The organism is Streptomyces sp. P9-A4 (genome assembly GCF_036634195.1).
GTDB lineage: Bacteria > Actinomycetota > Actinomycetes > Streptomycetales > Streptomycetaceae > Streptomyces.
Genome location: NZ_JAZIFY010000001.1, coordinates 4,243,817 through 4,469,045, shown reverse-complemented (window position 1 = coordinate 4,469,045; position 225,229 = coordinate 4,243,817). Strand labels below are relative to the sequence as shown.

Annotated in this window: 206 protein-coding genes and 5 pseudogenes (2 of these 211 cut by a window edge); 93 read left to right on the top strand and 118 right to left on the bottom strand. The window is 72.0% G+C overall.

Annotated features, from left to right (window positions below; translation table 11 throughout):
* The 7 genes in view from nuoK (V4Y03_RS20180) to V4Y03_RS20150 are tightly spaced (each overlapping or abutting the next) and all read right to left on the bottom strand, a layout consistent with a single transcriptional unit that may run on beyond the window.
* On the bottom strand, positions 1-70 hold the beginning of the coding sequence (gene nuoK / locus V4Y03_RS20180) for an NADH-quinone oxidoreductase subunit NuoK (protein ID WP_317876970.1). It extends 338 nt beyond the left edge of the window; 70 of the gene's 408 nt are visible here — the first part of the coding sequence; it begins with the start codon at positions 68-70; the stop codon falls past the left edge of the window.
* Positions 70-648: an NADH-quinone oxidoreductase subunit J family protein gene (locus V4Y03_RS20175; protein ID WP_332435834.1), complete on the bottom strand. Its 579-nt coding sequence runs from the start codon at positions 646-648 to the stop codon at positions 70-72. The genes nuoK (V4Y03_RS20180) and V4Y03_RS20175 overlap by 1 nt, the downstream gene beginning before the upstream one ends.
* On the bottom strand, positions 645-1,202 hold the full coding sequence (locus V4Y03_RS20170; protein ID WP_332435833.1) for a NuoI/complex I 23 kDa subunit family protein: 558 nt from the start codon (positions 1,200-1,202) through the stop codon (positions 645-647). The genes V4Y03_RS20175 and V4Y03_RS20170 overlap by 4 nt, the downstream gene beginning before the upstream one ends.
* Positions 1,202-2,170, bottom strand: coding sequence for a complex I subunit 1/NuoH family protein (locus V4Y03_RS20165; RefSeq protein ID WP_332435832.1), 969 nt, complete (start codon positions 2,168-2,170; stop codon positions 1,202-1,204). Before V4Y03_RS20165 ends, V4Y03_RS20170 begins: the two co-directional genes overlap by 1 nt.
* On the bottom strand, positions 2,167-3,474 hold the full coding sequence (locus V4Y03_RS20160) for an NADH-quinone oxidoreductase subunit C (RefSeq protein WP_332435831.1): 1,308 nt from the start codon (positions 3,472-3,474) through the stop codon (positions 2,167-2,169). Before V4Y03_RS20160 ends, V4Y03_RS20165 begins: the two co-directional genes overlap by 4 nt.
* Complete coding sequence (locus V4Y03_RS20155) at positions 3,471-4,046, bottom strand: NADH-quinone oxidoreductase subunit B (RefSeq protein WP_317873620.1); 576 nt, start codon at positions 4,044-4,046, stop codon at positions 3,471-3,473. Before V4Y03_RS20155 ends, V4Y03_RS20160 begins: the two co-directional genes overlap by 4 nt.
* Positions 4,037-4,465: an NADH-quinone oxidoreductase subunit A gene (locus V4Y03_RS20150; protein ID WP_317873619.1), complete on the bottom strand. Its 429-nt coding sequence runs from the start codon at positions 4,463-4,465 to the stop codon at positions 4,037-4,039. The genes V4Y03_RS20155 and V4Y03_RS20150 overlap by 10 nt, the downstream gene beginning before the upstream one ends.
* Positions 4,466-4,738: 273 nt before the next feature.
* Here V4Y03_RS20150 and V4Y03_RS20145 point away from each other — a divergent pair, with 273 nt between their 5' ends.
* From V4Y03_RS20145 to V4Y03_RS20125, 5 genes are all read left to right on the top strand, one after another.
* On the top strand, positions 4,739-5,902 hold the full coding sequence (locus V4Y03_RS20145) for a sensor histidine kinase (protein WP_332435830.1): 1,164 nt from the start codon (positions 4,739-4,741) through the stop codon (positions 5,900-5,902).
* 306 nt (positions 5,903-6,208) lie between these two features.
* Positions 6,209-7,495 carry a sensor histidine kinase gene (locus V4Y03_RS20140; protein WP_332435829.1) on the top strand — a complete coding sequence of 429 codons (1,287 nt, stop codon included), beginning with the start codon at positions 6,209-6,211 and terminating at the stop codon, positions 7,493-7,495.
* Between the two features lie 170 nt (positions 7,496-7,665).
* Positions 7,666-8,337, top strand: coding sequence for a response regulator transcription factor (locus V4Y03_RS20135; RefSeq protein WP_317873616.1), 672 nt, complete (start codon positions 7,666-7,668; stop codon positions 8,335-8,337).
* A gap of 301 nt (positions 8,338-8,638) precedes the next feature.
* Complete coding sequence (locus tag V4Y03_RS20130) at positions 8,639-10,576, top strand: 2-oxoacid:acceptor oxidoreductase subunit alpha (protein WP_317873615.1); 1,938 nt, start codon at positions 8,639-8,641, stop codon at positions 10,574-10,576.
* Positions 10,569-11,621 (top strand): 2-oxoacid:ferredoxin oxidoreductase subunit beta, encoded by a 1,053-nt coding sequence (locus V4Y03_RS20125; protein ID WP_317873614.1) that lies wholly within the window; start codon positions 10,569-10,571, stop codon positions 11,619-11,621. Before V4Y03_RS20130 ends, V4Y03_RS20125 begins: the two co-directional genes overlap by 8 nt.
* Positions 11,622-11,794: 173 nt before the next feature.
* Here the strand turns inward: V4Y03_RS20125 and V4Y03_RS20120 are convergent, their stop codons facing one another.
* On the bottom strand, positions 11,795-12,223 hold the full coding sequence (locus V4Y03_RS20120) for a winged helix-turn-helix transcriptional regulator (protein ID WP_317873613.1): 429 nt from the start codon (positions 12,221-12,223) through the stop codon (positions 11,795-11,797).
* Between the two features lie 120 nt (positions 12,224-12,343).
* Between V4Y03_RS20120 and V4Y03_RS20115 the strand changes: the two genes are divergently transcribed.
* Together V4Y03_RS20115 and rarD are read left to right on the top strand one after the other, a co-directional pair.
* On the top strand, positions 12,344-13,210 hold the full coding sequence (locus tag V4Y03_RS20115; protein ID WP_332435828.1) for an SDR family oxidoreductase: 867 nt from the start codon (positions 12,344-12,346) through the stop codon (positions 13,208-13,210).
* 102 nt (positions 13,211-13,312) lie between these two features.
* A complete protein-coding gene (rarD, locus tag V4Y03_RS20110; protein ID WP_332435827.1) occupies positions 13,313-14,317 on the top strand; it encodes an EamA family transporter RarD in 1,005 nt (334 codons plus the stop codon).
* A gap of 9 nt (positions 14,318-14,326) precedes the next feature.
* Here the strand turns inward: rarD and V4Y03_RS20105 are convergent, their stop codons facing one another.
* Entirely contained in the window at positions 14,327-14,644 is a 318-nt protein-coding gene (locus V4Y03_RS20105; RefSeq protein WP_332435826.1) for a DUF6401 family natural product biosynthesis protein, read from the bottom strand.
* Between the two features lie 150 nt (positions 14,645-14,794).
* Here V4Y03_RS20105 and V4Y03_RS20100 point away from each other — a divergent pair, with 150 nt between their 5' ends.
* Positions 14,795-15,451, top strand: a complete 657-nt coding sequence (locus V4Y03_RS20100) for a DUF4291 domain-containing protein (protein ID WP_317873609.1) — start codon at positions 14,795-14,797, stop codon at positions 15,449-15,451.
* Here V4Y03_RS20100 and V4Y03_RS20095 read toward each other — a convergent pair.
* Together V4Y03_RS20095 and V4Y03_RS20090 are read right to left on the bottom strand one after the other, a co-directional pair.
* On the bottom strand, positions 15,391-16,047 hold the full coding sequence (locus tag V4Y03_RS20095) for an NADPH-dependent F420 reductase (RefSeq protein ID WP_317873608.1): 657 nt from the start codon (positions 16,045-16,047) through the stop codon (positions 15,391-15,393). The two genes, V4Y03_RS20100 and V4Y03_RS20095, sit on opposite strands and share 61 nt — an antisense overlap.
* Positions 16,048-16,175: 128 nt before the next feature.
* The gene (locus V4Y03_RS20090; RefSeq protein WP_317873607.1) at positions 16,176-16,793 is read right to left on the bottom strand and encodes a GNAT family N-acetyltransferase; all 618 of its coding nucleotides are present in this window, start codon (positions 16,791-16,793) and stop codon (positions 16,176-16,178) included.
* 82 nt (positions 16,794-16,875) lie between these two features.
* On the opposite strand from V4Y03_RS20090, the gene V4Y03_RS20085 reads away from it, so the two are divergent.
* Both V4Y03_RS20085 and V4Y03_RS20080 read left to right on the top strand, forming a co-directional pair.
* Positions 16,876-17,679 (top strand): GNAT family N-acetyltransferase, encoded by an 804-nt coding sequence (locus tag V4Y03_RS20085; RefSeq protein WP_332435825.1) that lies wholly within the window; start codon positions 16,876-16,878, stop codon positions 17,677-17,679.
* A gap of 240 nt (positions 17,680-17,919) precedes the next feature.
* Positions 17,920-19,230: a M28 family metallopeptidase gene (locus tag V4Y03_RS20080; protein WP_332435824.1), complete on the top strand. Its 1,311-nt coding sequence runs from the start codon at positions 17,920-17,922 to the stop codon at positions 19,228-19,230.
* A 144-nt stretch (positions 19,231-19,374) separates the two neighbouring features.
* Here V4Y03_RS20080 and V4Y03_RS20075 read toward each other — a convergent pair whose 3' ends face one another.
* Together V4Y03_RS20075 and V4Y03_RS20070 are read right to left on the bottom strand one after the other, a co-directional pair.
* A complete protein-coding gene (locus V4Y03_RS20075) occupies positions 19,375-20,574 on the bottom strand; it encodes a LolA family protein (RefSeq protein WP_332435823.1) in 1,200 nt (399 codons plus the stop codon).
* A gap of 116 nt (positions 20,575-20,690) precedes the next feature.
* Complete coding sequence (locus tag V4Y03_RS20070; protein ID WP_317873603.1) at positions 20,691-21,701, bottom strand: polyprenyl synthetase family protein; 1,011 nt, start codon at positions 21,699-21,701, stop codon at positions 20,691-20,693.
* Between the two features lie 227 nt (positions 21,702-21,928).
* Here V4Y03_RS20070 and V4Y03_RS20065 point away from each other — a divergent pair, with 227 nt between their 5' ends.
* Complete coding sequence (locus tag V4Y03_RS20065; RefSeq protein ID WP_332435822.1) at positions 21,929-23,422, top strand: peptide MFS transporter; 1,494 nt, start codon at positions 21,929-21,931, stop codon at positions 23,420-23,422.
* 9 nt (positions 23,423-23,431) lie between these two features.
* Positions 23,432-25,429: a CocE/NonD family hydrolase gene (locus V4Y03_RS20060; RefSeq protein ID WP_332435821.1), complete on the top strand. Its 1,998-nt coding sequence runs from the start codon at positions 23,432-23,434 to the stop codon at positions 25,427-25,429.
* Between the two features lie 30 nt (positions 25,430-25,459).
* Here V4Y03_RS20060 and V4Y03_RS20055 read toward each other — a convergent pair whose 3' ends face one another.
* A complete protein-coding gene (locus V4Y03_RS20055) occupies positions 25,460-26,788 on the bottom strand; it encodes a peptidase (RefSeq protein WP_332435820.1) in 1,329 nt (442 codons plus the stop codon).
* A 290-nt stretch (positions 26,789-27,078) separates the two neighbouring features.
* Between V4Y03_RS20055 and fahA the strand changes: the two genes are divergently transcribed.
* The gene (gene fahA / locus V4Y03_RS20050; protein WP_332435819.1) at positions 27,079-28,305 is read left to right on the top strand and encodes a fumarylacetoacetase; all 1,227 of its coding nucleotides are present in this window, start codon (positions 27,079-27,081) and stop codon (positions 28,303-28,305) included.
* Here the strand turns inward: fahA and V4Y03_RS20045 are convergent.
* The 15 genes and pseudogenes from V4Y03_RS20045 to V4Y03_RS19975 form a co-directional block, all read right to left on the bottom strand.
* Positions 28,306-28,581, bottom strand: a pseudogene (locus V4Y03_RS20045) (carbohydrate-binding protein); the annotation flags it as partial.
* Positions 28,582-28,765: 184 nt separating this feature from the next.
* Complete coding sequence (gene nuoN / locus V4Y03_RS20040) at positions 28,766-30,427, bottom strand: NADH-quinone oxidoreductase subunit NuoN (RefSeq protein ID WP_332435818.1); 1,662 nt, start codon at positions 30,425-30,427, stop codon at positions 28,766-28,768.
* Positions 30,424-32,025 carry an NADH-quinone oxidoreductase subunit M gene (locus V4Y03_RS20035; RefSeq protein ID WP_332435817.1) on the bottom strand — a complete coding sequence of 534 codons (1,602 nt, stop codon included), beginning with the start codon at positions 32,023-32,025 and terminating at the stop codon, positions 30,424-30,426. Before V4Y03_RS20035 ends, nuoN begins: the two co-directional genes overlap by 4 nt.
* A 5-nt stretch (positions 32,026-32,030) precedes the next feature.
* The gene (nuoL, locus tag V4Y03_RS20030; RefSeq protein ID WP_332435816.1) at positions 32,031-33,923 is read right to left on the bottom strand and encodes an NADH-quinone oxidoreductase subunit L; all 1,893 of its coding nucleotides are present in this window, start codon (positions 33,921-33,923) and stop codon (positions 32,031-32,033) included.
* 10 nt (positions 33,924-33,933) lie between these two features.
* Positions 33,934-34,233, bottom strand: coding sequence for an NADH-quinone oxidoreductase subunit NuoK (nuoK, locus tag V4Y03_RS20025; RefSeq protein ID WP_137302926.1), 300 nt, complete (start codon positions 34,231-34,233; stop codon positions 33,934-33,936).
* On the bottom strand, positions 34,230-35,072 hold the full coding sequence (locus V4Y03_RS20020; protein WP_332435815.1) for an NADH-quinone oxidoreductase subunit J: 843 nt from the start codon (positions 35,070-35,072) through the stop codon (positions 34,230-34,232). The genes nuoK (V4Y03_RS20025) and V4Y03_RS20020 overlap by 4 nt, the downstream gene beginning before the upstream one ends.
* On the bottom strand, positions 35,069-35,647 hold the full coding sequence (nuoI, locus tag V4Y03_RS20015) for an NADH-quinone oxidoreductase subunit NuoI (protein WP_317873595.1): 579 nt from the start codon (positions 35,645-35,647) through the stop codon (positions 35,069-35,071). The genes V4Y03_RS20020 and nuoI overlap by 4 nt, the downstream gene beginning before the upstream one ends.
* On the bottom strand, positions 35,640-37,001 hold the full coding sequence (gene nuoH, locus V4Y03_RS20010; protein ID WP_332435814.1) for an NADH-quinone oxidoreductase subunit NuoH: 1,362 nt from the start codon (positions 36,999-37,001) through the stop codon (positions 35,640-35,642). The genes nuoI and nuoH overlap by 8 nt, the downstream gene beginning before the upstream one ends.
* Positions 36,998-39,490: an NADH-quinone oxidoreductase subunit G gene (locus V4Y03_RS20005; protein WP_332435813.1), complete on the bottom strand. Its 2,493-nt coding sequence runs from the start codon at positions 39,488-39,490 to the stop codon at positions 36,998-37,000. Before V4Y03_RS20005 ends, nuoH begins: the two co-directional genes overlap by 4 nt.
* Positions 39,487-40,839, bottom strand: coding sequence for an NADH-quinone oxidoreductase subunit NuoF (gene nuoF / locus V4Y03_RS20000; protein ID WP_317875144.1), 1,353 nt, complete (start codon positions 40,837-40,839; stop codon positions 39,487-39,489). Before nuoF ends, V4Y03_RS20005 begins: the two co-directional genes overlap by 4 nt.
* On the bottom strand, positions 40,836-41,576 hold the full coding sequence (gene nuoE, locus V4Y03_RS19995; protein WP_332435812.1) for an NADH-quinone oxidoreductase subunit NuoE: 741 nt from the start codon (positions 41,574-41,576) through the stop codon (positions 40,836-40,838). Before nuoE ends, nuoF begins: the two co-directional genes overlap by 4 nt.
* Entirely contained in the window at positions 41,573-42,895 is a 1,323-nt protein-coding gene (locus V4Y03_RS19990) for an NADH-quinone oxidoreductase subunit D (protein ID WP_317875146.1), read from the bottom strand. The genes nuoE and V4Y03_RS19990 overlap by 4 nt, the downstream gene beginning before the upstream one ends.
* A complete protein-coding gene (locus tag V4Y03_RS19985) occupies positions 42,895-43,626 on the bottom strand; it encodes an NADH-quinone oxidoreductase subunit C (protein ID WP_332435811.1) in 732 nt (243 codons plus the stop codon). The genes V4Y03_RS19990 and V4Y03_RS19985 overlap by 1 nt, the downstream gene beginning before the upstream one ends.
* Positions 43,623-44,177: a NuoB/complex I 20 kDa subunit family protein gene (locus tag V4Y03_RS19980; protein WP_024756031.1), complete on the bottom strand. Its 555-nt coding sequence runs from the start codon at positions 44,175-44,177 to the stop codon at positions 43,623-43,625. Before V4Y03_RS19980 ends, V4Y03_RS19985 begins: the two co-directional genes overlap by 4 nt.
* A gap of 17 nt (positions 44,178-44,194) precedes the next feature.
* The gene (locus V4Y03_RS19975; RefSeq protein WP_019888619.1) at positions 44,195-44,554 is read right to left on the bottom strand and encodes an NADH-quinone oxidoreductase subunit A; all 360 of its coding nucleotides are present in this window, start codon (positions 44,552-44,554) and stop codon (positions 44,195-44,197) included.
* Between the two features lie 669 nt (positions 44,555-45,223).
* On the opposite strand from V4Y03_RS19975, the gene V4Y03_RS19970 reads away from it, so the two are divergent.
* On the top strand, positions 45,224-46,105 hold the full coding sequence (locus V4Y03_RS19970) for a C40 family peptidase (protein WP_332435810.1): 882 nt from the start codon (positions 45,224-45,226) through the stop codon (positions 46,103-46,105).
* Between the two features lie 88 nt (positions 46,106-46,193).
* Here V4Y03_RS19970 and V4Y03_RS19965 read toward each other — a convergent pair whose 3' ends face one another.
* Genes V4Y03_RS19965 through V4Y03_RS19950 form a run of 4 tightly spaced genes read right to left on the bottom strand, consistent with a single transcriptional unit; the run spans position 46,194 to position 50,251 of the window.
* Complete coding sequence (locus tag V4Y03_RS19965) at positions 46,194-47,453, bottom strand: ABC transporter permease (protein WP_443079805.1); 1,260 nt, start codon at positions 47,451-47,453, stop codon at positions 46,194-46,196.
* Positions 47,450-48,151, bottom strand: coding sequence for an ABC transporter ATP-binding protein (locus V4Y03_RS19960; RefSeq protein WP_332435809.1), 702 nt, complete (start codon positions 48,149-48,151; stop codon positions 47,450-47,452). Before V4Y03_RS19960 ends, V4Y03_RS19965 begins: the two co-directional genes overlap by 4 nt.
* Positions 48,148-49,701, bottom strand: a complete 1,554-nt coding sequence (locus V4Y03_RS19955; RefSeq protein ID WP_332435808.1) for a peptidoglycan-binding protein — start codon at positions 49,699-49,701, stop codon at positions 48,148-48,150. Before V4Y03_RS19955 ends, V4Y03_RS19960 begins: the two co-directional genes overlap by 4 nt.
* Positions 49,694-50,251, bottom strand: coding sequence for a hypothetical protein (locus tag V4Y03_RS19950; protein WP_332435807.1), 558 nt, complete (start codon positions 50,249-50,251; stop codon positions 49,694-49,696). Before V4Y03_RS19950 ends, V4Y03_RS19955 begins: the two co-directional genes overlap by 8 nt.
* A gap of 284 nt (positions 50,252-50,535) precedes the next feature.
* On the opposite strand from V4Y03_RS19950, the gene V4Y03_RS19945 reads away from it, so the two are divergent.
* From V4Y03_RS19945 to V4Y03_RS19935, 3 genes are all read left to right on the top strand, one after another.
* Positions 50,536-50,952: a peptidase inhibitor family I36 protein gene (locus tag V4Y03_RS19945; protein WP_317875152.1), complete on the top strand. Its 417-nt coding sequence runs from the start codon at positions 50,536-50,538 to the stop codon at positions 50,950-50,952.
* Between the two features lie 149 nt (positions 50,953-51,101).
* Positions 51,102-52,043 (top strand): hypothetical protein, encoded by a 942-nt coding sequence (locus tag V4Y03_RS19940; protein ID WP_332435806.1) that lies wholly within the window; start codon positions 51,102-51,104, stop codon positions 52,041-52,043.
* A 206-nt stretch (positions 52,044-52,249) separates the two neighbouring features.
* Positions 52,250-52,648: a response regulator transcription factor gene (locus tag V4Y03_RS19935; RefSeq protein WP_332435805.1), complete on the top strand. Its 399-nt coding sequence runs from the start codon at positions 52,250-52,252 to the stop codon at positions 52,646-52,648.
* A gap of 23 nt (positions 52,649-52,671) precedes the next feature.
* Here the strand turns inward: V4Y03_RS19935 and V4Y03_RS19930 are convergent, their stop codons facing one another.
* Both V4Y03_RS19930 and V4Y03_RS19925 read right to left on the bottom strand, forming a co-directional pair.
* Positions 52,672-53,958 (bottom strand): geranylgeranyl reductase family protein, encoded by a 1,287-nt coding sequence (locus V4Y03_RS19930; protein WP_332435804.1) that lies wholly within the window; start codon positions 53,956-53,958, stop codon positions 52,672-52,674.
* A gap of 70 nt (positions 53,959-54,028) precedes the next feature.
* Positions 54,029-54,721 (bottom strand): demethylmenaquinone methyltransferase, encoded by a 693-nt coding sequence (locus tag V4Y03_RS19925; RefSeq protein ID WP_317875156.1) that lies wholly within the window; start codon positions 54,719-54,721, stop codon positions 54,029-54,031.
* A 135-nt stretch (positions 54,722-54,856) separates the two neighbouring features.
* On the opposite strand from V4Y03_RS19925, the gene V4Y03_RS19920 reads away from it, so the two are divergent.
* Entirely contained in the window at positions 54,857-55,396 is a 540-nt protein-coding gene (locus V4Y03_RS19920) for a SigE family RNA polymerase sigma factor (protein WP_317875157.1), read from the top strand.
* Between the two features lie 10 nt (positions 55,397-55,406).
* Positions 55,407-56,198 (top strand): hypothetical protein, encoded by a 792-nt coding sequence (locus V4Y03_RS19915; RefSeq protein WP_332435803.1) that lies wholly within the window; start codon positions 55,407-55,409, stop codon positions 56,196-56,198.
* 16 nt (positions 56,199-56,214) lie between these two features.
* On the opposite strand, the gene V4Y03_RS19910 is transcribed toward V4Y03_RS19915, so the two are convergent.
* The gene (locus V4Y03_RS19910) at positions 56,215-56,814 is read right to left on the bottom strand and encodes an imidazolonepropionase-like domain-containing protein (RefSeq protein ID WP_332435802.1); all 600 of its coding nucleotides are present in this window, start codon (positions 56,812-56,814) and stop codon (positions 56,215-56,217) included.
* Positions 56,815-56,822: 8 nt separating this feature from the next.
* Positions 56,823-58,037 (bottom strand): cyclic dehypoxanthinyl futalosine synthase, encoded by a 1,215-nt coding sequence (mqnC, locus tag V4Y03_RS19905; RefSeq protein WP_317877088.1) that lies wholly within the window; start codon positions 58,035-58,037, stop codon positions 56,823-56,825.
* A 124-nt stretch (positions 58,038-58,161) separates the two neighbouring features.
* Here mqnC and V4Y03_RS19900 point away from each other — a divergent pair, with 124 nt between their 5' ends.
* The gene (locus V4Y03_RS19900; protein ID WP_317877089.1) at positions 58,162-59,226 is read left to right on the top strand and encodes an alpha/beta hydrolase; all 1,065 of its coding nucleotides are present in this window, start codon (positions 58,162-58,164) and stop codon (positions 59,224-59,226) included.
* Here the strand turns inward: V4Y03_RS19900 and V4Y03_RS19895 are convergent.
* Positions 59,223-60,095 (bottom strand): menaquinone biosynthetic enzyme MqnA/MqnD family protein, encoded by an 873-nt coding sequence (locus tag V4Y03_RS19895; protein ID WP_317877090.1) that lies wholly within the window; start codon positions 60,093-60,095, stop codon positions 59,223-59,225. The two genes, V4Y03_RS19900 and V4Y03_RS19895, sit on opposite strands and share 4 nt — an antisense overlap.
* Before the next feature lie 262 nt (positions 60,096-60,357).
* Between V4Y03_RS19895 and V4Y03_RS19890 the strand changes: the two genes are divergently transcribed.
* A complete protein-coding gene (locus V4Y03_RS19890) occupies positions 60,358-60,561 on the top strand; it encodes a cold-shock protein (protein ID WP_015035453.1) in 204 nt (67 codons plus the stop codon).
* A 118-nt stretch (positions 60,562-60,679) separates the two neighbouring features.
* On the opposite strand, the gene V4Y03_RS19885 is transcribed toward V4Y03_RS19890, so the two are convergent.
* A complete protein-coding gene (locus V4Y03_RS19885) occupies positions 60,680-61,516 on the bottom strand; it encodes a M23 family metallopeptidase (RefSeq protein WP_317877091.1) in 837 nt (278 codons plus the stop codon).
* Positions 61,517-61,711: 195 nt separating this feature from the next.
* On the opposite strand from V4Y03_RS19885, the gene V4Y03_RS19880 reads away from it, so the two are divergent.
* Positions 61,712-62,221 (top strand): mycothiol transferase, encoded by a 510-nt coding sequence (locus V4Y03_RS19880; RefSeq protein ID WP_317877092.1) that lies wholly within the window; start codon positions 61,712-61,714, stop codon positions 62,219-62,221.
* Here the strand turns inward: V4Y03_RS19880 and V4Y03_RS19875 are convergent.
* Positions 62,124-62,618, bottom strand: a complete 495-nt coding sequence (locus tag V4Y03_RS19875; protein WP_332435801.1) for an ATP-binding protein — start codon at positions 62,616-62,618, stop codon at positions 62,124-62,126. The genes V4Y03_RS19880 and V4Y03_RS19875 overlap by 98 nt on opposite strands.
* A gap of 91 nt (positions 62,619-62,709) precedes the next feature.
* Between V4Y03_RS19875 and V4Y03_RS19870 the strand changes: the two genes are divergently transcribed.
* From V4Y03_RS19870 to V4Y03_RS19855, 4 genes are all read left to right on the top strand, one after another.
* Positions 62,710-63,573: a helix-turn-helix domain-containing protein gene (locus V4Y03_RS19870; RefSeq protein WP_317877094.1), complete on the top strand. Its 864-nt coding sequence runs from the start codon at positions 62,710-62,712 to the stop codon at positions 63,571-63,573.
* Complete coding sequence (locus V4Y03_RS19865) at positions 63,570-63,812, top strand: DUF397 domain-containing protein (protein WP_332435800.1); 243 nt, start codon at positions 63,570-63,572, stop codon at positions 63,810-63,812. The genes V4Y03_RS19870 and V4Y03_RS19865 overlap by 4 nt, the downstream gene beginning before the upstream one ends.
* Before the next feature lie 42 nt (positions 63,813-63,854).
* Positions 63,855-64,391, top strand: coding sequence for a GNAT family N-acetyltransferase (locus V4Y03_RS19860; protein WP_317877096.1), 537 nt, complete (start codon positions 63,855-63,857; stop codon positions 64,389-64,391).
* Positions 64,392-64,503: 112 nt separating this feature from the next.
* Positions 64,504-66,528 (top strand): serine/threonine-protein kinase, encoded by a 2,025-nt coding sequence (locus V4Y03_RS19855; protein ID WP_443079804.1) that lies wholly within the window; start codon positions 64,504-64,506, stop codon positions 66,526-66,528.
* Here the strand turns inward: V4Y03_RS19855 and V4Y03_RS19850 are convergent.
* Positions 66,525-66,965 carry a Zn-ribbon domain-containing OB-fold protein gene (locus V4Y03_RS19850; RefSeq protein WP_317875666.1) on the bottom strand — a complete coding sequence of 147 codons (441 nt, stop codon included), beginning with the start codon at positions 66,963-66,965 and terminating at the stop codon, positions 66,525-66,527. The two genes, V4Y03_RS19855 and V4Y03_RS19850, sit on opposite strands and share 4 nt — an antisense overlap.
* Positions 66,965-67,414: a DoxX family membrane protein gene (locus V4Y03_RS19845; RefSeq protein ID WP_317875665.1), complete on the bottom strand. Its 450-nt coding sequence runs from the start codon at positions 67,412-67,414 to the stop codon at positions 66,965-66,967. Before V4Y03_RS19845 ends, V4Y03_RS19850 begins: the two co-directional genes overlap by 1 nt.
* 211 nt (positions 67,415-67,625) lie before the next feature.
* Between V4Y03_RS19845 and V4Y03_RS19840 the strand changes: the two genes are divergently transcribed.
* The 6 genes from V4Y03_RS19840 (at position 67,626) to V4Y03_RS19815 (ending at position 77,012) form a co-directional block, all read left to right on the top strand.
* On the top strand, positions 67,626-68,801 hold the full coding sequence (locus V4Y03_RS19840) for a flavin-containing monooxygenase (protein WP_332435798.1): 1,176 nt from the start codon (positions 67,626-67,628) through the stop codon (positions 68,799-68,801).
* 191 nt (positions 68,802-68,992) lie between these two features.
* Positions 68,993-71,215: an acetate--CoA ligase family protein gene (locus tag V4Y03_RS19835; RefSeq protein ID WP_317875663.1), complete on the top strand. Its 2,223-nt coding sequence runs from the start codon at positions 68,993-68,995 to the stop codon at positions 71,213-71,215.
* A gap of 11 nt (positions 71,216-71,226) precedes the next feature.
* Entirely contained in the window at positions 71,227-72,015 is a 789-nt protein-coding gene (locus tag V4Y03_RS19830) for an enoyl-CoA hydratase/isomerase family protein (protein ID WP_332435797.1), read from the top strand.
* A gap of 231 nt (positions 72,016-72,246) precedes the next feature.
* Complete coding sequence (locus V4Y03_RS19825; RefSeq protein WP_332435796.1) at positions 72,247-75,753, top strand: hypothetical protein; 3,507 nt, start codon at positions 72,247-72,249, stop codon at positions 75,751-75,753.
* Between the two features lie 172 nt (positions 75,754-75,925).
* Entirely contained in the window at positions 75,926-76,540 is a 615-nt protein-coding gene (locus tag V4Y03_RS19820) for a flavin reductase family protein (RefSeq protein WP_317875660.1), read from the top strand.
* A gap of 76 nt (positions 76,541-76,616) precedes the next feature.
* On the top strand, positions 76,617-77,012 hold the full coding sequence (locus V4Y03_RS19815; RefSeq protein WP_332435795.1) for a nuclear transport factor 2 family protein: 396 nt from the start codon (positions 76,617-76,619) through the stop codon (positions 77,010-77,012).
* 35 nt (positions 77,013-77,047) lie between these two features.
* Here V4Y03_RS19815 and V4Y03_RS19810 read toward each other — a convergent pair whose 3' ends face one another.
* Both V4Y03_RS19810 and V4Y03_RS19805 read right to left on the bottom strand, forming a co-directional pair.
* Positions 77,048-78,352 (bottom strand): MFS transporter, encoded by a 1,305-nt coding sequence (locus V4Y03_RS19810; RefSeq protein WP_332435794.1) that lies wholly within the window; start codon positions 78,350-78,352, stop codon positions 77,048-77,050.
* Between the two features lie 135 nt (positions 78,353-78,487).
* Positions 78,488-79,735, bottom strand: coding sequence for an MFS transporter (locus V4Y03_RS19805; RefSeq protein WP_443079803.1), 1,248 nt, complete (start codon positions 79,733-79,735; stop codon positions 78,488-78,490).
* Between the two features lie 50 nt (positions 79,736-79,785).
* On the opposite strand from V4Y03_RS19805, the gene V4Y03_RS19800 reads away from it, so the two are divergent.
* Positions 79,786-80,784, top strand: a complete 999-nt coding sequence (locus V4Y03_RS19800; protein ID WP_317875657.1) for a GlxA family transcriptional regulator — start codon at positions 79,786-79,788, stop codon at positions 80,782-80,784.
* Here the strand turns inward: V4Y03_RS19800 and V4Y03_RS19795 are convergent.
* From V4Y03_RS19795 to V4Y03_RS19785, 3 genes are read right to left on the bottom strand one after another with little or no spacing between them, the layout of a single operon-like run.
* A complete protein-coding gene (locus V4Y03_RS19795; protein ID WP_332435793.1) occupies positions 80,742-81,971 on the bottom strand; it encodes an MFS transporter in 1,230 nt (409 codons plus the stop codon). The two genes, V4Y03_RS19800 and V4Y03_RS19795, sit on opposite strands and share 43 nt — an antisense overlap.
* Positions 81,972-82,027: 56 nt before the next feature.
* Positions 82,028-83,077, bottom strand: a complete 1,050-nt coding sequence (locus tag V4Y03_RS19790; protein WP_332435792.1) for a Zn-dependent alcohol dehydrogenase — start codon at positions 83,075-83,077, stop codon at positions 82,028-82,030.
* Positions 83,074-84,006 (bottom strand): SDR family NAD(P)-dependent oxidoreductase, encoded by a 933-nt coding sequence (locus tag V4Y03_RS19785; RefSeq protein WP_317876673.1) that lies wholly within the window; start codon positions 84,004-84,006, stop codon positions 83,074-83,076. Before V4Y03_RS19785 ends, V4Y03_RS19790 begins: the two co-directional genes overlap by 4 nt.
* Positions 84,007-84,107: 101 nt before the next feature.
* Between V4Y03_RS19785 and V4Y03_RS19780 the strand changes: the two genes are divergently transcribed.
* On the top strand, positions 84,108-85,034 hold the full coding sequence (locus tag V4Y03_RS19780; protein ID WP_317876674.1) for a cyclase family protein: 927 nt from the start codon (positions 84,108-84,110) through the stop codon (positions 85,032-85,034).
* Positions 85,035-85,051: 17 nt separating this feature from the next.
* On the opposite strand, the gene V4Y03_RS19775 is transcribed toward V4Y03_RS19780, so the two are convergent.
* The 4 genes from V4Y03_RS19775 to V4Y03_RS19760 form a co-directional block, all read right to left on the bottom strand.
* Positions 85,052-85,495 (bottom strand): ATP-binding protein, encoded by a 444-nt coding sequence (locus tag V4Y03_RS19775; protein ID WP_332435791.1) that lies wholly within the window; start codon positions 85,493-85,495, stop codon positions 85,052-85,054.
* 411 nt (positions 85,496-85,906) lie between these two features.
* Complete coding sequence (locus V4Y03_RS19770; RefSeq protein WP_317876676.1) at positions 85,907-86,797, bottom strand: acyl-CoA dehydrogenase family protein; 891 nt, start codon at positions 86,795-86,797, stop codon at positions 85,907-85,909.
* Between the two features lie 4 nt (positions 86,798-86,801).
* Entirely contained in the window at positions 86,802-87,938 is a 1,137-nt protein-coding gene (locus tag V4Y03_RS19765) for an acyl-CoA dehydrogenase family protein (RefSeq protein ID WP_332435790.1), read from the bottom strand.
* The gene (locus V4Y03_RS19760; protein WP_317876678.1) at positions 87,938-89,146 is read right to left on the bottom strand and encodes an amidohydrolase family protein; all 1,209 of its coding nucleotides are present in this window, start codon (positions 89,144-89,146) and stop codon (positions 87,938-87,940) included. Before V4Y03_RS19760 ends, V4Y03_RS19765 begins: the two co-directional genes overlap by 1 nt.
* A gap of 146 nt (positions 89,147-89,292) precedes the next feature.
* On the opposite strand from V4Y03_RS19760, the gene V4Y03_RS19755 reads away from it, so the two are divergent.
* Positions 89,293-90,801, top strand: a complete 1,509-nt coding sequence (locus V4Y03_RS19755) for a class I adenylate-forming enzyme family protein (protein ID WP_332435789.1) — start codon at positions 89,293-89,295, stop codon at positions 90,799-90,801.
* A gap of 28 nt (positions 90,802-90,829) precedes the next feature.
* Here V4Y03_RS19755 and V4Y03_RS19750 read toward each other — a convergent pair whose 3' ends face one another.
* The gene (locus V4Y03_RS19750) at positions 90,830-91,207 is read right to left on the bottom strand and encodes an STAS domain-containing protein (RefSeq protein ID WP_332435788.1); all 378 of its coding nucleotides are present in this window, start codon (positions 91,205-91,207) and stop codon (positions 90,830-90,832) included.
* 184 nt (positions 91,208-91,391) lie between these two features.
* Between V4Y03_RS19750 and V4Y03_RS19745 the strand changes: the two genes are divergently transcribed.
* Both V4Y03_RS19745 and V4Y03_RS19740 read left to right on the top strand, forming a co-directional pair.
* Positions 91,392-91,973, top strand: coding sequence for a sigma-70 family RNA polymerase sigma factor (locus tag V4Y03_RS19745; protein WP_332435787.1), 582 nt, complete (start codon positions 91,392-91,394; stop codon positions 91,971-91,973).
* The gene (locus tag V4Y03_RS19740) at positions 91,970-93,229 is read left to right on the top strand and encodes a zf-HC2 domain-containing protein (protein WP_332435786.1); all 1,260 of its coding nucleotides are present in this window, start codon (positions 91,970-91,972) and stop codon (positions 93,227-93,229) included. Before V4Y03_RS19745 ends, V4Y03_RS19740 begins: the two co-directional genes overlap by 4 nt.
* A gap of 77 nt (positions 93,230-93,306) precedes the next feature.
* Here V4Y03_RS19740 and purU read toward each other — a convergent pair whose 3' ends face one another.
* Positions 93,307-94,158: a formyltetrahydrofolate deformylase gene (purU, locus tag V4Y03_RS19735; protein ID WP_332435785.1), complete on the bottom strand. Its 852-nt coding sequence runs from the start codon at positions 94,156-94,158 to the stop codon at positions 93,307-93,309.
* A gap of 70 nt (positions 94,159-94,228) precedes the next feature.
* On the bottom strand, positions 94,229-94,672 hold the full coding sequence (locus V4Y03_RS19730) for an SCO4402 family protein (RefSeq protein ID WP_317878426.1): 444 nt from the start codon (positions 94,670-94,672) through the stop codon (positions 94,229-94,231).
* 192 nt (positions 94,673-94,864) lie between these two features.
* Here V4Y03_RS19730 and V4Y03_RS19725 point away from each other — a divergent pair, with 192 nt between their 5' ends.
* A complete protein-coding gene (locus V4Y03_RS19725) occupies positions 94,865-96,136 on the top strand; it encodes an ABC transporter substrate-binding protein (protein ID WP_332435784.1) in 1,272 nt (423 codons plus the stop codon).
* Positions 96,137-96,155: 19 nt separating this feature from the next.
* On the opposite strand, the gene V4Y03_RS19720 is transcribed toward V4Y03_RS19725, so the two are convergent.
* The gene (locus V4Y03_RS19720) at positions 96,156-97,586 is read right to left on the bottom strand and encodes a hypothetical protein (RefSeq protein WP_332435783.1); all 1,431 of its coding nucleotides are present in this window, start codon (positions 97,584-97,586) and stop codon (positions 96,156-96,158) included.
* A 123-nt stretch (positions 97,587-97,709) separates the two neighbouring features.
* The gene (locus tag V4Y03_RS19715) at positions 97,710-99,092 is read right to left on the bottom strand and encodes a transcriptional regulator (protein WP_332435782.1); all 1,383 of its coding nucleotides are present in this window, start codon (positions 99,090-99,092) and stop codon (positions 97,710-97,712) included.
* Positions 99,093-99,368: 276 nt separating this feature from the next.
* Here V4Y03_RS19715 and V4Y03_RS19710 point away from each other — a divergent pair, with 276 nt between their 5' ends.
* From V4Y03_RS19710 to V4Y03_RS19700, 3 genes are all read left to right on the top strand, one after another.
* Positions 99,369-100,034 (top strand): bifunctional DNA primase/polymerase, encoded by a 666-nt coding sequence (locus V4Y03_RS19710; protein WP_317876049.1) that lies wholly within the window; start codon positions 99,369-99,371, stop codon positions 100,032-100,034.
* A 137-nt stretch (positions 100,035-100,171) separates the two neighbouring features.
* Positions 100,172-101,032, top strand: coding sequence for an ABC transporter ATP-binding protein (locus V4Y03_RS19705; RefSeq protein ID WP_317876050.1), 861 nt, complete (start codon positions 100,172-100,174; stop codon positions 101,030-101,032).
* Positions 101,032-102,672 (top strand): transporter, encoded by a 1,641-nt coding sequence (locus V4Y03_RS19700; RefSeq protein ID WP_332435781.1) that lies wholly within the window; start codon positions 101,032-101,034, stop codon positions 102,670-102,672. Before V4Y03_RS19705 ends, V4Y03_RS19700 begins: the two co-directional genes overlap by 1 nt.
* A gap of 105 nt (positions 102,673-102,777) precedes the next feature.
* Here V4Y03_RS19700 and V4Y03_RS19695 read toward each other — a convergent pair whose 3' ends face one another.
* From V4Y03_RS19695 to V4Y03_RS19680, 4 genes are all read right to left on the bottom strand, one after another.
* The gene (locus V4Y03_RS19695; RefSeq protein WP_332435780.1) at positions 102,778-103,623 is read right to left on the bottom strand and encodes an arylamine N-acetyltransferase family protein; all 846 of its coding nucleotides are present in this window, start codon (positions 103,621-103,623) and stop codon (positions 102,778-102,780) included.
* 119 nt (positions 103,624-103,742) lie between these two features.
* On the bottom strand, positions 103,743-104,999 hold the full coding sequence (locus tag V4Y03_RS19690) for an FG-GAP-like repeat-containing protein (RefSeq protein ID WP_332435779.1): 1,257 nt from the start codon (positions 104,997-104,999) through the stop codon (positions 103,743-103,745).
* Between the two features lie 177 nt (positions 105,000-105,176).
* Entirely contained in the window at positions 105,177-106,211 is a 1,035-nt protein-coding gene (locus V4Y03_RS19685) for a hypothetical protein (protein WP_332435778.1), read from the bottom strand.
* 157 nt (positions 106,212-106,368) lie between these two features.
* Positions 106,369-106,740 carry a hypothetical protein gene (locus V4Y03_RS19680; protein ID WP_443079802.1) on the bottom strand — a complete coding sequence of 124 codons (372 nt, stop codon included), beginning with the start codon at positions 106,738-106,740 and terminating at the stop codon, positions 106,369-106,371.
* Between the two features lie 283 nt (positions 106,741-107,023).
* Between V4Y03_RS19680 and V4Y03_RS19675 the strand changes: the two genes are divergently transcribed.
* Positions 107,024-107,200 carry a DUF397 domain-containing protein gene (locus V4Y03_RS19675; RefSeq protein ID WP_332435776.1) on the top strand — a complete coding sequence of 59 codons (177 nt, stop codon included), beginning with the start codon at positions 107,024-107,026 and terminating at the stop codon, positions 107,198-107,200.
* Positions 107,201-107,258: 58 nt separating this feature from the next.
* On the opposite strand, the gene V4Y03_RS19670 is transcribed toward V4Y03_RS19675, so the two are convergent.
* A complete protein-coding gene (locus V4Y03_RS19670) occupies positions 107,259-107,645 on the bottom strand; it encodes a DoxX family protein (protein WP_332435775.1) in 387 nt (128 codons plus the stop codon).
* Positions 107,646-107,719: 74 nt separating this feature from the next.
* Positions 107,720-108,190, bottom strand: a complete 471-nt coding sequence (locus tag V4Y03_RS19665) for a carboxymuconolactone decarboxylase family protein (protein WP_332435774.1) — start codon at positions 108,188-108,190, stop codon at positions 107,720-107,722.
* Positions 108,191-108,397: 207 nt separating this feature from the next.
* On the opposite strand from V4Y03_RS19665, the gene V4Y03_RS19660 reads away from it, so the two are divergent.
* On the top strand, positions 108,398-108,979 hold the full coding sequence (locus V4Y03_RS19660) for a GNAT family N-acetyltransferase (RefSeq protein ID WP_332435773.1): 582 nt from the start codon (positions 108,398-108,400) through the stop codon (positions 108,977-108,979).
* A gap of 101 nt (positions 108,980-109,080) precedes the next feature.
* Positions 109,081-110,220: a hypothetical protein gene (locus tag V4Y03_RS19655; RefSeq protein WP_332435772.1), complete on the top strand. Its 1,140-nt coding sequence runs from the start codon at positions 109,081-109,083 to the stop codon at positions 110,218-110,220.
* 97 nt (positions 110,221-110,317) lie between these two features.
* On the opposite strand, the gene V4Y03_RS19650 is transcribed toward V4Y03_RS19655, so the two are convergent.
* From V4Y03_RS19650 to V4Y03_RS19640, 3 genes are all read right to left on the bottom strand, one after another.
* Complete coding sequence (locus V4Y03_RS19650) at positions 110,318-111,811, bottom strand: hypothetical protein (RefSeq protein ID WP_332435771.1); 1,494 nt, start codon at positions 111,809-111,811, stop codon at positions 110,318-110,320.
* 185 nt (positions 111,812-111,996) lie between these two features.
* Positions 111,997-112,863 (bottom strand): alpha/beta fold hydrolase, encoded by an 867-nt coding sequence (locus V4Y03_RS19645; RefSeq protein WP_332435770.1) that lies wholly within the window; start codon positions 112,861-112,863, stop codon positions 111,997-111,999.
* 688 nt (positions 112,864-113,551) lie between these two features.
* A complete protein-coding gene (locus V4Y03_RS19640; RefSeq protein ID WP_317876058.1) occupies positions 113,552-114,241 on the bottom strand; it encodes a metal-dependent transcriptional regulator in 690 nt (229 codons plus the stop codon).
* Between the two features lie 194 nt (positions 114,242-114,435).
* On the opposite strand from V4Y03_RS19640, the gene V4Y03_RS19635 reads away from it, so the two are divergent.
* Positions 114,436-115,203: an SIS domain-containing protein gene (locus tag V4Y03_RS19635; protein ID WP_317876059.1), complete on the top strand. Its 768-nt coding sequence runs from the start codon at positions 114,436-114,438 to the stop codon at positions 115,201-115,203.
* A 164-nt stretch (positions 115,204-115,367) separates the two neighbouring features.
* Here V4Y03_RS19635 and V4Y03_RS19630 read toward each other — a convergent pair whose 3' ends face one another.
* The 3 genes from V4Y03_RS19630 to pdxH all read right to left on the bottom strand — a co-directional run bounded on the left by V4Y03_RS19630 (position 115,368) and on the right by pdxH (position 117,950).
* Positions 115,368-115,700 (bottom strand): hypothetical protein, encoded by a 333-nt coding sequence (locus V4Y03_RS19630; RefSeq protein WP_332435769.1) that lies wholly within the window; start codon positions 115,698-115,700, stop codon positions 115,368-115,370.
* A 123-nt stretch (positions 115,701-115,823) separates the two neighbouring features.
* A complete protein-coding gene (locus tag V4Y03_RS19625) occupies positions 115,824-117,152 on the bottom strand; it encodes a PAS domain-containing protein (RefSeq protein ID WP_332435768.1) in 1,329 nt (442 codons plus the stop codon).
* A gap of 159 nt (positions 117,153-117,311) precedes the next feature.
* On the bottom strand, positions 117,312-117,950 hold the full coding sequence (gene pdxH / locus V4Y03_RS19620; RefSeq protein WP_332437232.1) for a pyridoxamine 5'-phosphate oxidase: 639 nt from the start codon (positions 117,948-117,950) through the stop codon (positions 117,312-117,314).
* 237 nt (positions 117,951-118,187) lie between these two features.
* On the opposite strand from pdxH, the gene V4Y03_RS19615 reads away from it, so the two are divergent.
* Positions 118,188-119,288 carry a citrate synthase 2 gene (locus tag V4Y03_RS19615; protein WP_317875370.1) on the top strand — a complete coding sequence of 367 codons (1,101 nt, stop codon included), beginning with the start codon at positions 118,188-118,190 and terminating at the stop codon, positions 119,286-119,288.
* Positions 119,289-119,435: 147 nt separating this feature from the next.
* Here the strand turns inward: V4Y03_RS19615 and V4Y03_RS19610 are convergent, their stop codons facing one another.
* Positions 119,436-120,479 carry an isopenicillin N synthase family dioxygenase gene (locus tag V4Y03_RS19610; protein WP_332435767.1) on the bottom strand — a complete coding sequence of 348 codons (1,044 nt, stop codon included), beginning with the start codon at positions 120,477-120,479 and terminating at the stop codon, positions 119,436-119,438.
* A gap of 378 nt (positions 120,480-120,857) precedes the next feature.
* Here V4Y03_RS19610 and V4Y03_RS19605 point away from each other — a divergent pair, with 378 nt between their 5' ends.
* Complete coding sequence (locus tag V4Y03_RS19605) at positions 120,858-121,895, top strand: M4 family metallopeptidase (RefSeq protein WP_332435766.1); 1,038 nt, start codon at positions 120,858-120,860, stop codon at positions 121,893-121,895.
* Here the strand turns inward: V4Y03_RS19605 and V4Y03_RS19600 are convergent.
* From V4Y03_RS19600 to V4Y03_RS19565, 8 genes are all read right to left on the bottom strand, one after another.
* Entirely contained in the window at positions 121,892-122,518 is a 627-nt protein-coding gene (locus V4Y03_RS19600) for a TetR/AcrR family transcriptional regulator (protein WP_332435765.1), read from the bottom strand. The genes V4Y03_RS19605 and V4Y03_RS19600 overlap by 4 nt on opposite strands.
* Complete coding sequence (locus tag V4Y03_RS19595) at positions 122,506-123,228, bottom strand: enoyl-CoA hydratase family protein (protein ID WP_317875374.1); 723 nt, start codon at positions 123,226-123,228, stop codon at positions 122,506-122,508. Before V4Y03_RS19595 ends, V4Y03_RS19600 begins: the two co-directional genes overlap by 13 nt.
* Complete coding sequence (locus tag V4Y03_RS19590) at positions 123,225-124,802, bottom strand: AMP-binding protein (RefSeq protein ID WP_332435764.1); 1,578 nt, start codon at positions 124,800-124,802, stop codon at positions 123,225-123,227. Before V4Y03_RS19590 ends, V4Y03_RS19595 begins: the two co-directional genes overlap by 4 nt.
* 198 nt (positions 124,803-125,000) lie before the next feature.
* Complete coding sequence (locus V4Y03_RS19585; RefSeq protein WP_332435763.1) at positions 125,001-126,134, bottom strand: acyl-CoA dehydrogenase family protein; 1,134 nt, start codon at positions 126,132-126,134, stop codon at positions 125,001-125,003.
* Positions 126,131-128,011: an acetyl/propionyl/methylcrotonyl-CoA carboxylase subunit alpha gene (locus V4Y03_RS19580; RefSeq protein WP_332435762.1), complete on the bottom strand. Its 1,881-nt coding sequence runs from the start codon at positions 128,009-128,011 to the stop codon at positions 126,131-126,133. Before V4Y03_RS19580 ends, V4Y03_RS19585 begins: the two co-directional genes overlap by 4 nt.
* A gap of 8 nt (positions 128,012-128,019) precedes the next feature.
* A complete protein-coding gene (locus tag V4Y03_RS19575) occupies positions 128,020-129,618 on the bottom strand; it encodes an acyl-CoA carboxylase subunit beta (protein WP_332435761.1) in 1,599 nt (532 codons plus the stop codon).
* Between the two features lie 70 nt (positions 129,619-129,688).
* Positions 129,689-131,485 carry an acyclic terpene utilization AtuA family protein gene (locus tag V4Y03_RS19570; RefSeq protein ID WP_332435760.1) on the bottom strand — a complete coding sequence of 599 codons (1,797 nt, stop codon included), beginning with the start codon at positions 131,483-131,485 and terminating at the stop codon, positions 129,689-129,691.
* Positions 131,482-132,276: a TIGR03084 family metal-binding protein gene (locus V4Y03_RS19565; protein WP_332435759.1), complete on the bottom strand. Its 795-nt coding sequence runs from the start codon at positions 132,274-132,276 to the stop codon at positions 131,482-131,484. The genes V4Y03_RS19570 and V4Y03_RS19565 overlap by 4 nt, the downstream gene beginning before the upstream one ends.
* Before the next feature lie 216 nt (positions 132,277-132,492).
* On the opposite strand from V4Y03_RS19565, the gene V4Y03_RS19560 reads away from it, so the two are divergent.
* A complete protein-coding gene (locus V4Y03_RS19560) occupies positions 132,493-135,093 on the top strand; it encodes an ABC transporter permease (RefSeq protein ID WP_332435758.1) in 2,601 nt (866 codons plus the stop codon).
* Positions 135,094-135,130: 37 nt separating this feature from the next.
* Here the strand turns inward: V4Y03_RS19560 and V4Y03_RS19555 are convergent, their stop codons facing one another.
* Together V4Y03_RS19555 and V4Y03_RS19550 are read right to left on the bottom strand one after the other, a co-directional pair.
* On the bottom strand, positions 135,131-135,565 hold the full coding sequence (locus V4Y03_RS19555) for a hypothetical protein (protein WP_332435757.1): 435 nt from the start codon (positions 135,563-135,565) through the stop codon (positions 135,131-135,133).
* Positions 135,566-135,707: 142 nt separating this feature from the next.
* Positions 135,708-136,973 carry an acyl-CoA dehydrogenase family protein gene (locus V4Y03_RS19550; protein WP_332435756.1) on the bottom strand — a complete coding sequence of 422 codons (1,266 nt, stop codon included), beginning with the start codon at positions 136,971-136,973 and terminating at the stop codon, positions 135,708-135,710.
* Between the two features lie 158 nt (positions 136,974-137,131).
* Here V4Y03_RS19550 and V4Y03_RS19545 point away from each other — a divergent pair, with 158 nt between their 5' ends.
* Positions 137,132-137,761: a TetR family transcriptional regulator gene (locus V4Y03_RS19545; RefSeq protein ID WP_317879063.1), complete on the top strand. Its 630-nt coding sequence runs from the start codon at positions 137,132-137,134 to the stop codon at positions 137,759-137,761.
* Between the two features lie 403 nt (positions 137,762-138,164).
* Here the strand turns inward: V4Y03_RS19545 and V4Y03_RS19540 are convergent, their stop codons facing one another.
* Genes V4Y03_RS19540 through V4Y03_RS19530 form a run of 3 tightly spaced genes read right to left on the bottom strand, consistent with a single transcriptional unit; the run spans position 138,165 to position 140,391 of the window.
* Positions 138,165-138,908 (bottom strand): HAD family hydrolase, encoded by a 744-nt coding sequence (locus tag V4Y03_RS19540; RefSeq protein ID WP_332435755.1) that lies wholly within the window; start codon positions 138,906-138,908, stop codon positions 138,165-138,167.
* Positions 138,905-139,351: a LysR family transcriptional regulator gene (locus V4Y03_RS19535; protein WP_332435754.1), complete on the bottom strand. Its 447-nt coding sequence runs from the start codon at positions 139,349-139,351 to the stop codon at positions 138,905-138,907. The genes V4Y03_RS19540 and V4Y03_RS19535 overlap by 4 nt, the downstream gene beginning before the upstream one ends.
* Before the next feature lie 53 nt (positions 139,352-139,404).
* On the bottom strand, positions 139,405-140,391 hold the full coding sequence (locus V4Y03_RS19530; RefSeq protein ID WP_332435753.1) for a ScbA/BarX family gamma-butyrolactone biosynthesis protein: 987 nt from the start codon (positions 140,389-140,391) through the stop codon (positions 139,405-139,407).
* 133 nt (positions 140,392-140,524) lie between these two features.
* Between V4Y03_RS19530 and V4Y03_RS19525 the strand changes: the two genes are divergently transcribed.
* A complete protein-coding gene (locus V4Y03_RS19525) occupies positions 140,525-141,127 on the top strand; it encodes a ScbR family autoregulator-binding transcription factor (RefSeq protein WP_317876342.1) in 603 nt (200 codons plus the stop codon).
* Positions 141,128-141,234: 107 nt separating this feature from the next.
* Here the strand turns inward: V4Y03_RS19525 and V4Y03_RS19520 are convergent, their stop codons facing one another.
* The 6 genes and pseudogenes from V4Y03_RS19520 to V4Y03_RS19495 all read right to left on the bottom strand — a co-directional run bounded on the left by V4Y03_RS19520 (position 141,235) and on the right by V4Y03_RS19495 (position 147,831).
* Positions 141,235-142,311, bottom strand: coding sequence for a DMT family transporter (locus V4Y03_RS19520; RefSeq protein WP_332435752.1), 1,077 nt, complete (start codon positions 142,309-142,311; stop codon positions 141,235-141,237).
* Positions 142,312-142,474: 163 nt separating this feature from the next.
* Complete coding sequence (locus V4Y03_RS19515; RefSeq protein WP_317876344.1) at positions 142,475-144,073, bottom strand: class I adenylate-forming enzyme family protein; 1,599 nt, start codon at positions 144,071-144,073, stop codon at positions 142,475-142,477.
* 200 nt (positions 144,074-144,273) lie between these two features.
* Positions 144,274-146,001, bottom strand: coding sequence for an arginine decarboxylase (locus tag V4Y03_RS19510; RefSeq protein ID WP_332435751.1), 1,728 nt, complete (start codon positions 145,999-146,001; stop codon positions 144,274-144,276).
* Between the two features lie 114 nt (positions 146,002-146,115).
* Positions 146,116-146,298 carry a DUF1272 domain-containing protein gene (locus V4Y03_RS19505; protein ID WP_332435750.1) on the bottom strand — a complete coding sequence of 61 codons (183 nt, stop codon included), beginning with the start codon at positions 146,296-146,298 and terminating at the stop codon, positions 146,116-146,118.
* Between the two features lie 196 nt (positions 146,299-146,494).
* Positions 146,495-146,575 (bottom strand): annotated as a pseudogene (locus V4Y03_RS19500) (VOC family protein); the annotation flags it as partial.
* 293 nt (positions 146,576-146,868) lie between these two features.
* Positions 146,869-147,831: an EamA family transporter gene (locus tag V4Y03_RS19495; protein WP_332437231.1), complete on the bottom strand. Its 963-nt coding sequence runs from the start codon at positions 147,829-147,831 to the stop codon at positions 146,869-146,871.
* Between the two features lie 237 nt (positions 147,832-148,068).
* Between V4Y03_RS19495 and V4Y03_RS19490 the strand changes: the two genes are divergently transcribed.
* Positions 148,069-148,926 (top strand): LysR family transcriptional regulator, encoded by an 858-nt coding sequence (locus tag V4Y03_RS19490; RefSeq protein ID WP_317876347.1) that lies wholly within the window; start codon positions 148,069-148,071, stop codon positions 148,924-148,926.
* A gap of 103 nt (positions 148,927-149,029) precedes the next feature.
* Here the strand turns inward: V4Y03_RS19490 and V4Y03_RS19485 are convergent, their stop codons facing one another.
* Positions 149,030-152,035 (bottom strand): FAD-binding and (Fe-S)-binding domain-containing protein, encoded by a 3,006-nt coding sequence (locus V4Y03_RS19485; protein ID WP_332435749.1) that lies wholly within the window; start codon positions 152,033-152,035, stop codon positions 149,030-149,032.
* Between the two features lie 51 nt (positions 152,036-152,086).
* Between V4Y03_RS19485 and serC the strand changes: the two genes are divergently transcribed.
* Complete coding sequence (serC, locus tag V4Y03_RS19480) at positions 152,087-153,205, top strand: phosphoserine transaminase (protein WP_332435748.1); 1,119 nt, start codon at positions 152,087-152,089, stop codon at positions 153,203-153,205.
* 73 nt (positions 153,206-153,278) lie between these two features.
* Here the strand turns inward: serC and V4Y03_RS19475 are convergent, their stop codons facing one another.
* Positions 153,279-154,250, bottom strand: coding sequence for a helix-turn-helix domain-containing protein (locus tag V4Y03_RS19475; RefSeq protein WP_332435747.1), 972 nt, complete (start codon positions 154,248-154,250; stop codon positions 153,279-153,281).
* Between the two features lie 225 nt (positions 154,251-154,475).
* Here V4Y03_RS19475 and V4Y03_RS19470 point away from each other — a divergent pair, with 225 nt between their 5' ends.
* Entirely contained in the window at positions 154,476-155,078 is a 603-nt protein-coding gene (locus V4Y03_RS19470; protein WP_332435746.1) for a hypothetical protein, read from the top strand.
* Between the two features lie 15 nt (positions 155,079-155,093).
* Here the strand turns inward: V4Y03_RS19470 and V4Y03_RS19465 are convergent, their stop codons facing one another.
* Complete coding sequence (locus V4Y03_RS19465; protein ID WP_332435745.1) at positions 155,094-156,098, bottom strand: WD40 repeat domain-containing protein; 1,005 nt, start codon at positions 156,096-156,098, stop codon at positions 155,094-155,096.
* A gap of 100 nt (positions 156,099-156,198) precedes the next feature.
* Here V4Y03_RS19465 and V4Y03_RS19460 point away from each other — a divergent pair, with 100 nt between their 5' ends.
* Positions 156,199-157,101 carry an alpha/beta fold hydrolase gene (locus tag V4Y03_RS19460; protein WP_332437229.1) on the top strand — a complete coding sequence of 301 codons (903 nt, stop codon included), beginning with the start codon at positions 156,199-156,201 and terminating at the stop codon, positions 157,099-157,101.
* Between the two features lie 164 nt (positions 157,102-157,265).
* Positions 157,266-157,946, top strand: a complete 681-nt coding sequence (locus V4Y03_RS19455; RefSeq protein WP_317878988.1) for a GDSL-type esterase/lipase family protein — start codon at positions 157,266-157,268, stop codon at positions 157,944-157,946.
* 15 nt (positions 157,947-157,961) lie between these two features.
* Here the strand turns inward: V4Y03_RS19455 and V4Y03_RS19450 are convergent, their stop codons facing one another.
* On the bottom strand, positions 157,962-158,363 hold the full coding sequence (locus V4Y03_RS19450) for a carboxymuconolactone decarboxylase family protein (protein ID WP_317878990.1): 402 nt from the start codon (positions 158,361-158,363) through the stop codon (positions 157,962-157,964).
* Positions 158,364-158,410: 47 nt separating this feature from the next.
* On the opposite strand from V4Y03_RS19450, the gene V4Y03_RS19445 reads away from it, so the two are divergent.
* Positions 158,411-158,944: a MarR family winged helix-turn-helix transcriptional regulator gene (locus V4Y03_RS19445; RefSeq protein WP_332435744.1), complete on the top strand. Its 534-nt coding sequence runs from the start codon at positions 158,411-158,413 to the stop codon at positions 158,942-158,944.
* Positions 158,945-159,157: 213 nt separating this feature from the next.
* On the opposite strand, the gene V4Y03_RS19440 is transcribed toward V4Y03_RS19445, so the two are convergent.
* A complete protein-coding gene (locus V4Y03_RS19440; protein WP_332435743.1) occupies positions 159,158-160,147 on the bottom strand; it encodes an aldo/keto reductase in 990 nt (329 codons plus the stop codon).
* Between the two features lie 177 nt (positions 160,148-160,324).
* A complete protein-coding gene (thpR, locus tag V4Y03_RS19435) occupies positions 160,325-160,909 on the bottom strand; it encodes an RNA 2',3'-cyclic phosphodiesterase (protein WP_332435742.1) in 585 nt (194 codons plus the stop codon).
* A gap of 113 nt (positions 160,910-161,022) precedes the next feature.
* Between thpR and V4Y03_RS19430 the strand changes: the two genes are divergently transcribed.
* Positions 161,023-161,523 (top strand): GNAT family N-acetyltransferase, encoded by a 501-nt coding sequence (locus tag V4Y03_RS19430; RefSeq protein ID WP_332435741.1) that lies wholly within the window; start codon positions 161,023-161,025, stop codon positions 161,521-161,523.
* A gap of 60 nt (positions 161,524-161,583) precedes the next feature.
* Here V4Y03_RS19430 and V4Y03_RS19425 read toward each other — a convergent pair whose 3' ends face one another.
* Both V4Y03_RS19425 and V4Y03_RS19420 read right to left on the bottom strand, forming a co-directional pair.
* A complete protein-coding gene (locus V4Y03_RS19425; RefSeq protein ID WP_317873785.1) occupies positions 161,584-162,921 on the bottom strand; it encodes an MFS transporter in 1,338 nt (445 codons plus the stop codon).
* A gap of 77 nt (positions 162,922-162,998) precedes the next feature.
* Complete coding sequence (locus V4Y03_RS19420; protein WP_317873784.1) at positions 162,999-163,442, bottom strand: MarR family winged helix-turn-helix transcriptional regulator; 444 nt, start codon at positions 163,440-163,442, stop codon at positions 162,999-163,001.
* 199 nt (positions 163,443-163,641) lie between these two features.
* Here V4Y03_RS19420 and V4Y03_RS19415 point away from each other — a divergent pair, with 199 nt between their 5' ends.
* Complete coding sequence (locus V4Y03_RS19415; RefSeq protein ID WP_056552923.1) at positions 163,642-163,887, top strand: hypothetical protein; 246 nt, start codon at positions 163,642-163,644, stop codon at positions 163,885-163,887.
* On the opposite strand, the gene V4Y03_RS19410 is transcribed toward V4Y03_RS19415, so the two are convergent.
* Positions 163,857-165,308 carry an NCS2 family permease gene (locus tag V4Y03_RS19410; protein WP_317873783.1) on the bottom strand — a complete coding sequence of 484 codons (1,452 nt, stop codon included), beginning with the start codon at positions 165,306-165,308 and terminating at the stop codon, positions 163,857-163,859. The genes V4Y03_RS19415 and V4Y03_RS19410 overlap by 31 nt on opposite strands.
* Before the next feature lie 147 nt (positions 165,309-165,455).
* Between V4Y03_RS19410 and V4Y03_RS19405 the strand changes: the two genes are divergently transcribed.
* Both V4Y03_RS19405 and V4Y03_RS19400 read left to right on the top strand, forming a co-directional pair.
* On the top strand, positions 165,456-165,803 hold the full coding sequence (locus V4Y03_RS19405; RefSeq protein WP_317873782.1) for a DUF2530 domain-containing protein: 348 nt from the start codon (positions 165,456-165,458) through the stop codon (positions 165,801-165,803).
* 187 nt (positions 165,804-165,990) lie between these two features.
* A complete protein-coding gene (locus V4Y03_RS19400) occupies positions 165,991-168,399 on the top strand; it encodes a cation-translocating P-type ATPase (RefSeq protein WP_332435740.1) in 2,409 nt (802 codons plus the stop codon).
* Between the two features lie 9 nt (positions 168,400-168,408).
* Here the strand turns inward: V4Y03_RS19400 and V4Y03_RS19395 are convergent, their stop codons facing one another.
* Together V4Y03_RS19395 and V4Y03_RS19390 are read right to left on the bottom strand one after the other, a co-directional pair.
* Complete coding sequence (locus tag V4Y03_RS19395) at positions 168,409-169,440, bottom strand: hypothetical protein (RefSeq protein ID WP_332435739.1); 1,032 nt, start codon at positions 169,438-169,440, stop codon at positions 168,409-168,411.
* Between the two features lie 450 nt (positions 169,441-169,890).
* Positions 169,891-171,111 carry a helix-turn-helix domain-containing protein gene (locus V4Y03_RS19390; protein ID WP_332435737.1) on the bottom strand — a complete coding sequence of 407 codons (1,221 nt, stop codon included), beginning with the start codon at positions 171,109-171,111 and terminating at the stop codon, positions 169,891-169,893.
* Positions 171,112-171,238: 127 nt separating this feature from the next.
* On the opposite strand from V4Y03_RS19390, the gene V4Y03_RS19385 reads away from it, so the two are divergent.
* From V4Y03_RS19385 to tgmC, 4 genes and pseudogenes are all read left to right on the top strand, one after another.
* Complete coding sequence (locus V4Y03_RS19385; RefSeq protein WP_332435736.1) at positions 171,239-171,415, top strand: hypothetical protein; 177 nt, start codon at positions 171,239-171,241, stop codon at positions 171,413-171,415.
* Between the two features lie 35 nt (positions 171,416-171,450).
* On the top strand, positions 171,451-171,633 hold the full coding sequence (locus V4Y03_RS19380) for a hypothetical protein (RefSeq protein WP_332435735.1): 183 nt from the start codon (positions 171,451-171,453) through the stop codon (positions 171,631-171,633).
* Positions 171,634-171,689: 56 nt separating this feature from the next.
* Positions 171,690-172,253: pseudogene (locus tag V4Y03_RS19375) on the top strand (ATP-grasp ribosomal peptide maturase); the annotation flags it as partial.
* The gene (gene tgmC / locus V4Y03_RS19370) at positions 172,250-173,377 is read left to right on the top strand and encodes an ATP-grasp peptide maturase system methyltransferase (RefSeq protein WP_332435734.1); all 1,128 of its coding nucleotides are present in this window, start codon (positions 172,250-172,252) and stop codon (positions 173,375-173,377) included. The pseudogene V4Y03_RS19375 and the gene tgmC, both read left to right, overlap by 4 nt.
* A 136-nt stretch (positions 173,378-173,513) precedes the next feature.
* On the opposite strand, the gene V4Y03_RS19365 is transcribed toward tgmC, so the two are convergent.
* On the bottom strand, positions 173,514-176,657 hold the full coding sequence (locus tag V4Y03_RS19365) for a sacsin N-terminal ATP-binding-like domain-containing protein (RefSeq protein WP_332435733.1): 3,144 nt from the start codon (positions 176,655-176,657) through the stop codon (positions 173,514-173,516).
* An 808-nt stretch (positions 176,658-177,465) separates the two neighbouring features.
* The gene (locus V4Y03_RS19360; RefSeq protein ID WP_332435732.1) at positions 177,466-178,395 is read right to left on the bottom strand and encodes a DUF3027 domain-containing protein; all 930 of its coding nucleotides are present in this window, start codon (positions 178,393-178,395) and stop codon (positions 177,466-177,468) included.
* 393 nt (positions 178,396-178,788) lie between these two features.
* On the opposite strand from V4Y03_RS19360, the gene V4Y03_RS19355 reads away from it, so the two are divergent.
* The 4 genes from V4Y03_RS19355 (at position 178,789) to V4Y03_RS19340 (ending at position 182,633) form a co-directional block, all read left to right on the top strand.
* Positions 178,789-180,168 carry an MFS transporter gene (locus V4Y03_RS19355; protein WP_317876999.1) on the top strand — a complete coding sequence of 460 codons (1,380 nt, stop codon included), beginning with the start codon at positions 178,789-178,791 and terminating at the stop codon, positions 180,166-180,168.
* A gap of 287 nt (positions 180,169-180,455) precedes the next feature.
* The gene (locus V4Y03_RS19350) at positions 180,456-180,935 is read left to right on the top strand and encodes a DUF2771 domain-containing protein (RefSeq protein ID WP_332435731.1); all 480 of its coding nucleotides are present in this window, start codon (positions 180,456-180,458) and stop codon (positions 180,933-180,935) included.
* Positions 180,936-180,942: 7 nt separating this feature from the next.
* On the top strand, positions 180,943-181,782 hold the full coding sequence (locus tag V4Y03_RS19345) for a futalosine hydrolase (protein WP_332435730.1): 840 nt from the start codon (positions 180,943-180,945) through the stop codon (positions 181,780-181,782).
* Complete coding sequence (locus tag V4Y03_RS19340) at positions 181,779-182,633, top strand: 1,4-dihydroxy-6-naphthoate synthase (protein WP_332435729.1); 855 nt, start codon at positions 181,779-181,781, stop codon at positions 182,631-182,633. The genes V4Y03_RS19345 and V4Y03_RS19340 overlap by 4 nt, the downstream gene beginning before the upstream one ends.
* 30 nt (positions 182,634-182,663) lie before the next feature.
* On the opposite strand, the gene V4Y03_RS19335 is transcribed toward V4Y03_RS19340, so the two are convergent.
* The 5 genes and pseudogenes from V4Y03_RS19335 to V4Y03_RS19320 all read right to left on the bottom strand — a co-directional run bounded on the left by V4Y03_RS19335 (position 182,664) and on the right by V4Y03_RS19320 (position 185,679).
* Entirely contained in the window at positions 182,664-183,047 is a 384-nt protein-coding gene (locus V4Y03_RS19335; protein ID WP_030322122.1) for a cold-shock protein, read from the bottom strand.
* Between the two features lie 167 nt (positions 183,048-183,214).
* Positions 183,215-183,424 (bottom strand): helix-turn-helix domain-containing protein, encoded by a 210-nt coding sequence (locus tag V4Y03_RS19330; RefSeq protein ID WP_332435727.1) that lies wholly within the window; start codon positions 183,422-183,424, stop codon positions 183,215-183,217.
* A gap of 102 nt (positions 183,425-183,526) precedes the next feature.
* Positions 183,527-183,757, bottom strand: a complete 231-nt coding sequence (locus V4Y03_RS19325) for a hypothetical protein (protein ID WP_332435726.1) — start codon at positions 183,755-183,757, stop codon at positions 183,527-183,529.
* Positions 183,754-184,035 carry a DUF6415 family natural product biosynthesis protein gene (locus tag V4Y03_RS33930; protein ID WP_443079879.1) on the bottom strand — a complete coding sequence of 94 codons (282 nt, stop codon included), beginning with the start codon at positions 184,033-184,035 and terminating at the stop codon, positions 183,754-183,756. The genes V4Y03_RS19325 and V4Y03_RS33930 overlap by 4 nt, the downstream gene beginning before the upstream one ends.
* A 428-nt stretch (positions 184,036-184,463) precedes the next feature.
* A pseudogene (locus V4Y03_RS19320) lies at positions 184,464-185,679 on the bottom strand (helix-turn-helix domain-containing protein).
* An 892-nt stretch (positions 185,680-186,571) separates the two neighbouring features.
* Between V4Y03_RS19320 and V4Y03_RS19310 the strand changes: the two are divergent.
* Positions 186,572-187,705: a hypothetical protein gene (locus V4Y03_RS19310; protein ID WP_332435725.1), complete on the top strand. Its 1,134-nt coding sequence runs from the start codon at positions 186,572-186,574 to the stop codon at positions 187,703-187,705.
* A gap of 68 nt (positions 187,706-187,773) precedes the next feature.
* On the opposite strand, the gene V4Y03_RS19305 is transcribed toward V4Y03_RS19310, so the two are convergent.
* Positions 187,774-189,393 carry a recombinase family protein gene (locus V4Y03_RS19305; protein WP_332435723.1) on the bottom strand — a complete coding sequence of 540 codons (1,620 nt, stop codon included), beginning with the start codon at positions 189,391-189,393 and terminating at the stop codon, positions 187,774-187,776.
* A 188-nt stretch (positions 189,394-189,581) separates the two neighbouring features.
* Between V4Y03_RS19305 and V4Y03_RS19300 the strand changes: the two genes are divergently transcribed.
* Positions 189,582-189,860, top strand: coding sequence for a hypothetical protein (locus V4Y03_RS19300; RefSeq protein ID WP_317876995.1), 279 nt, complete (start codon positions 189,582-189,584; stop codon positions 189,858-189,860).
* On the opposite strand, the gene V4Y03_RS19295 is transcribed toward V4Y03_RS19300, so the two are convergent.
* Positions 189,848-190,495: an HAD family hydrolase gene (locus V4Y03_RS19295; protein WP_332435722.1), complete on the bottom strand. Its 648-nt coding sequence runs from the start codon at positions 190,493-190,495 to the stop codon at positions 189,848-189,850. The genes V4Y03_RS19300 and V4Y03_RS19295 overlap by 13 nt on opposite strands.
* A gap of 165 nt (positions 190,496-190,660) precedes the next feature.
* On the opposite strand from V4Y03_RS19295, the gene V4Y03_RS19290 reads away from it, so the two are divergent.
* From V4Y03_RS19290 to V4Y03_RS19280, 3 genes are read left to right on the top strand one after another with little or no spacing between them, the layout of a single operon-like run.
* Entirely contained in the window at positions 190,661-191,665 is a 1,005-nt protein-coding gene (locus V4Y03_RS19290) for a FecCD family ABC transporter permease (protein ID WP_332435721.1), read from the top strand.
* Entirely contained in the window at positions 191,662-192,774 is a 1,113-nt protein-coding gene (locus V4Y03_RS19285) for a FecCD family ABC transporter permease (protein WP_332435720.1), read from the top strand. The genes V4Y03_RS19290 and V4Y03_RS19285 overlap by 4 nt, the downstream gene beginning before the upstream one ends.
* Positions 192,771-193,589 carry an ABC transporter ATP-binding protein gene (locus V4Y03_RS19280; protein ID WP_332435719.1) on the top strand — a complete coding sequence of 273 codons (819 nt, stop codon included), beginning with the start codon at positions 192,771-192,773 and terminating at the stop codon, positions 193,587-193,589. The genes V4Y03_RS19285 and V4Y03_RS19280 overlap by 4 nt, the downstream gene beginning before the upstream one ends.
* Positions 193,590-193,659: 70 nt before the next feature.
* Here the strand turns inward: V4Y03_RS19280 and V4Y03_RS19275 are convergent, their stop codons facing one another.
* A complete protein-coding gene (locus V4Y03_RS19275; protein ID WP_332435718.1) occupies positions 193,660-194,943 on the bottom strand; it encodes a hypothetical protein in 1,284 nt (427 codons plus the stop codon).
* Between the two features lie 72 nt (positions 194,944-195,015).
* Between V4Y03_RS19275 and V4Y03_RS19270 the strand changes: the two genes are divergently transcribed.
* Complete coding sequence (locus V4Y03_RS19270; RefSeq protein WP_332435717.1) at positions 195,016-197,610, top strand: helicase C-terminal domain-containing protein; 2,595 nt, start codon at positions 195,016-195,018, stop codon at positions 197,608-197,610.
* A 470-nt stretch (positions 197,611-198,080) separates the two neighbouring features.
* On the opposite strand, the gene V4Y03_RS19265 is transcribed toward V4Y03_RS19270, so the two are convergent.
* The gene (locus V4Y03_RS19265) at positions 198,081-198,275 is read right to left on the bottom strand and encodes a hypothetical protein (protein WP_332435716.1); all 195 of its coding nucleotides are present in this window, start codon (positions 198,273-198,275) and stop codon (positions 198,081-198,083) included.
* Between the two features lie 286 nt (positions 198,276-198,561).
* Here V4Y03_RS19265 and V4Y03_RS19260 point away from each other — a divergent pair, with 286 nt between their 5' ends.
* Positions 198,562-199,155: an XRE family transcriptional regulator gene (locus V4Y03_RS19260; RefSeq protein WP_332437228.1), complete on the top strand. Its 594-nt coding sequence runs from the start codon at positions 198,562-198,564 to the stop codon at positions 199,153-199,155.
* A 548-nt stretch (positions 199,156-199,703) separates the two neighbouring features.
* Here V4Y03_RS19260 and V4Y03_RS19255 read toward each other — a convergent pair.
* Entirely contained in the window at positions 199,704-199,832 is a 129-nt protein-coding gene (locus V4Y03_RS19255; RefSeq protein ID WP_332437227.1) for a helix-turn-helix domain-containing protein, read from the bottom strand.
* A 30-nt stretch (positions 199,833-199,862) separates the two neighbouring features.
* A pseudogene (locus V4Y03_RS19250) lies at positions 199,863-200,237 on the bottom strand (recombinase family protein); the annotation flags it as partial.
* 113 nt (positions 200,238-200,350) lie between these two features.
* Between V4Y03_RS19250 and V4Y03_RS19245 the strand changes: the two are divergent.
* The 5 genes from V4Y03_RS19245 (at position 200,351) to V4Y03_RS19225 (ending at position 206,973) form a co-directional block, all read left to right on the top strand.
* Positions 200,351-201,778, top strand: a complete 1,428-nt coding sequence (locus V4Y03_RS19245) for a tyrosine-type recombinase/integrase (RefSeq protein WP_332435715.1) — start codon at positions 200,351-200,353, stop codon at positions 201,776-201,778.
* The gene (locus V4Y03_RS19240) at positions 201,778-203,502 is read left to right on the top strand and encodes a hypothetical protein (protein WP_332435714.1); all 1,725 of its coding nucleotides are present in this window, start codon (positions 201,778-201,780) and stop codon (positions 203,500-203,502) included. The genes V4Y03_RS19245 and V4Y03_RS19240 overlap by 1 nt, the downstream gene beginning before the upstream one ends.
* Complete coding sequence (locus V4Y03_RS19235; protein WP_332435713.1) at positions 203,499-205,673, top strand: integrase; 2,175 nt, start codon at positions 203,499-203,501, stop codon at positions 205,671-205,673. Before V4Y03_RS19240 ends, V4Y03_RS19235 begins: the two co-directional genes overlap by 4 nt.
* Complete coding sequence (locus tag V4Y03_RS19230) at positions 205,663-206,091, top strand: hypothetical protein (protein WP_332435712.1); 429 nt, start codon at positions 205,663-205,665, stop codon at positions 206,089-206,091. The genes V4Y03_RS19235 and V4Y03_RS19230 overlap by 11 nt, the downstream gene beginning before the upstream one ends.
* A gap of 69 nt (positions 206,092-206,160) precedes the next feature.
* Entirely contained in the window at positions 206,161-206,973 is an 813-nt protein-coding gene (locus tag V4Y03_RS19225) for a hypothetical protein (protein WP_332435711.1), read from the top strand.
* Positions 206,974-207,830: 857 nt separating this feature from the next.
* Here V4Y03_RS19225 and V4Y03_RS19220 read toward each other — a convergent pair.
* The gene (locus V4Y03_RS19220) at positions 207,831-209,384 is read right to left on the bottom strand and encodes a recombinase family protein (protein WP_332437226.1); all 1,554 of its coding nucleotides are present in this window, start codon (positions 209,382-209,384) and stop codon (positions 207,831-207,833) included.
* 114 nt (positions 209,385-209,498) lie between these two features.
* On the opposite strand from V4Y03_RS19220, the gene V4Y03_RS19215 reads away from it, so the two are divergent.
* Positions 209,499-211,136 carry a DNA repair helicase XPB gene (locus V4Y03_RS19215; protein ID WP_332435710.1) on the top strand — a complete coding sequence of 546 codons (1,638 nt, stop codon included), beginning with the start codon at positions 209,499-209,501 and terminating at the stop codon, positions 211,134-211,136.
* Positions 211,137-211,292: 156 nt separating this feature from the next.
* Here V4Y03_RS19215 and V4Y03_RS19210 read toward each other — a convergent pair whose 3' ends face one another.
* Entirely contained in the window at positions 211,293-211,481 is a 189-nt protein-coding gene (locus V4Y03_RS19210) for a hypothetical protein (protein ID WP_332435708.1), read from the bottom strand.
* Positions 211,482-211,697: 216 nt separating this feature from the next.
* Between V4Y03_RS19210 and V4Y03_RS19205 the strand changes: the two genes are divergently transcribed.
* The 3 genes from V4Y03_RS19205 to V4Y03_RS19195 all read left to right on the top strand — a co-directional run bounded on the left by V4Y03_RS19205 (position 211,698) and on the right by V4Y03_RS19195 (position 214,837).
* On the top strand, positions 211,698-213,743 hold the full coding sequence (locus V4Y03_RS19205) for a HelD family protein (RefSeq protein ID WP_443079878.1): 2,046 nt from the start codon (positions 211,698-211,700) through the stop codon (positions 213,741-213,743).
* Positions 213,740-214,186, top strand: coding sequence for a VOC family protein (locus V4Y03_RS19200; protein WP_332435706.1), 447 nt, complete (start codon positions 213,740-213,742; stop codon positions 214,184-214,186). Before V4Y03_RS19205 ends, V4Y03_RS19200 begins: the two co-directional genes overlap by 4 nt.
* Before the next feature lie 78 nt (positions 214,187-214,264).
* Positions 214,265-214,837 carry a dihydrofolate reductase family protein gene (locus V4Y03_RS19195; protein ID WP_317877748.1) on the top strand — a complete coding sequence of 191 codons (573 nt, stop codon included), beginning with the start codon at positions 214,265-214,267 and terminating at the stop codon, positions 214,835-214,837.
* A 68-nt stretch (positions 214,838-214,905) separates the two neighbouring features.
* Here V4Y03_RS19195 and V4Y03_RS19190 read toward each other — a convergent pair whose 3' ends face one another.
* The 3 genes from V4Y03_RS19190 to V4Y03_RS19180 form a co-directional block, all read right to left on the bottom strand.
* Complete coding sequence (locus tag V4Y03_RS19190; protein ID WP_332435705.1) at positions 214,906-215,811, bottom strand: aminoglycoside phosphotransferase family protein; 906 nt, start codon at positions 215,809-215,811, stop codon at positions 214,906-214,908.
* Positions 215,812-216,043: 232 nt separating this feature from the next.
* A complete protein-coding gene (locus V4Y03_RS19185; protein WP_332435704.1) occupies positions 216,044-216,733 on the bottom strand; it encodes a copper homeostasis protein CutC in 690 nt (229 codons plus the stop codon).
* Positions 216,734-216,784: 51 nt separating this feature from the next.
* Positions 216,785-217,783 (bottom strand): hypothetical protein, encoded by a 999-nt coding sequence (locus V4Y03_RS19180; RefSeq protein ID WP_332435703.1) that lies wholly within the window; start codon positions 217,781-217,783, stop codon positions 216,785-216,787.
* Between the two features lie 217 nt (positions 217,784-218,000).
* Here V4Y03_RS19180 and V4Y03_RS19175 point away from each other — a divergent pair, with 217 nt between their 5' ends.
* The 3 genes from V4Y03_RS19175 to V4Y03_RS19165 all read left to right on the top strand — a co-directional run bounded on the left by V4Y03_RS19175 (position 218,001) and on the right by V4Y03_RS19165 (position 221,122).
* Positions 218,001-218,285 carry a heavy-metal-associated domain-containing protein gene (locus V4Y03_RS19175; protein WP_317877909.1) on the top strand — a complete coding sequence of 95 codons (285 nt, stop codon included), beginning with the start codon at positions 218,001-218,003 and terminating at the stop codon, positions 218,283-218,285.
* A 241-nt stretch (positions 218,286-218,526) separates the two neighbouring features.
* Positions 218,527-220,794: a heavy metal translocating P-type ATPase gene (locus V4Y03_RS19170; protein WP_317877908.1), complete on the top strand. Its 2,268-nt coding sequence runs from the start codon at positions 218,527-218,529 to the stop codon at positions 220,792-220,794.
* A gap of 46 nt (positions 220,795-220,840) precedes the next feature.
* A complete protein-coding gene (locus V4Y03_RS19165; protein WP_015035316.1) occupies positions 220,841-221,122 on the top strand; it encodes a metal-sensitive transcriptional regulator in 282 nt (93 codons plus the stop codon).
* Positions 221,123-221,209: 87 nt separating this feature from the next.
* On the opposite strand, the gene V4Y03_RS19160 is transcribed toward V4Y03_RS19165, so the two are convergent.
* On the bottom strand, positions 221,210-221,389 hold the full coding sequence (locus V4Y03_RS19160; protein ID WP_317877907.1) for a hypothetical protein: 180 nt from the start codon (positions 221,387-221,389) through the stop codon (positions 221,210-221,212).
* A gap of 83 nt (positions 221,390-221,472) precedes the next feature.
* Between V4Y03_RS19160 and V4Y03_RS19155 the strand changes: the two genes are divergently transcribed.
* The 6 genes from V4Y03_RS19155 to V4Y03_RS19130 all read left to right on the top strand — a co-directional run.
* Positions 221,473-221,889: a BlaI/MecI/CopY family transcriptional regulator gene (locus V4Y03_RS19155; RefSeq protein ID WP_332435702.1), complete on the top strand. Its 417-nt coding sequence runs from the start codon at positions 221,473-221,475 to the stop codon at positions 221,887-221,889.
* Entirely contained in the window at positions 221,886-222,794 is a 909-nt protein-coding gene (locus V4Y03_RS19150; RefSeq protein WP_332435701.1) for a M56 family metallopeptidase, read from the top strand. The genes V4Y03_RS19155 and V4Y03_RS19150 overlap by 4 nt, the downstream gene beginning before the upstream one ends.
* A 229-nt stretch (positions 222,795-223,023) precedes the next feature.
* Entirely contained in the window at positions 223,024-223,392 is a 369-nt protein-coding gene (locus V4Y03_RS19145) for a GNAT family N-acetyltransferase (protein ID WP_332435700.1), read from the top strand.
* 172 nt (positions 223,393-223,564) lie between these two features.
* The gene (locus V4Y03_RS19140) at positions 223,565-224,458 is read left to right on the top strand and encodes an SAM-dependent methyltransferase (RefSeq protein ID WP_317877691.1); all 894 of its coding nucleotides are present in this window, start codon (positions 223,565-223,567) and stop codon (positions 224,456-224,458) included.
* Between the two features lie 110 nt (positions 224,459-224,568).
* Entirely contained in the window at positions 224,569-225,009 is a 441-nt protein-coding gene (locus V4Y03_RS19135) for a Fur family transcriptional regulator (protein ID WP_317877692.1), read from the top strand.
* Between the two features lie 123 nt (positions 225,010-225,132).
* A protein-coding gene (locus tag V4Y03_RS19130; RefSeq protein ID WP_332435699.1) for a helix-turn-helix transcriptional regulator crosses the window boundary here: on the top strand, positions 225,133-225,229 show its 5' end (the start). Its footprint extends 908 nt past the window's final position; the window shows 97 of its 1,005 coding nt (coding positions 1-97); it begins with the start codon at positions 225,133-225,135; its stop codon lies beyond the right edge, outside the window.

The following is a 225,229-nucleotide window of genomic DNA, read 5'->3' as shown; positions in this document are numbered from 1 at the left end:
GCGCGAGGACGCCGTACACGCCGATGGCGAAGAGGAGGGCGGCGAGGACGGCCGGGTAGACGAGATGCATCAGCGCTCCCCCTCCTTCTTCTTGCGGGAGAGCACGATGGCGCCGACCAGGGCGGCGAGGAGGAGGACGGACAGCGCCTCGAACGGCAGCACCCAGTGCCGGAAGAGGGTCTCGCCCGACACCTTCGTCGAACCCTGCACGGCTCCGCCCAGGTCGATCCACGTCGTGCGGAAGGCGTCGACGACGACCCAGACCAGCGCGGCCCCGGCGGCCAGGGCGACCGCGAGCGCCACCGGCCTGTTGCCGGAGTCGGCGTCCGGGGAGCGGCCGATGGGGGCCTTGGTGAGCATGAGACCGAAGAGGAGGAGGACGACGACGGAACCGACGTAGATCAGGACCTGGACCCAGGCGATGAACTCGGCCGTCAGGAGCAGGTACTCGACGGCGAGCCCGCCGAGCGCCACGACCAGCCAGAGCGCGGCGTGCACGAGCTGGCGGGTGGTGACGGTGACGAGGGCTGCGCCGAGGGTGACCAGGCCGACGAGGAGGAAGGTGATCTCGACGCCGGTGGGCGAGAGGAAGCCGTGGGCCTGCTGTGCTGCCTGCGCCGCTTGGGTCGTGTGTGCTGCCAGGTTCACCGCTGCTCCCCCTCGGCGGCCGCGGCGGCTGCCGCTGCCGCGGCCTTCTCCACTGCCTTGCGGGCCGCCGCGATCTCCTTCGGTTCCTCCGCGCGCGGGTCGAGCGCGGGCGGTTCCGGGACCGTCCACATCCACTCGCGGAGCTTGTCGCGCTCGTGGGTCAGCTCGTGGATGTCGGTCTCCGCGTACTCGAACTCCGGCGACCAGAACAGCGCGTCGAAGGGGCAGACCTCGATGCAGATACCGCAGTACATGCAGAGCGAGAAGTCGATGGCGAACCGGTCCAGGACGTTCCGGCTGCGGTCGCGGCCTCCCGGGACCGACGCCGGCACCGTCTCCTTGTGGGAGTCGATGTAGATGCACCAGTCGGGGCACTCGCGGGCGCAGAGCATGCAGACCGTGCAGTTCTCCTCGAACAGTCCGATGACCCCGCGCGTGCGCGGCGGCAGCTCGGGCTGGACTTCGGGGTACTGCGCGGTGACGGTCTTCCGCGTCATCGTGCGGAGGGTGACGGCGAGGCCCTTGGCGAGGCCGGAGCCGGGAATCGGGGACATCAGCTGATCGCCACCTTCACGATGCCGGTGAGCGCGATCTGCGCGAGCGCGAGCGGGACGAGGGTCGTCCAGGCGAGCTTCTGGAGCTGGTCCTCGCGGAGGCGCGGGTAGCTGACCCGCAGCCAGATCACGACGAACGCGAGGACGGCGGTCTTGAGCAGGGTCCAGACCCAGCCGAGGCCGTCCGCCCCGAAGGGGCCGTGCCAGCCGCCGAGGAAGAGGACGGTGGTGAGACCGGACAGGACGACGATGCCGGCGTACTCGGCGAGCAGGAACAGCGCGAAACGGAGGCCGGTGTACTCGGTGTACGCGCCGAAGATGATCTCCGAGTCGGCGATGGGCATGTCGAACGGGGGCCGCTGGAGCTCCGCGAGGCCCGCCACGAAGAACACCAGCGCGCCGATGATCTGCCAGGGCAGCCACCACCACTCGAAGGCGTTCAGGATGCCCGGGAGGGAGACGGTGCCCGCGGCCATCGCGACCGAGGCGGCGGCGAGGAGCATCGGCAGCTCGTACGCGAGGAGCTGGGCGGCGGTACGGAGGCCGCCGAGCAGCGAGAACTTGTTCGCGGACGCCCAGCCGGCCATCAGGCTGCCGAGCACGCCGACGCCCATCACCGCGAGCGCGAAGAAGATGCCCGCGTCGACGACCTGGCCGACGGCGCCCTCGCTCGGGCCGATCGGGATGACGACGAGGACGAGGAGGTACGGGAGGAGGGCGACGGCCGGGGCGAGCTGGAAGATCCGCCGGTCCGCGTCCTTCGGGACGACGTCCTCCTTCTGCGCGAACTTCACACCGTCGGCGACGAGCTGGGCCCAGCCGTGGAAACCACCGGCGTACATGGGCCCGAGGCGGCCCTGCATATGGGCCATGACCTTGTGCTCGGTCTGTCCGACGACGAGCGGCAGCACGAGGAACACGGCGAAGACGACGAGCAGCCGGAGGGCGACGTCGAGTACGTCGTTCACGCGGGATCGCCTCCGGCGGGGGTGGTGGGGTCGGCGGGGTCGCCTTCGGCGGGGGGCTCCGTGGGGGGCTCGGCCGGCTCCGTGGCCGGCTCGGCGGACTCCGTGGCCGGCTCGGCGGACTCCGTGGCCGGCTCGGCGGACTCCGTGGCGGGGGCAGCCGGCTCGGCCTTGGTGTCCGGCTTCGCCGGAGTGGTGGGCTCCTCGTCGAAGGCCGGACTGGCGTGGTGCCACGGGGCGTCCGAGCTGCGGGTGCGCGGGGTCGCCGGACCGGCGGGCGGCGCGCTGGGCGCGGGACCGTCCGGGGCCGCCTGGCTCGCCGAGCCGTCGGCGGCCGAGCGGGAGCGGCGCGGCGGGCGCGCGGTGGCGGGCGGGGCGTCAGCGGTCGGCTCGGGAGCCGTGGCGCCCGGCTCCGGAGTCGTGGTGTCCGATTCGGGGGTCGCCTGGCTCGCCGAGCCGTCCGCCGCCGAGCGGGTGCGGCGCGGCGGGCGCGCCGGGGTGTCCGGGCCCGTCGCTCCCGTCGTCGGGGGCGTCGGCTCCGCCTGGCTCGCCGAGCCCTCCGTCACCGAGCGGGAGCGGCGCGGCGGGCGCGCCGGGGTGTCCGGGGCGGTCGTTCCCTCCGGGGGCGTCGGCTCCGGCCGGCTCGCCGAGCCTTCCGTCACCGAGCGGGTGCGGCGCGGCGGGCGGTCGCCTGCCGTCGCTCGGGCCGGGCGGGTCGGGGCCGGGGGGAGCTGGCCCTTCAGGGGGCCCCATTCATTGGGGTCCGGGACGCCCGGCGGGAGCATCTGGCGGCGCTTCGGGCCGCCGCCGTCGTGGGACTCGCCCGGTTCCTTCGCGCCCGGCCACGCCTTGGCGACCCGGGCCGCGAGGACGAAGTCCTTGCGCAGCGGGTGGCCCTCGAAGTTCTCGGGGAGGAGCAGCGGCACCAGGTGCGGGTGGCCCTCGAAGGCCACGCCGAACATCTCGTGGGTCTCGCGCTCGTGCCAGCCGGCTCCCGCGTACACCCCGATCGCGGTGGGCAGCACCGGCGCGTCGTGCGGGACCGTCGTGCGCACCAGGAGGCGGCGCGGGCGGCCCCCGGACAGGGACACCACGTGCGCGCAGACCCGGAAGCCCGTGCCCGGCTCGTCCACCGCGCTCAGCCAGTCGAAGTACGTGCAGCCCAGCTCGTCGCGGGCTGTCGTGAGCGCCGTGATCCAGGACGCCGGCGGGACGTCGACCGTGAGCAGGTCGTACGCCCGCTCCGCCGTCGCCTCCTCGCCGAAGATCTCCGTCACGGCGTCCGGGAGGGAGTCGTACCCGTTCACTCCGTGCCTCCCGGCGGCGGGACCAGGGGGCTCGTCAGCTGGGAGACCGAGGCGGCGGTCGCGTACCGCTCCGCCAGGTTCTCCCGCGCGATCTTCTCCTGGAGTTTGAGGATGCCCTGGAGCAGCGCCTCGGGGCGGGGCGGGCAGCCCGGTACGTACACGTCGACCGGGATGATCTGGTCGACGCCCTTGGTGACCGAGTACGAGTCCCAGTAGGGCCCGCCGCAGTTGGAGCAGGCGCCGAAGGAGATGACGTACTTCGGCTCCGGCATCTGCTCGTAGAGCCGCTTCACGGCCGGTGCCATCTTGTCCGTCACCGTGCCCGAGACGATCATCAGGTCGGCCTGGCGCGGGCCGGGCGCGAAGGGGATCACGCCGAGCCGGATGAAGTCGTGCCGGGCCATCGACGCGGCGATGAACTCGATCGCGCAGCAGGCGAGCCCGAAGTTGAAGACCCACAGGCTGTAGCGGCGGCCCCAGTTCAGGACCACCTTCATCGGCTCGGGGGCGAGGCGCGCGAGCGGCCCCAGCTTCGGGGCGGGCAGGGGTGTGGGCAGGGGTGTTACGTCCATGCCAGGACGCCCTTCTTGTACGCGTAGAGCAGCCCCACGGCCAGGAAGCCGAGGAAGACGAACATCTCGACCAGGGTCGCGGCGCCGAAGCCGGGCGCGGCGAAGACCGTCGCCCAGGGGAAGAGGAAGATCGAGTCGACGGCGAAGACGACGTAGAGGAAGGCGTACACGTAGTAGCGGACCTGGGTGTGGGCCCAGCCCTCCCCCACGGGGTCGACGCCGCACTCGTACGTCATGAGTTTCTCGGGCGTCGGCACGACGGGCCGGAGCAGCCGGCCGGCGCCGAACGCCACGGCGACGAAGAGCACGCCGACGACGGCGAGCAGGCCGACGACGGAATACGTCTGGAAGTAGTCCGCCGCGTCGGCCGCGACAACGGTCGGTTCCCGCACGTCCGCCCCTCGGTCTCGGTGTCTCATGAGTCACTTGTGTACGGACGCGAGTCTAGGCCCTGCTAAAGGGACCGTAAGCAGTCGCGTACGGGGTCGCTCGCCCCGTCTCCTACGGGCTCCCGTACGGGCTCCCGTACGGGCTCCCGCACGGGCTCCCGCCCACGGTCCCGCGCGGGGTCGCCGGGCGGCCCGCACCACCCGGTCACCACGCCCGGCACCGTCCGGGTGGGGATATCCCCCCTCCCGCTCACCGACCTTCCCCATGGCGTCGCGCACCGCCCGACCGGCAGTCTGGGGACCATGACCGCTGATCACGGCGCCGCCGCCGCCTCGCCTCCCCGCAAGCGCACCGCCTACGGGAAGGAGACCTGGAAGGAGATCGCCTTCCTCCTCTCCAACCTCTTCACGACGCTGGCCGGTTTCGTCTACTCGGTCGTGAGCGTGCTCCTCGGCGTCGGCCTGTCGGTCACCGTGATCGGGCTTCCGCTGCTCGCCCTCGGACTCAGCGGCGCGCGCCTCATCGGCCGCTCGGAACGCGCCCGGGCGCGGGGGCTGCTCGGGGTGAAGGTCGCCGAGCCCTCCCCGCTCCCGCGGCACCGGGGCTTCTTCGGCTGGCTGTGGGGCACGCTGAAGGACCCGGTGGCCTGGCGGACCCAGCTGTACGGGCTGATCCGGCTGCCCTGGGGCATCCTGACGTTCACCCTGGGGCTGGTCTCGCTCATCGTCCTCTGGCCCGTCCTGCCCTTCCTGTCCCGGGGGCTCACCCATGCCGACCGGGGCATGGTCCGGGGGCTCCTCTCGCCCTCCGACGAGTTGGAGCGGCGGATCGCCGAGCTGGAGTCGGACCGGGGCGTGGTCGTCGACACCGCCGCGGCCGACCTGCGGCGCATCGAGCGCGATCTGCACGACGGCGCGCAGGCCCGGCTCGTCGCCCTCGCGATGGGGCTCGGGCTGGCGAAGGAGAAGCTCCTCGAGGACCCGGAGGCCGCCGCGGCGATGGTCGGCGAGGCGCACGGCGAGGTGAAGCTCGCGCTCCAGGAACTGCGGGACCTGGCGCGCGGCATCCACCCGGCGGTCCTCACCGACCGGGGGCTGAGCGCCGCGCTCTCCTCGGTCTCGGCGCGCTGCACCGTGCCGGTGAAGGTGACCGTCGACCTGGCGGAGCGCCCGGCGGAGGCGATCGAGGGCATCGCGTACTTCACGGTGTCGGAGCTGCTGCAGAACGTCTCCAAGCACGCGCGTGCCCGGACGGCGTCGGTGGAGGTGTGGCGGGCCGGGGAGCGGCTGATGCTCCGGGTCGGCGACGACGGGACGGGCGGAGCGAGCTTCGACGGCGGCACGGGGCTCGCGGGGCTCGCGGAGCGGCTCGGCGCGGTGGACGGCCTGCTGGTCGTGGACTCGCCGGCGGGCGGCCCGACGACGGTCACGGCGGAACTGCCCTGGCGCTCCCGCCCGACCGCGTGAGGCCGTGGGCCCGTGGGCCCGTAGGGGGTTCGTGGGCCCGTAGGGGGTCCGTGGGCCCGTAAGGGGTCCGTGGGCCCCTACGGGCGTACGGACCCCCTACGTGTCCGCGAACCCGTAGGGGGTCCGCGAACCCGTAGAAGGTCCGCGAATCCTTACGGTGCCGCGAACCCGTACGGCGCCCCCGTCCCCCTAGGTAGGGAAAACCCCCGCCCACAGACGCCCACCCGCCTCATGGTCCGGCGGGGCGTGAGACGGAAGCCTGGAACACGTAACCCCGACCCTCCCTGAGCAGAGAAGGACCCCGCGATGGCCTCCCACCGACTCCCCGCCGCGATCCGCGCGCCGTTCGAGGCCCGCACCTGGCGTGCCCTCCTCTACGTGCTGATCGGGCTGCCGCTCAGCGTCTGCTGGTTCGCGCTCTCCATCGCGTTCGTGTCGGCCGGGGCCGGGCTGCTCATCACCTTCCTCGGGGTCCCGATCCTGGCCGGGGCGCTCGCGATGTGCCGGGGCTTCGGCGCGGTGGAGCGGGCCAGGGCGCGCGGGCTGCTCGGTCTTGACGTGCGGGCGCCGGAGCCGGTCCGGGGCCGGACGGGCGGTGCGTTCTCCTGGATGGGTGCGATGCTGAAGAGCGGGGCTTCGTGGCGGCACCTGCTGTACGCGGTGCTGCACATGCCGTGGGCGGTGTTCTCGTTCTCGGTGACCGTGGCGTTCTTCGCCTGGGGCTGGAGCCTCTTCACGTACCCGCTGTGGCAGTGGGTCTTCCCCATGTACGCCGGGCAGGCCGGTCTCCAGCTGTACGGCGACGGGTCCCACAACCTCTACCTCGACTCCCCCTTCGAGATCGCCGTCACCAGCCTCGTCGGTCTGCTGTTCGTGATGGCCGGGCCGTGGCTGCTGCGCGGCTTCGTCTCCGTCGACCGGCTGCTGGTCTCCGGGCTGCTCGGCCCGTCCCGCCTCGCCTCCCGTGTGACCGAGCTGGAGTCGGACCGGGGCGTGGTCGTCGACACCGCCGCGGCCGACCTGCGGCGCATCGAGCGCGATCTGCACGACGGCGCGCAGGCCCGGCTGGCGGCGCTCGCCATGGATCTGGGGCTCGCGAAGGAGAAGCTCGCGGAGGACCCGCAGGCGGCCGCGGTGCTGGTCGGCGAGGCGCACGGCGAGGTGAAGCTCGCGCTCCAGGAGCTGCGGGACCTGGCGCGGGGCATCCACCCGGCGGTTCTCACCGACCGGGGGCTCGACGCGGCGCTGTCGGCGGTGGCGTCGCGGTGCGCGGTGCCGGTGTCGGTGGACGTGGACCTGCCGGCACGGCCGGTGCCCGCGATCGAGGGGATCGCGTACTTCGCGGTGTCGGAGCTGCTGGGGAACGTCACGGCGCACGCGCGGGCGCGGCGGGCGTGGGTGGACGTGTGGCGCACCGGGGACCGGCTGATGCTCCAGGTGCGGGACGACGGCGTGGGCGGCGCGGAGGCGTCCGCCGGGCGGAGCCTGGCGCGGCTCTCGGACCGGATCGGCGCGGTGGACGGGGTCCTGGCGGTGGACTCCCCGGCGGGCGGCCCGACGACGGTGACGGTGGAACTGCCCTGGCGGGCGTGACGCCGGCGGGCGACGGACCGACCGCCCTGGAACGGAGACCGCCCCGGGGCGGTCTCCGTTCGGTCGCGCCCGGGTCCCCCGCAGGCCCCCCGACCCTGCGATGCTGGCCGGGTCGCAGCAAGACTCGGACAACAGGGCAATGGGGGCTGTACGGCGTGGGTGTGCAAGACGTGGCGAGTCGGGTTCGGGTGGTCATCGCCGAGGATTCCGTGCTGTTGCGGGAGGGGCTGACCAGGCTTCTGACCGATCTGGGCCACGAGGTCGTGGCCGGCGTGGGGGACGGTGACGCGCTCGTCGAGACCGTCGCCGGGCTCGCGTCCGAAGGTGCGCTGCCGGATGTGGTGGTGGCGGACGTGCGGATGCCTCCGACGCACACCGACGAGGGGGTGCGGGCGGCGGTGCGGCTGCGCAAGGAGCATCCGGGACTGGGTGTGCTGGTGCTGTCGCAGTACGTGGAGGAGCAGTACGCCACCGAACTCCTGGCCGGTTCCAGCCGGGGTGTGGGCTATCTGCTGAAGGACCGGGTCGCGGAGGTCCGCGAGTTCGTGGACGCGGTCGTGCGGGTCGCCCGGGGCGGTACGGCGCTCGACCCCGAGGTCGTGCAGCAGCTGCTCGGCAGGAGCCGTCAGCAGGACGTGCTGGCGAACCTGACCCCGCGCGAGCGGGAGGTCCTGGGTCTGATGGCCGAGGGCCGGACGAACTCGGCGATCGCGAAAGCGCTGGTCGTGAGCGACGGCGCGGTGGAGAAGCACATCAGCAACATCTTCCTGAAGCTGGGCCTCTCGCCGAGTGACGGCGATCACCGCCGGGTACTGGCGGTGTTGACGTATCTGAAATCCTGACGATCTGACACTCTGTCAGATGACACGGAGACCGGAGGGCCGGCCGGCCGCACCCGAGGGTCCTAGACCCAAAGGATGAGGCGGAATCCGACTTTCCGGAACACTCCGGGTGGCGACAGAACGTGACAATTCAGGGCAAGAGGGCGTCTCAAAAAGAGGTCCACGATGTGAGAAGTCCCGGGAGGGCCCTCCTTACCGTCGTAGGGTGGGCCTCGGGACGGACGGTGATCGGCCGACCGCATCCCGAGCCTTCTCCCGCCTCCGGCGGAGAGTCCCCTTGCCGCGAGGGAGGTCCAGTTCAGTGACCAGCCAGGTCAGTAGCGAGGCCGGTGAGGCCTTGCTCGGGGAGCAGCGCAGCGCCCCGGCGAAGCCGCACCACGGCACCGAGAAGGAAGTGCGCCGGCTCGACCGGGTGATCATCCGCTTCGCGGGTGACTCCGGCGACGGCATGCAGCTCACGGGTGACCGGTTCACCTCGGAGACGGCGTCCTTCGGGAACGACCTCTCCACGCTGCCGAACTTCCCGGCCGAGATCCGGGCACCCGCCGGAACCCTGCCGGGTGTCTCGTCCTTCCAGCTGCACTTCGCCGACCACGACATCCTGACGCCGGGCGACGCCCCGAACGTGCTGGTCGCGATGAACCCCGCCGCCCTCAGGGCGAACATCGGGGACGTGCCGCGCGGTGGCGAGATCATCGTCAACACCGACGAGTTCGCCAAGCGCGCCATGGCGAAGGTCGGATACGCGACCTCGCCGCTCGAAGACGGTTCGCTGGACGGCTACCGGGTCCACCCGGTGCCGCTCACCACGCTGACCGTCGAGGCGCTCAAGGACTTCGGCCTGTCCCGGAAGGAGGCCGAGCGCTCCAAGAACATGTTCGCGCTCGGACTGCTCTCCTGGATGTACCACCGGCCGACCGAGGGCACCGAGACGTTCCTGCGGCAGAAGTTCGCCAAGAAGCCCGCCATCGCGGAGGCGAACATCGTCGCCTTCCGGGCCGGCTGGAACTTCGGCGAGACCACCGAGGACTTCGCCGTCTCGTACGAGATCGCCCCCGCGACCCGCGCCTTCCCCACCGGCACCTACCGGAACATCTCGGGGAACCTGGCCCTGTCGTACGGTCTTGTCGCCGCCGGCCGCCAGGCCGACCTGCCGCTCTACCTGGGCTCGTACCCCATCACCCCGGCCTCGGACATCCTCCACGAGCTGTCCAGGCACAAGAACTTCGGCGTGCGCACCTTCCAGGCCGAGGACGAGATCGCCGGCATCGGCGCCGCGCTCGGCGCGGCCTTCGGCGGCTCGCTCGCCGTGACGACGACCTCCGGCCCCGGTGTGGCGCTCAAGTCGGAGACGATCGGCCTGGCGGTCTCCCTGGAGCTGCCGCTGCTGATCGTCGACATCCAGCGCGGCGGCCCCTCCACGGGCCTGCCCACCAAGACCGAGCAGGCCGACCTCCTCCAGGCCATGTACGGCCGCAACGGCGAGGCGCCGGTCCCGGTCGTCGCCCCGAGGACGCCCGCCGACTGCTTCGACGCGGCGATCGAGGCCGCCCGGATCGCGCTCACGTACCGCACGCCGGTCTTCCTGCTCTCCGACGGCTACCTCGCCAACGGCTCCGAGCCCTGGCGCGTCCCGGACGTCGACGAGCTGCCCGACCTGCGGACGCGGTTCGCCACCGGGCCGAACCACACGCTCGACGACGGCACCGAGGTCTTCTGGCCGTACAAGCGCGACCCGGAGACCCTGGCCCGCCCCTGGGCCGTGCCCGGCACCCCCGGCCTCGAACACCGCATCGGCGGCATCGAGAAGCAGGACGGCACCGGAAACATCTCGTACGACCCCGCGAACCACGAGTTCATGGTCCGCACCCGCCAGGCCAAGATCGACGGGATCGACGTCCCCGACATCGAGGTCGACGACCCGGACGGCGCGACCACCCTGGTCCTCGGCTGGGGTTCCACCTACGGGCCCATCACGGCGGCCGTCCGCCGCCTCAGGGTCGCGGGCAGCCCCGTCGCCCAGGCCCATCTGCGCCACCTCAACCCCTTCCCGAAGAACCTCGGGGAGGTCCTGAAGCGGTACGAGAAGGTCGTCGTCCCCGAGATGAACCTCGGCCAGCTCGCCACCCTCGTCCGGGCGAAGTACCTCGTCGACGCCCGCAGCCACACACAGGTCAACGGGATGCCGTTCAAGGCCGAGCAGCTCGCCGCCGTCCTCAAGGAGGCCATCGATGCCTGAGCCCCTCCTCAACCTGGTGCCCAGGGCCGAGGCCCAGCAGTCGATGAAGGACTTCAAGTCCGACCAGGAGGTCCGCTGGTGCCCCGGCTGCGGTGACTACGCCGTCCTCGCCGCCGTGCAGGGCTTCATGCCCGAACTGGGCCTGGCGAAGGAGAACATCGTCTTCGTCTCCGGGATCGGCTGCTCCTCCCGCTTCCCGTACTACATGAACACCTACGGGATGCACTCCATCCACGGCCGCGCCCCGGCCATCGCGACCGGCCTCGCCACCTCGCGCCGCGACCTGTCGGTGTGGGTGGTGACCGGCGACGGCGACGCGCTCTCCATCGGCGGCAACCACCTCATCCACGCGCTGCGCCGCAACGTCAACCTCAAGATCCTGCTCTTCAACAACCGGATCTACGGCCTCACCAAGGGCCAGTACAGCCCCACCTCCGAGGTCGGCAAGATCACCAAGTCGACGCCGATGGGCTCGCTCGACGCGCCCTTCAACCCGGTGTCGCTGGCACTCGGCGCGGAGGCCTCCTTCGTGGCCCGTACGGTCGACTCCGACCGCAAGCACCTCACCGAGGTGCTGCGGCAGGCGGCCCAGCACAACGGCACCGCGCTCGTGGAGATCTACCAGAACTGCAACATCTTCAACGACGGCGCCTTCGAGGTCCTCAAGGACAAGGACCAGGCCAAGGAAGCCGTCATCCGTCTCGAACACGGGCAGCCGATCCGCTTCGGCGCCGAGAACGAGAAGGGCGTCGTCCGCGACCAGGCCACCGGAGACCTCCAGGTCGTCACGGTCACCCCGGAGAACGAATCCCGGATCCTCGTCCACGACGCCCACGGCGCCTCCCCCACCACCGCCTTCGCGCTCTCCCGCCTCGCCGACCCGGACACCCTCCACCAGACCCCCATCGGGGTGTTCCGGTCGGTGGACCGGCCGGTCTACGACACGCTGATGGCGGAGCAGCTGGAGACGGCCGTGGAGCAGCAGGGCAAGGGCGATCTGAGCCGGCTCCTCGCGGGCAACGACACCTGGACCGTGGTCGGCTGACACCGCGACACCAGGGGCCCGGTCCGCACCGCGGACCGGGCCCCTCTCATGTCCCCTCCGCCGCCTCCCGCGCCTTCCTGGCGGCGGACGCCCCCGCTCCTGGCCCGCGTCCTTCCTGGCGCCGCTCGGATCGGTCGTACGCAGAAGGGCTCCAGCTCACCCCGCACACAACATCATCGGGACGAAGCGGTGGCACTCCCACGATGCGCCGCGGCCTCGCGCCGGGCCTCGTCGTAGCGGGCGCGGGCCTCCTCGACCTCCGGGACCCGGCGGTCGGTCCAGCGGGCGAGTTCCCAGACCTGGCGGGCGGCCTCCTCGCCGAGGGCGGTGAGGCTGTAGTCGACGCGGGGCGGGATGACGGGCTTGGCGTCGCGGTGGACGAAGCCGTCGCGCTCCAGGGTCTGGAGGGTCTGCGTGAGCATCTTCTCGCTGACGCCGCCGACGTGCCGCCGCAGCTCGCTGAAGCGGTACGAGCGCTCCCGCAGCGAGATCAGGATCAGGACGCCCCAGCGGCTGGTGACGTGCTCCAGGACGAGCCGGGCCGGGCACATGACGCCGTCGACATCGGCGAGCAGACTCTTCGGTTCCTCACTTACTTCCATACCAGTACCTTACTTCAAAGTGGGTACTTACGAAACGAAAGTGCCCGACGTACGGTGAGTACCGGTGAGCGCCCCACCCGCCCGAGCCCACCGCACCCCACCGGAAAAGGAAGCCGCACCATGAGCATCGTCGTCACCGGAGCCACCGGCCTGCTCGGCCGCCTCGTCATCGAGGACCTCCTCGCGACCGTCCCCGCCGAGTCCGTCGTCGCCGTCGTCCGGAACAAGGAGAAGGCCGCCGACCTCGCGGAGCGCGGTGTCGAGCTGCGGATCGCCGACTACAGCCGCCCGGAGACCCTCGCGGAGGCCTTCGAGGCCGGCGACCGGGTGCTCCTGATCTCGGGCAGCGAGGTCGGGCAGCGCGTGCCCCAGCACACCGCCGTGATCGACGCGGCCAAGGCCGCGGGCGTCGCCCAGCTCGCGTACACCGGCGTCCTCGGCGGCCCGGAGGCCGACTTCGACCTCGCCGCCGAGCACCGGGAGACCGAGCGGCTGATCCTCGCCTCCGGGCTGCCGTACACCTTCCTCCGCAACGGCTGGTACACCGAGAACTACACCGCCAACCTCGCCCCCGTGCTTGCCCACGGCGCCGTCGTCTCCAACGCAGGCGAGGGCCGGATCGCCTCCGCGACCCGCGCCGACTTCGCCGCCGCCGCGGCGGCCGTCCTGGCCGGCCCGGCCGAGGAGCACCTGAACAAGGCGTACGAGCTGAGCGGCGACACCGCCTGGTCGCTCGCCGAGTACGCGGCCGAGGTCGCCGCGCAGTCCGGCCGGGAGATCGCGTACAACAGCGTTTCCGCCGAGGCCCACCTCGAAATCCTGACCGGCGCCGGGGTCCCGCCCTTCTTCGCCGCGATCCTCGTCGACGTCGACCGGGCCGTCGAGCGCGGCGCGCTCGCCCGGCAGACCGGCGACCTGGCCCGGCTGATCGGCCGCCCGACCACCCCGATCGCCGTGACGATCAAGGAAGCACTCGCGGCTTCCTGAGCACCTCACCGCCGTCATGACCGTATTGCGGTACGGGCATGACAACCCGCCCGGTGCGGCGCTACCTTCGACAGGACAGCGCGGCTCAGGGCGGGAGGTCCGGTGAAGACGGATAACGAGGAACGAGCAGGATTGCTCTACGGGATCGGCGCCTACGGCATGTGGGGACTGGTCCCGCTCTTCTGGCCGCTCCTCAAGCCCGCCGGGGCGGTCGAGATCCTCGCCCACCGGATGGTGTGGTCGCTGGCCTTCGTCGCCCTCGCCCTGCTCGCCGTACGCCGCTGGGGCTGGATACGCGAGCTCGTCCGCAGCCCGCGCAAACTCGGCCTGATCACCGTCGCCGCCGCCGTCATCACGGTGAACTGGGGCCTCTACATCTGGTCCGTCAACACGGGCCATGTCGTCGAGGCCTCCCTCGGCTACTTCATCAACCCGCTCGTCACCATCGCCCTCGGCGTCCTCGTCCTCCAGGAACGGCTGCGCCCCGCGCAGTGGGCGGCGGTCGGCGTCGGCTTCGCCGCCGTCCTGGTCCTCGCGATCGGCTACGGAAAGCCGCCCTGGATCTCGCTGACCCTCGCCTTCTCCTTCGCCGTCTACGGCCTGGTGAAGAAGAAGGTCAACCTCGGCGGCCTGGAATCGCTCGCCGCCGAGACAGCCGTCCAGTTCCTGCCCGCCCTCGGCTACCTCGTCTGGCTCGGCACCCGGGGCGACCTGGCCTTCGGCTCCCACGGCGGGGGTCACACGGCCCTGCTCGTGGCCACCGGCATCGTCACGGCGGCCCCGCTCGTCCTCTTCGGGGCGGCGGCGATCCGCGTGCCCCTGTCGACGCTCGGCCTCCTCCAGTACCTGGCGCCGACCTTCCAGTTCCTGCTGGGCATCCTCTACTTCCACGAGGAGATGCCGCCGGAGCGCTGGGCGGGCTTCTCGCTCGTCTGGCTGGCGCTGACCCTCCTCACCTGGGACGCCCTGCGCACGGCGCGGCGCAGCCGGGCGGCGGTGGAGGCGGCCAAGGCGGAGGCAGCGCAGGCGGAGGCGGAGGCGGCGCAGGCGGCTGCCGTCGTCCCGGCGCCGGTGGACACCGCCGCCGTACCGCCGGCCACCCGCTGACCCCGGCCGTCACGCGTCCAGGAGGCCGTACTCCCGGATCAGCCAGCAGACCGCCGTCAGGCGCAGGGTCGCGAAGTCGTGGCCGACGGGTTCGGTCCAGTCGGCCCCGGTGAGCCAGTCCGTGAACCCGAGGACGTAGTCGGCCAGTTCGTCCCGCCGCAGGGCCGGGCCGCCCGGCCCCCGCTGGGCCGGGACCAGGGCGTCACGCACGGCGGCGGCGTGCTGGTCGACGGCGGCCACGAGCCCCGGCTCGGAGGGGAACTCCGCGAGCCGGGGCATGTACGTGGCGGCGACATCGGTCAGCGGGCAGCCGGGCGAATCGTTCATCCCTCCACATTAGGGGCGTATGGGGGCGGTCAGGCCGTGACCTTGGTCGCACACTCGGGGACCTCGGGGGCGTACGCCGATCCCGTGCGCCCGCCCGAGCCCCGGAAATACGGTGGCCCTCCCCCGCCGGCCCGCCGCACCCTGGGACGCATGGAAGAACCGAAGTACCGGATCCGTGCGCTCCACACCGCCCGGACGATCACCGTCTACCAGGCGTACCGTCCCGAGATCGGTGTGGCGGCGGCCCGGGAGGGTCGCTTTCCGGCCAGCTGGAAGCGGGACCGGATGACGTGGATCAAGCCGTCGTTCCTGTGGATGATGTACCGCTGCGGCTGGGGGACGAAGGAGGGCCAGGAGACCGTCCTCGCCGTGGAGATCGACCGCGAGGGCTTCGAGTGGGCCCTGCGGAACGCCTGCCTCTCCCACTACGAACGCGGCTTCCACCCCGACCGGGCCGACTGGAAGCGGCAGTTGAGGGAGTCGCCGGCCCGGGTGCAGTGGGACCCGGAACGGGACCTGGGCCTACGGGCGCTCCCGTACCGTTCGCTCCAGCTCGGACTGTCGGGCGAGGCCTCCCGGCGGTACGCGGACGAGTGGACGGTCGCCGTCACCGACGTGACCCCGCTCGCCCGCCGGATCCACGAGCTGGCCCGGGCGGGCGAACGGGACGCCGCGCGGCTGCTGCTGCCCCGGGAGGAGCCGTACCCGGAGACCCCGGGGCTGCTGGACCGGGTGCGCGGCCGGGCTTACGCCGGCGGGGCGGTGACCACCGAGAAGTTGAAGTCGCCGGTGCCGAGCGTCCCGTAGAGGCGCAGCCACAGCGGCAGCAGCAGCTCGACGCCCCGCGCGCTCGTCAGGTCACCGAGGTCGATGATCCGGTCGGCGGGCCAGCCGAAGGAGCCGAGCAGGTCCGCGACGACGGCCTTGGCGGCCTCGTCGTCGCCGCTGAGGAACACGTTGTGGTGCCCCGGGACGCGGCCGGGCTCGACCATGACGGCGTTCGCCATGGTGTTGAGCGTCTTGACGACGCGCACCTCGGGGAAGGCCTTCTGGAGCTGCTCGGCGAGGCTGCCGCCGTCGGGGGTGACGACGGTGGGCGGCATGCCGCCGGAGAAGTCGAGCGGGTTGGACACGTCGACGAGGACCTTGCCGCGCAGGTTCGCCGCGCCGGCGGCCTCCAGGACGGCCAGGGAGACGAGACCGCCGGTCGCGTTCACCACCAGCTCGGCGGAGGCGGCGGCGTCGGCGAAGGTGCCGTGCGCGCCGCCGGTCGCCCCGGCCCATTTCACGGCCTCGGCGTTGTCCGCCGTACGGGAACCGAGGGTGACCTCGTGCCCGAGGGAGACGAGCTTGGTGGCGAGCCGGCGGCCGACCTCACCGGTTCCGAGTACGGCGATCTGCATGACGTGCGCTCCTTCGGAGGGGACGACGACCCGGGAAGGCCGACCCTATGCGGTACGGGACGGATCCGCCGTCCCGGAACCGTCCCGGGGCGTCCCGGGCTCGCGTCCCCTCGCGTCCCCTCGGCCCGTCAGGCCGTGGGGAGGTCCCGGGGCGGGCGGCGCATGGCCCACAGGGTGGGTCCGCCGCCCGGCAGGGCGACCTCACCGAGCACGGCGAAACCGAAGTGCTCGTACACGGGGAGGTTGTCGGGCTTGGAGGATTCCAGGTAGACGGGCAGACCGGCCGCGTCGGCCTGGGCGAGGCCGGAGCGCAGGAGCGCGGACCCGTGGCCCTGGCCCCGGGCGGCGGGGTCGGCGCCGATCACGGCGAGGTACCAGTGCGGCTCGGGCGGGGTGTGGGCTGCGGCGCCCTCGACGGCCTGGCGGAAGAGGTCGGCGCGGTCACCGAGGATGTCGGCGAGTTCCTGGACGGTCCCGGCGTCGGGGACGGCCTTCTCCTGCCCCTCCGGGGCGACCCAGAACGCGGCGGCGGCGTCGGTGCGCTCGCAGACGCCGTGCAGTCCGTACTGCCGGGTGAGGAGGGTGGTGAAGTACCGCCCGAGACCGGCCTCGCGGGAGGCGTCGTCGGGGAAGAACCAGCGCATCATCGGGTCGTCACCGAAGGCACGGGCCAGGGTGCGGCTGACCATCGGCGCGTCGTCGACCGTTGCCGTTATCGGTGTGTTCGAGGTAGGCATACGAGTCATTCTGCACGCTGAATGATCTTGTTCGGGAGGCGGGGGTGGGGACGTACGCGCACCGCCGCCGGAGGGAAGGAAGGATCGGCGGATGAATGACGAGGATCCGTTGCTGGGCCGCGCCCGCCGCCTGTGGGAGGCGCTGGCCGCCGCACCCGTCTCGTTCGCACCGTCGGGCGGGGTGAGCGTCGTGGTGTCGCCGGAGTCGGGGCTGTGTCCGCCGTCGTGGGTGGGCGTGGTGATGCTGGGGAACGCGGCGATCGTCACCGCACCGACGGAGGCGGCGGCGCGGGCGTGGAAGCGCGGGACGGCGGGTGCGCCGGTGGAGTCGCTGGTGAGCGCGGAGGCGGTACGGGGGATGGTGCACATGACGGACGCACTCGGCCCGGCCACGCTGGCGTACGCGTCCCCTGAGGACTTCCGCCCGTGGACGGCGGGTGCGGTGGGTCCGGCGGGTGCGGTGGTCGAGGAGGTGCGGGCGGGGAGCGAGGAACTCCGGGCGCTGGTGGGGTCGGTGGGGCGGGAGGACGCGGACGAGAGCGGCATACAGGAGATCACGTCTCCGGCGTTCGTCGTACGCGGAGAAGGTGGCGGAGGGAACGGCGGGGCAGGGGCGGACGGTGCGAGCGGGGGGAACGGCGGGGCCGCCGTCATCGCGGCGGCGGGATATCGGACGTGGCCGGAATCGACGGCGCACATCAGTGTGCTGACGGCCCCGGGGCACCGAGGTCGCGGACTGGCCAGGCGGACGGCCTCGGCGGCGGTGGCACGCGCGCTGGAGGCTGGGCTGATGCCCCAGTGGCGGGCCCGGACGGTGGAATCGCGCGCGGTGGCGAGGGCGCTCGGGTTCAGGGAGCTGGGGATGCAACTGAGCGTCCGGCTCGACGAGTTCTAGGGGTGCGACCGGAGCTTTCACCCCAACCACCCACCCCCACAGGGGAGTTCATCGACCTTCTCCGTCCGCTGAGCGAACGCCCCTGACCGGTTTCCGCTCTTGACGCAGAGTCAAACTCTCGTTGAACATTCAGCACGCACTCGCACAGCACTCGTACAGCTCCAGCGCCTCGTGGCACCCCAGCCCGAGGCGTCTCGCACGTTCCGTCCCATCCCCGTTCGGAATCCGGAGCCCCCACAGATGAACATCTCCGTGCACAGACGCGTCACCGTGGCCGCCGCCCTCGCGGCGCTCGCTCTCGGCGGACTGACCGGCACCACCGCCTCCGCCAGCCCCACCGGCGCCACCGCCGCGCCCGACATCCCGCTCGCCAACGTCAAGCAGCACTTGACGGACCTCCAGGCCATCGCCACCGCCAACGGCGGCAACCGCGCCCACGGCCGTACCGGCTACAAGGCCTCCATCGACTTCGTGAAGGCCAAGCTCGACGCCGCCGGCTACACCACCACGCTCCAGCAGTTCAGCTACAACGGCGCCACCGGCTACAACCTCATAGCCGACTGGCCCGGCGGCGACCCGAACCAGGTCATCATGTCCGGTTCGCACCTCGACTCGGTGACCGCCGGCCCCGGCATCAACGACAACGGCTCCGGTTCCGCCGCGATCCTCGAAGCCGCGCTCGCCGTCTCCCGCGCCCAGCTCCAGCCCACCAAGCACCTGCGCTTCGGCTGGTGGGGCGCCGAGGAGCTCGGGCTCGTCGGGTCGAAGTACTACGTCAACAACCTGCCCGCCACCGAGCGTTCGAAGATCAGCGGCTATCTGAACTTCGACATGATCGGCTCGCCGAACCCGGGCTACTTCGTCTACGACGACGACCCGACGATCGAGCAGACCTTCAAGGACTACTACGCCGGGCTCGGCATCCCCACCGAGATCGAGACCGAGGGCGACGGCCGCTCCGACCACGCCCCGTTCAAGAACGTGGGCATACCCGTCGGCGGGCTCTTCTCCGGCGCCGACTACACCAAGACCGCCGCCCAGGCGCAGAAGTGGGGCGGTACGTCCGGTCAGGCCTTCGACCGCTGCTATCACGCGTCCTGCGACACCACGGCGAACATCAACGACACCGCCCTGGACCGCAACGCGGACGCCATCGCCTACGCGATCTGGAACCTGTCCACCGGGTCGACGACCCCGCCGACCGGCACGGTCTTCGAGAACACCGCCGACGTCGCCGTCCCGGACAACGGCGCCGCGGTGACCTCCTCCGTGACCGTCGCCGGCATCACGGGCAACGCGCCGTCGACCCTCAAGGTCGGCGTGGACATCGTCCACACCTGGATCGGGGACCTGGTCGTCGACCTGGTCGCCCCCGACGGCTCGGTCTACAACCTGCACAACCGGACCGGCAGCGGCACGGACAACATCGTCCAGACCTACACCGTGAACGCCTCCTCCGAGGTCGCCAACGGCGTCTGGAAGCTCCGCGTCCAGGACAAGGCCGGGTCGGACACCGGCTACATCAACGGCTTCAAGCTGACCTTCCCGTAAGGCCGAGCCAGTAAGCCAGGCCCGTAAGGCCGAGCCCGTGAGCCGGGCCCGTAAGGGCCGGCCCTCGAAGGCCGGCCCGACGTAGAACTCCCGGGTGGGTCGGTGACCATCGCCCCCGACCCGCCCGGGGTCCCAACCACTCCGCTACTTACCGGCGTTCGCCGCGTCCACCAGGGCGTCCTGCGTCACCGCGCCGACGTAGACCCTGCCGTCGTCGGTGAGGAGCGCGTTCACCAGCTTCGTCTTGAAGACGGTGCCCGAGCCGAACTTCCCGGTGACCTTGTCGCCGAAGGAGTCCAGGAAGCCCTGGATCTCCTTCGGCGCCTCGTCCGTCTTCGGCGCCGGCGCCCCCGTGTCGAGCTTCGCGATCGTCGTCCAGCCCTCGCCGATGACGTTCATGCCCTCACCGGAGCCGCCGAAGACCTTCCCGAAGCCGGGGAAGCCCTCCTCGAAGCCCTCGGGAAGCTTCCCGTGGCCCCCGGCCTCCCCGCCTGCCTCCTCCGCGGCCTTCTCCGCGGCGCCCTCCGTCACCTTCGCGCCCTTCGGCGCCGTGAAGGTGAACTCCGAGGCGGCCGGCTTCCCGAAGTCGACCTTCGTGAAGCCCGCGTCGACGACGGGCTTGCCGCCCTCGACCGAGGAGAGGGTGAACTTCAGCGGGGTGCCGTTCGCCGCGTCCACGGCGATCTTCACCGACTGGACCATGGAACCGGACTGCTTCGGCTTGATGACCAGCTGGTACGCGTCCCGGCCCGCCACCTTCGCCGTACCGTCGACCGTGATCGACGTGGTGTCGCCGGCCGCCTTCAGGACCTCGTCCGCGAGCTGCTTGGGCGTGCCGGGCAGCTCCTCGCCCTTCTCCGCGCCGTCGCCGGCGACCCCGGTGCCCTTCTCGTGGAAGGCCTCGTTGGACTTGCTGTCGTAGCCCCAGACGTCGTCGCCGTTGTGGATCAGGCTGTACTCGTCGGAGCCGTCGATCAGGGTGAGCTTCTGGCGGTCGGGGCCGTCGGCCGCGACGCGCAGCGTGTGGCTGCCCGAGATGAGCTGGGTGAGCTTCTCGGACGGGTCGGCCGAGGCGGAACCGCCGCCGCCGCCGAGACCCGAGGTCAGGCCCGAGGTCAGCCCGCCGAGGGACGGCAGCCCCAGGTCGGTGGAGATCTTGAACGTGCCGGACAGCGTCTGGGTGTCCGAGGCGGCGATCTTCTCGATGAGCTGCTGGGCCGTGATCTCGGGCAGGTCGGGGTCTCCGGACGCCGCCAGTGCCGGTACGAGTCCGATGGTCGCCGCCGCGACTCCTGCCACCGCGACCGGGACGATGAACCGGCTCGCCTTACGGGTCTCTGCCATGGTCTCCGCTACCTCCGTTGTCGATGGGTCCATCTCACCAACTCGGAGGCCCGGAAACGTCAGCCCCCGGGATCAACCTCACGTACTGCTTCGGGATGACCCGACCCTGAGAGGAACTAGCCCGCCCGGTGGACCACCGCGTCGCACATCTCCGCGAGCGCCGCCTTCGCGTAGCCGTCGGGCAGCGGTGCGAGCATCGCGCGCGCCTCCTCCGCGTACCGCACGGTGACCCGGCGGGCCTGCTCGAGGGCGGGGTGGGCGCGCAGCCGGCGCAGGGCCTCGGCGTGGCGCTCGTCGTCGCTGAGGTCGCCGTCGATCAGGGCGACGAGTTCCAGGTCCTCGGGGCGCCCGTGGGCGAGCGCGGCGGCCCTCAGGTGGAGTACGGGCAGGGTGGGGACGCCCTCGCGCAGGTCGGTGCCGGGGGTCTTGCCGGACTCGTGGGAGTCGGAGGCGATGTCGAGGATGTCGTCGGCGAGCTGGAAGGCGACGCCGAGCCGTTCGCCGTACTGGGTGAGGGTGTCGACGACGCTCTCGTCGGCGCCGGACATCATGGCGCCGAAGCGGCAGGCGACGGCGACGAGCGAGCCGGTCTTGCCGCCGAGGACGTCGAGATAGTGGTCGACGGGGTCGCGGCCGTCCGTGGGTCCGGCGGTCTCCAGGATCTGGCCGGTCACGAGCCGTTCGAACGCCTCGGACTGGATGCGTACGGCCTCGGGGCCGAGGTCCGCGAGCGTGTGCGAGGCGCGGGCGAAGAGGAAGTCACCCGTGAGGACGGCGATGGAGTTGCCCCAGCGCGTGTTAGCACTGTCGACGCCGCGGCGCACGTCGGCCTCGTCCATGACGTCGTCGTGGTAGAGCGTGGCCAGGTGGGTGAGCTCGACGACGACGGCGGAGGGCACGACGCCCGGCGCGTAGGGGTCGCCGAACTGGGCGGCGAGCATCACGAGCAGGGGGCGGAAGCGCTTGCCACCGGCGAGCACGAGGTGCTGGGCGGCCTCCGTGATGAACGGGACATCGCTCTTGGTGGCGTCCAGGAGGCCCGCCTCCGCAGCCGCCAAACCGGTCTGGACATCGGCCTCAAGAGCCTGGTCCCGCACGCTAAGACCGAACGGCCCGACGACGGTCACGAGGGGGTCTCCTGTCTGCTGACGCCTGCTGACGATCGCACGGATCGTCCACGCGGATGGTTGGACTGGTCGGACTGTGCGCGATCACACGGATTGTCGATGTGTCGCTCGATTCACTCAAGCCAGCGTATCCGGTCACCTTTCGATCACCGTGGGCGCCTTCCCGTCGCCCCCGGTATGTTCGTGATCAGCTCATACGACCAGGAGTAGGCGTTTTGTCCCGAACAATGATCGACACCGACACGAACGGCGAGCAGCCTCCCCCCGAGGACGACCACGCCTTCCTCGGACAACCACGGGGTCTGCTCACCCTCTCCGGCCTGGAGGTCTGGGAGCGGTTCTCGTTCCTGGGCATGCAGGCCATCCTCGTCCTGTACTTCGCGGCCACCGTGGCCGACGGCGGACTCGGCATGGCGGCCGGCACCGCCGCCTCGGTCTCCGCCGCCTACGGCACGCTCGTCTACCTGGTCTCGGTGGCGGGCGGCTGGCTCGCCGACCGCATCCTCGGCTCGTACCGCGCGGTCCTCTGGGGCGGCATCCTGATCGCCTGCGGCCATTACGCCATGGCGGTGCCGGCCGCCGCCATGACCTGGGTGGGCCTCGGCCTGATCAGCGCGGGCACCGGACTGCTCAAGCCGAACGTGGCGACCATGGTCGGCAAGCTGTACCGCACGGACGACGAGCGCCGGGACGCCGGTTTCGCGCTCTACTACATGGCGATCAACATCGGCGCGTTCGCCGGCCCGCTGATCACCGGCTGGCTCGCCGACCACAAGGGCTACCACTGGGGCTTCTCCGCCGCCGCGCTCGGCATGACCCTCGGCCTGATCCAGTACGTCGCCGGCCGGCGTCACCTGGCCGGGCGCAAGCACTCCGCCGAATTCGCGCTCGCCCCCGAGGCCATGCGGCGGGCGGTCCGGCTGATGGCCATCGGCGCGGTCGTCGTGGCCGTCCTCGCCACGGCCCTGGCGCTCGCGGGCTGGCTGACCATGGGCCGCTTCGTGGACGTGCTGACGGTGATCTCGGTGATCGCCCCGGTCGTCTACTTCTGGGTGATGTTCACCAGCCCCCGGGTCACCGCCGAGGAGCGCGGGCGCCTCAAGCCGTACATCGTGCTGTTCCTGGCCTCGGTCGTCTTCAACTTCATCCTCTTCCAGGCGTACTCGACGATGATCCTGCTGGCCTCCACCAACGCCCGTACGACCATCCTCGGCTTCGACTTCCCGGCCGGCTGGTACGCCTCCGCCCTCGGTGCCTTCGAAGTGGCCCTGGCGCCCGTGGTGGCCGCCGTCTGGGCCCGGATGGGGCCCCGGCAGCCGCACGCCTCCAACAAGATCGCCTTCGGTGTGATCCTCGGCGGTCTGTCGTTCCTCCTGATGGTCCTGCCGACCTCCGGCCACGCCGACGACACCTACCAGATGGCCGCCTGGTGGATCGTGGGCTCGTACCTGCTGCTCGGCCTCGGCGACGTCCTCCTGGAGACCTCCGGGATGTCCGCGACCAGCAAGCTCGCCCCGAAGGCCTTCTCCAGCCAGACGATGTCGCTCTGGTTCCTCTCCCTGGCGCTCGCCAACGGCATCCAGGCGCAGACCGTGAAGCTCTACGACGAAGTCTCCAAGCCCGTCTACTTCGGCGTGAACGGCGCCGTGGCCGTCGCCGTCGGCCTCGCCGTGATCGCCCTGGCGCCGTGGCTGCGCCGCACCATGTACCCCGTCCACTAGGGAGCCGAGATGAAGATCCGTACCGACTTCCCGTACGAGACCCGCCACGACGACGTCCTCATCCCGCTCCCGGACGGGACCGAGCTGTACGCGCGCGTGTGGCGGCCGCTCACCGACGAGCCCGTACCGGCCCTCCTGGAGTACCTGCCGTACCGCCTCACCGACTGGACCGCGCCCCGCGACCGGCAGCGCCACCCCTGGTACGCGGGCCACGGCTACGCCTCCGTACGGGTCGACGTCCGCGGCCACGGCAACAGCGAGGGCCTGCCCGGCGACGAGTACGACCCGGTCGAGCTGGCCGACGGCGTCGCCGTCGTGAACTGGCTCGCCGAACAGCCCTGGTGCACCGGCAAGGTCGGCATGTTCGGCATCTCCTGGGGCGGCTTCAACTCCCTCCAGATCGCCGCCCTGGCCCCCGAACCGCTCAAGGCGATCGTCACCGTCTGCTCCACCGACGACCGCTACGACAACGACGTCCACTACATGGGCGGCTCCGTCCTCGCCGTCGACATGCACGCCTGGGCCGCCACCATGCTCGCCTTCGTCTGCCGGCCCCCGGACCCGGAGTACGTGGGAGAGGAGTGGCGCGAGCGCTGGCTGAAGCGCCTGGCGGCCGTGGAGCCGCTCATCCACACCTGGCTCTCCCACCAGACCCGCGACGCCTACTGGAAGCACGGCAGCGTCTGCGAGGACTACGGCGCGATCCGGGCCGCGGTCCTCGCCGTGGGCGGCTGGCACGACCCCTACCGGGACACCGTCCTGCGGCTCGCCCACCACCTCCCCCAGGACCGGGTGCGCGGCATCATCGGACCCTGGTCCCACCAGTACCCGGACCGCGGTCTGCCGCCGGGGCCCGCCATCGGATTCCTCCAGGAGACCCTGCGCTGGTGGGACCACCACCTCAAGGGCGCCGACAACGACGTGATGGCCGAACCGCTGCTCCGCTCCTGGATCAGCGACTCGCACCTGCCCGCGACCGTCTACGAGGAGCTGCCGGGCCGCTGGGTCACCGACCCCTCCTGGCCCTCCCCGAACGTCACCCCCGTCACGTACGCCTTCCAGGGCGCGCCCGTGGTCGTCGACTCGCCGCAGCAGACCGGGCTCGACGCCGGGCGCTTCTTCCCCTTCGGCAACGACGCCGACCTGCCGCCCGACCAGCGCGACGAGGACGCCCACTCGGCCTGCTTCGATTTCCCCGTGCCGGAGGACGGCGGTCCGGTCGAGATCCTGGGCCGTCCGTCGGTCAGCCTCTCGCTGCGCACGGCCGCGCCCACCGGGCAGGTCATCGCCCGGCTCTGCGACATCGCCCCGGACGGTTCCTCCACCCTGGTCACCCGGGGCGCGCTGAACTTCTCCGCCCGGTACGGCCGTGACCGGGCCGTGGAGGCGCAGATCGGCGAGACGGAGAGCTTCGAGTTCGAGCTGAACGGCATCGGGCACGCCTTCGCGCCCGGCCACCGGGTGCGGCTCGCGGTCTCCTCCACGTACTGGCCGTGGATCTGGCCGCAGCCGGACGCGGCGGGCTTCACGCTCGACCCGGCGGGCTCCTCCCTGACCCTGCCCGTACGCCGTCCCACGCGGGACTCCGTGACGTGGGAGGAGCCGGAGCAGTCCGAGCCGCTCGGCGTGGTCTACCCGCGCACCCTGGAGGAGCCGCGTCCGGAGCGGCTGGTGGTCAGGGACGTGGCGAAGGGCGAATGGACCCTGGAGGTCGACCCGAAGTACGGCGGTACGCGGGTGTACCCGGACGGCCTGGAGTTCACCGAGGACGCGGTGGAGACGTACACGATCGACGAGAGCGGCCCGCTGTCCGCCCGGACCCGCTCGGAGTGGTCGGTCCGGCTGCACCGGCCGGAGCTGGCCTGGGACGTCACCGTGGACACCCGCTCGGAGATCTCCTGCGACGCGGACGAGTTCCTCACCACGAACGAGGTGGTGTGCAAGGAGGGCGGCGAGGTCGTCTTCCACCGGACGTGGGAGAAGCGGATCCCCCGTACGGCGGGCTGAACTCGCTCGTACGGGGGATCCGGGGCCGGGTTACGCGCCGGCGCCGGCCTTGCGGCGGCGGGCGACGACCAGCGCGCCGGCGCCGAGGGCGACGGCCGCGGCGGCGGCGAAGCCGAGCGGGAGGGTGTCGTTCGCACCGGTGGCGGCGAGGGCGCCGTTCACCGGGGTGTTCGAGCTGCCGCCCTGGCCGGTGGTGTTGGTGTTGCCACCGGTACCGGTGGGCGCCGGGGTGGTGGTCGACGGGGACGGCTTCGGGGTGGGCTTGGTGCCCTTGGCCGCGAGGATGTCGAACTCGACGGTCGCGTAGTCCTCGCTGCTGCCGCAGGAGCCGTCGTTCTTCTCGTACGCGCCGACGGCGAAGGCGACGCCCTTGCCGGCCGGGGTCTCGGCGTCGACGGTGAGGCGCAGCTTCACGTCGGCCTTGCCACCCTTGGCCAGCTCACCGATGGTGATGGCGTCCTCGGTCTCGGCGGAGAGCTTCGTCCACGCCGGGTGGGAGGCGGAGGACCACTCGAAGGTGAGGAGGTCGTCGAAGAACTCCCCCTCCTCCTCGTCGGTCTCGCCGTCGGGGCCCGTGATGTTCAGGGCGGCGGCGTAGGCCTGGACGGCCTTGAGGGTGTGGTCGGTGGTGTTGCTGACGCGCAGGGAGAAGAGCGCGGTGGTACCGGCGGTGACCGACTTGGGCCCGGTCATGGAGACCTTGACGGCGTCGTCCTCGGGGCACTCGTCGGGGCCGCCCTGCTCGAACTCCTCCAGGGCGGCTTCGGCGTCGGCGAGTTCCTTCTCGGCCGTCTCGATGGCCTTGTCGAGCTGGCTGACCTTCCGGGCCAGCGCGACCCTCGCGTCGTCGCAGGCGGTGACGGCGTTCTTCTCGCGGAGTTCGGCGGCGGCCGTGCCGGCGACGGCCTCCTCGACCCCCGCCTTCGCGGTGGTGACGGCGGCGTCGGCCGCCGCCTTCTGCTCATCGGTGGCGTCGGCGGGCAGGTCCTTCACGGCCTGCTCGGCCGCGGCGAGCGTCTCGTCGGCGGCGGTCTTCGCGGCCTTGGCGGCCTTCACGGCCTCCTTCGCGGCGGCCAGCTCGGTCTTCAGAGCCGGGTCGATGTCGTCGTCCTCAAGGTCCTTCACGGCGGCCTTGCGGTCGGCCTTCAGCGCCTTGAGCTTCGCCTCCGCCTTCTCGACGGCGGCGACCAGCTTCTCGTACTCGGCGAAGTCGTCGCCGTCGGGGTCGTCCTGCGTGGTGCCCTGGGTGTGGCCGGGCACGGCCGGGCCGGCCGCGAACGCGGGGGCGGCCGAGAGGAATACGACCGGGGTGGTCACAGCGGCGGCCACGGCGGTCGCGAGAATGCGGCGAATCTTCACAGTGCGGGACCTTTTTCCTGGTCAGGGAGGGGTGAGAGCAATGCGGGGCGCGCACTCGCGGTTGCTTCACGCGGCGCGACGCCTCCGTGATCGTATGGCGGGGAACACCCTTGCGGGAGGCCTGTTTTCCCAGCTCGGGGCGGGGTCCGACGCCTACCGGGACCGAATATCCGCTCAAGTCGGACAGTTGCCCACGGAGGCCGCACTTTCTGTGTGATCCATGTCATCCGCGTCCGATGGCCCGCCCCGTAACGTGTCCCCCACACCCGTGGAAAGCGAGGCAAGCACCGATGTCCGAGCACAGCCCGCTCGACCTGGCCGAGGGCGATCCCTTCGGCCCGCACAACCTCCCGTACGGCGTCTTCTCCACCGCCGACGAGCCCGGCCGGCGCCGGCTCGGCGTCCGGATCGGCGGGCACGTGCTGGACGCGGGTGCCGCGGCGCACGCGCTCGGCTCCCCGTACGCGGCGCTGCTCGACCGGCCGAGCCTCAACCCGCTGCTCGCGGCCGGGCGGACCGCCTGGCGCGATGTGCGCAGGGCGCTCACGGCCTGGGTGACGGTGCCGGCGCACCGCGCGGACATCGAGCCGCTGCTGCACCCGCTGGACGCGGTGACGCTGCACCTGCCGTACGAGGTCGCGGACTACGTCGACTTCTACGCGAGCGAGCACCACGCGACGAACGTGGGCAAGATCTTCCGTCCCGACGGCGACGCGCTCACCCCCAACTGGAAGCACCTGCCGATCGGTTACCACGGGCGTGCGGGCACCGTCGTGGTCTCCGGCACCGATGTCGTACGGCCCTCCGGGCAGCGCAAGGCGCCCGCCGACGCCGCCCCGGTCTTCGGCCCCTCGGTCAAGCTGGACATCGAGGCGGAGGTCGGCTTCCTGGTCGGCACCCCGTCGGAGCTGGGCGCGCCCGTGCCCCTGGCGGACTTCCGGGAGCACGTCTTCGGTCTGACGCTGCTCAACGACTGGTCGGCGCGCGATGTGCAGGCCTGGGAGTACGTGCCGCTCGGCCCGTTCCTCGGGAAGTCGTTCCAGACCTCGGTGTCGGCGTGGGTGACGCCCCTGGAGGCGCTGGACGCCGCCAGGACCGCGCCGCCCGCGCGGGACTTCCCGCTGCTTCCTTACCTGGACGACGCGGCCGAGGAGGAGCCGGGCGGCTTCGACCTGCGGATCACGGTGGAGATCAACGGCGAGGTGGTGGCGGAGCCGCCGTTCTCCACCATGTACTGGACGGCCGCGCAGCAGCTCGCGCACATGACGGTGAACGGCGCCTCGCTGCGCACGGGTGACCTCTACGGCTCCGGGACGGTGTCCGGCCCCGAGGTGGACCAGCGCGGTTCGCTGCTGGAACTCACCTGGAACGGCCGGGACGCCCTCGAACTGGCCGGTGGCAAGCGGACGTTCCTGGAGGACGGCGACGAGGTCGTCCTGACGGCCTGGGCTCCGGGCCCGGACGGCACGCGGGTGGCGCTGGGCGAGGTCCGGGGCCGGATCGTTCCCCGCGCCTAGCTACAGCGCCCGCCAGAGGGCGGGGACGTAGGGCGGCTCCCAGCCGGTCTGGCCCGTGTGCGCCTGGAGGCACACATGGGCCAGGCCGCCGTAGGTGACCTGGTCGCCCGCCCGGTAGGCGGTCCCGGCGGCCCAGCTGCCGCCGGGCGGCCGGGTGGTCGCGGTGGCCGTGGGGGTGGGGCTGGGGCCGGGGTCCTGCGGCACGTTCAGGACGACGTCGAAGGCCGCCTCCTTCGCGGCGCCCGCGTCCCGCACGTTCATGAGGAGCCGGGCGTCGAGATGGCACGGGCACCTCCGATGGGTCACCCCCGCGTGCGGTACCCCCGCGGGGCGGACCGGAAGTTCGACGGCCCGTGAAGTGCCCCTGACCGGAACCCGGCGCTCGGAGCGCCGCCCACCGGAACCCGGGCACGCGGAAGGGCCCGGCTCGCCCCCGAGCCGGGCCCCTCGCGCGTGGCGTCTACCGGACGAAGACGCTCGCCTGGTTGGCCAGGTCCAGGAAGTACTGCGGCGCGAGGCCGAGCACCAGGGTGACCGCCACACCCGCCGTGATGGTGATCGTCGTCAGCGCCGACGGCACGGCGACCGTGGGGCCGTCCGCCTTGGGCTCGCTGAAGAACATCAGCACGATCACCCGGATGTAGAAGAACGCGGCGATGGCCGAGGAGATCACACCGATCACGACGAGCGCGCCCGCGCCGCCCTCCGCCGCCGCCTTGAAGACCGCGAACTTCCCGGTGAAGCCGGAGGTCAGCGGGATGCCGGCGAAGGCGAGCAGGAAGACCGCGAACACCGCCGCGACGAGCGGCGAACGGCGCCCGAGCCCGGCCCACTTGGAGAGGTGGGTGGCCTCGCCGCCCGCGTCCCTGACCAGCGTGACCACGGCGAACGCGCCGATGGTCACGAAGGAGTAGGCGCCCAGGTAGAACAGGACCGACGAGATGCCGCTCGGGGTGGCCGCGATGACACCCGCGAGCAGGAAGCCCGCGTGCGCGATCGAGGAGTACGCGAGGAGCCGCTTGATGTCGGTCTGGGTGATGGCGACGATCGCACCGCCCAGCATGGTGACGATCGCGACGCCCCACATGACCGGCCGCCAGTCCCAGGTGAGGCCGGGCAGCACCACGTACAGCAGGCGGAGCAGCGCGCCGAACGCGGCGACCTTGGTCGCGGCGGCCATGAAGCCGGTGACCGGGGTCGGGGCGCCCTGGTAGACGTCCGGGGTCCACATGTGGAACGGCACGGCGCCGACCTTGAAGAGGAGCCCCGTGAGGACCATCGCGAAGCCGATGAGCAGCAGCACGTCGTTGCCCATGGTGTCGGCGAGCGCCGGGTTCACGGAGGCGATCGAGCCGTCGACGACCTGGGCGATGGTGGCGTACGAGACGGAGCCCGCGTAGCCGTAGAGCAGGGCGATCCCGAAGAGCAGGAAGGCCGAGGAGAAGGCGCCGAGCAGGAAGTACTTGACGGCCGCCTCCTGCGACATCAGCCGCTTGCGGCGGGCGACGGCGCAGAGCAGGTACAGCGGGAGGGAGAAGACCTCCAGGGCGACGAAGAGCGTCAGGAGGTCGTTGGCGGCCGGGAAGACCAGCATGCCGGCGATGGCGAAGAGGGCGAGCGGGAAGACCTCGGTGGTGGCGAACCCGGCCTTGGTCGCGGCCCGTTCGTGGTCGCTGCCGGGGACGGCTGCGGCATCGGCGGCGAAGGAGTCGATCCTGTGGCCGTGGTCGGCCGGGTCGAGCCTGCGCTCGGCGAAGGTGAAGATCGCGACGATCGAGGCGAGGAGAATGGTGCCCTGGAGGAAGAGGGCGGGCCCGTCGACGGCGATGGCGCCCATGGCCGCGATGTGGGCCTTGGTGGAGCCGTAGCCGCCGGCGGCCAGGGCGACGATCGCGGCGAACGCGGCGACGAGCGCCACGACGCTGAGGAAGACCTGGCTGTGGTAGCGGCCCTTGCGGGGCACGAAGGCCTCGACGAGGACGCTGATGAGCGCGGCACCGAGCACGATGAGTACGGGCGAGAGCTGGGTGTACTCGATGTGGGGTGCCGGGATCTTGTCCAGCGGCTCGGCTGCGGTCGTCCACAGGCTGTGGACAGAGGATGCGACGGCGGATGTGCTCACTTGGCCGCCTCCACCTTCTGAATAGGCACAGAAGGCTGGGGATCCTTCTGCTGGACGTCGGACATGGTGTGCTGCACGGCCGGGTCGACGACGTCCGTCAGCGGCTTCGGGAAGACCCCGAGGAAGATCAGGACGGCGATCAGCGGGACGACCACCGCCAGTTCACGCACCCGCAGGTCGGGCAGCTCCCGGACCTCCTCCTTCACCGGCCCGGTCATCGTCCGCTGATAGAGGACGAGGGTGTAGAGCGCGGCGAGGACGATGCCGGTGGTGGCGATGACACCGGCCACCGGATACCGGGCGTATGTGCCGACGAGCACCAGGAACTCGCTGACGAACGGCGCGAGTCCGGGCAGCGACAGGGTCGCGAGCCCGCCGATCAGGAAGGTGCCGGCGAGCACCGGGGCGACCTTCTGCACCCCGCCGTAGTCGGCGATGAGCCGCGAGCCGCGCCGGGAGATCAGGAAACCGGCGACGAGCATCAGGGCGGCGGTCGAGATGCCGTGGTTGACCATGTAGAGCGTGGCACCGGACTGGCCCTGGGTGGTCATCGCGAAGATGCCCAGGACGATGAAGCCGAAGTGCGAGATCGACGCGTAGGCGACCAGCCGCTTGATGTCCCGCTGGCCGACCGCGACCAGCGCCCCGTAGACGATGCTGATGAGGGCGAGGACGACGATCGCGGGCGTGGCCCACTTCGACGCCTCGGGGAAGAGCCCGAGGCAGAAGCGGAGCATCGCGAAGGTGCCGACCTTGTCGACGACGGCGGTGATGAGGACGGCGACCGGGGCGGTGGCCTCCCCCATCGCGTTCGGGAGCCAGGTGTGCAGCGGCCAGAGGGGCGCCTTCACCGCGAAGGCGAAGAAGAAGCCGAGGAACAGCCACCGCTCGGTGCTGGTCGCCATGTCGAGCGTGCCGTTGGCGCGCGCCTCGGCGATCTCGGTGAGCGAGAAGTTCCCCGCGACCACGTAGAGCCCGATGACGGCGGCCAGCATGATCAGGCCGCCGACCAGGTTGTAGAGGAGGAACTTGACGGCCGCGTATGAGCGCTGGGCCGCCGCGTTCTCGTCGGAGCCCGTGTGGGCGCGGTCGCCGAAGCCGCCGATGAGGAAGTACATCGGGATGAGCATGGCTTCGAACAGGATGTAGAAGAGGAAGACGTCGGTGGCCTCGAAGGAGAGGATCACCATCGCCTCGACCATGAGGATCAGGGCGAAGAAGCCCTGGGTGGGACGCCAGCGCCTGGAGGAGGTCTCCAGGGGGTCGGCGTCGTGCCAGCCGGCGAGCACGATGAACGGGATCAGCAGCGCGGTGAGCGCGATGAGCGCCACCCCGATGCCGTCCACGCCGAGTTCGTACCGGACGCCGAAGTCCTTGATCCAGGAGTGGGACTCGACGAGCTGGTACCGCTCGCCGCCGGGCTCGAACCGTACGAAGACGACGGCGGCGAGCACCAGCGTGGCGAGCGAGACCAGCAGCGCCAGCCATTTGGCGGCGGTGCGGCGGGCGGCGGGGACGGCGGCGGTGAGGATCGCACCGACCGCCGGAACCGCCGCCGTCACCGTAAGGAGCGGAAAGACTGTGCTTGTTCCAGACATCTGAGTTACACCGCCCTCATCAGCAGGGTCGCGGCGATCAGCACCGCCGTACCTCCGAACATGGAGACCGCGTACGAGCGGGCGTAGCCGTTCTGGAGCTTGCGCAGCCGGCCGGAGAGTCCGCCGACGCCGGCCGCGGTGCCGTTGACCACGCCGTCGACCAGGGAGTGGTCGACATAGACCAGCGAGCGGGTCAGGTGGGTGCCGCCGGTGACGAAGACGGCGTGGTTGAAGTCGTCCTGGAGGAGGTCGCGGCGGGCGGCCCTGGTGAGGAGCGAGCCGCGCGGGGCGACCACCGGGACGGGCTTGCGTCCGTACTGGAGGTAGGCGAGGCCGACGCCGATCACCATGACGGCGACGGTGGCGGTGGTGACGGCGGCGGCGCTGAGCGGCGAGTGGCCGTGTTCGAAGCCGGTGACCGGCTCCAGCCATTCGACGAACCCGGCGAACTCGAAGAACGCGCCTCCGGCGACCGAGCCGACGGCCAGCAGGACCATCGGGATGACCATGGACCTGGGCGACTCGTGCGGGTGCGGCTCGTGGCCTTCGGCGTCCGGCTGCCAGCGCTTCTCGCCGAAGAAGGTCATCAGCATCACGCGGGTCATGTAGTACGCGGTGATGGCCGCGCCCAGCAGGGTGACCGAGCCGAGGATCCAGCCCTCGGCGCCGCCCTTGGCGAAGGCAGCCTCGATGATCTTGTCCTTGGAGAAGAAGCCGGACAGGCCGGGGAAGCCGATGATCGCGAGGTAGCCGAGGCCGAAGGTGACGAAGGTGACCGGCATGTACTTCCGCAGGCCGCCGTACTTCCGCATGTCGACCTCGTCGTTCATGCCGTGCATGACCGAACCGGCGCCGAGGAAGAGCCCGGCCTTGAAGAAGCCGTGGGTCACCAGGTGCATGATCGCGAAGACGTAGCCGATGGGGCCGAGGCCGGCCGCCAGGATCATGTAGCCGATCTGCGACATCGTCGAGCCTGCGAGGGCCTTCTTGATGTCGTCCTTGGCGCAACCGACGATCGCACCGAAGAGGAGCGTGACCGCTCCGACCACGGTGACGACGAGCTGGGCGTCCGGGGCGGCGTTGAAGATGTCGGCGGAGCGGACGATCAGATAGACACCGGCGGTCACCATCGTGGCCGCGTGGATGAGGGCCGAGACCGGGGTCGGGCCCTCCATCGCGTCCCCGAGCCAGGACTGCAGCGGCACCTGGGCCGACTTGCCGCAGGCGGCGAGGAGCAGCATCAGACCGATCGCGGTCATCTTGCCCTCGGAGGCCTCGCCGGTCGCCCCGAGCACCGGGCCGAAGGCGAAGGTGCCGAAGGTGGTGAACATGATCATGATGGCGATGGAGAGGCCCATGTCGCCGACCCGGTTGACCAGGAAGGCCTTCTTCGCGGCGGTCGCCGCGCTGGGCTTGTGCTGCCAGAAGCCGATCAGGAGGTACGAGGCGAGGCCGACGCCCTCCCAGCCGAAGTACAGGAGCAGGTAGTTGTCGGCGAGGACGAGCAGGAGCATCGCCGCGACGAACAGGTTGAGGTAGCCGAAGAAGCGGCGGCGGCGCTCGTCGTGCTCCATGTAGCCGATGGAGTAGACGTGGATGAGCGTGCCGACCCCGGTGATCAGCAGGACGAAGGTCATCGACAGCTGGTCGAGCTGGAAGGCCATGTCCGCCTGGAAGCCCTCGACGGGGATCCAGGTGTAGAGCTTCTGGTACAGGGCCCGGTCGTCCGCGCTCTTGCCGAGCATGTCGGCGAAGAGCGCCAGACCGATCGCGAACGAGACGCCCGCGAGGAGCGTGCCGAGCCAGTGCCCGTACCTGTCGAGCCGCCGCCCGCCGAGGAGCAGCACCGCCGCGCCGAGCAGGGGCGCCCCGATGAGCAGCGCAATGAGATTTTCCACGGTCAGCCCCTCACAGCTTCATCAGGCTGGCGTCGTCGACCGAGGCCGAGTGGCGGGCACGGAAGACGGACACGATGATCGCGAGCCCGACGACGACCTCCGCGGCGGCGACGACCATCGTGAAGAACGCGATGATCTGGCCGTCGAGGTTGCCGTGCATGCGGGAGAAGGTGACGAACGCGAGGTTGCAGGCGTTGAGCATGAGCTCGACGCACATGAAGACCACGATCGCGTTGCGCCGGATCAGTACCCCGGTCGCGCCGATGGTGAACAGCAGGGCGGCGAGGTACAGGTAGTTGACGGGGTTCACCGGGTGGCCTCCTCTTCGTCCCGGTCCCGGCCGAGCCGCTCCTCGGAGCGCTGCTCCAGGGCCTTGAGGTCGGCCAGCGCCTCGGTGGACACGTCGCGGATCTGGCCCCGCTTGCGCAGGGTCTGCATGACGGTGAGCTCCGACGGGGTGCCGTCGGGCAGCAGACCGGCGATGTCCACGGCGTTGTGCCGGGCGTAGACGCCGGGGGCGGGCAGCGGCGGCACGTGCGTGCCCTCGCGTACGCGCTGCTCGGCGAGTTCGCGCTGGGTGCGCGCCTTCTCGGTGCGCTCGCGGTGGGTGAGCACCATCGCGCCGACGGCGGCGGTGATGAGCAGCGCGCCGGTGATCTCGAAGGCGAAGACGTACTTGGTGAAGATGAGGGCGGCGAGGCCCTCGACGTTTCCGCCGCGCGCGCTGTTGGCGGCGCCGAGTCCGGTGAACTCCGTCAGCGAGGCGTTGCCGATGCCGGCGGCGAGCAGGACGCCGAAGCCGAGTCCGCAGAGGACGGCCCACCAGCGCTGACCCTTGATGGTCTCCTTCAGCGAGTCCGCGGCCGTGACACCGACCAGCATGACGACGAAGAGGAAGAGCATCATGATCGCGCCGGTGTAGACGACGATCTGGACGATGCCGAGGAAGTACGCCCCGTTGGCCAGGTAGAAGACCGCGAGGATGATCATGGTTCCGGCGAGGCAGAGCGCCGAGTGGACGGCCCGCCTCATCAGGATCGTGCAGAGGGCGCCGATGACGGCGACGGTGCCGAGGACCCAGAACTGGAAGGCCTCGCCCGAAGAGGTCCCGGCAGAGAGTGTCACTGCGGCCGCGAGGTTGGCGCTCATGCGTCCACCTCTTCCGGCTCGCCCGTCTCTCCCTTGGACACGGCGACCTGGCGGACGGTGCCGGGAGCGGCCTCCTCGACCAGACCCCGGTAGTAGTCCGTCTCGGTCATGCCGGGGAAGATCGCGTGCGGGGTGTCGACCATGGTGTCCTCAAGGCCCGCGAGGAGCTGTTCCTTGGTGTAGATCAGGTTCTCGCGGGAGGAGTCGGCCAGTTCGAACTCGTTGGTCATCGTCAGCGCCCGGGTGGGGCAGGCCTCGATGCACAGCCCGCACAGGATGCAGCGGGCGTAGTTGATCTGGTAGACGCGGCCGTAGCGCTCGCCGGGCGAGTAGCGCTCCTCGTCGGTGTTGTCCGCGCCCTCCACGTAGATGGCGTCGGCGGGACAGGCCCAGGCGCACAGCTCGCAGCCGATGCACTTCTCCAGGCCGTCGGGGTGACGGTTGAGCTGGTGCCGGCCGTGGAAGCGGGGCGCCGTCGTCTTCTGCTGCTCCGGGTACTGCTCGGTCAGCCGCTTCTTGAACATGGCCTTGAAGGTCACGCCGAAGCCGGCCACCGGATTCTGGAAGTCAGACACCGTCCGACTCCTTTCCCTCACTCGCAATGGCAGTGTCGGAGGCCCCGCTGACCACGAGGTCCCGGTCGTGCCGCGGCCTGCGCCGGGGCACGGGCGGCAGGGACTGTCCGGGCTTGGGCGGTACGGGGAAGCCGCCGGCCATCGGGTCGAAGGCGCGCTCCTCGGCGGGTCCGGCGGCGGTCGCCTTCCCCTTCCGGTCGCGGAACACGTCGATCACGAAGGAGAGCAGCAGCAGTCCGAGGACGGCTCCGGCGACGTACAGGACGATGTTGGTGAAGGCGATGTTCTCGTTCCGCAGCGCCCGGACGGTGGCGACCAGCATCAGCCAGACCACGGAGACCGGGATGAGGACCTTCCAGCCGAGCTTCATCAGCTGGTCGTAGCGGACGCGGGGCAGGGTGCCGCGGAGCCAGATGAAGAAGAACAGCAGCAGCTGCACCTTGATGACGAACCAGAGCATCGGCCACCAGCCGTGGTTCGCGCCCTCCCAGAAGGTGGAGATCGGGTACGGGGCCCGCCAGCCGCCCAGGAAGAGGGTCACCGAAACGGCCGAGACCGTCACCATGTTCACGTACTCGGCGAGCATGAACATCGCGAACTTGATGGAGGAGTACTCGGTGTTGAAGCCGCCGACGAGGTCGCCCTCGGACTCCGGCATGTCGAAGGGGGCGCGGTTGGTCTCGCCGACCATCGTGACGATGTAGATGATGAACGAGACCGGCAGCAGGATGATGAACCAGCGGTCCGCCTGCGCCTCGACGATCTTCGAGGTCGACATCGACCCGGAGTAGAGGAAGACGGAGGCGAAGGCGGCGCCCATGGCGATCTCGTACGAGATCATCTGCGCGCAGGAGCGGAGGCCGCCGAGCAGCGGGTACGTGGATCCGGAGGACCAGCCGGCGAGGACGATGCCGTAGATGCCGACGGAGGCGATCGCGAGGACGTACAGCATCGCGATCGGCAGGTCGGTGAGCTGCATCGCGGTGCGGTGGCCGAAGATCGAGACCTCGTTGCCGGCCGGGCCGAAGGGGATCACGGCGATCGCCATGAACGCGGGGGCGGCGGCGATGATCGGCGCGAGGATGTAGACGACCTTGTCGGCCTTCTTGACGACCACGTCCTCCTTGAGCATCAGCTTGATGCCGTCCGCGAGGGACTGGAGGAGGCCCCAGGGGCCGTGCCGGTTGGGGCCGATGCGCAGCTGCATCCAGGCGACGACCTTGCGCTCCCACACGATGGAGAAGAGCACCGTGATCATCAGGAAGGCGAAGCAGAAGACGGCCTTGATCAGGACGAGCCACCAGGGGTCCGTGCCGAACATGGACAGGTCTTCAGCGGCGAGCGGCGTGGTCATGCCTGCACCTCCGTGACATCGACGGGGCTCGGGGTCGCCGGGCCGATGCGGACCGGGTCGCCCGGGTGGGCGCCGGTGTCGGAGAGGACGCCCCGGCCGGCCGAGTTCAGCGGGACCCAGACGACCCGGTCGGGCATCTCGGTGACCTGGAGCGGGAAGGCGACGGAGCCCGCGGGGCCGGTGACTTCGAGGAGGTCGCCGTCCTTGACGCCGGTGTCGGCGGCGGTGGCGGCGGAGAGCCGGGCGACGGCCGCGTGCCGGGTTCCGGCGAGTGCGGTGTCGCCCTCCTGGAGCCGGCCGAGGTCGAGCAGCATCCGGTGTCCGGCGAGGACGGCCTCGCCGTCGCCGGGCCGGGCCGCGGCCTGGCCCGGCTCGCTGGGCTCGGAGGCCCGCTCGTCGGTCCAGCCTGCGAGCCGGTCGAGTTCCCGGCGTACGGCCCTGAGGTCGGGCAGGCCCAGGTGGGCGTCGAGGGCGTCGGCGAGCATGTGGAGCACGCGGGCGTCGGTCGGCGGGAGCGGCCGGGTCATCTGCTCGGGCTTGAGCGCGGCCTCGAACATCCGGGCCCTGCCCTCCCAGTTGAGGAAGGTGCCGGGCTTCTCGGCAACGGCGGCGACCGGCAGGACGATGTCGGCGCGTGCGGTGACCTCGCTGGGGCGCAGCTCCAGGGAGACGACGAAGGCCGCGTCCAGGGCTTCGCGCGCGCGTGCCGGGTCGGGCAGGTCGGAGACCCCGACGGCGCCGACGAGCAGGGCGGCGAGTTCGCCGGTGGCGGCGGCCTCGACGATCTGGCCGGTGTCGCGGCCGTAGCCGTGCGGGAGTTCGCGGACGCCCCAGACGGCGGCGACCTCCTCCCGGGCGCGCGGGTGGGTCGCGGGCCGGCCGCCGGGGAGCAGCGCGGGGAGCGCTCCGGCCTCGACGGCTCCGCGTTCGCCGGAGCGGCGCGGGATCCAGACGAGCCGGGCGCCGGTGGCGGCCGAGGCGCGCAGGGCGGCGGTCAGTGCGCCGGGGACGCCGGCGAGGCGTTCGCCGACGGCGAGGACGGAGCCTTCCTGGCGGAGGGCCTCGGCGGCGGCGAGTCCGTCGCCTTCGAGGCCGACCCGGGAGGTGAGGGCGTCGAGCCATTCGGTCTCGGTGCCGGGGGCGGCGGCCAGCAGGGTGCCGCCGGCCTTCTCCAGGCCGCGGGTGGCGAAGGAGGCGACGGCGTAGGTCTTCTGGCCGTGCTTGCGCCAGGCCTTGCGGAGCCGCAGGAAGACGCCGGGGGCCTCCTCCTCGGATTCCAGGCCGACGAGGAGGACGGCGGGGGCGGCTTCGAGCGAGGTGTACGTGACACCGCTGCCGTCGAGGTCCCGGCCGCGTCCGGCGACGGCGGAGGCCAGGAAGTCGGCCTCCTCGCCGGAGTGGATCCGGGCCCGGAAGTCGATGTCGTGGGTGTCGAGGGCGACGCGGGCGAACTTGGCGTACGCGTAGGAGTCCTCGACGGTCAGCCTGCCGCCGGCGAGGACGCCGGTACGGCCGCGGACGAGGCCGCGGGCGGCGGCCTCCAGGGCCTCCGGCCAGGAGGCCGGCACCAGTTCACCGGTGTCGGTGTTGCGGACCAGCGGGGTGGTGAGCCGGTCGCGCTGCTGGGCGTACCGGAAGCCGAAGCGGCCCTTGTCGCAGATCCACTCCTCGTTGACCTCCGGGTCGTCGGCGGCGAGCCGCCGCATGACCTTGCCCCGGCGGTGGTCGGTGCGGGTGGCGCAGCCGCCGGCGCACTGCTCGCACACCGACGGCGAGGAGACCAGGTCGAAGGGGCGGGAGCGGAAGCGATAGGCGGCCGAGGTGAGGGCGCCGACCGGGCAGATCTGGATGGTGTTGCCGGAGAAGTACGACTCGAAGGGGTCGCCCTCGCCGGTGCCGACCTGCTGGAGGGCGCCGCGCTCGATGAGTTCGATCATCGGGTCGCCTGCGACCTGGTTGGAGAAGCGGGTGCAGCGGGCGCAGAGCACGCAGCGTTCGCGGTCCAGCAGGACCTGGGTCGAGATCGGGATCGGCTTCTCGTAGGTGCGCTTGACGCCCTCGAAGCGGGACTCGGCCTGCCCGTGGGACATGGCCTGGTTCTGCAGGGGGCACTCGCCGCCCTTGTCGCAGACCGGGCAGTCCAGCGGGTGGTTGACGAGCAGCAGCTCCATCACGCCGTGCTGGGCCTTCTCGGCGACGGGGCTGGTCAGCTGCGACTTCACCACCATGCCGTCGGTGCAGGTGATGGTGCAGGAGGCCATCGGCTTGCGCTGGCCCTCGACCTCGACGATGCACTGGCGGCAGGCGCCCGCGGGGTCGAGGAGGGGGTGGTCGCAGAAGCGCGGGATCTCGATGCCGAGCTGCTCGGCGGCGCGGATGACCAGGGTCCCCTTGGGGACGGAGATCTCGATGCCGTCGATGGTCAGCGTGACCAGGTCCGCGGGCGGTACCGGTGCGCCGCCGCTGGGGGTGGACGCGATGACGGTCATGCGGTCACCTCCTTGTGGTTGTCCGCCCAGGCGGTCGACTTGGCCGGGTCGAAGGGGCAGCCCCGGCCGGTGATGTGCTGCTCGTACTCCTCGCGGAAGTACTTGAGCGAGGAGAAGATCGGCGAGGCGGCGCCGTCGCCGAGGGCGCAGAACGACTTGCCGTTGATGTTGTCGGCGATGTCGTTGAGCTTGTCGAGGTCGGACAGCTTGCCCTTGCCGGCCTCGATGTCGCGGAGCAACTGGACGAGCCAGTACGTGCCTTCGCGGCAGGGCGTGCACTTGCCGCAGGACTCGTGGGCGTAGAACTCGGTCCAGCGGGTGACGGCCCGGACGACGCAGGTGGTCTCGTCGAAGCACTGGAGCGCCTTGGTGCCGAGCATCGATCCGGCGGCGCCGACGCCCTCGTAGTCGAGGGGCACGTCGAGGTGCTCGTCGGTGAACATGGGGGTGGAGGAGCCGCCGGGGGTCCAGAACTTGAGGCGGTGGCCGGGGCGCATGCCGCCGCTCATGTCGAGGAGCTGGCGCAGGGTGATGCCGAGCGGGGCCTCGTACTGGCCGGGCGAGGAGACGTGCCCGGAGAGCGAGTACAGCGTGAAGCCCGGGGACTTCTCGCTGCCCATCGAGGTGAACCACTCCTTGCCCCGGTTGAGGATCGCGGGAACGGACGCGATGGACTCGACGTTGTTCACCACAGTGGGGCAGGCGTACAGACCGGCGACCGCGGGGAAGGGCGGGCGCAGCCGGGGCTGGCCGCGGCGCCCTTCGAGCGAGTCGAGGAGGGCGGTCTCCTCGCCGCAGATGTACGCGCCGGCGCCGGCGTGCACGGTGAGTTCGAGGTCGAGGCCGCTGCCGAGGATGTCCCGGCCGAGGTAGCCGGCGGCGTAGGCCTCGCGGACGGCCTCGTGGAGGCGGCGGAGCACGGGGACGACCTCGCCGCGCAGGTAGATGAACGCGTGCTCGGAGCGGATCGCGTAGCAGGCGATGATCATTCCCTCGATGAGGGAGTGCGGGTTGGCGAAGAGGAGGGGGATGTCCTTGCAGGTGCCGGGCTCGGACTCGTCGGCGTTGACGACGAGGTAGTGGGGCTTGCCGTCGCCCTGCGGGATGAACTGCCACTTCATGCCGGTGGGGAAGCCCGCGCCGCCCCGGCCGCGGAGGCCGGATTCCTTGACGTAGGCGATGAGGTCGTCGGGGCTCATCGCGAGGGCGCGCCTGAGTCCCTGGTAGCCCTCGTGTCGCTCGTAGGTCTCCAGGGTCCAGGAGTCTGGCTGGTCCCAGAAGGCCGAGAGGACCGGGGCGAGGAGCTTCTCGGGGCTGCTGTTGTTGATCTCGGCGGCCAAGGTCATCACTCCCCCTCCTGACCGGAGGTCTCACCGCGCGGGTGGACGATTCGGTGGTGCGGCTGCTCGCCCTTGGCGAGACGGAGTCCGACAAGGGAGGCGGGGCCCGCGCCGCCGGTGGCCTCGACGGCGCCGGGGCGCTCGTCGGGGAAGCCGGCGAGGATGCGGGCGGTCTCCTTGAAGGTGCAGAGCGGGGCGCCGCGGGTGGGTTCGACGGTCCGGCCGGCGCGCAGGTCGTCCACCATCTTCTTGGCGGACTCGGGGGTCTGGTTGTCGAAGAACTCCCAGTTGACCATCACCACGGGGGCGAAGTCGCAGGCGGCGTTGCACTCGATGTGCTCAAGGGTGATCTTGCCGTCTTCGGTCGTCTCGTCGTTGCCGACCGCGAGGTGCTGTTTGAGCTCCTCGAAGATGGCGTCGCCGCCCATGACCGCGCAGAGCGTGTTGGTGCAGACGCCGACCTGGTAGTCGCCGGAGGGCTTGCGCCGGTACATCGTGTAGAAGGTGGCGACGGCGGTGACCTCGGCGGTGGTGAGGCCGAGGGTCTCGGCGCAGAACGCCATGCCGGTACGGGTCACATGGCCCTCCTCCGACTGCACGAGGTGCAGCATCGGCAGGAGCGCGGAGCGGGAGTCCGGGTAGCGGTCGATGATCGCCCGCGCGTCGGCGGTGAGGCGGGCGTGGACGTCGGCCGGGTAGGCGGGTGCGGGAAGTCGGGGCATCCCGAGGCTTACGTTCTCCGTCATCGGTCGACGCCTCCCATGACCGGGTCGATGGAGGCTACGGCGACGATGACATCGGCGACCTGGCCGCCCTCGCACATCGCCGCCATGGCCTGGAGGTTGGTGAAGGACGGATCACGGAAGTGGACCCGGAAGGGGCGGGTGCCGCCGTCGGAGACGACGTGCACGCCGAGTTCGCCCTTGGGCGACTCGACGGCCGCGTAGGCCTGCCCGGCGGGGACCCGGAAGCCCTCGGTGACCAGCTTGAAGTGGTGGATCAGGGCCTCCATGGAGGTGCCCATGATCTTCTTGATGTGGTCGGTGGAGTTGCCGAGTCCGTCGGCGCCGAGGGCGAGCTGCGCGGGCCAGGCGATCTTCTTGTCGCCGACCATGACGTCGCCCGGCTCCAGGCGGTCGAGGCACTGCTCGACGATCCGGAGGGACTGGCGCATCTCCTCCAGGCGGACGAGGAAGCGTCCGTAGGAGTCGCAGCTGTCGGCGGTCGGGACCTCGAAGTCGTAGTTCTCGTAGCCGCAGTACGGGTCGGTCTTGCGCAGGTCGTGCGGGAGGCCCGCCGAGCGCAGGATCGGTCCGGTGGCGCCGAGCGCCATGCAGCCGGTGAGGTCGAGGTAGCCGACGTCCTGCATGCGGGCCTTGAAGATGGGGTTGCCGGTGGCGAGCTTGTCGTACTCCGGCAGGTTCTTCCTCATGGTCTTCACGAACTCGCGGACGGCGTCGACGGCGCCGGGCGGGAGGTCCTGGGCGAGGCCGCCGGGGCGGATGAACGCGTGGTTCATGCGCAGGCCGGTGATCAGCTCGTACAGGTCCAGGATCATCTCGCGGTCCCGGAAGCCGTAGATCATGATCGTGGTGGCGCCCAGCTCCATGCCGCCGGTGGCGATGCACACCAGGTGGGAGGAGAGCCGGTTCAGCTCCATCAGCAGGACGCGGATGATGCTGGCGCGGTCCGGGATCTGGTCGGTGATGCCGAGCAGCTTCTCCACGCCGAGGCAGTACGCCGTCTCGTTGTAGAACGAGGTGAGGTAGTCCATGCGCGTGACGAAGGTGGTGCCCTGCGTCCAGGTCCGGTACTCGAGGTTCTTCTCGATGCCGGTGTGGAGGTAGCCGATGCCGCAGCGGGCCTCGGTGACGGTCTCGCCGTCGATCTCCAGGATGAGCCGGAGCACGCCGTGGGTGGACGGGTGCTGGGGGCCCATGTTGACGATGATGCGCTCGTCGTCGGCCTTGGCGGCGGACTGGACGACCTCTTCCCAGTCGCCGCCGGTCACCGTGTAGACGGCGCCTTCTGTCGTCTCTCGGGGAGACGCGTGGGACGTGGACATCAGCTGTACGACCTCCGCTGGTCCGGAGCCGGGATCTGGGCGCCCTTGTACTCGACGGCGATGCCGCCGAGGGGGTAGTCCTTGCGCTGCGGGTGGCCCTGCCAGTCGTCCGGCATCATGATCCGGGTGAGGGCGGGGTGGCCGTCGAAGACGATGCCGAAGAAGTCGTACGTCTCGCGCTCGTGCCAGTCGTTCGTCGGGTAGACGGCGACCAGGGACGGGATGTGCGGGTCGGCGTCGGGCGCCGAGACCTCCAGGCGCAGCAGCCGGCCGTGGGTGAGCGAACGCAGGTGGTAGACGGCGTGCAGCTCGCGGCCCTTGTCGTCCGGGTAGTGGACGCCGGAGACGCCGGTGCAGAGCTCGAAGCGGAGCGCCGGGTCGTCGCGGAGGGTACGGGCGACGCGGACGAGGTGCTCGCGCTCGATGTGGAAGGTGAGCTCGCCGCGGTCGACGACGGTCCTCTCGATGGCGTTGTCCGGGAGGAGTCCCTGCTCCTCCAGGGCGCCTTCGAGTTCGTCGGCGACCTCGTCGAACCAGCCGCCGTAGGGGCGGGAGGCCGGTCCGGGGAGCCGGATCGAGCGGACGAGGCCGCCGTAGCCGGAGGTGTCGCCGCCGTTGTTGGCGCCGAACATGCCGCGCTGGACGCGGACCTCCTCGCCGTGTTCCCCGCGCTGCCCCGGCAGGTTCTGCGTGCTGAGGTCCTTCTCGGGGTTGGGTGTCTCGTCGCTCACCGGAGAAGTCCCTTCAGTTCGATGGTCGGCAGCGCCTTGAGCGCCGCCTCCTCCGCCTCCCGGGCCGCCTCTTCGGCGTTCACGCCGAGCTTGGAGGTCTGGATCTTCTGGTGGAGCTTGAGGATCGCGTCGAGCAGCATCTCCGGGCGCGGCGGGCAGCCGGGCAGGTAGATGTCGACCGGCACGATGTGGTCGACGCCCTGGACGATCGCGTAGTTGTTGAACATGCCGCCCGAGGAGGCGCAGACGCCCATGGAGATGACCCACTTGGGGTTGGGCATCTGGTCGTAGACCTGCCTCAGGACGGGCGCCATCTTCTGGCTGACCCGGCCGGCGACGATCATCAGGTCGGCCTGGCGCGGCGAGCCGCGGAAGACCTCCATGCCGAAGCGGGCCAGGTCGTACCGGCCGGCTCCGGTGGTCATCATCTCGATGGCGCAGCAGGCGAGGCCGAAGGTCGCGGGGAACACGGACGCCTTGCGCACCCAGCCCGCGGCCTGTTCGACCGTCGTCAGCAGAAAGCCGCTCGGGAGTTTCTCTTCGAGTCCCATAGGTGCCCCTCAGCCCCTCAGTCCCATTCCAGGCCGCCGCGACGCCACACGTAGGCGTAGGCGACGAAGACGGTGAGCACGAAGAGCAGCATCTCCACGAGCCCGAAAAGCCCCAGGGCGTCGAAGGTGACGGCCCAGGGGTAGAGGAAGACGATCTCGATGTCGAAGACGATGAAGAGCATCGCCGTCAGGTAGTACTTGATCGGGAAGCGACCGCCTCCGGCGGGAGTGGGCGTCGGCTCGATGCCGCACTCGTACGCCTCAAGTTTTGCCCTGTTGTACCGCTTTGGCCCGATAAGCGTGGCCATGACCACGGAGAAGATCGCAAACCCCGCACCCAGGGCACCGAGCACGAGGACGGGCGCGTACGCATTCACGCTCCTCGCTCCTTCCAGTCGTCCTTGACCGTTGGACCGCACGGCCGGAGTGAAAGATCGCCCCCATGTGAGGCAGTTCACAAGCCCGGCTGCCCCGCATCTTATGCCCGCCCCTCTGTGATCTGCGACACGGGGTACAGCAACGACTTTGTGATCTCCACCACCTGACGAAGGATCATGAAGTCGGATGAGCGGTGATCTTGTTGCGCGAAGCGCCCAGGTGATCACCAGATGTGACATCCGGACCGGAAATCGCTGATCGGAGGGGGTGTCGCTCTATCAAGTGATGGCCACTACAAGCAAATTGGTGATGGACGCGTACGGGTGATAGAGGAACCGTCCGTCGCCCGGTCGGGGGGTCCGGCGTACGGGGGTGGACGCGTGCGCGCTTTCACGAGCGTTCGTGAGACGGGGGTGTGACCTGCACCACACCGCGAAGGTCACGAAAAAAGCGGGGCTTGGCCATCGGCGTCAAGAGGTGGTAAGCGTCGGGCAATTCGGACGTTTCAATGAAAACCCGTGATCAAGGCCCGGATGGGTCGCGCCCGATTTGCCCGTTACGGCGTCAATAAGGGCGCCACGGAAGCGGATTCGCGGGTTCCAAACGTAACTGTGGCGCAACCCACGTTTCTTGAAGGGAACCCTGAAGCCCTGATAGCGGTTGTTCCCATGTCCCACACCGCTCACATACCCAGCCACCGGAAGCCCCGCCGCAGCGCCTCGAAGCTCGCGCTGCGAGCCGGAGTTGCCGGTGGCGTCCTCGGCACCATCGCGGTGGCCGGTGCTGCCGGGCCGGCCTCGGCCGAGCCGGTGACCGAGACCATCGAAATGCCCACCCTCGGCTCGCTCGACGCCGGCACGGGCCTCGCCAGTGCCGTCGCCGCCTCCGCCGAGGCCTCCCAGCAGGAGGCTCTCGACCAGAGCCTCGCCACGCAGGAGAACACGGCCCTCCTCAAGGCCTCCCAGGAGGCCAAGAAGGCCAAGGCCGAGGCCGACCGCAAGGCCGCCGCCGAGAAGGCCGAGAAGGCCCGCCTCAAGGCCGAGCAGGAGCGCCGGGAGGCCGCGGAGCGCGCCTCCCGCGACAACGCGCGCACCCAGCTCTCCACCACGTCCACGGGCTCGTCGAACGACAGCGGCTCGTCCTCGGACAGCGGCTCCTCGGCCGGCGGCAGCGAGAGCACCACGCAGGCGCCCTCCGGCTCCGCCGCCGCGATCGTGGCCTTCGCCCGTGCCCAGATCGGCGACTCGTACGTCATGGGCGGCACCGGCCCCAACTCCTGGGACTGCTCCGGCCTCGTCCAGGCCGCCTACCGCGAGGCCGGCATCGACCTGCCCCGCATCTCCGGCGACCAGTCGAGCAGGGGCACCTCGGTCTCCCTGAGCAACCTCCAGCCGGGCGACATCCTCTACTGGGGCAGCCGCAGCGGTTCGTACCACGTGGCCATCTACGTGGGTGGCGGCAAGTACGTCGGCGCGCAGAACCCCTCGACGGGCGTCGTCGAGCGCTCCCTGGACTGGGACACCCCCTCGGGCGCCGTCCGCATCCTCTGATCCACCCCTCTTCACGCCGAAGGGCCGTCACTCCTCGGGGGAGCGACGGCCCTTCGGCGCGTCAGCGGCGGCTTCTACGGAGCCCTTGTCAGCGGCGCAGCGCCTCGGCCGGTTCGATCCGTGAGGCCCGCCAGGCCGGGTAGAGCCCGGCGACGACTCCCGTGACCAGGCCGACGGCCGGGGCCGCGATCACCGTCCCGGTGTGCATGACCGGGGTCCAGTCGCGCACCAGCGCCACCGCGATGACCGTGGACACCCCGAGCGCCGTGCCGACGAGGCCGCCCATCGCCCCCAAAGCGCCTGATTCCGTGAGGAACTGGACCGTGATGTGCCGTCCTCTGGCGCCGAGGGCCCGCCGCAGGCCGATCTCCCCGGTCCGTTCGAGGACCGCGACGAGCGTGGTGTTGGCGATCCCGACCGCGCCGATCACCAGACAGATCGCCGCGAGCAGCAGGAAGAGCTGGTCCAGGTCGTCGGTCACGCCCGCCCGCAGGGCCTTGGGGTCCGGCGGAGGGATCGCCTTCAGGTACTCCGGGTGGTCCGGGCGCAGTGCGACCGGCGCCTCCCGCGCGATCTGGCCGGCCGCGCCGGTCGCGGTCGTGATGAGCATCTTCGCGTCGCCCTGCTGCGGCGGCCCCCACAGCTTCTCGGCGGTCGTCCTCGGCACGGTCACCGACATCAGGACGTCGGCCCTGCGCCGCACGTCGTCGATGATCCCGGCGACCGTGAACGGCTCGTCGCCGATGAACACCGCGGGCCGGGTCTCCAGGGTGGTGATGCCGAGCCGGGTCGCGACCGATCTGCCGAGCACCGCGACCGGCTGCCCGGACCGGGAGGTGAACTCGTCGTACAGCCGGCCCTGGGCGAGCGTCGGCGCCGCCGCGCGCAGCGCTCCGGGGGACGCCGCGACGACCTCGATCCGCTCGCTGCCCTGACCGTCGCCGACCGGTGCGGAGCGGACGGCCGTGCCGGGTTCCAGGCGGACGGTCCAGTAGACACCGGCGTCCTCGACGCCGCCGAGCCGTTCGATGCGGGCGTCCGCGTCGGCCGGGAAGGCGGGATCGGCGAACTCGTTCTGCTCGCGGGCCACGTCCTCGACGGTCACCTCGGTGGCCGTCAGCAGGTTGAACCGCGCGTCGATCTGCGAGGAGGTGGTGGCGGTCAGCCCGAGGATCGCCACGAAGGTGCCGACGCCGAGTACGGTGCCGAGCGCGGTGAGCACCGAGCGGCCGGGGCGCTGGAGCATGCCGGCGACGGCCTCGGCGAGGACGTCGCGGGCGGCCAGCCGGGAGGGTTCGACCACCCGGTTCCGCTTGCGGGGCCGTTCGCCCCGGGGGGATCGCCTCACCGTGTCGCCTCCGTCACGGGTTCGCTCAGCACCCCGTCGCGGATGGTCACCGTGCGCTGGCCGCGTTCGGCCACCTCCGCGTCGTGGGTGATCACGAGGATGGTCATGCCGGACGCGTGCAGTTCGCCGAGGAGGTCGAGAACCGATCCCGCGTTGTCGGAGTCGAGGTTGCCGGTCGGCTCGTCGCAGAGCAGCAGCGAGGGGCGGCCGGCCAGGGCGCGGGCGATGGCCACCCGCTGGCGTTCGCCGCCCGACAGCCGGCCGGGCAGCGCGTCGGCCCGGTGGCCGAGGCCCACCCGTTCGAGGGCGGTACGGGCACGGGCCCGGCGCTCGGCCCGGGGCACCGCCGAGTAGACCATCGAGAGCATGACGTTCTCGGTGGCGCTGCGGTGCGGGAGCAGGTGGAAGGACTGGAAGACGAAGCCGATCCGCCGCCCGCGCAGGGCCGTACGGTCCCCGTCGCGCAGCTCGGCCGTGTCGATGCCGTCCAGGAGGTAGGTGCCGCCGGTGGGGGCGTCGAGCAGTCCGGCGACGTTCAGGAAGGTCGACTTGCCCGATCCGGACGGTCCGACGACCGTGATGAACTCCCCTTTCCGTACGGTGAGTTCGCACGGTCTCAGGGCGGCGACGGGCGGTGGGCCCGGGTAGGTCAGGCTCACCGCGCGGAACTCGATGACCGGGACGTCCTGATCGCTCACGGCGACCCCTGGGACTTCCCCGACGCCACGCCCGGGTTCACCCCGGTGACCACCTCGTCGCCCTCCTTGAGCGCCCCGGAGGTGACGGGGACGACCTCGACGAATCCGTCGCCGGTCGTGCCGGTCCGCACCTCGACGCGCACCTGTCGGCCGGTGCCGTCGACCGTGGTGACGACCGTCCGGCCGTCCACGCCCGCGGAGACGGCCGTGACCGGGACGACCAGGGCCTTGCCGTCGGTGGAGGCGGCCTCGATGGTGAGGCGCACCTCCTGGTCGGCGAGCCCGGAGGGGAGTTCGCGGGTGGGTTCGACGGTGAAGAGGTAGCCGACGGAGCCGTTGCCCTGGGCGCCGTCCCCTCCCCCGCCGTTGGTGTCGTTCCCGCCGGAGCCGGAGCCGGAGCCCTGCGAGCCCGAACCCGGCTGCTGGTCCTGCTCCCTGCTGGGGGTGCCGGCCACCGAGACCACCCGGCCCGTCGTCTCCTGCCCGGTCGTCTCGGCGAGGATCCGCACCTTCTGTCCGGCGCGGACCAGGCCCTTCTGGTGGTCCTGGAGATAGCCCTGGGCCATCAGCCTGCCGGAGGAGAGGGTCATCGCCGTGCCGGAGACCTGCGCCCCCGGCCGTGCGGTGACGGTGGCGACCCGCGCCGGGAAGGCCCGTACGAAGACGACCTCGGCCGCCGGGACCATCGGACCGGCGGCGGCCTCGGCCTTCTCCAGTGTCAGGCGGGCGGCGTCCAGGTCCTCGGCGGCCCGGTCGCGCGCCTTCTTGAGCTGCTTCCTCTGTGCGTCGTCGGTGTTGGCCGCGAGCGCGTCGCGGGCGTCGACGGCGGCCCGTTCGGCGCCGGTGACGGCGGCCTTGGCGCCGTCCACGGCCGCGCCGTCGTCGTCGACGGCGGGCCGGGGGTCGTAGCCGACGGAGGCGTAGAACTCCTCGACCGCGTCCTTGGTGCCGGGGCCGAAGGTGCCCTTGGCGTCGCCGCCGCGGCCGTGGCCGAGGGCGGCGAGCGCGGTCTGCAGCTGCTTCACGTCGTCGCCGGTGGCGCCGGGCTTGAGGTCCCGGTACACGGGCAGGGCGCCGGGCAGTACGAAGACGGGCCGGCCGGAGATCTCCAGGAGCACCTTGCCCGAGCGCACCGCGTCCCCGCTCTTGACGGAGACCTTGGTGATCACGGGGGCGGCGCCGCCCTCGCCGCCGGCGGAGACGGGGGCGACCTGGATGGTCTGGCCGGCCACGACGGTGCCGCGCAGGACGACGGTCTCCGCGAGGACCCGGTTCTCGACCCGGGCGATCAGTACGTCCTGCGGGGGCGGTTCGGCGTCGGCGGCGACCTGGGCGGGCGACCGGATCAGCGAGGTGGCCGCCACTCCGGCGCCGGTCAGGGCGACCGCGCCCGCGACGAGGGCGGCGACCCAGAAGCGACGCCGGGACATCCGGGCGCCCCCGGCGTCGCCGCCGGGGGTCCGGGAGTCCTTCGCGCTCACGGTGTCGCCGCCGGAGGTGGGGTGGTCCGCCGCGGTCACGGCGTCGCCGGCCGGGGTGTCGTCAGCCACCGACGACCGTCCCGCCGTTGCCGCCTCCTGCCGTGGGCGCGCACGCCTTCAGCGCCGCGATCACCTTGGCGTCGCTCTTCATCCGGTCGGCGAGGGTGCCGGTCAGCGGTACGGCGCCGGTGGCCGGGTCGGGGTCCGGGTAGTCGGTGACGCCCTTCTCCCGCATGCAGGCGGACATCTTCTCGGCCACCGCGAGCCGGGCCGGGTCGACCCGCGGCCTGTTGGGCACCTTCGGGGCGCACGCCTTCTCCGCCGCGGTGATCTGCTCGGCGGTGTTGGCGTCCTTGTCGACGCGCTTCTGCCCGCCCTCGCGGTCCTGGAGCTTGAGCCCCTGGGCGCCCAGGCAGTCGTAGTACGCGCCCCAGACGCCGGCGCCCTGCGAGGCCCCGGCGGAAGGCCCGCCGGACGAGGGGGCGGAGGAGGGGGCGGACGTAGGGGCGGAGGTGGTGCCGGTGCTCGGACCGGACGGGGTCGCGCTGTCCCCGTCGCTGGAGCACCCCCCGAGCCCGAGGGCGAGGATCAGCACGGGAACGGCCATGAGGCGTCTCATCAGAACGGTCCTTCCGACGGGGAGTCCCCGTCACGGGCGTCTCTAGGGAACGCGCGTGAGGAGGCCGACGCGGCGTTGCGCTACGCCACGTACAAGGCCTCCGCGCGGTGGGTCTCCGGCGCCCGGCGGGCGCCTCGACAAGGCCGAGGATAGCCCGGCGGCGCCGCACCGGTAACTGTCTCAACGGACAGTGGACGCGGTTGAGTTGGCGATGTTCGTATGGACACCGGCCCGCTCCGGGCCGCAGCAGTCCCTCAAGCAACAGCTATGTGAAAGGCATCGACATGCAGCGCACTGCACTCCGTCGCGTGGCCGCCACGGCCGTCGCGCTCGTCGCCATCGGCGCCGGCGCGCTCGCCACCGCCGGCTCGGCCTCCGCCGCGACCGGCAAGAACGGCTACCTGGAGAGCGGCGAGTTCGGCCTGTTCTACAACTCGAACCAGGCCGGCGCCGTCTTCGATCTCTACATCGCGGACGACAACTTCTCGGACGACTGGTTCCCGGGCCCCGGCAACGGCGCCGGCCAGTCGGTGAACGACAACACCGCGTCGTACTACAACGCCGACTCCCTGACGTGGTGGGTCTACACCGACGCGTACGCGGGTGGCGTCGAGGGCAGCCTGCCCCCCGGCTACGTCGGCAACGCCTCCACGACGTTCAAGAACCAGATCTCCTCCGCGTACCACTACAAGGCCCGTTGATCCTCGGGGTCCGCACCACCAGCTGAACCGCCGGCGTAGTTCTCCGACCCGGCACGCACCACCAAGGCAGCCGTTGCTCCGCCCGAATGAGGCGGGCAGAGCAACGGCTGCTCCCATGGTAGACACGCACCCGCCCCTGGAGCAGCCCCATGCGTCCACTCGCCGCTCGCGCGACCGTCCTCCTGCTGAGCGCCGCGCTCCTCACCGCCTGTTCCTCCGAGTCCGGTGGTGGTGGCGGCGGTTCCGCGAAGGAGCCGGAGATCGGGACGGTCCCCCGGCTGCTCTCGACGACCGGACTCTCCTTCCCGCTCGACGGCTACGCGACCACCGACGAGCAGCGCCGCACACTGGAGCGGGCCCAGGCCCGGGTGACCAGCGACTGCATGACCCGCTTCGGGTTCTCGTACGAGCTGCCCCTGCCCCCCTCCCCCGGCGGCCGGTCCGCCGACTCCCGGCGCTACGGCCTGACCGACGCCGACGTCGCCGCCCGCTACGGCTACACCCCGAACCGGGGGGCCGGGACACCCGACAAGCCGGCCGTCCAGACGCTGAGCGAGAGCGGCCGGCTCGCGCTCAACGGCCCCGAGCACAAGGGCCCCCAGCCGATGAGCCTGGAGGAGTCCGCGACCGCGGACAGCGGCAAGACCCTCGCCGGGAAGAAGGTGCCCGTCGGCGGCTGTCTCCGCGAGGGCTACCTCACGGTCTACGCGCCGAAGAAGGGCACGATGGACAGCATGTTCGTCACCAACATGGTGATGGACGCCAACTCCCGCTCCCGCGAGGACTCCCGGGTCGTCGCCGCGGTGAAGGCCTGGTCCGCCTGCATGGCCGAGAAGGGCTACAAGGTGGACGAGCCCGTCAGCCCGCAGAGCGACCTGAAGCTCGACCCCAACAGCTACGGGAGCCCCCGGGCCGTCGCCGCCGCCGAACAGGACGTCGCCTGTAAGGAAAAGGCCAACCTCGTCGGGATCTGGTTCACCGTCGAGAGCGCCTACCAGAAGCGGAGCATCGAGCAGAACGCCGAGGCGCTCAACCAGGCGAAGACCGAGCTCAACGAGCGGTTGCGGCTGGCGGCCGCCGCGGCAGGCTGACCCGCGCGCCACGACACCGAGAGGGCTCCCGCGCACTTCGCGACGGGAGCCCGACGGCGTTTTCCGGCCGACGGGACGTCCCTGGGACGTCCCGTCCCGCCGCCGCGGGCAACCTTTCGTGAGGCGATCCGGTTACCGTTCCCGGGAGGAACCGAGGTCGGTTCCCTCGCACCACGTCCAACGAACGCCGTCTCTGGGGGGGACACATGCTTCGTCACTGCCCGTACTGCGGACCAGGATTAGGCGAGGGCGAGTCGCGAGCGGCCCGGATCAACCCGGTCACCACCGCCGTGCGCCATCTGGACCTGCTGACGGACCGCGAGATCGAGGTCCTGTCGGCGATGCCCGGCGGAGAGTCCAACACGGACCTCGCCGAGTACCTCGGCATCACCGAGCGCACCGTCAAGTTCCACGTCACCAACATGCGGGAGAAGCTGGGCGGCCTGTCGCGCGCCCAGCTCCATCTGCTCGCCCTGCTCACCGAGACGGTCTGGCCGTGCCGTCTCTGCCGTCACGACGGACCGGGCATCGGCGCGGAACCCCGCGCGATCGTCCCCCGGCCCTCCGTGACGCGACGGTTCGCCGCCGTCAAGAGCTGCGCCTGACAGCGGCCCGCGCCTGACGGCGATCAGGCCTTCGGGGCCACCTTCGACAGACCGTTGATGATCCGGTCCATCGCGTCGCCGCCCGTCGGGTCGGTCAGGTTGGCCAGCATCTTCAGCGTGAACTTCATCAGGAGCGGGTGCGTCAGTCCGCGCTGGGTCGCGATCTTCATGACCTTCGGGTTGCCGATGAGCTTCACGAAGGCGCGGCCCAGCGTGTAGTACCCGCCGTAGGTGTCCTTGAGGACCTGCGGGTAGTTGCGCAGGGCCAGTTCGCGCTGGGCGGGGGTCGCACGCGCGTGCGCCTGGACGATGACGTCGGCCGCGATCTGGCCGGACTCCATGGCGTACGCGATGCCCTCGCCGTTGAAGGGGTTGACCAGACCGCCCGCGTCGCCGACGAGCAGCAGGCCCCGGGTGTAGTGCGGCTGGCGGTTGAAGGCCATCGGGAGGGCGGCGCCCCGGATCGGCATCGTCATGTTGTCCGGGGTGAAGCCCCAGTCCTCCGGCATCGAGGCGCACCAGGCCTTGAGGACCTCGCGCCAGTCCAGCTCGCGGAAGGCCTTGGAGGAGTTCAGGATGCCGAGGCCGACGTTGGACGTGCCGTCGCCCATGCCGAAGACCCAGCCGTAGCCGGGCAGCAGCCGGTCCTCCGCGCCACGCCGGTCCCACAGCTCCAGCCACGATTCCAGGTAGTCGTCGTCGTGCCGGGGCGAGGTGAAGTACGTCCGGACAGCGACGCCCATCGGCCGGTCCTCGCGCCGGTGCAGGCCCATCGCGAGGGAGAGCCGGGTGGAGTTGCCGTCGGCGGCGACGACGAGCGGCGCGTGGAAGGTGACCTCGCGCTTCTCCTCGCCCAGCTTGGCGTGGACGCCGGTGATCCGGCCCGTACGGTCGTCGATGACCGGCGCGCCGACGTTGCAGCGCTCGTACAGCCGGGCGCCGGCCTTCTGCGCCTGCCGGGCCAGCTGCTCGTCGAAGTCGTCGCGCTTGCGGACCAGACCGTAGTCCGGGTACGAGGCCAGCTCGGGCCAGTCGAGTTCGAGGCGCACCCCGCCGCCGATGATCCGCAGGCCCTTGTTCCGCAGCCAGCCGGCCTCTTCGGAGATGTCGATGCCCATGGAGACGAGCTGCTTGGTGGCGCGCGGGGTGAGGCCGTCGCCGCAGACCTTCTCGCGGGGGAACGCCGTCTTCTCCAGGAGGAGGACGTCGAGTCCGGCCTTCGCCAGGTAGTAGGCCGTGGTGGAACCGGCCGGGCCCGCCCCGACGACGATCACATCAGCGCTGTGCTCGGAGAGGGACTGCTCGGTCACGGCGGATCTCCCGAAGGGGTCGAGGAAAGGGGCTGGTCGAAGTCTATTGCGGGGGTTCGCGGGGGTGGGCTCAGGCCTTGAAACCGCGGTGCAGGGCGACGACGCCGCCCGTCAGGTTGCGGTACGCCACCTTCGACCAGCCGGCCTTCCGGAGCAGGCCGGCCAGGGCGGGCTGGTCGGGCCAGGTCTGGATGGACTCGGCGAGGTAGACGTACGCGTCGGGGTTGGAGGAGACGGCGCGGGCCACCGGCGGCAGCGCGCGCATCAGGTACTCCTCGTACACGGTCCTGAACGGCTTCCAGGTGGGGTGCGAGAACTCGCAGATGACGACCCGGCCGCCCGGCTTCGTCACCCGGTACAGCTCGCGCAGCGCCGCGTCGGTGTCCTGGATGTTCCGCAGCCCGAAGGAGATGGTGACGGCGTCGAAGACGTCGTCGCGGAACGGCAGCTTCGTGCCGTCGCCCGCCGTGAACGGCATCCACGGGTGGTTGCGCTTGCCGACCCGCAGCATGCCCAGGGAGAAGTCGCACGGGACGACGTACGCGCCGGCGCGCACGAAGGGCTGCGAGGAGGTCGCCGTGCCCGCGGCCAGGTCGAGGACCTTCTGCGCGGGCCGCGCGTCGACCGCCTTCGCGACCTCCTTGCGCCAGCGCCGGTCCTGCCCGAGGGACAGGACGTCGTTGGTGACGTCGTAGTTCGCCGCCACGGCGTCGAACATCGAGGCGACTTCGTGCGGCTGCTTGTCCAGGGATGCTCGGCTCACCCGGCCATTGTGGCAGCCGCCCCCCTGGCGGGCGGGGACCGGCCCCGGCCCCCGGAAGATTTTCCCGGACCCGCTTCAACCTTTTCCCGGCGAGCGCGCTCAGGGAAGGGTGACAGTGCTGACGAAGGGAACGAGATGCCGTCACCGCTTGGCTCGGACATCGGGTTCGAGGAGTTCGCCCGGTCCGCGCAGACGCGGCTGTACCGCACCGCGTACCTGCTGTGCGGGGACGCGGAGACCGCCCGCGACCTCACACAGACCACCCTCGCCAAGCTCTTCCAGCACTGGCGGCGGGCAGGGGCGGCGGAGCATCCGCACGCCTACGCCAAGACCGTGCTCACCCGCACGTTCCTGGCCGAGCGGCGGCGCCGCCTGCGCGATCTGCTCGCCTTCACCAAGACCGGCGGGCTCGGCCCGGCGCGGACCACCGAGCAGCCGGACCTCAGGGTCACGCTGCTCGCCGCGCTCGCCGAGCTCCCGCCCAGAGCCCGCGCCATGGTCGTCCTGAGGTACTGGGAGGACCTGAGTGTGGAGACCGTCGCCTCGCTCCTGCGCTGCAGCGAGGCGACGGTCAAAAGCCAGTGCTCGCGCTCACTGGCCCGGCTCCGGGACCAGCTGGGCGACGCACACCTCTACACCGCCGATCCCCACCTCCACCACGCCATCGGAAGCTGAGGCACCCCGAGTGGACGACGCAACGATGCTCCGCCGTGCCATGGACCGCACGGCCCAGGAGCTTCCTCCCCTTCCCGACCTCGTGCCCGTCGCCGTGCGGCAGGGCCGCAGACGCCGTGCGCGGGCCCGGCTCACCGTCGCCGGAGGTGTCTTCGGCACGGTCACCGCCGCAGCGCTCGGACTGACCCTGCTGCCCGGTGCGGACCCCGGTGCCGCCCTGCCGGCGGCGCCTCCGGCGGCCTTCCCCTCGGCGTACCACACGCCGGTTCGGGTCGAGCCGACTCCGGGGCAGACACCGCCCGAGAAGGTCTCCACCGAGGAGGGCGCGCGCCGCGCCCAGTTCCAGCAGCAGGTGTCGGCGCTGCTCGACGAGCTGCTCCCGGCGTCCGTCGCGGACGTACGGCCGGTCGCGGACGAGGTGTCCGGGTACCGGATCACGGCCGGCGGGACGACCTTCCCGGTGAAGCTGTCGGTCCGGCCGGCGGAGGGCGAGCGCCTCCAGGAGTGCCGGAACGTCCCGTCGAAGCGGACGACCTGCGAGAAGGTCGCTCTGGACGGGGGCAGGACCGCCCAGGTGTACGGGATGGCCGTGAACCGGCCGGAGACCCTGGGGTCCATGGTCGTCACCCGGTACGGCAGGAGCAGCGTGCTGCTCTCCGTCGACCCCTCGGCCGGGGCGTCGGCGCCGGTGACGCCGGACCAGTTGCTGGCCGTGGTGCGCGACCCGCGCTTCACCGATCTGCTCACGTACGCGGACGCGTACCCGGTGCAGAAGAAGGGCGCGCCGGTCAGGGGCGGCTGAGCCCGGACGGGGGGGGTTACCGGCGGCGGAAGACCAGCCGGCCGCCGAGGACGGTCGCCACGCAGGTGGCGGGGCCCAGGCGGACCAGCGCCGCCCGGTCGGGGACGTCGAACACGGCGAACCGTGCCGGGCTGCCGGGCGCCAGACGGGGCAGCAGGACGAGTGGCCTCGGCGCGAGGGAGGGCGGTCCGGGCATCGTGGCGGGGCGCCGTCCGATGACGAGTCCGGCCCTGCGCACCGCGTCCTGCGCGGCCCGGGCGCGCAGTTCTCCGCCGACGGCGACCATCCCGAGCGCGAGCAGCCGCTGCACTCCGCGCCGGGCTGAGGCGCCGGCCCTCACGGGGTAGGCGTCGAGGATCTCCCGGGCCCGCTCGCCGTGGATCGGCTGGGTGCCGAACTCCTCGGCCTCGCGGGGGTCCGGGTGGTAGGTGGCTTCGAGCAGTTCGGGCCCGTACGGGTTGAGCAGGCCGGGCGTGAGGATGCCCGGCCACAGCCGCAGCCGGGCGTCCTCGTTGGCTGCGGCCAGTTCCTCGTACGGACCGACGGCGGCGATGTACGCGCCGTCGACGAGGACGGCGGTCTCGGGTGACGCCTCTGCGGCGTGGAGGGTCAGCACCTTCGGCCTCAGTTGGCGTCGAGGAGCTTCAGCTCGGGGTGGGCCGTGCCGCCCTCGATCGCGATGGACGAGAGATGCGAGACGACGCGCTCGTCGACCGGGTCGTTCGCCGGGTCGTCGTGGACGACCAGGTGTTCGTACGTGGTCGCGCGCTGCGCCGGGACGCGGCCCGCCTTGCGGATCAGGTCGATGATCTCCAGGCGGTTGGAGCGGTGCTTGGCTCCGGCGGAGGAGACGACGTTCTCCTCCAGCATGATCGAGCCCAGGTCGTCGGCGCCGTAGTGCAGGGAGAGCTGGCCGACCTCCTTGCCGGTGGTCAGCCAGGAGCCCTGGATGTGGGCGACGTTGTCGAGGAACAGCCGGGCGATGGCGATCATGCGCAGGTACTCGAAGAGGGTGGCCTGCGTCTGGCCCTTGAGGTGGTTGTTCTCGGGCTGGTACGTGTACGGGATGAAGGCCCGGAAGCCGCCCGTCCGGTCCTGCGTGTCACGGATCATGCGCAGGTGCTCGATCCGCTCGGCGTTGGTCTCGCCGGTGCCCATCAGCATGGTGGAGGTGGACTCGACGCCCAGCTTGTGGGCGATCTCCATGATCTCCAGCCAGCGCTCGCCGCTCTCCTTGAGCGGGGCGATGGCCTTGCGGGGCCGGGCGGGCAGCAGCTCGGCGCCGGCGCCCGCGAAGGAGTCGAGACCGGCGGCGTGGATCCGGGTGATGGCCTCCTCGACGGAGACCCCGCTGATCCGGGCCATGTGCTCGACCTCGGACGCGCCGAGGGAGTGGATGACCAGCTGCGGGAACGCGGCCTTGATGGCGGCGAAGTGCTGCTCGTAGTACTCGACGCCGAAGTCGGGGTGGTGGCCGCCCTGGAACATGATCTGGGTGCCGCCGAGCTCGACGGTCTCCGCGCAGCGGCGCAGGATGTCGTCGAGGTCGCGGGTCCAGCCCTTCTTGGTGTCCTTGGGGGCCGCGTAGAAGGCACAGAACTTGCACGCCGTCACACAGACGTTCGTGTAGTTGATGTTCCGCTCGATGATGTACGTCGCGATGTGCTCGGTTCCCGCGTACCGGCGGCGGCGCACCGCGTCGGCGGCGGCGCCCAGCGCGTGGAGCGGCGCCGAGCGGTAGAGGTCGAGCGCCTCCTCCGGGGTGATCCGGCCGCCCGCGGCGGCGCGGTCGAGAACGGCTGCGACATCAGTCGACGTGAGTTCGGCCTTCTCGGTCACCGGGTGTGTCCCTTTCGGAGGGGTTCTGAGGAGTCAGAACCAGCGTACGCCAGGGCAACCTTCCGGGCTCCGCGCCCCTCTCCTCCTTCGGAATCACCTGCCCTGAAGGAACCGGAGTCGCCCGATGGCACGCACGCCCTGGAGGTCCCGCCCGTCCCGGAGGCCCCGCCCGGCCGCCGCCGTCCGCTCCCTCGCCGCGGGCCTGGCGCTCGCCGTCCCGCTCTCCCTGCTCGGCGGCTGCGACGGCGGCAAGGACGAGCCGTTCATGTTCGGCGGGCCGACCTCGGGGCCGAAGGCGGCGCCGGGGCAGCCCGTGACCGTCTATCCGCGCGGCCCCCGGGCGCGGTTCGCGGTCGCCGGGAAGGTGGAGGACGGCACCCGTATCGGGGTGGCGACGCTGCGGGGCCGGAAGTCCGGTTTCACGGGCAAGGTGTGGGTGTGGGCGCCTCCGCAGTATTTCGACCCGGCGTACGCGCACAGCGGGTTCCCCGTCCTGGAGGCGCTGCCGGGCGGGCACGGATATCCGGTGAATTACTGGATGGGCACGGATCTCGGACTCCAGTCGGGCATCTCCCGGTGGTCCCGGGAGGGAAAGAGCCTTCCGTTCATCGTCGTGATGCCGGTCCTCAACCCGGACTTCGACCACTACTACGACGGCAGCGATATTCCGGGGCAGCCGAGAATGGGGACCTGGGTCGCGGAGGACGTACCGGATTTCGTCCGGGCCAATTTCCGGACGTTCGCCTCGCGGGACGGCTGGGCGTTCATGGGCTCGTCCTCGGGCGGCTTCGTCGGGCTCAAGTCGGTGCTCCAGCATCCGGACCGGTTCAAGGCCGTCATCGCCTCGGGGCCGGACACGGTTCCGGACTCGCCGCTGTGGCGGGGACACGAGGCGGCGCGGCGGGCGAACGACCCGGGGCGGCTCGCGAGCCGGCTCGTCCGGCGGCCGGACACGCCGGCGAACGACGTGTACCTGGCGTTCCAGCTCGGCTCGCGGGAGACCGGGATCGCGCCGGACGTACGGCGGTTCATCCACAGGTACACCAAGGGTCCGGTGAAGAGCCGGCTCCAGGTGATACCGGACGGCGGGCACAACGCCCGGACCTACATCCGGGGGCTGGAGGCGGGCTCGATCGAATGGATCAGCCAGTGGCTCCAGCCCCCGGTGCCGGACCGGCGCGAGTCCTAGCGGCGCTCGGGCGGGAGGAGTTCGACGGTGACGTCCGCCGGGAAGCCGGTCGTGGGGCCGGTGCGGCGGGCGAACTCGCGGACCCCGGCGAGCTGCTCGGGGCCGAAGCGGAAGTCGAGGGTACGGAAGTACCGCTCCAGGAGTTCGGCGTCGAAGGTCTCCCAGCGGGCGGCCTGCTCCGCGACCTTGGCGACCTCCTCCAGGGAGAGGTCACGCGAGGCCAGGAAGGCCTGGTGGACCTCGTGGACGGTCTCCGGCTCGCGCGCCAGGTAGTCCTTGCGGGCCGCCCAGACGGCGAAGACGAAGGGGAGGCCCGTCCACTCCTTCCACATCAGCCCCAGGTCGTGGACCTGGAGGCCGAGCCGGGGCGCGTCGTGCAGCGAGGCGCGGAGGGCGGCGTCGCCGATGAGGACGGCGGCGTCCGCCTCCTGCATCATCAGGCCGAGGTCCGGCGGGCAGGTGTAGTAGTCGGGCGCCACGCCGTACCGCTCGGCGAGGAGCAGCTGCGCGAGGCGCACGGAGGTGCGGGAGGTCGAACCGAGCGCGACGCGCGCCCCGTCCAGGTCCTCCAGCGGCAGCTGGGAGACGATCACGCAGGACATGACGGGTCCGTCGCAGCCGACGGCGATGTCGGGGAGGGCGACGAGGTCGTCGGCGTTGCGGAGGTACTCGACGAGGGTGATGGGTCCGATGTCGAGGTCCCCGCGGACGAGCCGCTCGCTGAGCTTCTCCGGGGTGTCCTTCGTGAGCTCCAGATCGAGAAGCGTTCCGGTTCTGGCCAGACCCCAGTAGAGGGGGAGGCAGTTCAGGAACTGGATGTGCCCGACGCGGGGCCGGCTGCGCTGCTGGTCGTCGGTTGCATTGTCCACATCGTGAGGCTAGACCCGTCTCGTCCCGTGGGCATCGCCGGGGCACGCGCGTCAGCACGCGGAGCGAGATCAGACCATGCGGGTGACGTGATCTTTCCCTCTACCGTCCTGAGCGTCCTGCGTGCTAGGCTCGACGCAAGTTGCAGTTTGGTTTCCCTTGCAGTACAGAGCCTGCGGAGCATGTAACCCGCAGGCTTTTGTAGTTTTCAGACTTGTTTGCAGGTTCTGGAGCAGGGCGACCCTTTGGCCCATAGGAGGGCTCATGGCTACCGGAACCGTGAAGTGGTTCAACGCTGAAAAGGGCTTCGGCTTCATCGCCCAGGACGGCGGCGGCCCGGATGTCTTCGTCCACTACTCCGCGATCAACGCGAACGGCTTCCGTTCGCTCGAGGAGAACCAGCTCGTGACCTTCGACGTCACGCAGGGCCCGAAGGGCCCGCAGGCGGAGAACGTCTCCCCGGCCTAAGGTGCCTGGGTCGGCGAACACGCACGACTAGAGCAGTACCCAAGGAGCCCCGCTCCGCGCCTTCGGGCACGAGCGGGGCTCCTGCCCTTTTCCGGGCAGGGCGGCCGGGGCGGGCCGGTCAGCAGTCGGGGATGACCGTTCCGTTGTTGTCCCGGGCCTCGTCGTTGCCCCAGCGGGACAGGTAGTACGCGGAGACGTACGCGCCGCGACCGTTCTTCCCGGCGTAGACGGTGTCCAGGTCGGTCCTCAGCCACCAGTGGTTGAAGCTGCCGGAGCCGCCTCGCACCTCCTCGCCCCAGACCTTGCAGGAGACGTAGTTCGTGCCCGCGTTCAGCACGCCCTGCGGGTCGTTCGTGTTCGCCTGGGCGTAGCCGGTGGCGTTGGCGAAGGTGTCGACCCAGTACTTTCCGCCGCCTCCGCCCGAGCAGCCGTTGTCGCTGGTCAGGGACTTGGAGCCGTAGGAGCCGGGGTAGGGGGCGAGGGAGGCGCCGTTGATCGAGATGGGCTGGCCGACGCCGTTGTAGAGCTGCTCGTAGTGGATGTGGGCGCCGGAGCTGTTGCCCGTGCTGCCGGTGGTGCCGATCTGCTGGCCCTGGGAGACCGTGGCGCCGTTGGCCACCGAGTAGGCGTTGAGATGGAAGTAGTACGTCTTCCAGCCGCCGCCGTGCTCGATCGCGATGTAGTTGCCCGCGCCGTCCGGCTGGGAGTAGCGGTAGGCGGTGCCGGACGCCGAGGCGAGGACCGGGGTGCCGGCGGTGGTGCCGCCGTCGGAGCGGATGAAGTCGAGGGCCTGGCGGACCTCGGCGGAGTGGTGGCTGTAGGTCCAGGTCTGGCCGCAGGGGTAGGGCGCCTTGAAGAGGGGCGCGGCCTGGGCGGGGGTCGTGGTGACGAGCGCGGTGAGCAGGCCCGCGACGAGCGCGAGCAGGGTGCCGAGCGGGGTGATCCGGGCACGCATGCGTCCTCCGGTACGGGGTGTGGGGCCCGGGAGTACAGGGCCGGGGAACGGGATCTCGACTGGGTCGACGCGCGTTGAACGGACCACAGCGTGCCGGAAGATCTCGTGCCGCAGTAGACGGCGAGCACCACACCCCTTCCGAGGTGTTTACGTAGTCTGGACACATGACCGACCGAGTCGTCGGAAGGAGTCCCCATGAACAGCGCCGGTCTGCTGGCCGACTCGTTCGGAAGGGTGCGGGAGGCCGTCCACGAGGCCGTCGACGGCCTCGGTGACGACGCGCTCGCCGCGCGGATCGATCCGGACGCGAACTCGATCGCCTGGCTCGTCTGGCACCTCACCCGGATCCAGGACGATCATCTCGCTGACGCGTTCGACCGGGAGCAGCTGTGGGACGCGGACGGCTGGCGGGACCGGTTCGGGCTGCCGTTCCCGAAGCGGGCCACCGGGTACGGCCAGACGCGTGCCCAGGTCGGGGCCGTACGCGCCTCCGGCGAGCTGCTGCTCGGCTATCACGACGCGGTGCACGCGCGGACCGAGGAGCTGGTGCGGTCGCTGACCAACGCCGACCTGGACCGCATCGTCGACACCGCCTGGGACCCGCCCGTCACCCTGGGTGTCCGGCTGGTCTCGGTGATCGCCGACGATCTCCAGCACGCGGGGCAGGCGGCGTACGTACGGGGAGTGGTGGAGCGGCGGGGGTGACCGCGACGGTCGCCCAGACCGTCTTGCCGACACACCTCTCCCTCACCCCCCACGCCGACGCCAGCGCGGCGACGAGCAGCAGCCCGTAACCGCCCTCGTCCGGGTCCTTACGAGGTGACGGCCGGCGCTCGCCCCGCGCGTCCGACACCTCGACCCGCACATGGTCGTCGCCCCGCCACATCCGCACCTCGAAGTCCCTCCCGGGCACCCGCCCGTGGGACGCCGCGTTACTGGCGAGTTCGGCGACGACCAGCTCGACGGCCTCGCCCACGGACCCGGTCACGCCCCAGTCGTGCAGCTGGTGCACGGCGAGCAGCCGGGCCAGCCGGGCACCACGACGAGTGGCCGACAAGCGTAGGACGAACTCACCGGTTGGAGTGGAGGTTTCGGACTTCATGTTCCCGAGCCTGGCCCGCCGGCCGTACGCTGACCAGCAGCGACGCCACGACGCTGAGTAACTGTACGGGTACGCCAAGAAGGCGGTACGGATGTCGGGGAACGACGAGGAGCGGCCGGAACGGCCCTCCGAGGTGGACGGTACGGCGCACCTTTTCCGGGCGCTGGGGAAAATCATCAAGGTGCTGCGGAGGAACGCGGGCCTGAGCCAGGCGGAGCTGGCCGCCGTCACGCATTGCAGCGAGGATCTGATCTCCTCGATCGAGAGGGGCGTACGGGTCCCCCAGCCGGACTTCCTGCTCCAGGTCGACCCGGTGATCGGGGCGGGCGGGGTGCTGGCGGCTGCGGTGGAAGATGTGCGGGAGGCGGTTTCCCGGGCGCGGGTGCGGCACCCGGACTGGTTCCGGAGCTTCGCGAAGGCGGAGGCGGAGGCGGTGGCCCTGCACTATTACGAGGTGCAGGCGGTGCCGGGGCTGTTGCAGACGCCCGCTTACGCGGAGGCCGTCTTCCGTCACCGCCGTCCCCTCTATGACGAGGAGACGATCGGGAAGAGGTTGGCGGACCGGTTGGCCCGTCAGGTGATCTTCGAGAAGTGGCCCGGGCCGACGATGAGCTTCGTCGTCGAGGAGGCGGTGCTGCGACGCCCGCTGGGCGGCTGGGACGCCTTCCGGGAACAGTTGCGGCGCCTCGCCGAGGTTGCCCGGCTCAGGACTGTCCACCTCCAGATCATGCCGACCGAACGCGAGGAACATCCAGGCATGGAGGGCGCGTTCACCCTGCTCACCCCCAAGGGGCGGCGGGAAGTCGCCTACACCGAGAGCTACGGGCACGCCCGACTGATCACCGACCCGGAAGAGGTGCGCATGTACACCGAGCGCTATGGGATCATCCGGGCGCAGGCACTCACGCCCCGCGAGTCCCTGGAGTTGGTCGAGAAGATGCTGGGAGAGCTATGAGCACCACCGGTCTGGCCTGGTTCAAGAGCAGCTACAGCGGCGGCGAAGGCGGCAACTGCATCGAAGTCGCCTACGACTGGAAGAAGTCCAGCTACAGCGACGGCGAAGGCGGCAACTGCGTCGAGGTCGCCGCCCACCCCGCTGCCATCCACGTCCGTGACTCCAAGAACCCCCACGGCCCGCAGTTCGCCGTCGCCCCGGCCGCCTGGGCCGCGTTCCTGGACGGCGCGGTCGAATAATGCCCCGACAACCCCTCACGCCCTGCCCTATCGTCGCCCGCGATGAACAACCAACCTCCCCTCCCCCGCCGCGTCCGCTTCGTCGAGCTGAACGCTAAGGCCCTTCGGGCACTGTCCGAGGGCGACCTCGCCGGAGGCAGTGCCGAGGCCGGGGTCGCCCTCGACCCGCACTTCGTCGGTGACCGGGCCCGCTGGATCTTCGGCTACCGCGCCGACCAGCTCGAAAGGGACCCGTCCGCCGCGCCCTGGATCACGCGCGCGGCGGTGTCCGAGCCGGACGGGACCGTCATCGGTGACGCCGGGTTCCACGGTCCGCCGGACGAGTCGGGTGTGATCGAGATCGGCTACACCGTCGTGCCGGAGCAGCGCCGTCGGGGCTACGGCCGCGCCATGGTGCGGGCGCTGCTCGCGAGGGCCGCCGCCGAGCCCGGGGTCAGGACCGTGCGGGCCACGATCGCCTCCGACAACCTGGCCTCCCTGGCCACCCTCGCGGGCTTCGGCTTCGCCCGGGCCGGGCAGCGCGAGAACGAGAAGGGCGAGATCGCCTTCGTCTTCGAGATCCCCGCCGACCGGCTGTGAAGACGTCCGTGACCTGCGCCGCAGCCCGTTCAACCACAGTATGGAAACAAGCACTTGACGTGCGTTCAGATCGCAAACGGCCTCCGCTACTCTGAGGCCCATGCAGGGGGAAATGGAAACCAGTTCTAGTTCGGACAGTTTGGGCGGCAGCGGGGCCATACCGCTGGAACCGGGGGATCCACGACAGATCGGCGCCTTCAGGCTGCTCGGTGTCCTCGGGTCCGGAGGCATGGGCCGGGTCTATCTCGGCGCTGTTCCCGGGAAGTTCGCGGCGGTGAAGCGGGTGCTTCCCGTGCTCGCCGAGGACGCCGACTTCCTGAACCACTTCGGCCACGAACTCGACAACCTCGCCCGGCTGCCCGCCGGCGCCAACACCAAGCTGCTCGCCAGCGACCGCACGGCCAAGCCGCCGTGGTTCGCGACCGAGTTCATCCCCGGCATCACCCTCAACGAGGCGATCCGGCTGCACGGCGGCCCGCTGCCCGCCGAGGCGCTCTGGCGGCTGCTGCACCACGCCGCCGCCGGACTCGGCGTCGTCCACGGCGCGGACATGGTGCACCGCGACCTCAAGCCGTCCAACGTCATGCTCACCGGCTCGGGTCTCTCCCTCATCGACTTCGGGGTGGCCCGCGCCGCCGACCAGAGCCGTCTGACGAAGACCGGCATGGTCATCGGCACCCCCGCCTACATGGCGCCCGAGCAGGCGGTCGCGGACCGGCGGCTGACCGGCGCCGCCGATGTCTTCGCCCTCGGCAGCCTCCTCCTCTACGCGGCCAACGGCCGCCCGCCGTTCGGTGACGGCTCCGGCCCCGACCTGCTCTACCGCGTGGTGCACGCCGAGCCCGAGTTCGGGAAGCTCACGGAGACCGATCCCGAGCTGGCCGCACTCATCAAGACCTGCCTGGAGAAGGATCCGGCGGACCGGCCCACGGCCGCCGAACTCGTCGAGCGGACCGCCGAGCGGGCCGAGGGCTCGGTGTGGCCCGCCGCCGTCGGCGAGCGGATCGCCGAGCGGGCCGTGTTCGCCGCCGAGACGCCCACCGCCGAGCACCTCGCGGAGCTGGCGAAGGCCGAGCCCGCCGAGGACGTGGCCACGGCCTCCCTCACCCCGCAGGCCGGCTCCAAGGAGCCCGCCACCGCGTCGCCCGACCGGATCGGCACCCTCACCGGGACCGGCGCCCCCGGGCAGCGGGAGAACAAGCGGCGCAACCGGGTCCTCATGCTGGCCGTACCGGTGGTCGTGGCGACCGGCACGACGCTGACGGTGGCCCTCGGCCCGTACCAGATCGGCCGCCTGGGCGCGGCCGGGCCCACCACCACGCCGCCGTCCACGGTGGCCTCGCAGCCCGCGAACGTACCGCCGTCCTCCGCGCCCGGCTCACCGTCGGCGAAGACCCCGGGCGCCAAGCCCTCCTCGCAGCCGCCGGGCACCACCCCCGGCGCACCGCCCCCGGCCAACGCCGCGGGCGGCGGCGCGGCGGGTGGCGGCGCGGGCGGCACGGGCACCCTGCCGGGCGGCGGAGGCGGGGCGGGCAGTGGCTCCGGTTCCGGCAGCGGGTCCGGCTCGGGCAGCGGCTCGGGCTCCGGCAGCGGCAGCGGCAGCGGTTCGGGCGGCGGCACGACCGCGCCGTCCGGCGGCGGGACCGCACCCAAGCCCACCACCCGGCCGCCCACGACGAACCCGACGACCCAGCGGCCCGCGCCCCCGCCGTCGACCGGCGGTTCGGCGCCCTCGGGGACGTACTCCATCAAGAGCGTCTCCAACGGGGAGTGCCTGGCCGAGACCAACCCCGGATACGCGATCCTGGCCTACACCGCGCCGTGCGGTGAGCCGGCCACCAGCGGCACGATCTCCTACGCCTGGATCTACCGGGCCCAGGCGAACGGCACCTTCCGGCTGGTCAACAAGCAGTCCGGCCACTGCCTCCAGCCGGGCGGCACGCCCGGCTTCACGGCCAAGGCCTGCAACGGCTCCAGCCTCCAGTCCTGGAAGATCAACAGCAAGTCGTCCGCCGGCATGACCATCAAGAACATGAGCAGCGGCCAGTGCATGGTCGCCGGACCGCCGTTCATGATGCAGTACACCTGCGACCCGAGCAGCAGCACCCAGCTCTGGAAGAACGTCTCCCCGGTCTAGGCGGGGCGCCCGGCAGAGGTGGTGACGGGGGCGGTGGCGGTCGTGAAGACCGGGACCGTCACCGCCCCTTCCGCGCGGAAGGCGACCCGCAGTTCCATCCCGATGCGGAGATCCCCCTCCGCCACGTCGACGACCTCCGTCATCATGCGCGGCCCCTCCGCGAGGTCGACCACGGCGGCGACGTACGGGACGCGCTCGCCGAAGGGCGGGAGGTCGTTCCGGTGGACGACCGACCAGGTGTAGAGGGTGGCCCGGCCGCTCGCCCCCTCCCAGCGGACGTCCTCGCTCCAGCAGTGGGGGCAGAACTCGCGCGGGTAGTGGTGGACGCGGTCGCAGGCGGCGCACCGGCGCAGCAGCAGCCGGCCCTCGGCTGCGGCGTCCCAGTACGGGCGGGTGAAGGCGTCGATGTCCGGGAGGTTCGCCGGGGTTGCCGTCATCAGAAGAGTCCGATCGCGGAGTCGAGGGACCAGGTCTGCCAGGACATGGCGAGGAGCGCGACGAACGAGATCAGCGCCATCATCGCGTTCTGCCCCTGCTCGGCCCAGTCGTGGATCATCAGGACGAGGTAGAGGAGGTTGAGGAGGAGGCCGCCGACGAGGGCGACGGGGGTGAGGAAGCCGGTCACGAGGCCGAGCCCGAGGGCGAGTTCGGCGTAGACGACGACGTACGCCATGAGCTTGGGGCGCGGGGCGACGACGGCCTCGAAGCCCTTCTTGACCTGCGGCCACTTGTGGTTGCCCGCGACGTCGGCGGCCCAGGCGATCCCGGTGCCGCGCTCGAACCAGCCCTTCTTGTCCTTGTGGCGCCAGCTCTCCAGCCACCACAGGCCGAGGCCGATGCGGAGGACGGCGAGCCATTCGGCGCCGGTGAGCCAGACGGTCTGCATGCGCGCGTCCTCTCGACGAGCCTGATCTGACGGTACGTCAGTTCAGCGCAGGGCGGGCGGGGAGCGCAAGAGGTGGGGACGCCGGGGTGGGGTCCGGGTGCGGCCGGGGCGGGACGCGGAGCGCGGGACGCGGGCGCGCGTGACCGATTCGCAACCGAAATCCCTCTTGGTCGAGACCCACAACGTGTACACGTCATTACGCTCAGCGTTCATGGCCACCACCCCCCCTCCCTCCTCCGCCCACCCCGTCTACGTCATCGGCGGCGGCCCCGGCGGACTCGCGGTCGCCGCCTCGCTGCGCGAGCGGGGCGTCCGGGCCGTCGTCCTGGAGAAGTCCGACGCGGTCGGCGCCTCCTGGCGCACCCACTACGACCGGCTGCGGCTGCACACCACCCGGCGCCTCTCCGCCCTCCCCGGGCTGCGCATCCCCCGCTCCTTCGGGCGCTGGGTCGCCCGCGCGGACGTGGTGCGCTACCTGGAGAAGTACGCCGAGAAGCACGAGCTGGAGGTCGTGACGGGCGTCGAGGTCCTCCGCGTCGACCGGGCCGGCGGGGACTGGATCCTGCACGCGACGGGCGGACGGCGGCTCACCGCGAGCGCGGTCGTCGTGGCCACCGGCCACAACCACACCCCGATCCTGCCCGAGTGGCCCGGCCTCACCGCGTACGAGGGCGAGCTGAGCCACGCCCGGACCTACCGCAACCCGGAGCCGTACGCCGGGAAGGACGTCCTCGTCGTCGGCATCGGCAACACCGGCGCGGAGATCGCCGCCGACCTCGCCGGGGGCGGGGCGAAGCGCGTCCGGCTGGCCGTGCGGACCGTCCCGCACATCGTGCGCCGGACGACGGCCGGCTGGCCCGCCCAGCGCTCCGGCATCCTCATCCGGCGGCTTCCGGTGGCGCTGGTGGACCTTCTGGGCGGGCTGGTGGCCCGGTTCGCGTCGCCGGACCTCCGGGCGTACGGGCTGCCCCGGCCGGACACCGGCCTCGCCACCCGGCAGCGCGAAGGCGCGATCCCGGTGCAGGACGTGGGCCTGATCGCCGCCGTGCGGGCGGGCAAGGTCGAGATCGTCGCGGCCGTGGAGGACCTGGACGGCCCGGACGTGGTCCTCGCGGACGGCACCCGGATCACCCCGGAGGCCGTCATAGCGGCGACCGGCTACCGGCGCGCCCTGGAACCGCTCCTGGGCCACCTGGACGTCCTCGACGACCGGGGCAGGCCGCTGACGCACGGGGCGCGCTGCCCGCGCGAGGCGCCGGGGCTGTACTTCACGGGCTTCACGAACCCGATCAGCGGGATGTTCAGGGAGCTGGCGATCGACGCGGAGCGGATCGCCCGGCGGATCGCGCGGCGGGCCGGGCGGCCGGGGCGGTCGGGGGCCGCCTGAGGTGCGTACGACGGTGAAGGCGGTGCCCCGCACCCGGGGGAAACGGGGGCGGGGCACCGGCTGTTCCCGGGGGGAATCTCCCGGCCCGGATCCGGCTTCCCCGCGCACACCCATTCCTGACTGAGCGTCAGTTCTGTAATCTGACTAAGTGTCAGCTTCATAAGGATGATGGGTGAAGGGCGGGCGGAACATTGCTTGGATCGACTCACGGCACCTTCACGGCCGATCGCCGCGCCCGCGTGGTCGCCTGCGGAGAACCGGACCGGGCAACCGTGCACGGCGTGACCGCCGTCCCCGGCGACAGAGACGTCAGCGGGCGCCCGCTGCACGCGCCCGTACCCGACCTCGACCGGTTCTTCCGGCCCGAGTCCGTCGCCGTCGTCGGCGCCTCGGACACCGAGGGACGGCCCAACACCGGGATCACCCGGCAGCTGCTCGCCTGGGCCGAACGCGTCGGCGCCCGGCTCGTACCCGTGCACCCGACCCGTACCAGCGTCTTCGGGATCGACTGCGTACCGTCCGTCGGCGACCTCACCGAACCCGTCGACCTCGCCGTCCTCCTCGTCGCGGATCCGCTGCCCGTCATCGAGCAGCTCGCCGAGACCAAGGTGAAGTTCGCGGTCGCGTTCGCCTCCGGCTTCGCCGAGACCGGAGAGGCCGGCGCCGCCGCACAGGAACGCCTCGCCGCCGCCGTACGCCGCTCCGGCATCCGCCTCCTCGGCCCCAACACCAACCTCAACGCCTTCGAACGCTTCCGCGACGACCTCGAAGGCCCCGCCATCGCCCTCATCACCCAGTCCGGCCACCAGGGGCGGCCCGTCTTCACCCTCCAGGAGCTGGGCGTCCGCCTCTCCCACTGGGCACCCACCGGCAACGAAGCCGACCTGGAGACCGCCGACTTCCTCTCGTACTTCGCCGGACGGCCCGAGGTCGGCGCCATCGCCTGCTACGTCGAAGGGCTCAAGGACGGCCGCTCCTTCCTCCTCGCCGCCGACCAGGCGGCCCGCCAGGGCGTCCCCGTCGTCGCCGTCAAGGTCGGCCGCACCGAGACCGGAGCCCGCACCGCCGCCTCCCACACCGGCAAGCTCACCGGCGCGGACCGGGTCGTCGACGCCGCCATGCGGCAGTTCGGGGTGATCCGGGTCGACGGGCTCGACCAGCTCCAGGACACCGCGACCCTGCTCGCCCGCGCCCGCGCGCCGCTCGCCGACGGCGTGGTCGTCTACTCCATCTCCGGCGGGACGGGCGCCCACTTCGCCGACCTCGCCACGGCGGCGGGACTCGACATCCCCACCCTCCCGCAGGGCAAGCAGGACGAACTCCACCAGTGGATCCCGGAGTACCTCAACGTCTCCAACCCCGTCGACAACGGCGGCCACCCGGTGGGCGACTGGCGCGGCCGGAAGATCATCGACGCGATCCTCGCGGACCCCTCCGTCGGCGTCCTGATCTGTCCCATCACCGGCCCCTTCCCGCCCATGAGCGACAAGCTCGCCCAGGACCTCGTCGACGCCGCCGAGGCGACGGACAAACTGGTGTGCGTGGTCTGGGGCTCCCCCGTCGGTACGGAGGAGGCCTACCGCACGACCCTCCTCGGCTCCTCGCGCGTCGCCACCTTCCGTACCTTCGCCAACTGCATCGGCGCCGTGAAGGCCTATCTCGACCACCACCGCTTCACCGCCGCCTACCGCTCCCCCTTCGACGAGGCCCCCCGCACCCCCTCCCCCTCCCTCCGCAAGGCCCAGGCCCTCATGCGGCCCGGCCGGCGGCTCAGCGAGCACGCCGCGAAGCAGCTCCTGCGGGCGTACGGGATACGGGTGCCGCGCGAGCAGCTCGTCACCAGCGCGGCGGCGGCCGTCCGGGCCGCCGGACTCGTCGGCTACCCGGTCGTCATGAAGGCCTCGGGCGCACAGCTCGCCCACAAGACGGAACTGGGCCTGGTCAAGGTCGGGCTCACCTCGGCCAGTCAGGTACGGGACGCCTACCGCGAACTCACCGACATCGCCCGCTTCGAGGAGATCGACCTCGACGGCATCCTGGTCTGCCAGATGGTCGGACGCGGGGTCGAGATGGTGGTGGGCGTGACCCGCGACGAACTCTTCGGCCCGACCGTCACCGTCGGCCTCGGCGGGGTCCTCGTGGAGGTCCTCAACGACACGGCCGTACGGGTCCCGCCGTTCGGGGAACCCGAGGCCCGCTCGATGCTCGACGAACTGCGCGGCCGGGCACTGCTCGACGGCGTACGGGGAGCGCCGCCCGCCGACATCGACGCGCTCGTCGAAGTCGTCCTGCGGGTGCAGCGGATGGCCCTCGAACTCGACGGCGACCTCACCGAACTCGACATCAACCCGCTGATGGTGCTGCCGCGCGGCCAGGGCGCGGTGGCCCTGGACGCGCTGGCGGTCTGCCGATAGGAGCCCCTGCGATGTCCGACGTACTCCACACCGTCGAGAACGGCGTCTCGTGGATCACCCTCAACCGCCCCGAGGCGATGAACGCGGTCACCTGGGACCAGCGGGAACGGATCATCGCCCTGCTCGCCGAGGCCTCCGCCGACCCGGACGTGCGGGCCGTGGTGGTGACGGCGACCGGGCGCGGCTTCTGCGCGGGCGCGGACCTGCGCGGCGCGCCCGCCACTCCTGGTGAACGCGTGGTGGGGGACGTGGCCCGGATGATCCGGCAGGGCGCCCAGCGGTTCATCGCCGCCGTCATGGACTGCGAGAAGCCGGTGATCGCGGCGGTGAACGGGACGGCGGCGGGCATCGGCGCGCACCTGGCGTTCGCGTGCGACCTGGTGATCGCGGCGGAATCGGCGCGGTTCATCGAGGTGTTCGTACGGCGGGGGCTGGTCCCGGACGGCGGCGGAGCGTATCTGCTGCCCCGGCTGATCGGGCCGCAGCGGGCGAAGGAGCTGCTGTTCTTCGGGGACGCGGTGACGGCGGCGGAGGCACGGGAACTGGGCCTGGTGAACCGGGTGGTCCCGGCGGAGGAACTGCCGAAGACGGCCCGGGAGTGGGCCGAACGCCTCGCCCAGGGCCCGACGCGGGCGCTCGCCCTGACGAAACAGCTGGTGAACGCGTCCCTGGACACGGACAGGCCGACGGCCTTCGCGGCGGAGGCGACGGCGCAGGAACTGAACATGACGACGAGGGACGCGCAGGAGGGGGTGGCGAGCTTCGTGGAACGGAGGGAGGCGCGGTACGAGGGGCGGTAGGCGGTGGGGCTCGGGGTGAGGGCCGGGTAGCGGGAGCGCTTGGAGCGGGGCGGTAGCGGAGGCTGTCGTACCGGGGCCCTATCGTGTGTCGCGCATATGCCACACACTGCCGCTCCGGGGGGAACGGACATGCCCGACTCCGCGCGCTCGCGCGAAAAGTCCCGAAGATCTCGAAGATCCAGAAGATCGCTTCTTCTGGTTCCCGCCCTGCTGACGGCCCTGATCGGGCCGATGCTCCCGACGGGGACGGCACTGGCGGCGACGCCCGCGCCGCCGACGTCCGCGAGCGCGGCACCCGCGCCGGACCCGACGCCCGAACCGACGTCGCCGACGCCCGGCCCCACGACGGACCCGACGCCCACGGCGCCACCGACCGCCGAACCGACGCCGAACCCGACGGACCCCACGGCGGCCCCCTGCCCCGTGCTGCCCCTGGCGCCGTTCGGCGACCCGGGCGACGCGGTCGGCCAGGTGAAGCTGGGCCTGCTCGACACCGCCTGCTTCACGCTCACCGTGGAGAAGTCCGGTCGGCACTGGCTGGTCATCGACGGCGGTCACCCGTCGTCGATGACGCTCTCCTCCGGCGGCACGCCGGTCGCGTGCCCGGGTCTCGGCTCGGTCCCCTGCGAGCTGGCCGCCGGCACGTACACGCTCGACCTCGCCGGCGGTGACTACGCCTCCACCGAGGCGCGGATCGCCTTCGTCCCGCTGATGGCCGGCCCCGGCTGCACGGGCCCCGTCGGCACCGCCTTCGGCACGGCCCCGACGACCGGCACCTCCACCAGCGGGGCCGGCATCGTCTGCCACTCCTTCACGGCCGCGCCGGGCGAGCTGATCACCTCCACCCTCCGGAACCACGCCTCCGCCAACGTCGAGGCGTGGATCACCGACAGCACGGGCAAGCGGCTCTGCAGCGTCGGCTACGCCTGCGTGACGCCCGCCGGAGGCGGCGACTACCGCGTCCTCGCGCGCTTCGCGCCCAATTCCGGCGGCACGTACCCCGTCCCGTACACCCTGACGCTCCGGCAGGTCACCCACCCCGTGGGCTGCTCGGTCGCGGGCGTGACCGCGTACGGCCCGGTGCCCGCGCAGGACCCGGCTCCGGCCGAGTGCAAGACGTTCACCCCGGCCCGAAGCGGCCTGTACAGGGTGCAGGCCGTCACGGCGTCCGGCAGCACGGGTCCGATCGCGATCTACGGGCCGGACGGAAGGGTCTGCGAGTACGGGGGCGCCTGCCCGCTCACCGCGGGCGTGACGTACACCCTGGTCGCCGACGACGCCGTACGGATCCTCGACCTCACCTCCGCCGCGGAGGGCTGCGAGGACATGTCCCTGGGGCAGCCGTACCGGGGCGCCCTCGCCGTCGCCCACGAGGTCGACTGCCTGAACCTGCCCGTCCCGCAGGGCGCCAAGGTGGCCATCACGGGCGGGCCCGCCGACGGCGGGGTGACACCGAACATCACGGTGCTCGACGCGACCGGCACCACCCTCTGCTGGAGGGAGGAGTCCCTGTCCTCGGGCGCCTGCTCCCTCGGCGGCACCGCGCCCTACCGCGCGATCGTCGAGCGCGCGGGATCGGGCGCGGACACCGGCTCCTACGGCCTCGTCGTGCGCCGCACGGACGTGGCGAGCGACTGCCGGACCTTCCCCGCCGGTGACTTCGGCCCGAACCCGGCCGGGGCGACCGTGGGCACCGGCGACGGAGTCGTCGGCGACTGCCTGACGATCCCGGCCGACGACCACTCCGCCCGCGAGCTGATCAGGACCGCGGACGGCTCCACCGAGGGCTTCACCGTGCTCGACGAGCACGGCGAGCCCGCCTGCCAGGACGAGTGGGGCGACCGGTCGGACGACTGCGCCCTGACGCCCGGACTCTCGTACACCGTCCTCGTCCCCGGCGGCACCCGCCCGGCGGCCACCCTCGTCCGCCGGGACGTCACCGCCACCGCGCGGGGCTGCGTCGCCACCCCGGCCACGAAGGCCGGCGCACCGGCACTCCTCGGCGCCTCGGGCTCGTACTGGACCCTGGTCTGCCACCGGGTGACCACGACCGACGCGCGGGACACCCTGCACCTGAAGGCCCGCTACACCGCGACGGGCCTCGCGTACGGGGCCGGTGTGTACAGCGCGAACGGCGACACCGCGTGCGAGAGCCTGGCACCGGGCTGCGCCGTCACCGGCTCCACCGCCTACCAGGCGATCGTGGAGCTCGGTCCGGGTGACGCCACCCTGCCCGCCTACCGCTTCGACGCCGTCCGCATCGGCACCGCCACCGGGCCCGCGCCCGAGTGCGTCAGGGTGCCGGACATCACCTACGGCTTCGGCCCGCTGACCGGCACGCTGTCCGAGGAGAAGCCCACGCTCTGCGCGGTGCTCCCGACCATGACGGGGGACTGGCTCAAGCTGTCGTTCGCCCCCGCGGCGTCCCACCAGAAGTCGCCGACCCCGTGGCTGTACGACGGGGTGACCCGGCAGAACGCCTGCGACGACGTGTACGGGTACTACAACTGCGTCGTGCCCGGCAGGGACGGCTACGTCTGGGTGTCCCGGCCCACCACCCTCGTGATCGGGATGCCCTCGGTTCCCACCGAAGCGCCCGTCCAGGTGAGTGCGACCGCCTTCTGCTCCAGCCTCTGCGGCTCCGTGGAGCCGTCCGTCACGGCCGTGACCCCCGGCACCGTCGGCGCCGGGAAGATCACCATGACGGTCACCGGCACGGCGCTGCACGAGAAGGACCTCTTCGAGGTGACCAACGCGTCCGGCAGCTACCGCGCCCCGTCCACAACGGTCTCCGTCGCCGCCGACCGGCGGAGCATGACGATCGCCCTGGACCTGACGGGGGCGCCGCTCGGCTCGCTGTACCTCCGGGTGGACCAGTACAAGGACTCGGCGCACGCGTTCGGGCGGGTCACCGTCGTCGCCCCGCTCCGCTCCACCGCCGTTCCCACCGTGACCGGCACCGCCGTCATCGGCGGCAAGGTCACGGCCTCGGCCGGTTCCTGGAGTCCGGCGGCCGACGCGTACGCCTACCAGTGGCGCGTCGACGGCGTCGCCGTCGCCGGTGCCACCGCCTCCACGTACACCCTGCCCACCGCCCTCTTCGGCAAGCAGCTGTCCGTGGCCGTCACCGCCCGCAAGGCCGGGCACCCCTCCGTCACCGCCGTCAGCCCGGCCGTGGCCGTCAAGGGGCTCGCGCCCAAGCCGACCCGCGTGCCCTACCCGACCGGGTCCGCGCGCGTGGGCGGGAAGGTCTCCGCCGTGGTCGGGGCCTGGTCGCCCGCGCCCACCTCGTACGGCTACCAGTGGCGGCTGAACGGGGTCGCGGTCTCCGGCGCGACCGGGTCGAGTTACGTCCTCCCGGCATCGGCCCTCGGCAAGAAGGTCACCGTCACCGTGTACGCCCTCCGCACCGGGCACCTGACCGGCGCGTACACCTCGGCCGGCTACACCGTCGCCCACGGCCTCGCGCCGCAGGCGACCCGCGCTCCGTACGTCACCGGCACGGTCAAGGTCGGGCGCACCCTCAGCCTGAACCGGGGTACGTGGACGCCGGCTCCGACCTCGTACACCTACCAGTGGTACGCGAACGGGCGGGCCATCACCGGCGCCACGAAGACCTGGCTCACGCTCGGCAAGGCCCAGCGCGGGACGCGGATCACCGTCAAGGTGACCGCCTACCGGACCGGGCACACGGCGGGCGTCGCCTGGACCCGGTCCACGGGGGCGGTCGCCGGGTGATCCCGACCCCGTAGTGCGCGCTCATCCAGGAGCCCCCGGGGCGACGGCCGGTCCGTCGCCCCGGGGGCTTCGGCGTGCGGGGCTGCCGAGTGTTCCGCTGGGGCTCCGGCGTGCGGCGCCCCCGTGCACAAGGGCTCCCCGGGGCTTCCCATCTGACGATGCGTCAGTTTCAATGGGTGATGTGATGGGACACGCGGGGATGGCGGCCACCGCCGTCCGACACCTGAGAGCGGCCGGTTCGCCGACGGCCGTCGAACCACTGCCCCGGCCGGTACTGCGCGCGGTACGGGAGGACGAGCGACCGCCCGTCGACCCGGCCGAATTCCGCCGCGTCCTCGGCCACTTCGCGAGCGGCGTCACGATCGTGACCGCCCTCGACACGGAAGGACCGGCCGGTTTCGCCTGCCAGTCCTTCGCCTCCCTCTCCCTCGACCCGCCCCTGGTCGCCTTCATGGTCGCCCGTACGTCGACGACCTGGCCCCGGATCGCGAGCGCGGGCACCTTCTGCGTCAACATCCTCGGCGCGGACCAGGGCGGCCTGTGCCGCTCCTTCGCGGTGAGCGGCGCGGACAAGTTCGCGGGCGTCGACTGGACCCCCGCGCCGACGACGGGCTCACCCCGCCTGCCGGGGACGCCCGCCTGGATCGACTGCACGATCACCGCCGTGCACACCGGGGGCGACCACCTGATCGTGGTCGGCCGGGTGGAGTCCCTCGGCGCGACGGACGAGGACGGGGGGCCGCTGCTGTTCCACCGGGGGAAGTTCGGGCGGTTCGACGGCGCATAGGCGGCCGTTCCCTTCGAGGGGGCCGCCGCCAAATCTCGCTTGCGCGTGCCCACGCCCGCCGGGGCAGGATGACCCCATGGACACGAACACGGACACGGACACGGACAGCGTCGTCGCCGAGGTCGTCGAGCGGGAGCTCCAGCTGATGAGCCCGGTCGTACGATCGTCCCGCGCGCTGTCCGACCGGCTCCTCGACCCGGAGTTCACCGAGGTGGGCGCCTCGGGGCGCCGATGGGACCGCGAGTCGACGCTCTCGGAGCTGGCGGTCATGGACGGCGCCGCCGATGACGGCCCCCGGTACGTGCCCACCGGGATGACCGGCACCGTACTGGCGCCGGGGATCGTGCACCTGACGTTCGAGACCGTGCTCGACGGCACGCGGGCCCGGCGAAGCTCGATCTGGCGGAAGCTGGACGAGGAATCCGGGTGGCGGATGTACTACCACCAGGCCACGCCCGTACCGGAGGCCTGAGCCCGGCTCAGTCGCCGGTCACTCCCCGGCGGTCATCATGCTCCCGCCGGGGACACCGCTCCCGTCCGGGGTCGCCTGATGACCAGCGCCATCAGGGCCGCCGCCGCGCACAGCGCGCCCGAGGCGTACCAGACCACGTCGTACGTGCCGAAGACGTCCCGGGCCACCCCGCCCGCGAAGGCGACGACCGCCGCCCCGACCTGGTGGGAGGCGAGCACCCAGCCGAAGACGATCGCCGAGTCCTCGCCGTAGTGCTCACGGCACAGGGCGATCGTCGGCGGCACCGTCGCCACCCAGTCCAGGCCGTAGAAGACGATGAAGAACAGCATCGGCGGGTGCACGGACGGCGCGAGCAGCACCGGCAGGAAGAGCAGCGAGATCCCGCGGAGCGCGTAGTAGACCGCGAGCAGCCGCCGCGCCTCGAAACGGTCGGTGAACCAGCCCGAGGCGATCGTGCCGACCACGTCGAACACCCCGATCACGGCGAGCAGTCCGGCCGCCGCGGTGACCGGCATGCCGTGGTCGTGCGCGGCCGGTACGAAGTGGGTCTTGACCAGGCCGTTCGTGGACGCGCCACAGATCGCGAAAGTGCCCGCGAGGAGCCAGAAGGGGCCCGTGCGGGCCGCCTTGAACAGGACCGTGACGGCCCGGCGCGCGGCGCCCGGCACGGGGGCGGGCTTCTCCGCGTACTCCCCGCCGTACGGGGCGAGCCCCACGTCCGCCGGGTGGTCGCGCAGCAGCAGCCAGACGAACGGCACGACGGCGAGCGCCGCGAGGGAGACCGTCACGGCGGCCGGGCGCCAGCCGTGGTGCTCGACCAGCCAGGACAGCAGCGGCAGGAAGACCAGCTGCCCGGAGGCGCCGGCCGCGGTGAGGATGCCGGTCACCAGGCCCCTGCGGGCCACGAACCAGCGGTTGGTGACGGTCGCGGCGAAGGCGAGCGCCATCGAGCCGCTGCCGAGGCCGACGAGGACGCCCCAGTAGAGGACCAGCTGCCAGGCGGCCGTCATCCACACCGTGAGGACGGATCCGACGGAGATGACCGTCAGCGCGACGGCGACCACCCGGCGGATGCCGAAACGGTCCATCAGGGCGGCGGCGAAGGGGGCGGTGAGGCCGTAGAGGGCGAGGTTCACCGAGACGGCGAAGCCGATCGTGCCCCGCGACCAGTCGAACTCGGCGTTCAGGGGCTCGATCAGCAGGCCCGGCAGGGAGGCGAAGGCGGCGGCGCCGATGATCGTGACGAAGGTGACCGCCGCGACGAACCAGGCACGGTGGACGCGGGAGGTACGGGCCGGTCCGGCAGGGGTACGGGCGGGGGTCTCGGTTGTCTGGGCCATGCCACTGAGCCTCCCGCGCGCGCCCCGCCCGGACCATTGGCCCGGCTGACAGCTTTCGAACGGATCGGGACACGGGCGCGCCGAGCGACGGCCCCTGGACCGGCACCGAACCCGGACCCCCTAAGGCCGGTCGGTCTAAACCCTCGGCAGCGTCCTGATCGGCCGTACGACCAGCAGCGCCGCCACCACGAGCACCGCGATCCCCGCCCCCGTCAGCAGCACCCGCTCCGTGCCGACCGCCGCCGCGACCGGCCCCGACAGGGTGCGGCCGACGCCCATCATCAGCAGCGAGCCGGCCACGTCGTACGCGTGCATCCGGTTCAACGCCTCCTGCGGCACGTGCGTCTGGACGGCCGTCGACCACATCACCAGCCAGAAGGCGAAGGCCGCCCCGCCGATGAACTGGCCCGCGCCGAGCAGCGCCACCGGCGCGCCCAGGCCGAGCAGGGCGAGGTTGACGGGGAGGCCGAGGAGGGCGACCGCGCCGGACGCGAGCGGTCTGCGCGGGCGCAGCCGGAGGGCGAGGAGGCCGCCGACGGCGCTGCCCGCGCCGTTGACGGCCATGAGCACGCCGTACGCGGCCGAGCCGTGGTCCTCGGTGACCAGGCTCGCGGTGAGCGGCACCATGGGGCCCGCGACGGTCAGCCCGTACACCGTCCAGATGGAGATGACCCCCCAGAGCCAGTTCCGGGACCGGAACTCCCGCCAGCCGCCCGCGAGTTCGGCGCCGAGGGAGTCGCGCCGCAGGGAGTCGGACGGGATCGGGGCGATCCGCATCAGAGCGAGGCAGAGGGCGCTGACCGCGAAGGTCACGCCGTTGACGGCGAAGGCGGCGCCCGCGTTCCACACGGCGACGAGCACGCCCGCCGCCGCCGGTCCCGCCATGATCATGAGGGCTTCGGCGACCCGCAGGACGGCGTTGGCGCGCTGCACGTCGGGGGCTATGCGCGGGATGGTGGAGGCGACGCCCGGCTGGAAGAGGGCGGCGCCGATTCCGCTGAGGACGGAGAGGGTGTAGACCGCCCACAGCGGTGGGCTGCCGAGGGCGAAGGAGACGGCGAGGACGGCGGCGCCGGGGAGCCGCAGCAGGTCCGCGAGGATCATCATGCGGCGGGCGGTGAAGCGGTCCGCGAGGACGCCGCCGAAGAGGACGAAGAGGGCGAAGGCGGCGGTCCAGCCGCCGAGCGCGTACCCGACGGTGGAGCCGGAGTGACCGGCGCCGAGGAGTCCGGCGGCGAAGGCCACCGGGACCATGCCCTCGCCGAAGACGGCGACCGCGCGGGCGACGAAGAAGAGCCGGAAGTTACGGTTCCACAGTGCGGGCGGCTCGGCCGGGGCGGGAATCCGCTCGGCGGCCTCAGACTTGTACGTGTTGTCCGTCACGAAGACGAACAGCTACCAGCCAGCTGGTCTACACCACCACTGATTTTCCGATGGGAGCACCGCCCGTGCCGTCCCCGCACCGCGTTGTCGTGCTTGCCCTGCCCGGCCTCCTCCCCTTCGAACTGGGCATCCCGCACCGGATCTTCGGCCGCGCCCGCGACGCGGAGGGCAGGCTGCTGTACGAGATCGTCACCTGCGCGCCGGCCGCCGGGCCCGTACCCACCGACGCCGACTTCTCGGTGCACGTCGAGCACGGCCCGGAGGCCCTCGCCACCGCCGACACGGTCGTCGTCCCCGCCTCGTACGAACTCGGCCCGGTCTACGCCGAGGGCCGCCTCACCGGGGAACTGGCCGCCGCCCTCGCGCACATCAGGCCCGGCACCCGGCTCGTCTCCATCTGTACCGGCGGGTACGTGCTCGCCGCCGCCGGATTCCTCGACGGCCGCCCGGCCACCACGCACTGGTCCTCGGCCGAGCACTTCCAGCGGCTCTTCCCGCGCGTCCGGGTCGACGCCGACGTGCTGTTCGTCGACGACGGCGACGTGCTCACCTCGGCGGGGGTGGCCGCCGGGATCGACCTGTGCCTGCACATCGTGCGCCGCGACCACGGGACGGCGGTCGCGAACGACGTCGCCCGCCGGACGGTCGTACCGCCGCACCGGGACGGCGGCCAGGCCCAGTACATCGAGCGCCCGGTGCCGGAGACCGGCACCCACACCACGACGGCGGCGCGCGCCTGGGCGCTCGCCCACCTCCACGAGCCGATCCAGCTGCGGGACCTGGCCGAGAAGGAGGCGATGAGCGTACGGACGTTCACCCGCCGGTTCCGGGACGAGGTCGGCATCAGCCCCGGCCAGTGGCTCACCCAGCAGCGCGTCGAACGCGCCCGCTACCTCCTGGAGTCCACGGGCCTGCCGGTCGACCGGGTCGCGCGGGACGCGGGCTTCGGCACGGCGCAGTCCCTCCGGGTGCACCTGATGAGCGCGATCGGGGTGACCCCGACGTCCTACCGGCGGACCTTCCGGACGGGCGCGGAGGCGTCTTCCTGACCCTCCCCCACCGGCTCCGGTGTCTCGCGGGCGAGTCGCCGCTCCCCCACCGCCCCCACCACCGCCAGCAGCACCGTCAGCCCCACCCCGTACAGGATCGCCGTCGACGGGGCCACCACCTTGAGCAGCCCGCCCGCGAGGGCCCCGCTCGCCGCGTATCCGGCGCCGACGGCCGCGTACATCAGGGAGTAGCCGGCGGCGAGCGCGGACGGCGGCAGCAGCTGCCTGAGGGCCAGGTTCCTGGTGAGGCCCGCGGGGGCCTGGAGGAGACCGGCGGCGACCAGGGCCACCGCGATGGCGGCCGTCCACGGCAGGACGGCGACGAGCGCGACGCCCGAGGCCACCGCGAGGACGAGGACGAGCGACTGCACGGGCAGCGAGCCCGGCCAGTTCCCCCGCAGCCCGTAGACGAACGCGCCGACCGCCGAACCGATCGAGAACCCGGCGAGCAGCGGCCCCGCCCAGCCGATGCCGATCCCCCGCTGTTCGAGCAGGGCGGGCAGGATCAGCTCGGCGAGCGCCAGCAGGGTCAGTCCGGCGGCGCCGAGGACGTACACGGGCCAGGCCCGCAGCAGCGCCCGCCGCGCCGCCCCGCCGTCCTCCCCGGCCACCGGCTGCTCCCATCCCACGGGCAGCAGCCGCAGCCCGGCGACGGCGAGCGCCATCGACGCCGCCGAGAGCAGCAGCGGTACGGCGGGGTCGACGCCGAGCGCCAGCCCGGTGACGAGCGCCGGCGCGGCGGCCCAGATGCCGAAGGTGAGCACCGACTCCATGCTCATCGCCTGGGTCACGGCCCGTTCCGGGACCAGGCTGGTGAGGAGGGCCCGCAGCCCGCCGGGCACGGCGCCGGGCCCGGCGCCCGCGAACAGCGCGAGGACGGCGAGGAGCACCGGGTGCGCGCCCGGCAGGAGCCCGAGGCCCGCGAAGCCCGCGGCGCCCACCGCGAGCCCGGCGGCGAGCTGCGGCCGGGCCCGCCCGGCGTTCATCCGCATGCCGAGGACGGGCGCGGCGACGATCTCGCCGATGACGTACGCGGCGGCGAGCGCCGCCCCCAGCGAGTAGCCCCCGGGCCGCTCCCGCACCAGGAACACGAGCGCGAGCGGCGCCATGGCGACGGGCAGCCTGCTGGTGACGGTGACGCCGGACCAGAACAGTACGGAACGGGTGGCGAGCTCGCGGTAGGACATAGGACAGGACCGTAATGGCCGTACGGCCCTGTGCCCAGCGGTGTTGCGGGGAGGGCTCAGAAGGTGAGCACGCCCCGGGCGACCTTGCCCGCCTCGGCGTCCTCCACGGCCCGCGCGAAGTCCTCCACGGGGTAGGTGGAGGTGACGAGTTCGTCGAGGAGGAGGCGGCCCGAGCGGTACAGCTCGGCGTAGAGCGCGATGTCCCGCTGGGGCCGGGAGGAGCCGTACCGGCAGCCGAGGATCGACTTGTCGAGGAACATCGCGGCGGGCAGGAACGTCGCCTCCGCCTTGGGGGCGGTCATGCCGAGGAGGATCGCCTGCCCGTGCCGGTCCAGGAGGTCGACGGCGGTGCGGACGAGCCCGGTGTGGCCGACGCACTCGAAGACGTGGTCGGCGCCGGTGGGCAGGATCCCCCGTACGCCGTCGGTGGAGTCCAGGAAGTGGGTGGCGCCGAAGCGGCGGGCGACCTCCTCCTTGTCCGGGTTGGTGTCCACGGCCACGATCGTGAGGGCGCCGGCGACCCGGGCGCCCTGGAGGACGTTGAGGCCGATGCCGCCGGTGCCGATGACGACGACGGTCTCGCCCCGGCCGACCTTCGCCCGGTTCAGTACGGCTCCGACGCCGGTGAGGACACCGCAGCCCATGAGGGCGGCGGAGGTCAGCGGGATGTCCTTGGGGATCTTCACGGCCTGGACGGCCTTGACGACGGTCCGCTCGGCGAACGACGAGTTCGACGCGAACTGGTAGAGCGGCCGGCCGTCCCGCGAGAACGGCTGCCGCGGCATCCCGATGGCCTTGCGGCACATGGTGGGCCGCCCCCGGTCGCAGTCCGCGCAGGCCCCGCAGTTGGCGAGCGTGGACAGGGCGACGTGGTCTCCGGCGGCGACGTGCGTGACGCCGGGCCCGACGGCCTCGACGACCCCGGCGCCCTCGTGCCCGAGGACGACGGGCACGGGGAACGGGATGGTCCCGTCGACGACGGACAGATCGCTGTGGCAGAGCCCGGCGGCGGCCACCGCCACCAGCACCTCTCCGGGCCCGGGTTCCCGTATCTCCAGGTCGTCGACGACCTGGACCTGCTTCCCGTCGAAGACGACACCTCTCATGAGCCGTTCTCCTTAGCGGTGTTGGGGCGCTCGCCCGCCGCCGCGGCCCGCGCCATCTCCTCGAGCCGCGCCAGCATGGGCATCGGGTCGACGCCCACCGTCCCCGGCAGGAAGTCCGCGATCCGCTCGGGGGTCCACGCGCCGCCCTCCGCGTATCCGGCCCGCAGTTCGCGGGGCTGCGCCCAGACCGCGATCTTGGGTCCGGCGATCGTGTAGACCTGGCCGGTGATCTTCTCCTCGCGGGCCCGCTCGGAGAGCAGGTAGACGACCAGGGCGGCCACGTCCTCGGGCTCCCCGATCTCGGCCAGTTCCATCGGGACGTTGGCCGACATCCGGGTCCGTGCCACCGGCGCCACCGCGTTCGCCGTGACCCCGTACTTGTGGAGGCCGAGCGCCGCCGACCGTACGAGCGAGATGATCCCGCCCTTGGCGGCCGAGTAGTTGGCCTGGGCCACGGACCCCTGGTGGTTGCCGCTGGTGAAGCCGATCAGCGTGCCCGCGCCCTGGCGGCGCATGACCGCCGAGGCCGCCCGGAAGACCGTGAACGTGCCCTTGAGGTGGGTCGCGACGACCGGGTCCCACTCCTCCTCGGACATGTTGAAGAGCATCCGCTCGCGCAGGATGCCCGCCACGCAGACGACGCCGTCGATGCGCCCGTACTCGGCGAGGGCGGTGTCGACGACCCGCTGCCCGCCCGCCATCGTCGAGATGTCGTCGGCGACCGCGACGGCCGAGCCGCCCGCCGCCTCGATCTCCTTCACCACCGAGAGGGCGATCTCGGAGGTCGGTTCCCCGCCCTCGATGGACACGCCGTAGTCGTTGACGACGACCTTCGCGCCCTCCGCCGCGCACGCGAGGGCGACGGCACGGCCGATGCCCCGCCCCGCCCCCGTCACGGCGACGACCTTGCCAGTCAAGAAGTTCCCCACGTCCGGCCCCTTCCCGCACTTTCTGACGGTCCGTTAGATTTGTTCGTCGTCAGGATTCTACGGTCCGTCAGATACCGGAAAACAAGACCCCGGAGGCCCCGATGTCTCTTCCCGCCGCATTCCACGAGATCGCCAAGCGCGTCAACAACTGGGGGCGCTGGGGCCAGGACGACGAGATCGGCACCCTCAACCTCGTCACGGACGAGGTCGTACGGGAGGCCGTCGCCACCGTCCGCACCGGCCACCGCGTCCCGCTCGCCGTCGACCTGAAACAGGACGGCGTCCAGACCGGCATGATCCCCGGCCGGGTCAACCCGCTCCACACCATGGTCCAGATCAACCAGGAGCTCTTCGGCCCCGGCACGGTCGCCACCAGCGACGACGTCGTGACCCTGGGCCTCCAGGCCGCCACCCACTGGGACGCGCTGACGCACGCCTCGCACTCGGGCCGCATCTACAACGGCCGGCCCGCCGCCACCATCACCCCGCACGGCGGCGCCGAGTTCAGCGGCATCCACACCGCCCGCCACCTCGTCTCGCGCGGTGTCCTGCTGGACGTGGCCGCCGCGAAGGGGCTGGACCGGCTGCCGGGCGACCACGCCGTCACGCCGGAGGACCTGGACGAGGCCGCGGAGTTCGGCGGGGTGACCGTACGGGCCGGTGACATCGTGCTCGTACGGACCGGCCAGATCCAGCTGTACCTGGCCGGGGACCGGCACGGGTACGCGTTCCCGTCACCCGGGCTCTCGGTCCGTACGCCGGAGTGGTTCCACGCGCGGGACGTCGCGGCGGTCGCCGACGACACCCTCACGTTCGAGATCTTCCCGCCGGAGATCGAGGACCTCTGGATGCCGGTGCACGCCCTCGACCTGGTCGAGATGGGGATGCTCCAGGGCCAGAACTGGAACCTGGAAGCACTGTCCACAGCCTGTGCACAGGAGCGGCGCTACGCTTTCCTGCTCTCGGCGATGCCGGAGCCCTTCGTGGGCGCCACGGGCACACCCGTGGCGCCGGTGGCCATCCTGTAGACGGCCGCCACGAAGGGTCAGCAGCGCACCCGGCCGGGGGGCAGGGAAGCCGCCGGCGAAGGCGCGGCCGGAGCCGACCGGTCCACCTCGCACCAGATGCTCTTGCCGACGCCCTCGGGCTGCCAGCCCCACCGGTCCGCGAGGCCGTCCACGAGCTCCAGGCCGCGCCCGTTGGTGTCGTCACCCTCGGCGTGCCGGGGCTTCGGCGGGCGGTCGCTCGCATCGGCCACCTCGACCCGCACCCCGCCCCCCGCCGCGAACAGCATCCGGAGCACGGCCGGGCAGCCGGTGTGCACCACGGCATTGGTCACGAGCTCGGAGATGAGCAGCACCAGCGTGTCCGCCAGCGACTCGTCCTCCCCTATGCCCGAGCCGGCGAGCCTCGACCGGGCCCACCTCCGGGCCCGACTCACCTCGGCCGGGTCGGGCCCGACCTCCAACTGAACCTGAAGCACCTGCACCGCTCACACCATCCGAACCGGCGGACACATCGCCTCGCGCCTCACAGCCATCGACGCCCTTACGGAACGTGATTCCCTTGTGAGACAGCATGGTTGACGTACAGTCACCGCAACAAGCGCTTCGGGCATATTCCAGCGCGAAGGAGTACGCGTGGTCCATACTGTGCGACGCGCGCTGCGGGGAGTCGAACAGGGGCGCGCGGGGCGCATCCTCGGGGCGCGAGCGGCGCGCATTCCCGGGCCCGGAGTCACCTCGGGGGCGACACCGGGACGATCCGGGCCAACACGCACTCGCATCCCACGGAGCGTACCGGAGCCGGACGGCGACTCCGGGCCGTGACGGCCGCGCCGTAGGACACAACCCGGTATCGACATTCCGTGACCCGGCGAACGCGGAGGGCTACCGACGGGTCACAGTCCGGCCGCCACCGCCTCCTCCGCCCGCGCGGCGGGCAGCCGCAGCTCGGCCCGCACCCAGGCCCGCTTGAGGTGCAGATGGACGTCCGCCTCCCAGGTGAAGCCCATGCCGCCGAGCACCTGGAGGCAGTCCCTGGCGTTGCCGACGGCGGCCGTGTCGGCGAGCAGCTTGGCCCCGGCGATCTCGACGGGGTCGGCGGTGACGGAGGCGGCGCGGACGGCGGCGCGGGCGAGTTCGGTACGGACGAGCATCCCGGCGCACAGGTGCTTGACGGCCTGGAAGGCCCCGATCGGCTGCCCGAACTGCTCCCGCTCGCGGGCGTACCCGACGGCCGCCTCGGTGGCCCACCCGGCGCTCCCGACCTGCTCGGCGGCGAGGAGCAGCGCGGCAACGAGCCGGCCGTCCCCACCCGCGAGGAGCCCGCCCTCTCCGTGCCCCCGCTCCCCCGGGACCCGGTGGAGCGGTGTCAGCGGGTCCACCGACCGCATCGGCACGGCGCCGCCCGCGTCCCCGATCACCACGTCGGCCTCGTCCAGCCAGGGGACCAGCCCCTCGTCGGCCTCGGTGACGACGACGGTGCCCTCCGCCGCGCCCGGCACGGAACCGGCCGCGAGGTGCGTGGCCACCAGCGGGCCCGGCAGCAGGGCCCGGCCCGCCTCCTCGAAGACGAGCACCGCCTCCGGGAGGCCGAGCCCCACGCCCCCGTCCTCCTCGGGCAGCCGCAGGGCGAAGAACCCGGCGTCGCCGAGTTCCCGCCACAGCTCCCGGTCCAGCGCGGGGGCGTCGACGGCGGCCCGGAGCGCCTCGCGGTCGAAGCGGCCTTCGAGGAGGTCGCGTACGCCCCTGCTGAGGGCCCGCTGGTCCTCGGTGAGTCGGAAGTCCACGGGGTCACCGGCCCTTCGGCAGGCCGAGGATGCGCTCGGCGACGATGTTGCGCTGGATCTGGGAGGTACCGGCCGCGATCGTGTACGAGAGCGAGGACAGCCGGTCCAGGGTCCAGTCGCGGCCGAGGTCGAGCGCCTCGGGGCCGAGGACCGCGGCGGCGGCTTCGTACAGCTCCTGGCGGGCGTGGGAGTAGTGCAGTTTGAAGACGGAGCCGCCCGCCCCGGGGGCCCCGCCCGTCGCCTGGGCCTCGCTGACGTTGGCCTGGACGATCCGCCAGAGGGCCCGGAACTCGGCGGAGAGCCTGCCGAGCCTCCGGCGCAGGACGGGGTCGTCCCAGGTGCCGTTCTTCCGGGCGGTGCGGGCGAGTTCGCCGAGCAGACGGCGGCAGGCGACGACCTCCCCGACGAACGCGGTGCCGCGCTCGAAGGAGAGGGTGACCATGGTGACCCGCCAGCCGTCGTTCTCCTCGCCGACCCGGTTCCCGACGGGCACGCGCACCTCGTCGAGGAAGACCTCGGCGAACTCCGTCGACCCGGCGAGGGTCCGCAGCGGCCGTACGGTGATGCCGGGGGCGTCCATGGGCATCGCGAGCCAGGTGATGCCCTTGTGCTTGGAGGCCGCCCCCGGGTCCGTACGGACAAGGAGTTCGCACCAGTCGGCGACCTCGGCGTGCGAGGTCCAGATCTTCTGGCCGCTGATGACGTACTCGTCCCCGTCCCGTACCGCCCGGGTGCGGAGCGAGGCGAGGTCGGAGCCGGCGCCGGGCTCGCTGAAGCCCTGGCACCAGACCTCGTCGCCGCGCAGGACGGGCGGCAGCCAGCGGGCGCGCTGTTCGGGCGTGCCCTCGGCGGCGACGGTCGGGCCCGCGTGGAGGAGCCCGACGAAGTTGGCGCCGACGTAGGGCGCACCGGCGAGTTCGGTCTCCTCCAGGAAGATGAGCCGCTGGGTCGGGGAGGCGTCCCAGTGGACGTCGGCGTATCCGGCGTCGTACAGCCTGCGCTGCCAGCCGCAGTCGTAGGCGCGGCGGCCCGGCCAGTCGAGCGGGTCGGGCCGTTCGGGGAGGCCCGGGAGGGTGGCGGCGAGCCATTCCCGCAGCCCGGCCCGGTAGGCCTCCTCCTCGTCGGTGCAGGAGAGGTCCATCAGACGGTGCCCCGGCCTCGGTCGAAGTCGAGGTCGAGCATGCGGATGGCGTTGCCGCGCATGAGCTTGTAGACCGTCTCGTCGTCGAGGCCCTGGACGTGGTCGAGGGCGACCTCCTTGGTGTGCGGGAAGGTCGAGTCGACGTGCGGGTAGTCGGTCTCGAAGGTGGCGTTGTCCCGGCCGACGACGTCGAGCGAGGCGATGCCGTGCTTGTCGCGGAAGAAGCAGCAGAAGATCTGCCGGTAGTAGTACGTGGACGGCGGCTCGGGGATGAGGTCGCGGACGCCGCCCCAGGCGCGGTGCTCCTCCCAGACGTCGTCGGCGCGTTCGAGGGCGTACGGGATCCAGCCCATCTGCCCCTCGCTGTAGGCGAGTTTGAGCCGGGGGAACTTCACGAGGACCCCGCTGAAGAGGAAGTCCATCATCGAGGCCATGGCGTTGTTGAAGCTCAGCGAGGCCTGGACGGCGGGCGGGGCGTCGGGGGAGGCGGCGGGCATCTGGCTGCTGGAGCCGATGTGCATGTTGACCACCGTCCCGGTCTCCTGGCAGACGGCGAAGAACGGGTCCCAGTAGCCGGAGTGGATCGACGGCAGTCCGAGGTGGGTGGGGATCTCGGAGAAGGTGACGGCCCTGACGCCCCGGGCGGCGTTGCGCCGGATCTCGGCCACGGCGAGGTCGATGTCCCAGAGCGGGATGATGCAGAGCGGGATCAGCCGGCCGCCGCTGCCGCCGCACCACTCCTCGACCATCCAGTCGTTGTAGGCGCGGACGCAGGCGAGGGCGACCTCCTTGTCGTGGGCCTCGGCGAAGGTCTGCCCGCAGAAGCGGGGGAAGGTGGGGAAGCAGAGGGAGGCCTCGACGTGGTTGAGGTCCATGTCCTTCAGCCGGGCGACCGGGTCCCAGCACCCGCGCCGCATCTCCTCGCGGGTGATCCCCTCCAGGGTCATCTCGTCGCGGTCGAAGCCGACGGCGGCGATGTTGCGCTTGTACGGGAACTTGAGGTCCTCGTAGATCCACCAGTCGGTGGGCGGCCCGTCGGGGTCCATCGTGATCTGGTACTTCCCGGCGACGTAGGCGAGCTCCCCGATGCCGGCGGTGAGCGGCCGGGGCCCCCGGTCCCGGTACTTCTTCGGGAGCCAGGTGTCGAAGAGGTGGGCGGGCTCGATCACGTGGTCGTCGACGCTGATGATGCGGGGCAGTTCCGTCATGACCCCTCCATGTCTCTCATGGCGTTTTCTGATGGACCGTCAGATCTGACGGGATCAGGCTAGCCCCGCACCCCTGGACCGACAAGCGCCGGGCCTCTACGCTCACCGCACCATCTGACGGAACGTCAGCCAAGAGGAGTACGGTCATGGATCAGACCGCGCACGCCCTGGGCGAGTCCGGCACGCTCTGGGAACTCGTCGAACGCCGCGCCGCCCTCACCCCCGGCCTGCCCGTCCTCCTCCAGGGCGACCGGGTGCTCACCTTCGGCGGGCTCCGGGACCGGGCCGAGCGCTGCGCCGCCGGGCTGTACGCCATGGGGGTGCGGCCGGGGACGGTCGTCGCCTGGCAGCTGCCCACCCGCATCGAGACCGCCGTGCTCTCCTTCGCGCTCGCCCGCGTCGGAGCCGTACAGACGCCCGTGATCCCCTTCTACCGGGACAAGGAGGTCGGCTTCGCGCTGCGCGAGTCCAAGGCCGAGTTCTTCGCCGTCCCCGGTGTCTGGCGCGGCTTCGACCACACCGGGATGGCCCGGCGGCTCGGCGCGCGCGGGATCTTCGAGGCCTACGACGACCTGCCCGACGGCGACCCGGCCGTGCTGCCCCCGCCGCCCTCCTCCGGGACCGACGTCCGCTGGATCTACTGGACCTCCGGCACGACCTCCGACCCCAAGGGCGTCCTGCACACCGACCGTTCCCTGCTCGCCGGCGGCTCCTGCCTCGCCCACGCGCTGCGGCTCACCGCCGAGGACGTCGGCTCGATGGCCTTCCCGTACGCGCACATCGCCGGGCCCGACTACACCGTGATGCTGCTGCTGTACGGGTTCCCGGCCGTCATGTTCGAGCAGTTCGCGCTGCCCGACGCCCTCGGCGAGTACCGGCGGCACGGGGTGACCGTGGCCGGCGGCTCCACCGCCTTCTACGCGATGTTCCTCGCCCAGCAGCGCGAGCACCCGGACGAACCCGTCATCCCCACCCTCCGGCTGCTCGCGGGCGGCGGCGCGCCCAAGCCCCCGGAGATCTACCACGCCGTACGCAAGGAGCTGGGCTGTCAGCTCACCCACGGGTACGGCATGACCGAGGTCCCCATGATCACCATGGGCGACCCCGACGACACCACCGAGAACCTCGCGACCACCGAGGGACGCCCGCCCGCCGGCATGGAGATACGGATCACCGCCACCGGAGAGGTCCGGCTGCGCGGCGAGGCCGTCTGCCGGGGCTATCTCGACCCGGCGCAGACCGCCGCCGCCTTCGACGAGGACGGCTTCCTCATCACCGGCGACGTCGGACACCTCACCCCGAGCGGCCACCTCGTCCTCACCGGCCGCATCAAGGACATCATCATCCGCAAGGGCGAGAACATCTCGGCCAAGGAGATCGAGGACCTCCTCCACGAGCACCCCGGCGTCGGCGACGCCGCCGTCATCGGCCTCCCGGACACCGAACGCGGGGAACGCGTCTGCGCCGTCGTCGAACAGCCGCCCGGCGCCGCCCCGCTGACCCTCCCGGCGGTCACCGCCTTCCTGCGGGAGGCCGGCCTGTCCGTCCACAAGCTGCCGGAACAGCTGGAGGTGGTGGACGCGCTCCCCCGCAACGAGACGCTGCGGAAGGTCCTCAAGTACCGGCTGAGGGAGCAGTACGGCCCGAGGCCGTGAGCGCCGCCGGGGGCGGGGGCGGCGGTGGTCAGTTCGCGGTCGCGCCCGCCGAGGCGCCCGCCCCGGCGACCGCCGCCGGCACGTCCTCGTACACCTCGAAGAGGCGGCGGACGCCGAGCGCGGCCAGCACCCGGCCGACATGGCCCTCCCGGTCCTCCGGGAGGATCAGCCGCAGCCGGCCGCCGCAGGAGCGGAGCAGCCGGCGGGCCGCGATCAGGACGCCGACCCCGCTGGAATCGCAGAACCGCACGGCGGACAGGTCGATCACCAGGTCGTGGCGGCCACCCGCCACGGCGTCGTGGACCCTCCTGCGTATCCGCGGGGAGGTGATCAGGTCCATCTCTCCGCGCACCTGGAACACCGTCCAGGAGTCGTACTCGTCCTCGTCGACCTCGATCGTCGTCACGCCCGCCGCCTGCCCCGCCGGGAACGGACGAAACCCCCGGACCGGTGGATGACGCTTTCCTTACCATCAGGGCCCGCGTCAAGAGCGCACTTGCGGCAAACAGGCGTGCGTTCACGGCGCGGCCCACTACGTTGGAGGAGAACCGGGAAGCCGACGGGGATGCGCGGGAGGGGCGGAGGACCGGATGGCGATGGACACACCACCGCGCTGGGACCGCAGGATGCAGCAGCGGCTGGCGCGCGGCGAGGCCGCCGCGCTCGGCGAGCTGTACGACCGGTTCGCCGCCCTGGTGCACAGCCTCGCCCACCGGGTCCTCGACGACGACGACGCCGCCGACCAGATCACCCGCGAGGTCTTCGGCTACATCTGGGAGAACCCCGACGCCTACGACCCCAAGCAGGGCAACCTGCGCTCGTGGGTCGCCAAGCTGACCCAGCGGCAGGCCGTCCACCGCCTCCGGCAGAACGAGGCCACGGCGTACGCGGAGACCGGGATCGGCTCCGCCGAGGAACTGGAACAGAAGGTCCGGCGGGCCACCGTCGCCGCCCGCGCCGACTACATCGTCACGTCCATGCCGAGACCGCTTCGGGCCGCGCTGGAACTGGCGTACTTCCAGCGCCGGGACTACCGGCAGACCGCCGCCGACCTCGGCGTCACCGAGGACGAGGCCCGGCGGCGCCTCCGCCTCGGCCTCCAGCTGCTCTCCTCGGCCCACACCCGCCCCGCCGAGGGCGGAGCGCCGCCCGGCTACGGACGGGCGCTGTGACCGGGGCGAACGACGACGCGGACGACGTCGCACGCGCCCCCTGGATCCCGGGCCCGCGCCGGGCGGCCGACGACCACGCGGACCTGACGGCGGAGGCGGCGTACGGGGACGGACCGCCACCGGAATCTCCACCGGAACCGGAACCCGAGGTCCCCGTGCTCAGCCATGGAGTGCTCAAGTCCCTGCTCGGGGCCTGGGCGCTTTCGGCGTGTTCGGCCGGGGAGACGCAGGCCGTCGAGGACCACCTCACCGTCTGCGCGCCCTGCGCCGACGAGGCCCTGCGGCTCCGCGACGCCGTGGCGCTGCTCCACGAGGACCGCGACCTGGACCTCGACCCGCTGCTGCGCTCCCGGGTCCTGGAGAACTGCCTCGGCCGCCGCCCGGCCCGTATCCCCGTCCCCGACTGGGTCACCCCGTACGACGCCGAGACCGCGCGGCTCGACGCGCTGCTGCGGGACATCGGCGAGTCCGAGTGGCACGCCCCGGTCCGGCTCAAGTGGTACGAGGAGGACCGGCTCGTCCGCCGGAAGGCGACCGTCGCCGGGGTCATCGGCCACCTCCTCGCCGTCGACGGACTGGTGGGGGTGGCGCTCGGACTCGACGACCCGCTGGGCGCGGGCTCGCCCGAGCTGTCGCCGACGGAGCGCACCGAGGCGCTCTGGTCGGGCCTCGACCGGCCCGCGAACCGGTCCCTGCGGGGTCCCTGGCGGGAGCAGAGCCACAACCTGATCCGCACGGTCTCGTTCGCGGGCCGGGGCGTGGCGGACCTGACCGTCACCTACAAGGACTTCGCGCTGCCGCTGCGCGACTCGCTCCTGGAGCGGGCCTTCGAGTGCTGGGTGCACGCGGACGACATCGCGAACGCGGTGGCCTACCCGTACGCCCCGCCCAGCGGCGCGCATCTGCACGGCATGATCGACCTGGCGGCGCGGCTGCTCCCGGCGGCCCTGGCCGGCCGCCGCCGCACCGGCCTCGCGGCCCCGGCCCGGCATCTCGTCGCGGCGGGCGCGCCGGGCCGCTCGCTCCATCTGGAGGTGGAGGGCGCGGGCGGCGGCCACTGGTACATCGCGCTGGACTCCCCGGCGGCGGTCGGTTCGCCGGAACGGGCGGTGGCTCAGGTGGCGATGGACGGGGTGGAGTTCTGCCAGCTGGTGGCGGGCCACATCTCGCCGGAGGAAGCGGCGGCGGGCCAGGACGGCGACCGCGAGGCGATCAGGGACGTCCTCTTCGCGGCGGCCTCCCTGAGCCGGCTGTAGGCAGCCGGCCAGGGGGCCGAGCGGGGCGGTGCGGTCAGGTGCGGTCCGGTGCGGCCCGAGCGGGGCGGTGCGGTTCGCTACGCGAAGACGACCGTGCGGCGGCCGTTCAGGAGGATGCGGCGCTCCGCGTGCCACTTCACCGCGCGGGCCAGCGCCTGGCACTCCACGTCCCGGCCGATCGCGACCAGCTGGTCCGGGGTGACCTCGTGGCCGACGCGCTCGACCTCCTGCTCGATGATCGGGCCCTCGTCGAGGTCGGCCGTCACGTAGTGGGCGGTCGCGCCGATCAGCTTCACACCGCGCGCGTGCGCCTGGTGGTAGGGCTTGGCGCCCTTGAAGCTGGGGAGGAAGGAGTGGTGGATGTTGATGATCCGCCCGGAGAGCCGCTTGCAGAGGTCGTCGGAGAGGACCTGCATGTAGCGGGCGAGGACGACCAGTTCGACATCCTGCTCGCGGACCAGGTCGAGCAGCTCGGCCTCCGCCCCGGCCTTGGTGTCCTTGGTGACGGGGATGTGCCGGAAGGGCAGCCCGTACGAACCGACGAGTGCCTCGAAGTCGGTGTGGTTGGAGACGACGGCGACGATCTCCACCGGCAGCGCGCCGATCCGGGAGCGGAACAGCAGGTCGTTCAGGCAGTGGCCGAACTTCGACACCATGAGGACGACCCGCATGCGCTCGTCGGCGCGGTTGATCTGCCAGTCCATCACGAAGGAGTCGCCGACGGCGGCGAAGCTGGCCCGCAGCTTGTCGACGTTCACGGGGGCCTCGGCCGAGAAGTGGACCCTCATGAAGAAGAGTCCGGTGTCGCGGTCTCCGAACTGCTGGCTGTCCTCGATGTTGCACCCGGTGATGAAGAGGTAGCTCGACACGGCGTGCACGATGCCCTGCTTGTCCGGGCACGAGAGGGTGAGGACGTACTGGTCGGTCATCCCGTCAGCCTGCCACACCCGGGCCTCCCGACGGCCCACCGTCCGTCAGACGGAACGGCTCACCGACGGCTCAGGCCCCCGTCATGAGGTGCAGCACGTCCAGCGAGCACGGAGGCGTGTCGGGGTCCTCGCCGTCCGCCCGCGCCAGGTGTACGTGGGCCTCGCGGGCGGCCCGTACGGCCTCGGGCCAGCCGGGGTGCTGGAGGTAGGCGGAGACGGGGGCGTCCGGGCCCACCTGGTGCATGATGCGGAGCACCCGGAGGACGGCGGCGTCGACGAGGGCGGCCTCGGCGGTGTCGCGGAAGATCGAGCCCACGTACTTCTCGGCGGACCAGTTGTCGAGCCAGGTGTCCTCGACCAGGCGGTAGACGGCGTCGGTGACGTCGCCGTACCCGTCCAGGCCGGCCAGCCAGGTCGTCTCGTGGAACCCGGGATCGGAGAGCATGTGCAGCGCCGAGCGCGCGTTGCTGCGCCAGCGCCACCACGGCATGTCGTTGAGCGGCATGCCGACCATGGTGGAGGAGCGACGGCCACGACGGGAAGAGTTCACCGAACCGGAGACTGGACTGGACACGTTTCGATCGTACGTTCCCCTGTCCGGTAACCGGAGTCGCCCCCTCGCAGCCCCCGTAATTCACCTTCACGTCACCCACCGTTGAACCATGCTCACTCCCGCGTTACCCGCGAGGCGGAAACGTGCACATCCATGACCGGTAGGCGACTGACCTCACTCCTCGCGTACGTCACGACCGCGGCGGCCGGAGCCTCGTTGCTCACCGGGTGTGGCGTGCTCCCTGGGGCCACGGGGGGCTCCAGGGAGCCCGTCACCGTGATGACCTGGGCCCCCGACCAGACCCGCGCGACCAACATGCCCGGAATGCCCGCGATGGCGCAGACCTACGCCCGCTGGATCAACTCCCAGGGCGGCATCGACGGGCACGAACTGCGCGTCCTCACCTGCAACGAGCACAACACCCCCTCGGGCGCCGCGGCCTGCGCCCGCCGGGCCGTCCACGAGAAGGCGGTCGCGGTCGTCGGCTCGTACAGCCAGAACGGCCGCGCCTTCATGGCCCCGCTCGAAGCCGCGGAGATCCCGTACATCGGCGGCTACGGCATCACGGAGGACGAGTTCACGAGCCCGCTCTCCTACCCCGTCAACGGCGGGCAGGCCTCGCTCATCGCCGGGCACGGCATGCAGCTCGCCGAGTCCTGCCGGACGGTCTCGCTCGTCCGGCCCGACACCCTCGCCGGGGACAAACTGCCCGAACTGCTCAACTCGGGCCTCCGCAAGGCGAGCCACCGCAGCGCCGTCGACATCCCGGCCGTCGAGGACGCCGCCGAGTACACCGCGCAGGCCGGCCGGGCCCGCGAGAAGGCCGGCGACAGGAACGGCTGCGTCACCGCCGTGCTCGGCGAGCGCACCCAGACCTTCTTCGACTCCTTCCGCCGGCTCCCCGAGCAGGAGGACGGCGAAGGCGGCAAGCGGGACTCCGTACGGATCTCCTCGGTGCTCGGCAGCGTCGGCCAGCCCGTGATCGACCGCACCGGAGGCGCGCACAGCCCCTTCGAGGGCGCCTTCGTCACCGGCTGGTACCCGGAGGCCGCCGACAAGAGCTGGGCGCCGATGCGCGAGGTCATCCAGGAGCACGCGTTCGCCGACAACCGCGTCGACCCGTCCGACGCGGGCGTGCAGACCACCTGGATCGCCTACACGGTCCTCAAGGAGGTCGTCGAGTCCCTCGGCACCGACCGGATCACCGCCGCGCAGATCACCCACGCCCTCGACCGGGGCGAGCGGATCGACACCGGCGGCCTGACCCCCAGCCTGCGCTGGAGGTACGAGGACCTGCTCGGCGCCCCCGGATTCCCCCGGATCGTCAACCACGAGGTGACGTTCCAGGTGGTCCGCAAGGGCCGGCTCGTGGCCCAGCGGCCCGGCTTCGTCGACGTCGGCGCGACGGTCCTCAGCGCGCCCTGAGCCCCGCCCCCCAGGGGGCCTACAGCTGGGTGTACGTCCGCTTCTCCAGGCCGTACTTCGTGGCGGTCGGGTTCCACAGCCCGGCCGCCTGCTTCTTCGCCGCGGTGGCCTCGCCGCTCTTCTGCGTCGCCGCGACCGTCTGGTTCGTCGACCGGGCCTTGCCGCCCTTGCAGGCCTTCTTGGCCTTCATCTGGTCGGCCCAGGCCGCGTAGTGGTCGTCGGCGGCGGCCGAGGCCTGCCAGGCCTTGGTCAGGGCGGCGGTCAGCGCCGGGCTGTCCGGGATCTTGTCGACGCCGAGCGTCTGAAGCCGGGTCACCAGACCCCGGCGCTGCTCGGCGGCCCCGCGCAGGTCCCCGGCCGCCTGGTCGAGGTTCTTGCACTGCTTGATCAGCTCGACCGAGCTGATCACCGTGTCGCGGCTGCTGCTGCTGTCCGCGAGCAGCTTGCTCAGCTCCCGCGCCTGCGGCTCCGCCGGGTCGGCGGGCTTCTCCGTGGGCGCCTGGGTGGGCGGCGCGGCGGAGCCGGTGGCCACGTTCTGGGTGCTCTTGCCGGGCTCCTTCTTGTCGTCGTCGTCGCCGCCGCTGAGGAGCGCTCCGGCGCCGAGGCCGATGACCGCGCAGCCGACGACGACGGCGGCGATCAGCGCGACCGGCGACTTGCGGCGCGGGGGCTCGGGGTCGCCGCCGTCGTCGTAGTACGCGTCCTGGTAGGCGTACTGCTGCGGGGGCGGCCCCTGGTGCTGCTGCGGCTGCTGGTGCTGCTGGTACGCAGCGGGGGCGGGCGGCTGCTGGTACGCCTGCGTGCGCGGCTGTTGCGGGGCCTGCGGCGACTCCGTACGGAAGAGGTTGTCGAACTCGGCGGGCGGCTGCCGCTCACCGGGCGCCTGCGGCGGTACGGGAGCGATGTACTGCGTCGCGTCGGAGGCGCCGGCGGGCCCGGGGCCCTGCGCCTGGAGCGATCCGGTGCCCAGGAACTGGGTCGATGCGCCCCCGCCCTGCTGCGGCGGCACGGGCGCGATGTGCTGGGTGGCCTGCATGTCACCGGCGGCCGGCGGCGGGTACCCGTACCCGGGCTGCTGCGGGGCCTGCACCGGCGGCATCCCGCCCTGGAAACCGGGCATCCCGCCCGGCATCCCGCCCGCGACCGGGGCGATGTGCTGGGTCGCCTGCATGTCGCCGCCCTGGGCCCCCGGGCCCGGGTAGCCGTAGCCGGGCTGCGGCGGGGCGCCCTGCGGCGGGACCGGCGGCAGGTACTGCGTCGACTGCATGTCCGCGGCGCCGCCCGGCGCCGCCTCCGGAGGCAGCGGCTGCGCGGGCGGCAGCGGCTGCCCGCCCGGCTGGCCGGCGGCGGGACCCCAGGCGCCGTCCCACGGCTGTGCTCCCCCGTGGGCGTTGTGCGCCGGGGGCACCGCCGGGTACTGCTGCTCCGGACCCTGTCCGTTCTGCGTCACCGGGACTCCTACTGATGGACCTACGGAATCGTCGGCTCACGCTACCGGGTGCGCGCCGGGCTCCGCACACACGTGTGAGCCCGGTTACACAACCTTCTTTCACGATCCCGCCCCCACCAGGGACTACGCCGCGTACAGCTCCATCCGCGCCCCGAACTCCCGTACCACCGCCTCTCCCGCGTACGGCTCCAGCCGCTCCCTCAGGTCGTCCAGGTACTCCAGGCCCCGCGACGACCGCAGTGTGCCCAGGAGTTCGAGCGCCCGCGCCCCCGTACGGCAGGCCTGCTCGACCTCCCGCTGCTGCACCTGCGCCGAGGCCAGCAGGGCCAGACCGATCGCCCGGCGCCGCGCCCGCGTCGCCGGATGGCCCGCGACCGACTCCTCCGCCGCCCGCGCCGCCGCCGCCGGCTGCCCCAGGTCCCGGTAGCAGTGCGCCAGTTCGTCCGACAGATACGCCCCGTCGAAGTGCGCGATCCACGCCGGGTCGTCGCCCGCCTCCGGATCCGCCCGCTCCAGCGCCCGTACCGCCCGCCCGGCGGCCTCCTCGAAGGCGCGGACGTCCCCGAGCAGCGCGTGCCCGCGCGCCTCGGCCGCGAGGAACATCGCCTCCGCCCTCGGCGGCACCTTGCCCCGCGCCCCCTCCTGCGCGGCCCGCGCCAACTGGGCGATCTCCCGGGGGTTCCCGAGCTGCGCGGCGAGGTGACTCATCGAGGCGGCCAGGACGTACCCGCCGTAGCCCCGGTCGCCCGCCGCCTGCGCGAGCCGCAGCGCCTGGATGTAGTACCGCTGCGCGAGCCCTGGTTCGCCCGTGTCCACCGCCATGTACCCGGCGAGTTCGGTGAGTCGGGCGACCGCCGCGAACAACTGCCTTCCGACCGCCTCCCGGTACGAGCCCGACAGCATCCCCGACACCACGCTGTTGAGGTAGTGGACGACCACCGGGCGCACATGCCCGCTGCCGAACCGCCGGTCGAGGTCGACGAGCGCGCCCGTCATCTCCCGTACGGCCGCCACGTCCGCGACCCCGACGCGCGCCCCCGCCTGCCGGGCCACGTGCGTGTCCGGCCCCGTGATCAGCCAGTCCCTGCTGGGCTCGACGAGCGCCGAGGCCGCGACCGTCGAGCCGGCCAGGAAGTCGCGCCGCCCCACGTCGCTGCGCCACAGCTCGCAGACCTGCTCGATCGCTCCCGGCACGGTCGGCGCGAACTGGAGGCCCACCCCGGCGGCGAGGTTCCGCCCGTTGGCCATGCCGACCTCGTCGATCGTGACCGTGCGGCCCAGCTTGCGGCCCAGGGCCTCGGCGATGACCCCCGGCGCCCGGCCGCGCGGCTGCTGCCCGCGCAGCCAGCGGGCCACCGACGTCTTGTCGTACCGCAGGTCGAGGCCGCGCTCCGAGCCGACCATGTTGACCCTGCGAGCGAGACCGGCGTTGGAACAGCCCGCCTCCTGAATGAGCGACTGGAGCCGTTCGTTGAGCTGGCGCGGAACGAGTGGCCTGGCTGCCATGAGTACCCCCTGAGGCCGTGCGGTGATCACAAGAGGAGTGATCACTGCCCGGTGGATATCCGGTCAATGCCGATGTGAACACGCGAAACCGGACACGTCGGCCGTGATCCCGCCGGCGCCCCCACCTCTGCGTACCCACCCCCGCTCCCCGGCCCCCCGCGCGCCCCCGCCCGTGCTCCGATGCGCCCCGCATGCAGGATCGATGCGTCACACCGCCGTACCTCCCGCCCGTAACCCCAGGTGACGCGGGAAGTTGTGTTCACCGTGGAAGAGACCATGGGAGTCACGGAAGCCGCACAGATCCCCCAGCAGCGAGGCGAGCAGCTGCTGGACAGTGCCGTGCGGTACGCGGAAGAGCGGCACTGGGACGTGTTTCCCGGGACCTGGCTGGAAGCCGTCGAGGGCAGGGAGCGATGCTCCTGCGGCGCGGAGGCGTGCGCCGTGCCCGGCGCCCACGCCGTCAGGCCCGACTGGTCCACCCAGGCGACCGGCAGCGGGGTCGGGGCCCGGCGCATGTGGTCGAAGCAGCCGAAGGCGTCGATCCTGCTCCCGACCGGCCGTACCTTCGACGCGATCGAGGTGCCCGAGTCCGCCGGTTTCCTCGCGCTCGCCCGCATGGAGCGCATGGAGCTGACCCTCGGCCCGGTCACCTGCACCCCGGACCGCCGCATGTACTTCTTCGTCCTGCCGGGCGCCGCCACCAAGGTCCCCGACATGGTCCGCAAGCTGGGCTGGGTCCCGGCCTCGATCGACCTCACCACGCGCGGCGAGGGCCACTACGTCGCCGCCCCGCCCACCCGCGTCGGCGGCTGCGGTGCCGTGCAGTGGGCCCGCCGCCCCACCCCGGCGAACCGCTGGCTCCCCGACGCGGAGGAACTGATCAGCGCCCTCGCGTACGCGTGCGGCCGAGAGGCGGCGGAGGCCCGCAGCCGCACGCCGTGACACGGGCGGTGCCGGGGCTCCGCACGTCGTGACACCGGCGGTGCCGGGGCTCCGCACGTCGTGACCCTAGGGGCGCGGAGGCCTCACCCGTAGGGTTGCCCCCGTACACACGGGGACGACCGAAGGGTTGACGGAACATGCCTGACCAGGCATTTGACGGAGCGTACGAGAAGGCAGGTGCGGCACCGGGCGACGGTGCGGTGCCCGCCGTCCGCGTCGAGGGGCTGTGGAAGCGCTTCGGTCAGCAGATCGCGGTGAACGGGGTCGATCTCGTCCTGCCCGCGGGCAAGTTCATCGGGCTCGTGGGGCCCAACGGCGCCGGCAAGACCACCACCCTCTCCATGATCACCGGCCTGCTCCGGCCGGACCACGGCCGCATCCTGGTCGCCGGGCACGACGTGTGGGCCGACCCGGAGTCGGTCGCCCAGGTCAAGGCCCGGATCGGCATCCTGCCCGAGGGCCTGCGGCTCTTCGAGCGCCTCTCCGGCCGTGAACTCCTCGCGTACAGCGGCCGGCTGCGGGGGCTGCCGGGCGCCGAGGTCGACAAACGGGCCGCGCAGCTCCTCGACGTGCTCGACCTGACCGGCTCGCAGAACAAGCTGGTCGTCGACTACTCCACCGGCATGCGGAAGAAGATCGGGCTCGCGGCGGCGCTGCTCCACAACCCCGAGGTGCTCTTCCTCGACGAGCCCTTCGAGGGCGTCGACCCGGTCTCGGCGCAGACCATCCGGGGCGTCCTCGAGCGGTACACCTCCTCCGGCGCGACCGTCGTCTTCTCCAGCCACGTCATGGAACTGGTCGAGTCGCTCTGCGACTGGGTCGCCGTGATGGCGGCGGGGCAGATCCGGGCGCAGGGTCCGCTCGACGTGGTGCGGGGCTCGGCGCCGTCGCTCCAGGCGGCGTTCCTGGAACTGGTCGGCGCGAACGGCCGCGAGGCGGCCGGGGACTCGCTGGACTGGCTGGGCGGCGGGCGCGGGGCTGCCGGTGGGGCTCAGTGATGAGTGCCGTCACCCACACCACCACCTCGGCCGGGGCCGGTTCCGCCCCCTCGCTCACCGCCGTCTTCGTACGGCTCAAGCTGGCGCTGCTGCGCAACGGGCTGCGGCAGTCGGGCGGACGGACCACCGCCTACATCGCCTCGGCCGTCTTCGGCGCCTTCTTCGCCGCCGTGATGGTGCTGGCCTTCGTCCTCCTGCGCGGCAGCGCCGACGCCGACACCGTCGCGATCCTCCTCACCGGGGCGCTCGCGCTCTCCTGGACGGTGATGCCGCTGTTCATCCCGAGCGGCGACGAGACGCTCGACCCCTCGCGGCTCGTGATGCTGCCGCTGCGGCCCCAGCCGCTCGTCCGGGCCCTCCTTGTGGCCTCGCTCGTCGGCATCGGCCCCTTCCTCACCCTCCTCCTGACGTTCGGCGCCGCGCTGTCCGTCGCCCACGGCGCCGCCGCGACCGTCGTCGCCGTCCTCGCCGTACCCCTGGTGACCGTCACGTGCGTGGCGCTGTCGCGGGCGGTGGCCGCCGCCAACATCCGGCTCCTGACCTCCCGCAAGGGCCGCGACCTGGCGCTGCTGAGCGGTCTGGTGATCGCGGTCGGCATCCAGTTCGTGAACTTCGGGGTCCAGCGCCTCAACCAGGCCGGCAGCCTCAGCTCGCTCGAACCGGCCGCGACCGTCGTCGGCTGGCTGCCGCCGGCCGCCGGGATCGGCGCGGTGGACGCGGCGAGCAAGGGCGACCACCTGGTGGCGGCGGTACGGCTGCTGCTCACGGCGGCCACCCTGGCGGCGCTGGTGTACTGGTGGCGGCGGAGCCTCGTACGGCTGATGGTCGAGCCGGACGGTTCCACGATCGGCGCCGCTCCCGACAGCGGCCGGGAGAAGGCGGCCGGGTCGGGACTGCTCGGCCGCCTCCTGCCGGAGGGCCGTACGGGCGCGGTCATGGAGCGCAGCCTGCGGTACATCTGGCGCGACCCGAAGACCAAGGCGGCGTGGGTGACCTCGCTCGCCATCGGTCTGATCGTCCCGCTGTTCAACGCCTTCCAGGGCAGTGGCTCGATCTACTTCGCGTGCTTCGCCTCCGGCATGCTCGGCATCCAGATGTACAACCAGTTCGGGCAGGACACCTCGGCGTTCTGGATGGTCGCGCAGACCATCTCGACGAGCGCCGACGCGTACGCCGAACTCCGGGCGCGGGCCCTCGCCCTGCTGACGATCACCCTGCCGTTCACGACGCTCGTCACCGCGGTGACGGCCGGTGTCCTCGGGCAGTGGTCTCAGTTCCCGGAGGCGCTGGGCCTGGCGTTCGCGCTGCTCGGCGCGATGCTGGCGTCGGGCGCGGTGGCGTCGGCGAGCCTCCCGTACTCGATCCCCCAGGACAGCGGCTACAAGAACGTGGTGCCGGGGCAGGGCGGTCTCGCCTGGATGTCGATCCTGGGCGGCATGGTCGCGGCGACGGTCCTCTGCGCGCCGCTGATCGCCGCGACGATCTATCTGCACGTCTCCGACCAGGGGTCCCTGCTGTGGCTGGTGCTCCCGGTCGGCGCGCTGTACGGCGCGCTGCTCGCCTGGGCGGGCCTGAAGGCGGCGGCCCCGCGCACGGCGCGACGGCTGCCGGAGATCCTGGCGGCGGTCAGCAAGGGCTGAGCCCGCACGGCCACGGGCCCCGGGACGGTCGTACGCCCCCGGGGCCCGGGACGGTCCGCCGAGCGAGACGGAAGGGACTTCCGGCGCAAGGCCCGTGCCCGCTGATCAGCTCACGGGGTGCCTCGCGGCCTCCCACCGCCGGTGCGCGGCGCGGACGCGGTGCCACAGTTCCGCGCGTGCGGGGGCGTCGACGTCGGTCAGGTCCAGACGGAACATGCCGGCCAGCACGTCGTACCAGTCGTCGGCCGATTCGATGGTCCGCTCGTCCGTTCCCCCCGCGCCGGTCCGGCGCAGCACGCGGCCGCGCAGCACGTCCACGCCCTCGGCGTCGCGGCGCTGGGCGCTGAGGACCCGGACGAAGCCGGACTCGGGGGAGGTGGAAAGCCGGACGTGCTCCTCCGCGAAGGAGGACAGATCCACCGGCTCCGGCGTGAAGTCCATCCCCGTGAACGAGCCGCGCGGGTCATGGGTGAACCGCCAGCCGCCGGGCACCGCCGTCGACGGGGCCAGCGCGTAGGTGAACGGCCCCTGGGTGTGGCTGCCCTCGCGCAGTGGCAGGGGCTCGTGCGGTCCGTCGCCGAGCCCGGTGTCGACCAGCCACCGTTCGCCGTCGAGCCGGACGGTGAGCGCGAGATGGTCGCCGTCCGCGTTCGCGGGGTCCTCGGGAGTGCCCTGCACTCCGGCCCGGTGCCGGGTGACCTCGTAGCCGAGGGCGGTGAGGAGTTCGCCGAAGGCCCCGTTGAGGTGGAAGCAGTAGCCGCCGCGTCCACGCAGGATCCGGGCCACGGACTCCTCGGCGCCGATGCCCGTGGGCCGCCCCAGATGGATGTCGATGTTCTCGTACGCGACCCGCTCCACCTGCGCCCGGTGCAGCGCCCACAGCGCCTCGCCGGTCGGGGCCGCCGGCCGGGCGACTCCCAGCACGGCCAGATACCCGTCGACGTCGATCATGCTCCCCCACCCTCTGCGGACACCCTGCGCGAACGGGTGATCAGCATAGGCACCGGCACTGACACCGGCGCGGGAGCCGGTACCGGCCCGCGGTGGCGGAGCGCGATCCGGGGCGTCGGTCAGGCAGCGTGGTTGTAACCGAACCCCACGTCGTAGGACCAGACTTCCTGGGCGCCGAGGAGCGGGGTCTTCCAGTCGCCCGTGCCCGGGTAGAGGGACATGCTGCCGGCAGGACGGATGGCGAGCAGGTCGGGACGGCCGTCCTTGGAGACGTCTCCGGCCGCGATGAGGAACGCGAAGGTGTTCCAGCCGCCGCCCACCCGGGTGCGCGGGGCGAAGGTGCCGTCGCCCTTGCCCAGGTGGCTCCAGAGGACGCCCGAGGTGTCACGGGCGAGGAGATCTCCGGCCGGGCCGCCCGCGATGTCGCCGACGGCGATGATGTCGTTGTAGATGCCCCAGCCGGTGCCGAGCTTCTTCCGGGCGGTGAAGGGGCTGGTGGCGTTGCCGGTTCCGGGGTGCAGCCAGAGAACGCCGGTCTTGTCGGCGGCGAGGACGTCCGGCCTGCCGTCGCCGGTCAGGTCGCTGCCTCCGGTGATCCGGTCGTAGATCTGCCAGCCGGTGCCGACCCTGATACGGCCGTAGAAGCCGCCCTGGCCGTTGCCGGCGTGGAGCCACAGCACTCCGGAGGTGTCGCGGGTGAGGATGTCGCTCACGGTCGATCCGCCGAGGTTGCCGACCGCCTCGATCCGGTCGTAGATCTGCCATCCCGGGCCGATGAACTCCCGATGGTGCGAGTCCATTTGCAGCTCAGGGCCGTAGTACGTGCTGTCGGTGCGCCACAGGCCGCCGCCGGATTCCCGCTGGAGCAGGTCGAAGGCGCCGTCGACATCGAGGTCGTGCGCAGCGGGCCGGCGGACGAGCTTGAAGGAGCCGGAGGCCTTGAAGCCGAGCGGGATGCCGTCAAGCGTCGTCGTCGTGATCGTCCAGGTGTAGTCGCCGTTGGGGGCATCACCCTTCTCGATGTTGCGGGCTTCCCAGTAGAGCCTGAATGTGCTCGAACTCGAGGGTGCGCCCAGGAGGTCGGTGGTCGTGTAGCCGGTGCGGGTGTTGCGCATGACGACGGTGGCCCACGCGCCCCCCGTCAGTTCCCACTCCAGCGAGACGGACTGCCGGTTGGTCATGTCGATGACCGGCGGAACGGTGTGCCGGACCAGCGTGATGTCGTCCTCGGCCGTGGCGGCTGTGGCGGCTGTGGCGGCTGTGGCGGCTGTGGCGGCTGTGGCGGCTGTGGTGCCTACCGCGCCTGCGGCGAACGTGACGGACAGGACGGCGGCCAGGGCGGTCGCAAACCGCCGGGCGGCACGGGGACGGCGCAATTCAGTTCTCCCTCAGACGCATCCGGTGCACCTTGCACCACGTTTCTGTGACGTATGAGAAGGCGAAAGGTTGTACGGCGACGGCCGGGCTTCGAACCGGCGCGAGTACGGAGGGCCCACGCGTCACGCAGGCCTTGGCCGGCGGCGTTCCCGGCGCCGCCGGCCACCCCTGCGATCTCAGGACGGGAGCGCCTGGACGATCGCTTCCACGCGTTCCCGCCAGGGGATCGCGACGCCGGTTTCGGGCTGGAAGCTGCGGGCGTGGGCCTTCCAGGCCTCCTCCGTGCGGCAGGGGCCGCAGAAGGTCTCGTCGGCCGTGGGCCGGAAGACGTGCGTGTTGCCGGGGCCGTCGCAGGTCACCAGCTCGGCGACACGCGTCCCGGCCGGTTCGGACACCGCCGTACGGGCCGGGGCGGGCCCGGCCGGGAGCTTCTCCGTCAGGCGGTGCCGGAGGAAGCCCGCCGCCGAACGGACCCCGCCGCGCGGCAGATGCGCCGTCAGCGCATGACGCAGGTCCGCGACGGACACCCCCCTCCGCAGCCATTCCGCCGCCGCCTCCGCCAGCCCACGGGCCTCCCTGACCCCGAGCAGCAGGTCCCGGTTCTGATGCCGCAGCGACAGCAGCACCCGCTCGGCTTCCACGACTTCGGGGGCGGCCGGGCTCTCGGGCGTCGACGGCGCCTCCGGGGCGGCGGCGCGCTCGGGGTCGGCGGCGGGCTCGGGGGCGGCGGCGGGCTCGGGGTGCGGCTCCGGATCCGGGTCCCGCTCCGGTTCCGGGGCGGCTTCCGGGGCCGGGGCCGGTTCCGGACGCTGCGGCCGCTCTTTGGTGGGTGGGTGGGGAGAAGTCTTGTCTCCGTCTTTGTCTACCGGTTGAGTCGCGGGCTGCCGGACACTCCGAAAACCGGTAGTCGGTTCCCCGTCCGCCGGAGACCCGGCCGGTACCCCGTCCCGGAGCCCGTTCGCCTGCTCACACGTGAGGGTGACGTTCGAGAGCAGCTGCTCGGTCACCCAATGCCCCCTCCGGCTCTGCCACTTCCACTCGTGGAGGTAGCCGCACTCCGTCAGGCAGACCTTGGCCCGGTGGTACGCCCGGGGCCGCATGCCCAGGTCGGCGGCGTGCTCCCCGAGCGGCTTGCTGCCGTCGGTCTCGGGGAGGCCCTGGACGTAGATGAGGAGGAGCTTCGCGTCGCTGTTCAGACGCGGGTGTCGCACGACACTGTTCGAGACCTTGGTGAAACACCGAACAGGAGCGATAGCATGCCGAAGCATTTCTGGTGGACCTCTAGATTCCACTGGGCGTGAAGGCCCTCGGGGCGTGTTGGTGCACCCCCGAGGGCCGCTCCATATCTCACGGAGCGTGATTTTGCGGTTACCGTACCGCACACATCACCGTACGATGCAACAACTCCGGCTCCACGAACGGATCTTCGATTGTCGGCCGCGACCTCCAGTCCAGCGGCCAGGTCACCCCGTACAGCGCCGGAATCCCTACGAACGCCTCACTACGCCCGTTCCGGCCCAGCGCCCTCGCGGGCGCCGGCCACGCGAAGTCCCCGACGGTCTGCGGCGGTAGCAGGAAGTAGTAGTTCCGCTCCCCCGTCGCCGCCCGCACGATCGGGCCCGCCTGGAAGTCCGTGAACTCCATCAGCCGGTAGGCCACGTCCTCACCGATGAAGCCGCCGATCCGTACGGCGTCGAAGTGCACGCCCGCGTGACGGAGGGCGTGACCGGTCGCAGGCACCCAAGAAGGCACCGCGTCAAGCGACTTGCGCAGATTCATGCGGCCAGCTTGGAGGCCGTGTTCTCCTGTGACCAGCGACACAGTCCGTTTGTGCAGGACTGTGCACTCGGGGAGGTCGGGTGTGAACAACGAGAGAAAGAGAGGCCCGGGGGCCGCGAAGGCCTTCGGTGCACTCTTGCGCTTCCACCGCGAACGGGCGGGCATTTCGCAGGAGGCGCTGGGACACGCAGGCCTTCACCCCGGAGGAATCCGCACAACTCATCGAACAGGTGGCACGAAAGCTATGAGCACCGACCTCAACTGGTTCAAGAGCAGCTACAGCGGCGACCAGGGTGGCAACTGCGTCGAGGTCGCCACCTGCCCCCACACCGTCCACGTCCGGGACTCCAAGGACACCCTGATCCCGTCCTTCGAGGTCTCCCCCACCGCCTGGGCCGCCTTCCTCGCCCAGCTCGGCTGAGTCCGCGCAGCCGTGGGCCCCGGGACGGACGTCCGTCCCGGGGCCCACGGCATGGCGCTCAGCCCGTGAAGGCCTCCGGGCCGAAGCGGCCCCAGACCACGAAGCCGATGAGGACCAGGTAGGCCAGGTCCACGGCCACGAGCTTCAGTTCGTTGCGCCGTACCCGTACGACCGCCGCTCCCGCCATGACGATCATCAGCCCCACCCCGGCCAGTGGCACCAGGACCGGCGCCGTGCCGCGCACGGCGGGCAGCACCAGCCCGACGGCCCCCAGGACCTCCAGGGCGCCGATGGCCTTCACGCTCCCCGCGCTGAAGTCGTCGACCCACTGCCCGCTCGGACCGGCGGCGGCGATCTTCGTCTTGGGGACGACGACCTTGTACATGCCACCGGCCAGGTAGGCGGCGGCGAGGAGTCCGGCGACGATCCACAGCGCGATGTTCACGGCTGTCTCCTTTACGGGGAAGGGCGGTTACGGGGCGGGGCGGCGGTCGTGGTGACGGTGACGGCGACCTTGTGTCAGCCGTGCCGGCCCGGGCGGTAGTCGCCGGCCGGCTGCTGGATGATGGCGTTGCCCCGGTTGAAGGCGTTGATGATCGCGATCTGGGCGACGAGCGCGGCGAGCTGCTCCTCGTCGAAGTGCTTGGCCGCGTTCTCCCAGACCTCGTCCGAGACGCCGCCGCCGTCGGCCAGGCGGGTGCCGTGCTCGGTCAGTTCGAGGGCCGCGCGCTCGGCGTCGGTGAAGACGGTGGCCTCCCGCCAGGCGGCGACGAGGTGGAGGCGCACCGAGGTCTCACCGGCGGCGGTGGCGTCCTTGGTGTGCATGTCGAGGCAGTAGGCGCAGCCGTTGATCTGGCTGGCCCGGATCTTCACGAGTTCCCGCGTCGCGTGCGGCAGGGTCGAGTCCGCGAGGGCCTGGTCGGCGGCGATGACGTGCTTCCAGACCTTGCCGGAGATCTGGCCGGCGAACATGTTCAGGCGAGCGGTCATGGCGGGCTCCTCCGTCGGGGTCGTTGACTACACCCCCAGGACGGGACGGGCCCTCCGGGATGTGACACGACGGAATGTGACCTGCGTCTCGCGTCGCGCGCACCGGTCGCGGACCGGCTCCCCGGCCGCTGGCCTCCCGGCCCGCGCCCGCCCCCTGCCCGCCGAATTCCCTTGCCCGCGGCGGGTGCCCCGTACGATCCTCGCCGCATGGACCTCCTCGCCGTACCCAGGCCCGTGATCGCCCTCGACGACGCGCTCACCCTGCGCGTGTTCGACGCCGGGGCGGACCTGCCCGAGTTCCTGCGGGTCGTCGAGGAGTCGCTCGACCATCTGCGGCCGTGGATGCCCTGGGCCGCCGAGCACAGCCCCGACCGGGCGACCGCCTTCCTCTCGGGGCTGGCCGCGCAGTGGGCGAGCGGTGACTCCTACACGTACGCGATCGTGCTCGACGGCGCCCTCGTCGGCTCCTGCGGGCTGCACCGGCACGAGGACACCCCGGACGGCGCCCTGGAGGTCGGCTACTGGCTGCATCCGGCCGCGACCGGCCGCGGGGTGGTGACCCGGGCGGCCCGCGCGCTCGTCGAGGAGGCGTTCCTGATGCCCGGTGTCGAGCGCGTCGAGATCGTCCACGATCCGGCGAACCTGGCGAGCGGCGCCGTTCCCGCCCGGCTCGGGTTCACGGCGGGCGAGCGGCGTCCCGCCGAAGCGCTCGCCCCGGCCGAGACCGGCGAGCTCCAGGTCTGGCACCTGTCCCGGAGCCCCGGCCCGGGACCTGTCCCGGGCCGCTGACGCGGGGCCGGCGGGAAGGGTTCCGTCCGCCCCGGCGGCGTCGGTACGTTGAGCCGATCTTCCTCCCTGCCGCCCGTGTCGGGCCGACCCCCAGGACTCCCGTGAGACACACCGTCACCGAATCCCTGCGCGCCGCCGCCCTGGTCTGCGCCGCCGTCGCCGTCGTCCTCTTCCTCGTCCACGACAGGACCGACGGCGCCCGCTGGGACGTCCTGGCCGCCGTCCTCGCGACGACGGCCTGCACCGGCGCATGGGCCCTGCTCACCCGGCGAGAGGCGCCGCTCGGCCCGCCGGAGCCGGCACCCGGGCCCATGACGGCCCTGCCGTCCGTCCTGCCGCGCAACCCCGTCGACTGGTACCTGACGGCCGGTGCGACGGTCTACGCCTTCGCGCCCTGGGCCGTGTTCCGGTACGCCGCCCACGGCGAGGTCCACATCGCCTACGTCGTCCTGGGCGCCCTGCCGCTCTTCACCTGGACGGCCGTCGTCCTCTTCCTGACGGTCAAGCACCTGCTCGTACGGCGGCTTCCGGAGGCGCAGCGGCTGCTCGCCGCGGACGCCAGGGCGGGCCGGGTGATCGCCGTCCGCTTCGAGTCGGCGGGCGGCGAGTGGAACCGGATCGTGCCCGAGGACTGCACCAAGCTCATCGACCCGCCGGTCGAGCACGCCCAGCACCTGAAGCTCCAGGACGCCAAGGGGAAGTGGTACGGCACCCACGGCCTCCTCAGCACGCTCATGGGCCCGGACCACGCCCGCAATCAACTCGCCTTCTTCGGCCCCCGGTTCAAGGGGCGCCAGGTCTGGGTCTACTGGCCGGAGCGGTGGCAGCCGGTGCTCGCCGCCACCCGGAACAGCAACCGCCCGGCGTACCCGGTGGCCGTCATCGCCGACACCGGCGACATGGTGTGGGGCTACGCGGCCCTCGACTACACCGACCGCTACCTGACCGACCCCACGAACCTGCACGCCACCACGCCCGGTCTGCGGGCCCGTCCGGTGCGCCCCCGCCCGTACTTCCGCCCCGCCGTCCACGGCCGGATGCTGCTGTGGCTCGCCCTCGCCCTGGCCGCCCTGACCCCGGTCCTCCTCGGCCTCGTCTCGGACGAACTCAGCGCGCTCCTCGGCATCGTCGCCGCCCTCGCCGTCATGGGCGCACTGCCCGCGGCCCGCCGTGGCAACACCCTGGTCCCGGACCCGAGCCGGTGGACTCTCCCCCCGGTGGTGGACTTCCGCACCCAGTAGGACCCCGGACCTCCGGGCGGCGGAGGCGACGCCGCCCCGCCGCACTCCCCACGCCCAAGCCGTTGACCAGGCAAAACATCAAAGTCCGGCAGGAGTGCTAGGGCTGCGACAGCGCCTCCCGGACGGCGTCGATGCCGAAGGCCAGGTCCGCGTGGAAACTCTGGTGGAGGTCGAAGTCCCGGGTCATGTCGACGTAGTAGCCGTCCGGCAGTGTCGACTCGGCACGTGAAAGGTCGCCGTTCAGTTCGTCGAGCTGGTGGATCATCCGGTGGGCGGCGCTCAGGGAGTGCGTGAGGGCCTCGGCGAGCGAGCCGCCGGACCGAGGAGAGGCGTCCGCCCCGGGCCGGTGCAAGGCGCGCAGCGCCGCCCGCACCGCCGCGCGCCGGAACTGGGCCAGGGCGAGGGACGCTTCGATCCCGTCGTAGGAGACCTCGTTCGTCCAGGGGTCGTCATGGGCGAGGCCCGCCGCCAGGAAGCCGATGCGGCGCGGGACGTCGAGGTCCTTCACCGCGTCGAACATCGGCGCGGCGAGCGCGGCGTCCTGTGCCAGTGCGACCGCGAACGCGCGGGCGTCCTCTCTCCGGAACTCGTCTCTGGTGGCCCGTGTCCCGGACCTCTCCGCCTCCCGCCGGAATCGCTCCACCTGAAGGGCGAGCACCGCTCCGAGCCGCACGGCCGCCAGCTCGACCGCGGGAAACCCGCCGAGCGCAGCCTCGCGGCCCTGCGCGTCGCACCGGGCGAGGCCGGCCGCGTAGGCCCGCACTCCAGATGGCGCGGGCTCGGCGAACGAGTGCAGCACTGGTGCGCCGAAGGGCGGCACGGGGAGCGAAGGGCCGAGGTTCCACAGCGGCGGTACGGGGGCGCGGCGAGCGGTGGTCCCGTCTCCGCCCATGGAGCCGCTCACCTCGTCCAGCCCGGCCCGCAGGTCGAGTACGGGATCCAGCGCGGCGGCCAGCTCGCGCAGCAGCTCCGCGAACCTGGCGTCCGCCTCCGCGGTCCCCTCGGCCGCCCCGGACCCCTCGGCCTCCTCCGGTGCCTCGGCACCTGTGTCGTGCCGTGCCCCTGTCTCCGCTTCGAGCAGCTTGCCGACGTGGCGCAGGGTGCGGTGCACCTTCGGCATCGACAGGCCCAGCTCGTACGCGATCGCTCCCGGCGCGCAGCCGGCCAGCCGAAAGGCAGTGACGTTGAGCTGGCGCTCGTTCAACTCTCTCAGCGGGGCGAGCGCCACCACCGTCCGGGCCCGCACCAGGGCGTCGGTGCTGCCCTTCCCCAGGAGGGCGGGCACCGCCTCGTGCGCCGGGCGGAGCACTCCGCAGCCGCCGCCGACGGTCATCCGGCACGTCCAAGACCGCAGCGCCTGCGCGGTGACCACGGGGGTCCTGGTGTCCTTCGCGGCCCCGACCACGTTCGCGGCCGGCAGGTCCATCCACCGTCGGGCCACTGCCATCGAGTCCTGGGCGAGTCGCGCCGCCTCCATCAGGTCCGCGCCCCGCAGCAGCGACAGGGCGACGAGCGGCCCCGCATGCGCCCGGTAGTAGTCCCCGAACCCGAACCCGCTGACGGACACCGTATCCGCCGGATCTGCCGCCATTGCCCCAACTCACTTACGCTTGAAGCTACTTGTAGTTTCCGTCGGAGTTCAAGGTAGAGGCTCGACGCGGGGTGACGGAAACTGCCCCGCCCCTGGAGTGAGGGCGGGGCGGTCGCGTGGGCGGTGCGCGGCACAGCGCGACCCAGGCCAGACCACCGGGGATGGGCAGACCGGGTTCTCGAGGTCTACGGCGTGAGCACGCCGTTGAGGAAGGGCTCCACGGCCTCGCTCCAGGCCTCCGGGTGGGTGTAGTGGAGGAGATGGCCCGCGTCGGGGATCTCCGCGTACGACCCGTGGGGCAGCACCCGGACCATCTCCTGGGCCTCCGCCCGGCCCAGCTCGCCGTCCAGGCCGCGGAGGACCAGGGTGGGGCAGCGGACCTGGGCGAGCGAGTCCCAGTGGGCGTCGTGCACCCAGGTCTCGCGGGAGGTCAGCATCTGCTCCGGGTCGAAGACCGGGCGCCAGCCGTCCGGGCGCTCGGTCATCACCTCGGCGAAGAAGGCGCCCCGGGCGGGGTTGGGGCGCTCGACCCACGGGTCCTCCTCGCCGAACCAGCCGCGGACGGCGTCGAGCGACGGGAACGGCGCGGGCCAGCGGCGGAACCAGTCCCGCCATTCGCGCTGCGAGGCCGCGCCGAGCGCGGAGGCCCGCATGTCGCAGATGACCAGGGCGCGGACCAGGTCGGGGCGCTCGGCGGCCAGCTGCCAGGCGGTGAGGGCGCCCATGGAGTGGCCGATGAGGGTCACCGGGCCGAGGCCGAGCTGTTCGACCGCCGCCGCCGCGTCCGTCACGTACGCCTCACGGGTGAAGGCGGCGGCGGGCCCCGCGCTGTGCCCGTGCCCGCGCTGGTCGAGGGCGACGGTCCGGGGGTACGGGGAGCCGGGGCCCGCCCCGAGCCGGGCGACCGCCGGGGCCCAGTGGGCGGCGTGCCCCATCAGGCCGTGGAGGAGTAAGACCCCGGGTCCGGTCCTCGGGGACGCGGTCCCTGGCGTGAACTCCCAGGCCGCCAGCCGAACACCGTCGGCTCCGGTGACGTCGAGTCGTCGCGCCATCCCTGGCACCCCCTCTTTCCCGTCGAACCACGCCAGACTATCGAACTCGCATTCGAAAATGCGCTCCTGCCACACAACACCCCTCGTTCGAGTGACAGCCCTCAAGGATTGGCAGCCGCCGCCGAGGGGAGATCTTGAACGGGAGGCGGACCGCTCGGGGAAATGGGGTCCGACGGGATTGACCTTGAGAGCTCGGGGCTCCAGGTCAGCACAGGGGAGGACAGGCCCCGGCGCCCAAGGGCGCCGGGGCCCTCTGTCGTCCGCAGCCCGCATGCCCCCACCCCCACTCCCCACCCCTTCGCGTGCAGCCCGTACCAGCGTGGCACGGCCAGGGCGCGGGCGTGGCGATTCCGGCGTAAACCGGGGCGCGCGGCGGTTCGTTGGACCACCGAGGCCGAACCGAGTCGATGCCGTGATCTCCCCCCGTACAACCAACAGCCCCCGCCGTCGGTCATCCGGCCGTGCTCGGCTCCCGGGTCCGCGCCAAGGGGGACACCGACGCGCTCCCCGATCCCGGCCCGCTCATCGTCAGGCGGGACCGGAAGGTCACCCGCGTCCCCCGACCGCCGTCCAGGAGGTCCGCCCGCGCGGCGACGAGGCCCTGGAGTTCGCCCTCCGACGAGGACCCAGCGCGGAAGGGGGCGCCCCGCCGGTCACGGCGGGGCGCCCCCTTCTCATCCGCCCTGACTCAGCGCTTCGCGACGAACACGTGCGCCGCGACCTCCGCGCGCAGCTCGGCCGCCTCGCCGCTGCTGCCCACCAGGACACCGCCGGCGGACTCCGTCACCGACACCACGGAGCCGGGCTGCACGCCCGCGCGCCGCAGCGTGTACATCAGCTGGGCGTCCGTCTGGATCGGCTCGCCGATCCGCCGCACCACCACCGTCTTGCCCTCGCTCGCGTCCAGGTCCGCCAGCGACACCATCGAGTCGTCGAGGAAGGCCTCGGCCTCCGCCTTCTCGCCCAGCTCTTCGAGGCCCGGGATCGGGTTCCCGTACGGCGACTCCGTCGGGTGACGCAGCAGTTCGAGGACCCGCCGCTCCACGGCCTCGCTCATCACGTGCTCCCAGCGGCAGGCCTCGGCGTGCACCTGCTCCCACTCCAGGCCGATCACGTCGACGAGCAGGCACTCCGCGAGGCGGTGCTTGCGCATGACGCGGGTGGCGAGGCGGCGGCCCTCGTCCGTGAGCTCCAGGTGCCGGTCGCTGGCGACGGCCACCAGGCCGTCGCGCTCCATCCGGGCGACCGTCTGGCTCACCGTCGGGCCGCTCTGGTCGAGCCGCTCGGCGATCCGGGCGCGCATGGGGACCACACCTTCCTCCTCAAGCTCGAGGATGGTGCGGAGATACATCTCCGTTGTGTCGATCAGTCCGGACATACGTGCCCCTCGATGAGTCGTGCGCTGGCCCTGCACCAATTCTGACGCATCGCGCCGACAACCGGGCCGCACCGGGTGAAGGCGCGGTGAAGGCGGTATTGACAGAGCAATGGTCCAGACCGCACCGTGATCGGCGACCAGGGCACGACCATGACACGACGGCGACACCACGGCGACGAGAAGGAGCTTCCGGAATGGGCGACAGCGCGGGCGAGAGCAAACTGGCCGGACAGTTCTTCGACGCCGCGATCGGCCTGCTCCAGCAGGTGCGGGACGGCGACTCGGCCGAGATCGCCGCCGCGGGCGCGGCCATCGCGGAGGCCGTCGCGAACGGCAACCGGCTCTTCGCCTTCGGCGCGGGCCACTCCTCGCTCGCCGCCCAGGACGTCGTCTACCGGGCCGGCGGCCTCGCCCTGATGAACCTGCTCGTGGTCCCGGGGGTCGTCGGCGTCGACGTCATGCCCGCGACGCTCGGCTCCGCCCTCGAACGGGTCGACGGGCTCGCCGGAGCGGTCCTGGACTCCTCCCCCGCCACAGCCGGGGACGTCCTGATCATCATCTCGCTCTCCGGGCGGAACGCCCTGCCCGTCGAGATGGCGATGAACGCCCGCGCGCTCGGCCTCACCGTCATCGGTGTCACCTCGGTGGCGTACGGGACGGAGACGAGGTCCCGGCACGTCTCGGGGACGTACCTCAAGGACCACTGCGACATCGTCCTCGACTCGAAGATCGCCATCGGCGACGCCGAACTCACCCACGAGGGCATCGAGGCGCCCTTCGCCCCCGCGTCCACCGTCGTCACCAGCGCCCTCATGCAGGCCACGATGGCCGCCGCCGCCGAGGAACTGGTCCGCCGCGGCATCGAGCCGCCGCTGCTGCGCTCCGGAAACGTCGACGGCGGGCACGAGTGGAACGGCCGCGTGATGGCGGAGTACGGCGACCGGATCTTCTACCGGCACTGACCGGCGCCGGGCGGCCGGTGCCGGGCGGCGGACGCCGGGCGGTCCGACGCCGGGCGGCGGACGCCGGGCGGTCCGACGCCGGGCGGCGGACGCCGGGCGGTCCGACGCCGGGCGGCCGACGCCGGGCGGCCGACGCCGGGCGGCCGACGCCGGGCGGTCCGGCACTAGGCGGCCGGCTGCGAGGCCCTCCCCCGCGGGGTCTTCCCGTGCGCGGGCGGCAGCAGCTGGCTCATGGCGACGCAGACGAGGCCGGAGAACATCAGGGCGAGCTGGCCGAAGAACCGGGCCTCCCAGGAGAGGCCCTGCAGGACGCCGAAGTACACCAGGCCCGGCAGGAAGACGGCCAGGCCCACCAGCAGGGCTCCGATGCCCTGGAGCCGAGGCCTGGTGACGTGCCTGCGCGTCCAGGGCGGGACCCAGCCCGTCCGGAGCGTCACCACGCCCAGCGCCATCACCACTACCCCCAGGAGCATGCCCGCTCCCACCATCCACGCCATGGGATCCCCCTCTTCCGGTCCGACCGGAAGCCCTCATGGTCGTCCTGCCCCGCCCGGACCGTCCATGCCGGACCCCGGCAGAATCCGGACCTCCTCGCTGCCTGCCGCGGCGGTCCAGGCCCCCTAAGGCCTGTCGCCCAGGTCCAGCGCCGCCGCCACGCGCGTCGCCACCGCCTCCGCGAGGGCCACGTCGTCCCGCTCGAACGGGGGACGGCACGCGGCGCGCAGGAAGGTGACGACGCCGAGGGTCCGGCCCCGGGAGCGCAGGGGCACGCACACCGCGTGCGCCGCGTCCCCGGGCCACTGGTGGGCCTCCGCCCACACCTCGGCCGTGCGGCCCGCGCTCGCCCGTACCGTGCCCACCCGGTCCCAGGCCTGGAGCGCCGGATGCCTCGGCCCGTACCGCAGCGGGATGCCGCCGCCCACGACCGGCGAGGACGGGCCGGGGGCGCCGCCCGCCGGGGTGGCCAGGACCCGGGTGAGGCGCCGCTCCCCCGCCGGACGGTCCACCAGGGCGTGGTCGGCGAACCCGGCCAGGGCGAAGTCGAGCAGGACGGCCGCGGCCTCCGCGGGGTCCTCGCACTCCGCCGCCGCCGCGCCCGCCCGGTGCAGCTGGCTCCACCGGAACCGCAGCCGGTCCGCCTCCCGGGCCGCCAGCCGCTCCTCCGTGACGTCCTGGAACAGCCAGGCCACGCCCAGCGGCACCGGCTCCTCCGCCATCGGCGAGGCCAGCCGCAGGAAGCCGCTGCGCCAGCATCTGCGGCGCTCCCCGGCGGAGGTCCGCAGCGTCACCCACACCTCGGCGGGCGCGGGCGGGCTGCCCTCCGCGAGGACGTGCTGCAGGGCGGCCTCCAGCTCCTCGGCGCCCTGGACGACGACATCGCCCAGCGGGCGCCCGAGCAGGGCCGTACGCCCGGTGCCGAAGGCGCGGGCGGCGTGACCGTTGACCATGGCGGGGCGCAGGTCGGCGTCGACGAGGACGACTCCCCAGGAGGCGTCCTCGAAGAGGGCCTCGCTGAGGGCCACCGAACGCTCCAGGTCGAGCTGTACGTGGACCTCGCTGAACGCGCAGTACACGCCCGCCGGTGCGCCGTCCGCGCCGCGCACGCCGGCGGCCTGGCTGCGGACGAGCACCCGGCCGCCGTCCTTGCGGAGCAGCGCCAGCTCGTGGACCTGCCGTCCGGGGCCCTTCATGACGCCCATCAGCCGGCGCAGGATGTCCTCGGAATCGGCGCTGCGCGCGCCCCACCCCTCGAAGCCCCGGCGCCCGACGGCCTCGGCCGCGGACCAGCCGAGGATCCGCTCGGCCTCACGGTTCCAGTGTGTGACCGTCCCGTCGGCGTCGAAGGCGCAGAGCGCCGCGTCCATCCCGTCGAGCAGCGCGGCCAGCAGATCGGCCCCCGCTCCGGGAACGGAAGCGGTCTCGCTCGCGGACCCCGTGAATGCACTCATGCCGCACCCCCCATGCTGCGGCCATTCAACTGGAACGTGACGCAGAGCACATCACCTTCACCGAAATCGTTGCATCGCGGAAACGCATACGAATTCGGGCGGGAGGGGGTGGCCGCCGGACCCCGCCCCCCGGCCCCCGGGCGCCGGACTCCGGGGCCCTCAGGGGGCGAGTCGTTCCACCCGCCAGGTCTCGCCCCGGGGGCCGCCCTCGCGGACGTAGCGGAGGCGGTCGTGGAGGCGGTTCTCGTGGCCCTGCCAGAACTCGACGGCGTCCGGGACGACCCTGATGCCGCCCCACTCCGGCGGGACCGGGACCTGGGAGCCCTCGGGGTAGCGGGCGGCCAGTTCCTCGTAGCGGGCGAGGAGTTCCGCGCGGGAGGCGATCACCGAGGACTGGCGGCTCGCCCAGGCGCCGAGCTGCGAGCCGTGCGGGCGGGTGCGGAAGTAGGCGGCGGTCTCGTCGCGGCCGACGCGCTCGGCGCGGCCGGTGACGATGACCTGGCGGGCCAGCGGGTGCCAGGGGAAGAGCAGCGAGGTGTACGGGTTGGCCGCGGTCTCCCTGCCCTTGCGGGAGTCGTAGTTGGTGAAGAAGACGAATCCGGCCCGGTCGTAGTGCTTGAGCAGGACGGTCCGGGAGGAGGGGCGGCCGTCGGGCGACGCCGTGGAGACGATCATCGCGTTCGGCTCGTGGATCGCCGGGTTGGCGGCGGTCTCCTTGAACCAGCGGGTGAACTGCGCGATCGGCTCGGGCGCGAGGTCGGCGGCGGACAGCTCCGTGGTGCGGTACTGCTCGCGCATGTCGGCGGGATCCAGGGCGTCGGTCACGGGATCGGTCACGGAGCCATTGTGCGACAGCGCCTCAGTTTGCCCGGCACCGCCCGCCGCCAATCCTCAGTCGCCGGATCGGCGCAGTGTGCCGGATGTCACGCTTCCCCGCATCATCGGAACCGTACAGACTCTGGGGCTGGACGACTGTTGAATCCCGACGACCGACCAGTACACGGTTGATCGATCATCGATTAGAGGAGCCGCCTGATGTCCGACTTCGTACCCGGGCTCGAAGGAGTCGTCGCGTTCGAGACGGAGATCGCCGAACCCGACAAGGAAGGCGGCGCCCTCCGCTACCGCGGCGTCGACATCGAGGACCTCGTCGGTCACGTCTCGTTCGGCAACGTCTGGGGCCTCCTCGTCGACGGCGCCTTCAACCCGGGCCTGCCGGCCGCCGAACCCTTCCCGATCCCGGTGCACTCCGGCGACATCCGGGTCGACGTGCAGTCCGCGCTCGCGATGCTCGCGCCCGTGTGGGGCCTCAAACCGCTCCTGGACATCTCCGCCGAGCAGGCCCGCGACGACCTCGCCCGCGCCGCCGTCATGGCCCTCTCGTACGTCGCGCAGTCCGCGCGCGGCCAGGGCCTCGCGATGGTCCCGCAGAGCGAGATCGACAAGGCCGAGTCGGTCGTCGAGCGCTTCATGATCCGCTGGCGCGGCGAGCCCGACCCGAAGCACGTGAAGGCCGTCGACGCCTACTGGACCTCCGCCGCCGAGCACGGCATGAACGCGTCGACCTTCACCGCGCGCGTGATCGCCTCCACCGGCGCCGACGTGGCCGCCTCCCTCTCCGGCGCCGTCGGCGCGATGTCCGGCCCGCTGCACGGCGGCGCGCCCTCCCGCGTCCTCGGCATGATCGAGGAGATCGAGCGGACCGGCGACGCCACCGCGTGGGTGAAGCAGGCCCTCGACAAGGGTGAGCGCCTGATGGGCTTCGGCCACCGCGTCTACCGCGCCGAGGACCCTCGCGCGCGCGTGCTGCGGCGCACCGCCAAGGAGCTGGACGCCCCCCGCTACGAGGTGGCCGCGGCCCTGGAGCAGGCCGCCCTTGAGGAGCTGCACAACCGGCGCCCCGACCGCGTCCTCGCGACGAACGTGGAGTTCTGGGCGGCCATCGTCCTCGACTTCGCCGAGGTCCCCGCGCACATGTTCACGTCGATGTTCACGTGCGCGCGTACCGCCGGATGGTCGGCGCACATCCTGGAGCAGAAGCGCACCGGCCGCCTCGTGCGCCCGTCGGCCCGCTACACGGGCCCCGGCCAGCGGGACCCTCGCGAGATCGAGGGTTACGCGGACATCGCGGGCTGACCCTGCTCCCGCCCCCCGCCACGACGACGGCCCGACCCGCACAGTCGGGGCCGTCGTCGCACGCGCGGCGGAAGCCGTACCGGCTGGGCGGGTGCGCCCGCATCTTGCCCTTCGGCTCGTCGCGGCCGTACCCGGCGGCCGTACCCGCTAGACCGACAGCGCCGGCTGCGCCTCCGGGTGGAGCAGCAGGTCCGCGTGGTGGCGGGCCGCCACCAGCGGGTGCGCCCGCATCTTGCCCTTCAGCTCGTTGCGCCCGTACTCGGCGAACAGCGGGTTCGCCGGGTCGGCCGTGACGCCGGGCGCCGTCCCCGCGTACGGGAAGACCAGCGGTTCGATGCGGGCGTCGAGCCGCGGGTTGTAGAAGAACGGAACGGAGTAGCGCTCCGTCGCCCCGGGCGGTGAGACGACCCGGTGGTTGGTGGCGACCAGATAGCCGTTCGTCGCCACTTCGAGCAGCTCGCCCAGGTTCACGACGAACGCGCCTGGCAGCGGCGGCACTTCATGGAACTCGCCGTCCTCGCGCTGCACCTGGAGCCCGCCCACCTGGTCCTGGAGGAGCAGGGTGAGGAAACCGTAGTCCTTGTGCGCGCCGACGCCCTGCTCGTCGCCCTCGCCGCTGCTGCCCGGGTAGCGCACCAGCTTGAGGTGCGGGTGGGCGCGCGGTCCGAAGATGTCGTCGTAGAAGCCCGCGGGCGCGCCGATGGAGGCCAGCAGCTCGTGCAGCAGGCGCTCGGCGACGCCGCTGAGCCGGTCGATCCAGTGCAGGGCGGCGGTCCGCAGCTCGGGGAGGGCCCCGGGCCACTGGTTGGGGCCTTCGAGCCACCAGTAGGGGGCTTCCCAGGGGGCGGGGACGTGCGCGGGGCGCTCGGCGCCGATGTCGAGCTGGTCGCGCCAGTCGCGGGCGCCGGCGGTGCGTTCGTCGCCGATGCGGGTGTAGCCGCGGAAGTGCGGCGAGTTGATGTTGTCGAGGGCGAGCCGGTCGGCCTCGGGCAGCGCGAAGAAGGCGTGCGTCGCGGAGGTCAGGGCCCGGGTCTCGGCCTCGGTGACGCCGTGCCCGACGAGCTGGAAGAAGCCGACGTCGTGGGCGGCGGAGTGGAGCTGCGCGTGGAGGAGCCGGCGGGCCTGCGGGTCCCGGTCGGCGGCGGAGAGGTCGACGATGGGGAGCTGCGAGGTGTACGAGCTGCGAGTCATGGATGCGTCCGCGGGGTCTACGGGTGCCCGGGGCGGCCGCCAGGGGTGGGGCGGGGGCCACGGGTGCCGGTCGGCAGGGGCTCTGGACGAGGGACCCGTGGGCGGGGGGCGTGGTGTGGCCCCGGTGCCGTGAGGGTCAGGCGGAGCGGCGACAGCTCATGCTCGTGACGCGGACGAAGTCCACGTGGCGACGGCGTACGAGCGTAGGCATGCGACCAGCGTACTGCGGAGGGGCGGGTTCGACTGTGGTCCGCGTCACGTCCGGCGGTCGGTGGTGCGGGGGTGTTCAAAGGGGCGGCGGTACGCGAAGATCACCGCCACGCATGTCAAGCGCATGCCAATCATCTCGTCGCAGCATCCCAACGCAGGAGGATGTCCATGAGTCGCCGCCCGTCCCGCGGCATGATCGCCGCGGCCACCGCCACCGTGGCCGCCGCCACCGCCGCGCTCCTCCCCTCCGCCGGCGCCTCGGCCGCCCCGCTCCCCCAGGCCCGGGTCTTCATGGTGAACCCGGTGCAGTCCTCGGGCGACCAGACCCTCGCCGACCACAAGGACGCGGCGAGCGACGTGCCCGCCTCCGCGTACGCCACCGTCACGCTGCGGAACCTCGACGCGAGCGGCGGGCTGTCCGGCCGGTGGGCCGCCGTCCGCTCGGAGACCGGCAAGCCCGCCGCGGTCGCCGGCGCCGCCTCGTACGACCGCTCGGACGACGGGTTCGAGCAGGTCATGGCGTACTTCTGGGTCAACGAGGCGCAGGAGTACCTCCAGGGCCTCGGCTTCGGCAGCGAGCTGCCCGGCGCCAACGACCGGGTGCAGCAGGTCCGCCTCAACCAGTGGGGCGCCGACAACTCCTTCTTCACCGACAAGAAGGACGAGATCCGCTTCGGCAAGGGCGGGGTGGACGACGCCGAGGACGCCGAGGTGATCGTCCACGAGTACGGCCACGCCGTGCACAACGCCCAGGTGTCGGGCTTCGGTTCGTCCCCGGAGGCCGGCGCGATCGGCGAGGCCTTCGGCGACTACCTGGCCGTGGAGGTCGGTACGAACGCGGTCACGAAGTACGGCTGGCCGATGAAGGCCGACCTGGCCTGCGTCGGCGACTGGGACTCGACCGGCTACACCGCCGCCCCGCACTGCCTGCGCCGCCTCGACGGCACCAAGACGTACGCGGACCGCGAGGGCGAGGTCCACGCGGACGGCGAGATCTGGTCCCGGGCGCTCTTCGACATCCGGGGCAAGCTCGGCGCCCGCACGGCCGACCGGATCATCGTGAACGCCCAGTTCGGCTTCGCCGCCGACACCAGCTTCAAGGACGCGGCCCTGACGACGGTCGCGACCGCGCAGAAGATGTACGGGACGACGGCGGCGAACGCCGTGCGCGACGCCTTCCGGGCGCGGGAGATCCCGGGCGTCTAGTCGCTCAGCGCCTCGTTGACCAGCCGCGCCCACTGGGACACCACACGGTCCCGGCGGGCGCGGTCGTCCGTCAGGAGGGTCGCGAGGCCCAGGCCCCGGGCCATGTCCAGGAGACCCTGCACGGTCTCCCGGACTCCCGGGCGGGACTCGTCCGCGCCGAGCACCTCCACGGCGATCCGGTGCGACTCGCGTCCGACGCGGGCCTCCAGCTCCGTGACCCGCTCACGGAGCTGCTCCTCGTCGGAGGCGGCGACCCAGAGGTGGAGCGCGGCCCGGAAGAGGGGCCCGGTGTAGAGGCCGACGAGGGCGGCGACGGCCTGTTCGCGGTCGTCCGTACGGACCTCCCGCAGGGCCTGCGAGCGTTCCTCGGCGACGTACTCGACGGCGGCGGTGAACAGGTCCTCGCGGGTCGGGAAGTGGTGCTGGGCGGCCCCCCGGGACACTCCGGCCCGCTCGGCGACGACGGCGACGGTGGACCCGGCCCAGCCGTGCTCGGCCAGACAGGCCACGGCGGCCTCCAGCAGGCGCTGCCGGGTGGCCCGGCTGCGGTCCTGCTTGGGGTTGCGGTCCGGCTTCGGGTTGCGGTCCGGCTTCGGCTGGTTCTGCGCGGTCAGAGCCGCCATGCGGGGTCCCGTCGTTCGAGGAAGGCCGTCATCCCCTCGCGCGCCTCCGCCGAGGCGAAGAGCGTGGCCGACCTCCGCACCAGGTCCTCCGCGTCACGTTCGAAGGTCTCCAGGACTCTAGCGGTGACCAGCCTCTTCGCCTCCCGCAGGCCCTGCGGGGAGGCGGCGCGGAAGGAGTCGAGGACGGACGGAAGGGCCTCCTCGCCGGCCGTCACGAGGCCCATGCCGATCGCCTCGGGGACGCCGAACCGCTCGCCCGTCAGGTAGTAGCGGGCCGCCGCGCGCGGTTCGAGCCTGGGGAGGAGGGTGAGGGAGATGACGGCGGGCGCGACCCCGATCCGTACCTCGGTGAGGGCGAAGTCCGCCTTCTCCCCCGCCATCACGAGGTCGCAGGCGCCGAGCAGCCCGAGACCCCCGGCCCGTACGTGCCCGGTGACATGACCGACGACCGGTTTCGGCAGCTCGACGAGCTGCCGGAGCAGGTCCACGAAGGCGTACGGGCTCGCGGGGCCCTTCAGGTCGGCGCCCGCGCTGAACGTCGAGCCGGTGTGGGTGAGGACGACGGCCCGGACCGCCGGGTCCTTGCCGCAGGCGGTGAGCGCACCGGCGAGTTCGGTGACGAGCGCGGCCGACAGGGCGTTGCGGTTGGCCGGGGAGTCCAGCGCGAGCGTGGTGACGCCCCGCTCCTCGGTGACGGCGACCAGGGTCATGCGCGGTCCCTCAATTCCCTGCGGAGGATCTTCCCGGAGGCCGCCCGGGGCACGGTGTCGATGAACTCGACGCTGCGGACCTTCTTGTACGGGGACACCCGGGCGGCGACGTACGCCATGACGTCCTCGGCGGTGAGGCCGGACGCGGCGGGCTGGCGTACGACGAAGGCCCTGGGCGTCTCGGTCCCTTCCGCGTCGGTGACGCCGATGACGGCGGCGTCGGCGATCCCCTCGTGGGTGAGGAGGAGCGCTTCGAGTTCGGCGGGGGCGACCTGGAAGCCCTTGTACTTGATGAGTTCCTTGACGCGGTCGACGACGAACAGCCAGCCGTCCGCGTCGACGCGGCCGATGTCGCCGGTGTGCACCCACCCGTCGGCGTCGATCATCGCGGCGGTGGCGTCGGGCCGGCCGAGGTATCCCTTCATGACCTGCGGCCCCCGGATGGCGACCTCGCCCTCCTCGCCGGGCTCCGCGTCCTTCGCCGGGTCGTCGAGGGACAGGATGCGCATCTCGGTGGAGGGCAGCAGCTTGCCGACGGTGCCGGGCGGGGGGTTCGCGGCGCCGAGCGGGACGACGTGGGTGCCCGGGGACAGCTCCGTCATGCCGTACGCCTGGAGGACCGGCGGCAGCCCGAGCCGGGCCGCGCACGCCTGGGCGAGGGCCGCGTCGAGCGGGGCGGCGGCGCTGACGACGTACTCCAGGGACGAGAGGTCGTAGTCGGCGACGGCCGGGTGCTTGGCGAGCGCGAGCACGATCGGCGGGGCGACGTACAGGCCGTTGATCCGGTGCTCCTGGATGGCGCCGAGGAAGGTGTCGAGTTCGAAGCGGGGCAGGACGACGACGGTGGCGCCCCGGCGGAGGGGCGCGTTCATCAGGGCGGTGAGCCCGTAGATGTGGAAGAAGGGCAATATCGCAAGAATGCGGTCACCCGGGCCCATCGGGATGACCGGCTCCAGCTGGGCCAGGTTGGTGGCGATGGAGGTGTGGGTGAGCATGACGCCCTTGGGGACGCCGGTGGTGCCGGAGGAGTACGGGAGGGCGGCGACGTCCCGGTCGGGGTCGACGGCGATCTCGGGGAGGTCTTCGGCGCGGCCGAGGAAGCCCTGCAGCGAGCGGACGCCCTCCCCCTCCGGCGCCTGGTCGCAGACGAAGATCTCCTCGATTCCGCCCGCGAGTCCGGCCGCCGCACGGGCGGCGGCGAGCAGCGGTGAGACGGTGACGATCCACCGCGCGGAGGAGTCGCGCAGCTGCTTGGCGAACTCCTCGGGCGTGGCGAGCGGATGCACGGTGGTGACGGACGCGCCGGCGCGGGTGGCGGCGTAGAACGCGATGGGGAACAGCACGGTGTTGGGGCTGTGCAGCGCGAGCACGTCCCCCTTGCGCACCCCGGCCCCCACGAGCCCGGCGGCGACCCGCCGGTGAAAGGCGTCGACCTGCCCGTAGGAGAGGGTCAGCCCTCCGGCCCCGTCGACGAGGGCCGGGGCGTCCCCGTACTCGGCGGCGCGGCCGAGCACGGCGTCGTGAATGGGCAGGGAGAGGGTGGAAACGGCCTCGTACTCACTGTGGAACACCATGCGTTGGCCCCCTGGAGAGGTGAGAGTGGACGCCAGGATCGCGGCTGCGGGCGGGACTCGGGGAGACCCTGTCAGCCCTCCGGCCTCTTCGGTCGCGTCCTCGGTGGTCTCGATGTGCTGCGGCTCGCGGGCCGGCGGGCCCGGTCCGGGCCGTCGACGGACCGGACCGGGCCCGGTCGTCGGCCGCCGCGGGCCGGATCAGTACGACTTGGGCAGCCCCAGGGAGTGGCTCGACACGAAGTTCAGGATCATTTCGCGGCTGACGGGGGCGATCCGGGCCACCCGGGCCGCCGTGATCAGGCGCGCGAGGCCGAACTCCTTGGTGAGGCCGTTGCCGCCGAGGGTGTGGACGGCCGTGTCGACGGCCTTCACGCAGGCCTCGGCCGCCGCGTACTTCGCCATGTTGGCGGCCTCGCCCGCGCCCATGTCGTCGCCCGCGTCGTACAGCCGCGCCGCCTTCTGCATCATCAGACGGGCGAGTTCGAGCTCGATGTGGGCCTGCGCGAGGGGGTGGGCGATGGCCTGGTGGGCGCCGATGGGCGCCTTCCAGACCTGGCGCTCCTTCGCGTACGCCACCGCCCGGTCCAGGGCGTGCCGGCCCATCCCGATCGCGAACGCGGCCGTCATGATCCGCTCCGGGTTGAGGCCGGCGAAGAGCTGGAGGAGGCCCGCGTCCTCGTCGCCGACGAGCGCGTCCGCCGGCAGGTGGACGTCGTCGATGGTCAGCTCGAACTGCTTCTCGCTCGCGTCGAGTTCCATCTCGATGTGACGCCGCCCGAAGCCGGGTGCGTCGCGCGGGACGATGAAGAGGCAGGGCTTGAGGTTGCCGGTGCGGGCGTCGGAGGTGCGGCCGACGACGAGGGTCGCGTCCGCGATGTCGACCCCCGACACGAACACCTTCCGCCCGTTGAGGACCCAGCCGTTCTCGGTGCGGGTGGCGGTGGTGGTGATGCGGTGCGAGTTGGAGCCCGCGTCGGGCTCGGTGATGCCGAAGGCCATCGTCTTCGAGCCGTCCGCGAGGCCGGGGAGCCAGGCCCGCTTCTGCTCCTCGGTGCCGAAGCGGGCGATGACCGTGCCGCAGATGGCGGGCGACACCACCATCATCAGGAGCGGGGCCCCGGCGGCGCCCGTCTCCTCCAGGACGATGGACAGCTCGGCGATGCCGCCGCCCCCGCCGCCGTACTCCTCGGGGAGGTTCACGCCGAGGTAGCCGAGCTTCCCGGCCTCCGCCCACAGGGCGGCCCGGTCGAAGCCGGGGCCGTGGCGCCGCCCGAGGGCGGTGACGGCGGCGCGGAGTCCGGTGTGTTCCTGCGGCTCGATGTCGGTGCTCATACGGGGTCTTCCTCCGTTGCTTCGGTCTGTACGACGGCGAGCAGGGCGCCGACCTCGACCTGGCGGCCGGGGGCGGCGTGGAGCGCGGTGAGCGTGCCGGAGGCGGGAGCGATGACGCGGTGCTCCATCTTCATGGCCTCCAGCCAGAGGAGCGGCTGCCCCGCGGTGACCCGGTCGCCGACGGCGAGGCCGTCCGCGACCCGGACGACGGTGCCGGGCATGGGGGCGAGCAGGGAGCCGGGTGCGGACTGCTCGCGGGGGTCGGTGAAGCGGGGGCGGGCGGTGAGGCGGTGGCTGCCCGCGTGGACCGTGCCCTCGTAGGCGGCGACCGTGAAGTTCCTTACGACTCCGGCCACTTCGAGGCTCACGGCCTCGGGCGTCGCCGACACGACCCGTACGCCCTCCGGGGCCGTGACCTCCCAGCCGCCGCCGCGGACCGGCCGGTAGCGGACCTCGTGGTCCCCGTACGTCCTCGTCTCGTCCTGCGAGCGCAGGTTGCGCCAACCGCCGCCGAAACGGCCCGGGTCGGCGGCGGCCTCGGCGAGGGCGGCGGCGACGGCCGCGTGCTCCTCCCCCGGGACCCGCTCGGTCAGCGCGGTCAGGTTCCGGTCGTAGAAGCCGGTGTCGAGGGCTTCCTCGTGGGCGTACTCGGGGTGCCGGAGCGAGGCGACGAGCAGGTCCCGGTTGGTGACGGGGCCGTGGATCCGGGCCCGCTCCAGGGTGTGGGCGAGCTTGCGGAGGGCCGCCTCCCGGGTCGGGGCGTGGACGATCACCTTCGCGAGCATCGGGTCGTAGTGCACGCCGATCGCGTCCCCGGAGGCGTACCCGGTGTCGACGCGCACGCCCTCCGGGACGTCGAAGCGGTGCAGGACGCCCGTCTGCGGCGCCCACGCCCGCGCCGGGTCCTCCGCGTACAGCCGCGCCTCGACCGCGTGGCCGCGCGGGGACGGCACCTCCGGGGGCAGGGCCCGGCCCTCGGCGACGGCCAGCTGGAGGGCGACGAGGTCGACCCCGTACACCTCCTCCGTCACCGGGTGCTCGACCTGGAGCCGGGTGTTCATCTCCAGGAAGTGCGCCCGGCCGTCCGCGACGAGGAACTCGACCGTGCCCGCGCCGACATAGCCGACGGCCTTCGCGGCGACCGCCGACCGCTCGTACAGCTCGTCGAGAAGGGGCGCGGGCAGGCCGGGCGCCGGGGCCTCCTCGATCACCTTCTGGTGGCGGCGCTGGAGCGAGCAGTCACGGGTGCCGAGCGCCCACACCGTGCCGTGGGTGTCGCAGAGCAGCTGCACCTCGACATGGCGGCCGTTCTCCACGTACGGCTCGACGAACACCTCGCCGTCGCCGAACGCGCTCGCCGCCTCGGCGGACGCATCCCGCAACTCCCCTTCCAGCGCGGCCAGTTCACGCACGATCCGCATGCCCCGGCCGCCGCCGCCCGCCGCCGCCTTCACCAGGACGGGCAGGTCGGCCCCGGTCACGTCCTCCGGACGAAGAGGCGCGATCCCCAGGAGTTCCTTCGCCCGGGTCTTCGACGCCATCGCCTCGATCGCCTCGGGCGGCGGGCCGATCCAGGTCAGTCCGGCGGCGGTCACGGCCCGCGCGAAGCCGGCGTTCTCGGAGAGGAAGCCGTAGCCGGGGTGGACGGCGTCGGCGCCGGCCGCGAGGGCCGCCGCCACCACCAGGTCCCCGCGCAGATACGTCTCCGAGGGCGCGGCCCCCGGCAGCCGTACCGCCGCGTCGGCCTCCCGTACGTGCAGGGCGTCGGCGTCCGCGTCGGAGTACACGGCGACGGTCGAGATGCCCAGCTCACGGCAGGTACGGAACACCCGGCAGGCGATCTCGCCCCGGTTGGCGACCAGAAGGGTGGAAATCACCAGGGGCCTCACATTCGGAAGACGCCGAAGCCGCCGCGCGCGCCCTCGACCGGTGCCGTATGAATCGCGGAGAGGCACAGTCCGAGGACCGTGCGGGTGTCGCGGGGGTCGATGACCCCGTCGTCGTAGAGCCGGCCGGAGAGGAACATCGGCAGCGACTCGGACTCGATCTGCGCCTCGACCAGCGCACGGAGACCGGCGTCGGCCTCCTCGTCGTACGGCTGCCCCTTCGCGGCGGCGGACGCCCGCGCCACGATCGAGAGGACACCCGCGAGCTGCTGCGGGCCCATGACGGCGGACTTGGCGCTCGGCCAGGCGAAGAGGAAGCGGGGGTCGTACGCCCGGCCGCACATGCCGTAGTGCCCGGCGCCGTAGCTCGCGCCCATGAGCACGGACAGATGGGGGACCTTCGAGTTCGACACGGCGTTGATCATCATCGCGCCGTGCTTGATGATGCCGCCCTGCTCGTACTCCTTGCCGACCATGTAGCCGGTGGTGTTGTGCAGGAAGACCAGCGGGATGTCCCGCTGGTTGGCGAGCTGGATGAACTGCGCGGCCTTCTGCGACTCCGCGGAGAACAGGACCCCCTGCGCGTTGGCGATCACACCGACCGGGTAGCCGTGCAGGCGCGCCCACCCCGTCGTGAGCGAGGTCCCGTACAGCGGCTTGAACTCGTCGAAGTCGGAGCCGTCGACGATCCGCGCGATGACCTCGCGCGGGTCGAAGGGGGTCTTGAGGTCGCCGGGCACGATCCCGAGGAGTTCGTCCTCGTCGTACTTCGGCGCTTCCGCGAGGGCCGGATCGGGGTGCGCCTTGCGGTGGTTGAGGCGGGCGACGATCCGGCGGGCCTGGCGGAGCGCGTCGGCCTCGTCGACGGCGTAGTGGTCGGCGAGGCCACTCGTGCGGGCGTGCATCTCGGCACCGCCCAGCGACTCGTCGTCGCTCTCCTCGCCGGTCGCCATCTTCACCAGCGGCGGACCGCCGAGGAAGACCTTCGACCGCTCCTTGATCATCACGGTGTGGTCGGACATGCCGGGGACGTACGCGCCGCCGGCCGTCGAGTTGCCGAAGACGACCGCGACCGTGGGGATGCCGGCGGCGGAGAGACGGGTGAGGTCGCGGAAGAGCGCCCCGCCGGGGATGAAGATCTCCTTCTGGGAGGGGAGGTCGGCGCCGCCGGACTCGACCAGCGAGATGACGGGCAGCCGGTTGGCGAACGCGATCTCGTTGGCGCGGAGGGCCTTCTTCAGCGTCCACGGGTTGGAGGCGCCGCCGCGCACGGTCGGGTCGTTGGCGGTGATCAGGCACTCGACGCCCTCGACGACCCCGATGCCGGTGATCAGGGAGGCCCCTACGGCGTAGTCGCTGCCCCAGGCGGCGAGCGGCGACAGTTCGAGGAACGGCGAGTCGGCGTCGACCAGCAGCTCGACGCGTTCGCGGGCGAGCATCTTGCCGCGCGCCCGGTGCCGGGCCGTGTACTTCTCGCCGCCGCCGGCGAGCGCCTTGGTGTGCTCGGCGTCGAGGGCGGTCAGCTTGTCGAGCATGGCGGCGCGGGCGGCGGCGTAGTCGGGTCCGCCGGTGTCGAGGGCGGAGGCGAGGACGGTCACAGGTGTTCCTCCGGGGTGCCGGGCGGGAAGGCGGCCGGGACGTCGGGCGGGAAGGCGGAGGCGAGGACGGTCACAGGTGTTCCTCCGGGACGTCGGGCGGGAAGTCGGCCGGGGTGCCGGGCGGGAAGGCGGCCGAGGCCTCGTACGGGAGGGCGTCCGGGACCTCGGGCGGCAGGCCGGCCGGGCTGTCGGGCAGCAGTTCCTCCGGGATGTCGAGGCGGCGGGAGCGGAGCCACTCGCCGAGCGCCTTGGCCTGGGGGTCGAAGCGGGCCTGCGAGGCGACACCCTCGCCGAGGATCCCGGCGACGGTGAAGTTCACCGCGCGGAGATGGGGGAGGAGGTGCCGGGTGACGGCCATCCCGGCGGTCTCCGGGAGGAGTTCACGGACCTTCTCCACGGTGAGGGCGTGGGCGAGCCAGCGCCACTCCTCCTCCGTGCGGACCCAGACGCCGATGTTGGCGTCGCCGCCCTTGTCGCCGCTGCGGGCTCCGGCGACCAGGCCGAGCGGTTCGCGCCGGGTGGACGCCGTCCGGAGCGGTTCGGGAAGGGCCGGTTCCGGGACCGGCGCCAGTTCCCGGGTCCGGGGCGGTACGGGGATCTCCCGCCGGGTCCCGTCGGGGAGCACGGCCGTGTGCGGGACCTCGGCGGCGGGGACGTACGCGGTCTCGAAGACCCCGTAGGGGGCGCCCCTGCCGGGCGGGGCGGTGACATGGAAGCCGGGGTAGCTCGCGAGGGCCAGTTCGATCGCCGCCCCTGTCAGGGTGCGGCCGACCTTCTCGGGGTCGGGGTCCCTGACGACGAGCCGCAGCAGGGCGCTCGCGGTCTCCTCGGTGGGGGCGTCGGGCCGGTCGGTGCGGACGAGTTCCCAGCGGGTCTCGGCGGGCGGGTTCTTCGCCAGGGCGTCGTGGATCTGCGCCTGGACGAGGTCCGCCTTGGCCTCGATACCGAGGCCGGTGAGGACGAACACGACCTCGTTGCGGAAGCCACCGAGCCGGGTGAGCCCGACCTTGAGCGTCGGGGGCGGCGCCTCGCCCCGTACCCCCTCGACGCGGACCCGGTCGGGGCCCTCCTGGGTGAGCCGGACGGTGTCGAGGCGGGTGGTCACGTCGGGTCCGGGGTAGCGGGCGCCGGCCGTCTCGTAGAGGAGCTGGGCCGTGACCGTGCCGATGTCGACGAGGCCGCCGGTGCCGGGGTGCTTGGTGATGACCGCGCTGCCGTCCTCGTGGAGTTCGGCGACCGGGAAGCCGGGGCGGCGCAGCAGGCCCGGGTCGTGCTCGCGGAAGAAGGCGTAGTTGCCGCCGGTGGCCTGGGTGCCGCACTCCAGGACGTGTCCGGCGACGACCGCGCCGGCCAGCCGGTCGTACTCCTCCGGGCCCCAGCCGAAGTGCCACTGCGCGGGCCCGGTGACAAGGGCGGCGTCGGTGACCCGGCCGGTGACGACGACATCGGCGCCGGCGGCGAGGCAGGCGGCGATGCCCGCCCCGCCGAGGTAGGCGTTGGCGGCCAGCGCGCCCCCGGTGGCGGGCAGCAGGTCGCCCTCCACATGGGCGATCCGGGTCGGCAGGCCGAGCTTCGCGACGAGCGTGCGCAGGGCGTCGGCGAGCCCGGCGGGGTTGAGGCCGCCCGCGTTGGCGACGATCCGGACCCGGCGCTCGTGGGCGAGGCCGAGGCCCTCCTCCATCTGGCGCAGGAAGGTCTTCGCGTACCCGGCGGAGGGGTCCTTCAGCTGGTCGCGGCCGAGGATGAGCATGGTCAGCTCGGCGAGGTAGTCGCCGGTGAGGACGTCGAGTCCGCCGCCGGTGAGCATCTCGCGGACGGCGTCGAAGCGGTCGCCGTAGAAGCCGGAGGCGTTGCCGATACGGATCATTCCGGGGCTCCGTGGGGTGCACGGCCGGCGCCCGCAGGGCCCGCGAAGGCCTGGGCGATGGCCAGCCAGCGTTCGGCGTCGGCGCCGTGGGCGACCAGGGCGGTGTCGTCGCGGTGCGCGCGCTGGGTGACGAGGAGGCAGAAGTCGAGGGCGGGACCGGTGACCTTCTGGGCGGCGTCCTCGGGGCCGTAGGTCCACAACTCCCCGTCGGGCGCGGTGATCTCGACCCGGACCGGCTCTGCGGGCACCGGGAGGCCCCGTACGAGGAAGGCGTAGTCGCGGGCGCGGTGGCCGATCCAGGCGACGTGCCGGAGCCGGGCGGTGGGCGGGCGGACGGCCCCGAGGGCGTCGGCGACGTCCTGGGCGTGCGCCCAGGTCTCCATGAGCCGAGCCGTGGCCATCGCGGGGGCGCTCATCGGCGGCCCGTACCAGGGGAAACGCACACCCGGCGGCACCGCGCGCAGGGCCTCCTGGAGCCGTTCGCGGCCCTCGCGCCAGCGGGCGAGGAGAACGGCGGGCGGCAGCTTCGCGCCCTCCTCCGCGCCGTCGTCGACGAAGCGGTCGGGGGCGGCGAGCGCCTTCTCCGTCTCGGCGGCGAAGGCCTCGGCATCGGTGGCGGCGAGGAGCGCGGCGCGGTCGGTCCAGGCGAGGTGGGCGATCTGGTGGGCGACGGTCCAGCCGGGCGCGGGGGTGGGCGCGGCCCACTCCTCCTCGCTCAACTCGCCGACGAGACGGTCGAGTTCTTCACTCTCGTCGCGCAGGTCGTCGAGGACGACGACGGGGTCGGACACGGTGCGCTCCCCTCGGGGGACGGGCGGTCTCGGGCCTTCGCGAGGAGCATGTCAGTGACACCAGAAACAATCAAGCATGCTTGCTTTAGATTCTGCGGGAAGCCTCCCGTCATCCCGGAGAGGTACGGGGGCTCCCCCGGGGCCCCCTCCGGTATGACCCTGAATCGTGCCTGGTGGGGCCGCGTCCCGCCGTCTCCTCCTCCTAGCGTGGAGGCCATGTCGTCGTCTCTCCTCACCTTCACCGTCAAGGACTTCGCGGCCCAGCTGCGCCAACTCGTCCTCACCGGCGCGGCGGTCGCCGTCGGCGTCGCCTTCCTCGTCCTGTCGGTCGGCGGCGCGGGCGCGCTCGTCCAGTCCTACGAGCAGTCGGCCGCCGCCGACGTCGGCGGCGCACCCGTCCAGGTCGTCCCGGCCGAGGGACCGTTCCTGCCCGCCGACGCGGCGGCCCGCGCCGCCCGCGTCCAGCACGTGACGAAGGTGGCCGAGCGCCTCGTCGGGTACGCCCATGTGATCGCCCCCTCCGGGCGCCCCCTCGACGACCGGGCCCTGGTCACGTCGATCGCCGCCGACCCCGCCCTGCGCTGGCAGCGCCTCGACGAGGGGCGCTGGCCCGAGGGCCCCGGCGAGGTGGTCCTCGACCGGGAGAGCGCGGACCGCGTCGGCGCGCGCCCCGGCGGCACCGTACGACTGACGAAGGCCGACGGGGCCACGACGGAGGCCCGGCTCACCGGCCTCCTGGACACCTCGGCGTCGAACACGCTCGGCTCACAGCCCGCGATCGGGGTGCCGTACGCGGAGACACGGACGTACGCGACGGGGGTACGGGCGACGCACCTGGATCTCGGGATCGGCGGGGGACGCGGTTCGGGATCGGGGACGGGTTCCGGGACCGGGGCAGGCACCGGCACCGGCACCGGCACCGGCACCGGCACCGGCCAGGATGCGGAAGTGGACGATCTGGCGGTCGCGAAGGCCGTCAAGAAGGCCCTCGGCGGCAAGGCCGTGGCCGCCTACACCCACGCCGGAGCCGTCGACCACGCCACCCAGAGCGCCGGGACCATGTACGCGGTCGTGATGACGGCCGCGCTCTCCTTCGTCCTCATCGCGATGGCCGTCGCCCGCATGGTCGTCACCAACACCTTCTCCGTCGTCCTCGCCCAACGCGCCCGCAGGCTCGCCCTGTTGCGCTGCATCGGCGCCGACCGCGAGCAGATCCTCCGTGTCATCCGCCGCCAGGGCCTGATGCTCGGCGTGCTCGCCTCCGCCGCCGGGCTCGCGGCGGGCGCGGCGGCCTGCGCGCTCGGCACGGCGCTGCTCACGGCCCTCGCCGACCTGGGCCCGGTCGAGGTCTCGCTCATGCCGGGCGGCTGGACGTTCGGCCTGGCCGGGGTGTTCGGGGTGCTGCTCACGCTGTGGGCCGTACGCAAGCCGGCGCGGGCCGCCGCCGCCGTCCCGCCGATCGCCGCGCTCGCCGCGAGCGGGGCGGCGAAGCTGCCGGAACCGGGCAGCCGGACGGTCCGCGAGACGGTCTCCGCGCTGATGCTGGCCGGCGGGGCCGCGCTGCTCGCGTTCGGCGCGTTCGGCGGCTCGGCACTGGCGGTGCTCCTCGTGACGCTCGGCGCGATCCTGACCTTCTTCGCCGTCCTGCGGTACGCCCACCACCTGCTGCCGCCGCTCGTCGGACTGCTCGGCCTCGCACTGCGCCGCCCGTTCGGCACCGTCGGCAGGCTGTCCGTCCAGCAGCTGCGGGCGAACGCCCGCCGGACCGCCGCCGCCTCCTCCGCCATGCTCGTCGGCGTCACCGTCGCCGTCTCGGCCGTGACCGCGATCGGCGCCGCGAAGGGCGGACTCGACACCATGCTGGCGAGCCGTATGCCGGCGGTCTTCGCCCTGGACACGGACGCCGGACGGGTGCCCGCCGACGCGGTCGACGCGCTGCGCTCCGCCGACGGGCTGACGGTCACCCCGGTCCGTACGGCCACCCTCACCGTCGGCGGCCGGAAGACGACCGTCGCGGCGGCCGACCCGGCGGGGCTCAACCCGGACGCGGAGGGCGTGGCGGCGGCCCGGAACCTGAAAGACGGCGAGGCGCTCGGGCTCACGGGCCGGGGCTCGCCCCCGACCGTCGCGGGCACCCGGCTGACCGTCGTCCCCGGCGGGGCGGCACTGCCCGTCTCCCTCTACCCGGAGGCGACCCTGTACGTCACGGAGGCCACGCTCGCGAAGCTGGCGGCCACGGCCGCCGCCACCCCCGCGATCTCCACCGTGCTGATCAGCCCGGCGGGCGACACCGGCCACGACGCGGCCCGCGCCGCCGTCGACCGGGCCCTCGCCGCGCATCCGGAGATCCGCGTCGCGGACACCGGCAAGGACGCCGAACTCATCCGGGGAACGCTCGACCGGATGATGCTCGTCGTCACCGTGCTGCTCGGCTTCTCCATCGCCATCGCCGCGATCGGCGTGGCCGCCACCCTGATGCTCACGGTCGAGGAGCGCACCCGCGAGTTCGGGACGCTCCGGGCGATCGGCCTCGCGGGCGGGCAACTGCGCCGTGTCCTGACCCTGGAGTCGGCGCTGCTCGCCCTCTCCGGTGCGGTCGCCGGAACCCTCCTGGGCCTGCTGTACGGAACCCTCGCCGCCCGCTCCGTACTGGCGGGCCACGTCTCCCCGCTCGAAGCACTGGCCTCGTCGGGCGGCACGGCCCTGACGGTCCTCGGCATCCTCGCGACCACGCTCCTGACGGGCATCGCGGCCTCGGTGCTGCCGGCCCGACGCGTACGGAGGATGGTGGTGGTGGACGCGCTGCACGCGGAGTAGCGGCGGGGTGTCCGGCGGCGGTCGGACTGACGCTCGCCTACGCGGGCACGTCCCCGCGCCGCTTCCTCCGGACGACCGACGACAAGGCCGTGACGGCGACGACGAGGACGAGGGAGCGGAAGGGGAGGAGGGTGCCGGGGGCGTCGTCGATGCCGTCGATGCCGTTGCCCACGGCCGTGATCCAACTGACCATGCCGACAAGGACCATGGGGCCGACCCGCCGCTCCCCCGTGATGAGCATGCCGATCCACAGGACGATCGGCATGACCAGGGCGGTGTTCACGACCGCCGCCGTGAACGCCTGGTCCGTCGAGTACCCCGGCTCCGCCCCCAGCGTCGCCGCCGCCTGACCGGTGAAGGACAGATACAGGCCGTCGGACAGGATCAGATGGGAGGCGGCGACGCCGACCGCCGAGACGATCAGCGCCTTCAGGAGCCGGGGGGCGAGCGGGGTGGGTGAGGACGGTGCCATGGCGGTGACTATACGCACGGTCTATACATGCAGTGTATAGACCCCTCCCTTCGCGCGGCAGCGAGGGGCGCTCCGAGCCTGGGGCCCCAACCGCGAGGCTTCAACCGTGGGGGTGATGAAGTCCCGCTGATTCAAGGGGAGTTCAGGAATCGGAGGGGAAGACCGTCGCCGCATAGGCCGCAGCGGCCGGGGCCGGCTGGAGGGCCGCGTGGGCGGCGATGGCGTGGATGTCGCGCCAGGCGCGCTCCAGGCCGCCGCCCGCGATGAGCCCCCGGGCGCCACCGGTACGCATCAGGCGCTCGACGGCACCGACCAGCAGGTCCACGGCGACGGCGGAGTCCCGCTGGTTGAGCGCGACGACGGTCGCCCCGGCCCCTTCTCCGCCCCCGGTCCAGTCGTCCGCTCGCGTCGCCGCCGCCCTCAACAGCAGGTGCGCGGCGTCGATTTCGGCCGCGCAGCGGGCAAGGGTCTGCTGGACCACCGGGTCCTCCGTCAGCGGACGCCCGCCGGGAACACGGCGGAGTCCCGTCAGAACCGTCCACGCCGCCAGCGCACCGCGCGCCGCACCGAGCGCCGGAGCGGCGAACAGAAGGGCGGCGACCAGCTGATACGGCACACGGTGGCAGGGCGCCACACCGGAACCACGTACGACGGCCACCGCTTCCCCCTCGCCCTCTTCCTCCCGGGCCCCGGTCACCAACGCGTCGCGCACGAACGTGCGGCGTTCCGGTACGAAGACCGCGTCCGCCTCCTCGATCACCACGCTGTGGCTGCCCGTCGCCCGCAGCCCCACCGCGTCCCACGTCTCCCTGATCCCGACCCGCTCGCGGGGCACGGCGAGGACCTGGTAGACCGGCGCGCCCGCCCCCGAGTGGTCGAGGGAGGCCAGCAGCACCCACTCGGCGTGCTCGACTCCGCTGGCGAACGCCCACTCCCCCGACAGCGTCCAGCCGCCCGGCGCCCGGGCGAGCCGGCCCGCCGGGGGTACGACGGCCGCCGCGACGCGCGTGTCCGGCGAGTCGCCCCACAGCTCGCGCTGCCCCTCGACCGGCAGGTGCGCGGCGAGGCGGCCGTGCGCGGCGAGCAGCACCCCGCACCAGGCGGTGGACGCGCAGGCCGCGCCCACCTCGGCGACCGTGTCGATCAGTTCGGCGAAGCCGCCCGCCGTTCCGCCCCAGCGGCGCGGTACGAAGTGCCGGGCGAGGCCGGCGCCGGTCAGCGCGGCGACCACCTCGGGGTGGAGCCGCCCGGTCCGTTCCGACTCCTCGGCGTGCCGCGCGGCGGCGGCGTACAGGTATCCGGCGGCGAGGGACGCGACCGGCGCGGCGCTTGCCGTGGGACTCGTGGGTGCGGTCGCGGGCAGGGGTGCGGGTGCGGGCACGGTCGCGGGGGTGTCGACGACTGTCATGACGCGTACTCCTTGAGTGGCGGTACTGATGCGAGACTGGCGCGAGTAGAAAAAGATTCGGTCCAGAAGGTATTTTCTGAGCGGCCGTCATGAACCCCATGGAGGCCGGACACGCGACGGGAGGCGGACGCTCGGTGAGGCAACAGGACAGGGCCCGCATGACCTACGACCTGGTGCTCGGCGCCGCAGCCGCCGAGTTCTCCCTGCACGGATTCGCGGGGACGAACCTGGCCGACATCACGGCCCGCACCGGGCTGACCAAGGGAGCCCTCTACGGACACTTCTCGTCCAAGGCGGATCTCGCCGGCGAGCTGACCCGTTCCTTCACGTCGGGATGGGCCGACGCCCTCGCCACCGCCACCGACGAGGCGAAGGGGAAGGAAGGGACGGAGGCGGACGCGGAGGGGGGCACCGAGGAGGGCCGGGCACTGCCCGCCCTCCGCCGGCTGCTCGTCGGACTCTCCCGAAGGGCGTACGAGGACCCGCCGTTCGCGGCGGGACTGCGCCTGGTCATGGACGCGGCCCGCGCCGAGGGAACCTCGCCCGCCCACCTCGACGACCTCTGTGCCGTGGTGGCCCTCCTGATCCGGAAGGGCCAGGAGGAGGGCTCCGTATCCGACGCCCACCCGGCCGGGCTTCTGGCCCAGCTCGTGGTGGCGTTGCTCGTGGGCGCCCCCGCCGTGGTGACGGCGACGGACGCGACGGCCGGTCCGGCCGAGTTCGTGCGCGAGGTGTGGGACCTCCTGGAGCCGTCGCTGTCCGACACCCCTCGTCCTGCGCGCGGATGAGGTGGGGGTGATGACGGATGCAGGGGGATGAACGACGGCACCGGCGGAAGTCACCGGCCCCGAAGCCTCCTTGGCGGCGGGGCTTCTCCGGCGGTGGGGCCGACCGGGATCGGGGCGTTTGGTGCGGGGGAGAGCGTATGGCGGGGGAACCCGTACGGCGGGGGGACCCGTACGGCGGGGGAAACCGTAAGGCGGGGGAAACCGTACGGCGGGGCTTCTCCGCCGGTGCGGGCTTCTCCGCCGGTGCGGGCTCTTCCGGCGGTGGAGGCTCCGCCAGTGCGGGCTTCTCAAGGAGTGGGGGGCTCCGGTGGCGGAGGTCCCCGGCGCCGGGTCGGCCGGGCGCCGGGGCGGCGGGCCGCCGGTAGTGGTTCCCGCGGCGTTCGGCCGCGTCCACTACGGAGCCTCAGGCCGCCTGCGGTGTCAGTGCGCGGGCCGGTGGGGCGGGGGTCCGCGCGGTCATGGGGCCGGGCAGCGGCGCGGGGCCCGGCAGCCAGGACCAGCTGGCCGTCTCCGCGCGTGGCGCGGACACCGGCCCGTCGCCGACCAGGACCGGATGGCCGACGGCCCGCAGCAGCGGCAGATCGCTCTCGTCGTCCGCGTACGCGGAACAGTCCTCGGGTGCGAGGCCGAAGGCCGTCATGATCCGGTGGGCCGCCTCGGCCTTGGCCTCGCCGATCATCGGCGCGCCGATCAGTTCCCCGGTGAGCCGGCCCTCCGAGGTCACCTCGGGCACGGTGCAGACCACCAGGTCGGCGCCGATCTCCCGGGCCAGCGGGTCGAGACAGGCGGCGAAGGCCCCGGAGACGAGGACGACCAGGTCGCCGGCGTCGGCGTGGCGGCGCAGCGCCTCGTACACGGGCGTGTGGATCAGACCGCCGGCGCGGGCCTTCTCGTACCACTCCTGGCCGCAGGCCTCCAGGTCGTCGAGGTGGCTGCCGGCGAGGAAGCGGAAGAAGGAACGGTTCACCTGCTCCCGGGGCACCCCCTCGCGGATCTGCCGCTGGAGCGAGGCGGGCGCCGCGGCGAGCGTGCGGGCGGCGACCTCCCCGCGTCCGGAGAAACGGGCGAGGACACAGGCCATGCTCTTGCAGGTGATCAGGGTCTCGTCCACGTCGAAGAACGCGGCCCGGGCGGGAGCGATGCTCATGCTCTTCTCCCTCTGTCCGCGACACGGGAGTCCCCGAGACGGGAGTCCCCGAGACGCGCGTCCCCGAACTGCCCCTTGAGGAACCGCCTGCCGGAACCGGCACCCGCACCGACACCGGAACCCGCACCCGCACCGAAGGCCCTGCCGCCGCCCATCGGAACGACCCGGCGCTCCTGGACCTGCTGCGGCTCGGCGATCTCGTGCTGCGCCGTCTCGACGAGTTCGAGGATGCGTTCCGCCAGGGGCCGCAGACGCGCTCCCGCCGGTGTGAGTTCCACGGAGCGGTTGCCCCGCCGTTGGAAGAGCGACGCCCCCATGTCCTCCTCCAGGCCCTTGATCTGCGCGGTCACCGCGGGCTGGGAGTAGTGCAGGTTGTGGGCGGCGCGGGTGAAGCTGAGCTCGCGGGCCACTTCGCGGAAGGCCCGTAAGTGCTGGAGTTCCATCTCCGTACCTTTCTACGCTCGTCCGTTCTTGCCTTGGCCTTGTTCTCGTACGTTCACGCGGCGCGGCGGGCCACGGCCGTCGCGAGGACGCGGCTCCCCTGGGTGGCGGAAAGCCGCACCCGGCCGTCGGGGGTCGCCGTCGCCTCGACGGTCACGGTCTCGGCCAGCTCGCCGAAGACGGCGAACTCGGCGTCGAGCGAGGCGAGCGCCACCGCTCCCCCGGCTCCCGCCCGAGCTCCCGCGCCCGCTCCCCCGGCCCGCCCCGTCAGCAGCGCCGCCTGGCGGAAGGCCTCCAGGAGCAGCATCCCGGGTACGTGGTCCGAGGGGTGCTCGAAGTACCCGGGGTGCGTCGGGTCGACGCGCAGCCGCCACGTGCCCGGGGCACCCGGTACGGACAGGAGCACGCCCCGGCTCTCCGCGGAGTCCCCGGCGGCGACGGCACCCGCGACGGGTCCCGCGGGCTGCGCCGTACGCCCCCGCTGCCGCAGCCGCCCGTACCGCACCCCGTCGATCACGGTCACGCCGGCGGAGGCGCGGGCGCACTCGCGGCCCCCGACCTCGATCACCATGTCGAAGCGGGCGTCGAAGCGGCGCGGGTTGCGCCCTCCGGCGGGTGTCACGACCCTCACGTCGACGACGACCGGGAGCGGCCCGCTGCCGACCCGGAGGGCGGCCGGGTCGCTGATGCGGAGCGACAGCGCCTTGAAGATGAAGTGGTGGCCGAGCGGCACGTCGTGGTAGCGGTGGCTCAGGAAGATCCCGGCCTGTCGTACGGCCTCGACGAGCAGCATGAAGTCGGCCTGCCCGGTCTTCTCCGGGCGGTACAGCGCGTGGTTGCGGGGCAGTTGGGCGCCGACCAGGAAGCGGTCCGCGCCGGCCACGACCGCGTCGGTGAGGAAGACCTCCGTCACCGAGGCGCGGTGCACGAGCCGCCGGGACACGGTCCGGTCGAAGCTGAGCCCGTCCTTGGCCTCCCGTATCAGGGACTCCAGTGACTCCAGGGGCTCAAGCGGTTCAAGAGGCAATACGGTCTGCAGCACACCGATGGACATCCTTTTCCCCCTCAAGGTGAATCATCGTGGCGACGGGGGACCTCGGCGGTCCCTCGGCAGCAAGAAATATACCTTCGAGAATGTATATTGCAAGGCATAGGCACGAGAGAGGCGGACAGGCATGGCGACACCCCGAAGCGAACCGAAGCAGGAACGCGCCCGGCGCACGAAGGTGCACATCCTCCAGTCGGCGGCCGAGCTGTTCTCGGAGCGCGGCTACGCGACCGTGACGCTCCAGGACGTGGCCGAACGGGCCGAGATGACCAAGGGGGCGGTGTATTTCCACTACACGAACAAGGAGGCCCTCGCCGTCGCGGTCGTCCAGGAGCACTACGCCCGCTGGCCCGGGATCCTCAACGGCGCCGAGGGCGACCACCAGGAGCCCTTCGACCGGCTCGCGGCCGTCCTGGACACCGTCACCAGGGCGTTCGCGCGGGACATCGTCGTCCAGGCGGGCGCCCGGCTCCAGATCGAACGGGCGCTCATCGACGCCGAGCTGCCCGAGCCGTACGTCGGCTGGGAGGACTACCTCAGCCGGCTGATCGCCGAGGCCCAGGACGTCGGACAACTGCGCGCCGGAGTGGAACCTCGCGCCGCCGCCCGCGTCCTGGTCTCCGCCTTCTTCGGCATGCAGCACATCTCCGACGTCCTGACCCGGCGCAAGGACCTTCCCGAGCGGTACGCGGAGCTGCGCACCGTACTCCTCGACGGGATGCGCGGCTGACCAGCCGCGCGCGCCTGCCGTGAGAGACCGGAAACGGCGTGGCCCCCCACGAGATGTGGGAGGCCACGCCGTATGCGTTCAGCGGCCGACGGCCGCTCCGTACGCGATCAGGACCTGCTGCCCGATCCGACGGGCGCCGGAGCGGAAGCGGAAGCAGAACCGGAACCGGAAGCCGTACCGGCGGACGCACCGGAGGCCGCGGCGGACGTCGTGGCACTCGAAGCGACGGGGGCCGGGGCCGCGGCCGGGGCTGCCTTCGCCGCGATGCGGCGCAGGTACAGGTTGTTGAAGACCAGCGCCGCCGCCGTGAGCGCGGCACCGACGATCTGCATGCCCGCCGGGACGACGCCCGTCAGGGCGGAGATCACGAAGGCCGTGATCGGCACCACGTCCATGAAGAGGACGCCGTTGAGCGGGCCGAGGTAGCGGTTGCCGAAGTTCCAGCCGAGCACACCCACGAACCCGGCGATGACGCTCATGTACGCCAGCTGGGGAAGGATCGAGCCGACCGCGCCCGCCGTCGGGACCGGCACGCCGCCGGCGGCCAGGATGACCGCCGTGATCACGGTGGCGCTGGCGAGACCGAGGGCCGTGGTGATCGCCGTGTACTTGATCGGGGACCAGGTCGGGAAGTAGCTGGCGCCCGAGGTGTAGACGACCCAGCACAGCGCGGCGAAGAGCAGCAGGGCGTCGGCGCCGGCCGTCTTCGGGGAGGCGATCAGCGAGCCGATGTCACCGTTCGAGACGACGAGGATGGTGCCGACGAAGGACATCGCGATGAAGAGGAGCGAGAACTTCGGCGGAACGACCTTCTTCAGCACCCAGTTCACCAGGAAGCCCATCATGGGCATGGTCGCCATCATGATCGAGGCGTTGAGGGCGCCCCGCTCGCCGATGAGGTCCTGGCCGAAGAAGACCAGGAACTGGAAGCCCGCGAAGCCGGCCGTACCGAACAGCCAGGCCAGACCGATGCGTTCGCCCTTCAGGCGCAGCCCCTCGCGTCCCTCCCGCATCCGCAGGAAGACCAGGAACATCGCGCCGGCGATGGTGTACCGCATGACGGTGAAGGTGAAGGGGTCGATGTGCTGGAGGGTGGAGTCCATCAGGGGGAACATCGCGCCCCAGGACACCGTGGCCAGGAGGCAGAGAAGGACGCCTCGCGTGTACGTGTTCTGACTGTTCATGAGTCTTCCTGTCGGGCCTGAGCGGGCCGGGAGTTGAGGGTCTGCGGGGAGGGAGAGGGGTGACGGACGGGGAGGAGGGCGGCCGGGCCCCGGGTCCGGAGGAGGGGGTACGGGCTCCGGGACCCGGCCGCACGGGTGCGTTCTCGCGTGTGGGCGGTCGAGGTCAGACCCCGGCCGGCTCCGGCTCGCGGGTCTCCGCCGGCCGGACGTCGAGGAGGTGGAGCACCGACTCCAGGAGCTGGGCCGCCCGGACCTTGCCGGTCGGGCTGTACGGGATGGCCTCGACGGGCACCACGTACGCCGGGAGGCAGGGCACTCGACGGGCGCAGGCGGCGCTGACCGCCCGGTATCCGCTCTCCTGGCGCTCGGGCGCCACCGGCGTGAAGGGGACGACGAGCACCTCGCCCGCCCCGGGAAGGTTCGTCCGCAGCACGGCGGTCTCCCGGACGCAGGGCAGGTCCATCAGGTCGGCTTCGAGGCCGAAGATGTTGACGTCGAGCGGCTTGCCCGCCTCCGCCTTGGCCACGCCGTCGTTGCGGCCGGTGAGTTCGAGCCGGCCGGCCTCGTCGACGAGGCCGCTGTCACCGGTCAGCAGGAAGCGCTGGGTGCGCCCGCCGTAGTCGAGGGTCATGAAGTCGGGCTCGCTGGTCGCGTAACTGTCCATGAGCTGGTAGCTGGCGATGGCGACCCGGCCCCGACTGCCCTTCGGGAGCGGCTTGTTGTCGGCGTCGAGGACGACGACGGTGTTGCCGGGCATGGGGCGGCCGGAGCGGCAGGGCGCCACGTGCAGCTCCTCGGGGCCGATCATGACGTTCACGCCGGTCTCGGTGGTCCCGTAGTAGAGGTGCAGGACGGGGCCGAGGCGGTCCCAGGCGTTGTTGATGACCCAGCGGTTGAGGTGCCGGCCGCCGGAGAGCACGAAGTGCAGACGGGACGTCTTGTGCAGGTGCTCGGAGTTCGGGTGGGCGACGACCCGGGCGAGGACCGGCGGGACCATGAGGGTGGTGGACACGCCCTCGTCCTGGATGATCCGGATGAGCTCCTCGGCGTCGTCGTGCGGGCCGAGGACGACAGTGCCGCCCAGGGTGAGGAAGATGCGCGCCCAGCCGGGCCCGGAGGCGTGGTAGAGCGGGACGGTCACCAGGTGCACGTCCTCCTCGTCGAAGGCGTACTGGTCGACGAGATCGGCGAACCGGCGGGCCTCGAAGGAGGTCCGGCGGACGACCATCTTGGGCACGCCGCTGGTGCCGGAGGTGAAGGAGAAGGCCTCGAAGGGCTGCTCGACGGGCTGCGGGTCGCCGGGCGCCGACACGAGGAGGTCGGTGAAGCTGACGGAGACGGTGTGGCCGTCGGGCAGGCCCACGGGCTCACTGTCGATGAATATGTCGAGTATGTCTCTGCCGTTCGGCCAGCCGCACTCCTCGACGAGGCCGCGGTGGGCCTTCGAGGTGATGACGACGGTCGGCTCCAGCTGGTCGAGCGCCGCGGTGGTCGCGACGGGCCCGGCGGTGTAGTCGAGGCCGACGCAGGGGATGCCGAGCGAGCTGACGGCGGCCATGGCGACCACCAGCTCCCAGCTGTTCTCGGCGAGGAAGACGGCACGGGCGGGCCGGGTCTCGGGCAGCAGATCCTGAATGGCGCAGGCCACGCGGCTGACCTTGTCGGAGAAACTCGCCCAGGTCATACGGGTCTCGCCGTCGACGACGGCGACGCGCTGGGGCCAGCGGGCGGCGTGCTTACGGATGTCCGCGATCTTGATCATGGAGGTGTCTCCCTGGAGGTCGGGCGGGACGGTCGGAGCGGGCGGAGCAGTACGGATGGGGGCTCGGGACTCGGGACTCGGGACTCGGGACTCGGGGCTCAGGTCTCGGGTCTGGGGGCTCAGGTCTCGGGTCTGGGGGCTCGGGTGCGGGGCTCGGGTGCGGGGCTCGGGTGCGGGGCTCGGGTGCGGGGTCCCGGATCTCAGCGGGTGGCGCCGACCGTGGCGTTCGCCGCCGCCGACACCGTGGCCGCGGTGGTCGATGCGGCGGATACGGCGGTGGCAGCACCGGCGAGGCGAGCGGAGACCGGCGCGGGAGGCGCGGAAGGAACGGCCGGTACGGAAGGAACGGCCGGTACGGACGGCAGGGAGGGGAGGGACGGGATCGACGGCACGGACGGCAGGGCCCCCGTCGCCGCCGCCTGCGCGGCCAGTTCGCCCGCCGAGACGGTCGGGTTCCGCAGCGTGTAGATCTCGCAGCCGCTGGACCGCAGGGAGTCGATCTGACTGAGCGTCCGCTCGCAGAGCTTCTCGCCGGGCACGGTGATGGGGATGCCGGGCGGGTAGGCGATGATGAAGTGCTCGGAGGTGCCCGCGGCCAGGGCCGCCGAGGCGCTGCGGTAGGTGCGCTGGATGGTGCGGAGGGCTTCGAGGAGCCGTAGCAGCGTCGCCTCGTCCACACCGATGTGGATGTGGAAGAGGACGGCGTCGCCGCTCTCGCGGGCGACGTACAGCGCGTACTCGTCGAAGAGCATCCGCCGGAAGTCCGCCGCCGTGATGCCGAGGGCGCTGATGTCGACGAGGACCCGGGTGGGGTCGTCGCTGACGAGCTGCGCCGGGTCGACCAGGTGCCCGTCGGGCCCGAGCGGCCGGTACGCGGAGAGGCGCGGATCCGTGGCGAGTTCGACGCGCAGGGTGCGGGCGAGGCCGAGGGAACGGCCGAGGAGCGCCTCGCCCTCCGTCTCGGCCTGGAGCCGGGCCAGGTCCAGGCTCGCGAGGACGGGCCAGCTGGGCGAGGTGGTGTGGTGCTGGAAGAGGGCCTGCGCGGTGCGTTCGCGGGCCTCGCCGTCGCCGATGAGGTGCAGGTAGGAGCCCTGCCGGAGCGCGGACATCGACTTGTGCGCGGAGTGGGTGACGGCGACGGTCATGGCGAGGCGGGGGTCGGCGGCGCGCAGCGCCTCGACGGCGTGCAGCGCGGTGAGCGGGCGCAGCCGGGGGTGGAAGCGGTGGGCCGCGCCCCAGGCCTCGTCGACGAGGACGGAGACGGTGGGGTGGACGGCGGCGAGTTCGGCGAGGACGGTCGGCAGGTCGTACCGGACGCCGTCGTAGGAGACGGCGGAGAGGACGACGGTGTCGTAGGGCCGGCCCTCGACGGCGGCGGCGCGGAACATCTCGAGGAGCCGGGGCAGGTCGGCGTACGTCCGCGGGCAGTCGTCGCAGCAGCGCTGCATGGGTGCGTACGCGACCTGGACGCCGAGCGAGTTGAGGGCGAAGTGCACCGACTGGTGGCAGGAGCGGTCCGCGAGGACCCGGGAGCCGGGCTGGGTCAGCGCGGTGAGCGCGACCCGGTTGGCGGTGCTGGTGCCGGCCGACAGGAAGAAGGTGGCGTCGGCACCGAAGCTGCGGGCGGCGAGGCGCTGGGCCTCCCGGAGCGGGCCTCGGGGCCGGAAGAAGGAGTCGAGCATCGTGCCGCTGTAGGACACGTCGGCCGCGAGCTGCGCGGCGCCGAAGAGCGCCTCGTAGGTCTCCCGCATGTGGGAGTCGCGGATAGACCGGCCGTGCGAGAGCGGCAGCGCGTGGAACGTGGCGATGTCACGTCGGGCGACTGCGAGCACGGCGTCAGCGAGGGGGGTGGTCCTGCCGTCCGGGTAGGCCCCGGGGCGAGCCGGCAGAGGAGCCGGCTCCGGAGTGGAGCTGGTGGATGCGGTCATGGACCCATGAAATAAAAACCTTCGCGAAGGTATCAACTGTCATCAGTGACGCTGATGGACGACCGGACCCACCACCCGGCCGACCAGCAGCGATGACACGACGGCCGATCGCGCCTACCCGGCGGTCCGGCGGGGCCGGGGCACGAGTTCGCCCCCACAGTTGGGGCAGACATCGCTCATGGCGTCGGCACAGGGCACGCAGAAGCTGCACTCGTACGAGCAGATCCGGGCGTCCCCGTCGGCCGCCAGGGCGGCGGTCCCGCACCTCTCGCACCGGTCACGCATCTCCAGGGCCACGACGGCCTCCCTCCCTCGCACGCGTAGACGTACGCGCACCTCCGACGACAGACCCATCGTCGAGGAGACCGCACCCAGCGGAAACAGCCCGAAAGCCAATGATCAACAGGATCGGGCCAGCGCGGTTCCGGCGGAACGGCCGGCACCCGCCCGGACGGCCGGTACCCGCCACCGCCGCGTTCCCGGACGGCTCGGGTCAGTGCCCGACCAGGCAGAAGGGGTGACCGGCCGGGTCCGCGTAGACCTTCCAGCTCCGGGTGCCCTCGCCCGCGTCGAGTCCAGGACCGGGCGGCGGATGTGCACGGGCCCGGGGGCGGGGCCCGCACCCCTACCCTCCCCTCCCCCTACGGGCCGGCAGGGAGGTCCCTAGGGCCTGTCGTCAAACTCCCGCCTGCCCCACGACGCCTGGCACGCGCTCTCGCCGCACCGGGCGAAAGCCCGAGTACGTCCAGTACGAGGGCTTCCGCCCGGCACGCCGAGAGCACGCACCAGACGCCGCGGGGCCGCCCTTCGGGCGACGACGGGAATTTGACGACAGGCCCTAGGAGGCGAGGTCCCATCCCCTACGGGCTAGGAGGCGACGTCCCGTGTCCGGTTGCCCCGGACCTGGGTGCGGACCGCGCCCATGCTCGCCGCGATGACCAGGGCGATGGCCAGGGCGTCCGTCAGCGACAGGCCCTGGTTGAGGACGAGGAAGCCGGCCGCCGCCGCGATGGCCGGTTCCAGGCTCATCAGGATCGCGAACGTGGGCGCGGGCAGGCGGCGCAGGGCGAGGAGTTCGAGGGTGTACGGCAGGACGGAGGACATCAGCGCGACCCCCAGGCCCAGGGCGATCGTCGACGGCACGAGGAGCTTGTCGCCCGCCTCCGCGATGCCCAGCGGCAGGCTCAGGACCGCGCCGAACGCCATCGCGAGCGCGAGGCCGTCCGCCTGCGGGAAGCGCCGGCCCGTACGCGCGCTGAACACGATGTACGTCGCCCACATCACGCCCGCCGCCAGCGCGAACCCCGCACCCACCGGATCCAGCCGGTCCAGACCGCCGCCGCCGAGCAGGACGACACCGCCGAGGGCCAGCCCGGCCCACAGCAGGTTCACCAGACGCCGGGAGGCGACGACCGAGAGGATCAGCGGGCCGAGGACCTCCAGGGTCACCGCCGCGCCCAGCGGTATGCGGTCGGCGGCCTGGTAGAAGAGGATGTTCATCCCCGCCATGGCCGTACCGAACGCGACGACCGTGCCCCAGTCGGCCCGGCTGTAGCCCCGGACCTTGGGGCGGCAGACGAGGAGCAGGACGAGGGCGGCGAGCACGAGCCGCAGGGTCACGACACCGAGGGCGCCGGCCCGGGGCATCAGAAGGACGGCGACGGCGGAGCCGAACTGCACGGAGAGCCCGCCGGCGACGACGAGCGCGACGGGCCCGAGCCGGTGACCGGATCCCTTACGGGCCGCGAAGCCCGTCGACTCGGGGGCGCCGACCGCTCCCGAGGAGCCCGCCGTCCCCGAGGAGCCCGCCGCTCCCGAGGGGTCTGCCACTCCCGGGGTGCCTTTCGACCCCGCGCCGACCACGGCGCGCGCCGGGGCGGGGGCCGGGGTCAGGGTCGCCTCCTTGACCGGACTGTCCACCGACGACTCCTCACTCGTTCACTGAACTGCACTCTCAGTCCAGAATAATGCACTCCTGGCTGGATGTCGCCAAAGTTCCCCTCCCACGCTACGAGCCCCCGCGCGGCACCGGAAATGCCGATTGGGCTGCGGTTATGCTCGGAAGGCATGAGCATCGAGCTACGCCACCTCCGCTGCTTTCTCGCCATCGCCGAGGAATCCAGCCTCACCAGGGCGGCCGTGCGACTCCACCTCACCCAGCCGGCCGTCTCCCGCACGCTCGCCGCGCTCGAAACGCACCTGGGCGCCCGGCTCGTCGACCGCAGCACCCACCACCTCGCCCTGACCGCCGACGGCCGCGCCTTCCAGGACCGGGCGGCGGCGGCGCTCGCCGCGTTCGACGACGCCGTGGACCCGGCGAGGCTCAGGCACCGGCCGCTGCGGCTGGGGCACGCGTGGTCGGCGTTCGGCCCGTACACGACTCCGCTGCTACGGCGATGGCAGCGCGAGCACCCGGAGACCCCGCTCGAACTCCTCCGCATCGACGACCGCACGGCGGGCCTGACGCGGGGAGAGGTGGACGCGGCGCTGCTGAGGGGACCGGTCGAGGCGCCGGGGCTGGTGACCGAGGAACTCACGACGGAGGAACGCGTCGCGGCGGTCCCGGCCGACAGCCCGCTGGCGGACCGGCCGAGGCTGACGCTCGACGACCTGGCGGACGGAACGGTCGTACTGAACACGGTGTCGGGCACGACGGCGCTCACCCTCTGGCCACCGGGGACGCGCCCGGCGGCCACGGTGACGGTCGCGAACACGGACGACTGGCTGACGGCGATCGCGGCGGGCAGGGGCGTCGGAGTCTCCTCCGCGTCGACGGCGGCGCTGCACCCGCACCCGGGCGTCGCGTACCGCCCACTGTCCGACGCCCCGACGCTGCCGGTGGTACTGGCATGGCGCGACGCGTTCCCGCACCCGGCGACGGGGGCACTGGCGGCGATGGCGCACGAGATCGTCAGCGGAAAGTGAGGACGGCGCAGCGCCGGGCGCGGGCGGGCGCGACGGGCAGCGGGGCCAGGTCTCCCAGGTGATGGGGGCGAGCGCGCGAGCGAGCGCAACGTGAGGCCGTCCCCTAGAAACCTCGCTCCAGCCCCTCGGCCAACACCTCCGCCAAGTGCCTCGCCCGGAGTCCCTTCACAGCCCCCGAAGCCGCACCCGACGCCACCCCCTTCGCACCCTTCGCACCCTTCGCTCCCTTCGCCCCCTCCCTTGCCCCCTCCCCCGCCAGCTCCCCGATCTGTGTCCTGCACGAGAAGCCGTCCGCCAGGACTTCCGTCTCCGGTGGGGCCTGTCTGAGGGCCGGGAGCAGTTGGTCCTCCGCGCACGCGACCGAGACCTCGTAGTGGCCCGGTTCGAACCCGAAGTTGCCCGCCAGGCCGCAGCACCCGCCCGACAGCTCTCCCCTCAGACCCGCGCGTTCCCTCAGCCGGCGGTCCGGCCCGTCCCCCAGTACCGCGTGCTGGTGGCAGTGGGTCTGCCCCGCCACCGGTCGGTCCAGGCGCGGCGGTTCCCAATCCGGCGCCAGCATCTCCAGCGCCTCCGCGAACGTGCGTACCGACGCCGCGAGGCGCGCCGCCCGCGGGTCGTCCGGCAGCAGCTCCGGCAGGTCCGTCCTCAGCGTCGCCGCGCACGAGGGCTCAAGCACGACCACCGGCCTCACGCCTCCCCCCGCACCGGCAGCCAATCCCCCTTCCCCCACCGCTCCCTCCTCCATCACGTCCAACATCCGCCCCATCACCTTCCGCGCCGCCCCCAACTGCCCCGTCGACACATACGTCAGCCCGCAGCACACCCTCCCCCTCGGCAGCGCGACCCCCAGTCCCGCCGCCTCCAGGACCCGCACCGCCGCCCTTCCCACCTCCGGTGACAAGTGGTCCGTGAACGTGTCCGGCCACAGGGTCAGGGCCGGCGGGCGGGACGAGGCGCGTTCCGCGAACCAGGACGTGAACGTGCTGTCCGCCACGCGCGGCATCGTCCGTTCCGGTGTCAGCCCCGCCCACCGCGCCGCGAACGGCAGCCCGAGCGCCGGGTTCAGCGCCCGTCCGAACAGGTTCAGCCAGTGCGGCAGCCGGCCCATCGTCCAGTGGGAGCGCGGCCTGCGCAGGAACCCGAGCGGCCCCGCATAGTGCCGGTCCAGGAACTCCGCCTTGTACGCGGCCATGTCGATGCCCACCGGGCAGTCACTCCGGCAGCCCTTGCACGACAGACACAGGTCCAGCGCCTCCCGCACCTCCTCCGAGCGCCAGCCGTCCGTGACGACCTCCCCGAGTGCCATCTCGTGCAGCAGCCTCGCCCGGCCGCGCGTCGAGTGCTTCTCCTCCCCCGTCGCCCGGTACGAGGGACACATCACCTCCGGCCCCGAACTCGGGCCCTCCACACGGCACTTGGCCACCCCCACGCACCGGGCCGCCTCCCTCCCGACCCCGACCAGCGGCAGTCCGGTGAACCGCAGGCCCTCGTCGAGCCGGCGCGGCCGGACGAGCATCCCCGGGTTGAGGCCCCCGTCCGGGTCCCACACGTCCTTCACCGCGCCGAACAGACCGACCAGCTCCTCCCCGTACATCCTCGGGAGCAGTTCGGCGCGCGCCTGCCCGTCGCCGTGCTCCCCGGAGAGCGAGCCGCCGTGGGCGACCACCAGGTCCGCCACCGCCTCCGAGAACCGGCGGAAGTCCCGTACCCCCTCCCGCGTCCACAGGTCGAAGTCGATCCGGACGTGCACACATCCGTCGCCGAAGTGCCCGTACGGGACTCCCCGGAGGCCGAAATCGGCCAGCAGCGCGCGGAACTCGCGGAGGTACGCGCCGAGCCGCGCCGGCGGGACCGCGCAGTCCTCCCACCCCGGCCAGGCCTCGCCCCCTCCCCCGGACTCCGTCCGGGAGGTGCCCCCAGGCGTCCGCGTCGCCGTCCCCGCCGCGTCCTCCCTGATGCGCCACAGCGCGCGCTGCCCCGCGGGCTCGCCCACCACGGCCGCGTCCAGCGCGTCGGCCGCCCGGACGAGCCGCCGGGCCGCACCTTCCCCGTCCACCTCGCAGAACAACCACGCCCCGCCCCGGGGCAACCCCTCCACCCCATCCCGACCCGACCCCGAGCCCGCCCCCCGAGCGGAACCCGCACCCGCACCCACACCCCGAGCCGACCCCGACCCCCCACCCCTCACCAGATCCGCCGCCATCCCCTCCACCGTGAGCGGCCCGTACGCCAGCAGGCCCGCGGCCGCGTCCGCCGCCGCGCTCTCGTCCGCGTACCCCAGCACCACCAGCACCGGATCGGCCGGCAGCGGGACCAGGCGTACCGTCGCCTCCGTCATCACCCCGAGCGTGCCCTCGCTGCCGCAGAACGAGCGGGCCACGTCCGCGCCCCGCTCGGGCAGCAGCGCGTCGAGCGCGTACCCGGAGATCCGGCGCGGCAGCCCCTCCGGGTATCCGGTCCTCAGCAGCGCGAGGTTCCGGCCGACGAGGTCCATCAGTCCGGGCGGCGCACCCCGCCCCTCCCGCCCCAACGTCAACCTCTCGCCCCGGTACGTCACCACATCCAGCGAGCGCACGTTGTCCGCGGTGGTGCCCCAGGCGACCGAGTGCGCCCCGCACGCGTTGTTGCCGATCATGCCGCCGAGGGTGCAGCGGCTGTGGGTGGACGGGTCGGGGCCGAAGGTCAGCCCGTACGGCCGCGCCGCGTCCCTCAGCCGGTCGAGGACCAGGCCCGGCCGTACGACGGCAGTCCGCTCCTCCGGGTCCAGGGAGACCAGTCCGGCCATGTGCCGTGTGAGGTCGAGCACGACGCCGGTGCCGGTGGCCTGGCCTCCGATGGACGTGCCGCCGCCGCGTGCGACGACCGGCGTGCCGTGCGCCCGGCACACCTCCAGGACCGCCGCCACGTCGTCGGCGTCGCGCGGCGCGACCGTACCCACAGGCACACGGCGGTAGTTGGAGGCGTCCATGGTCGCCAGGGCGCGCGCGGTGGTCGAGAAGTCGACCTCCCCGGCGACGGCGGACCGCAGATCCGCGGCGAGTCGAGCTGCTTCCGGAGCCTGTTCCTCGTGTGTTCCCACAAGCCCAGGATGTCTCAGTCCTCGTCTCATCGGGCGGACATCCTGCGACCGGCCCCTTCACGACCCGATACTCTCCGCCTCGTGGCTGATATCCAGATTCCCGCTGACATCAAGCCCGCCGACGGCCGTTTCGGCGCGGGCCCCTCCAAGGTGCGTACGGAGGCGCTGGACGCCCTGGCCGCCACCGGCACCTCCCTCCTCGGCACCTCCCACCGCCAGGCTCCGGTCAAGAACCTGGTCGGCGAGGTACGTACCGGCATCCGTGACCTCTTCTCCCTCCCCGAGGGCTACGAGGTGATCCTGGGCAACGGCGGCTCCACCGCCTTCTGGGACGTCGCGACGCACGGTCTGATCGAGCACAAGTCGCAGCACCTCACCTTCGGCGAGTTCTCCTCCAAGTTCGCGAAGGCCGCCAAGCTGGCCCCGTGGCTGGCCGAGCCGACCGTGATCTCCTCCGACCCGGGCACCCACCCGGAGCCGGTGGCCGAGGCGGGCGTCGACGTCTACGCGTACACCCACAACGAGACCTCCACCGGTGTCGCCGCCCCGATCAAGCGGGTCGCCGGCGCCGACGCGGGCGCGCTCGTCCTGGTCGACGCGACCTCCGGCGCGGGCGGCCTCCCCGTCGACATCGCCGAGACGGACGTCTACTACTTCGCCCCGCAGAAGTCCTTCGCCGCCGAGGGCGGCCTGTGGCTGGCGGCGTTCTCGCCGGCCGCGCTGGAGCGGGCGCAGACCATCAAGGACTCCGGCCGTCACATCCCGGAGTTCTTCTCCCTGCCGACGGCGATCGACAACTCGCTCAAGAACCAGACGTACAACACCCCGGCGCTCTCGACCCTCTTCCTGCTCAACGAGCAGCTGAAGTGGATCAACGGCCAGGGCGGTCTGGACTGGGCCGTGGCCCGTACGAAGGAGTCCTCGGACGCGCTGTACGGCTGGGCCGAGGAGTCCAAGTACGCGACGCCGTTCGTCACGGACGCGGCGAAGCGCTCGCAGGTCATCGGCACGATCGACTTCGCGGACGAGATCGACGCGGCGGCGGTCGCGAAGGTGCTGCGCGCGAACGGCATCGTCGACACGGAGCCGTACCGCAAGCTGGGCCGCAACCAGCTGCGCATCGCGATGTTCCCGGCGGTCGACCCGGCGGACGTGCGCGCCCTGACGGCGTGCATCGACTACGTGATCGAAAAGCTCTGACCTCTGCTCACAAGAAGGGCCCGGCACCGGACACCGTCCGCACCGGGCCCTTCGGCGCACCCGACCCCTGAGGTCAGCGGCTTCTGCGGCGGTGGTCGCTGGGCGCCATGCCGTACGCGCGGCGGAACGCGCGGCTGAAGTCCGCCTGGTGCCGGAAGCCCCAGCGGCTCGCGATCTCGCCGATCCCGCAGTGCCCGAGAAGCGGGTCGGCGAGGTCCGCCCTGCTGCGTTCGAGGCGGAGGCGCCGGATCAGGGCGCCGACCGTCTCCGGCTCCTCGTGGAAGAGCAGGTGGAGGAGGCGTACGGAGATGTGGTGGTGGGCGGCGACGGCCGCCGGGCCCAGCTCCGGATCGGACAGGTTGTGGTCGATGAAGGCGCGGACACGGGTGCGTAGGACCTGCTGCCGGGTCTCGGCGGGCAGCGCGGCCGGGCTGTCACTCGCGGTGGCCAGCAAGGTGGCGGCGAGGTCGAGAGCCGTGCCGCCCAGACGACGCAGCTCGGCGGGCGCGCACCGGTCGGCCTCGGCGCGGAGCCCGTTCAGGTACGAGGCGAGCAGCGCCCCCGAGCCGGTGCGGGCGGGTAGCGCCCTGCCGAGGAGGCGGTCCGCCCGGTTCTGCGGCAGGGGCAGCGCGGCCCGGGACAGGCGCAGCAGGGTGACCTGCGGGAGCCGCCCCTCGTCGTGGAACTCGCACCTCAGGGGGTGCGAGGAGTCGAAGAGCGCCATGTCGCCCGCGGTGAGGAGGGAGTTGTCGCGGCGCTGTTCGATGCCGATGGGGCTGCCGTGGACGAGGAAGAGGAAGTACTGCTCCGGGTCCGCGCGCCTGATGTGCCCGGCGACCCGCCGGGCGGACATCGGGGAGAAGGTGAAGCAGGAGAGGTCGGTGCCGCCCAGGCCGATCGCCGTGGCGGAGCCCTGGAAGCGGTCCGTGTCAGGGGTGGTGATCGACACCGGCATGACGGCGTCGCCGACCATGCCGGCCCACCACTCGAAGCCGTCGCGCGCGCTGACGCTGGTCGTCGAGACCGCTGCCCCCACCGTCGCCACCCCTCCTGCCACCCGCGCGTGCACCCGTCCGTCCGCCCGTCCATCGTGAAGCGTGAGCGGGCGGCCGGGACAGCGCGATGTCGGTCAACTCGCCCGCAACAGCGGCGCTTTGCGCCCACGGTGACGCGAAACTGCACCCCTCGCCAACGACAGGCAGGTCGTGCGCGCCCCACAGTGGTGGTCCGAACCGGCACCGCGCCGGGGGCGAGAAGCAGAGGTGACTCAGTGGCAGCGCAGAAGATCTTAGGGACGCGCGGGTGGGCGAAGGCCGTCGCCGCCCTGGCGATGACGCTCACGGCCCTCGTGGCCGCACCCGGCGCGGCGGGGGCGGCGGGTACGGCCGGAGGGGCCGCGGGCGGCGGCGAGTTCGCGGCGCAGGCCAGGACCGCCGGGCTGACCGGTGCGCAGGCGAAGAGCCTCCAGAAGCGGGTCGACGGCTATCTGGCGAGCACCGGGGGCACCCAGGTCGCCGCCAACAAGATCGCCCTGCCCGGCGGCGAGCTGCTGCTGACGCTTCCCGGGGAGCGGAAGGCCCGCGACCTGGACGCGACGGCGGTCCCGGGCGACACCGTGGGCACCTGCCGCTACTCGTACGTGTGCGCCTACAAGTTCGAGAACTACACGGGTGACCAGTTCGACATGTTCACCTGCAACCACCTGTTCCGCATCGAGTGGAACACGACCGGCTCGTGGATCAACAACCAGCGCTCGGACCTGTACGCGGACTTCTACGACAAGACCAAGGTCATCCGCTGGACCTCGCCCGGCGGTCTCAGCTACGACTCGCAGGCCGACTGGCGCTGGGTCTGGTACGTGAGCCCCTGCTGATCCGCCGCTCCGGGCTCAGTCCCGGCGCAGCAGACGTTTGACGCCGACCACGAGGATCGTGGCGCCGGCGAGGACGAGGAAGCCGACGGTGACGTTGCCCTTCTCGCCCTCGGCGGCGGGGGACGACGGGGAGTCGGGCGCGCCGCCCGGCGTCTCCTTCGGCTTCCCGGAGGGATGCTCGGCCCCTGGCCGCTCCACCCGCAGGACCCGGCTGTCGCGGCCCTCCGAGCCGAACATGAACGCCGAGCCGTCTCTCGTGTACGTCACCGACTCCGCCTGCCCCTGGAAGGGGGCCCCGACCGCCGTGCCGTCGTCACCGAGGCCGCCGCCGCCCGGACCGCCCTCCTTCCAGGCGTACTCCTTCGCACTGAAGTAGCCGCGCAGGACCAGCCTGCCGCCGTCCGGCGAGAAGGCGCCGTCGGTGACCCACGGCACCTCGTCGACCTTCCGGAAAACGTTCGTTCCCGACGAGGAGAGCCGCTCGGGGCCCGCGTACAGCCCGCCGCCGTCCTCGTTCTTGCTGGCGATGTACACCCGGCCGGTCTTCGGATGGACCATCAGCGCCTCGGCGTTGCGCGGCCCGTCGGCGTACTTCACGACGTACTGCTTCGCCGCCACCGTCCGGTCCCCCAGCTCCTTCGGCTCGGGGAAGCGGTAGATCCAGACGTGGTCCCAGGAGCCGTCGAGGTTGTCGCCGATGTCGCCGACGTAGATGTCGCCGTCCGGGCCGACCGCGATGGCCTCCATGTCCCGGGGGGTCCCGACCCCCTTCATCGTCAGGGTCGCGACCGTCTTTCCCGTACGGGAGTCGATGCCGTAGATCAGGGGGGCGTCCTGGTCGTTGTGCGTCCAGTAGATCCCGGGGTGGGCCCGGCTCGCGGCGAGGCCGCTGGACTCGGTGACCCGGGAGTCCTCGATGGTGAAGTCCCGGTCGGGCTCCTGCCCTTCGGCATGGGCGAGACCGGCCGGGAGCAGCACCAGGGCCGCCGCCGCGCCGAGAGCACACAGAGCAGATCGCATGGCTCAAGCCTGCCACGATGCGGCGGCGCCGGCCTGGCCCCCGACCCTGAAAACTCCCTTGACCTGCCCCGGAGCCGCTGTCAGGGTCGCGCCCGTGACCATCTCCACACCGCAGACCTCCGCCCCGCAGCCCTCCTCCGCGCAGACCTGCGCCCCGCGGACCTTCTCCGCGCCCGACGGCACGACGCTCGCCTACCATGTGTCCGGCTCCGGTGCCCCGCTGCTCTGTCTCCCCGGCGGCCCGCTCCAGGACTCCGCCTATCTCGGCGACCTCGGCGGGCTGAGCGCGCACCGGCGGCTGATCCGGCTCGACCTCAGGGGCACGGGCGCGTCCGCCGTGCCGGACGACCCGGCCTCGTACCGCTGCGACCGGCTCGTCGACGACGTGGAGGCACTGCGCGCGCACCTGGGTCTGGAGACCGTCGACGTGCTCGGGCACTCGGCGGGCGCGAACCTCGCGGCGCTGTACACGGCCCGCTACCCGCAACGGGTGGCCCGGCTGGTCCTCCTCACCCCGGGCACGGCGGCCGTCGGGCTCGACACGAGCGGCGAGGAGCGGCTCGCGGCGGCCCGCCGGCCGTGGCGCGAGGAGGAGCCGTGGTTCCCGGAGGCGTACGCGGCCCTGGAGGAGCTCGCGGCGGGGCGCGGGAGCGCGGCGGCCTTCGCGGCGGTCGCGCCGTTCTTCCACGGCACCTGGGACGAGGCGGCGCGGGAGCGGCACGCGGAGAGCGACCGTCGGCGCAACGCTGAAGGTGCGGCCGTCCACAGCGGCGAGGGCGCCTACGAACCGGCCGCCACGCGCGCGGTGTTCGCGACGTTCGACCGGCCGGTCCTCGTCGTCGCCGGAGAGGGCGACGCGAACACCCCGGTGCCGACGGCCACCGCGTACGCGGCGCTGTTCCCGAAGGGCGAGCCGGCCGTCGTGGCGGGCGCCGGACACTTCCCGTGGCACGACGACGCGGAGGGGCTCGTGGAGACCGTGAACACCTTCCTGAAGGACTGAGGACTGGAGGCACGGGGCACGGAGCCCGGAGCCGTGAGCCCGGAGCCCGGAGCCGTGAGAGCTGAGGCCTGACGCCTGAGGCTGACGCCTGACGCCTGACGCGCACCCCCGTCGTGTCCCGGATCACGTCGCTGGTCCCGGACCGCGTCCGCGATGATATGACCATGCGTTTTCTGTTCGTCGGCGACAGCATGACCATCGGACGCGCCGGCGACTGGACCTGGCGCTACCGCATGTGGCGGCACCTGGAGTCCGTACTCCCCGGCGGGTACGAGATCGTCGGCCCGCGCACCGGGCTGTACGACCCCGCCGCCGACGCCCCGGCCTCCGCGGCGTACGCCGACCCGGCCTTCCCCGAGCCCGCCCGCAGGCATCTGGCCGGCTGGGGCGAGGGCTGGCTGCACATGGCGCCGGTGATCGGCGGGACCGTCACGGCGACCGGGGCCGATGTCCTGCTGGTCTCGCTCGGTCTGATCGACCTCGGTTTCTACACCAACAGTGATCAGACCGAGGCGAACGTCCGGGCCTTCGTCGCGGCGGCCCGCGCCGCGAACCCGCACGTCAGGGCCGTCCTCCTGCCCGTCATACCCAATGTCCGCGCCGGCTACGACGCCCCCTTCGCGGCCGAGTGCACCCGCTTCAACGAGCTGCTCGCGAAGGCGGTCGCCGACCTGGACACGGCCGCCTCGCCGCTGCTGCTCGCGACGGTCCCGGAGTCGTACGACCTCGGAGCCGACACATACGACGGCACCCACCCGGGCCCCACCGGGGAACACAAGCTGGCGGCGGCCTTCGCCGACGCGATGCACCAGGCGTGGGGGCTGGGCGGCCCGTACTCCCCCTGAGCGCGGTCTCCCGTCTCAGGCCGCGCGGGTGAGGCGGTTCGCGAAGGTGGACAGGGTGTACGCACCGATGCCGAGGACGACCTCCAGGGCGTTGCGGCGGGTGTAGCCGGCCTTCGAGAAGGCGGCGAGGTCCTCGTCGGTCACCGCACCGGAGGAGGCGAGGACCCGGAGGGTGAACGTCCGGACGGCGGCGAGGCGTTCGGCGTCGGGGACGGGGCCGAGGGCGGCCATCTTGGCCTCGTGCATGTCGACGCAGAGGTGGCACTGATTGCGTTCGGCGACGGTCAGGACGACGGTCTCGCGGGAGTGCGGGTCGAGGGTGGTGGACTCGAAGATCGCGCTGAGCTTGAGGAAGCCGTCGAGGGTCTCCGGGGACTCCTTGAGGAGGGCGACGGCGGCGGCGGTACGGGCGGACATGTCGAGCGGTGCGGACAAGGCGGTTCCCCCTGCATAGAATGGACAACATGGTTGACCATGTCGCTGGAGAAAACGTAAACCAGGTTGTCGATACTGGCAAGGGGGTACCTGGGAACGACGCTCCCGGGTACGAACTGCCCCTGCTCCTCTTCGGCGGCTTCCGCACCCTCATCGACCGGCTGCACGCCCGCCTCGCCACGGAGGGGCACCCCGACATGCGCCCCGCGCACGGCTTCGCCATGCAGGCCGTCGGCGTCCGGGGCGCCACCGCCAGCGAGATCGGCCGCAGCCTCGGCGTCTCCAAGCAGGCCGCCGGCAAGACCGTCGACCGGCTGCTCGCGCTCGGTTACGCCGACCGCGCCGACGACCCCACCGACGCCCGCCGCAAGCTCGTCCGCCTCACCCCGCGCGGCTTCGAGGCCCTGGCCCGCTCGGCGGCGATCTTCGACGAGCTGCGGGCGGAGTGGGTCGCGACCCTGGGCGCGGACCGCGTCCGGAACATGGAGGGGGCGCTGCGGCAGGTCGTACCGGCGGAGACGGCGTTCCGCCTGGACGCCCCGAGCTGGCTCGGGGCGCCCTGAGCGCCGGGGCGGGCGCCGGGCGCCCGGGCGGGCGCCGGAGGCCCGGGCCGCCCCCGAGCGATCCCTCATCCGCCTCCGGTCCCTTACGGGATCACCGGACTCGCCCCCGGTCCCTTACCGGATCACCGGACTCACCTCCGGTCCCCTACGGGACCACCGGCCCGCCCCGATCCCCTACGGGACCACCGGACTCGCCCCCGATCCCCTACGGGATCACCAGGCGAAAGCCTCCGGGGACGGTCCCGGGCCCGGGAAGATCTCGTCCAGCGCCGTCAGCAGCTCCTCCGTCAGCTCCACCTCCAGGGCGCGCAGCGCGCCGGAGAGCTGCTCGGGGGTGCGCGGGCCGACGATCGGGCCCGTCACACCCGGCCGGGTGAGCAGCCAGGCGAGGGCCGTCTCGCCGGGCGCGAGGCCGTGCTTGTCGAGCAGGTCCTCGTAGGACTGGAGCTTCGCCCGGGAGGCCGGGTCGGCGAGGGTGGCCCCCGCGCGTCCCTCCGTACGGCGCTTGCCCTCGACCTCCTTCTTCAGGACCCCGCCGAGGAGGCCGCCGTGCAGCGGCGACCAGGGGATGACGCCGAGGCCGTACTCCTGCGCGGCCGGGATGACCTCCATCTCGGCGCGCCGCTCGAAGAGGTTGTAGAGGCACTGCTCGCTGACGAGACCGACCGAGCCGCGCCGGGCGGCGGCCTCGTTGGCCTGGGCGATCTTGTAGCCGGGGAAGTTCGAGGAGCCCGCGTAGAGCACCTTGCCCTGCTGGATGAGGACGTCGACCGCCTGCCAGATCTCCTCGAAGGGAGTCGCGCGGTCGATGTGGTGGAACTGGTAGACGTCGATGTAGTCGGTGCCGAGGCGCTTGAGGCTGCCCTCGACGGCCCTGCGGATGTTCAGCGCCGAGAGCTTGTCGTGGTTGGGCCAGGCCTCGCCTTCGGCGCCCATGTTCCCGTAGACCTTGGTGGCGAGGACGGTCCGGTCGCGGCGGCCGTCACCCTTCGCGAACCAGGAACCGACGATCTCCTCGGTCCGGCCCTTGTTCTCGCCCCAGCCGTACACGTTGGCGGTGTCGAAGAAGTTGAGTCCGGCGTCCAGCGCCGCGTCCATGATCGCGTGGCTGGTGGGTTCGTCGGTCTGAGGTCCGAAGTTCATCGTGCCGAGGACGAGGCGGCTGACCTTGAGTCCGGTGCGTCCGAGCTGCGTGTACTCCATGGGAGCCAAGCCAACTGCTTCGAGCGCACTCGAAGCAAGGGACTTCTCACGGCATGGGCAGGGCGGGGTACGGGAGGGCTACTGGCCGGCCAGTGAGGTCACCGCGATGATCGCGAACATCAGTACGAGCACGCCGGCCATGATTCGGTTACGGGTCTTCGGGTCCACCCGACGAGGTTAACCCGACTGTGCCCCGGACCCCTCAAGGGGCCAGGCTCCGACCGTCTCGTAACGGGGCTGCTCGCCCCGCAACCCGCTCACCGGCAGGCTCGACCGGACGAGCGCCAGCTCCTCGGCCTGCCACCGGATCCCCTCGAAGCCGTCGAGACCGTCGAGGAACGGGTGCAGGTTCACCCCCTCCCCGCGGGCGCGGCCGAGTGTCAGATGCGCCTGGTAGCGGCGGTGCTCCTCCATCGGCACCCCGGACCTGCGCGCGGCGGCGTCGGCGCGCTCGGCCAGCAGCCGCAGCTCGTCCAGGTCCCCCGCGACCCCGGTCCACAGGGCGCGCCGCCCGAAGTGACCGCCCCCGTGGAGCCGCAGCGGGAACGGCGGGGTGCGGTGCGCGGCCCTCGCGAGCCGTACGCGCAGCTCGGGCAGCAGTTCCTCGTCGACCTCCCCCATGAAGGCGAGCGTGAGGTGCCAGCCGGGCCGCGAGGTCCAGCGGAGCCCGTCCGCGCCGGGCAGCCGGTGCAGCCGGTCGACGACGTGTCCGAGCTCGGTCAGCCCCTCCGGGGGCGGCAGGACGGCGGCGAAGAGCCTCATGGGGGAAGTCTGGCAGGAGACGGGACGTCGCCGTCGGAACGCCCGGCCGGACGCCTGCCCCTGGTGTCCTTCCCGGCCCCCGCCCGGATGGTCGTACGACTAGGGTCGGCGGGATGAAGATCCGGAAGGGCGGGGCGGAGGACCTCCCCGCGATACTCGCGATACTCGACAGCGCCGTGGTGTGGCTCAACGGCGAGGGGATCACCGCCCAGTGGGGCACGGAGTCGTTCTCCGGGCGGCCGAAGGCGGTGGAGCAGGTCGAGCGGACGATGTCCGAGGGCGACCCGTGGATCGTCGAGATCGACGGCGTCCCCGCCGGCACGATGACGCTGACGCCGCACCCCGGCCAGTACATCGAGCCCGCCGGAGAGCCCGAGGTGTACGTCCGTCTCCTGGCGACCGACGGGCGCTTCCACGGCCGGAGGGTCGGCGCGGCGCTCCTGGAGCACGCGGAGGCGGAGACCCGCCGCCAGGGGGTGTCGCTGCTGCGGGTGGACTGCTTCGCGGGCAGCGAGGGCCGCCTCATCGCGTACTACGAGCGCCAGGGCTTCACCCGTACCGAGGAGTTCGTGGTGGGCGAGTGGCCGGGACAGGTGCTGGAACGGCGGTTCTGAGGCGCCGGGGGGTACGGGGGCGCCGATCGGCGCCCCCGTACCCCTGCGAACCGCTCCCGTCTACGCGGCCGTGGCGAGTCGCTCGCGTGCCACGAACCGGACCTGCGGGTGTCCGTGCCGCCAGGCCCACGCGACCTTGAGGTCGCCGACCCGGGCCAGGACCAGGCCCACGACCACCGCCGCCGCGAGCGAGATCACGCCGCCCGCGGCGAAGCCGACGCGGGCGCCGTAGGTGTCGGTGACCCAGCCGAGGAGCGGCGCGCCGATCGGCGTGCCACCGGCGAAGACCATCATGTAGAGGCTCATGACCCGGCCCCGCATGGCGGGGTCGGTCGCCATCTGGACGGCCGAGTTCGCGGTGATGTTGACCGTGAGGCCGATCATGCCGATCGGTACGAGCAGCAGCGCGAACAGCCAGAACGTCGGCGACAGGGCCGCCGCGATCTCCAGGACGCCGAAGACTCCCGCCGCGATCACCAGCATCCGCAGCCGGGTGGAGCCGCGCCGGGCCGCCGCGAGGGCGCCGACGAGGGAGCCGGCCGCCATCAGGGTGTTGAGGAAGCCGTACGCGCCGGCGCCGACGTGGAAGACGTCGCCGGAGAAGGCGGTGAGCCAGATCGGGAAGTTGAAACCGAAGGTGCCGATGAAGCCGACGAGGACGATCGGCCAGATCAGGTCCGGCCGCCCGGCCACGTACCGCAGCCCCTCCCGGAGCTGGCCCTTGCCGCGCGGGGCGCGCTCCACCTTGTGGAGTTCGCTGGTCCGCATGAGCAGGAGGCTCACGAGGGGGGCGAGGAAGGACAGGCCGTTGAGGAGGAAGGCCCAGCCGCTGCCGACCCCGGCGATGAGGCCACCGGCGACGGCGGGGCCGATGAGCCGCGCGGACTGGAAGTTCGCCGAGTTCAGGGAGACGGCGTTGCGCAGCTGGTCGGGGCCGACCATCTCGGCGACGTACGCCTGCCGGGCCGGGTTGTCGACGACCGTGACCATGCCGAGCAGGAAGGCGATCAGGTAGACGTGCCAGACCTGGATGCTGCCGGAGAGGGTGAGGACGGCGAGTGCGATGCCGCAGACGCCGAGGGCGGCCTGGCTGACGAGCAGCAGGCGCCGCTTCGGGTAGCGGTCGGCGATGACACCGCCGTAGAGGCCGAAGAGCAGCATCGGCAGGAACTGCAGGGCTGTCGTGATGCCGACGGCGGCGGCCGAGCCGGTGAGGCTCAGGACCAGCCAGTCCTGGGTGATGCGGGCCATCCAGGTGCCGGTGTTGGAGACGATGGCACCGGTGAAGAACAGCCGGTAGTTACGAATCCTGAGCGAGGAGAAGGTTTCCCCCCGCCCACGGGTCTTGAGGGTGGGTTGATGGACGGGTGCGGAGTCTGCTCCGGGTCCCGTACTCAAAGCGCGTCGCCTCCTTGGCGCAGGGTCGGGGGCGTCCGGCGGCCCGGGACCCCTGTCCCGGACCGCCGGACACCCCCTTACAGATGGGCGAGCTTCTCCAGGACCGGGGCGGCCGCGCGCAGCTTGGCCCATTCGTCCTCGTCCAGGCCCTCGGCGAGGGAGGCCAGCCAGGCGTTCCGCTTGCGGCGGGACTCTTCGAGCATGGCTTCGGCCTGCTCGGTCTGGCTGACCACCTTCTGCCGGCGGTCGTCGGGGTGCGGCTCCAGCCGGACCAGTCCCTTGGCTTCGAGCAGCGCGACGATGCGGGTCATCGACGGAGGCTGGACGTGCTCCTTGCGGGCCAGCTCGCCGGGGGTGGCGGAGCCGCAGAGCGCGAGAGTGCCGAGCACCGACATCTCGGTGGGGCTCAGCGACTCGTCGACGCGCTGGTGCTTGAGGCGTCGGCCCAGTCGCATGACGGAGGAGCGGAGCGCGTTCACGGCCGCGACGTCGTCGGCGGTGCCGTGGGACAGGTCAGGCATGTTTGTTAGCCTAACTCATTACTCTGTCTAAATACCAACGGGGACACGCCGGGGTAGCGCGCATCACACCCGTATCTCCACGCACGCGCGTGAACCTGGCGCTCGCAGGTCACGCTTCGGCATCCATGTATCACCCAAATGAGTGAGTCGGATCCGGAAAGTGACGCAACGGGGCACCCGCTGCCCCGACCCTGACGGCATGGGATCGACAGTGCTCAGCCTGCGCATCGACAGTGAGCTGCTCGACCGGCTCAAGAGTCACGCCGCGAAAAGAGGAATGAGCGTCCAGGACTATGTCGTCCGGACGCTCATTCGGGAGGACTTCGACGAGCGGTTCAAGACCGCCGTCGAGGAGACGCAGAAGTTCTACGGGGAAGGCGGGGCGCCCGGGCCCGAAGGGGCCCGGGACCCGGATCACGTGAGGCCGAGCGCCGGCATCGCGTAGTAGAAGACGAAGACCGCCGACACGACGTACATGGCCACCGGGACCTCACGGCCCCGCCCGGCCGCCAGCCGCAGCACGCTGAAGCTGATGAAGCCGATGCCGATGCCGTTGGTGATCGAGTACGTGAACGGCATCATCACCATGGCGAGGAACGCCGGCACCGCGATCGTGAAGTCGCTCCAGTCGATGTCCTTGACCGAACCGGCCAGGATCAGGAAGCCGACCGCGAGCAGCGCGGGGGTGGCCGCCTGCGACGGGACCATCGTCGCCAGCGGCGTGAGGAACAGCGCCACCGAGAACAGCGCACCGGTCACCACCGAGGCGAGGCCCGTACGGGCACCCTCGCCGACGCCCGCCGTGGACTCCACGAAGCAGGTGGTGGCCGACGAGGAGGTCGCGCCGCCGGAGGCGACGGCCAGGCCGTCGACGAGCAGGACCTTGTTGATGCCGGGGAAGTTGCCGTCCCTGTCGATCAGCTTGGCCTCGTCGCCGACGCCGAGGATCGTGCCCATGGCGTCGAAGAAGCAGGACAGCAGCACGGTGAAGACGAAGAGGACGCCGGTCAGGAAGCCGACCTTCTCGAAGCCGCCGAAGAGGCTGACCTCGCCGACCAGACCGAAGTCGGGCGAGGCGACCGGGTTGCCCGGCCACTCCGGGGTGGTCAGACCCCAGGACGGGACGGTCGCGACCGCGTTGATCACCATCGCCACGATCGTCATGACGACGATCGAGATGAGGATCGCGCCCGGCACCTTGCGGATGATCAGGGCGAGGGTGAGGAGCGTGCCCAGGACGAAGACCAGGACCGGCCAGCCGGTGAGGTGACCGTCGCCGCCCAGCTGGAGCGGGACGGTGGTGTGCGCGGCGTCGGGGATACGGGAGACGAAGCCCGAGTCGACGAGGCCGATCAGCATGATGAAGAGGCCGATGCCGATCGCGATGCCCTTGCGCAGGCCGACCGGGACCGCGTTCATCACGCGCTCGCGCAGACCGGTCGCGACCAGCAGCATCACGACGATGCCGGCGAGGACGACCATGCCCATGGCGTCCGGCCAGGACATCTTCGGCGCGAGCTGGAGGGCGACGACCGTGTTGACGCCGAGGCCGGCGGCGAGGGCGATCGGCACGTTGCCGATGACGCCCATGAGGAGCGTCGAGAAGGCCGCCGTCAGGACGGTGGCGGTGACGAGCTGGCCGCTGTCGAGCTGGTGCCCGTACATGTCCTTGGCGCTGCCGAGGATGATCGGGTTCAGCACGATGATGTAGGCCATCGCGAAGAAGGTGGCGAGACCGCCACGGATCTCGCGGGCGACGGTCGAGCCGCGCTCGGAGATCTTGAAGTAGCGGTCGAGGCCGGAGCCCGGCTCCTGGGGAGCGGAGGGCTCGTCGGGCATGGCCTTGGCGGTGGCCGTGGTGCTCATGGGGTGGGTTCCTCTTCGGGAGTGTCCGTTTGGCGGTTCATACGAACGAAACCCGCCAGAGGCAAACCGTTTCAGTATGAACACATGAACGAGCGAGCGTCCATCTCCGCGCGTAGACACCCGAAAGCCCGGCCTAAACTGAGCCCCATGGCGAAGTGGACACCGAAGCACGAGGCACCCGAGCCCCTGGAAGGGCCCGTCGTCGCCACCATCACCGGCGGAACGATCCTGTGGTTCGTCCTCTTCCTCGTCCAGGTCCCCTTCTACGGCTGGTTCGACGACCGGGACCTGACCTGGTGGGTGTGGACCTGCCTGGCCGGAGCCGGCCTGGGCCTGATCGGCATCTGGTACGTACGGGGGCGGGACGCGGCGATCAAGCGGCACGCGGCGGCGCGGGCGGCGGAAGCGGCGGAAGCGGACGGGGCCGCGCGGATGACCGAGGCCGGCCAGGAGGCCGAGACCGGGGACGACCCCGAGACTCCCGGCCGCGCGTAGCACCGGGGGACGCGGGGACCGAGGGGCCACGCAGCACCGGGGGACGCGGCGACCGAGGGGCCACGCACCAGGGGACGCGGCAACCGAGGGGCCGCGTAGGACCAGGGGACGATTCGTCTCCTCCCCCGGTCTGATCTTCGCCCTTCTCGGCAGGTGAACGCCCCGAACCGGTCGTACCGTCGAAAACATGACGCAGCAGGCGAAGATCGACACGGGTGGCGACGAGGCGGCCGAGAACGGACCACCCGTGGTCCATCGGACCGCCGGGCTCACCTCCGCCGAGGTCGCCGAGCGCGTCGCGCGCGGCGAGGTGAACGACGTACCCGTACGGAGTTCCCGCTCGACCCCGGACATCGTCCGCGCCAACGTCTTCACCCGCTTCAACGCGATCATCGGCGTGCTGTGGGTGATCATGCTCGCCGTCGCGCCGATCCAGGACAGCCTGTTCGGCTTCGTGATCATCGCCAACACCGGCATCGGCATCATCCAGGAACTCCGCGCCAAGAAGACCCTCGACGGGCTCGCCGTCATCGGCGAGGCGAAACCGACCGTCCGGCGCGACGGGGTCGCCGCCGAACTCTCCACCTCCGAGATCGTCCTCGGGGACCTCATCGAGCTGGGCCCCGGTGACAAGGTCGTCGTCGACGGCGAGGTGGCCGAGGCCGACAGCCTGGAGATCGACGAGTCACTGCTCACCGGCGAGGCCGACCCCGTCATCAAGAAGCGCGGCGACCGGATGATGTCCGGCTCGTTCGTCGTCGCCGGCGGCGGCGCCTTCACCGCGACCAAGGTCGGCCGCGAGGCCTACGCGGCGCAGCTCGCCGAGGAGGCCTCCCGCTTCACGCTCGTCCACTCCGAACTGCGTACGGGCATCTCCACGATCCTCAAGTACGTGACGTGGATGATGATCCCGACCGCGCTCGGGCTCGTCATCAGCCAGCTGGTCGTCAAGGACAACAACTTCAAGGACGCCGTCGCCCGTACGGTCGGCGGCATCGTCCCGATGATCCCCGAGGGCCTCGTCCTGCTCACCTCGGTCGCGTTCGCGATCGGCGTCGTACGCCTGGGCCGCAAGCAGTGCCTCGTCCAGGAACTGCCGGCCATCGAGGGCCTCGCCCGCGTCGACGTCGTCTGCCTCGACAAGACGGGCACGCTCACCGAGGGCGGCATGGACGTCACGGAGCTCCGGCCGCTCGACGGCGCGGACGAGACGTACGTACGGAAGGTGCTGGGCGCCCTCGGCGAGTCCGACCCGCGCCCGAACGCCTCCCTCCAGGCGATCATCGACGCCTACCCGGAGACGGTGGAGTGGCGGTGCACGGAGTCGCTGCCGTTCTCCTCCGCCCGCAAGTACAGCGGGGCGTCGTTCAGCGAGGGCGACGGCGAGAACTCGACCTGGCTGCTCGGCGCGCCCGATGTCCTCCTGAAGGCCGGCGATCCGGCGCTCGCGGAGATCGACCACCTCAACGAGCAGGGTCTGCGGGTCCTCCTCCTGGCCCGTACGGCCCACGAGCTGGACAGCCCCGAGGTCGCCACCGACGCCCGCCCCACCGCACTGGTCGTCCTCGAACAGCGGCTGCGGCCCGACGCCGCCGACACGCTCGCCTACTTCGCCGACCAGAACGTCACCACCAAGGTCATCTCCGGCGACAACGCGGTCTCGGTGGGCGCGGTGGCCGCGAAGCTCGACATGCCGGGCGCGCAGAACACGGTGGACGCGCGGAAGCTCCCCACCGACCGGGAGGAAATGGCGAAGGTCCTCGACGAGAACGGGGTCTTCGGCCGTGTCACCCCGCAGCAGAAGCGGGACATGGTCGCCGCCCTCCAGTCCCGCGGGCACACCGTCGCCATGACGGGCGACGGCGTCAACGACGTCCTCGCCCTCAAGGACGCGGACATCGGCGTCTCGATGGGCTCGGGATCGGAGGCGACGCGGGCGGTGGCCCAGATCGTCCTGCTGAACAACAGCTTCGCGACGCTCCCCTCGGTGGTGGCGGAGGGCCGGCGGGTCATCGGCAACATCACCCGGGTCGCGACCCTCTTCCTCACGAAGACGGTCTACTCGGTCCTCCTGGCGGTCCTGGTGGTCTGCTCCCAGGTGGAGTACCCCTTCCTCCCCCGCCACCTCACGCTTCTCTCCACCCTCACCATCGGCGTCCCGGCGTTCTTCCTGGCCCTCGCCCCCAACAAGGAACGGGCCAGGCCGAACTTCGTCCGCAGGGTGATGCGGTACGCGATCCCCGGCGGCGTCATCGCGGCGGTGGCCACCTTCGCGACGTACCTGCTGGCCCGCCACTACTACACGGGCCCGGACGCCCTGGGCGCCGAGACGAGCGCGGCCACCCTGACGCTGTTCCTGGTCTCGATGTGGGTCCTGGCGATCATCGCGCGCCCGTACACCTGGTGGCGCCTGACCCTGGTGGCCGCGATGGGCGGCGCGTTCCTCCTGGTCCTGGTGGTCCCCTGGCTCCAGAACTTCTTCGCCCTGAAGCTGGTGGGCGTGACGATGCCGTGGACGGCGGTGGCCATCGCGGCGGCGGGAGCGGTCCTGCTGGAGTTCACGTGGCGCTGGGTGGGCAGGCGGTTCCCGGCGTGACCGCGCGGCTCAGGCGGCGGGACGGCAGTCGGAGCAGCACGCGTCGGGGTCGTGACTGCGGAAGGCCCGGTCGCAGCCGTCGCAGTTGACGAGCGGCGCGGGCCCGTCGGTCACGGACGCCGGGGGTACGGCGGCGAGCGGGGGCGGCAGGAGCGCGGAGAGCCGGTACTCGATGAACCGTCCCGGACGGTGGATGGGCACGTGCGCGGGCGGGAGGGCGGCCGTGAGCGTACGGATGACCTGGGCGGGAGTCGCGTCCCGCGCGAGCCACTCCTCGACGCCGGGGGCAAGCCGGAGGACGTCGTGCCAGGAGAGCAGGAGCCGGGAGTCGACGGTCCGGAGACGGGCGAGGATGTCGGCGGCGGGGGTGTGGAGAGGGGACGACTGGGGCGGTAGGGGGCGGGGCGCGGGGTGGCGTACGGACTCGGGGGCGGGCAGGGGCGCGGGGGCGGGCTCGGGCTCGGGCTCCGGGGCGGGCACGGGCTCCGACTCCGGCGCTGACTCCGACTCCGGGGCAGGCTCCGACCCCGTGCCCGACCCCGACTCCAACCCCGACCCCAACCCCGGACCCGGACCCGGCCCCGTCTCTCGTACGGTCCCGGGGATGCCGGGTGACGACCCCTGCCCCCGCCCCCGCGCCTGCCCCTGCCCCTCCCCCCGCCCGCCGCACCCGGGCTTGTCGTACGACAGCGTCCGGGTGGCGAACCGCCCGCCGCCGAGGGGGACGCGTCGCCGCTCGACGTACCCTTCGGCCACCAGTTCGTTGAGCGCCCGCCGAATGGTGACTTCGCCCTCGCGGAAGCGCAGGGTGAGCGTCTTGACGGTGACGTCGGTGCCGTCGGGCAGCGACTGGATGTACACACCGAGCCCGATGGCGACGGCGGAGAGGCGCGGATGCTGGGTGAGGTGGTTGCCGACGACGGTGAACCGGTCGGGGTGCCGATGCCGTACGCGGATGACCCCGGAGCGAGGCGCGTCGACGGGAATCTCGAACGGAACGGGGCGCGGGGAGGGGGCCGCGTTAAACTGCGGATCAGCCATTGGGAAGGTGCTACTTCCTGAGCGCTAGGCCCTCGCCGGGATTTCTCAGGTCCCTGCGGGGGCCGACTTGTCATATGCCAGTGATGCGGCTGACCGTACCGCCCTCGACCTCATGTGTCCGAGTTCCGGACAGACCTTCACCCGATCGTGTGGCCAGGGGAGTTGGGGAGCGGGAGGGGTGGGTTTGGTGTTTCTCTCCCGTTGATTAACAGGGCGTCGAGCAGGACCGGGGCGCGACGGAGCACGCCCCGGTCGGAGCACGCGTCGGCCCGGCAGGGCTTGGCGGGTCCCGGTCGTCAGCGAGTTGGGCTTCGGGCCCCGCTGGTCACCCCCGGCGGGGCGGAAGACGCGAATAACCCTGCACTACTCCCGGTAACCAACCCCGAAAGGACCCCGATTGCCCTTCCAAGGCCGAGTTACTGCAGGAAACCCCGACCGCCCACCGCCCGTTCAGTCGAGCGCCGCAAGAGCATCGAACAGGGCCCTTCCCTCAGGAGCCCCGCTTCGCATGAGCATTGCGGCCACCTTGTGCAATTCGCCCCAGGCATGCGGTCGGCCGACATCCGCGGCATCACCGACGATGCCCAGCGCAGTCTCCAATGCGGCCTCCTTCTCCCCCGCACCCGCATAGGCGCGCGCCAGGCACGCGCCGTACCAAGCCCGGTCCCGGCGGTAGCTCGGAGCGAAGCCGGCGAGCCCGACGACCAGGTTCTCCGCAGCGCTCCCCCACGCCTTGAGGTGAAGGTCAGCCATCCCTCGTTGCGCCGCGAACCAGGACTCCCCGTAGAAGTAGAGCCAGGGCGGCGCATCAGTGGCGTCCGCGATGACCCGCTGGGCCTCATCCAACCTGCGGTATGCGTCCTTGGCGTTTCCTTCGAGAGCGTGACCCCGGCCGGCCATCTGAAGCGCCATCGCCCGCGTCACCTCGCTCGCACCCGCCGTCGACGCGGCAGCCTCCCCGAGCCTGACGCACCGGCGCCCCTGCCCGTTCGACCAGGCCAGGTGAGCCTTCATACTCATGGTGGTCGCTGCCATGTCGCCGTAACCGGACTCCAGCGCCCAGTCGTAGGAACGGTCGAACCACCCCAGCGCGACAGGGGCGTTGTCCTGGTCCTGCGCCATCCAGGCCAGGAACTGCGCGTACTCGGCCATCAGCTTTACCAGGCGGTCCGCGAGCGGTCCACGCGCCTGGTCGTAGAGGCCGGAGACGGCATCGAACTGGGCGGCGACCACGCCGTTCATGACACGCGACCCCAGGGCGTCCTCGGCCCGGCGATGCACGGCCAGTAAGCGGTCCATCTCGTCCAGGGACATGGAATCCAGGCGAAGCCCACCCTGATTCACCCGCGCGAGTCGGTCTGCGGCAGCGTCCGAGACGACCCCCGGCAGGACCAGGGACGGCAGGGGAAGATCAACCCGGGACCCTCCGAGCACCTCGGCGGGAATGCCCAGACCCTCGACGATCCGCTGACGTACCTCTACCGAGGTCACCGCCCGGCGCCGGTTCTCGATCGCGGACACATCGGGCTGCGCAAGGCCGATCAGGGCCCCGAGCCTGCTCTGGCTGCTGCGGGTGAGGGTCCGCCAGGCCTTCAGCAGCGTCGGCCAGTCCTCGACAGCTGCAGCAGCCCGCAGTTCAGGGTGTGCCCAGACGTTCAGCTCCGGCTCCATCCTCGCAATATAGGACGGCCCTATAGGACGTGACGGTGGAAGCGATCACCAGCAACCCGACAAGGTGGTCAGGCGGCCCCGGGGAATCGCTCCAGGGGCGTAACCCCCGCCTGAAAGGAGCCCTCGCATGCCCACCTCCGCACTCCCCCGCAGGACACCCGGTTCCAGTGGCCGGACGTACTCCTACCCCGACCCCCTCCCCGGCGCCCCCAGCCGGGCGCTCCGCATGCGTGCGGCTGCCGGCTGGGTGAAGTTCATGCGGCGGGCCGAGGTCGAGGAGCAGCTGCGCGAGACGAAGACGTGAACGTGGTCGGTCACGACGGCTATGAGCGACATCCCTTGCTCCACACGCGAGTTCGCGACATCGCCAGCAAGGGCGAAGGCGAGCTGACAGCCGTGACCCATGAACTGCACAGCGACGGCCGCGTGGTCCGTATCGCTCATGTCCGGCCCACGAGTGGCATCGAGTGGACGACCTCGGCCGACAACATCCAGGCCGCTCTGCTGCCCATCGAGCACTGACCCAACCATCTTTGGAGGACACCGTGTTCCACCACACGGACCGGCTCCCGACCGGATCCGGTCTCACCGCTGCGGCTCAGTGCGGCTTCCGGATCCCGCCGACCCTCGTCACCTCGGACCTCGACGCCGCCCGCACGTTCGTCCGGGCCCACGGACCGGTCATCTACAAACCACTGTCCACGCCCCTCTACCGCATCGACGGCGTGTCCTGCACGGTCGAGGTCGGCGAAGTCACCGCGGCGGAGATCGACGAACGGGTGGCCGGCACCGCGCACCTGTTCCAGCACCGCGTCGACAAGGTCGCCGACGTCCGTGTGACCGTCATCGGACGGCAGGTGTTCAGCGTTCGGATCGACTCCGGGCTGCTGGACTGGCGTACGGACTACGACCGGCTCACGTACACCGTGGTCGAGCCACCGCCCGGGATCGGCGACGCCCTTCGCCGGTACCTGGACCACTTCGGGCTGGTCTTCGGTGCTTTCGACTTCGCGGTGGACCACGCCGGGGCATGGTGGTTCCTCGAATGCAACCCGTCCGGCCAGTGGGCATGGATGGAACCGGAAACCGGGCTGCCCATGGTCGCGGCCATGGGTGACCTGCTGGAACGGGAGGCAGCGTGAGCGACGACAGAACCCTCCGCGAGGCCCTGGCCGACCGACTCGCCTCCGACGGTCATCTGCGCTCGCCCCAATGGCGACAGGCCGTTCTCGACACCCCTCGGCACGAGTTCCTTCGCGGCGGCTACTTCCGGCGCGTGGACGGCGTCGGCCCCACCGGCTGGGAGCCGGTGATGCCCGAGGACCCGACCTGGCTCCCGGCGGCGTACACCGACGATTCGCTGGTGACCCAGATCGCCGGAACCATCGCTCCCGGCGACATCCAGGGCCGGATCTTCCGGGCCCCGACCAGCTCCAGCACCATGCCCGGCCTGGTCGTCCGGATGCTCGAAGAGCTCCATGTGGACGACGGGACGCGCGTCCTGGAGGTCGGCACCGGTACGGGCTACTCGACCGCCCTCCTCCGCCACCGTCTCGGCGCCGGCCTCGTGACCTCGGTCGAGGTCGACGAGGAGGTGTCCGCCCGGTCCCGGATCGCCCTCGGCACCACCGGGCACATGCCCCACCTGATCGTCGGGGACGGTCTCGCCGGGGTCCCGGAGGGCGGACCGTACGACCGGATCGTGGCGACCTGCGGAGTCCTGACGATCCCCCCGGCCTGGCTCGCCCAGACCAGACCCGGCGGGCAGATCCTCGCCACGGTGTGCGGATGGATGTACTCCTCCGAACTCACCCGCCTCACCGTCGGCGACGACGGCACCGCCCACGGCCGGCTCCTCGGCGGTCAGGTCTCCTTCATGCCGGCCCGTCCCCACCTTCCGCCGCCCTTGGGGGTACTCCCCGATCTCGCCCGCGGCGAGGAACGCGAGACCGCTCTCGGCCCTGACGCCCTGGACGACTGGACCGCCCGGTTCGTCGCCCAGCTCGCCGCGCCGCGCGCCCAGCGCGTCCGGATCTCCGTCGACGGCGGCGAACCGGACGACGTGGTCCTCGACGTCGGCGCCGGGTCGTGGGCCGCCCTTCACCGCGACGGCGGTCGCTGGATCGTCCGCCAGGGCGGACCGGACCGCTTGTGGGACGGGATCGAGGACCGGGTCACCCGATGGCGGCAGGACGGCTCACCGGGCCTGGAGCGCTTCCGGATCGCCGTCACTCCGGACGGGCAGCACATCACCTGGCCCCGGTGAGCGGCCCGCTCGCCACGAGGCGGCTGCGAGCGAGGCTTCCGCGCGCGTCGGGACCAGCGGCGGTTCTTGCGGACGTCGCGGTGGGGCGGCCCCTCGGGGCGGGCCAGGTGCGCGGGATTCCCCGGCGCCCCCGGCCTCAGTCGAACCAGCGGTCCCTCGCCAGTTCCGTCGTCCTCGACAGGTCCTCCAGGAGGGCCGCCACCTCGAAGCGGCGGGGCCACTGGCCGGAGGCCCAGGCCAGGCCCGCCGCCACGCCTTCCAGGGTGGACGCGTGGACCACGCCGTCCGAGGTGCGGCGCCAGTCGAGTTCCGTGCCCGCCGCCCTGAGTTCCTCGTGCTCGACGTAGGTCGCCGGGGTCGCCGCGCCCAGCAGGGTGCGGACCGGCTCCGGCACCTCGTGCTCCTCGCCCGTCGTCGTGACCTCCGCCTCGACCGTCTCGCTCAGGCGCCGGACCTGGAACAGTTCCGCCAGGTCCGCCGCCCTCGACGGCGACACCGGGAGGAGCGGCAGGCCGGCCGCGAGCGGCAGGAGGTCCGGGGCGTCCGCCACCAGGGCCTCCGCCGCGTCGACCACCACGACGACGCCGTCCACAACCGCCCTCAGATCGTCCGGCAGCGTCACCTGGTCCGGGTCCAGGTCCGCCAGAGCCGTGTACAGGGCGTGGAGCTGCGGCGCCGTCACCTCGCGGGACGGGTCCGCCAGGCGGCCGAGGAGTTCCGCCGCCCCGCCCGGCTCGTCCAGGAGCGCCGGGACCGTCGTGCGGACGCCCAGCGCCCTCAGGACCTGCTCGTCCTCGAAGCCGGTCGCGTCGGCGGGGTCGTACAGACCGGTCAGGAGCGGGTCGCCGCCCGCCGCGCGGAGGCCCGCCGGGCGGCGGCCGTCCAGGACCGGGTGGTCCCGGAGCCACCACGCCGTGTACGAGCGGACCGTCTCCGTCGTCCCGTCCGGCAGCAGCACCCGTACGGGCTGGGTCAGGGCGTCCCGCAGGGGCGGCTGCGCGAGGAGCGCGAGCGCCTGCGGCCATGCGTCGTCGTCGACCAGGTCCAGGTCCCGTACGGCCACGATCTCCGTCGCCACCGGCGGCACCGGCGACTCCGGCAGCCGGTCGAGGACGTCCTCGCACCACACGTCGACCGCGTCGAGGAGACCGGCGTCGTCGGGCTCCGGGTAGTCGCCCTCGCGCGGCTCGACCTCGTCCGGGTCGAGCAGCAGATCGGTCGCCCTGACCAGGGCGAAGGTGGCGAGCACCCCGCAGGCCGCCAGGGGCTGTTCGCCCCAGCGGGCGGCCAGTTCGGCGTCCACGTACGCGAGTTCGTCCTCCCGCATCACGGCGGCGAACGCCGAGCCCGGCATCACCAGCTCGCCCGCCGGGGAGAGTTCGCCGTCCTCGTCGGGGAGCGCGAGCGCCCCGAGCCAGGGCTCGTCGCCGGGGTCCAGCTCCGCGTCCCGGACGAGAGCGAGGACCGTGTCGACGAGTTCGTCCGCGTCCAGTGCGTCCGCGTCCTCGTCCCAGATCTCGCCCGCGTCGAGGGAGGCCGCGACCGCCGCCCGTACCTGCGGGGTCGTCAGGACCGCGCGGGGCGTGGCCGGCAGCGCCCCCAGCTTCTCCAGAAGCGGGTGCGCGGCCTCCGGGTGGGCGACCTTCAGACCGAGCCGGGTCAGCTCGGCGGGGGTCCGGTCCTGCGGCAGGAGGACCTGGCGGGGGCCGACGGCCGTACGGGTGCGGCCACCCTCCGCCGCGTCCGCCAGCGGCACCGGGAGACCGGACAGCCGGTCCGGGTCGACGCCGGCGAGGGAGTCGTACAGGCGCCACCACCAGGTCGGGGCCCGGTCGACCCCGGCGAGCCGGTCCACGGCCTCCGTCAGGGGGACGCGGCCGACCCCCAGGGTGCGCAGTTCGGGGCGCCGCTCCAGACCCGCGGGGAGGAGGGTCGGGAAGACCTCCGCCAGGACCTCCACGGTCTCCGCGCCCGCGCCTTCCGCGACCTCGGCCTCGATCGGGCGGAGGGCGGGGAGTTCCTCGGTGGGCGCGGCGGGCGCGAGGAACGCGACCCTCGGCAGCCGGTCGAGGATCGCCTCGCGGAGCGCCCCGTCGAGCGGGCCCTTGCCGAGCGGCCCGGGGACGAGGTCGAGCGTCGCGGTCGTCACCGGCTGCCACTCGGCGAGGAGTTCGGCGTACGCGTCGGCGGCGCGCTGCACCAGGAAGTCGGTCAGCGGACCGGGCGCCGGGTGCCGGCGCGCGGTGTCCAGCGGCAGCGAGGCGATCAGCAGGGCCGGGATGCCGAGGGGCTCGTCGGTGGGTGTGGGGGCGTGCACGACCGGGGTCGTACGCGGGGAGCGCGGGGCGCCCTCCCCGTCCACGGGTACGGCCCAGGTGACCGACCAGTGCGGGCGCAGGCGCTCCTCGACCGGGCGGTCCTTGAGGAGTCCGGCGTCGAGCGGGCCGCCGTGGGAGACGGTCCGCCAGCGGTGGGTGCCGGTGGCGGAGTCGTCGATCCGTACGTAGCCGTCGTCCTCGGAGCGGCGGAGGGTCCGTACGCCCTCGGCCGTCTCCACGACGATCTCCGCGAGCCCGGGGAGGGTGAGGAGGAGGGCGTCGTCGACGGAGCCGAGGAGCCGTTCGGCGAGGTCGCGGGCGGCGGTGTCGCGCAGCGGGAGGACGACGACGGTGTCGTAGCCGTCGGGGGCGGTGCCCTCGGCGGGCAGCGGCAGCCGCAGCAGCGGTACGTGGCCGTCGCGGCGGCGCAGTTCGTCACCGAGACCGGGGCTGTACGCGGCGGCCCCGGCGGCGAGTTCGCGGGCCTCCGCGAGGGACCAGCGGACACCGCCGTGGCGACCGAGGACGGCGGGCTCGTCGGTGACGGCGAGGACGGCGGCGAAGCCGACGCCGAAACGGCCGACTGCGCCCTGGGTCTGCTCGCGCTTGGCGGAGGCCCGGAGCGACGACAGCGACTCGGCGCCCGTCGCGTCCAGGGGGGCACCGGTGTTGGCGGCGGCGAGGATCGCCGGGCCCTCGTGGTCGGCGGGGTGCAGGGTGAGGCGGAGACGGCCGGTGACGCCGGCGCGGTGGGCGGCGTCGGCGGCGTTCTGGGCGAGTTCGACGACGAGGCGGTCGCGGTAGCCGCCGAGAGCGAGGTCCTCCTCGGCGTTGGCGTCCTCGCGGAACCGGGCGGGGGAGGCGCCCCAGGCGTCGAGCACTCCCCGCCGCAGCCGGGCGGTGCCGAAGGGGTCGGTTCCGTCGGTCGTCGTCCGGACGCTGACGCTCACGTCTGACTCCACTCTGGGGGGGGCGGGGCGGACCTTTGGGCCCGGGGGCCGAAGGTACCGTGCCGGGGGCGGTGGCTTTGACGGGGCGCGGGGCCCTTCGGGCGTGTGGGTGCGTTGGGCGCGGGGCCCTTCGGGCGTGCGGGTGCGTTGGGCGCGGGGCCCTTCGGGCGTGCGGGTGTGTTGGGCGCGGGCGGCTTGTGGGTGCGCGTGCCCGTGGCTGGGCGTTTCAGGCGCGGGGAGCCTGGGCCCGGCAGGGGGCGATGTCCCGTGTGCCCACCCGTCCCGCCCTGCGGGACGATTGCCCACACGGTGTGGGGCGCGGCCCGCACGGGTGCGGCGCCAGCCTGCACGGGCGGGGGGCCAGGCAGCGCGGTGCGGGCCCAGCAGCGCGGCGCGGGCCCGGTAGCGCGGCGCGGGCCCGGCAAGCGCGGCGCGGGCCCGGCAAGCGCGGCGCGGGCCCGGCAAGCACGGTGCGGGCCCGACAAGCGCGGCGCGGGCCCGACAACACAGCGCGGGCCCAGCAGCGCGGCGCGGGCCCGGCTTGTCAGGCGCCTGCCCACCGGGGGCAGGAAGGGCCCTCCAGGTGCAGGCACCAGCTCACACGGGGGCGGGCCCGCCTGGTGCAGCGCCAGGTCACACAGTGCGGCGTGAAGCCCATGCGGTGCGGCGCCCGCCCGCACGGGCGGGCGGGCGGGGCCCATGCGGTGCGGGGCCAACCCGTACGGGCTGGGGCCCGCGCAGTGCAGCGCACGCGGTGCGGTGCGAGGACTCGCCCGCGTGGGGCCCACGCCGTGCGGTGCCGGTCCGGTCCCGCGTCGGGCTACGAGTGGCCCAGGTCCTCCGACGCGTCGTCCGGTTCCGTTGTCGAGCCGGAGTCCTTTGCCGGGCGGAGCGGGAACGCGTCCGCGCCCATCGAGTCGAGGACCGGGGGGGCCGGGCGCGGGGGCTTCGGCATGACGGCGGCCTCGGAGTGGCCCCCGCAGCCGTACGCGAGGGAGACGACCCGGCCGTCCGCCGGGGAGAACTCGTTCGCGCAGACGCCGAAGGCCTGCTTGAGGGAGCCGGCGAGCGGCACCAGGAAGGCACAGGACTCGCAGGTCGCGGGTGCGGCCATCGCCATCGGCGTCTTCGCGCCGAACGCCTCGTCCCAGCGGTCCGTGGCCGTGTGAAGCCCGTACCGGGAGAGGACCCGGGCCCGGCGCATGCCGAGCTCCTCGGCGACCGCCGCGATCGCGCCGCGCGAGGGCACGCGGGTGACGATCTCGGCGTCCTCCGTGTCCAGGTGCTCGGCCAGCTCCTCCGAGACCACGGAGTTCGGCGGGGGCACGTCCTCGCCGGTGTAGCCGGGCTCCAGGCGCAGGTCGTCCTGCTCGGTGGGCAGGAGGTCGCCGGGGCCCATGTCGCCGGGCCGCAGCCGCTCGCTCCACGGCACCCACTCGGGGGCGAGGAGGGCGTCGGAGCCGGGCAGCAGGACGGTTTCGTCAAGCGTGACGTTCTTGGCGCGGGAGGCGCGGGTGACCGTCACCGCCCAGCGCCAGCCCCGGTAGCCGGGTTCCTTGGACTCGAAGTAGTGGGTGACGACGCGGTCACCCTCGGCGACCACCTCGACGTGGGCACCGACGATCCCGGGGGCGGCCGCCTCCTCGGCGGCCTCCCGCGCGAGGTCTACGGCCTCGGCGCACAGGCGGTCGGGGATACGCGTGGCTCGCGGGGTACGCGGGGTACCGCTTCGCGTCGTCGCAGCACTCACAGGTCTCGCTTCTCTCCTACGCCGTCTCACGGGTGCGCCGGCCGAGGGGCGGGAGCGAAGCCACGGGCGGCGGGCGGAGCGGACCTGTGGGCCGCATCGACGTCCGCGCACCCGACTTGTCTCGCGTGTCTCGGGCACACCTATCGCCATCCATTCTGCGGGATGCCGAAGAGGCGCGCGGCCGGGAGCTTCCGCCGGTGACGCGCTACGCACGCTACCCCGTTCGCGGGCCTCAGCCCACATGCCCGCCCCAAGTGGCCCGGATCACGAACACCGGGAGGCGGCCGAGAAGGGCGTCGGAGGCGGTCGAAGTGGGTGCCTGAGGCGGTCGAGAAGGGGCCCTCACCGCCGCGCCACGGTTCGCCGGGCGCGCCGGTGGGGCACTATGACGGAGTGGCAGCCGCACGGTCCCCCGCACGATCCGAAGATCATGCCGGACCGCTCCGCCGAGCGGGCCGGAGGGTCGGTCATGCCCTGCACCTGCCCTTCACGGGGACGGCGAAGGGGATCCGCAAGGCGACCCACGCGCACGGCGCGGGCGAGTCGGGGCTCGGGAAACTGATCGAGCTGCACGCCGTGAACGGCGCCGGGGACGTCATGATCACCGTCGCGCTCGCCTCCACGGTGTTCTTCTCGGTGCCGACGGACGAGGCCCGGGGCCGGGTCGCGCTCTACCTCGCCGTCACGATGGCCCCCTTCATCCTGCTCGCCCCGGTGATCGGTCCGCTCCTGGACCGCATCCCGCACGGGCGGCGGGCGGCGATGGCGGGCGCGATGGTGACCCGCGCGGTCCTGGCGATCATGATGTCGGGCGCGGTGGCGACGGGCGGTCTCGAGCTGTACCCGGCGGCGCTGGGGGTCCTGGTGGCCTCGAAGGCGTACGGGGTGGTGCGCAGCGCGGTCGTGCCCCGGCTGCTGCCACCGGGCTTCTCCCTGGTGAAGGCGAACTCCCGGGTGACCCTCGCCGGGCTGCTCGCGACGGGCATAGCCGCTCCCGTCGGGGCGGGGCTCCAACTGCTGGGGCCCCGGTATCCGCTGTACGGGGCGTGCGCGCTGTTCCTGCTCGGGACGTTCTGGGCGCTGCGGATGCCGCCGAAGGTGGACTCGGCGAAGGGCGAGCGGCGGGCGCACCTGCTGACGCACGGCGAGCGGAAGCCGAGCCTGCGGACGGTGGGGCCTTCGGTGCTGCACGGTCTGGAGGCGAACGCGGCGCAGCGGATGCTGTCGGGTTTCCTGATCTTCTTCCTGGCGTTCCTGCTGCGCGAGCACCCGCTCCCCGGGCAGAGCGCCGCCGTCTCGCTGGGGATCGTGGGCGTGGCGGCGGGCGTCGGCAACGCGAGCGGTACGGCGATGGGCTCGCTGCTGCGGGACCGGGGGCACGGGCCCGAGGTGATCATCGCCACCATGATCAGCGTGGTCTGCGGTACGGCGATCCTGACGGCGGTGTTCTTCGGCGGCGTGATGGTGGCCGTGCTCGGCGCGGTCGCGGGGCTCACGCAGGCGCTGTCGAAGCTGTCCCTGGACGCGCTGATCCAGCGGGACGTGCCGGAGGCCGTACGGACGTCGGCGTTCGCGCGGTCCGAGACGGCGTTGCAGATGGCGTGGGTGGTGGGCGGCGGGATCGGCATCGCGCTGCCGCTGAACGGCACCCTGGGCATGGCCGTGGCGGCGGCGATCCTGGCTCTGGGCGCGCTGCTCGCGGTGCGCGGCCTGCTGGCGGAGGCCCGCCGCAGACCGGGCCCGAAGGGGCGGGCCAAGACGCGGGTGGGCTAGCGGGCGGGCCAGGGGCGGCGGCCTGGGTGGCCCGGATGGAAGTCCGGGTGACCTCCGGGGCGGGCCACCCGAGGGGCCCGGACGGAAGTCCGGGTGGCCTCCGGGGCGGGCCACCCGAGGGGCCCGGACGGAAGTCCGGGTGGCCCCGGATGGAGGTCCGCGTGGTGTCCGGGTCAGCCCCCGGGTGGCCTCGCCGTCGGCGGCCCGGGTGCCGCCATCCGGTGCCGGAAGGCGGCACGCCGTACCCCCGCGTGGCGCGGGCGCGGCGGCCCGATAGCCTTCGGCTCATGACCGTTGCGTTCTTCACCGGCTCGCGCCGCCGGGCCGCCGTCGCCCTCGGGGCCGTCTCCGCCGGGCTCCTCGTACTCTCCGCCTGCGACAAGCCGACTCCGATCGCGACCCTGACGGTCGGGACCGACTCGGTCCACTCCGAGGCCGCCTGCTACAACGACGGCGACGCCATCAAGGAGTCGCAGATCCAGCAGTGCCTCAACAAGAAGGCCGAGAAGTCCATCACCGTGGCGATGGACGACAAGATCCGCTTCGGGGTCGACCCCGAGATCGCGGACCACGGCTGGACCATCTTCCTCGGCGGCCAGCAGGCCGAGCCCGAGCCGTACAAGAAGACGTACCGGACCATTCCGGCCAGCGCCTTCTTCTCCAGCCAGTCCGGCGAGCCCGCCAGCCAGACCCAGGTGACCATCGTCGAGAACACCGGCAAGAAGCTGACCGGCATCTGGCACTTCCAGCTGAAGAAGGAATCCTGATCCTCCGGTGGTCCCCGACCATCGGATCCACCGGATCCTGATCGTGACGGCCGTGGCGGCGGAGGCGGACTCCGTCTCCGCGGGCCTCGGCCTCTCCCCCGGCCTCGGCGGCCCCGAGCCGCTTCCGCTGCCGGGCGGCCTCGTCCTGCGCCGCCACACGGGCGGCACCGGGGCCGTACGGATCGACGTGCTCGTCGGCGGGGTCGGCCCCGCCGCCGTCGCCGCCTCGACCGGGACCGCGCTGGCGTACGCCTCGCTCACCGGCACGGACCCCGGCGCCCGAACGGGCACGGACACCGGCACCGGCCCCCGGACCGACCGTCCCTCACCCGGGCCCTACGACCTGGTCGTCTCCGCCGGGATCGCCGGCGGGTTCCAGCCCCTCGCCCCCCTCGGGTCCGTCGTCGTGTCCTCGGCCCTCGTCGCCGCCGACCTCGGCGCGGAGACCCCCGACGGGTACCTGACCGTCGAGGAGCTCGGCTTCGGGCGCTCGGCCCACCCCGTACCGGACGCGCTGACCGGCCGTATCGCCGCCGCCCTGGACGCCGGCGGACCGCCATACACCGTCGCGCCCGTCCTCACCGTCTCCACCGTCACCGGTACCGCCGCGCGCGCCGCAGAGCTGGCGGAGCGGCACCCCGGAGCCGCCGCCGAGGCGATGGAGGGCTTCGGCGTCGCCGAGGCCGCCGCCGCGTACGGCCTGCCGGTCGTCGAGATCCGGGCCGTGTCGAACGCCGTCGGCCCCCGCGACCGCGCCGCCTGGCGCATCGGCGAGGCCCTGGCCGCGCTCCGGCGCACTTTCGAGCTGTTGAGCAGCACCGTCTTCGTGGAGCTGGAGCCGTCGTGAGCAAGTTGAAGATCGCCTACTCGCCCTGCCCGAACGACACCTTCGTCTTCGACGCCTGGGCCCACGGCCGTGTCCCCGACGCGCCCCGCCTCGACGTGACCTTCGCCGACATCGACATCACCAACGGCTGGGCGGAGAGCGGCGCCGACGGCCACGACGTCCTCAAGGTGTCGTACGCGGTGCTGCCCTGGATCCTCGACGAGTACGCGCTGCTGCCCTGCGGCGGCGCCCTCGGCCGGGGCTGCGGGCCGCTCGTACTGACCCGGGAGGCCGGGACCGGTGCCGATCTGGCCGGGAAGACGGTGGCGGTGCCGAGCGAGCGCTCGACCGCGTACCTGCTGTTCCGGCTATGGGCGGCCGAACAGGTGCCGGGCGGGGTCGGGAACGTCGTCGTGATGCCGTTCCACGAGATCATGCCCGCCGTGCGCGACGGCAAGGTCGACGCCGGGCTCGTCATCCACGAGGCCCGCTTCACGTACGAGAACTACGGGCTGCACTGCCTCGCCGACATGGGCGAGCACTGGGAGTCCACGACCGGGCTGCCGATCCCGCTCGGTGCGATCGTCGCCCGCCGGTCCCTCGGCGAGGAGACGCTGCGGCGGCTCGCCGACGCGGCCCGGACGTCGGTACGGATGGCCTGGGACGACCCCGGGGCCTCCCGCCCGTACGTCCTGGAGCACGCGCAGGAGATGGACCCGAAGGTGGCCGACCAGCACATCGGGCTGTACGTGAACGAGTTCACGGCCGACCTCGGCGAGCACGGCTACGCGGCGGTCCGCGGGCTGCTCACCCGCGCCGCGGCCGAGGGACTCGTACCGCCCCTCGGCCCGGACGCGCTCGCGTTCCCGTAGCCGGGACCGCCAGAGGGCTCAGCCGAGGAATCAGACGTCCAGCTGGTCCGCGACCGCGCGCAGCAGGCCCGCGATCTTCGCGCCCTGCGTCTTGTCGGGGTAGCGACCGCGCTCCAGCATCGGTGTGATGTTCTCCAGGAGCGTCGTCAGGTCCTGCACGATGGACGCCAGTTCGTCGGGCTTACGGCGCTGCGCCGCGGCGACCGACGGGGTCGGGTCGAGGATCGTGACGGACAGCGCCTGATCGCCGCGCTGTCCCGCGACGACTCCGAACTCGACCCGCTGTCCCGGCTTCAGTGCGTCGACTCCGGCAGGGAGCACCGACGAGTGGACGAAGACGTCGCCGCCGTCGTCACGGGAGAGAAAGCCGAAGCCCTTCTCACTGTTGAACCATTTGACCTTGCCAGTCGGCAAAGCACACGCTCCCTCTGTCGGTCCCGGACACTTCTGGGCGCCCGTAGAAATGCCCTGGAACACCTTACCGAGGCTGTCCCCAGGGACGGGGAGGGTTAACCCCGTACCCAAATGAAGGAAGCCCCTGCCCAGGTAGGACAGAGGCTCACAGGGGGCGTGACAGGGGCTCAGGCTTCCTTGGCTTCCGCCTTGATACGGAAGACGGTTGCCCGTCCGATGCCATGCTTGGCCGCTACCTTCATGACGCTCAGTCCGACATCCAGGTCTTCCAGGACGGCCGCACGGTCAATCTTCCCAGGACGACTCCAGGTCTTGTCGTTGGCCTCACGAGAGTCACGGGCAGAGGCGCGGCGCTCACGCTGGAAGATCAGTTCCATCTCGGCGAACGTGCCGATCACCAGGAGCGCGGGAGAGATTCCGCTTACGCGAGAACCCCCACACCCTTCACTCCGGGCATGGGAGCATCGGTATGTCTGGGGCTAGAGGTTCTTACGCCACTCGGCATCCGGAGACGTGAGGTGCCATACCAGGATGCGCGCCAGGAGACGGATAGCGGTCTCGTCTTCCCTTACCTGGTGGATGTGCTCACGGTGGGCGTACACGTCTCTTCCTAGGCCGCTGCCCCCCGGCTCGTGCCAGAAGAACACCGCGCCTTCCTCATCCGTGATCACGCCCTCACAGCCACGGCAGCAGAAGAGCGTCTGGCTCATGCCTGCCCACCCAGGTTCGCAGAGTCGAGACCACCCAGGTTCACGTAGTGGTCGGTGAGCGCCATGACGGACCGTGCGAGCCTCTGAGCGTGTCTCAGAGGCTCGCACGGGGAAGCAGCCGGTACGGAACGGGGCCTGAGACGTCGCCAGGCTTCCTCGATGCCCACCAGGGCGCAGATACGGGGCATGTCTCCCTTGGGGTGCCTGTCGGCTGCTGAGGTGACCTCAGGGAGGAGCAGCATCAGCATTCCCCGGAGCGCCTGAGTGAGGCTGTCCAGCTCTTCCCCGGACAGGCTCTCAGGCCCTTCCCCTAGGGCCTGTCGTCAAACTCCCGCCTGCCCCACGACGCCTGGCACGCGCTCTCGCCGCACCGGGCGAAAGCCCGAGTACGTCCAGTACGAGGGCTTCCGCCCGGCACGCCGAGAGCACGCACCAGACGCCGCGGGGCCGCCCTTCGGGCGACGACGGGAATTTGACGACAGGCCCTAGTGCACGCAGGGCCGTCTCTCGCATCGTCTGGGCATCGAGCGGGATCGTCTGCTCCGGGACCTGTTCCGCTGCGCCGTGCGCGGTAGCGTTCACGTGTCGACTCCTTGCAGTCGGCCAAGCTCCGGGGCCGTGCGCGCTGTTCGCCGGAGCGCTGACCTCTCATGCAATCGACTTGGCGTGATCGCTTACAGGGACGCAGCGTCCTAGTTCTGATCGCTTAGCGGACGACTCCCAGGAACTCAGCCAACGACCGCAGCCCCGGGGGATGGTTGGGTAGCGACCACAGGTCACGGACGATCGCGACAGCCAGTGTGTGGTGCTGCATCCACGTGGGCGCCACCTTCCGCAGGGACTCAAGTGTCTTGACCGCCCCGGCAGCGTCTCCGGTGTCCGTGTGGGCACGGGCTACGTCCAGGAGCAGCCATGTCCGCCAGGACGGCGGAGTGTCCTTCCGCAGCCGCATTCCCTTTGCCAGTGCCAACGCGTCGTGAGGGTGGCCGTACTGGACGGCGAGACGTACGCGCTCGATGCGGACGGACGACGGACTGAAGACGCTCACCATGCGGCTGTCGCCGCCCTCAGGAAGCTTGGCGACCCGTGCGGCTTCCTTCTCCGCACGTTCCATGAGGTCCGCAGCGCGGTCATAGTCACCGCTCCTGGCTGCTGACGTAGCGGCGCTCATCGTCAGTCCGCCCCAGACCTTGAGTCCGTCTGCCGTCTCTGCGTTCCCCGCGCTCTTCATGTCGCCCGCAGCCCGCAGGGCGATGGACAGAGCGTCTTCAAGTCGTCCCTGCCGCTGGTACGTCCACGCAGTGGAGTTCACGAGCATGGGGAGAAGCAGAGGATTGGACGACTGTCCCGCAGCGTCTATCGCGCGTTCCAGGCTGATGAGCGCCAGGTCCGTCTTCCCCATGCGCACGGCGACGTGTCCGGCCAGTTGAAGCGCCTTCCCCGGAGCTGCGAACCCCTCCCCCCGCCCCTCCTGGTCGGCAGAGGCCGAGACACAGCGAGCGTCCCCAATCAGGGCAGGCAGAGCATCCATCACTGCGTCGAACTCAGCCGCGTGATAGCGCGTCCACCCCTCTGCGATCTGCTCACGCAGGGGAGTCCAGAGAGAAGTCAGAGGCCGGCGGTTGCGGCTCAGGTCCCCAGAGCGCGGGCATGACCGCCCGGCGCATCGCTACGAACTTGGGGCCGTCCGTCTCTCCCTTGGACGAGACCACAGGGGGGTCCCCCAGGAGCGTCGTCAGCTCTACCCCGAGCCCGTTCGCCAAGGCGTGCAGCGTGAGGAGACGCGCGGAGTGCTTGCGCTGCTGCTCAAGCTGCCGGATCACGTCCACGGAGACGTTGGAGCGCCCTGACAGCTCTTCCTGTGTCAGTCCAGCCAGACGGCGCAGACGGCGCAGGGTCTTGCCCAGGTCTTCGGTCGTCACGCCGACACCGTACGCCGACCCCTCCCCCAGGCATCAGGGTTCGGGCTACTGCCCTACCCCCCGGGGACTCAAGGCACGCGAGAGACCAGACCGGCCCGAATTGGAATTGCATTGTTAATGGTGGGGGTCCTTAGAGGGGGTCTCACGTGGTGAGTTTCGCGAGTCTCTTGTAGCAGGTCAGGGCTGCGGCGAGGCCGAGGAAGGCGAGGGAGTGGCTGCCTTTTCGTTCGTACCGGACGGTGAGGCAGCGGTGGCCGAAGAGCCAGGAGATCGACCGTTCGATCCTCCAGCGGTGTTGGCCGAGCCGTCCGCCGGCCTCGATACCGGGACGGGCGATCCGTGCGATGAGGTTCCGGCCGCGGAGCCAGCGAAGGTGCTCCGCGGAGTAGTACGCCCTTGTCCGCGCGGACCTTCACCGGCTTCCTCCGGCGTGAACCTCGGCAACAACGGAGCTGCCAGCTCCCACAGTTCGTCTGGCACCAACCGACGTGACAGATCAACCCTCACAATGCAGCATCATGCCGCACCACCGAAGCGCCACATGAGACATCCTCCAAGCCTCGACCGGGCTCTCGATCACCTTCACATCCAGCCCATTCCCACCAGGAGGCAGGTGATGCGGGGCGTCTGCACGAGACTGGCAGTGCAAACGGAAGCCTGCCAGGGTGTGTGCTCCGGGCGCGGCCTGATGGGTCAGAGAGAGAATGACGCAGATCTGGTTGCCGCAGAGCTTGGTTGGCGCCGTGCGACCTCGGTGACCACAGCGTTGGTGGCGTACTTGTGCCCGCACAGCCTGGCGCCCTGGGAAGAGCTTCGCTGTCGTATTTGCCGTTTGTTCGGTGATCGACTCCACCTGGGCACGGGAGCCCCGTTCAGACGGGGGCATGCGGGTGTGGCTGACTCCCACGATTGGCGTATAAAAGTGACAGAATTTTCAAACTGGACACACCTGCTCTGGCAAGAGCAAAAATTCAAGCTATGGGTTTTGCAGTCGCCTGCAGATGAATTCGAAGCCATCTTCACTCGAGTGATGCGCGCCGCATTCGGTGATGTATTCCATGTGGCTCGACCGGGTGGCAGCGCCGGAGATTTCAAATGTGATGGCTGGGATTCCAGGACGAAGACTCTTTATGCCGCCTATGCCCCTTTCTCCAGGAAAAGTAAATCAGCGATTCGCGCCAAGGTTCGGAGTGATTTTTATGGCGCGTTGAAGAAGTGGCCCGAAATGCGTCGATGGCGCATGGTTCATAATGACCTCTTCGGGCTCTCTGCGGAATTGACGCGAGAGCTCGAAATCCTCAGGGGCGAGTCGGATGGGCTCGGCGTTGAGATCCTCTCCGACTGGGATCCTCAAGAGCTATGGCAAATCGTTCGCAGGCTTCCAGGTGACGAGCGTTTTGACCTCCTTGGTGGCCCAGATTTCTCCATTCTGATGAACGGCGATGCGTGGGATCCCATGTCACTTCGATACCACGAAGACTTACATCCGGCCGTAACCCGTGCTGCCGTCGCGTCGGTCTCGTCTCTCTGTGACAACTTCCAGCCGGACGGCCTTGTTGACCCCTTGTGCGCTTCGGTGTTTGCGCGGGCTGTAACCACTTGGTGGCTCAATGATGAGGGGCTATTTTGGCAGTATGTAGATATCCTGCGGGACCGATGTGACGCCACACCCTTTGAGGCTCAGTTGACGGCTATGCTTTTCGTTATGTGCAGTGTGGAGATTTGTGCGCGAAAATGCAAGGTGTCGGCGACTTCTCTCCTTCTGTCTCAGATCGAATCCGATTCCTGCGCCTCAGGTGAAAAGGTTCTGATGCAAATCGCCTTGGGGCAGCTGCAGGGTGATGGGGACAATTTTTATATCGACGATCCGAAGCTCCGCAAAAGGTTCGTCGAGGGGTGCGGTCGACTCGTCATTTATTTTCTCGGAATGGTGGCCGTTGGTGTTGGTTTTCCAGCGATCCTCATCCTTCAGGATCTGCTGGTTTCGCTGCAGCGGCTGGAATACGATGACGGCATCCTGGCTTAGAGGATGTCTCACGTGGCGCTTCGGTGGTGCGGGCCCCGCAATTCCGCGAGGCTTCATCTCGACTCTTTCTATTCTTTGGCGAATGCCAGCGCTTTCCGGCGGCATTCTTCGGTGACGTTATGACTGATGACCATTCGCGTCATTCCCTCCTTATTTCCAGGACGGGAAAGGGAAAGCTCATTGGCCATCGTCTGGATATCCCCTAGGTCCATGACCATTCCGCTTCCGCCTTCCTCGGCCCCCTTGCCCCACGCCCAGAGCTTTACTCCATAGGTGCGCAGGAATTCCCTGCGGTCTTCCCGGTCTTTGCTCTGCCAGACTTTCCCGTACTTCTTGCCCGTGGACTTGATGGCAGGGTTAACCCTCTCGGCTTCCTGCCTGTCCAGGAGTGCCACCTTTGCCGACAGGCTCTTGTGCATACGCCGGTAGGACTCCTCTTGCCCCTGTCCGTCATATTCGCCTGCCAGGAAGTCAGTTTCCAGCTTTTCCAGGCGCGCCTTAGCGGACCGGAGTTCCCGAGCCTGAGAGGGCCCTACGCCCGCCCTCTCGTACATGTCCCACGTGCCGACGCTGCCCAGAATCTCCTGGTCAACCCAGGTGTCGAGCACATCGGCGCGCACGTAGAGACCAGTGGAGCAGGCACCGCCCTTGAACTTCTTTGAGCAGCGGTAATACCTATGTCCGGGGACCTTGGTTCCGTCTCTCCTCGTATGCCCAGAGCCCATGAGAGAAGTCACCGAAGAATTGCATTCCCCGCACCGCGCGACACCGGAAAGCAGGCTTTTGGCACCATTTCGGCTTTCCGCTCCTTCCGCTTTTGGAGTGGATTTAATCCGGTCCACCAAATCTGTCCACTCATCCATTGTCGCCAGCGGCTCTTCCGGGAGGATGACGATTTCTCCGTCGTCGCCCAGGATGGCTTCACCCTTGTAGGTGTAGATTCCCGGAAGCCAGGAAGACCGGATGAATTTGTTGATGATGGTTGACTGCCATTGCGTCCCCTTGGTTTCCTCCCCCTTCACCTTCCTGAGGTGATCGCCCCAGGTGAGTACGCCACGGGAATTGAAGTCACGTGCGATCCGGTGAGTGGACTGACCTTCACGGACGCGCCGGAAGACCTCTTCAACGTAGGGGTGGAAGTCCCGGTCAATCTCCAGAACCTTCCGCTTGCCACCCTCTACGGCCTTGATGCTGTAGCCGGTGGGCGGAGCACCTGTCAGCCATGAACGGTTCTCCAGACGGCTCTGTACGCCGTTCAGGATGCGTGCCTGGATCGTGTCCCACTCAGCCTCAGCGAAGACGGCCGTCATCCGGGCCATCATCTTCCCCTGAGGGGTAGAGAGGTCGAACCCCTCTTCCACGCAGACGATGTACTTCCCGTTCTGCTGCGCCCACTCCAACAGTTCGTTGAAGTGCATGGAGCGTCGGGTGAGCCGGTCCATCTTCGCCGCAACGATCACGTCGAACTCATCGGCTCGGGAGGTGAGCCAGCGTCCCAGCTTGGGCCGCTTGAAGGGGCTCATGGAGCCTGAGACATCGGTGTCCTCTGCCTCTCCCGCCAAGACGCCAGACAGGTGGGGAGAGCTGACGTGGTGCCGGATGACGCCACGCTGCCACTCGATGGACGTGGACCCGTCGGACTCGGCGGACAGGCGGAGGCAGGCTAGGTAGCGCAGGCCGGGTGTCATGGCAGGAGCGTAGCGGTATCTGTGTGCCTAGGTGACCGGCTTCACCTTGCCGGTAGGCACTTGCGTCCTCGTCGATGGGGATGGCAAACAGCGGGCCGACCGGCCCGCCGGCACCAGGCTAATGGTCCGGAGGCCGGCGACAAGACGTCGCCGATGTGTTCCTGTGGCCTGGGAACTACCCTGGCTGAATGCGTAGTGAAACCCCTGCCGCACCGGTGAACGACAGCGCTCCGGGTGACGGCCTCGTCAAGGCCGGTGTCGTCCTCTTCGCGATCGGCGCGGTGGCGACGCTGGTCACCGTGGCTCCGCTGTTCCTCGGCACGGACCCGTTCCCCACCGTCGCGTACACCGTCTCCATGCTCATGGGGGTCGGCTTCGCCGTCGCCGCGGCCGGTGTGCTGCGCTCGATCGCGGCCCAGCGGCGCCAGGCGCGTACCGGCGCGACCGCACCGGTTCAGGCCAGGTAGCTCTCCCACCAGGGACGGAAGTCCGTCAGGTCCGTCAGGACCACGTCCGCGCCGGCCTCCTTCAACTCCTCCGCGGGGCAGGGGCCGGTCGCGACCGCCACCGAGAAGGCGCCCGCCGTCGCGGCGCCCCGGACATCGCCGACGTGGTCCCCCACGTACACCTGCGCGCCGTGCGCGCGCAGGGCCTCCGCCTTGCCCTCGGCCCACAGGCTGCCGACGACCGCGTCCGGCTCGATGCCGAGGTGCGCGAGGTGCAGCTCGGCGTGCGGGCCGTTCTTCGCGGTGACGACGATCGTGCGGCCACCCGCCTCGCGGACCGCCGCTATGGCGTCCCGGGCGCCCGGCATCGGGTGCGAGGGCTCGATCGCGTACATCGGGTAGAGCGCCCGGTAGCGGGCCACCATGTCCGTGACCCGCTCCTCGGGGACCCAGTGCGCCATCTCCTGCTCCAACGGCGGACCGAGACGGCTGACGACGAGGTCCGCGTCGATCGGGACGCCGTACTGCGCCGAGAACGCCTCGAAGGCGGCCTTGATGCCGGGGCGGGTGTCGATCAGCGTCAGGTCGAGGTCGAAGCCGACGGTGAGCGGGGGTGTGGTGGGGGTGGCCGGTGAAGTGGCGGCTGGGGTCGTCATGGGGCCATTCTCCGGGGTCGCTCCGGGGGCCCGACGAGGGACCTCCGGGGGACCTCCGGCCCGGGTGGCCGCGCCGGAGTGCTGCTTACACTGAGCTAAGCCTTACCAAACCTGCCCCACCCGCTCTCCGTGTCGCCCCGCCCCCGCACCACCCGATGGGTCCTGATGCCAGCCGCTTTCCGTACCAGACGGGTCCTCGCGACCTCGGCGGCTCTCGTCGCCCTGCTGCTCGCCGTACTCCTCAGCCTCGCCGTCGGCGCCCGCGCCATCGCCCCCTCCACGGTGTTCGACGCCCTGCTGCACGGCGGTACGAGCCCCGACGCCGAGGTCGTACGGCAGCTCCGCGTCCCCCGCACCCTCATCGGGCTGATGGTCGGCGCCGCGCTCGCGCTCGCCGGCACCGCGCTCCAGGGCATCACCCGCAACCCGATCGCCGACCCCGGCATCCTCGGCATCAGCCAGGGCTCCTCCGTCGGCGTCGTCCTCGCGATCTCGTTCTTCGGCGTGCACACCCTCACCGGGTACGTGTGGTTCGCCTTCGCCGGAGCCGCCCTCGCGGCGGTCGCCGTGCACGCCATCGCCTCCAGCGGGCGCGGCGGGGCGACACCCGTGAAGCTGGCGCTCGGCGGGGCCGCGATCAACGCGCTGCTGCTCTCCGTCACCACCGGCATCCTCACCACCCGGGCCTCGGCGCTCGACGAGTTCCGGTTCTGGCAGATCGGCTCGCTCGACGGGCGCGACGCGCAGATCGTCGGCCAGATCTGGCCCTTCCTGCTGCTCGGCGCGGTCCTCGTCCTCTCCGTGGCACGCGGGCTCGACGCGCTCGCGCTCGGCGAGGACGTCGCCAAGGGGCTCGGACAGCGGGTCGCGACCGTGCGGATCGTCGGCGGGATCGGCGCGGCCGTCCTCACCGGCGCGGCCGTCGCCGCCGCCGGGCCGGTCGCCTTCGTCGGCCTCGCCGTGCCGCACATCGCGCGCGCGATCGTCGGCTCCGACCACCGGTGGGTGCTGCCGATGGCCGCGATCGTCGGGCCGGTGATGCTGCTCGTGGCGGATGTCGCCGGGCGGATCGTGTTCCCGCCGGGCGAGGTGCCCGCCGGGGTGATGACGGCGCTGATCGGGGTGCCGTTCCTGGTGACCCTCGTACGCCGGAAGGCGGTGCCGGCATGAGTACGACCACTACGACCCCCGACGCGGGTACGGCCACGGGCGCGCGGACGGCCACCGGCGCGCGGCCCGCCGGGTACGGCATCGTCCGCGCCCGGAGCGTGTCCTTCCTCGTCCACCGGCGCTCCGCGCTCGTCGCCGGGGGGCTGCTGCTGCTCCTGGCCGTGTCCTCCGTCGCGTACCTCTGCGTCGGCGAGCGCTTCGTCGGCCCCTCCGAGGTCGTCCGCATCCTGTTCGGGCAGTCGTCGCCGTCCGCGTTCGTCGTGGAGGAGCTGCGCGAGCCCCGGCTCGTCGTCGCGCTCGCCGTCGGCGCGGCGTTCGGCATCGCGGGCGCCCTCATCCAGACCGTCGCCCGCAACCCGCTCGCCTCCCCCGACATCATCGGCATCAGCCAGGGCGCCGGGGCCGTCACCGTCGCCGCGATGACCTTCGGCCTCACCTCGTACACCGTCCTGCCGTACCTCTCGATCGCCGGCGGTGTCCTCGCCGCCGCGCTCGTGTACGCGTTCGCCTGGCGCGGCGGGCTGCACGCGACCCGCTTCGTCCTCATCGGCATCGGCTTCGCCATCGCGCTGCGGTCCCTCACCACCCTCTTCATGACCAAGGGCGACTACCTCGTCGCCCAGCAGGCCCAGATCTGGATGACGGGCTCGCTCAACGGGCGCGGCTGGGACGAGTCCGCGCCCATCCGCTGGACGCTGCTCCTCATGCTGCCCGCCGTGCTGTGGGCGGCCCGCGCGCAGCGGACCGTCTCCCTCGACGACGACACGGCGACCGCACTCGGCGTACGGCTCGGGCCGGTCCGGCTCGGACTCGTCGCCGTGGGCGTGGTGCTGGCGTCGGTGGCGACGGGCGTCGCGGGGCCGGTCGACTTCGTCGCGCTGCTCGCACCGCAGATCGCCCGCCGGATGACCAGGACCGCGCAGATCCCGCTGCTGTGCTCCGCGCTGACCGGCGCGGTGATCGTGGTCCTCGCCGACCTGCTCGGCAGGCGGCTCTTCTCCCCCGTCGAACTGCCGGTGGGAGTCCTGACGGCGGCGGTCGGCGCCCCGTATCTGATCTGGCTCATCGTCCGGAGCCGTACCGCAGGATCCGCTGGAGGCAAGGCGTGAGCAGGCTGACCGCGCGCGAGCTGACGCTCGCCTACGAGGACCGGACCGTCGTCCACGAACTGGACCTCGCGATCCCCGACGGCAAGGTGACCGTGATCGTCGGTCCCAACGCCTGCGGCAAGTCCACCACCCTCCGGGCGCTCGGCCGGCTCCTCAAGCCGGCCGGCGGAGCCGTCCTGCTCGACGGCGAGGAGCTGGCGAAGCTGCCCACCAAGCGGATCGCCCGCGCGGTCGGGCTGCTCCCGCAGACCCCCGTCGCGCCCGAGGCGATCACCGTCGCCGATCTGGTCTCCCGGGGCCGCCAGCCGCACCAGGCCTGGTGGAAGCAGTGGTCGGAGGAGGACGAGCGGGCCGTCGCCGACGCCATGGAACGCACGGACGTCGCCGCGCTCGCCGACCGGTCCGTGGACGCGCTGTCGGGCGGTCAGCGGCAGCGGGTGTGGATCGCGATGGCCCTCGCACAGGAGACGGACCTGCTCCTCCTCGACGAGCCCACCACCTATCTGGACATCTCCCACCAGGTCGAGGTCCTCGACCTGGTCCGCCGCCTCAACCGGCTGCGGGGCCGCACCGTCGTCCTCGTCCTCCACGACCTGAACCAGGCGGCGCGGTACGCCGACCACCTGGTCGCGATGAAGGCGGGCCGGGTGGTGGCGGAGGGCCCGCCGGAGGAGGTCGTGACGGAGGAACTCGTCAGGGACGTCTTCGGACTGACGTCGGTGGTGGTCCCGGACCCGGTGACGGGGTCACCGCTGGTGGTGCCGGGGGCGCCGTGGGGGGCGGAGCGGGTGGAGACGGTGGCGGCCGAGGGCTGACGGCCGGCGGCGGGCCGATGGCCGGCTGATACGGCCGGGGCGGGTGGGGTCGGTGAGGTCGGTGGACGTGTCAGTGGCGGCGGGCGCGCCACAGGAGGAACAGGGCCGAGGCCACCGCCGCCCCCCGCAGCACCCACGGCCAGGTCTCCGACACCGCCGCGCCCATCGCCTCGCCGCCCGCCGCCACCGGGTCGCCCCAGCGGCCCCCGGCCCTGCCCCACAGCCACAGCACGCCCGACGCCGCCGCCAGGCCCGGGATCACCAGGACGGCGGCCTTCGCCTCGCCCGGGGTCAGCCGCCGGGAGGCGTACGCGAGCAGCCAGCCCGCCGCGAGCGCCACGAGCGAACCGAACAGCGCCCCGCCGAGCAGGAGGAGCGCCGCGAGCAGCACGAAGGGGCTCCCGAGGCGCAGACGGGAGACCGGGGCCGTGTCGAACTCCGGTTCCGCCGCCGCCTCGGGGGCCGCGGCCCTGCGGCGGCGGAGGATACGGGCGAGGCGGCGGCGCTTCCCCGGGACGGGGTCCTCGTCCCAGGCCCCGGCGTCGTCCTCGTCGTCGTCGCCGTCCTCCTCCTCTGGGAGCGGCTCCACGAAGAGGTCCGGGCGCTCCACCCCGCCGACGAACCCCGGGAGGCCTTCGGTGGGGTCCTCCTCCTGCCACCAGTCCGACATGTCGTCGAGGAGGCCGTCACCGCCACCATCACCACCGCTGTCGGGTGTGTGGGGGGCGGCGGAGCCGGTCGTATCGAGGCGGGGGGCGTCGGCCTCGATACGGCCGCCGGCCCTGGACTTCCCGAAGAGTGACCTGCCGGGCGCGGACTTGCCCGACGCGGTCTTGCCCGACGCGGTCTTGCCCGACGCAGTCTTGCCCGACGCGATCTTGCCCGACGCGGACTTGGAACCGCCCGATCCCAATCCCGATCCCGATCCCGATCCCGATCCCGATCCCGATCCCGATCCCGCACCCGTCCCTTCCCGGGTCCTCCTGCTGCCCGGCAGCCACCCCGGCGCTCTCCCCTGGCGCCCCTCCTTGCGGGGTTTCGGCACCGCAGCCGCCCGCGACGCGCCCGGAGACGGGGCGTCCCCGTCCTCCCGGTCCTCCCGCGCCGCGCGCGGAGTCGCCGCGCCCGGGCCCTCCGCGCGTTCCACCACCTCGTCCGGCGTTCCCAGCGCGCCGAGGATGCCGCGTACCGCCGACGGGCTCTCCTCGCCGTGCGTGGCGCGGCGGCGGTCGATCTCGTTGCGGAGGGTGGACACCAGCCGCATCCGCTCGCTCGCCGGCAGCTGGCGCTGCTGTGCCAGATCGCCGACCCGGCTCAGATAGTCGTAGACCAACTGGTCGCTCTCGATCCCCACGGTGCCCCTCCACGGCCGGTTCGCCCGGTACGGCCCGACGTTAGCGCCTGCGCAGCGGCTAACGTGGTCCGGATGGGGATCGGTGAGCTCGACCGGGAGGCGCACGTGCCCGAGGTAACTGGCGCCGCCGCGGCGCCCCGCACACTCGCCGAGGCGCTGCGCGCACGGGGCGACGAGGGACTCGCCGCGCTGTTGCGGGCCCGGCCCGACCTGCTGGGCCCCGTACCGAACGATCTGACGCAGCTGGCGACGCGCGCCGGGACGCGGGGTTCGGTGGTGCGGGCCCTGGAACGGCTCGACCGGTTCGCGCTCCAGACCGCGGAGGCGCTGGCGGTGGCGCCGGACCCGGCCCCGTACCCCGTACTCCTGGCGCTGCTCACCGGCGACGAGGGGGACGCGGCGATCGAGGCGGCGCTGCCGGGCGCGGTGGCGCTGCTGCGCGAGCAGGCGCTCGTGTGGGGCGAGGACGACCGGCTGCGGCTGGTGCGGACGGCGCGGGAGCTGCTGGCGCCTTCGGCGCAGCATCCGTCGCCGACGGGGCTCGGGCCGACGGTGGCGGAGGCGACGGCGGGGATGTCGCCGGGCCGGGTGCAGGAGATCATCGGGACGGCGGGGCTCTCGGCGACGCACGATCCGGTGTCGGCGGTGCGGGTGCTGACGGAGTTGTTCACGGACCGGGACCGGATGAGCGCGCTGCTCGACACGGCGCCGCCGGACGCGCTGGCGGTCCTGGACCGGCTGGTGTGGGGTCCGCCGTACGGCGAGGTGACGGCGAAGCCGGCGCGGCCGGTGCAGTGGCTGCGGGACCGGGGGCTGCTGCTGCCGGTGTCGGCGCGGACGATGGTGCTGCCGCGTGAGGTGGCGCTGCATCTGCGGGGCGGGCGGGCGCACCGGGCGCCGGAGCCGCTGGCGCCGGAGCTGCGGGTGCAGCGCGAGTACCGCCCACAGGTTGTGGACAGTGCGGCGGCCGGGCAGGCGCAGCTGGCGCTCGCGACGGTCGAGGAGCTGCTCAAGTCCTGGGACCGGGGCGGGCCGCAGGTGCTGCGGGCGGGCGGTCTTTCGGTACGGGATCTGCGGCGGACGGCGGCCACGCTGGACGTCACCGAGGAGACGGCGGCGTTCTGGCTGGAGCTCTGTTACGCGGCGGGGCTGCTGGCCTCGGACGGTGAGGCGGACGAGCGGTACGCGCCGACGCCGGTGTACGACGACTGGCTCGACCTGCCGCCGGCGGAGCGCTGGTCGCTGCTGGTGGCGCCGTGGCTGACGGCGACGCGTACGGCGGGGCTCGTCGGTGGGCAGGACGCGAAGGGACGGGCGCTTTCGGCGCTCGGGCCCGAGCTGGACCGGGCGCCGGCGCCGGAGGTCCGGCACCGGGTGCTGGGGCTGCTGGCGACGCTGCCGCCGGGGTCGGCGGCGGACCCGGAGTCGCTGTTCGCGCGGCTCCGGTGGGAACGGCCGCTGCGGGGCGCGGCGCAGGGCGGCCGCCCGGTGGAACAGGCGGCGGGCGCGGGAGCGGGACCCGGCGGGGCGGGTGTGTCCGCCCTACCGCCGCCGGCGCCCGGCGATCTGCGGTCCCGCCTTGCCCGCTGGACGCTGGCCGAGGCGGAGCTGCTGGGGCTCACCGGGCGGGGCGCCCTGTCGGGGCCCGCGCGGGCGCTGCTGAACCTGCCGCTCGCGGAGGCGGCGTCGGACGCCGAGCCGGGCGGCGGGGTCGAGCTGTCGGTGGCGGCGGGGAGGGCGGCGACGCTGCTCGCGCCGCTGCTGCCGGAGGCGGTCGACCACGTACTTCTCCAGGCGGACCTGACGGCGGTGGCGCCGGGGCCGCTGCGACGGCCGCTGTCCGACGCGCTCGCGGTGCTCGCGGACGTGGAGTCGAAGGGTGGTGCGACGGTCTACCGGTTCACACCGGGATCGGTGCGCCGGGCACTCGACTCGGGGCGGACGGCGTCCGACCTGCACGAGTTCCTGAAGGCGCACTCCCGTACGCCGGTGCCGCAGCCGCTGGCGTACCTGATCGACGACGTGGCGAGACGCCACGGCCATCTGCGGGTGGGGGCGGCGTCGGCATACGTCCGCTGCGACGACGACACGGTCCTCGGGGAGATCCTGGCCGACCGGCGATCGGCGGCGCTGGGGCTGCGGAGACTGGCACCGACGGTGCTCGCGGCGCAGACGGACCCGGCGTCGCTGCTCGAAGGGCTGCGGTCGATGGGGTACGCGCCGGCGGCGGAGTCGGCGGAGGGCGATGTGCTGATCACCCGGGCGGACGCGTACCGGACGGGCGCGCGTAAGGCCCCGGTGCCGGTCCCGGACGGCCCGCCGGCCCCGGACGCGACGCTGCTGGGCGCGGCGGTACGGGCGATCCGGGCGGGCGACCGGGCGGCGACGGCGGTACGCAAGGAACCGGCGGCCCCCACGGCGGCGGGCGCGCTGCCCCGCACCTCGGCGGCGGAGACGCTGGCGACGGTCCAGGCGGCGGCGATGACGGGCTCGGCGGTCTGGATCGGCTACGTGAACGCGGAGGGCGCGGCGAGCCAGCGGGTGATCGCCCCGGTCCGGGTGGAGGGCGGCTTCGTGACGGGCTACGACCACACGGCGGACGAGGTCCGCACGTACCCGCTGCACAGGATCACGGGCGTGGCGGAACTGGCGGACGACCAGGTGTGAGGACGGGCGGGTCAGGAGTTCCTCGAACGGCGGCAGGACCCCTGCCCGGGGTTGAAGCCCTCAGGGGCCTCCGGGTGGGGCGTGGGTCGGGCACACTGGAGGATTGGCCGTTATGGGGACGGCACGGTGTCGGAAGGACCTGATCGCGTGAATGGACCTCTTATCGTCCAATCGATCAGGTCGGATGCACATACCTAGCACGCCGGGGCAGGCAGCGGAAAGCCCGCCCGGCTGTGTTGCTCGCCGTCGCCGGACGGGGCCGCCTGGTGGGCGTCACACGCGCTGTACGCCGCGGGGCGGGACCAGCCACTCTCGACCCCCACCCTCGGGCCACAAGAACGCCGTGGGGCGCTTGCGGCGATCTCCGGGCAACTCGGCGGGGTCTTCGTAGTCCCAGATCACGTCACGCAGAATGCCGACCCACCCGGCGCCATCCCTGACCGGCTTGCCAATGTCCGCCCGGGTGACCATCAGTGCCCCTCGGGGTGGCGCCGCATGTAGACGTTGCAGTCGCTCACGGTCGTCCAGTCACCCACGACGCGAGCGCGGTCCCGCACGTTGGCCAACTCGACGCAGCCGGCGCACCCCTCGACCGGGGTCGGTTCCGGGTCCAGTCGCAGCGGCAGTTCAACCGGCGGGGTGCTGTATCGCGTGGGTTCGGTCATGGCGTGAGCGTCACCCACCCTCGCGGACGTATCTGCCCCCGCACGCCGGACAGTTGAGACGTTCGACGCTAAGGTCGAAGAAAGCCCAAAAGGGCACGGCGAGGGGGTTGACTTGAACGCCGCTCTTCAGTCCGCCATGGAAGGCGCAGGCTTGTCCTCGCGCCAGTTAGCGTACCGGGTGGGGGTATCTGTGAAGCAGGTGGAACGATGGCTGAGCAATGCTGATCTGACACCACACGCAAGGAACCGAGCGGACGCCTGTCGGGCGCTGGGAGTGGACGAAGAGATGTTGTGGCCGAAGGCTGTGCAGGAACGCGTGAAGACGGGCACCGACCGCGAGTTGGTCCACAGCTACCCGTATCGGTCCGCGTGCCCGTCAACGGTCTGGACGGAGCTTGTCGAGTCGGCGCGCACGGAGCTCTTCCTCGCCGGCTACACGAACTACTTCTTCTGGACCCAGGTGCCCCACTTCGCGGACACGATCCGGCGCAAGGCTGAGGCGGGGTGCCGGGTGCGGTTCCTCGTGGGGGACCCTGACGGAGAGGTGACCCGCCAGCGAGAGACGATCGAGGATGTAGCCCTGTCCGTCTCCACGCGCATCAGGATCACCCTGGAGCACCTGGACCGGCTCGGCCCGCTCGAAGGGGTTGAGGCACGAGTCTCCGCCCCGCTGGACGCCATCAACCACGTGAGCCTGTCCGTGTTCCGCTTCGATGACGAAGCCCTGGTGACACCGCATCTCGCTCGACTCGTAGGCCATGACTCGCCCCTCCTACACCTGCGTCGCCACAACAGCGGGGGCATGTTCGACCGGTTCGCGGAGCACGGCGAGGAACTGTGGGAGCGGGCCGTCCCCCGGCACCTCTCCGCTCACGCCTGAGCGCGCCCCCAGCGGACGGCGCTTCAAGAAGCATCTTGCCCGGCGGCAGGCTGACGCGCGACGTTCATCCGGGCACCCTCCCCCCTCATGGATTGCGGCCAGCGTTCATCAATAGCCACCGCTGCTGCGTAGCAGGCTCCACAGGCGCCCTCCCGCTCCGGCAGCCACAGAAGATCCGACGGCGACATGCCTGCCGCCTGGATACCGCACAGAGTCTTGTCGAAGATTCCGAAGGCATGGGAGAGGTCAGCGTCGAGGGCGTCCGCGACAGCCCTCTCCCAGCGTGCCCCCATCGGCAGGTACGGCGGCCGAGCTATCTCGAACCACTCGCCACCCACATGCGTGCTGGCGTAGCACCACGGGCAGGACCAGATCTCATCCACCCATCGGGTCGGCGGCACCGGCCATCGCCACATCTCACCGCCGCACACATCACAATCCACGCAGGCATCCTCACACCCCGGCAAAGACGGCTCCCGCCCGCCTGCCGGTCCGCGATGCACTGACAGGCTGTGAGACAGACAGATCGCTTGTTTCGGGGCCGCACGCTACTCGGCGTCGGCAAGCGCCCGGTACAGCGTCGCGCGGGACACCCCAAGCGCCTTGGCGACGGCCGTGACACTCTCCCCGTTGACTCGGCGCGCCTTGGCCGCAGCAAGCTTGTCAGCGTCCATCACGGCGGGCCGTCCACCCGTACGCCCCTGCGCACGGGCAGCGTCCAAGCCGGCGCGGGTCCGGTCCTTGATCAAGCTGCGCTCGAACTCCGCCATCGCGCCCACCACTTGCAGCATGAGCCGCCCGTCCGGGGTGTTCGGGTCGATGCTCGCCAGTGCACCCGTCAGCACCTTGAAGCCGACCCCACGGGCAGCGAGCGAGTCCACCAGCGTCACAAGGTCGATCAGCGAGCGGGCGAACCGGTCCAGCTTCCACACGCACAGGGTGTCCCCGGGGCGGGCGTAGTCCAGAGCGGCCGTCAGCTCCGGGCGGTCCGTGTTCTTGCCACTCGCCTTGTCTGTGAAGATCCGGGCGCACCCTGCCTCAGTCAGCGCGTCGTGCTGCAACTGCGCTTCCTGGTCATCGGTGGAGACTCGCGCGTTAGCTCTGCAGTTTCAGTGTGTCTCGTGGGGGTGAAGTTCCTTCCCACGTAAGAGTGATAGCTCTTGCTCTGTCTCGTGTCTCACTCCAGGTTCGTCATGTGATCCTGCACTACTTCAGTTCCGCCGGGTGGGAAGAGTGGGGCCTGTACGAGCGGCCCGTCATCCGGGAGGCCATGCCCGTCCTCATCGACGAGGACCTCTGCTTCGAGGACTCTGCGGGGCCTCGGCCGACGGTGGTGATGAACCTGTGGCTCCGGGAGTTACCGGTCAGCGGGGCGCCGTCGCCGAAGTCGTGGCGTACGTACGCCCAGGCGCTCAAGGGCTGGACGGAGTTCCTCGACGCCCGCCGGATCCCGGCGTTCGCTGATCGGCAGCGGCTTCGGGATGCGTTGTCGATGTACGCCGAGTACCGGCTGTCCGGGCCGCTGGAGGTGCGGCTCAGTCCGGCGAGCTGGAATCTGGCAGTCAAGACGCTCTCGTCCTTCTACCAGTGGGCGGCGGCCGAGGGGCACGCGCCGACGGTCCCGTTCTCCTACGTGCGGCAGTCGATGACGCGCCCGGATGGTTCGCGGGTGGAGGTGGCCAGGAATCTGGCGACGGTGCGTACCGGAAACGCGCACGCGACGCGGAAGTACCTGGAGAGGCCGTACGCCGAGCTGCTGATGCATGCCCTGGCGGGCAACGACCCGGCGGGCGGGCGGGATGTCTCGTTCCGGGGGCGGGAGACCGGCCGCAACGCGGCCGTGATCGGCCTGGCGCTGTCCAGCGGGCTGCGGTCGCAGGAGTTCACGCACCTGACGGTCTACGAGGTGCCGCCGCTTCCGCGCCGCCGCACGGCGGTGCCGGTGCCGCTGGTGCTCGCCGCGCCGACGGCGAAGGGCCGCAGGGGCCGCTCGACGTGGATCGACTATGACGCCCTGGCCCGCGTCCACGACTACCTCGGCTGGGAGCGGGCGGCGGCGACGGAGGACTCGTGCTGGCGGCCCCGCGATCCGCTGTTCGTCGAAGCCCCCACACATGACGGCGCACTCATCAACGGGACCCGCCGCCGCTGGCACACCCTCACCCCGGCCGAGCGCCTGCGGCTGGTGGCGCCCGGTGGGGGCAGCGCTCTGCTGGCGGTGCAGTCCGGCGGGAAGCCATTCGTCGACTGGGCGACCGTTCTCCGCCGCACCGCGCAGCGGATCCGGGACCGCTACGAGCCGTCCTTCCCTCATGTTCATCCCCATGTCACCAGGCACACTTTCGCGATGGCGACGCTGGAGCGCCTGGTGCGCGGCTACTACCAGCAGGCTGCCCAGCTGGTCGTGGACGCGGGCGGTGATGACGCGCTGGCGCTCTACCTGACCAAGGCCGATCCGCTGCTGGTGCTGCGCGACCTGTTGGGACATGCCAGTGCCGTCACCACTCAGGCGTATCTGCATCTGCTCGACACCCAGCGGATCTACCGCGACGCCTACGCAGCCGCCGGGGGAGCCCCGGCCGCAGACGAGACGGCGGCAGTCGAGTTCGAGGACGAGATCTGATGCCGGCCGAGATCCAGCAGCCGTTGGCGGTGCTGTTCACCCTGCCGGACGGCGTCGTCCATCACGGGGATCTGCACGATCTGTCGAACCAGCGGATGGCCGCGGACCTGGCCATGGGGCTGGTGGCGGCAACCCACCCGCACGGGCCGATCCGCACCCGCTCCGTGGCCCGGCAGTACATGACGACGATGCGCCGGATGGCGCATGACCTCGACGCCTTGGGCGCCACGGGCGGTCTCGCCGATCTGAATTCAGCCACGCTGGTGCAGTACTGGCTGACCTGCGACTACCACCGCGAGCGGCGCATCCGCGTGGTGCTGGATGCTTTCCAGGAGACGATCGGAGGGCTGGATAAGGACATCTGCCGCCACCTTGCCGGGCGGCGGATCAACAAGGCCGGGAAGAGCCGGCCCAACCAGCCCTACAGCGAAGGCGAGTGGCAGCGGCTCGAAACCGCGTGCACCGAACAGATCGCGGAGGCCCGCCGCGCTCACCGCAAGGCGCTGGAGGCAGCCGCCCGCGGCGCCGACCCGTCCGCCCACGGAATCACCCTCGACAACGTCGCCTGGCTCTGGCTCCACGCAGGGCCCGCAGAGGCGAGAAGAGCCGTCGAGCGGCTCGGCCCGGCGGACGTCGGCATGGACGGGGCTCAGATCGCCGGGGTCGAAGCGGCGCTCTTCCCGGTGACCGACACGGCACTCGCCTATCTCACTCTGTTCGCGATGCGCACAGGCATCGTCCCGGACGGTATCGACGCGCTGCGACTCGACGACATCACCCGGACCTCGGCCAACACGGTCCTCCTCTCCTACCGCAAGGGACGCACCGGGGGCGAGGTGCTCAACCTCCCCCGCGACGCGGTGCGGTTGCTGGACCGCTGGCTGGAGCACTCGGCCCCGCTGCGCGAACATGCCGGTGAGCTGGCCGTGCATCTGTGGATCCACATGGGCCGCGATGGCGGCGGTCGGGGAGCCGGACGGGGCAGGATCTTCGCCCGGCCCCGCACCCAGAGCAGGCGACGGGCCTGGGTGGAGTCCTCGGGCGTGCTCGGCGACGATGGACGGCTACTGCCGGTGCACGGTGGCCGGGTTCGGGCCACCTACCACCACCGCCGCGACCGGGCGGCCTGGACCGGGCGCACAACGATCGATCCCAACCACAGCGCCCGCGTCGAGGGTGACCACTACCTCAGCTCCCACACGCCGGCTCAGTTGGACGCCTTGGAGGGCGTCATCGAGCAGGCCCAGGGCGAGGTGCGCCGCAAGGCCGGCCCGCCGGTCGTGGTCAGCGGCGAGGACGCTGCCGCATTCGCCGCTTCGTTCCCGCGTCTGGTCGAGGACGCCGGTCTGGACGCGGCGACCATCCAGGCTCTGCTCTCCGGTGAACAGGACGTGTTCGTCGCCGCCTGCGCCAGTCCGCTGAACAGCCCGCACGCGTCGCCGGGAACCTTGTGCCCGGCCCGGCCTTGGGTGTGTCTGCTGTGTCCGCTCGCGGCGTTCGCGCCCCGTCACCTGCCCAACCTGCTCCGGCTCAAGGAGTACTTCTCCCGGCAGGCCCAGCAGATGACCACCGCCCAGTTCCTGCGGATCTTCGGCCCGTATGCGGCCCGGCTGGACGAGGACATCCTGCCCCGGTTCGGCCCGGCAGCCATCGACGCCGCCAGTCGGCAGATCAACGAGACCGGCGCCTTCCTGCCGCTGAACCTGGAGGAACAGCCCCAGTGACGACCGCCCATGCCGCCGTCCCGGTCCTTGCCGGACGGCACCCCTTCCGCGGTCTGCCGGTCATCGAGACCGCCGGCCTGCGGCGCGATCCCGGCAGCCCCCGCCCCGTGTTCGACCAGGACGTATGGGACCTGACCGGCCTCGCTGACGCCCCGGTGGTGATGAGCAGGCACCGCAAGATCCTTGACTTCACCGCCATCGCCAGCCCGCGCTGGCGGCAGGTCGCCCGCGAGTATCTGCTGGCACGGCTGGCCCCGCTCCATCCGGATGTGGCCACCCTGCCGCGGGCCTTCCGCGTCCCGCTGAACCCGAACTCGCTCTGGTCCGAGCTGAAACACCTGGCCCTGTGGTTCAACTACCTCACCTCGGTCGGCGTCACCTCGCTGCCCCAGGTCCGCCAGCACCACTGCGACGCCTACCTCACCACGGTCTCGCGCACCACCGCCGATCCCAACAGGCCGCTGTCACCTTCGACCACGGCGGCGAGGGTGCGCATCCCACAGTTCCTCGCCCTCTACACGGAGATCCTCAGCGACCGCTACCAACCCGGTTTCACCCCGTGGCCGGGACGCGGCGCCGACGAGGTCGCCGGATACGTACGCAGCGACGAGAACCTGGTGCCACCGGTTCCGGATACGTTGCTGCGGCCCCTGCTGGCGAACTGTCTGTACTTGCTGGAGACGATCGGCCCGCCACTGGCGGCCGAGACCGCGGCAGCCCGCGCCGCCGACGACGACGAGGCCAACTCGCAGCGGAGCCTGCTGACCCACGAGATCGACCATTTACGCGGGGCCGTCGACCAGCGGCGTGGTGCCGGAATCCCGGCACCACAGGCCCAGTCCTCGACTATCGCTCAGCGGCTCAAGGGCGGATGGGACCCGGACGATCCACTCCTGCACATGGCCTGGCACCCCTTCGTCGTCGAGACCGCGGGCGCCATGGGCCACCGCCGGCAACTGGAGACTCTCCGCCCTGAGCTGGAACGTTGGGTGAGCCAGTGTGGCCTGCAACCGCCCTGGTGCCGTGACGCGGCTCGGGTTCCCCGGCACGGCGACGGCGAACTGGTGCCGTGGGCCACGCCGATGGCCCGGCACCAGCTGGACGCGACGGTCTACGTGGTCACCTCGGCCGCCTACTTCCTCACCTCGGCGCTGTCCGGCATGCGCACCTCCGAGCTGGCGGAACTGACCAGCGGATGCCGACAGCAGGAACAGCGACCCGGCGGCGGCACCCGCTGCCGCCTGGCCTCCCGTCGCATCAAGGGCGAAGCGTTCGGCGGGACCGAGGACGCCTGGGTGGTCATCGAGGACGTGCACCACGCCATCGCCACCACCGAAGCCCTCACCGGCGCCCCTCCGGGCCAGCGGCTGTTCGCCAAGGCGTCCAACAACAGCAACCGCCGCTACACAGCCCTGCGTTCATGGGTGAACGGCGAGCACGGGCAGCGGCTCGGGCTGGAGCCTCTCCCAGACGGACCGGTCAACCCGCGAGCCCTCCGCCGCACCCTCGCGATGGCCATCGCCCAGCGCCCACACGGCCTGATGGCCACAAAGCTGCACCTTAAACACGTCAGTGTCGCCACGACCGAGGGGTATGCCGCCCGCCCCGGCGGCCACCAGGCCGCCTTCGCCGCCGAGGTCGCCGCCGAGGAAGAGGCCGAACACCTGCGACTGACCGTCGCCGCCTACGAGGACTACCAGCGCGGCATCCTGCCCAGCGGACAAGGCGCCCGCGACCTCATTACGGCCTTCAAGGCCGCCGACGAGGCCCTGGACCGGCACGAGGCCGGGCCGGTCACCGTCATCGACGACCGCCGCGTCGAGCGCGTCCTGAAAGCCAAGGCCAAGACCCTCCACGTCGGCGTCGGCAACTACTGCTGGTTCTCTGACCCGAGCAAGGCGTTGTGCCTAAAACTCGCCGGCACCCCGGACGCCGACAAGCCCCTGATGGGGATGTGCGACTCGGCCCGCTGCCCGCAGGCCACCCACCACCCCCAGCACCGGCAGGTCTGGGCCGACCACGCCACAAACACCCAGGCCGTCTTCCTCGGCAACCCCAGACTCTCCAAGCCTGAGCGGGCGCGATCCCAGGCCGCCTTCGACCGCGCCACCCGCATCGTCGCCGAGATCGACACCGCCGGACACACCGAGGAGCCCGAAAGTGACGCATGACAACCAAGCGGAGGCGGAGACCAGGGTCCGGTCCGCGATGCACCAACTCCTCGCGGGCCCTGTCCCCGACGGTCTGAAGTGTGACGTCAAGAGCCTGTGCTCCCTCGCCGGAGTACCACGGGCGACGCTCTATCGCACCTACCCTCATCTGAAAGCCGAGTTCGACCGCCACCGGGCCGTTGCCCAGGAAGCGGGACAACACTCCGACCCACGCCTCGCCCAGATCGAACGACTCAAGGCCGAAGTCGCGACCCTGCGTGAACGCCTCGGCAAGAGGAACATCGAGATCGATGAGCTGCAAAGCTTTCGAGCGGAGGCACTCTCCCGCCTCGCCGCCCAGCACGACGAGATCATCGCCTTGCGGCGGGAACTGACGTCTACCTCGGAGACTACGGTCCACGTGCTCCCACGCAGATAGATGTCCTGCCGCCGTTCGGCAACTCAAATCGAATGCTTTCGTGCGCCGCACGGGTGGAGGATGGCCGCTGTGACTGAGAAGTTGATCTGGGACGAGTGGGCGCAGCGGGTCTACCTGACCTGGCTGGCGCGAGACATCCGATACGCACAGGTCGCGCTCTTGGAGATCCGACAGCGGGCCGGTCAAACGCCCCCGGACCCGCTGGTCTGGATCCCGCTGGAGACCTTCCTGATGTTCAGCGCCAAGGTCTCGAAGATGCTCAAGCCCGTCGGATTGGACAACAACCGTCCGAAAAATGCTGGATCCAAGCAGGACGCGTATGACCGGCGCAAATACCGCGGGGAACGTCTGCGCGCCATCCTGGATGTTGATGACGCATCACCTGTCCTGGACCGGAAGGTCCGGGACTCCAGCGAACACTTCGACGAGCGCCTCGACGAGTGGACGGGCAAGCACCCCCGCGCCACGGCCGAAGAGGTGGAAACCAGGGGGTTGCCGACCTTCCCACCACCGCCGATGCGGAGCGTCGACAACGGCTCCTGGGTCGTCGAGGTGGCGGGCGAGACACTCGATCTGGGGGTCATTGAGATCGAGCTGCGGCGGATTCTCGCTAAGGCGATGGAACTGGAGTCATTGGCCACTCTGGAAGACCCGGGCCTGGCGACGCTGCTGGCCGGACTGCCACCGTTTCCAGCGGAACTATGGCTGGACGCCAAGACCCGAAGGCCACACGAGGACGTGCGGACCGGGATCGACCTGCAGGCAGCCACCGCGCGTCAGACTGAGTTCGACGAGGCAATCGCACGGGCCATTGACGCCTTCGCCGCCCGAGATGACCAAGGAACCGGCGAACCGACGGCAGGCACATCGGAGATTGAGTGAGACACGACCCTGACACCGGGGCCGATCTGACGGAGTGACATACGCGCTCTGAGGTTGGACATTCTCACGCGGACGTGTCTCATGCCGAACTATCGCGCGTAGCCGATCAGGTGCCCAGAGGTCGTCGCCATGCGGAGATCGTCTCACAACTCGTCTCAAAATATAAAGAAATCCCAAGGAGTTCTGAGACGGGTTTGGGAACACGGATCAGACGCCTTCGGACCCCTACGGCAGGCGTCTCGCAAACCATCGTTTCTGAGACCCTCCGAGTCCGTCACACTCCGCGATCGCGGATTGGATTCACCAGACCCGTACGGGGCGGGAGGGGCCGCCACTCAACGATCCGCCGCATCCTCCCGACGGGGTCGCCCCCCTCGGGTCATTCTCCGGTCGAACCGCCAAACTGAACCCTCTTTTCCTTTTCTCCTTAACGCGCGTTAGAGAGAGTGGAAATAGGGGGCCAGTACGGCACTTTGACCACCTTCCGACACGGAGGGTTGCCGACGATGGTTCGACGGTGACGCGCCGTGACGTCGGGCCTCGACAGCTCCACCGGAACGCCCTGATGAGCCATCCGAGGTCTCCGCCTCCCTGCCGCTCTGGCAGGAAGCGGGAAGGGGGCACCTCCCTGGGGCCACGTCCGGCGGCGCGCCAACCCGATGACGGGATGACGGATGGGGCCCATGGTCTGTTTTTCTCTTACTTTTCTATGTGCAATCAAAAAAGTAGGGAGAACCGTCATCTCGTCATCGCCCTGCCGCTGACGGAGCAGCAAGCCGGCGGCGCCCCCAGGGAGCGAGCACGGCCCGCCACCAGGGCTTCCCCAGCAACGGGCCGCGAACAGCGCTCAGGTGGGCTCAGAACAGCTCAAGCTCCCGGGCTACGGCACGCTGTATGACCGCCTCGACGTCCTTGCCGTCAGCGTCCGCACGGCGGATCTCGCCGTCTTCGCCGAAGTGGACAGCGAGGCGGGACACGTCGAGCTTCGGGCCGCCCTTCCGGGACATGCCGACTTCCACGAACGCCCCCGCGTTCAGCAGCAGATCACGCTTGCCCGCCGTGTCCGCGTCCTTCCAGAGCTGTGCGTGCGTCCGGCCGGTCGGGATCGCCTCCACGCCCGCAGGCTTCGCGGTGCGCTGCTTCTCGTTCAGCGAAGCCAAGCGCTCTTCCAGCTTGGCGTACTGAGTCGCGTACCTCGCGGCACCCTCCTCGCCCTTGAACAGTCCACGGTCGTACCGGTCCTTCTCAAGGTCTTCCAGCGCTTCCCTGGCCTGCCGGATCTGCGGGCGGAAGTCCTCGCCCGCGTGCTCCACCATGCGCACCACGGGGAATGCGCCGAACTTCTCCAGGAACAGCGCCGTGACGTGCTGCTCCATGCCCTCACCCGCGATGCTCACGCCGTAGCAGGTGAGCTCCGCGCCCGCCTGCCGGGCCTTCAACCGGCCGATGCACCGATAACGGATTCGGCCCTTGGCGACGTACGTGTACATGCGGTTGTGGCACACCGCGCAGTAGGCGATCCCCCGCAGCAGCGCCGTTCCTTCGCGGCGCCTGTCGCCCGGATTGGCCCGCCGGCTCAGTTCGTCCTGCAATGCCTGCCACGTGTCCATGTCCAGGATCGGCGTGCGGTTGACCAGCGGCAGCCCGTCGGTCATCAGGATCGGCTTTCCGTCTTCGATCACCTGCCCCAGCAACTGAGGGTTGCCGAGGAGGCTCCGCAACGTGGAGGGGTACCACCGCTTGGAGTCGCTGCGCTTGCCCGCTGTCTGCCGCGACGAGTGGCCGGGTGATGGCTTGTCGGACTTCGTGAGATCCACTGCGATCTTGAGCAGCGAGTCCTTGTCGAGGACTCGTTCCACGATCTCGTGGATCGTCCTCGCTTCCTCGGGGTTGACCTCCAGGACCTTCCCCGCACCGCCGGGATTGGGGGCCACCCGGTACCCGTACGGCACTCTGCCGCCCGTATAGCGGCCCTCCCGCCGCAGGTGTTCGTGGGCGCTGGAGACGCGCATCCCGATGGTGTCGGATTCCAGCTCCGCGAAGACCGCGATCACCTTCGCCATGGCGCGGCCCATGGATGACGTGAGGTCCAGGGGTTCGCTGGCGGATGCCAGGGCCACACTCTCCGCCTGCGTGATCTTCATGATCTCCGCGAAGTCCACCGTGGACCGGGCCAAGCGGTCGATCTTGAAGAACACGATCACGTCGAACTCGGCGAGACGGGACAGGACGCGTTGCAGCCCCGGACGGTCCAAGCCACGCGAGTAGCCGGAGACATCGATGTCTTCTTCCACGGTTATGACCTGCCAGCCTCTGGCCTGGCACAACGCCTCGCACGCCGCCCGCTGACGCTCCGGCGAGGTAGACTCTTCTGTTTCCCGCGAAAGGCGGACATAGATGGCCGCGCGCATTCCCGACGCGTTGGCCGGAACGCCCTTCGGGCGACGGGCACGGGGCATGGCCCTGGCCGTGGCAGGCGCAGATGTGGTGTCTGTCACAACACGATCCTATCGCTGGAGGTATGTGTGTCCTGCCTGATCGTCCAGAGTGACAAGACGCTGCTCCTGGAGGTCGACCACGAGCTTGCCGAGGCGTGTCGGCGGGTCATCGCGCCCTTCGCCGAGCTGGAGCGGGCTCCTGAGCACATTCACACCTACCGGGTGACGCCCCTCGGGCTGTGGAACGCGCGGGCCGCCGGGCACGATGCCGAGCAGGTCGTCGACGCGCTCGTCGAGTACTCCCGCTACCCCGTGCCGCACGCGCTGCTCGTCGACATCGCCGAGACCATGGCCCGCTACGGGCGGCTCACCCTGTCCAAGCACCCCACCCACGGGCTCGTCCTGACCAGCACCGACCGGCCCGTCCTCGAGGAGATCCTGCGGTCGCGGAAGGTGCAGCCGCTGGTCGGGGAGCGGATCGACGCCGACACCGTCGTCGTGCACCCCTCCGAGCGCGGGCAGATCAAGCAGACGCTGCTCAAGCTGGGCTGGCCCGCCGAGGACCTCGCCGGGTACGTCGACGGCGAGGCCCACCGGATCGATCTCGCCGAGGACGGCTGGTCCCTGCGGCCGTACCAGAAGCAGGCCGTCGAGGGCTTCTGGCACGGTGGCTCCGGTGTGGTCGTACTGCCCTGCGGCGCCGGGAAGACGCTGGTCGGAGCCGGTGCGATGGCCCAGGCCAAGGCGACCACCCTCATCCTCGTGACCAACACCGTCTCCGCCCGCCAGTGGAAGAGCGAGCTGGTGAAGCGCACCTCGCTGACCGAGGACGAGATCGGCGAGTACAGCGGTACGAAGAAGGAGATCCGGCCGGTCACCATCGCCACGTACCAGGTGCTCACCACCAAGCGGAAGGGCGTCTACCCGCACCTGGAGCTGTTCGACTCCCGGGACTGGGGACTCATCGTCTACGACGAGGTCCATCTGCTTCCCGCGCCCGTCTTCAAGTTCACCGCCGACCTCCAGGCCCGGCGGCGGCTCGGGCTGACCGCCACCCTCGTCCGCGAGGACGGGCGCGAGTCCGACGTCTTCTCCCTCATCGGGCCCAAGCGGTTCGACGCGCCCTGGAAGGAGATCGAGGCGCAGGGCTACATCGCGCCCGCCGACTGCGTCGAGGTCCGGGTCAACCTGACCGATTCCGAGCGGCTCGCCTACGCGACCGCCGAGGCCGAGGAGAAGTACCGCTTCTGCGCCACCACGGCGACCAAGCGGAAGGTCACCGAGGCGCTGGTGAAGAAGTTCGAGGGGCAGCAGATCCTCGTCATCGGGCAGTACATCGACCAGCTCGACGAGCTGGGCGAGCACCTCGACGCCCCCGTCATCAAGGGCGAGACCCCGAACGCCCAGCGCGAGAAGCTCTTCGACGCCTTCCGGACCGGCGAGATCAGCGTCCTCGTCGTGTCGAAGGTCGCCAACTTCTCCATCGACCTGCCCGAGGCCACCGTCGCCATCCAGGTGTCCGGCACCTTCGGCTCCCGCCAGGAGGAGGCGCAGCGCCTCGGCCGCGTGCTCCGGCCGAAGGCCGACGGCCACCAGGCGCACTTCTACTCGGTCGTCGCCCGCGACACCATCGACCAGGACTTCGCCGCGCACCGGCAGCGGTTCCTGGCCGAGCAGGGGTACGCGTACCGGATCGTCGACGCGGACGAGCTGCTCGCGCCGTAGGGGTGAGGAATCCGCCGGCGGCGGTGAAGCGGAGGGCGCGGGTGCTGGTGCCGGTGGTCGCGGTGTCGGTGGTCGCGGTGTCGGTGGTCGCGGCGGGCTTCGTCGTCATGCTGCGATCGCATCAGCGCTCCCCGGCGCCGACAGCCGTGCGCGTACTCAGTCCGGGCCCGGCGCGTACTCAGGTCGTGGGTTCCTGACGCCGGACCGCGGTGGGCCGTAGTCGCCGAGAAGGGTGACCGCGGCCGCCGCGCCGCCGAAGGCGCGTATCGCGCGCAGCGCCGTGCCCAGGGTGTGGACGCGGGGGCGGGGGACGGTGGTCACGAGGGTGAAGGTCGTCGCGGTCATGCCTCCATCATCGAATCCGGACATTGAGAACACATCGCCCTGGGGGTGGAATCGGGGTCCCCCGCACGTCGGACCCCTTCCCCTAGGGGTCCCGGGGGCGAAAACGCGGTTCGCCGGGGCCTCCGCCCGGCGTTAGACTTCTCGGCTTCCCCGCTTCCCGTTCGTGGAGCGCCGCCGTCCGGTCGGAAACCGGCGGCCACCTTGTCGTGTCCGCGTATCCACCTGCCCGGAGGCCTCACTGTGTCCGCATCCGACCCGCTCGCGCGTGAGCGCGCCCATCTGGCCTCGTCCCGCGCCGCCCTGCGCGCGATGCGCGAGGACGTGGAGGCGCTCGACATCAAGGACGTCACGGCGAACTGGGTGAACTCCCTCGTCCTCGGCCGGCAGATCGAGGACCGGATCAAGGCGCTGGCCGACCTCTCCCACACGCCGCTGTTCTTCGGGCGGCTCGACTACCTGCACACCACGCAGGAGGGCCAGCGCTTCTACATCGGGCGGCGGCACGTCCACGACGCCAACGGCGACCCGATGGTGATCGACTGGCGCGCGCCGGTCTCGCAGCCGTACTACCAGGCCTCGCGGAAGGACCCGCAGGACGTCGGCCTGCGGCGCCGCTTCGGTTACACGGGCGGCGACCTCACCGCGTACGAGGACGAGCACCTCTCCGACCCGGACGAGCTGGAGCGGACCAGCCGGCTGCTCCAGACCGAGATCGAGCGGCCCCGCGTCGGCCCCATGCGCGACATCGTCGCCACGATCCAGCCGGAGCAGGACGGGATCGTCCGCTCCGACCTGTCGGGGACGGTCTGCGTGCAGGGAGGCCCCGGCACGGGCAAGACGGCCGTCGGCCTGCACCGTGTCGCGTACCTCCTCTACGCGCACCGGGAGCGGCTCGCCCGCACCGGCACCCTGGTCATCGGGCCGAACCGGTCCTTCCTCCAGTACATCGAGCAGGTGCTGCCCGCCCTGGGTGAGCTGGAGGTGAAGCAGGCGACCGTCGACGGCCTCGTCGCGCACGTCGAGGTGCGGGGGACGGACGAGGCGGCGACGGCGGTCGTCAAGGGCGACGCCCGGATGGCGGAGCTGCTGCGCCGGGCGCTGCGCTCGCACGTGGCGCTGCCGAAGGAGCCCCTGATGGTGGTGCGCGGCTCGCGCCGCTGGCGGGTGCCCGCGTACGAGATCGAGGAGATGGTGCGGGAGCTGCTGGACCGGGACATCCGGTACGGGGCCGCCCACGAGGCGCTGCCGCAGCGCATCGCGCACGCCGTCCTGGTCCGTATGGAGGAGGCGGGCGAGGCGCCCGACGACCGGGTGCAGAACGCCGTCGCCCGGAACCCGGCGGTGAAGGCGGTCGTGAAGGCGTGCTGGCCCGCGGTGGACCCCGCGAAGCTGGTGCTGCGGCTGCTGGGCGACGCGGAGTTCCTGGCGGAGCACGCCGAGGGGCTGCTCACCGAGGACGAGCGGAAGCTGCTGCTGTGGGCGAAGCCCGCGCGCAGCGTGAAGACGGCGAAGTGGTCGGCGGCGGACGCGGTCCTCGTCGACGAGGCGCGGGACCTCGTGGAGCGGACGCACTCGCTCGGACATGTGGTCCTCGACGAGGCGCAGGACCTGTCGCCGATGCAGTACCGGGCGGTGGGCCGGCGCTGCACGACCGGTTCGGCGACGGTCCTCGGCGACCTGGCGCAGGGCACGACGCCCTGGGCGACGGAGAGCTGGGCGCAGGCGCTGGGGCATCTGGGGAAGCCGGAGGCGCTGGTGGAGGAGCTGACGGCCGGTTTCCGTGTGCCGCGCGAGGTGATCGCGTACGCCTCTCGGCTGCTTCCGTTCATGTCGCCGGGGCTCGCTGCGGTCGAGTCGGTGCGGGAGAACCCCGGTGCGCTGGAGGTACGGCACACGGACGCGCTGGACGCGGAGGTCGTCGCGGCCTGCGCCGAGGCGCTGGCGCACGAGGGCTCGATCGGTCTGATCGCCGCCGACGCGCGGATCGCGCCGCTCGCGGAGGCGCTGACGGCCGCCGGTCTCGCGTACCTCTCCCCCGGTGAGGAGACGACCGCGGAGTCCCGGCTGACGCTGGTGCCGGCCTCGCTCGCGAAGGGTCTGGAGTACGACTACGTGGTCCTGGACGAGCCGGCGGCGGTCGTCGACGGCGAACCGGACGAGCGGACGGGCCTGCGGCGGCTGTACGTGGCGCTGACGCGTGCGGTGTCGGGGCTGGCGGTCGTTCACTCCGCGCCCGTTCCGCACCAGTTGGGCGCGCTGTGAGCGGCTCGGCGCCCGCGCCCGGCGCCGTCGGGTCCCTGCATCACGTCGAGGTGTGGGTGGGGGACCTGGAGCACGCGGAGGAGAGTTTCGGGTGGCTGCTCGGCGCGCTCGGGTACGCGCCGTTCCAGCGGTGGGAGGGCGGCCGGAGCTGGGCGCTCGGCTCCTGCTACCTGGTCGTCGAGCGGTCGTCCGCCCGTACGTCGGACCGGCACGACCGGCTGCGGCCCGGCCTGAACCACCTGGCGTTCCACGCCGGGGACCGGGCCGCCGTCGACGCGCTGGCCGCCGAGGCGCCGGCGCACGGCTGGCGGCTGCTGTTCGCGGACCGGCACCCGTACGCCGGGGGCGAGGGCGTCTACGCGGCCTACCTGGAGAACGCCGACGGGTTCGAGGTGGAACTCGTCGCCGATCCGGCCGGACACGACCTCGGACACGACCGATGAGTTCCGGCGCGTTCCCCCGTCTATAGGTTGTAGTCGGTGCTGCTGAGCACCAGTCACGAACCTCACGGGAGACCCCAGATGCGCACCCTGATCAGCTCCGCCTTCGTCTCGCTCGACGGTGTCGTGGAGGCTCCCGGCGGCGAGACCGGCTACCGCAACGCGGGCTGGACCTTCAAGGACATGGAGTTCCTGCCGGAGGCGTACGCCCTCAAGGGCCAGGAGCAGCAGGAGGCCACCGCGATGCTGCTCGGGCGGGCCAGCTACGAGGCCTTCAGCGCCGTCTGGCCCGACATGGAGGACTTCGCGGACTACAAGGCGATGCCGAAGTACGTGGTGTCGACCACGCTCACCGAGGACGACCTCGTGGACAACTGGGGCGAGATCACGATCCTGCGCTCGCTCGACGAGGTCGCCGCGCTGAAGGAGACCGAGGGCGGCCCGATCATCATGCACGGCAGCGCGTCGCTGGGCCGCTCGCTCTCGGACGCCGGGCTGATCGACCGGTACAACCTGCTGGTCTTCCCGCTGCTCCTCGGTGCGGGCAAGCGGCTGTTCAGCGCGACGGACAAGGACACGCAGAAGCTGAAGCTGGTCGAGCACGAGGTGTACGCGAACGGCATGCAGAAGAACGTCTTCGACGTCGTCCGCTGACCCCTGACGGGGTCGGGACCCTGACGGGGTCGGGACCCTGACAGGGTCGGGACCCTGACAGGGTCGGGTCAGAGCTTCGCGTACTCGGCGAGGGCCTCGGTGCGGGTGCGGCGGGCGACCGTCGCCAGTACCGGGTTCGTGTCGCGGTAGTACTGCTCGGTGACCAGGCCCCAGGCGAGCGCCCAGCCCCGCCCGCGTTCCCAGGTCGCGTCGTCGACGCGGGCCGCCTCCCGGAAGAGGGGGCGGGTGTCGGCGGTGAACAGCGTCCAGGCGGGCATCGTGTCGCAGGCCGGGTCGCCCGTGCCGAGGCCGCCGAAGTCGATGACGGCGCTGAGCCGGCCGTCGCGGCCGAGCAGGTTGCCGGGGAGCAGGTCGCCGTGCACCCAGACGGGTGCGCCGTCCCACTGGGGGAGCCGGAGGACCGCCTCCCAGGAGGCGGTCGCGAGGTCCGCGTCGACGAGGCCGTCGGCGGCGAGGCCCCGGACGGCCCACGGCAGGTTGCCCTCCTCCCAGGAGGTGACCGGGCCGCCCCGGAAGGACGTGGGCCCGTCGCCCGCGTCGAGGGCGCGCAGGGCGGCGCCGAAGCGGCCCAGCTCGACGGCCGCGTGGGCGAGGTCGGTGAGCGGGACGTCGTACGTGTCGTCCCCGTCGAGCCAGCGGTAGACCGACCAGGGCATCGGGAACGCGTCGCTCGGCTCGGCGCGGCCCACCGGGACCGGGACGTCCAGGGGCAGGTGCGGGGCGAGCAGGGGCAGCCAGCGCTGTTCCTTCTCGACGTGGCGGGCGGCGTACGCGACCCGGGGCAGCCGGACGACGAGGTCGTCACCGAGCCGGAACATCACGTTGTCCGTACCGGCCGAGCGCACGGCACGCACCGGGAGCCCGGCCCACTCGGGAAACCGGGCGGCGACGAGCCGTTCGACGAGTGCGGTGTCGGGGGTCGGGCCGTCGGTTCCTCGCGCGGTCGCTGCCATGCGGGGAGGTTAACGACCGGCGGGCAGGCGGGGCGAGGCGTTTTCGAGGGGGTGGGCGCGCGGGCGGGCGGGGCCGGGGCCGCAGGCGCCCGGGGCCGTGAACGCGTGTGCGCCAAAGGCGCGTTGCGCCCCCGCCTCCGTACGCGAGCCCCCGCGTCCGTACGCGAGCCCCCGCCTCCGTACCCGAGTCCCGCCCGCTCCCCCGCCCCGGCCCTGGTCTGCCGGACAGGCGCTACGCGTCCACCGCCTCCCGCCACGTCCGTACCGCGTCCGCCGAGACCGGGGCCGCCCAGCCCTGGGGGCGGGCCGCGCCGCCGATGTGGAAGGCGTCGAGGCCCGCCGCGCGGAGTTCGGGGAGGTGGTCGAGGCGGAGGCCGCCGCCGACGAGGATCCGCGCCTCGTAGCCGGGCTCGCCCGCGCGGGCGGCCTCGGCCTTGAGGGTGGCGAGGCCGTCGTCGACGCCGGTGGCGGCGCCGGCGGTGAGGTAGGTGTCGAGGCCGGGCAGGTCGGCGAGGCGCTCGCGGAGGCCGTCGCGGTCGGCGGCGCGGTCGATCGCCCGGTGGAAGGTCCAGCGGGCGCCGTCGAGGGCGGCGAGGAGGCGCTCGACGGCCACGAGGTCGGGCTCGCCGTCGGGGGTGAGGAAGCCGAGGACGAACTCGTCCGCCCCGGCTTCGCGCAGTTCCAGGGCTCGCCCGACCAGCGCGTCGACGTCTCCGGCCGCGAATCCGTCGGTGAGGCGGAGCATCACGCGCAGCGGGATGTCGACGGCGGCGCGGATCACGGCGAAGCCGGTCCGGGACGGGGTGAGTCCGTCCGCCGCCATGTCGGTGACGAGTTCGAGCCGGTCGGCGCCACCGGTCTGGGCAGCGACCGCGTCTTCCTCGTCGAGGGCGATCACCTCAAGGACTGCACGGTTGCTCATCGAGCCCATTCCTCCATGAATGACGGCTATAGGTCTAGTCCAATGACCAGACTAGCCGTGCGCGTGGTCTCCCGCACCGTGCGTGGCCTCGTCGGCCGGGGTCACGGGCGCCTTGGTGGTCGTTCCCGGTGCGCCCGTCGCTCCCGCGGTGACGGTGAAGGCCGCCGTCCGCACCTTGCCCTGGTGCTGGAAGTCCAGGAACAGACGGTACGTGCCCGCGCTCGGTGCCGTCGCCGTGAAGGAGACGTCGGGGCCGGGGCCGCCCTCGTTCGGGTGCACGTGGAGGTAGGCGAGGTCGCCGTCGCGGAGGGCCACGAGGTGTCCGTACGCCCCGAGGTACGGCTCCAGGTCGGTGACCGGCTTCCCGCCCTTGGTGACGGTGAGCCGCAGTTCGCCGGCCTTGCCGGGGTCCAGGGTGCCGCCGAGGCGGACCTGGTAGCCGTCGACGGCCGCGGTCGGCGCGATGGCGGGCAGCGGCTTCGGCGCGTACGCCCCCGGGACGGAGAGGTCGGCGCCGAGCGTGATGCCCTTGGCGCCGGGCGCGGCGGGCTTGAAGTCGGCGAAGGCCTTGTAGCCGCCGGCGGCGGGCAGGTCGACGGGGGTCGTCCAGGTGCCGTCGGCCGCCTTCACGGGGTGCAGGTGACGGAAGGTGTTGAGGTCGCGCGAGGCGACGATGAAGTGCAGTTCCTTGCCGTGCTCGGTGGTGAAGGCGGTGACCTTCTTGCCCGCCGCGTCCTTGACGGAGAACTTCAGGACGCTGCGGCCCGGGGTGGTGACGGGGGTCTCCAGGGCGAGGGTGTAGCCGCCGTCGGAGACCTGGAGGCCGCCGGGGAGGTTCGCGGCGGAGGCGCCGGAGGGCGCGGCCTCCTCGTGTCCGGCGTGGCCGCCGGCGGCGGGGCTCTCGGTGGCGGAGGGCGCGGACGCGTGGTCGCCGTGCTCGGCCTTCGCGGGCTCCTCGACGGGGCCGACGCCCTTGCCCACCCCGTACGCGGCCCCGAAGGTCGCGGCGAGCGCGGCGGCGTAGGCAGTGATCTTCACTCCGGTGTTCATGGCTGCTCTCCCGTACGTGGGTGGGGTGGGTGACCGTGCGGCGCGCCGTGCCGTGAGGGGGCGTGTCGCGCTGTCCGATGCACTTCACCATACCCCTGGGGGGTATCAAGTCAAGTCGGGGAACGGCTTGCGTCGGATACGGGAGGGGGGTATACATGGACTCACAACCGAATACCCCCCGAGGGTATCGGACCGGGAATCGACCGAGGAGGAAGCCATGGGCTCCTGCTGCACCCCCGACAACAGCTGCTCGACCACGGAGGCCACCGCCGTCGCGGTCGCCGACAGCACCGTCACGGTCTACGCCGTCTCCGGCATGACCTGCGGGCACTGCAGGACCGCGATCACCAAGTCCGTCAGCGCGCTGGACGGCGTCCTCGCCGTCGAGGTCGACGTGGACGGCGGCCTGGTGACCGTGACCACGGGCGGCGAGCCCGACGACGCCGCGATCACCGCGGCGGTCGACGACGCGGGCTACGAGCTCACCGGCCGCGCCGCCTGACCGACAGCCCCCTCGGCCGCCGGGGCCCGCCCACCACGCCCGGGCCCCGGCCCCCGACATCCCGCATACGAGGGCTTCCGCCACCGGGACCGGCGAGTGAGCCGAAGGGGCGCGCCGGGGGAACGGAACCGAGCGCGCGGAGCCTCCCGAGGAACGAGGGAGGCGAGCACGGTCGGGGCCGCGAGCCCGGCACCAGCGCCCCAGAGGCGAACCGAGCCCTGAAAAAAGAGGAGCAGGAGCTATGACAACGACGACACCGGGCACCGCCCAGGTCGAGCTCGCCATCGGCGGCATGACCTGCGCCTCGTGTGCGGCCCGTATCGAGAAGAAGCTCAACCGGATGGACGGGGTCGAGGCCACCGTCAACTACGCCACCGAGAAGGCGAAGGTCACCTTCGACGCCGACATCGACGTCGCCGCGCTGATCGCCACCGTCGAGGCCACCGGCTACACCGCCGCCGAGCCCCAGCCGGAGCGCCCGGCCGGAAGCGGCGGCGAGGAGGGCCCGACCGACGAGGAGAAGGCCGACGAGGAGCTGCGGCCCCTCAAGCAGCGGCTGATCACCGCGGTCACGCTCGCCGTGCCGGTCATCGCGATGGCGATGGTCCCGGCGCTGCAGATCGAGTACTGGCAGTGGCTGAGCCTCACGCTCGCCGCGCCGGTCGTCGTCTACGCCGCCTGGCCCTTCCACAAGGCCGCCTGGACCAACGCCAAGCACGGCGCGGCCACCATGGACACCCTGATCTCGGTCGGCACGATCGCCGCGTTCCTGTGGTCCCTGTGGGCGCTGTTCTTCGGTACGGCCGGCACGCCGGGGATGACCCACCCGTTCGAGTTCACGATCGCCCGTACCGACGGCGCCGGGAACATCTACCTGGAGGCCGCGGCCGGCGTCACCGCCTTCATCCTCGCGGGCCGCTACTTCGAGGCCCGTTCGAAGCGCAAGGCGGGCGCCGCGCTCAAGGCGCTGATGCAGCTGGGCGCCAAGGAGGTGACCGTCCTCAGGAACGGCCAGGAGGTCACCGTACCGACGGCGGACCTGCAGGTCGGGGACCGTTTCCTGGTCCGTCCGGGCGAGAAGATCGCCACCGACGGCACGGTCGTCGAGGGTTCGTCCGCCGTGGACGCCTCCATGCTGACCGGCGAGTCCGTCCCGGTCGAGGTCTCCGTCGGCGACTCCGTCACCGGCGCCACCCTGAACGCCGGCGGCCGGCTGGTCGTCGAGGCCACCCGCGTCGGATCCGACACCCAGCTCGCCCGGATGGCGAAGCTCGTCGAGGACGCGCAGAACGGCAAGGCCGCAGCCCAGCGCCTCGCCGACCGGATCTCGGCCGTCTTCGTCCCGATCGTCATCGCGCTCGCCCTCGGCACCCTCGGCTTCTGGCTGGGTACGGGGCAGGGCCTGACCGCCGCCTTCACCGCCGCCGTCGCCGTACTGATCATCGCCTGCCCCTGCGCCCTGGGCCTGGCCACCCCGACCGCCCTCATGGTCGGCACCGGCCGCGGCGCCCAGCTCGGCATCCTCATCAAGGGCCCCGAGGTCCTGGAGACCACCCGCAAGGTCGACACGATCGTCCTCGACAAGACCGGCACCGTCACCACCGGCCGGATGACCCTCATCAAGGTCCACACCGCCGAGGGCGTCGACGAGAAGGACGTCCTGCGACTGGCGGGCGCCCTGGAGCACTCCTCGGAGCACCCGATCGCGCAGGCCGTCGCCACCGGCGCCGCCGCCAGGGTGGGGACGCTCCCGACCCCCGAGGACTTCGCCAACATCCCCGGTCTGGGTGTGCAGGGCGTCGTCGAGGGCCACGCCGTCCTCGTCGGCCGCGAGAAGCTGCTCGACGAGTGGGCCATGGCGCTCCCCGCGGACCTCAAGTCCGCGAAGGACGCCGCCGAGAAGACCGGCAAGACCGCCATCGCGGTGGCCTGGGACGGTGAGGCCCGCGCGGTCCTGGAGGTCGCCGACGCCGTCAAGGAGACCAGCGCGGAGGCCATCAGGCGGCTGCGCGGTCTGGGTCTGACGCCGATCCTGCTCACGGGTGACAACAAGGCGGTCGCGGAGGCCGTCGCCGCCGAGGTCGGCATCGACGAGGTCATCGCGGAGGTCATGCCGCAGGACAAGGTCGACGTCGTCAAGAAGCTCCAGGCGGAGGGCCGTTCGGTCGCCATGGTCGGCGACGGCGTCAACGACGCCGCCGCGCTCGCCCAGGCCGACCTGGGACTGGCGATGGGCACCGGAACGGACGCCGCCATCGAGGCCGGCGACCTGACCCTCGTACGGGGTGACCTGCGGGCCGCGGCCGACGCGATCAGGCTCTCCCGCAAGACGCTCGGCACGATCCGCTCGAACCTGTTCTGGGCCTTCGCCTACAACGTGGCGGCCCTGCCGCTCGCGGCGGCCGGACTGCTCAACCCGATGATCGCGGGCGCGGCGATGGCCTTCTCCTCGGTCTTCGTGGTCGGCAACAGCCTCCGTCTGCGGGGCTTCCAGGCCGCCGACCGCTGACGAACGTCCTTCCCTCCCTCCCCCTCCCCTCCCCGAGGAGCCCGTCGTGGCCGGTTACGGACAGCACAAGGAAGACATCATCAGACGCCTGCGCCGCATCGAGGGTCAGGTCAGGGGGGTGCAGCGGATGGTCGACGAGGACGTCTACTGCATCGACGTCCTCACCCAGGTCTCCGCGATCAACGCGGCCCTCCAGTCCTGCGCGGTGGCCCTGCTGGACGAGCACCTCAGCTGCTGCGTCACGGAGGCCATCGCCCAGGGCGGGGACCAGGCGAAGGTGAAGGTGGGCGAGGCCTCGAAGGCCATCGCCCGGCTGATCCGGACATAGGGCGCGTGACATGGTCCCTGTTCAGGCCCCTGACGGGGTCCTGAACAGGACCGGCGGGAGGACCCGCGAGAGGCCCCCCGGGGGAGATCAACCGCTCTTGCGTGAAGGGCAGTCGGCGGACAGCGTGAGACTCAGCCGGAGACAGAGGCCGAGCAGCTGCCGGAGGAGCACCAGCTCCACCGATCCGGGGAGACCGGAGTCGCAGACCTTCGCGCAGGGGCGGTTCTTCGTAGGGGCCGCCAGAAGGGTCTTCATGAGGGTCGACATCCTGCCACTGTACCCCTGGGGGGTATACCTGAGCGGGGGAAGCGGCCCGTACGATGAGCCGCCCGTAGGGGGAGGGGATGCACGTGCGCCGGCTGGGAGAGCTGGAGGCCGAGATCATGGACCGACTGTGGGCCTGGCAGCGGCCCGCCACGGTCCGCGAGATCGTCGACGACATCAACCGGGAACGACGGGTCGCGTACACGACCGTCATGACCGTCGCGGACATCCTGCACCGCAAGGGCTGGCTCCGCCGGGAGAAGGCCGGCCGGGCCTGGCTGTACGAGCCCGTCCGCAGCCGCGAGGAGTACACGGCCGGACTGATGCGGGACGCCCTCGGCGACAGCCAGGACCGCCCGGCGGCCCTGCTCCGCTTCGTCGAGGTCATCTCGGACGAGGACGTGGACGCCCTCGACGCGGCCCTCCGCGCGGCCCGCGGTGATCAGCCACCGCTCCAGCACCCGCTCCACCATCCACACCCAGGGGACGGGGGCGGCGCGTGAACCACCACATCCTCGTCCCGCTCGGGCTCGTCCTGCTCACCGGCGGCCTGGTCCCCTGGCTGGTGGCCCGGTCCCGCTGGGCCCAGCAGGCACCCAGGCTCGCCCTGACCGTCTGGGCCGCGTGCGGGGCCGTCTTCGCGGCGGCGACCGCCCTGATCCCCGCCCAGCTGGTCCTTTCGGCCGGGAGCAGTCACCGGCTGGCCGACATGCTCTTCACCCTCGAACCGCCCACGCTCGCTCAGGTCATGAACCTCGACGGGCGTGAGCGGTTCGCTTTTTCGCTCTCCCTGCTCGTCCTGTCGCTGCCCGCCGCCGCGTTCGCCCGCCGCCTCGCCAGGGCCCGCCGGGCGCGGCTGCGGCACGCCGGGGTGCTGCGGATCGTCGGACGGTACGACCCCGCCCTGCGCGCCACCGTCCTCGACGACGAACGCCCCGCCGTCTACTGCCTGCCCGGCCGCACGCGCCGGGTCGTGGTCTCCTCGGGCGCGCTGCGCGCCCTCACCCCGGCCCAGCTGGCGGCGGCCCTCGCGCACGAGCGGGCGCACATCGCCGGGCGCCACCACCTGCTGGTCGCGGCGGCGGAGGCGTTCGCGGCGGTCTTCGCGCGCCTTCCGCTCGCCCGGTACGGCGGTCCCGCCGTACCGCTGCTGCTCGAAATGGCGGCGGACGACCGGGCATTGCGCCGATGTACGCGGGACGCGCTGGCCACCGCTCTGTACGCGCTGGCCTCGGGGCGGGCGCCCAGGTCGGCATTTGCCGCGGGAGGTCCTTCGGCGGCGGTGCGGATGCGGCGGATCCTCACTCCGCACAGCGCCGGACATCCCGTTCTGCTCGGCCTGTTGACCGTCGCTTCGGCGGCACTGGCGATGGCACCCTTGATCGTCGCCTGCTGTTCGTTCCCCTGATAACTGCCCTATTTACTAAGCGAATTCGTAGATTTCGCATCGGTCACGGACAACTTAATTCCCCGCTATTGTGGGTATGTTGGGGCTCACGCTCGGCACGTCGAAGGGTACAAAACCAATGCAGCTGGCTGGCGTTCGAACGGCCGCGGCCGGCGATGCGACGACGATATCCAGGCTGCTTGCCGACGCCATTCGGAGCAGCTACGCGGGAATCCTTGACGAAATCCCGATGCGACGGCTGATCTCCGCACAGTGCGCGCTCCCCCGCATACGAGCGGAAATTGAAATTCCGGGGGGCGCGCCCGGCTGGCTGGGCTGGCTCGTGGCGACCGACACGGAGGGCACGATCGTCGGGGCGGCGGCCGGCGGGGTCCCCGTACCGGGCGAGGGCGAGGTGTACGCCCTGGCCGTGGCGGACGGCTCCCGGCGCCGGGGCGTGGGTACGGCCCTGATGGCGGCGGCCACCCAGCGGATGCGCGACTTCGGCGCCCGCGACCAGCGCGTGGAGCTCCCCGCGGAGTCCGACCCGGCGCTTCCGTTCTACCGGCACCTGGGTTTCGCGGCCCTCTCCCCCAGGCGCTGGAGCCGCGCACTCTGAGCCGCGCGCTCCGAGCCGGAGGCGTGGCAGATCCACGCCATCGCGTGTTCACGCAGCCCGATCCGGTGGATCGGGGCTCCCTCCCCAGGTCAGGATGGGTCCAGCGGCGCGGTCCCGGCGGCACGGGTACCTCGTCCGGACGGCATGGACCGAGCGAGCCCCTGGAGGAGCGATGCACACACCGAGCGGCACTTCCCTGCCCGTCGTGCCCGCAGCGCTCACGCCGGTCCTGCCGTCCCGATACGGCCGGGAGCGCGAGCCCGCCCCCGGGGCCGGCGTCCGGGTCACCTCGGACACCCTGCCGGGGCTCGAGTCCGTCTCCCCCGCCGACGAGGCGTCCGTGTGGCTGCACGACGCCCTGCTCGGCCCGCACAGCGCGGACATCGTCCGGTATCTCAGCCTCGCCCGCTCCACCGGCGGACCCGTCCTGGACCTCGGCTCCGGCGCCGGGCGGCTCGCCGTCCCGTTCGCCCGGCACGGCTTCGCCGTGGAAGCCGTGGACCGGGACGCCTCGGCCCTTGAGCGCCTCGAAGGCTGGGCCCGCCGGATCGGCCCGCAGGTGGCCGGCCTGGTCATGACCCGTCGGGCGGACCTCACCGAGCTGCGGCTCGACGGCAGTTACCGGCTCGCGCTGCTCGCGGGCGCCATGGTCACCGCCGTACCCCCGGCGCGGCGGCCCGGGCTGCTGCGGGAGGTCGCCGGGCATCTGGAGGCGGGCGGGGCGCTGGCCCTGGACTACACGGCCCACCAGCTGCCGGGGCTGATCGCGGAGCCGCAGCGGACCTGGGCGTTCCAGGTGCCGCGGTTCGACGGGATCGACGAGTGGGTGGTGGCCCGGCAGGTCTTCGACCTGCCGTCGATGAGCGAGCGGATCACGTACTACGCGGCCAGGACCGGCAAGCTCTCCACGGAGCGGGTGGTGCTCACCACCGACAAGTGGATCGTGGACCCCGAGCGGCTCGCGGCCGAGCTGCACTCGGCGGGGCTGCACATCGAGGGGCGGCGGCGGCACCGGATCGACGAGCGGACGGAGTCCGTCCTGCTCGTGTGCCGGGCGGACGACTGACCGGGGCGGCGGAGCACCTGACGAGGTGGACGCGCACGCCTGACGAGGTTGACGAGCAAGAGGTACGATGCACACAAAAGTTTGGGCCGACCAGGTGGCGGGCGGAGAAGATGGCAGTCGTGGAAGAGCTGACGGGCCGCGAGGCGGTGATCCAGCGCCTGCGTGATGTCGGGCTGCGGGTCACGGGCCCGCGCCTGGAGGTGCTCACGGTGCTCGCCGCCGGCGGCCATCTCGACGTCGAGGCGATCACGACGACCGCCCGGGAGCGGCTCGGCACGCTGACCAGCCAGGCCGTGTACGAGATGCTGCGGCACTTCCAGGAGACGGGCCTGGTCAGCAAGTTCGACCGGCCGGGCCTGCCCGCGGTCTTCGAGATCTCGGGTCCCGCGCACCAGCACGCCCTGTGCACGGTCTGCGGCCGGGTGGAGAACGTGTCGGCGGCCGCGCCGGTGCCGCCCCGCGGCGCTCTGCCGGAGTGGCGGGTGGACGACGCGGAGATCGTCTTCAAGGGGCTGTGCCCCGACTGCCGGGCAGGCGCCCCCACTGCCTGAGCGGGGTCCAACTCCGTGCGCGTCGTTCGAATGTGTGGCAGGGTCTAGCGGGGCGATTCAACGGGTCCGGGTGGACCGAGGGGAGTCTGCTGCGCAGTGTCCAGAAACACCGCCGTTCCGCGTGTGGGTGGCGATCAGGCTCTCGCCGTCTACCAGGAACTCCGCATCCACCCGGATGCCACGTTCGACGAGGTCGCGGACCGTTTGGAGCTTTCCGCCG

Bases quoted from the DNA above. Each gene is read 5' to 3' on its own strand.
- V4Y03_RS20170 (WP_332435833.1), bottom strand. From the start codon at position 1,202: ATGTCCCCGATTCCCGGCTCCGGCCTCGCCAAGGGCCTCGCCGTCACC.
- V4Y03_RS20155 (WP_317873620.1), bottom strand. From the start codon at position 4,046: ATGGACGTAACACCCCTGCCCACACCCCTGCCCGCCCCGAAGCTGGGG.
- V4Y03_RS20150 (WP_317873619.1), bottom strand. From the start codon at position 4,465: ATGAGACACCGAGACCGAGGGGCGGACGTGCGGGAACCGACCGTTGTC.
- V4Y03_RS20145 (WP_332435830.1), top strand. From the start codon at position 4,739: ATGACCGCTGATCACGGCGCCGCCGCCGCCTCGCCTCCCCGCAAGCGC.
- V4Y03_RS20140 (WP_332435829.1), top strand. From the start codon at position 6,209: ATGGCCTCCCACCGACTCCCCGCCGCGATCCGCGCGCCGTTCGAGGCC.
- V4Y03_RS20125 (WP_317873614.1), top strand. From the start codon at position 10,569: ATGCCTGAGCCCCTCCTCAACCTGGTGCCCAGGGCCGAGGCCCAGCAG.
- V4Y03_RS20120 (WP_317873613.1), bottom strand. From the start codon at position 12,223: ATGGAAGTAAGTGAGGAACCGAAGAGTCTGCTCGCCGATGTCGACGGC.
- V4Y03_RS20115 (WP_332435828.1), top strand. From the start codon at position 12,344: ATGAGCATCGTCGTCACCGGAGCCACCGGCCTGCTCGGCCGCCTCGTC.
- V4Y03_RS20105 (WP_332435826.1), bottom strand. From the start codon at position 14,644: ATGAACGATTCGCCCGGCTGCCCGCTGACCGATGTCGCCGCCACGTAC.
- V4Y03_RS20100 (WP_317873609.1), top strand. From the start codon at position 14,795: ATGGAAGAACCGAAGTACCGGATCCGTGCGCTCCACACCGCCCGGACG.
- V4Y03_RS20095 (WP_317873608.1), bottom strand. From the start codon at position 16,047: ATGCAGATCGCCGTACTCGGAACCGGTGAGGTCGGCCGCCGGCTCGCC.
- V4Y03_RS20090 (WP_317873607.1), bottom strand. From the start codon at position 16,793: ATGACTCGTATGCCTACCTCGAACACACCGATAACGGCAACGGTCGAC.
- V4Y03_RS20085 (WP_332435825.1), top strand. From the start codon at position 16,876: ATGAATGACGAGGATCCGTTGCTGGGCCGCGCCCGCCGCCTGTGGGAG.
- V4Y03_RS20080 (WP_332435824.1), top strand. From the start codon at position 17,920: ATGAACATCTCCGTGCACAGACGCGTCACCGTGGCCGCCGCCCTCGCG.
- V4Y03_RS20075 (WP_332435823.1), bottom strand. From the start codon at position 20,574: ATGGCAGAGACCCGTAAGGCGAGCCGGTTCATCGTCCCGGTCGCGGTG.
- V4Y03_RS20065 (WP_332435822.1), top strand. From the start codon at position 21,929: ATGATCGACACCGACACGAACGGCGAGCAGCCTCCCCCCGAGGACGAC.
- V4Y03_RS20060 (WP_332435821.1), top strand. From the start codon at position 23,432: ATGAAGATCCGTACCGACTTCCCGTACGAGACCCGCCACGACGACGTC.
- fahA (WP_332435819.1), top strand. From the start codon at position 27,079: ATGTCCGAGCACAGCCCGCTCGACCTGGCCGAGGGCGATCCCTTCGGC.
- V4Y03_RS20035 (WP_332435817.1), bottom strand. From the start codon at position 32,025: ATGTCTGGAACAAGCACAGTCTTTCCGCTCCTTACGGTGACGGCGGCG.
- V4Y03_RS20020 (WP_332435815.1), bottom strand. From the start codon at position 35,072: ATGAGCGCCAACCTCGCGGCCGCAGTGACACTCTCTGCCGGGACCTCT.
- nuoH (WP_332435814.1), bottom strand. From the start codon at position 37,001: ATGACCACGCCGCTCGCCGCTGAAGACCTGTCCATGTTCGGCACGGAC.
- V4Y03_RS20005 (WP_332435813.1), bottom strand. From the start codon at position 39,490: ATGACCGTCATCGCGTCCACCCCCAGCGGCGGCGCACCGGTACCGCCC.
- nuoE (WP_332435812.1), bottom strand. From the start codon at position 41,576: ATGACGGAGAACGTAAGCCTCGGGATGCCCCGACTTCCCGCACCCGCC.
- V4Y03_RS19990 (WP_317875146.1), bottom strand. From the start codon at position 42,895: ATGTCCACGTCCCACGCGTCTCCCCGAGAGACGACAGAAGGCGCCGTC.
- V4Y03_RS19980 (WP_024756031.1), bottom strand. From the start codon at position 44,177: ATGGGACTCGAAGAGAAACTCCCGAGCGGCTTTCTGCTGACGACGGTC.
- V4Y03_RS19970 (WP_332435810.1), top strand. From the start codon at position 45,224: ATGTCCCACACCGCTCACATACCCAGCCACCGGAAGCCCCGCCGCAGC.
- V4Y03_RS19950 (WP_332435807.1), bottom strand. From the start codon at position 50,251: ATGAGACGCCTCATGGCCGTTCCCGTGCTGATCCTCGCCCTCGGGCTC.
- V4Y03_RS19945 (WP_317875152.1), top strand. From the start codon at position 50,536: ATGCAGCGCACTGCACTCCGTCGCGTGGCCGCCACGGCCGTCGCGCTC.
- V4Y03_RS19940 (WP_332435806.1), top strand. From the start codon at position 51,102: ATGCGTCCACTCGCCGCTCGCGCGACCGTCCTCCTGCTGAGCGCCGCG.
- V4Y03_RS19935 (WP_332435805.1), top strand. From the start codon at position 52,250: ATGCTTCGTCACTGCCCGTACTGCGGACCAGGATTAGGCGAGGGCGAG.
- V4Y03_RS19920 (WP_317875157.1), top strand. From the start codon at position 54,857: ATGCCGTCACCGCTTGGCTCGGACATCGGGTTCGAGGAGTTCGCCCGG.
- V4Y03_RS19900 (WP_317877089.1), top strand. From the start codon at position 58,162: ATGGCACGCACGCCCTGGAGGTCCCGCCCGTCCCGGAGGCCCCGCCCG.
- V4Y03_RS19890 (WP_015035453.1), top strand. From the start codon at position 60,358: ATGGCTACCGGAACCGTGAAGTGGTTCAACGCTGAAAAGGGCTTCGGC.
- V4Y03_RS19885 (WP_317877091.1), bottom strand. From the start codon at position 61,516: ATGCGTGCCCGGATCACCCCGCTCGGCACCCTGCTCGCGCTCGTCGCG.
- V4Y03_RS19880 (WP_317877092.1), top strand. From the start codon at position 61,712: ATGAACAGCGCCGGTCTGCTGGCCGACTCGTTCGGAAGGGTGCGGGAG.
- V4Y03_RS19875 (WP_332435801.1), bottom strand. From the start codon at position 62,618: ATGAAGTCCGAAACCTCCACTCCAACCGGTGAGTTCGTCCTACGCTTG.
- V4Y03_RS19870 (WP_317877094.1), top strand. From the start codon at position 62,710: ATGTCGGGGAACGACGAGGAGCGGCCGGAACGGCCCTCCGAGGTGGAC.
- V4Y03_RS19865 (WP_332435800.1), top strand. From the start codon at position 63,570: ATGAGCACCACCGGTCTGGCCTGGTTCAAGAGCAGCTACAGCGGCGGC.
- V4Y03_RS19860 (WP_317877096.1), top strand. From the start codon at position 63,855: ATGAACAACCAACCTCCCCTCCCCCGCCGCGTCCGCTTCGTCGAGCTG.
- V4Y03_RS19855 (WP_443079804.1), top strand. From the start codon at position 64,504: ATGGAAACCAGTTCTAGTTCGGACAGTTTGGGCGGCAGCGGGGCCATA.
- V4Y03_RS19850 (WP_317875666.1), bottom strand. From the start codon at position 66,965: ATGACGGCAACCCCGGCGAACCTCCCGGACATCGACGCCTTCACCCGC.
- V4Y03_RS19845 (WP_317875665.1), bottom strand. From the start codon at position 67,414: ATGCAGACCGTCTGGCTCACCGGCGCCGAATGGCTCGCCGTCCTCCGC.
- V4Y03_RS19840 (WP_332435798.1), top strand. From the start codon at position 67,626: ATGGCCACCACCCCCCCTCCCTCCTCCGCCCACCCCGTCTACGTCATC.
- V4Y03_RS19830 (WP_332435797.1), top strand. From the start codon at position 71,227: ATGTCCGACGTACTCCACACCGTCGAGAACGGCGTCTCGTGGATCACC.
- V4Y03_RS19825 (WP_332435796.1), top strand. From the start codon at position 72,247: ATGCTCCCGACGGGGACGGCACTGGCGGCGACGCCCGCGCCGCCGACG.
- V4Y03_RS19820 (WP_317875660.1), top strand. From the start codon at position 75,926: ATGGGTGATGTGATGGGACACGCGGGGATGGCGGCCACCGCCGTCCGA.
- V4Y03_RS19815 (WP_332435795.1), top strand. From the start codon at position 76,617: ATGGACACGAACACGGACACGGACACGGACAGCGTCGTCGCCGAGGTC.
- V4Y03_RS19810 (WP_332435794.1), bottom strand. From the start codon at position 78,352: ATGGCCCAGACAACCGAGACCCCCGCCCGTACCCCTGCCGGACCGGCC.
- V4Y03_RS19800 (WP_317875657.1), top strand. From the start codon at position 79,786: ATGGGAGCACCGCCCGTGCCGTCCCCGCACCGCGTTGTCGTGCTTGCC.
- V4Y03_RS19795 (WP_332435793.1), bottom strand. From the start codon at position 81,971: ATGTCCTACCGCGAGCTCGCCACCCGTTCCGTACTGTTCTGGTCCGGC.
- V4Y03_RS19790 (WP_332435792.1), bottom strand. From the start codon at position 83,077: ATGAGAGGTGTCGTCTTCGACGGGAAGCAGGTCCAGGTCGTCGACGAC.
- V4Y03_RS19780 (WP_317876674.1), top strand. From the start codon at position 84,108: ATGTCTCTTCCCGCCGCATTCCACGAGATCGCCAAGCGCGTCAACAAC.
- V4Y03_RS19765 (WP_332435790.1), bottom strand. From the start codon at position 87,938: ATGGACCTCTCCTGCACCGACGAGGAGGAGGCCTACCGGGCCGGGCTG.
- V4Y03_RS19760 (WP_317876678.1), bottom strand. From the start codon at position 89,146: ATGACGGAACTGCCCCGCATCATCAGCGTCGACGACCACGTGATCGAG.
- V4Y03_RS19755 (WP_332435789.1), top strand. From the start codon at position 89,293: ATGGATCAGACCGCGCACGCCCTGGGCGAGTCCGGCACGCTCTGGGAA.
- V4Y03_RS19745 (WP_332435787.1), top strand. From the start codon at position 91,392: ATGGCGATGGACACACCACCGCGCTGGGACCGCAGGATGCAGCAGCGG.
- purU (WP_332435785.1), bottom strand. From the start codon at position 94,158: ATGACCGACCAGTACGTCCTCACCCTCTCGTGCCCGGACAAGCAGGGC.
- V4Y03_RS19730 (WP_317878426.1), bottom strand. From the start codon at position 94,672: ATGGTCGGCATGCCGCTCAACGACATGCCGTGGTGGCGCTGGCGCAGC.
- V4Y03_RS19725 (WP_332435784.1), top strand. From the start codon at position 94,865: ATGACCGGTAGGCGACTGACCTCACTCCTCGCGTACGTCACGACCGCG.
- V4Y03_RS19715 (WP_332435782.1), bottom strand. From the start codon at position 99,092: ATGGCAGCCAGGCCACTCGTTCCGCGCCAGCTCAACGAACGGCTCCAG.
- V4Y03_RS19710 (WP_317876049.1), top strand. From the start codon at position 99,369: ATGGGAGTCACGGAAGCCGCACAGATCCCCCAGCAGCGAGGCGAGCAG.
- V4Y03_RS19705 (WP_317876050.1), top strand. From the start codon at position 100,172: ATGCCTGACCAGGCATTTGACGGAGCGTACGAGAAGGCAGGTGCGGCA.
- V4Y03_RS19700 (WP_332435781.1), top strand. From the start codon at position 101,032: ATGAGTGCCGTCACCCACACCACCACCTCGGCCGGGGCCGGTTCCGCC.
- V4Y03_RS19695 (WP_332435780.1), bottom strand. From the start codon at position 103,623: ATGATCGACGTCGACGGGTATCTGGCCGTGCTGGGAGTCGCCCGGCCG.
- V4Y03_RS19675 (WP_332435776.1), top strand. From the start codon at position 107,024: ATGAGCACCGACCTCAACTGGTTCAAGAGCAGCTACAGCGGCGACCAG.
- V4Y03_RS19665 (WP_332435774.1), bottom strand. From the start codon at position 108,190: ATGACCGCTCGCCTGAACATGTTCGCCGGCCAGATCTCCGGCAAGGTC.
- V4Y03_RS19660 (WP_332435773.1), top strand. From the start codon at position 108,398: ATGGACCTCCTCGCCGTACCCAGGCCCGTGATCGCCCTCGACGACGCG.
- V4Y03_RS19650 (WP_332435771.1), bottom strand. From the start codon at position 111,811: ATGGCGGCAGATCCGGCGGATACGGTGTCCGTCAGCGGGTTCGGGTTC.
- V4Y03_RS19645 (WP_332435770.1), bottom strand. From the start codon at position 112,863: ATGGCGCGACGACTCGACGTCACCGGAGCCGACGGTGTTCGGCTGGCG.
- V4Y03_RS19640 (WP_317876058.1), bottom strand. From the start codon at position 114,241: ATGTCCGGACTGATCGACACAACGGAGATGTATCTCCGCACCATCCTC.
- V4Y03_RS19635 (WP_317876059.1), top strand. From the start codon at position 114,436: ATGGGCGACAGCGCGGGCGAGAGCAAACTGGCCGGACAGTTCTTCGAC.
- V4Y03_RS19630 (WP_332435769.1), bottom strand. From the start codon at position 115,700: ATGGCGTGGATGGTGGGAGCGGGCATGCTCCTGGGGGTAGTGGTGATG.
- V4Y03_RS19625 (WP_332435768.1), bottom strand. From the start codon at position 117,152: ATGAGTGCATTCACGGGGTCCGCGAGCGAGACCGCTTCCGTTCCCGGA.
- pdxH (WP_332437232.1), bottom strand. From the start codon at position 117,950: ATGCGCGAGCAGTACCGCACCACGGAGCTGTCCGCCGCCGACCTCGCG.
- V4Y03_RS19615 (WP_317875370.1), top strand. From the start codon at position 118,188: ATGTCCGACTTCGTACCCGGGCTCGAAGGAGTCGTCGCGTTCGAGACG.
- V4Y03_RS19610 (WP_332435767.1), bottom strand. From the start codon at position 120,479: ATGACTCGCAGCTCGTACACCTCGCAGCTCCCCATCGTCGACCTCTCC.
- V4Y03_RS19605 (WP_332435766.1), top strand. From the start codon at position 120,858: ATGAGTCGCCGCCCGTCCCGCGGCATGATCGCCGCGGCCACCGCCACC.
- V4Y03_RS19600 (WP_332435765.1), bottom strand. From the start codon at position 122,518: ATGGCGGCTCTGACCGCGCAGAACCAGCCGAAGCCGGACCGCAACCCG.
- V4Y03_RS19595 (WP_317875374.1), bottom strand. From the start codon at position 123,228: ATGACCCTGGTCGCCGTCACCGAGGAGCGGGGCGTCACCACGCTCGCG.
- V4Y03_RS19590 (WP_332435764.1), bottom strand. From the start codon at position 124,802: ATGGTGTTCCACAGTGAGTACGAGGCCGTTTCCACCCTCTCCCTGCCC.
- V4Y03_RS19585 (WP_332435763.1), bottom strand. From the start codon at position 126,134: ATGAGCACCGACATCGAGCCGCAGGAACACACCGGACTCCGCGCCGCC.
- V4Y03_RS19570 (WP_332435760.1), bottom strand. From the start codon at position 131,485: ATGATCCGTATCGGCAACGCCTCCGGCTTCTACGGCGACCGCTTCGAC.
- V4Y03_RS19560 (WP_332435758.1), top strand. From the start codon at position 132,493: ATGTCGTCGTCTCTCCTCACCTTCACCGTCAAGGACTTCGCGGCCCAG.
- V4Y03_RS19555 (WP_332435757.1), bottom strand. From the start codon at position 135,565: ATGGCACCGTCCTCACCCACCCCGCTCGCCCCCCGGCTCCTGAAGGCG.
- V4Y03_RS19550 (WP_332435756.1), bottom strand. From the start codon at position 136,973: ATGACAGTCGTCGACACCCCCGCGACCGTGCCCGCACCCGCACCCCTG.
- V4Y03_RS19545 (WP_317879063.1), top strand. From the start codon at position 137,132: ATGACCTACGACCTGGTGCTCGGCGCCGCAGCCGCCGAGTTCTCCCTG.
- V4Y03_RS19540 (WP_332435755.1), bottom strand. From the start codon at position 138,908: ATGAGCATCGCTCCCGCCCGGGCCGCGTTCTTCGACGTGGACGAGACC.
- V4Y03_RS19535 (WP_332435754.1), bottom strand. From the start codon at position 139,351: ATGGAACTCCAGCACTTACGGGCCTTCCGCGAAGTGGCCCGCGAGCTC.
- V4Y03_RS19525 (WP_317876342.1), top strand. From the start codon at position 140,525: ATGGCGACACCCCGAAGCGAACCGAAGCAGGAACGCGCCCGGCGCACG.
- V4Y03_RS19520 (WP_332435752.1), bottom strand. From the start codon at position 142,311: ATGAACAGTCAGAACACGTACACGCGAGGCGTCCTTCTCTGCCTCCTG.
- V4Y03_RS19515 (WP_317876344.1), bottom strand. From the start codon at position 144,073: ATGATCAAGATCGCGGACATCCGTAAGCACGCCGCCCGCTGGCCCCAG.
- V4Y03_RS19510 (WP_332435751.1), bottom strand. From the start codon at position 146,001: ATGACCGCATCCACCAGCTCCACTCCGGAGCCGGCTCCTCTGCCGGCT.
- V4Y03_RS19490 (WP_317876347.1), top strand. From the start codon at position 148,069: ATGAGCATCGAGCTACGCCACCTCCGCTGCTTTCTCGCCATCGCCGAG.
- V4Y03_RS19485 (WP_332435749.1), bottom strand. From the start codon at position 152,035: ATGAGACGAGGACTGAGACATCCTGGGCTTGTGGGAACACACGAGGAA.
- V4Y03_RS19465 (WP_332435745.1), bottom strand. From the start codon at position 156,098: ATGCGATCTGCTCTGTGTGCTCTCGGCGCGGCGGCGGCCCTGGTGCTG.
- V4Y03_RS19455 (WP_317878988.1), top strand. From the start codon at position 157,266: ATGCGTTTTCTGTTCGTCGGCGACAGCATGACCATCGGACGCGCCGGC.
- V4Y03_RS19450 (WP_317878990.1), bottom strand. From the start codon at position 158,363: ATGTCCGCCCGTACCGCCGCCGCCGTCGCCCTCCTCAAGGAGTCCCCG.
- V4Y03_RS19445 (WP_332435744.1), top strand. From the start codon at position 158,411: ATGGTTGACCATGTCGCTGGAGAAAACGTAAACCAGGTTGTCGATACT.
- V4Y03_RS19440 (WP_332435743.1), bottom strand. From the start codon at position 160,147: ATGGAGTACACGCAGCTCGGACGCACCGGACTCAAGGTCAGCCGCCTC.
- thpR (WP_332435742.1), bottom strand. From the start codon at position 160,909: ATGAGGCTCTTCGCCGCCGTCCTGCCGCCCCCGGAGGGGCTGACCGAG.
- V4Y03_RS19430 (WP_332435741.1), top strand. From the start codon at position 161,023: ATGAAGATCCGGAAGGGCGGGGCGGAGGACCTCCCCGCGATACTCGCG.
- V4Y03_RS19420 (WP_317873784.1), bottom strand. From the start codon at position 163,442: ATGCCTGACCTGTCCCACGGCACCGCCGACGACGTCGCGGCCGTGAAC.
- V4Y03_RS19415 (WP_056552923.1), top strand. From the start codon at position 163,642: ATGGGATCGACAGTGCTCAGCCTGCGCATCGACAGTGAGCTGCTCGAC.
- V4Y03_RS19410 (WP_317873783.1), bottom strand. From the start codon at position 165,308: ATGAGCACCACGGCCACCGCCAAGGCCATGCCCGACGAGCCCTCCGCT.
- V4Y03_RS19405 (WP_317873782.1), top strand. From the start codon at position 165,456: ATGGCGAAGTGGACACCGAAGCACGAGGCACCCGAGCCCCTGGAAGGG.
- V4Y03_RS19400 (WP_332435740.1), top strand. From the start codon at position 165,991: ATGACGCAGCAGGCGAAGATCGACACGGGTGGCGACGAGGCGGCCGAG.
- V4Y03_RS19395 (WP_332435739.1), bottom strand. From the start codon at position 169,440: ATGGCTGATCCGCAGTTTAACGCGGCCCCCTCCCCGCGCCCCGTTCCG.
- V4Y03_RS19390 (WP_332435737.1), bottom strand. From the start codon at position 171,111: ATGGAGCCGGAGCTGAACGTCTGGGCACACCCTGAACTGCGGGCTGCT.
- V4Y03_RS19385 (WP_332435736.1), top strand. From the start codon at position 171,239: ATGCCCACCTCCGCACTCCCCCGCAGGACACCCGGTTCCAGTGGCCGG.
- V4Y03_RS19350 (WP_332435731.1), top strand. From the start codon at position 180,456: ATGACCGTTGCGTTCTTCACCGGCTCGCGCCGCCGGGCCGCCGTCGCC.
- V4Y03_RS19330 (WP_332435727.1), bottom strand. From the start codon at position 183,424: ATGGAACTGATCTTCCAGCGTGAGCGCCGCGCCTCTGCCCGTGACTCT.
- V4Y03_RS19325 (WP_332435726.1), bottom strand. From the start codon at position 183,757: ATGAGCCAGACGCTCTTCTGCTGCCGTGGCTGTGAGGGCGTGATCACG.
- V4Y03_RS19305 (WP_332435723.1), bottom strand. From the start codon at position 189,393: ATGACACCCGGCCTGCGCTACCTAGCCTGCCTCCGCCTGTCCGCCGAG.
- V4Y03_RS19300 (WP_317876995.1), top strand. From the start codon at position 189,582: ATGCGTAGTGAAACCCCTGCCGCACCGGTGAACGACAGCGCTCCGGGT.
- V4Y03_RS19295 (WP_332435722.1), bottom strand. From the start codon at position 190,495: ATGACGACCCCAGCCGCCACTTCACCGGCCACCCCCACCACACCCCCG.
- V4Y03_RS19290 (WP_332435721.1), top strand. From the start codon at position 190,661: ATGCCAGCCGCTTTCCGTACCAGACGGGTCCTCGCGACCTCGGCGGCT.
- V4Y03_RS19285 (WP_332435720.1), top strand. From the start codon at position 191,662: ATGAGTACGACCACTACGACCCCCGACGCGGGTACGGCCACGGGCGCG.
- V4Y03_RS19270 (WP_332435717.1), top strand. From the start codon at position 195,016: ATGGGGATCGGTGAGCTCGACCGGGAGGCGCACGTGCCCGAGGTAACT.
- V4Y03_RS19265 (WP_332435716.1), bottom strand. From the start codon at position 198,275: ATGACCGAACCCACGCGATACAGCACCCCGCCGGTTGAACTGCCGCTG.
- V4Y03_RS19260 (WP_332437228.1), top strand. From the start codon at position 198,562: ATGTTGTGGCCGAAGGCTGTGCAGGAACGCGTGAAGACGGGCACCGAC.
- V4Y03_RS19240 (WP_332435714.1), top strand. From the start codon at position 201,778: ATGCCGGCCGAGATCCAGCAGCCGTTGGCGGTGCTGTTCACCCTGCCG.
- V4Y03_RS19220 (WP_332437226.1), bottom strand. From the start codon at position 209,384: ATGCGCGCGGCCATCTATGTCCGCCTTTCGCGGGAAACAGAAGAGTCT.
- V4Y03_RS19210 (WP_332435708.1), bottom strand. From the start codon at position 211,481: ATGACCGCGACGACCTTCACCCTCGTGACCACCGTCCCCCGCCCCCGC.
- V4Y03_RS19195 (WP_317877748.1), top strand. From the start codon at position 214,265: ATGCGCACCCTGATCAGCTCCGCCTTCGTCTCGCTCGACGGTGTCGTG.
- V4Y03_RS19190 (WP_332435705.1), bottom strand. From the start codon at position 215,811: ATGGCAGCGACCGCGCGAGGAACCGACGGCCCGACCCCCGACACCGCA.
- V4Y03_RS19185 (WP_332435704.1), bottom strand. From the start codon at position 216,733: ATGAGCAACCGTGCAGTCCTTGAGGTGATCGCCCTCGACGAGGAAGAC.
- V4Y03_RS19180 (WP_332435703.1), bottom strand. From the start codon at position 217,783: ATGAACACCGGAGTGAAGATCACTGCCTACGCCGCCGCGCTCGCCGCG.
- V4Y03_RS19175 (WP_317877909.1), top strand. From the start codon at position 218,001: ATGGGCTCCTGCTGCACCCCCGACAACAGCTGCTCGACCACGGAGGCC.
- V4Y03_RS19170 (WP_317877908.1), top strand. From the start codon at position 218,527: ATGACAACGACGACACCGGGCACCGCCCAGGTCGAGCTCGCCATCGGC.
- V4Y03_RS19160 (WP_317877907.1), bottom strand. From the start codon at position 221,389: ATGTCGACCCTCATGAAGACCCTTCTGGCGGCCCCTACGAAGAACCGC.
- V4Y03_RS19145 (WP_332435700.1), top strand. From the start codon at position 223,024: ATGCGACGGCTGATCTCCGCACAGTGCGCGCTCCCCCGCATACGAGCG.
- V4Y03_RS19140 (WP_317877691.1), top strand. From the start codon at position 223,565: ATGCACACACCGAGCGGCACTTCCCTGCCCGTCGTGCCCGCAGCGCTC.
- V4Y03_RS19135 (WP_317877692.1), top strand. From the start codon at position 224,569: ATGGCAGTCGTGGAAGAGCTGACGGGCCGCGAGGCGGTGATCCAGCGC.